General features: G+C 59.9%; 139 protein-coding genes, 1 tRNA gene and 5 pseudogenes. 68 read left to right on the top strand and 77 right to left on the bottom strand.

Annotation, left to right across the window (positions count from 1 at the left end):
• Positions 1-152 precede the first annotated feature (152 nt).
• The 4 genes from BMH52_RS27590 to BMH52_RS27605 all read left to right on the top strand — a co-directional run bounded on the left by BMH52_RS27590 (position 153) and on the right by BMH52_RS27605 (position 3,537).
• Complete coding sequence (locus BMH52_RS27590) at positions 153-785, top strand: glutathione S-transferase family protein (RefSeq protein WP_073845655.1); 633 nt, start codon at positions 153-155, stop codon at positions 783-785.
• Positions 786-938: 153 nt separating this feature from the next.
• Positions 939-1,358, top strand: coding sequence for a hypothetical protein (locus BMH52_RS27595; protein WP_073845657.1), 420 nt, complete (start codon positions 939-941; stop codon positions 1,356-1,358).
• A gap of 198 nt (positions 1,359-1,556) precedes the next feature.
• Complete coding sequence (locus tag BMH52_RS27600) at positions 1,557-2,972, top strand: MFS transporter (protein ID WP_073845659.1); 1,416 nt, start codon at positions 1,557-1,559, stop codon at positions 2,970-2,972.
• Positions 2,973-3,114: 142 nt separating this feature from the next.
• Positions 3,115-3,537 (top strand): hypothetical protein, encoded by a 423-nt coding sequence (locus BMH52_RS27605; protein WP_073845661.1) that lies wholly within the window; start codon positions 3,115-3,117, stop codon positions 3,535-3,537.
• A gap of 277 nt (positions 3,538-3,814) precedes the next feature.
• Here BMH52_RS27605 and BMH52_RS30070 read toward each other — a convergent pair whose 3' ends face one another.
• From BMH52_RS30070 to BMH52_RS27630, 6 genes and pseudogenes are all read right to left on the bottom strand, one after another.
• On the bottom strand, positions 3,815-4,384 hold the full coding sequence (locus BMH52_RS30070) for a methyl-accepting chemotaxis protein (protein ID WP_371103969.1): 570 nt from the start codon (positions 4,382-4,384) through the stop codon (positions 3,815-3,817).
• A pseudogene (locus BMH52_RS30075) lies at positions 4,358-5,179 on the bottom strand (PAS domain-containing protein); the annotation flags it as partial. The pseudogene BMH52_RS30075 and the gene BMH52_RS30070, both read right to left, overlap by 27 nt.
• A 143-nt stretch (positions 5,180-5,322) precedes the next feature.
• Entirely contained in the window at positions 5,323-6,231 is a 909-nt protein-coding gene (locus tag BMH52_RS27615; RefSeq protein ID WP_371915703.1) for an aliphatic sulfonate ABC transporter substrate-binding protein, read from the bottom strand.
• Positions 6,137-6,808, bottom strand: a complete 672-nt coding sequence (locus BMH52_RS27620; protein WP_371915702.1) for a sigma-70 family RNA polymerase sigma factor — start codon at positions 6,806-6,808, stop codon at positions 6,137-6,139. The genes BMH52_RS27615 and BMH52_RS27620 overlap by 95 nt, the downstream gene beginning before the upstream one ends.
• 108 nt (positions 6,809-6,916) lie before the next feature.
• Entirely contained in the window at positions 6,917-7,708 is a 792-nt protein-coding gene (locus BMH52_RS27625; RefSeq protein WP_014719651.1) for a phosphate/phosphite/phosphonate ABC transporter substrate-binding protein, read from the bottom strand.
• Positions 7,709-7,717: 9 nt separating this feature from the next.
• Entirely contained in the window at positions 7,718-8,647 is a 930-nt protein-coding gene (locus BMH52_RS27630; protein WP_014719652.1) for a fatty acid desaturase, read from the bottom strand.
• A 302-nt stretch (positions 8,648-8,949) separates the two neighbouring features.
• Between BMH52_RS27630 and BMH52_RS27635 the strand changes: the two genes are divergently transcribed.
• A complete protein-coding gene (locus tag BMH52_RS27635) occupies positions 8,950-9,378 on the top strand; it encodes a GNAT family N-acetyltransferase (RefSeq protein ID WP_019819336.1) in 429 nt (142 codons plus the stop codon).
• Positions 9,379-9,398: 20 nt separating this feature from the next.
• On the opposite strand, the gene def is transcribed toward BMH52_RS27635, so the two are convergent.
• The 3 genes from def to BMH52_RS27650 all read right to left on the bottom strand — a co-directional run bounded on the left by def (position 9,399) and on the right by BMH52_RS27650 (position 11,251).
• Positions 9,399-9,938, bottom strand: coding sequence for a peptide deformylase (gene def / locus BMH52_RS27640; protein WP_014719654.1), 540 nt, complete (start codon positions 9,936-9,938; stop codon positions 9,399-9,401).
• A complete protein-coding gene (locus BMH52_RS27645; RefSeq protein WP_014719655.1) occupies positions 9,935-10,885 on the bottom strand; it encodes a YihY/virulence factor BrkB family protein in 951 nt (316 codons plus the stop codon). Before BMH52_RS27645 ends, def begins: the two co-directional genes overlap by 4 nt.
• A gap of 180 nt (positions 10,886-11,065) precedes the next feature.
• A complete protein-coding gene (locus tag BMH52_RS27650; RefSeq protein ID WP_003193737.1) occupies positions 11,066-11,251 on the bottom strand; it encodes a CsbD family protein in 186 nt (61 codons plus the stop codon).
• A 201-nt stretch (positions 11,252-11,452) separates the two neighbouring features.
• Between BMH52_RS27650 and BMH52_RS27655 the strand changes: the two genes are divergently transcribed.
• Positions 11,453-11,830, top strand: a complete 378-nt coding sequence (locus BMH52_RS27655) for a hypothetical protein (protein ID WP_034134348.1) — start codon at positions 11,453-11,455, stop codon at positions 11,828-11,830.
• Between the two features lie 162 nt (positions 11,831-11,992).
• Here BMH52_RS27655 and fadD1 read toward each other — a convergent pair whose 3' ends face one another.
• A complete protein-coding gene (gene fadD1, locus BMH52_RS27660) occupies positions 11,993-13,684 on the bottom strand; it encodes a long-chain-fatty-acid--CoA ligase FadD1 (RefSeq protein ID WP_014719656.1) in 1,692 nt (563 codons plus the stop codon).
• A gap of 382 nt (positions 13,685-14,066) precedes the next feature.
• On the bottom strand, positions 14,067-15,755 hold the full coding sequence (fadD2, locus tag BMH52_RS27665; RefSeq protein ID WP_073845665.1) for a long-chain-fatty-acid--CoA ligase FadD2: 1,689 nt from the start codon (positions 15,753-15,755) through the stop codon (positions 14,067-14,069).
• 211 nt (positions 15,756-15,966) lie between these two features.
• Between fadD2 and BMH52_RS27670 the strand changes: the two genes are divergently transcribed.
• Positions 15,967-16,911 carry an alpha/beta hydrolase gene (locus BMH52_RS27670; RefSeq protein WP_073845667.1) on the top strand — a complete coding sequence of 315 codons (945 nt, stop codon included), beginning with the start codon at positions 15,967-15,969 and terminating at the stop codon, positions 16,909-16,911.
• A gap of 56 nt (positions 16,912-16,967) precedes the next feature.
• Entirely contained in the window at positions 16,968-17,438 is a 471-nt protein-coding gene (locus BMH52_RS27675) for a MaoC family dehydratase (protein WP_003193747.1), read from the top strand.
• Between the two features lie 145 nt (positions 17,439-17,583).
• On the opposite strand, the gene BMH52_RS27680 is transcribed toward BMH52_RS27675, so the two are convergent.
• Entirely contained in the window at positions 17,584-18,051 is a 468-nt protein-coding gene (locus tag BMH52_RS27680) for a PA2169 family four-helix-bundle protein (protein ID WP_014719659.1), read from the bottom strand.
• Positions 18,052-18,255: 204 nt separating this feature from the next.
• Between BMH52_RS27680 and BMH52_RS27685 the strand changes: the two genes are divergently transcribed.
• Both BMH52_RS27685 and BMH52_RS27690 read left to right on the top strand, forming a co-directional pair.
• On the top strand, positions 18,256-18,492 hold the full coding sequence (locus tag BMH52_RS27685) for a DUF3820 family protein (protein WP_073845669.1): 237 nt from the start codon (positions 18,256-18,258) through the stop codon (positions 18,490-18,492).
• A gap of 10 nt (positions 18,493-18,502) precedes the next feature.
• Positions 18,503-19,678: an aminotransferase class V-fold PLP-dependent enzyme gene (locus tag BMH52_RS27690; protein ID WP_073845671.1), complete on the top strand. Its 1,176-nt coding sequence runs from the start codon at positions 18,503-18,505 to the stop codon at positions 19,676-19,678.
• A 205-nt stretch (positions 19,679-19,883) separates the two neighbouring features.
• On the opposite strand, the gene BMH52_RS27695 is transcribed toward BMH52_RS27690, so the two are convergent.
• The 3 genes from BMH52_RS27695 to zwf are packed head-to-tail and all read right to left on the bottom strand — an operon-like array spanning position 19,884 to position 22,733.
• Positions 19,884-20,549, bottom strand: a complete 666-nt coding sequence (locus BMH52_RS27695; protein ID WP_026067364.1) for a bifunctional 4-hydroxy-2-oxoglutarate aldolase/2-dehydro-3-deoxy-phosphogluconate aldolase — start codon at positions 20,547-20,549, stop codon at positions 19,884-19,886.
• 17 nt (positions 20,550-20,566) lie between these two features.
• Positions 20,567-21,280, bottom strand: coding sequence for a 6-phosphogluconolactonase (gene pgl / locus BMH52_RS27700; protein ID WP_034128520.1), 714 nt, complete (start codon positions 21,278-21,280; stop codon positions 20,567-20,569).
• Positions 21,267-22,733: a glucose-6-phosphate dehydrogenase gene (zwf, locus tag BMH52_RS27705; RefSeq protein ID WP_057975130.1), complete on the bottom strand. Its 1,467-nt coding sequence runs from the start codon at positions 22,731-22,733 to the stop codon at positions 21,267-21,269. Before zwf ends, pgl begins: the two co-directional genes overlap by 14 nt.
• 220 nt (positions 22,734-22,953) lie before the next feature.
• Between zwf and BMH52_RS27710 the strand changes: the two genes are divergently transcribed.
• Entirely contained in the window at positions 22,954-23,814 is an 861-nt protein-coding gene (locus BMH52_RS27710; RefSeq protein WP_169856377.1) for a MurR/RpiR family transcriptional regulator, read from the top strand.
• Positions 23,815-24,062: 248 nt separating this feature from the next.
• On the opposite strand, the gene BMH52_RS27715 is transcribed toward BMH52_RS27710, so the two are convergent.
• From BMH52_RS27715 to BMH52_RS27760, 10 genes are all read right to left on the bottom strand, one after another.
• A complete protein-coding gene (locus tag BMH52_RS27715) occupies positions 24,063-24,908 on the bottom strand; it encodes a D-hexose-6-phosphate mutarotase (RefSeq protein WP_014719664.1) in 846 nt (281 codons plus the stop codon).
• 98 nt (positions 24,909-25,006) lie between these two features.
• Complete coding sequence (locus BMH52_RS27720; RefSeq protein ID WP_003193760.1) at positions 25,007-26,353, bottom strand: carbohydrate porin; 1,347 nt, start codon at positions 26,351-26,353, stop codon at positions 25,007-25,009.
• An 85-nt stretch (positions 26,354-26,438) separates the two neighbouring features.
• Positions 26,439-27,599 carry an ABC transporter ATP-binding protein gene (locus BMH52_RS27725; protein ID WP_072435172.1) on the bottom strand — a complete coding sequence of 387 codons (1,161 nt, stop codon included), beginning with the start codon at positions 27,597-27,599 and terminating at the stop codon, positions 26,439-26,441.
• Positions 27,600-27,601: 2 nt separating this feature from the next.
• Positions 27,602-28,447 carry a carbohydrate ABC transporter permease gene (locus BMH52_RS27730; protein WP_003193763.1) on the bottom strand — a complete coding sequence of 282 codons (846 nt, stop codon included), beginning with the start codon at positions 28,445-28,447 and terminating at the stop codon, positions 27,602-27,604.
• Positions 28,440-29,348 carry a carbohydrate ABC transporter permease gene (locus BMH52_RS27735; protein ID WP_003193765.1) on the bottom strand — a complete coding sequence of 303 codons (909 nt, stop codon included), beginning with the start codon at positions 29,346-29,348 and terminating at the stop codon, positions 28,440-28,442. Before BMH52_RS27735 ends, BMH52_RS27730 begins: the two co-directional genes overlap by 8 nt.
• Positions 29,349-29,515: 167 nt before the next feature.
• On the bottom strand, positions 29,516-30,802 hold the full coding sequence (locus BMH52_RS27740; protein ID WP_003193767.1) for an ABC transporter substrate-binding protein: 1,287 nt from the start codon (positions 30,800-30,802) through the stop codon (positions 29,516-29,518).
• A gap of 104 nt (positions 30,803-30,906) precedes the next feature.
• Positions 30,907-32,166, bottom strand: coding sequence for an AGE family epimerase/isomerase (locus BMH52_RS27745; protein WP_073845673.1), 1,260 nt, complete (start codon positions 32,164-32,166; stop codon positions 30,907-30,909).
• Positions 32,167-32,312: 146 nt separating this feature from the next.
• Entirely contained in the window at positions 32,313-33,137 is an 825-nt protein-coding gene (locus BMH52_RS27750) for an ATPase (RefSeq protein WP_014719668.1), read from the bottom strand.
• 127 nt (positions 33,138-33,264) lie between these two features.
• Complete coding sequence (locus BMH52_RS27755) at positions 33,265-34,263, bottom strand: NAD(P)-dependent oxidoreductase (protein WP_032902766.1); 999 nt, start codon at positions 34,261-34,263, stop codon at positions 33,265-33,267.
• Positions 34,264-34,315: 52 nt separating this feature from the next.
• On the bottom strand, positions 34,316-35,209 hold the full coding sequence (locus BMH52_RS27760; RefSeq protein ID WP_003193773.1) for a LysR family transcriptional regulator ArgP: 894 nt from the start codon (positions 35,207-35,209) through the stop codon (positions 34,316-34,318).
• A gap of 97 nt (positions 35,210-35,306) precedes the next feature.
• On the opposite strand from BMH52_RS27760, the gene BMH52_RS27765 reads away from it, so the two are divergent.
• The 7 genes from BMH52_RS27765 to BMH52_RS27795 all read left to right on the top strand — a co-directional run bounded on the left by BMH52_RS27765 (position 35,307) and on the right by BMH52_RS27795 (position 42,883).
• Positions 35,307-35,708, top strand: coding sequence for an ACT domain-containing protein (locus tag BMH52_RS27765; RefSeq protein ID WP_014719670.1), 402 nt, complete (start codon positions 35,307-35,309; stop codon positions 35,706-35,708).
• 5 nt (positions 35,709-35,713) lie between these two features.
• Positions 35,714-36,313 (top strand): LysE/ArgO family amino acid transporter, encoded by a 600-nt coding sequence (locus BMH52_RS27770; protein WP_014719671.1) that lies wholly within the window; start codon positions 35,714-35,716, stop codon positions 36,311-36,313.
• Positions 36,314-36,491: 178 nt separating this feature from the next.
• Positions 36,492-37,088 carry a superoxide dismutase gene (locus BMH52_RS27775; RefSeq protein ID WP_014719672.1) on the top strand — a complete coding sequence of 199 codons (597 nt, stop codon included), beginning with the start codon at positions 36,492-36,494 and terminating at the stop codon, positions 37,086-37,088.
• A 152-nt stretch (positions 37,089-37,240) separates the two neighbouring features.
• Positions 37,241-37,426, top strand: coding sequence for a hypothetical protein (locus tag BMH52_RS27780; RefSeq protein WP_073845675.1), 186 nt, complete (start codon positions 37,241-37,243; stop codon positions 37,424-37,426).
• A gap of 183 nt (positions 37,427-37,609) precedes the next feature.
• Positions 37,610-39,661: a bifunctional diguanylate cyclase/phosphodiesterase gene (locus BMH52_RS27785; protein ID WP_014719673.1), complete on the top strand. Its 2,052-nt coding sequence runs from the start codon at positions 37,610-37,612 to the stop codon at positions 39,659-39,661.
• 126 nt (positions 39,662-39,787) lie between these two features.
• Complete coding sequence (locus tag BMH52_RS27790; RefSeq protein WP_014719674.1) at positions 39,788-41,125, top strand: imelysin family protein; 1,338 nt, start codon at positions 39,788-39,790, stop codon at positions 41,123-41,125.
• Positions 41,126-41,428: 303 nt separating this feature from the next.
• On the top strand, positions 41,429-42,883 hold the full coding sequence (locus BMH52_RS27795; protein WP_003193780.1) for a TrkH family potassium uptake protein: 1,455 nt from the start codon (positions 41,429-41,431) through the stop codon (positions 42,881-42,883).
• Here the strand turns inward: BMH52_RS27795 and BMH52_RS27800 are convergent.
• Positions 42,840-43,898 (bottom strand): AraC family transcriptional regulator, encoded by a 1,059-nt coding sequence (locus BMH52_RS27800; protein WP_073845677.1) that lies wholly within the window; start codon positions 43,896-43,898, stop codon positions 42,840-42,842. The two genes, BMH52_RS27795 and BMH52_RS27800, sit on opposite strands and share 44 nt — an antisense overlap.
• A gap of 160 nt (positions 43,899-44,058) precedes the next feature.
• Here BMH52_RS27800 and BMH52_RS27805 point away from each other — a divergent pair, with 160 nt between their 5' ends.
• The 3 genes from BMH52_RS27805 to BMH52_RS27815 all read left to right on the top strand — a co-directional run bounded on the left by BMH52_RS27805 (position 44,059) and on the right by BMH52_RS27815 (position 46,300).
• On the top strand, positions 44,059-44,370 hold the full coding sequence (locus BMH52_RS27805) for a DUF962 domain-containing protein (RefSeq protein WP_014719676.1): 312 nt from the start codon (positions 44,059-44,061) through the stop codon (positions 44,368-44,370).
• Between the two features lie 447 nt (positions 44,371-44,817).
• Positions 44,818-45,000 carry a hypothetical protein gene (locus BMH52_RS27810; RefSeq protein ID WP_014719677.1) on the top strand — a complete coding sequence of 61 codons (183 nt, stop codon included), beginning with the start codon at positions 44,818-44,820 and terminating at the stop codon, positions 44,998-45,000.
• Positions 45,001-45,103: 103 nt separating this feature from the next.
• Positions 45,104-46,300, top strand: coding sequence for an MFS transporter (locus BMH52_RS27815; RefSeq protein WP_014719678.1), 1,197 nt, complete (start codon positions 45,104-45,106; stop codon positions 46,298-46,300).
• On the opposite strand, the gene arfB is transcribed toward BMH52_RS27815, so the two are convergent.
• Positions 46,297-46,710 (bottom strand): alternative ribosome rescue aminoacyl-tRNA hydrolase ArfB, encoded by a 414-nt coding sequence (arfB, locus tag BMH52_RS27820; protein ID WP_003193787.1) that lies wholly within the window; start codon positions 46,708-46,710, stop codon positions 46,297-46,299. The genes BMH52_RS27815 and arfB overlap by 4 nt on opposite strands.
• A 107-nt stretch (positions 46,711-46,817) precedes the next feature.
• Positions 46,818-48,236: an amino acid permease gene (locus tag BMH52_RS27825; RefSeq protein WP_014719679.1), complete on the bottom strand. Its 1,419-nt coding sequence runs from the start codon at positions 48,234-48,236 to the stop codon at positions 46,818-46,820.
• A gap of 647 nt (positions 48,237-48,883) precedes the next feature.
• On the opposite strand from BMH52_RS27825, the gene BMH52_RS29370 reads away from it, so the two are divergent.
• Positions 48,884-49,021 carry a hypothetical protein gene (locus BMH52_RS29370; RefSeq protein ID WP_003175756.1) on the top strand — a complete coding sequence of 46 codons (138 nt, stop codon included), beginning with the start codon at positions 48,884-48,886 and terminating at the stop codon, positions 49,019-49,021.
• Positions 49,022-49,095: 74 nt separating this feature from the next.
• A complete protein-coding gene (locus BMH52_RS27830) occupies positions 49,096-50,055 on the top strand; it encodes a hypothetical protein (protein ID WP_014719680.1) in 960 nt (319 codons plus the stop codon).
• 193 nt (positions 50,056-50,248) lie between these two features.
• On the opposite strand, the gene rluB is transcribed toward BMH52_RS27830, so the two are convergent.
• The 6 genes from rluB to BMH52_RS27860 all read right to left on the bottom strand — a co-directional run bounded on the left by rluB (position 50,249) and on the right by BMH52_RS27860 (position 55,199).
• Complete coding sequence (rluB, locus tag BMH52_RS27835) at positions 50,249-51,457, bottom strand: 23S rRNA pseudouridine(2605) synthase RluB (RefSeq protein WP_014719681.1); 1,209 nt, start codon at positions 51,455-51,457, stop codon at positions 50,249-50,251.
• A 144-nt stretch (positions 51,458-51,601) separates the two neighbouring features.
• Positions 51,602-51,793: a DUF1289 domain-containing protein gene (locus BMH52_RS27840; RefSeq protein WP_072435162.1), complete on the bottom strand. Its 192-nt coding sequence runs from the start codon at positions 51,791-51,793 to the stop codon at positions 51,602-51,604.
• Between the two features lie 147 nt (positions 51,794-51,940).
• Positions 51,941-52,861, bottom strand: a complete 921-nt coding sequence (gene scpB / locus BMH52_RS27845) for an SMC-Scp complex subunit ScpB (RefSeq protein WP_072435161.1) — start codon at positions 52,859-52,861, stop codon at positions 51,941-51,943.
• 12 nt (positions 52,862-52,873) lie between these two features.
• Positions 52,874-53,572, bottom strand: coding sequence for a ScpA family protein (locus BMH52_RS27850; protein ID WP_164365898.1), 699 nt, complete (start codon positions 53,570-53,572; stop codon positions 52,874-52,876).
• Positions 53,573-53,692: 120 nt separating this feature from the next.
• Positions 53,693-54,322: an L-threonylcarbamoyladenylate synthase gene (locus tag BMH52_RS27855; RefSeq protein WP_003193796.1), complete on the bottom strand. Its 630-nt coding sequence runs from the start codon at positions 54,320-54,322 to the stop codon at positions 53,693-53,695.
• A 13-nt stretch (positions 54,323-54,335) separates the two neighbouring features.
• Entirely contained in the window at positions 54,336-55,199 is an 864-nt protein-coding gene (locus tag BMH52_RS27860; RefSeq protein ID WP_073845679.1) for a PHP domain-containing protein, read from the bottom strand.
• An 87-nt stretch (positions 55,200-55,286) separates the two neighbouring features.
• Between BMH52_RS27860 and BMH52_RS27865 the strand changes: the two genes are divergently transcribed.
• From BMH52_RS27865 to BMH52_RS27890, 6 genes are all read left to right on the top strand, one after another.
• Positions 55,287-55,883 carry a septation protein A gene (locus tag BMH52_RS27865; protein ID WP_014719685.1) on the top strand — a complete coding sequence of 199 codons (597 nt, stop codon included), beginning with the start codon at positions 55,287-55,289 and terminating at the stop codon, positions 55,881-55,883.
• A gap of 1 nt (position 55,884) precedes the next feature.
• Complete coding sequence (locus BMH52_RS27870; RefSeq protein ID WP_014719686.1) at positions 55,885-56,184, top strand: YciI family protein; 300 nt, start codon at positions 55,885-55,887, stop codon at positions 56,182-56,184.
• A gap of 100 nt (positions 56,185-56,284) precedes the next feature.
• On the top strand, positions 56,285-56,962 hold the full coding sequence (locus tag BMH52_RS27875) for a response regulator transcription factor (RefSeq protein WP_014719687.1): 678 nt from the start codon (positions 56,285-56,287) through the stop codon (positions 56,960-56,962).
• 251 nt (positions 56,963-57,213) lie between these two features.
• The gene (locus tag BMH52_RS27880) at positions 57,214-57,672 is read left to right on the top strand and encodes an LTXXQ domain protein (protein WP_014719688.1); all 459 of its coding nucleotides are present in this window, start codon (positions 57,214-57,216) and stop codon (positions 57,670-57,672) included.
• A gap of 64 nt (positions 57,673-57,736) precedes the next feature.
• A complete protein-coding gene (locus tag BMH52_RS27885) occupies positions 57,737-59,083 on the top strand; it encodes a HAMP domain-containing sensor histidine kinase (RefSeq protein ID WP_014719689.1) in 1,347 nt (448 codons plus the stop codon).
• Between the two features lie 37 nt (positions 59,084-59,120).
• Positions 59,121-60,470 (top strand): CoA transferase, encoded by a 1,350-nt coding sequence (locus BMH52_RS27890; protein WP_073845681.1) that lies wholly within the window; start codon positions 59,121-59,123, stop codon positions 60,468-60,470.
• 115 nt (positions 60,471-60,585) lie between these two features.
• Here BMH52_RS27890 and BMH52_RS27895 read toward each other — a convergent pair whose 3' ends face one another.
• Together BMH52_RS27895 and arcD (BMH52_RS27900) are read right to left on the bottom strand one after the other, a co-directional pair.
• Complete coding sequence (locus BMH52_RS27895) at positions 60,586-61,449, bottom strand: DNA-3-methyladenine glycosylase (RefSeq protein WP_073845683.1); 864 nt, start codon at positions 61,447-61,449, stop codon at positions 60,586-60,588.
• Positions 61,446-62,873: an arginine-ornithine antiporter gene (gene arcD, locus BMH52_RS27900; RefSeq protein ID WP_014719692.1), complete on the bottom strand. Its 1,428-nt coding sequence runs from the start codon at positions 62,871-62,873 to the stop codon at positions 61,446-61,448. Before arcD (BMH52_RS27900) ends, BMH52_RS27895 begins: the two co-directional genes overlap by 4 nt.
• Before the next feature lie 397 nt (positions 62,874-63,270).
• On the opposite strand from arcD (BMH52_RS27900), the gene arcD (BMH52_RS27905) reads away from it, so the two are divergent.
• The 12 genes from arcD (BMH52_RS27905) (at position 63,271) to BMH52_RS27960 (ending at position 77,675) form a co-directional block, all read left to right on the top strand.
• Positions 63,271-64,698 carry an arginine-ornithine antiporter gene (gene arcD / locus BMH52_RS27905; protein ID WP_014719693.1) on the top strand — a complete coding sequence of 476 codons (1,428 nt, stop codon included), beginning with the start codon at positions 63,271-63,273 and terminating at the stop codon, positions 64,696-64,698.
• Between the two features lie 24 nt (positions 64,699-64,722).
• A complete protein-coding gene (arcA, locus tag BMH52_RS27910) occupies positions 64,723-65,979 on the top strand; it encodes an arginine deiminase (protein ID WP_014719694.1) in 1,257 nt (418 codons plus the stop codon).
• A 12-nt stretch (positions 65,980-65,991) separates the two neighbouring features.
• The gene (locus tag BMH52_RS27915; protein ID WP_014719695.1) at positions 65,992-67,002 is read left to right on the top strand and encodes an ornithine carbamoyltransferase; all 1,011 of its coding nucleotides are present in this window, start codon (positions 65,992-65,994) and stop codon (positions 67,000-67,002) included.
• Between the two features lie 136 nt (positions 67,003-67,138).
• On the top strand, positions 67,139-68,068 hold the full coding sequence (gene arcC, locus BMH52_RS27920; RefSeq protein WP_072435154.1) for a carbamate kinase: 930 nt from the start codon (positions 67,139-67,141) through the stop codon (positions 68,066-68,068).
• Positions 68,069-68,086: 18 nt separating this feature from the next.
• Positions 68,087-68,449 (top strand): DUF5064 family protein, encoded by a 363-nt coding sequence (locus BMH52_RS27925; protein WP_020303145.1) that lies wholly within the window; start codon positions 68,087-68,089, stop codon positions 68,447-68,449.
• Positions 68,450-68,622: 173 nt separating this feature from the next.
• On the top strand, positions 68,623-70,131 hold the full coding sequence (locus BMH52_RS27930; RefSeq protein WP_072435152.1) for a sigma-54-dependent transcriptional regulator: 1,509 nt from the start codon (positions 68,623-68,625) through the stop codon (positions 70,129-70,131).
• A 413-nt stretch (positions 70,132-70,544) separates the two neighbouring features.
• Positions 70,545-70,928: a glycine cleavage system protein GcvH gene (gene gcvH / locus BMH52_RS27935; RefSeq protein WP_014719698.1), complete on the top strand. Its 384-nt coding sequence runs from the start codon at positions 70,545-70,547 to the stop codon at positions 70,926-70,928.
• Between the two features lie 10 nt (positions 70,929-70,938).
• A complete protein-coding gene (gene gcvP, locus BMH52_RS27940) occupies positions 70,939-73,776 on the top strand; it encodes an aminomethyl-transferring glycine dehydrogenase (RefSeq protein WP_073845686.1) in 2,838 nt (945 codons plus the stop codon).
• Positions 73,777-73,937: 161 nt separating this feature from the next.
• The gene (locus BMH52_RS27945; RefSeq protein ID WP_020303147.1) at positions 73,938-75,314 is read left to right on the top strand and encodes an L-serine ammonia-lyase; all 1,377 of its coding nucleotides are present in this window, start codon (positions 73,938-73,940) and stop codon (positions 75,312-75,314) included.
• Positions 75,315-75,353: 39 nt separating this feature from the next.
• A complete protein-coding gene (gcvT, locus tag BMH52_RS27950; protein WP_038451322.1) occupies positions 75,354-76,478 on the top strand; it encodes a glycine cleavage system aminomethyltransferase GcvT in 1,125 nt (374 codons plus the stop codon).
• 392 nt (positions 76,479-76,870) lie between these two features.
• On the top strand, positions 76,871-77,092 hold the full coding sequence (locus BMH52_RS27955) for a cold-shock protein (RefSeq protein ID WP_014719702.1): 222 nt from the start codon (positions 76,871-76,873) through the stop codon (positions 77,090-77,092).
• Between the two features lie 94 nt (positions 77,093-77,186).
• Positions 77,187-77,675: an RDD family protein gene (locus BMH52_RS27960; protein ID WP_073845688.1), complete on the top strand. Its 489-nt coding sequence runs from the start codon at positions 77,187-77,189 to the stop codon at positions 77,673-77,675.
• A 66-nt stretch (positions 77,676-77,741) separates the two neighbouring features.
• On the opposite strand, the gene nadA is transcribed toward BMH52_RS27960, so the two are convergent.
• Complete coding sequence (gene nadA / locus BMH52_RS27965) at positions 77,742-78,800, bottom strand: quinolinate synthase NadA (protein ID WP_003193840.1); 1,059 nt, start codon at positions 78,798-78,800, stop codon at positions 77,742-77,744.
• 517 nt (positions 78,801-79,317) lie between these two features.
• Here nadA and BMH52_RS27970 point away from each other — a divergent pair.
• The 4 genes and pseudogenes from BMH52_RS27970 to BMH52_RS29805 all read left to right on the top strand — a co-directional run.
• Positions 79,318-80,988, top strand: a complete 1,671-nt coding sequence (locus BMH52_RS27970) for a ShlB/FhaC/HecB family hemolysin secretion/activation protein (RefSeq protein WP_256575833.1) — start codon at positions 79,318-79,320, stop codon at positions 80,986-80,988.
• Positions 80,989-81,094: 106 nt separating this feature from the next.
• Positions 81,095-86,050, top strand: coding sequence for a hemagglutinin repeat-containing protein (locus BMH52_RS27975; protein WP_073845692.1), 4,956 nt, complete (start codon positions 81,095-81,097; stop codon positions 86,048-86,050).
• Positions 86,051-86,532: 482 nt separating this feature from the next.
• Positions 86,533-88,953 carry a hypothetical protein gene (locus tag BMH52_RS27985; RefSeq protein WP_072435143.1) on the top strand — a complete coding sequence of 807 codons (2,421 nt, stop codon included), beginning with the start codon at positions 86,533-86,535 and terminating at the stop codon, positions 88,951-88,953.
• A gap of 46 nt (positions 88,954-88,999) precedes the next feature.
• Positions 89,000-89,086, top strand: a pseudogene (locus BMH52_RS29805) (outer membrane lipoprotein carrier protein LolA); the annotation flags it as partial.
• 36 nt (positions 89,087-89,122) lie between these two features.
• Here the strand turns inward: BMH52_RS29805 and BMH52_RS27990 are convergent.
• From BMH52_RS27990 to BMH52_RS28010, 5 genes are all read right to left on the bottom strand, one after another.
• Complete coding sequence (locus tag BMH52_RS27990; protein WP_014719706.1) at positions 89,123-89,584, bottom strand: SRPBCC family protein; 462 nt, start codon at positions 89,582-89,584, stop codon at positions 89,123-89,125.
• A gap of 86 nt (positions 89,585-89,670) precedes the next feature.
• Entirely contained in the window at positions 89,671-91,218 is a 1,548-nt protein-coding gene (locus BMH52_RS27995; RefSeq protein ID WP_072435141.1) for an MDR family MFS transporter, read from the bottom strand.
• The gene (locus tag BMH52_RS28000; RefSeq protein WP_073845694.1) at positions 91,211-92,383 is read right to left on the bottom strand and encodes an HlyD family secretion protein; all 1,173 of its coding nucleotides are present in this window, start codon (positions 92,381-92,383) and stop codon (positions 91,211-91,213) included. Before BMH52_RS28000 ends, BMH52_RS27995 begins: the two co-directional genes overlap by 8 nt.
• The gene (locus BMH52_RS28005; RefSeq protein WP_073845696.1) at positions 92,380-93,882 is read right to left on the bottom strand and encodes a TolC family protein; all 1,503 of its coding nucleotides are present in this window, start codon (positions 93,880-93,882) and stop codon (positions 92,380-92,382) included. Before BMH52_RS28005 ends, BMH52_RS28000 begins: the two co-directional genes overlap by 4 nt.
• 252 nt (positions 93,883-94,134) lie before the next feature.
• Positions 94,135-94,875 carry a helix-turn-helix domain-containing protein gene (locus tag BMH52_RS28010; protein WP_073845716.1) on the bottom strand — a complete coding sequence of 247 codons (741 nt, stop codon included), beginning with the start codon at positions 94,873-94,875 and terminating at the stop codon, positions 94,135-94,137.
• Positions 94,876-95,169: 294 nt separating this feature from the next.
• Here BMH52_RS28010 and BMH52_RS29810 point away from each other — a divergent pair.
• A pseudogene (locus tag BMH52_RS29810) lies at positions 95,170-95,331 on the top strand (IS4 family transposase); the annotation flags it as partial.
• A gap of 26 nt (positions 95,332-95,357) precedes the next feature.
• Here BMH52_RS29810 and BMH52_RS29145 read toward each other — a convergent pair.
• The 22 genes and pseudogenes from BMH52_RS29145 to BMH52_RS28125 all read right to left on the bottom strand — a co-directional run bounded on the left by BMH52_RS29145 (position 95,358) and on the right by BMH52_RS28125 (position 122,051).
• Positions 95,358-95,627: a hypothetical protein gene (locus tag BMH52_RS29145; protein WP_072435135.1), complete on the bottom strand. Its 270-nt coding sequence runs from the start codon at positions 95,625-95,627 to the stop codon at positions 95,358-95,360.
• 2 nt (positions 95,628-95,629) lie between these two features.
• Positions 95,630-95,710 (bottom strand): annotated as a pseudogene (locus BMH52_RS28020) (transposase); the annotation flags it as partial.
• Between the two features lie 84 nt (positions 95,711-95,794).
• Positions 95,795-96,157: a ribonuclease toxin immunity protein CdiI gene (gene cdiI, locus BMH52_RS28025; protein ID WP_072435133.1), complete on the bottom strand. Its 363-nt coding sequence runs from the start codon at positions 96,155-96,157 to the stop codon at positions 95,795-95,797.
• Between the two features lie 8 nt (positions 96,158-96,165).
• Positions 96,166-106,761, bottom strand: a complete 10,596-nt coding sequence (locus tag BMH52_RS29860; RefSeq protein WP_083610661.1) for a filamentous hemagglutinin N-terminal domain-containing protein — start codon at positions 106,759-106,761, stop codon at positions 96,166-96,168.
• 30 nt (positions 106,762-106,791) lie between these two features.
• Positions 106,792-108,513: a ShlB/FhaC/HecB family hemolysin secretion/activation protein gene (locus BMH52_RS28040; protein ID WP_072435131.1), complete on the bottom strand. Its 1,722-nt coding sequence runs from the start codon at positions 108,511-108,513 to the stop codon at positions 106,792-106,794.
• A 399-nt stretch (positions 108,514-108,912) separates the two neighbouring features.
• Positions 108,913-108,988 (bottom strand) — tRNA-Lys (locus BMH52_RS28045).
• A 123-nt stretch (positions 108,989-109,111) separates the two neighbouring features.
• Positions 109,112-109,759: a 7-carboxy-7-deazaguanine synthase QueE gene (queE, locus tag BMH52_RS28050; protein ID WP_072435129.1), complete on the bottom strand. Its 648-nt coding sequence runs from the start codon at positions 109,757-109,759 to the stop codon at positions 109,112-109,114.
• Positions 109,760-109,923: 164 nt separating this feature from the next.
• Complete coding sequence (ybgF, locus tag BMH52_RS28055) at positions 109,924-110,754, bottom strand: tol-pal system protein YbgF (protein ID WP_014719713.1); 831 nt, start codon at positions 110,752-110,754, stop codon at positions 109,924-109,926.
• A 6-nt stretch (positions 110,755-110,760) separates the two neighbouring features.
• Entirely contained in the window at positions 110,761-111,261 is a 501-nt protein-coding gene (gene pal, locus BMH52_RS28060) for a peptidoglycan-associated lipoprotein Pal (protein ID WP_003193861.1), read from the bottom strand.
• Positions 111,262-111,316: 55 nt separating this feature from the next.
• Entirely contained in the window at positions 111,317-112,597 is a 1,281-nt protein-coding gene (gene tolB, locus BMH52_RS28065; RefSeq protein ID WP_032874245.1) for a Tol-Pal system beta propeller repeat protein TolB, read from the bottom strand.
• A gap of 17 nt (positions 112,598-112,614) precedes the next feature.
• Positions 112,615-113,688 (bottom strand): cell envelope integrity protein TolA, encoded by a 1,074-nt coding sequence (gene tolA / locus BMH52_RS28070; RefSeq protein WP_003193863.1) that lies wholly within the window; start codon positions 113,686-113,688, stop codon positions 112,615-112,617.
• Complete coding sequence (gene tolR / locus BMH52_RS28075) at positions 113,688-114,140, bottom strand: protein TolR (protein WP_161793227.1); 453 nt, start codon at positions 114,138-114,140, stop codon at positions 113,688-113,690. Before tolR ends, tolA begins: the two co-directional genes overlap by 1 nt.
• Positions 114,141-114,163: 23 nt before the next feature.
• Positions 114,164-114,859, bottom strand: a complete 696-nt coding sequence (tolQ, locus tag BMH52_RS28080; protein ID WP_003193865.1) for a protein TolQ — start codon at positions 114,857-114,859, stop codon at positions 114,164-114,166.
• Between the two features lies 1 nt (position 114,860).
• Entirely contained in the window at positions 114,861-115,316 is a 456-nt protein-coding gene (gene ybgC, locus BMH52_RS28085; protein WP_014719714.1) for a tol-pal system-associated acyl-CoA thioesterase, read from the bottom strand.
• A 139-nt stretch (positions 115,317-115,455) separates the two neighbouring features.
• Positions 115,456-116,514 (bottom strand): Holliday junction branch migration DNA helicase RuvB, encoded by a 1,059-nt coding sequence (ruvB, locus tag BMH52_RS28090; protein WP_003193867.1) that lies wholly within the window; start codon positions 116,512-116,514, stop codon positions 115,456-115,458.
• Positions 116,515-117,126: a Holliday junction branch migration protein RuvA gene (ruvA, locus tag BMH52_RS28095; protein WP_003193868.1), complete on the bottom strand. Its 612-nt coding sequence runs from the start codon at positions 117,124-117,126 to the stop codon at positions 116,515-116,517.
• Positions 117,127-117,196: 70 nt separating this feature from the next.
• Positions 117,197-117,721, bottom strand: coding sequence for a crossover junction endodeoxyribonuclease RuvC (gene ruvC / locus BMH52_RS28100; protein WP_019821257.1), 525 nt, complete (start codon positions 117,719-117,721; stop codon positions 117,197-117,199).
• Positions 117,722-117,892: 171 nt separating this feature from the next.
• Positions 117,893-118,639, bottom strand: a complete 747-nt coding sequence (locus BMH52_RS28105) for a YebC/PmpR family DNA-binding transcriptional regulator (protein ID WP_003193870.1) — start codon at positions 118,637-118,639, stop codon at positions 117,893-117,895.
• Between the two features lie 135 nt (positions 118,640-118,774).
• Positions 118,775-120,550, bottom strand: coding sequence for an aspartate--tRNA ligase (aspS, locus tag BMH52_RS28110; RefSeq protein ID WP_005790914.1), 1,776 nt, complete (start codon positions 120,548-120,550; stop codon positions 118,775-118,777).
• Between the two features lie 108 nt (positions 120,551-120,658).
• Entirely contained in the window at positions 120,659-120,880 is a 222-nt protein-coding gene (locus tag BMH52_RS28115) for an FmdB family zinc ribbon protein (RefSeq protein WP_003193872.1), read from the bottom strand.
• 162 nt (positions 120,881-121,042) lie between these two features.
• Positions 121,043-121,396, bottom strand: a complete 354-nt coding sequence (locus tag BMH52_RS28120) for a ribbon-helix-helix domain-containing protein (protein WP_072435124.1) — start codon at positions 121,394-121,396, stop codon at positions 121,043-121,045.
• A 181-nt stretch (positions 121,397-121,577) separates the two neighbouring features.
• Positions 121,578-122,051 carry a Dps family protein gene (locus BMH52_RS28125; RefSeq protein ID WP_073845698.1) on the bottom strand — a complete coding sequence of 158 codons (474 nt, stop codon included), beginning with the start codon at positions 122,049-122,051 and terminating at the stop codon, positions 121,578-121,580.
• Positions 122,052-122,478: 427 nt separating this feature from the next.
• Here BMH52_RS28125 and BMH52_RS29865 point away from each other — a divergent pair, with 427 nt between their 5' ends.
• Positions 122,479-123,081, top strand: coding sequence for a cold-shock protein (locus BMH52_RS29865; protein WP_003193875.1), 603 nt, complete (start codon positions 122,479-122,481; stop codon positions 123,079-123,081).
• Positions 123,082-123,154: 73 nt separating this feature from the next.
• Here the strand turns inward: BMH52_RS29865 and BMH52_RS28135 are convergent, their stop codons facing one another.
• Both BMH52_RS28135 and BMH52_RS28140 read right to left on the bottom strand, forming a co-directional pair.
• On the bottom strand, positions 123,155-123,361 hold the full coding sequence (locus BMH52_RS28135; protein WP_005790924.1) for a SlyX family protein: 207 nt from the start codon (positions 123,359-123,361) through the stop codon (positions 123,155-123,157).
• A gap of 3 nt (positions 123,362-123,364) precedes the next feature.
• A complete protein-coding gene (locus BMH52_RS28140) occupies positions 123,365-123,790 on the bottom strand; it encodes an HIT domain-containing protein (RefSeq protein ID WP_072435122.1) in 426 nt (141 codons plus the stop codon).
• 740 nt (positions 123,791-124,530) lie between these two features.
• Between BMH52_RS28140 and BMH52_RS28145 the strand changes: the two genes are divergently transcribed.
• A complete protein-coding gene (locus BMH52_RS28145) occupies positions 124,531-125,811 on the top strand; it encodes an OprD family porin (RefSeq protein WP_072435120.1) in 1,281 nt (426 codons plus the stop codon).
• Positions 125,812-125,994: 183 nt separating this feature from the next.
• On the opposite strand, the gene BMH52_RS28150 is transcribed toward BMH52_RS28145, so the two are convergent.
• Both BMH52_RS28150 and BMH52_RS28155 read right to left on the bottom strand, forming a co-directional pair.
• Complete coding sequence (locus BMH52_RS28150) at positions 125,995-126,837, bottom strand: mechanosensitive ion channel family protein (protein ID WP_073845700.1); 843 nt, start codon at positions 126,835-126,837, stop codon at positions 125,995-125,997.
• A gap of 136 nt (positions 126,838-126,973) precedes the next feature.
• Entirely contained in the window at positions 126,974-127,459 is a 486-nt protein-coding gene (locus BMH52_RS28155; protein ID WP_003193880.1) for a YajQ family cyclic di-GMP-binding protein, read from the bottom strand.
• A gap of 123 nt (positions 127,460-127,582) precedes the next feature.
• Between BMH52_RS28155 and BMH52_RS28160 the strand changes: the two genes are divergently transcribed.
• The 3 genes from BMH52_RS28160 to BMH52_RS28170 are packed head-to-tail and all read left to right on the top strand — an operon-like array spanning position 127,583 to position 131,164.
• Entirely contained in the window at positions 127,583-128,500 is a 918-nt protein-coding gene (locus BMH52_RS28160) for a putative 2-dehydropantoate 2-reductase (RefSeq protein WP_014719721.1), read from the top strand.
• A gap of 46 nt (positions 128,501-128,546) precedes the next feature.
• Positions 128,547-130,583: a PAS domain-containing sensor histidine kinase gene (locus BMH52_RS28165; protein WP_073845702.1), complete on the top strand. Its 2,037-nt coding sequence runs from the start codon at positions 128,547-128,549 to the stop codon at positions 130,581-130,583.
• Between the two features lie 2 nt (positions 130,584-130,585).
• Complete coding sequence (locus tag BMH52_RS28170; RefSeq protein WP_073845704.1) at positions 130,586-131,164, top strand: cob(I)yrinic acid a,c-diamide adenosyltransferase; 579 nt, start codon at positions 130,586-130,588, stop codon at positions 131,162-131,164.
• A gap of 140 nt (positions 131,165-131,304) precedes the next feature.
• Here the strand turns inward: BMH52_RS28170 and BMH52_RS28175 are convergent, their stop codons facing one another.
• From BMH52_RS28175 to secA, 3 genes are all read right to left on the bottom strand, one after another.
• Entirely contained in the window at positions 131,305-132,249 is a 945-nt protein-coding gene (locus BMH52_RS28175) for a Nudix family hydrolase (protein WP_014719724.1), read from the bottom strand.
• Positions 132,250-132,392: 143 nt separating this feature from the next.
• On the bottom strand, positions 132,393-133,610 hold the full coding sequence (argJ, locus tag BMH52_RS28180; RefSeq protein WP_014719725.1) for a bifunctional glutamate N-acetyltransferase/amino-acid acetyltransferase ArgJ: 1,218 nt from the start codon (positions 133,608-133,610) through the stop codon (positions 132,393-132,395).
• 124 nt (positions 133,611-133,734) lie between these two features.
• Positions 133,735-136,470: a preprotein translocase subunit SecA gene (gene secA, locus BMH52_RS28185; protein ID WP_014719726.1), complete on the bottom strand. Its 2,736-nt coding sequence runs from the start codon at positions 136,468-136,470 to the stop codon at positions 133,735-133,737.
• Positions 136,471-136,776: 306 nt separating this feature from the next.
• Between secA and BMH52_RS28190 the strand changes: the two genes are divergently transcribed.
• Positions 136,777-137,232 carry a DUF721 domain-containing protein gene (locus tag BMH52_RS28190; protein ID WP_019821244.1) on the top strand — a complete coding sequence of 152 codons (456 nt, stop codon included), beginning with the start codon at positions 136,777-136,779 and terminating at the stop codon, positions 137,230-137,232.
• Positions 137,233-137,236: 4 nt separating this feature from the next.
• On the opposite strand, the gene BMH52_RS28195 is transcribed toward BMH52_RS28190, so the two are convergent.
• Positions 137,237-138,715 carry a helicase HerA-like domain-containing protein gene (locus BMH52_RS28195; protein ID WP_014719728.1) on the bottom strand — a complete coding sequence of 493 codons (1,479 nt, stop codon included), beginning with the start codon at positions 138,713-138,715 and terminating at the stop codon, positions 137,237-137,239.
• Positions 138,716-138,920: 205 nt separating this feature from the next.
• On the opposite strand from BMH52_RS28195, the pseudogene BMH52_RS30080 reads away from it, so the two are divergent.
• The 5 genes and pseudogenes from BMH52_RS30080 to BMH52_RS28215 all read left to right on the top strand — a co-directional run.
• A pseudogene (locus tag BMH52_RS30080) lies at positions 138,921-139,952 on the top strand (cache domain-containing protein); the annotation flags it as partial.
• Positions 139,953-140,045: 93 nt separating this feature from the next.
• Positions 140,046-140,810: a methyl-accepting chemotaxis protein gene (locus BMH52_RS30085; protein ID WP_370694806.1), complete on the top strand. Its 765-nt coding sequence runs from the start codon at positions 140,046-140,048 to the stop codon at positions 140,808-140,810.
• A 227-nt stretch (positions 140,811-141,037) separates the two neighbouring features.
• Positions 141,038-142,159, top strand: a complete 1,122-nt coding sequence (locus tag BMH52_RS28205; RefSeq protein WP_014719730.1) for a glycosyltransferase family 1 protein — start codon at positions 141,038-141,040, stop codon at positions 142,157-142,159.
• Entirely contained in the window at positions 142,152-142,904 is a 753-nt protein-coding gene (locus BMH52_RS28210) for a DUF2334 domain-containing protein (RefSeq protein WP_014719731.1), read from the top strand. Before BMH52_RS28205 ends, BMH52_RS28210 begins: the two co-directional genes overlap by 8 nt.
• On the top strand, positions 142,892-144,001 hold the full coding sequence (locus tag BMH52_RS28215) for a lysylphosphatidylglycerol synthase transmembrane domain-containing protein (protein ID WP_073845706.1): 1,110 nt from the start codon (positions 142,892-142,894) through the stop codon (positions 143,999-144,001). The genes BMH52_RS28210 and BMH52_RS28215 overlap by 13 nt, the downstream gene beginning before the upstream one ends.
• Positions 144,002-144,124: 123 nt before the next feature.
• Here BMH52_RS28215 and purU read toward each other — a convergent pair whose 3' ends face one another.
• On the bottom strand, positions 144,125-144,973 hold the full coding sequence (purU, locus tag BMH52_RS28220) for a formyltetrahydrofolate deformylase (protein ID WP_019821236.1): 849 nt from the start codon (positions 144,971-144,973) through the stop codon (positions 144,125-144,127).
• Between the two features lie 351 nt (positions 144,974-145,324).
• On the opposite strand from purU, the gene mvaT reads away from it, so the two are divergent.
• A complete protein-coding gene (gene mvaT / locus BMH52_RS28225) occupies positions 145,325-145,699 on the top strand; it encodes a histone-like nucleoid-structuring protein MvaT (RefSeq protein WP_019821235.1) in 375 nt (124 codons plus the stop codon).
• 90 nt (positions 145,700-145,789) lie between these two features.
• On the opposite strand, the gene sbcB is transcribed toward mvaT, so the two are convergent.
• The gene (gene sbcB, locus BMH52_RS28230; RefSeq protein ID WP_019821233.1) at positions 145,790-147,217 is read right to left on the bottom strand and encodes an exodeoxyribonuclease I; all 1,428 of its coding nucleotides are present in this window, start codon (positions 147,215-147,217) and stop codon (positions 145,790-145,792) included.
• 167 nt (positions 147,218-147,384) lie between these two features.
• Between sbcB and BMH52_RS28235 the strand changes: the two genes are divergently transcribed.
• Genes BMH52_RS28235 through BMH52_RS28260 form a run of 6 tightly spaced genes read left to right on the top strand, consistent with a single transcriptional unit; the run spans position 147,385 to position 154,055 of the window.
• The gene (locus BMH52_RS28235) at positions 147,385-148,077 is read left to right on the top strand and encodes an RDD family protein (RefSeq protein WP_014719736.1); all 693 of its coding nucleotides are present in this window, start codon (positions 147,385-147,387) and stop codon (positions 148,075-148,077) included.
• Positions 148,074-149,054, top strand: a complete 981-nt coding sequence (locus tag BMH52_RS28240; protein ID WP_038451360.1) for a stage II sporulation protein M — start codon at positions 148,074-148,076, stop codon at positions 149,052-149,054. The genes BMH52_RS28235 and BMH52_RS28240 overlap by 4 nt, the downstream gene beginning before the upstream one ends.
• Complete coding sequence (locus BMH52_RS28245; RefSeq protein ID WP_073845708.1) at positions 149,041-150,570, top strand: DUF4129 domain-containing protein; 1,530 nt, start codon at positions 149,041-149,043, stop codon at positions 150,568-150,570. The genes BMH52_RS28240 and BMH52_RS28245 overlap by 14 nt, the downstream gene beginning before the upstream one ends.
• On the top strand, positions 150,567-151,724 hold the full coding sequence (locus BMH52_RS28250; protein WP_073845710.1) for a DUF4350 domain-containing protein: 1,158 nt from the start codon (positions 150,567-150,569) through the stop codon (positions 151,722-151,724). The genes BMH52_RS28245 and BMH52_RS28250 overlap by 4 nt, the downstream gene beginning before the upstream one ends.
• Positions 151,721-152,716: a MoxR family ATPase gene (locus BMH52_RS28255; protein WP_020302717.1), complete on the top strand. Its 996-nt coding sequence runs from the start codon at positions 151,721-151,723 to the stop codon at positions 152,714-152,716. The genes BMH52_RS28250 and BMH52_RS28255 overlap by 4 nt, the downstream gene beginning before the upstream one ends.
• Positions 152,717-152,723: 7 nt before the next feature.
• The gene (locus BMH52_RS28260; RefSeq protein WP_073845712.1) at positions 152,724-154,055 is read left to right on the top strand and encodes a DUF58 domain-containing protein; all 1,332 of its coding nucleotides are present in this window, start codon (positions 152,724-152,726) and stop codon (positions 154,053-154,055) included.
• A gap of 52 nt (positions 154,056-154,107) precedes the next feature.
• Here the strand turns inward: BMH52_RS28260 and BMH52_RS28265 are convergent, their stop codons facing one another.
• Both BMH52_RS28265 and BMH52_RS28270 read right to left on the bottom strand, forming a co-directional pair.
• Positions 154,108-154,467: a PilZ domain-containing protein gene (locus tag BMH52_RS28265; protein WP_019821226.1), complete on the bottom strand. Its 360-nt coding sequence runs from the start codon at positions 154,465-154,467 to the stop codon at positions 154,108-154,110.
• Positions 154,468-154,689: 222 nt separating this feature from the next.
• A complete protein-coding gene (locus BMH52_RS28270) occupies positions 154,690-155,064 on the bottom strand; it encodes a tol-pal system YbgF family protein (RefSeq protein WP_003193903.1) in 375 nt (124 codons plus the stop codon).
• 173 nt (positions 155,065-155,237) lie between these two features.
• On the opposite strand from BMH52_RS28270, the gene pyk reads away from it, so the two are divergent.
• Positions 155,238-156,689 (top strand): pyruvate kinase, encoded by a 1,452-nt coding sequence (pyk, locus tag BMH52_RS28275; RefSeq protein WP_003193904.1) that lies wholly within the window; start codon positions 155,238-155,240, stop codon positions 156,687-156,689.
• Positions 156,690-156,900: 211 nt separating this feature from the next.
• On the opposite strand, the gene BMH52_RS28280 is transcribed toward pyk, so the two are convergent.
• A complete protein-coding gene (locus tag BMH52_RS28280) occupies positions 156,901-157,842 on the bottom strand; it encodes an iron-sulfur-binding ferredoxin reductase (RefSeq protein ID WP_073845714.1) in 942 nt (313 codons plus the stop codon).
• A 216-nt stretch (positions 157,843-158,058) separates the two neighbouring features.
• Here BMH52_RS28280 and BMH52_RS28285 point away from each other — a divergent pair, with 216 nt between their 5' ends.
• From BMH52_RS28285 to BMH52_RS28295, 3 genes are all read left to right on the top strand, one after another.
• Positions 158,059-159,582: a fumarate hydratase gene (locus BMH52_RS28285; protein WP_034128606.1), complete on the top strand. Its 1,524-nt coding sequence runs from the start codon at positions 158,059-158,061 to the stop codon at positions 159,580-159,582.
• A 161-nt stretch (positions 159,583-159,743) separates the two neighbouring features.
• Positions 159,744-161,510, top strand: coding sequence for an ATP-binding protein (locus tag BMH52_RS28290; RefSeq protein ID WP_072435108.1), 1,767 nt, complete (start codon positions 159,744-159,746; stop codon positions 161,508-161,510).
• Positions 161,504-162,829, top strand: coding sequence for a sigma-54 dependent transcriptional regulator (locus BMH52_RS28295; protein ID WP_072435107.1), 1,326 nt, complete (start codon positions 161,504-161,506; stop codon positions 162,827-162,829). The genes BMH52_RS28290 and BMH52_RS28295 overlap by 7 nt, the downstream gene beginning before the upstream one ends.
• Positions 162,830-162,902: the final 73 nt, after the last annotated feature.

A 162,902-nucleotide genomic window follows, 5' to 3' on the forward strand; every position in this document is an offset into this window, starting at 1 on the left:
ATAGCGGCGTATCAGGCAACACCTTCATTGACTGACACAGCGCTATCGCAGGCAAGCCAGCTCCCACATTTTCGACCGTGCCCGCTTCATACCCTCGCCGTCGTGCCCGGCCCCTGCTAGATTGGTCATTCTCCAAATGCCAGGGAAGCACCATGGGCCATTCACTGAAAATCTTGGGTCGCACCTCCTCCATCAACGTGCGCAAAGTACTCTGGACCTGCCAGGAACTGGGCATCGACTACGTGCGCGAAGATTGGGGCATCGGTTTCAAGCCTACCCAATCCCCCGATTTTCTTGCCTTGAACCCCAACGCTCAGGTGCCGGTGCTGATCGACGACCATGGCGTACTGTGGGAATCCAACACCATCTGCCGCTACCTTGTCGGACTCTATCAGCGCCATGATTTGCTACCCGTTGAGCCTGCCTTGCGTGCACGGGTCGAACAGTGGATGGACTGGCAAGCCACCGAACTCAACCCTTCGTGGGGCTATGCGTTCCACGCACTGGTGCGTAAGAACCCGGACTATCAGGACCCGCAACGCATCCAGGCGGGCGTGCAGGCCTGGAATGACAAGATGGCCTTGCTGGAACAACAGTTGACCAAGACCGGCGCCTACGTCGCCGGCGAAGAGTTCAGCCTCGCTGACATCTTGATAGGCCTTTCGGTACATCGGTGGCAGATGACACCCATGGAGCGGCCACCCTACCCCGCCATCGCGGCGTATTACCAACGCCTCAGCCAGCATGCCGGCTTCAAGACCTTCGCCCTCGACGGCCATGACTAAGCGAGCTATTGGGCCTCAGGCATGGTCATCACCATTGGTCTGAAAACCACTACCACCTGTCATATTTGACAGTAGACCTGTTTTTCATCTTCACCTATTCATAAGCCAGAGCAAGGCAATGCCTCGCTCATCCCTGGATATGGAGAAGCGGCCATGAGCAAGAAGATCGGTGAGAACGACAAAATCTCCGGCGTAATCAATGGGTGGAGTTCCCCATTTGAAACGTCTTTCGTCGCCCATTTGAACGGAGAGTCAAATTTCAATTCGACCGTTGGAATCATGTCCGAATCTGGCTTGATAAAAATAAGCATCGACCAAAATATCAAGGCAGGTGAGACCTACGACATCGATGCAACGGGGAGTGATAAAAAAGTAAGGCTTGAGTTTGACGACACGCGACAAGGCGAGTCCGGCAACTATATGGCAACCAGTGGCAAATTCACCGTATTGCAACTGCAAGGCAATATGCTGTCAGCGTCCCTCGAATTTGAAGCCCAAAACGCGCAAGCCCCTCAAAAGAAGATGAGCTTCACCCAAGGCGCTTATAAGGTTGAGGACTTCAAGCACGTCTAGAACATCCACGCACCAGAAGCTGCCTGCCGATAGCAACCTTCGGCAGGACAGCCTTCGCGCCCTCGCGCGATAAACCTCTGAAACAGAGGCGCCGCGCGCAATTAATCGGCGAATGTACGGGTTACCGTCCGCAACTTAACAAACACCGCTTTCCGTTAGCCAGTTAAGATTCCAGGTGACCGACTATGGAATTTATTCATGTCCACACTCCCCGTCTCAGCTACGGACACCCTCGCCCCCCACCGAGCCGCCCACATCAGCGCCCGCATCGACCGCCTGCCCGCCGTCGCCACTATTTGGCGCCTGGTGGCGTTGCTCTCCATCGGCGGCTTTTTCGAGCTGTATGACTTGTTCCAAACCGCCTATATCAGCCCTGGCCTGATCAGCGACGGGATTTTTCATACCGGCAGCGAAGGTGTTTTCGGCTTCTCGGACCAGGCCGCTTTCGCCTCGGCCACATTCCTGGGCCTGTTCCTCGGCGCCAGCCTGCTCAGCCCCATCGCCGACCGCTTCGGGCGACGCGCGATCTTCACCTTTGCGCTGGTCTGGTACACGGTGGCAACGGTGCTGATGGGCATTCAGACCTCGGCCGTGGGCATTATCTGCATGCGCTTTCTGGTGGGCGTTGGCCTTGGCATCGAACTGGTGACCATCGATGCCTATCTCTCGGAACTGGTACCTAAGCGCATGCGCAGTTCGGCGTTTGCCTTTGCATTTTTTATCCAGTTTCTGTCGGTACCGGCTGTGGCCTTGATGTCGTGGTGGCTGGTGCCACAGGCGCCGTTCGGTATCGCGGGCTGGCGCTGGGTGGTGCTCTCAAGTGCAGTGTTTGCGCTGTTTATCTGGCAACTGCGCAAGCGCCTGCCGGAGTCACCGCGCTGGCTTGCACAAAAGGGACGCTTCGAAGAGGCCGACACGATCCTGAACAACCTGGAGGCACGCTGCCAAAAGGATCATGGCAAGCCGCTGGACGAACCGGAACCCGAAGCCATCAGCGTGCAGGGCAATGGCCGTTTCGCCGATATCTGGCAGCCGCCCTACCGGCGACGCGCCTTGATGCTGATCGTGTTCCATGTATTCCAGGCCATCGGCTTCTTCGGCTTTGGCAACTGGCTGCCGGCCTTGCTCTCGGGCCAGGGTGTCAGCGTGACCCACAGCCTGCTCTACGCCTTTATCATCACCCTCGCCTACCCGCTCGGCCCGCTGCTGTTCGTCAAGGTGGCCAACCGCTTTGAGAACAAATGGCAAATTGTCGGCTCGGCCATGGGTGCAGTGATCTTCGGCAGCCTGTTTGCCCTGCAAACCACAGCGTTAGGGCTGATTTTCTGCGGGGTGATGATCACCTTCTGCAATGCCTGGCTGAGCTTCAGTTATCACTCCTATCAGAGCGAATTGTTCCCCACCAATATCCGTGCGCGAGCGGTCGGGTTCTGTTATTCGTTCAGCCGTTTGTCCACGGTGTTCAGTAGCCTGTTGATCGGCTTTATCCTCGAGCACCTTGGCACGCCGGGGGTGTTGGCGTTTATCGCCAGCAGCATGTTGATCGTGATGATTACCATCAGTTGGTTCGGGCCGCGTACGCGTAATCTGGCATTGGAAAATATCGCCCATTGACCACCGTCGGCGCTCGATACCGTCCGTCAGCGGAGTGACTCTACTGTCAACTTTGACAGTAGATCGCAACGCCTCATGCGGTTCTACTGATAATCAGGCGTTCCCGTGGTGGGCCGCCATTGGAAGGTAACCCGGATTGAACATGGAACAGAGCGAACACGCCTCGGCAGGATGGCTTAAATCCACAGGCTTCGAAGGTGAAATAGATACCAGCAACGTCGTATATCGCGAATCCAGTCCCGGACGCTGGATCACTCTGGATGGACGCCAGCCCAGCCAGGGTGGCGACTTTATCGGCATTCAAATCGACTTTCCCAAGGATCAGCTCCCAGGTCCGATCACCGTGCCTCAACCTTGGCCAAAAGACGTTAACGTCAGCTATTTCCGACAAACAGTCTTCGGCCATCGCACCTCCTACCGTGCAAAAAGCGGCACGCTTGACTTGCGCACCTATGACGGGAATACAGGCTCTGCAGCCGGCACTTTCGAAATCACTGCTGAGGTCGAAGGCACGGACCGTTCGTTCAAAGGCTCGTTTGATATTCGCACCGTAAAAAACAGCTAGCCAGCGGCAACGATTGGTCTCTATACGGTCATCGCTTGCCGCCTGAAGCGCCCGCCTACCCGCCGCTACATTGACGAGGCCTTTGCCAAGGAAGTATCCGAACGCCTCCAGCAGCAGCAACAGCAGCAGGTAGCGGCGAAGACGGCTGACCCACAGGCGCAGGCCGTGAAAGAAACCCTGGCTGCGATCTAGTCGCGCAGGGAATCCAAATGTGGGAGGGGGCAAGCCCCCTCCCACATTTGAATATTCTTTCGCAGGGTATCAGCGCAGGTTTCAATTACTGCAGTTGCAGCGTGGAATTGAACTGACTGATCGCATCCACCACATGCCGCGAGCCTTCCTGGATCTCCAGGATCACCTGCCCCGCTTCATTCGCCAGTTCCACCCCGAGCCCCGTGCGGCTCAGGCTCGACTGCATGCTCGACACCGCGCACAGCGACAGGTCGTGATTCTTGCGCACCACATCCACGATCTCTACCGTGGCCTGGCTGGTGCGTGCCGCGAGACTGCGCACTTCATCGGCCACCACCGCGAACCCACGTCCATGCTCACCGGCCCGCGCCGCCTCAATCGCCGCATTGAGTGCCAGCATATTGGTTTGCTCGGCGATGCTGCGGATGGTCTGCACAATGGCGCCGATGATGTCCGACTGCTTGTTCACCGCATCGATGCTCTCGGCAGCCTGGTTGAGGTCACTGGAGATCGCCTCGATGATCTCTACCGTTTGCTGCACCACCTGCGAGCCCTTGCGTGCGCAGGCGTCATTTTGCACCGAGGTGGCGTGGGCCGAATCGGCGGCAGTACGCAGGGTAGTGACCTGGCTGGTAATGTCGCTGGCGAACTTCACCACTTTGTACAGGCGCCCATTCGTGTCGAAGATCGGGTTGTAGGACGCCTCCAGAAACAAGGTCTTACCGTATTTGTTTTTACGCTCGAAGCGATGGGAGTGATATTCGCCGCGATTGAGTGAGGCCCAGAATGCCTTGTAGGCCGGCGACTCCACTTCACTGCGATGACAGAACATGCTGTGGTGCTGGCCGATGATTTCCTCCCGCGTGTACTGCACGGTGCGCAGGAAATTGTCGTTGGCATTCAGGATTTGGCCCTGGGGCGTGAACTCGATTACCGCCATGGAACGGCCAATGGCGTCGATGAGGCTCTGGTTTTCGTGTTCATGGTGCACCCGTGCAGAAATATCCGACGCTACTTTGATCACACTGCGTACCTGGTTGTCGCTGTCCAGCACCGGCATGTAACTGGCTTCGAGCCACACCTCCTCGCCATGCTTGTTCAAGCGCATAAAGGTGCCACTGAGCGCCTCGCCTCGCGCCAGATCGCGCCACAACTGGTGGTAGGCATCGGTGTGGGTATACGCCTCCTCGCAAAACAGGCGGTGATGTTTGCCACGGATCTGCTCGATGCTGTAGCCCATGGTTTGGCAAAAACGCTCGTTGGCATTCAGGATCACTCCCGTGCGGTCGAACTCGATCATCGCCATGGAGCGGCTGATGGCGGCAAGCTTGGCGTTGGCTTCGGTAAGGGCACAGGAAAAACGCTGGATCTCTTGCAGGTCGGATTTGTGCTGGCGGTTGAACATGGTCAGATCACCCTGGATTCCCGGCGCCTGGAGGGCGCATTCCATTCATACGTTGGATATTTCTGGTACACCTGCATGGGGAAATAACCATTGGAAACGCTTTATCGGCCAAGCGTCGTTAACGGTTCTGGGTGAGCATAGACAGGCCTTGGCACTCTGCAAGGCCACTAATCCGCCAGCATCACTACTCAGGGATGATCAAGGGGCTTGAAGACAGCCTGCTGCACGTCGACTTTTTTCGGGATCAGGCCGTTGGCAAAAAACAGGTCGGCGGTGCGTTGCTGGTTGGCAATGTCGATGGCCGCCAAGGGGCGGATCGGCTCGGGCGAGCGATGTTCGAAGTAGCTTTTGACCACCGCCGGTTGCAGGCCCAGGGTGCCGGCCATCAGCGTGATGCTCGCGGCAGGCTCATCAAGCGACAGGCGCTGCGCCTTGCCAAGCGTGTGGATAATCGTGGCGATGGCCTCTGGGTGCTGCTTGGCAAACGGGTGGTTGACCACGAAGAAACTGCCCGCAGGGTTCAACCCTTGCCCGTCCCGCAGCACACGTGCCGAGCCGTCGATCACGGCGGCCGAGTAGTACGGGTCCCACACCACCCATGCGTCCACCTTGCCTTGTTCGAACGCGGCGCGGCCGTCGGAAGGCGACAGGTACACCACATTCACATCCTTCCACTGCAACCCGGCGTGCAGCAGGCTTTTGAGGAACAGGTTGTGTGCACTGGAGCCCTTGAGCAATGCCACGCGCTTGCCCTTGAGTTCGGCCACGTTCTGCACGGTGCTGGCCTTGGGCACCAGCACTGCTTCGGCCTTGCCCTCGTTGGGCTCGACGGCAAAATACTGCAAGTCGATCCCGGCCGCCTGGGCAAAGATCGGCGGGATATCACCAATATTGCCGATGTCCAGGCTGCCTGCGTTGAGCGCTTCGATCAGCGGCGGGCCACCGAGGAATTCGGTCCACTGCACCTGTGTACCGGGCAGTGCGGCTTCGAAGAGCTTGTGCTCACGGGCGAGCACCATGCTGACCGAGCTTTTCTGGTAGCCGATGCGCAGCGTGGAAGGTTCGGCCGCCGAGGTGGGTTGCGCCAGTACCGCCAATGCCAGCAGCGAACTGCCCAGCAGGTGTTTGATTGCTTTCATAAGTTGCCTCTTGGTGGTTCGATTCAGAGTCAAAGTGAGCACCGTCAGTGTGGGATTCGAGGGCGGTAACAGCGCGGGCCATGTAGTCACTGACCGAGCGCTGGGAAATCCCCAATTCGGCGGCGATCTGGGGGTACGTCAGGCCGTTGACGCGGGACAGCAGGAACGTCGCCTTGACCTTGGCCGGCAAGCGGTCGAGCGTCTGCTCGACGGCCTGCAGCGCTTCGAGCACTCGGGCCCTGCCCTCCGCGCAGGCCGCATCGTTATCCAGCGCAGCGAGGTAGGCACGCTCCAGGTCACGTCGACGCCACACCTGGTACACCAGGCGCTGGGCAATGGTGGTAAGCAATGCGCGGGGCTGTCGTATCGGCGCTACCTGAGGTGCACTCAAGAGCTGGACAAACGCGTCGACGGCGATGTCTTCGGCGTGGGCACGGGAGTTGAGGTAGCGGTGCAAACGGCTGCACAGCCAAGGGTAATGAATGCGAAACAGGGAGCCCACATAGTCGCTGTGAGCACGATCGGCGCCGGACATAGGGGCTCCTTCTGAGTAGGTTGCGCGGTATGTCCGGTGTTCCGGTGAAGCAATCCTAGCAAGGCTCCTTATGCTTTAATAATACTTAAAACGCATTCTTATATAACCTTATTGAAGTACCGAATAGCCGATGCTGGCGGCTTTGCGCTGGTAATCCAACACCACCTGATAGTCATCTTCGCTGGCAGGAAGCACAGCTCGCACACCGAGGGTTTGCGCCACCTGCGGCAGGTCCTGCAACGCCAGGTTCATCGCCTCACGAATCTGCGCCACCTGCCCATCGCTCAAGCCCAGCGCGCCTATGTAAGGCAAAGTCGGGCTCGGCGCGCTGCGGGTGATGACGCGCAGGCCCGCGACCTCTTCGGGGGCGAATCGGGCGAGGTAGTCGTAGGTGACGCTATCGATGGCGGCGAGGTCGGCGCGGCCTTCACGCAGCCAGCGCAAGCTCTCGCGGTGGGCGCCGCTGATGCCGACGCTGGCGAAGAACCGCCCGTCGCGCTGCAACGGCGCCAGACAGTGACGCAGCAGGTTCATGCCGCTGTTGGAGTCGTGGCCGTTGATCACGCCGCGGCTCTGGTAGAACTGCGTCAGGCGGGTACGCGGGTTGTCCGCGCGGGTCAACAGCAGGCTGCAATGTTCGCCGTGGCTGCTGTGGGCCAACTCGTAACGGGGGCGCCCAATGATGCGCACCTGGCCGCGCAGTTGGGTCATCAGCGGGTAGCCGCAGGTTTGGCTGACGAGCAATTGTGGCGCCAGCCACAGGCCGCGCAAGTCGAGGTGGTCGGCGTTAAGACGATGCAGCTTCAAGCGCTCAAGGATGCGCGCCAGCCAGTGTTGATTGGCCTGCTGGATGGGTTCGGGCGCAACGTACATGCGCAGGTCGGCGTAGTACTCACTCATGGTCGCCTCTCAGGCAAACGGGTGCCGGGGACTGTCGATGGCCTTGAGGCCGTGACGGCTGATCAACTGGCCGTACCCTTGCACCAGGAAGCCACCGCTGCGCACCAGCCACTGCTCGCGCCGGGCACGGTACACCCTGGGCAGCAGGTACCACGGCAACTTTGGCAGATCGTGGTGCACCAGGTGCAGATTGTTGTTGAGAAACAGCCAGGCCCAGGGCCAGGACGCTTCGTTGAGCACTGTGCGGTGTTCCGGCCGGAGATGGGGGCGGTGCTCATAGTAGGAGCGGATCGAAGCCAGGGACAACGCTGGCACGCTGACCAGCAGCAGGTAATGCCACACCGCAAGCGCGCTGTAGGAGGCAATGAAACTCAGCATCAGCACAGTAACGGCGCCGTGAGCCAGCCACATCGGCCATACCTGGGGCAGGCGTTGAAACTCGTGACGGGCCAACCGGCCAATGGCCAACGGCGCAGCCAGCAGGAAGCGGCCAAGCACGGTCTTGGTCAGCCAATGCACGCCACGTTCGAACAGCGAGCTGTCGTCCCATTGCTGCTGATTGAGGTAGCGGCTTTCCGGGTCGATGCCCGGTAGGGTCAGGTTGTCGTCGTTGTGGTGCAACAGGTGGCTGTCGCGGTACAGCGTATAGGGATACCACACCGCGAAAGGCGCATAGCCGAGGAGTTTATTGAGCAACAACGAACGGGTCGGGTGGCCGTGGAGCAATTCGTGCTGCACCGATAGCCACAGAGTCACCAGCGGAATCAGCAGCAACATGCTCAGCCACAGGCCCAGCCACCGGCTGCCAAGGATCACCGCGAACCAGCCGGCATATACGCCGATCAACAGTAGCCAGGTCGGCCATTCGGTTCTTGCCACGAAGGTCGTCGCCAGGGCTTCGATTTCCCGGCGTTGGGTCGGATCAAGGTAATTGGCCATCGGCAGCTCAGAGCAGGTGTTTCCTGCTCTGTGCAATGAGGCGGGAAAATCTTGCAGATCGTTTAGTTCTAAGCGTGTAACTCAGTGACCGAACAGGCCTGCTTCGGATTTTTTGGTCTTCTTGTCCGCGCGTTTTTCATCCGCGGTCTTTGCCGGTTTTTTCTTGGCGGCTTTCTTTGAATCCATACCTTTGGCCATGATGCATGCTCCACTAACAGGGGATGTAGCACTGGGTATACCACCTATTGCCCGGCAGAAGGCGCTTATAATCCCCGGCCCTGGATAATGCTTGTCTGAACCCCATGCCCCCATTGCACATCGAACCGCTGGCAGAGCCTCTGTGGCCACTGCTGAACAAGTTTTATCGCAACCACAATTCGTCGATGAAGGCACTCAAGGGCGGCCGCTTGTGGGTGGCGCGCGATAGCGACATCGTGGCGGGCTTGTGCTTGAGCCCGGTGGTGGGTGGGCAGTGGCTGACGGGGGTGTTTGTGGCGCCGACTTATCGTGGCCAGGGGCTCGCGGCGCGACTGGTTGAAGAGGCCGTGGCGGGTTGTGAGGGGACGGTCTGGTTGCTGTGCCATCCGGACCTGGAAGGGTTGTATCGGGGCATGGGGTTCAGCCAGGACACGGTTTTGCCGCAATCGCTGAGTGAACGGCTGGTGCGTTACAAGCGCAATAAGCCGATGATTGCGATGGGGCTCAATGCCCCAGTCCTGAATAAACACTGATCCCACAGTTGAACTGTGGGCTATTCGTCAGCCGTTGGGTCCAGCTCCGGGAACATCACTTCAATAAACCCGAATTTGCTGAAATCGGTAATCCGCGATGGGTACAACCGGCCGATCAAATGGTCGCACTCATGCTGCACCACCCGCGCATGGAAGCCGTCGGCAAAACGCACAATCGGCTCCCCCTTGGGGTCGAAACCTTCGTAGCGGATCTGCTGGTAACGGTTCACGGCGCCGCGCAGGCCGGGTACTGACAGGCAACCTTCATAGCCCTCTTCCAGTACCGGGCTAAGCGGTGTGATCAGCGGGTTGATCAGAATGGTCTGGGGTACCGGCGGCGCCTCCGGGTAGCGTTCGCTGGCCTCGAAACCAAAGATCACCAGTTGCAGGTCGACACCAATCTGCGGTGCAGCCAGGCCAACACCGCCTACGTGTTCCATGGTCTGGAACATATCGTCGATCAGTTGCCACAACTCGGGGCTGTCGAACATCTCCGGCGGTACCGGCGGGGCGATACGCAGCAGGCGCTCGTCGCCCATTTTCAGGATTTCACGGATCATTGTTCAGGCTCGGTAATGGGCTTGGAGTGGTCCCGGCCTAAGCCAGAGACGTGCTGTTTTTCAGTCGGGGCCGGTTCGCCGATTTCCTTCTGCCCGGGGTCCTTGCCTTCGGCAGACATGTGTTCGATCACGGCATTCATCTCCGCGCCGAGCAACAGCACGGCAGCGGAGATATAGAAATACAGGAGCAGGACAATAATCGCACCGATACTGCCATACATGGCGTTGTAGTCGGCGAAGGTTTTGACGTAGTAGCCAAAGCCGAGGGAGGCGACGATCCACACCACCACCGCCAATACCGAACCTGGGGTGATAAAGCGAAACTCCTGCTCGACATCCGGCATCACGTAATACATGAGTGCCACGGCGAACATCAGCAGGATCACGATCAATGGCCAGCGCAGGATAGTCCACAGGGTGACGACGAATTCCTGCATGCCGATCTGCCCGGCCAGCCACTCCATGACCTGCGGGCCGAGCACCATCAGCGCGGCAGCAGCCAGCAGCATGCCGGCGATGCCGACGGTGTAGAAAATCGACAGTGGAAAACGCTTCCAGATCGGCCGGCCCTCAACCACGTCGTAGGCGGCGTTCATGGCGCTCATCATAAGGCGCACGCCCGCGGAGGCCGTCCACAAGGCAATCACGATACCGACCGAGAGCAGCCCCCCCTTGGACTGCTGCAGTTGGTCGATCACCGGGTTGACTTGCTCTAGCGCCTGGGGCGGCAACACCAGTTCCGACTGCAGGCGCAGCCAGGTGAAGAAGTCAGGCAGGTGCAGGAAACCGATCAGGGCGATCAGGAACAGCAGAAAGGGGAACAACGAGAACAGCATCTGGTAGGCCAGTGCCGAGGCGTAAGTCGGCATCTCGTCATCGAGAAATTCAGTGACGGTGCGCATCAGCACCTTGTGCAGCTTGAGACCATCGAGTACCGGAAAAATCATAGCGTCTCCTTTCGCCGCAAAGAGATTGAGTTCATGGGCGACTCAGGGGCCGTTTTCTACATCAAAGTAGCCCATTTGGCGACTTTGAAACAATTTCGAAAGTTTAGTTGCAACACCGGATACAAAAACGGCCATCCGTGGATGGCCGTCGGGCTGCTGGGGGCTGCCCGCCAGGACGTGTTACTCAGTGGCTTTTTTCACTGCGTCCTTGGTCTTGCCCACTGCTTGCTGAGCTTCGCCTTTTTTCTCTTGGATCACGCCTTCAGCACGCAGTTTGTCATTGTCTGTGACTTTACCGACGCCTTGCTTGATGTTACCGACAGCTTCGTTCGCCAAGCCCTTTACCTTATCGGAAGTGCTGCTCATGGTATTACTCCTGATAACAATCAAATGGTTTTTGGTCACTACGTAGCGGTTGACCTGAAGCGCAACGGCAGAGTTTCAATTATTTTTGTACGAGCATTTCATCGAAAGCGGCAGGTTTGGCTTTATGTTTTATGTCCAACCCACGAGAATGCCCGGCACATTCAGGCTGCAACGCTGAATAACAGATCCCGTAGGAAGGTTATGAAACTCAATAAAGCACAGGCCATTGCCCGCAGAAACCAGGAACTGGGCGGTGCCGTACTCGGCGTCAACAACTGCCACTTCACCGACCTGGACCGCAAACGCAACATCTGGTGGTTCGACCTGCCGGTGGGGCGTATTGCCGTGGGCCAGTACGAGTGGATCCATCTGTTGATGCACAACGCCGACACCGACCAGTTGTTGCACCTGAAGGTGCCGACCGTGTTCCTGCGTGAAAAACTCGAGGGGCTGGTGGTGCGCAATGCGGGCAAGCGCAAGCCGGAGATTACCCTGGAGTTGAGCGCCGACAAGGATTCGTTCTTAAAGGACGTGCGCCCCGCCGGTGCGGGTGTGAGCTTTGCGCAGTTCGTGCTGTAACCCGGTAACCCTGTGGGAGCTGGCTTGCCCGCGATAGCAGTGAGTCAGGCGATACAGCAGTGGCTGGTGTAGCGCTATCGCAGGCAAGCCCGCTTCCACAGGGGGTAAGTGTTTGGCCAGCGCCCTCATAAAAAACCCCGCATCAGCGGGGTTTTTTATGGGTTACTTTTTAAGACCGAGTTTCTTCAGTTCTTCATCACGCAATTCACGCCGCAGGATCTTGCCCACGTTGGTGGTCGGCAACGCATCACGGAACTCCACGGCCTTGGGCACCTTGTAGCCGGTGACGTTGGCGCGCATGTGTTCCATCACCTGGTCCTTGGTCAGGGTGGCCCCTGGCTTGACCACGATGAACAACTTGATGTGCTCGCCGGATTTTTCATCCGGTACGCCGATGGCCGCACACTGCAGCACGCCCGGCAGGCCCGCCAGCACGTCTTCGAGCTCGTTGGGGTAGACGTTGAAGCCGGAGACCAGAATCATGTCCTTCTTGCGGTCGACGATACGCATGTAGCCGTCTGGCTGGATGATCGCGATGTCGCCGGTCTTCAGCCAGCCCTCGCTGTCGAGCATCTCGTCGGTGGCATCCTGGCGCTGCCAGTAGCCCTTCATCACTTGCGGACCTTTCACACACAGCTCGCCGGTTTCGCCCAGCGCCAGCTCGGTACCGTCGTCGGCGATGACTTTACACGCGGTGGAAGGCACCGGAATGCCAATGGTGCCGATCTGGATGTTCTGGATCGGGTTGACCGTGGCCACCGGGCTGGTTTCAGTCATGCCGTAGCCTTCGCAGATCGCGCAGCCGGTCACGGCCTTCCAACGCTCCGCCGCAGCCAGTTGCAACGCCATGCCGCCCGATAGGGTGACCTTCAGCGCAGAGAAGTCCAGCTTGCGGAAACCTTCGTTGTTGCACAGTGCCACGAACAGGGTGTTGAGGCCGACGAAGCCGCTGAACTTCCACTTCGACAGTTCCTTGACCATCGCCGGCAGGTCGCGCGGGTTGCTGATCAGGATGTTGTGGTTGCCGATCAGCATCATCGCCATGCAATGAAAGGTGAAGGCATAGATGTGGTAGAGCGGCAGCGGTGTGATCAGGATCTCGCAGCCTTCATTGAGGTTGGAGCCCATCAGCGCCTTGCATTGCAACATGTTGGCGACGAGGTTGCGGTGGGTCAGCATCGCGCCCTTGGCCACGCCGGTGGTACCGCCGGTGTATTGCAACACGGCCACATCGCCGCTGGCCGGGCTGGCATCGTTGACCGGCTGGCCATGGCCCTTGGCGAGTACGTCGTTGAACTTGATGGCCTGGGGCAGATGATAGGCCGGGACCATTTTCTTCACGTACTTGATCACGCTGTTGATCAGCACGCGCTTGAACGGCGAGAGCAGGTCGGCAACTTCGGTGACGATCACGTGCTTGACGGCGGTCTTGGGCACGACTTTTTCAGCCAGGTGCGCCATGTTGGCCAGGCAAACCAGGGCCTTGGCCCCCGAATCATTGAATTGGTGTTCCATCTCCCGCGCGGTGTACAGCGGGTTGGTGTTGACCACGATCAGGCCGGCGCGGATGGCACCGAATACAGCGACGGGGTATTGCAGAACGTTGGGCAGTTGCACAGCGATTCGATCGCCAGGCTTCAAGTCGGTATGCTGTTGCAGATACGCGGCGAATGCGCCGGACAATTCGTACAGTTCACCGTAGGTGATTGTCTTGCCCAGGTTGCTGAAAGCCGGTTTGTTGGCGAAGCGCTGGCAGGACTGCTTCAGTACCGCCTGAATATTCGGATACTCGTCTGGATTGATCTGTGCAGCAATCCCGGCGGGGTACTTATCCTTCCAAAAGTCTTCATTCATGGAAGCCCACTCCTCAGCGACGCGAATTCATCATCGCATTTGATGCGATTATTATTGGTGTATGTTTTTAGGTGAGTCTGGCGCTTTCAAGCAGGCCTAGAAGTCACAAAGCGCGCCGAGAGTAGCAGCTTTGCCAAGGGCCGCCTAGAGCCAAAAGAGGGCCCTACAGTCATAAACATGACTCAAGAATATCCAATGGTCACTTTTAGAGCAAAAATTCTATAACGCCAAAAATGGCTCTAGAACAGGCTTTCAAGGGCGAAAAATACAGTGTGGGAGCTGGCTTGCTTGCGATAGCGGTGGATCAGTCAGTTCAACAGGTGACTGAAACACTGCTATCGCAGGCAAGCCCGCTCCCACATTTTTTGTACTCTATTTCAATTCAAGCAATGTCGCGCAGCTCCCGGCGCAAGATCTTGCCCACCGGTGTGATCGGCAACGACTCTCTCAACACAATATGCTTGGGCACCTTGTACCCCGTGAAGTTGGCCTTGCAGTACGTCTTCAGTTCCTCGAGGCTCACCCCCTGGGCCCGTGCCACCACGAACAGCTTCACCGCCTCCCCCGTGCGCTCGTCCGGTACGCCGATCACGGCGCAGCTGGCCACGGCCGGATGGGCCATGATCACGTCTTCGATTTCGTTGGGATAGACATTGAAGCCGGAGACGATAATCAGGTCTTTCTTGCGATCAACAATACTGATATAGCCGTCGGTATCGATCACAGCAATGTCACCGGTTTTGAGCCAGCCTTCAGCGTCCAGCGTATCGGCAGTGGCCTGCGGGTGCTGCCAGTAGCCTTTCATTACCTGCGGACCCTGGATGCACAACTCGCCGCGCTCGCCCAACGGCAGTTCGTGCCCTTGATCATCAATCACTTTCATGGCTGTGCCCGGCACCGGGATGCCCACGGTACCCAGGCGCGACAGGCCGCCGTAGGGGTTGGTACTGGCCACTGGCGAGGTTTCGGTGAGGCCGTAGCCTTCGCCGATGGCGCAGCCGGTCACCGCCTTCCAGCGTTCCGCCGTGGCCTTGACCAGGGCGGTGCCGCCGGAGTTGGTGATCTTGAGGTGGGAGAAGTCCAGGCTCTTGAAATCCGGGTGGTCCAGCAGCGCCACAAACAGGGTGTTGAGCCCCAGCAGCGCAGTGAAGCGCCACTGTTTCAATTCCTTGATAAACCCGCCGATGTCGCGTGGATTGGTGATCAATACGTTGTGGTTGCCGGACACCATCATGCACATGCAGTTGGCCGTGAATGCATAGATATGGTACAGCGGCAACGGCGCGATCATGACCTCCTGCCCTTCCTTGATCAGCGGGTGGCCGTCTTCACCCAGTTGCGACATGCACGCCCGCACCTGCTGCATGTTCGCTACCAGATTGCCATGGGTGAGCATCGCGCCCTTGGCCAGGCCGGTGGTGCCGCCGGTGTATTGCAGCACGGCGATGTCGTCCAGGGTTACCGGATGGCGCGTCACCCCAAGGCCCGCGCCCATGCGCAGGGCGCGCTTGAACGATACCGCCCGCGGCAGGTGATAGGCGGGGACCATCTTCTTCACCTTGTCGACCACGGTGTTGACCAGCCAGCCTTTGGCGGCGGGCATGAAATCGCCCATCCTGGCTTCGATCAGGTAGTCGATCTCCGTGTCGGTGCACACCTCCTGCACACGTGAACCGAACAGGTTGAGGTAGACCAGCGCCCGCACGCCCGCGTCCTTGAACTGGTGGCGCATCTCGCGAGGGGTGTACAGCGGGTTGGTATTGACCACGATCAGCCCGGCGCGCAGTGCGCCGAATACGGCAACTGGATAATGCAGCACATTAGGCATTTGCACCGCAATGCGCTCACCGGGCTTGAGGTCGGTGTGCTGTTGCAGGTAACCGGCGAACGCCGCACTCTGGCGTTCCAGCTCAGCGTAGGTCAGGGTAATGCCCATGTTGCTGAACGCCGGACGGTCAGCGAAGGTCTTGCAGGAACGCTCGAAGACCTCGATCACTGACTTGTAGGTCGTGAGGTCGATGGCATTGGGGACGCCCGCCGCCCGTTTGTCATTCCAGAAATCAGGTTGCATTATTCTTGCCCTCTTACCTGAGTGTGTCCGGCCGCTTTAAGCATTGATAAAAAGCGGAGATTTGAGGGACGTTAGCAGCTATGACCAAACAGGCAAATAAGATAAATCCTGTCATTGATTGCGTGAATCTTGCGTCTAACGTGCAGGTAGATGCCGCGCAATTCTGGCGATGAGCTATACACTGCAACGACCCTGAGCAAAGGAAGCCGCCATGAACCACAGCACCTTCTGGCTGACCGCGAACGACCACAGCCGCCTGTCTGTCAACCAATGGCTGCCAGACAGCCCGCCGAGGGCGGTGGTCATGCTCTCCCATGGCATGGCCGAGCACAGTGGTCGTTATGCTCGCCTGGCCGACGCCTTGTGCCGCTCCGGCTACGGCGTGTATGCCTTGGACCAGCGCGGCCATGGCCGTACCGCCGACGAGGGCATCCTGGGGCTGTACGCTGAAAAGGATGGCTGGAACAAAGTAGTCGGCGACCTGGCCAGCCTCAACCAGCATATTGGCCAGCAGCAACCGGACCTGCCGATTATTTTGCTCGGCCATAGTATGGGCAGCTACATCGCCCAGGGCTATTTGCTGCACCACAGCGCCAGCCTGCATGGCGCGATTCTCAGCGGTTCGAATTTCCAGCCGGTGGTGTTATATAGCGCGGCCCGGCTGATCGCACGTATCGAACGCCTGCGCCAAGGGTTGCGCGGCCGTAGTGCGTTGATCGAGTTCCTCTCATTTGGCTCGTTCAACAAAGCGTTCAAGCCCAACCGCACCGCCTTCGACTGGCTGAGCCGCGACCCGGACGAAGTCGACAAGTACATCAATGACCCGCTCTGCGGTTTTCGTTGCACCAACCAGTTGTGGATCGACCTGCTGGGCGGCTTGCAGCAAATCAGCAAAGCGTCCAATCTCGCGCAGATCGACCCGGGCTTGCCGATCCTGGTGATGGGCGGCGAATGTGATCCGGTGAGCGAAGGCAAGCGTCTCAAGGACCTGGCCCACGCACTGCGTGAGGCCGGCTGCCAGAACGTGCAATTGAACCTCTACCCGCAGGCGCGGCATGAAGTGTTCAACGAAACCAACCGGGATGAAGTCACCGCCGACCTACTGGCCTGGCTCGACCAGGCGCTGGCGTTGCGCAGACCCACTCGCTGCGAATAGTTTTTGCTTTAAAATCAGCCGATTAATTACCGTTAAGCCACAGGATGCACGTTGAGATGACCCAGGTAACCAACACCCCGTACGAAGCGCTTGAAGTGGGCCAGACTGCCAGCTTCAGCAAAACCGTCGAAGAGCGCGATATCCAGCTGTTCGCCGCCATGTCGGGTGACCACAACCCGGTGCACCTGGACGCTGAATACGCCAAGGCGACCATGTTCAAGGAGCGCATCGCCCACGGCATGTTCAGCGGTGCGCTGATCAGCGCGGCAGTGGCTTGCGAGCTGCCTGGGCCGGGCACGATTTACATCGGCCAACAGATGACCTTCCAGAAGCCGGTGAAGATCGGCGACACCCTGACCGTGCGCTTGGAAATCCTCGAGAAACTGCCGAAGTTTCGCGTGCGTATTGCCACTCGGGTGTTCAACCAGCGTGATGAGTTGGTGGTAGATGGCGAGGCAGAGATTCTGGCGCCGCGTAAGCAGCAAGTCGTGACCCTGACCGAGTTGCCACCGATCAGCATCGGCTGATCCAGCCTTTGCATAAAACAAATCTGGGAGCGGGCTTGTGTGGGAGCGGGCTTGCTCGCGAATGCGGTGGATCAGTCAATACAACAGTAACTGATCCACCGCTTTCGCGAGCAAGCCCGCTCCCACATTAGGTCCAGCGTAGGTCTTACGACTGAGCGCGGGCCTGGTTACGCAGGGCTTTTACCTGGTCGTGATTGCGCTGTACACCGTGGTACTGACGCTCAACCAAGTCACGAATGCCCACCAGATTGTGTTTGTTGATCTTCTCGATCGCTTCACGGTAAGCCTTCAATGCGTGGTCTTCACCGCGCTCGGCTTCGTTCAATACGGCCTCTTCGTCCTTGCCAGTGACCATCGACTTCACGTCGACCCAGCCACGGTGCAGGGCGCCGGCCATGCTGCCGGAATCTTCAGGATCGCCACCCAAGGCACGCACAGCAGTTTTCAGTTCAGCAGCGGCTGTCGCGCAATCAGCGGAGCGTTTGGCAAACAGGGCCTTGAGTTCTGGATGCTTGATGTCTTCAGCGCATTCCTTGAAACCCTTTTGGCCGTCGATGCTGGTCTCGATCAGGTCGTTCAGTACGGAGATCGATTCTTTGTTGATATCAGTCATTTTTCAATTCCTTGTACGGGTTAGAAGGTTGCCTTGGTTATTGCAGCGCCCGTGCCAGGTTTTCAAAAATTATTTTTACGTTTTATTTCAATAAGTTACGAATTATTGAACCATCTGTATCTTGGTTATTTGCATGATCTGTCATTTGGCCTTCATGCAGAATGCCTGTATTTTCGAAAGCCTGGCCTCAACCCTGCGACGCTCATGAATCCCGACAAACTCGAACTGCTCATCACCCGCCAAATGCCCTTCGGCAAATACAAAGGCCGGATCATTGCCGACCTGCCTGGGCCCTACCTGAATTGGTTCGCCCGTGAAGGTTTCCCCCACGGGGAACTGGGCGGTTTGCTGGCCTTGATGCAGGAAATCGACCACAACGGTCTGTCCGAATTGCTCGAACCACTGCGCGCCAAACACGGCAGACCCGCCCCCCGCCACTAGGAGACCCACCATGCCGAGGAATGCCGATAACGAAGCGCACTGGCAGGCCATCGCTCAGTGTTACGAGTGCGAGCCCGGCCCGATCAACCTGGAAAACGGCTACTTCGGGCGCATGAGCCGGGCGGTGCAGGCCCAATACCTTGAGCACATCAGCTTTATCAACCGCAGCAACGCTGTGCATGTGCGCCAGCGTTTTGAACAGGGTGAAAACAACGAGATACGCCGCCAGTTGGCCGGGTTGATTGCTGTCGACCCCGAGTCGGTCGCTTTCACCCGTAACGCCACCGAAGCTTTGCAGTCGCTGATCCGCAACTACAACCGCCTGCAACCGGGCGACCAGGTGCTGATCACTGATCTGGAATACGACACAGTCAAAGGCGCCATGCGCTGGCTGGCAGCGACTCGCGGCGTGGAAGTCATAGAGGTGGCCCACACCCACCCGGCCCGTTTCGACAGCTTGGTGCAGACTTATCACGATGCGTTTGTGCAGTACCCGCGCCTGAAATTAATGGCCTTGACCCATGTGACCCACCGTACGGGCCTGGTCATGCCGGTTGCGGCCATTGCCAAGGCAGCGCGCGAACGAGGAATCGACGTGATCCTCGACGGCGCCCACGCCTTGGGCCAGATCGAATTCAACCTGGCCGAACTGGGCATTCAGTTCGCAGGCTTCAACCTGCACAAGTGGATCGGCGCGCCGTTGACCCTGGGCTTTTTGTACATCGCACCGGAGCGCCTGGCCGATATCGACCCGGATATGGGCGAGCTCCATTACCCAGCCACCGATGTGCGAGCGCGTACGTCCTACAGCACGCCGAACTTTCCGGCACTGATGACCTTGCCCTTGGTGTTTGAAGAGCATCGGCAATTGGGTGGCGCTGCCGCCAAGGGCGCACGCGTCAATTACCTGCGCAACCTGTGGGTGAACCAGGTACGGCCGTTGGCGGGAATTGAAGTGCTGACTCCAGATGATCCGCAACTGTACTGCGGCATTACGGCCTTCAAATTCATCGGGCGCGATCAGCAGGTGATGGTGGACCGGTTGCTCAAGGAGCATGGCCTGTTCACCACCACACGAACGGGGGCGGCGTTTGGCACCTGTATTCGGGTCACACCGGGGCTGGTGACGTCGGCGGCGGACATCAATGCGCTAGTCCAAGCGATTACCCAACTAAACACAGATTAAAACTGTGGGAGCGGGCTTGCTCGCGAAGGCGCGATACCAGTCACTAGATGCGTTGACTGACCCACCGCATTCGCGAGCAAGCCCGCTCCCACATTTGGATCCAGGGTGGTTTTGAGGCTTTTTACAGGCAAAAAAAAGCGGCACACCGACCAAGTGCGCCGCAAAAATGCCGTTAAGCACAGCAACAACGATTCGATAAATCCGTTCAGTCCAGCAGCGCCAGCGCCTGGGCAGTGACTTCCTGGATACGCGCCCAGTCGCCGTTCTTGACCCACTCCGGATCCAGCATCCAGCTGCCCCCCACGCACATCACGTTTTTCAACGCCATGTAGCTCTTGATGTTGGCTGGGCCAACACCGCCAGTCGGGCAGAATTTGACTTCGCCGAACGGGCCACCGAGAGCCTTGATGGCAGCAACACCACCGCTGACTTCAGCCGGGAACAGCTTGAAGCGGCGATAACCCAGGCCGTAGCCTTCCATGATGCCGGAGGCATTGCTGATGCCCGGCAGCAGCGGGATCGGGCTGTGCACCGAGGCTTCCAGCAAGTCACGGGTGATGCCGGGGGTGACGATAAATTGCGAGCCTGCCACTTCTGCCGCTTCGAGCATGTGACGATCGAGCACGGTACCGGCACCCGTGCACAGTTCAGGACGTTGCTCGCGCAAGACCTGAATGGCCTTGAGGCCGAACTCGGAACGCAGGGTCACTTCCAGCGCGGTCAAACCGCCAGCGGCCAGGGCGTCGGCCAACGGCAGGATGTCCTGCTCGCGGGCGATGGTGATCACCGGCAGGATCCGCGCCTTGGCGCAGAGGCTGTCGATCAAGGCAACTTTATCCGCCATGGACACGGTCGGTTGAGGGCTTTTCATAGCGGCTGATCCTTGGCTCATGGGCACCAGTAAATCTCTAGAGTAGGTTGCAAAAACGCGCGAATCGGCATGGCAGCAACATCGTCGCTGGCCAGGGCGGCGCTCAAGGTAGTCAATTTCGAACTGCCGGAAATCGACAGCACGGTGTAGCTGGCCGTGGCCAGCAGCGCACGACTCATGGTCAGGCGCTGGTGCGGCACAGTGGGCGCCAGCATCGGCCAGCAACGGCGGGTACCGTCGGCCTTAAGCGCTTCGCTCAGGTTAGGGCTGTTGGGGAACAGCGATGCGGTGTGGCCGTCATCGCCCATGCCCAGCACCAGCACATCAATGGCTGGCAACTCGCCCAGCAGGCGATCGGCCTGCTCGGCAGCGTCTTCAAGATTGGCAGCGGGGCTGTACAGGCTCAAGAACTTCGCCTTGGCCGCCGGACCTTGCAGCAAGTGTTGCTTCAACAGGCCAGCATTGCTGTCGGCATGTTCGACCGGCACCCAGCGTTCATCGGCAAGGGTGATGGTGACCTTGGACCAGTCCAGGCCCTGCTTGGCCAGGTTCTGGAAAAACGCCACGGGGCTGCGGCCACCGGACACCACCAACGTCGCCTCGCCACGGGCACTGATGGCCGAGCGCAGTTGTTCAGCCACGTCATTGGCCAGGCCATCGGCCAGCAGCGCAGGCGTACGGTACTCATGGGCAGTGACGCCCTGAGGCAGTTTCAATTCAGATATCGCCATACCACGACCTCCCATCCCGCGTGATCAGTGCAATGGAGCTCATCGGCCCCCAGGACCCCGCCGCATACGGCTTGGGCGCATCACCGGATTTTTTCCAGCCGGCGATCAACTGGTCACACCACTTCCACGCGGCTTCGATTTCATCTTTGCGAACAAACAGGTTCTGATTGCCGCGCATCACTTCCAGCAACAATCGCTCGTAGGCATCGGGGATGCGTGCGCTGCGATAGGTGTCGGAAAAATTCAATTGCAGTGGTCCGCTGCGCAGTTGCATGCCTTTGTCCAGGCCCTGCTCCTTGGTCATCACACGCAGGGAAATACCTTCGTCCGGCTGCAGGCGGATGATCAGCTTGTTGCTGATCTGCAGACGCTGCTCCGGGGCGAAGATGTAGTGGGACGGTTCCTTGAAGTGAATGACAATCTGCGACAGTTTTTGCGGCATACGCTTGCCGGTACGCAGGTAGAACGGCACGCCGGCCCAGCGCCAGTTACGGATATCGGCACGCAGGGCAACGAACGTCTCGGTGTCGCTCTGGGTGTTGGAGTTGTCTTCTTCCAGGTAACCCGGCACGGCTTTACCAGCGCTGTAGCCGGCGATGTACTGGCCACGGACTACCTGAGTGGTCAGGCCCTCGGGGCTGATCGGCGCCAGCGCCTTGAGCACCTTGACCTTCTCGTCGCGGATGCTGTCGGCGGACAGGTCGGCAGGCGGGTCCATGGCAATCAGGCAAAGCAGTTGCAACAAGTGATTCTGGATCATGTCGCGCAGCTGGCCAGCCTTGTCGAAATAACCCCAACGGCCTTCGATGCCAACCTGCTCGGCCACGGTGATTTCCACGTGGGAGATGTAGTTCTGATTCCACTGGGTTTCGAACAGGCTGTTGGCGAAACGCAGGGCGATCAGGTTTTGCACCGTCTCTTTGCCCAGGTAGTGGTCGATGCGGTAGGTGCGGTTTTCCGGAAAGAACTGCGCCACGGCGTCGTTGACCTTGCGCGACGACTCCAGGTCCGAACCGATGGGTTTTTCCAGCACTACGCGGGTATTTTCCGCCAGGCCGACCTTGGACAGGTTTTCGCAGATCGCGCCGTACACCGCCGCCGGGGTGGCGAAGTAGGCAATCAGGCGTTGCTCGCTGCCGGCTTTTTCGGCCAGGGCGACGTAGTCGTCAGCCTTCATGAAGTCAACATGCACATATGAAAGGCGCGCGAGGAAACGCTGGGCCACGGCCTCGTCGAGTTCCTTGCCGACGTATTTACGCAATTCTTTTTCGATATGGGCCAGGTGTTGCTGCTCGGAGCCGGCTTCACGGGCCAGGGCCAGGATGCGTGTGTCGTCGTGCAGCAACCCGGCGCCATCGAGTTGATAAAGGGCAGGAAATAACTTGCGCAGCGCCAGATCACCCAAGGCGCCAAACAGGGCAAAGGTGCAGGGTTCCACGGTTATCGAAGGCATGATGTTTGTTCTTTTATCAAGTTAAGCTACAAATACCTTTTTTCAAGGCATCACTCAAGGAAAAATGTAGTAATAACCACAACATTTTCCCGAAATACGCATTGCGAGTGGTGGTGTTCAGCTACCCTCAGTAGGATAGGCCACCGCGAAAAGCCACTCATCGATTGGTTACCGCCTTTTTATTTGCATCGTCGCCCGAAGGAAAGACTGAATGGACCGCGTGCGAAATCTTCTGGAACAGATCCGGAACCGCCTCGAAGAATTGAACAAGGCCGAGCGCAAAGTCGCTGAAGTGATCCTGCTCAACCCGCAGCAGGCCACACGCTTCTCGATCGCCGCCCTCGCCCAGGCCGCCTCGGTCAGTGAACCGACGGTCAACCGCTTCTGCCGTTCGTTCGGTGTCAGCGGTTACCCTGAACTCAAATTGCAGTTGGCGCAAAGCCTGGCCAGTGGCGCCGCGTATGTCAGCCGCGCCGTGGAGGCCGATGATAACCCCGAGGCCTACACGCAGAAGATCTTTGGCAGCGCCATTGCCTCCTTGGACAGTGCCTGCCAGGCCCTGGACCCGGCGCTGATCAGCAAGGCCGTGGACTTGTTGATCCAGGCACGGCAGATCCACTTCTTTGGCCTCGGCGCTTCAGCCCCGGTGGCCATGGATGCGTTGCACAAGTTCTTCCGCTTCAACCTGGCAGTGACCGCCCACGCCGACGTGCTGATGCAACGCATGATCGCCTCGGTGGCGCACACCGGTGAGTTGTTCGTGATCATTTCCTACACCGGCCGTACCCGCGAACTGGTGGAAGTGGCGCGTATCGCTCGGGAAAACGGTGCGTCGGTGCTGGGCGTGACCGCCGAAAACTCGCCGCTGGCCAAAGCCAGTACGGTGAGCCTGAACATCCCGCTGCCGGAAGACACGGATATCTACATGCCGATGACTTCTCGGATTATCCAGTTGACGGTGCTGGATGTGCTGGCGACCGGCATGACCTTGCGTCGCGGGGTGGATTTCCAGCCGCATTTGCGCAAGATCAAAGAGAGCTTGAATGACAGCCGGTATCCGGTGGGGGATGAGTTCAACTAAATCCGTGTCAACTGATCGTTCCCACGCTCCGCGTGGGAATGCCTCACTGGACGCTCTGCGTCTGCCTTTAGCGTCGTGACGCGGAGCGTCATAGGCTGCATTTCCACGCGTGGGAACGATCATGAATTCAACTAGCAGGCAGCTCTTCCAGCAGTACCGGCGCTATCGCAGGCAAGCCAGCTCCCACAGGGGAATGCATTCCAAAGGTGGGAGCTGGCTTGCCTGCGATAGCGCCATCAGCCACACCGCTAAACCCCTGCCCTGGCCTGCAAACTCAAATGCGCCCTCTCCCCCGGCGCCAGGCTCGCCGCCGCCATCGCCGCCTCTACGCACACAAACCCCGACGCTTCGTTAAAGCTCACGCCCAACAGCGGCCGGCTCCCCGGGTGCCACACCACCGTGTCGGCGCTGTCGCCGGTATCGATGCACAGTTCACGCTGCCAGGCGTGGTCCTTGAGCTGCAATTCGCCCTCATGCTGGAACACCCGCTGGCATCCGCCATCCACCCGTAATTCACCTTCCTGCTGGCAAACCTGGCGATTGAGCTGGTCATAACCTTGCGCGCCTTCGAGCCCAGACAGCGCTACCTCATCAACGTGACCAATACGCCAGTAAGCGTGCAATGCATGGCTCAACTGGCACGGCAGCTCGTCGTGATGCTCGGTGCTCAGGCGTAGTTCCAGGGTTTCGCCCAAGTGTGCGTGCAAGTCCACCTGCCAGTCGCACAGCTGCAATTGCCAGTGCAGGCGCACGCCGTCATCGTCAGTGCTGCTGTCGAGCAGTTTCCAGTCGATCAAGCGGGCCCAACCGTGGGAAGGCCAGGCATTTTCGCTGGGGTGACGGCCATACCACGGCCAGCACACCGGTACGCCACCACGGATAGCCCCGACTTGCGGCCATTTGGCGGCACACCACAGCCACGGCTTTTGGCCGGTGGGTTGAAAGTGCAGCAATTGCGCACCCTGGCGACTGAACACCGCCTGGCACAGCGGATGGTCGATCACCAATACATCGCGCATCTGAAAGCGCTCCCAGGCGAACACCGGACGCTCGCGCAGGGATTTGAAAAAGCGTTGCAGCGGTTGCTCGTGCATGTGCCCAGGTCCCGAATATCACAGTGCCACGCAAAAAAAAGCGGATAGCCATGGCTACCCGCAAATGCGCACAGAGAGAGGAGCTTATCGCAACAGCGTTAGAACGTAGACTGAATTTTCAGGCCCGCTACCAGCGCGTTGTCGACTTTATCCACGCCGCCAGGCTGGACAACGTACTGCAGGTTCGGACGCACAGTCAGCCAGTTGGTGACGTGGAAACCGTAGTTGAGTTCGACGTTGTACTCAGTCTCACGAATCGGCGTGTACAGCGGATTGTCGTAGTCGCTCACGCCCCTGGCGTCGTTGAGCAGCTCCGAGTTTTTCTTCACATCATTGTTGACATGCAGGCGAGCGACGCCAATGCCGACGTCATCTTTTGGACGCGCGTCGAATGGGCCTTTGTACACGAGCATCAACGACTGGTAGTTGTCGACCAGGTTGGTTTCCTTGTCATGGAAGGTCGCGTTGGCGGCAATGTTCAAACCACGGGAAGCGTCGCCGTTATGGGTGGTGAGTTGCTGTTGCGCAACGAACCAGTAGCCTTTCTTGCTGCTGCGGGTACGGAAGTCGGCGCCGCTGAGGACCGCATCGTTACCGTTGACGTCTTCACGTACATCCGGAGCATCGGCCGCACTTTTATAGAAACCCACACGGTATTCGCCCGGCAGGTTATTAACCTTCGGCGACCAGACCAATTCCACCGGAATCACGGTGCCCTTGGTACCACTGCCGCTGAGTTTGAAGCCGTTGCCGTGCTCCAGCTGCGACGGGTTCTGGTTGTAGGCACCGATTTGCGCATACAGCTCAGGCGTGATGTTGTATTTCACGCGGATAGCGGCCTGGGCGACCGGCCAGTTGTACCAGGTATTGACGTAGTTACCGACCTGGGAGCCGCAGAACGACAGGTTCTGGAAGTCGCAAGGGAAGGTGTTGAAGTCTTCGCCTTCACCGAAGTAACCGAGCTTCACGTCCAGCTTGTTGTCGAACATCTGGTGCTGAATCCAGAACTGGGTCAAACGCACCATGTGGCCACGGCCATACACTTCTTGCGAGGAACTCAAGGTGCCGGCACGCGGGTCGCCAATGCGGTCATTGGAGATGTTCTGGCCATTACGGTTGGTCAACTGGATCTTGGCCTGGGTGTTATCCCAGCCCCACAGTTTTTGCAGGTCCAGTGCCACGCCCAGACCGAACTGGTCGGAGTAACGACCGGTCTTGTCGTCGTTGTAGCCGCCGTGGGCGTTGTAGCCCATCTCGCCCACGTAGTCGGCCTTGATGTCGATACCTTGCTCGATCAGCTTGGTACGCTCGCCGCCCCAATCGCCGGTCATCCACTTGGAATCAGCGCTGAATGCATCGGCCGCCATCGCATTGGCGGACAATACAAGGGCTGCTGCCGCTGACAATTGGCAGATCAGCCGGGTGTTGTTGTGTTGCTTTTTCATCCCTACATCCTCGTCTTTATTGTTATTAAACTGTTTTTATCTAACGCGGGTTACATTTTTTAATTAAAACAATCACTTATCTTGCTTAACGGCCCTTGAACTGGGTCACATTGTCGGCATGCCCCTGTGCCGGCAATGAAGCCACTGTGCCCAACCGCTCACCGGTCTTGGCGTCAAACAGCAATACCTTGGCCGGGTCGAACTGCAAGGTCAGGGTCTCGCCCACTTGCGGTGCCACGTCCGGCGCCAAACGGCAGCAGACCTTGGTGTCGTTGAGCTGCACAAACACCAGGGTGTCCGGGCCGGTCGGCTCGGTGACCTGGACTTCGGCACGAATGCTCGACGAGCCATTACCCTCGCCCGCTGCCAGCACGATCTGCTCCGGGCGCAGGCCCAGGATCACATCGCGGTCTTCCAGCCCGGCGTCATTCATGCCCAACGCCAACTCGCAACGGGCCTGGCCGCTGTCGAGCACCGCCACCAGATCACCGTTCTGGCGTTTTAGGCGCATGGGAACGAAGTTCATCGGTGGTGAACCGATAAAGCTTGCCACAAACAGGTTGGCAGGGTCGTTGTAAATTTCTTTTGGCGTGCCGAATTGCTGGATGATCCCGTCCTTCATCACCGCCACTTTGTCGCCCAGGGTCATCGCTTCGATCTGGTCGTGGGTCACGTAGACGGTGGTGGTTTTCAGACGCTGGTGCATCAGCTTCATTTCGGTACGCATCTCGACGCGCAGCTTGGCGTCGAGGTTGGACAGCGGTTCGTCGAACAGGTAGATCTTCGGCCGGCGCGCCAGGGCACGGCCCATGGCCACGCGCTGTTGCTGGCCACCGGACAACTGGCCCGGCTTGCGGTTGAGCAGGTGTTCGATCTGCAGCAACTTGGCCACGCGCGCCACTTCGGCGTCGATGTCGGCTTGCGGCATCTTGCGGATCTTGAGGCCGAACTCGATGTTCTCGCGCACGCTCATGGTCGGGTACAGCGCGTAGGACTGGAACACCATGGCGATGTCACGGTCCTTGGGGCTCATGCCGCTCACGTCTTGATCACCGATCATGATCGCGCCGCCGGTGATGGTCTCAAGGCCAGCGATGCAGTTCATCAGCGTGGATTTACCACAGCCCGACGGGCCGACCAGGATGAGGAACTCGCCTTCCTTGATCGACAGTTCGATGTTCTTCAAGGTGTCGGGCAGGCCGGCGCCATAGGTCTTGTTTACATTGCGAAGTTCAAGCGTAGCCATGATTACCCCTTGACCGCGCCAGCCGTAAGGCCGCGCACGAAATACTTGCCTGCGATCACATAGACCAGCAGGGTCGGCAGCCCGGCGATCATCGCCGCCGCCATATCCACGTTATATTCCTTGGCCCCGGTACTGGTGTTGACCAGGTTGTTCAGCGCCACCGTGATGGGCTGGGAGTCGCCACTGGAGAACACCACGCCGAACAGGAAGTCGTTCCAGATCTGGGTGAACTGCCAGATCAGGCAGACCATGATGATCGGCGTCGACATCGGCAGGATGATCCGGCGGAAGATGGTGAAGAACCCCGCTCCGTCCAGGCGTGCGGCCTTGATCAGCGCATCCGGGATGCTCACGTAGTAGTTACGGAAGAACAGCGTGGTGAACGCCAGGCCGTAGACCACGTGGATAAACACCAGGCCGGTGGTGGTGCTGGCCAGGCCCATCTTGCCGAGGGTGAACGACGCGGGCAGCAACACGGTCTGGAACGGCAGGAAGCAGCCGAACAGCAACAGGCCAAAGAACAGCTGCGAACCGCGGAAGCGCCAGAACGACAGCACGTAGCCGTTCAAGGCGCCGATAGCGGTAGAGATCAGCACAGCAGGAACGGTGATCTTGATCGAGTTCCAGAAGTAGCCATCCACGGTGGCCCAGGCTTTCACCCAGCCGATGCCGCTGACCACGGTGGGCCAGCTCAGCAGGTTACCGGTGCTGATGTCTTCCGGGGTCTTGAAGCTGGTGAGCAGCATCACCACCAGCGGCACCAGGTACAGCAGCACCGCCAGGATCAGCACCGCGTAGATCGCGATGCGGCTCAGGCTGATGGCAGGTTTGGCGGCGAGACTAGTCATTACGCTTGGTCCTCAGCTCGGAATACAGGTACGGCACGATGATCGCGAGGATCGCACCGAGCATCAGGATTGCACTGGCCGAGCCCATGCCCATCTGGCCGCGACTGAAGGTGAACGAGTACATGAACATCGCCGGCAGGTCGGACGAATAGCCCGGGCCACCTGCGGTCATTGCCGCCACCAGGTCGAAGCTCTTGATCGCAATGTGCGCCAGGATCATCACCGCACTGAAGAACACCGGACGCAGGCTGGGCAGCACCACGCTCCAGTAGATACGCGGCAGGCTCGCGCCGTCGATCTGCGCAGCGCGGATGATCGACTGATCAACACCGCGCAGGCCGGCGAGGAACATCGCCATGATAAAGCCGGAGGCTTGCCACACAGCGGCAATCACCAGGCAGTAGACCACGCGGTCCGGGTCGATCAGCCAATCGAGACGGAAGCCTTCCCAGCCCCAGTCCCGCAGGAGTTTGTCCAGGCCCATGCCCGGGTTGAGCAACCATTTCCAGGCGGTACCGGTGACGATCATGGAGAGCGCCATCGGGTACAGGTAAATGGTGCGGATAAAGCCTTCGCGGCGGATTTTCTGGTCGAGGAAAATCGCCAACAGCACGCCGATCACCAGGGTGATACCGATGAACATGCCGCCGAACACGGCCAGGTTCTTGCTCGCCACCCACCAGCGGTCGTTGTCGAACAGCCGCTGATACTGCGCCAGGCCCGCCCATTTGTAGCTGGGCAGGAAGGTCGAGGTGGTGAACGACAGCACGAACGTCCACAGGATGTAGCCATAAAAGCCCACCAGCACGATGAACATGCTCGGCGCCAGCACCAGTTTAGGGAGCCAGCGCTGCAGCACATCGAATGGCGAGGCCTTGCTGAACACAGCAACAGAACTCATGGGAAAATCCAGTACAGGGAAAAAGGACTACAAGATGAACCGTCTGGTACGCGGCTCGTGTGGGAGCGGGCTTGCTCGCGAATGCAGCGGGTCAGTCACCAAACATGCTGTCTGATACACCGCTTTCGCGAGCAAGCCCGCTCCCACACAAACCCGCTCCACAGCTGTTACTTGGCCGACTTGATCGCCGCGCCAAGCTTCTTGGCGGTATCGGCCGGGTCGGCTTTCGGGTCGTTGATGAAGTTGGTCACGACATCAAAGAACGCACCCTGTACCGCCAGGGTCGTGGCCATGTTGTGCGCCATGCTTGGCTGCAGGCCGCCAGTCTTGGCGTCGGCCAGGAAGTCTTTGGCGGCGGTCTGGGCGCAGGAATCAAAGCCGTAGGATTCCATCTTGGTCAGCATGTCGTTACGCACAGGGATCGAGCCCTTGTTGATGCTGAACACCTTCTGGAAGTTTTCACCCAGCACGACTTTGGCGATGTCCTGCTGGCCCGCGGCAGTGCCTTTGTCTTTCTGCTTGAACACCGCCAGGGAGTCGATGTTGTAGGTGAAGGCTTTATCAGTGCCCGGGAACGCTACGCACTCATAATCCTTGCCGGCGACTTTCTTGGCCGCAGTCCATTCGGACTTGGCCCAGTCACCCATGATCTGCATGCCGGCCTTGCCGTTGATGACCTTGCCAGCCTCCAGGTTCCAGTCCTGGCCCTTGCCGTCGACGTCCATGTAGGTCGCGACTTTCTTCAGTTCAGTGAGGGCCTTGACCATTTCCGGGCCGGTCAATGCGCCGTTATCCAGGTCGACCAGGGCTTTCTTGTAGCCATCGGCGCCCATCACCGAGAGCACCACCGCTTCGAACACGGTGCTGTCCTGCCAAGGCTGGCCGCCGTGGGCGAGCGCAATGAAGCCTGCAGCCTTGAGCTTGTCGCCCGCTGCATAGAATTCTTCGAGGGTGGTTGGGTTCTTGGTGATGCCGGCTTTCTTGAAGACTTCCGGGTTGATCCACAGCCAGTTCACGCGGTGGATATTCACCGGCACTGCCACGTAGTCACCGTCGTATTTCACGGTGTCGGAGACTTTCTTGTCGAGCAGCGAATCCCATTTTTCTTCTTTGGCGACGTCTTTGAGCACGTCGGTGTCGAGCAGGCCAGTCGACGCCCATTCCTGGATGTCGGGGCCTTTGATCTGGGCAACGCCTGGCGGGTTACCAGCAACCGCGCGGCTTTTGAGCACGGTCATGGCAGTGGCGCCACCGCCGCCTGCTACAGCACCGTCTTTCCAGGTAAAGCCGTCTTTCTCAACTTGGGCCTTCAGGACATCCACAGCCGCTTTTTCACCGCCCGAGGTCCACCAATGCACCACTTCCACCGTACCTTTGGAGTCGGCGGCAAATGCACTGAGGGGGAACAACGAGGCAATGGAAATAGCGACGGCGAGGCGATTAATCGCGTTCATCTGAGTACCTTTTCTTGTTGTTATGCATGCAAGTCTAGAGCTTGCGCTGCACGGAGTTTAAACATGGATTTTCAGGGCGCAGGTAACAAAGGGACGCACAAATGTCACCACTTGGTGACATAGCATCCGCCGCCCAATGCACTGGCCAAGCTGGGTGCCAAGGGCAGTGCAGGCAGCACTACCGCTTGCCAGGCATGGTACAGGTCAGGTTTACCGCCCCAGATATTACTGCTGGGTTGGTTGTGCGGGCTGAGTTCGTGGTGCCAACTGCCCTGGAGCCGGTCGATGAAGTGGGTTTCGCAAAACTCCCAGAAACGTCGGTACCAGGTTTCGTAATGCAGCTCACCGGTACGTTTGAGCAGCGCCTGAGCAGCGGCGCTGGCTTCGGCATGGGTCCAGTGCAGGCGCTCGCGTACCACCGGGCGCAGGTTCCAATCCAAAGTGTAGACAAGGCCCGGCGCACCATCCACCGCCCAGGCGTACTCGCAGGCACTGGCGAACAGGCCTTTGGCGTCGCTCACCAGCCAGTCCGGCGCGGCCAACTTGGCCTCAAGGCGCGCAGCTTCCAGGTGCAGCAGCAACCGCGCCCATTCAAAACCATGGCCTGGGGTGATGCCGTAAGGGCGAAAGCCATCGGCGGGGTTGTCTTGGTTGTAACCGAGCAACGGCTTCCACTGCGCGTCGAAATGTTCGATCACCATAAACTGGTTGTCGGCGGCGTGGGTGTGGATCACCCGCTCGACGATACGCAGCGCACGGTCCAGCCAGCGTGTATCACCGCTGACATCGGCCAACGCCAGGAAGGCTTCGGTGGCGTGCATGTTGCTGTTGGCGCCACGGTAGGCTTCGACGCCGCTCCAGTCTCGGGCAAAGGATTCGAGCATGACGCCCTCCTCTTCGCTCCAGAAGAACTGGTCGATGATATGGACGGCGTCGTTCATTAATGTGCGCGCACCCGGCGCGCCGGCCACTACGGCAGAGCTGGCGGCAAGGGCCACGAAGGCGTGCAGGTAGGCGGCCTTGCCGGTGTTGCCATCAGCCGCCTGGGGCGCGGCGAACCAGCCACCGTGCTCACTGTCACGCAGCGGGCCGCTGAGCGCTGCCACACCGTGCGCCACCAGCTCGGCATAACCCGGCAACCCCATGGCATGGGCCATGGCAAAGCTGTGTGTCATGCGCGCGGTGTTCATGGTTTCGGCGCGGGCAGTGGCCGGCAACTGGCCTTTATCGTCGAGGTTGCCGAAACCGTCCGGCAGGCGCGATGCCTTGGCGAACGCCAACAGGCGCTGGCCTTCTGCGGCGAGCCAAGCGTGATGGGCAGGTGCATTCAGCCAACTGCTGGCAGGCAGTGGATGGGTGGTCATGGGTGGCCCTTATTGTTTTTTGGGATGACCGGAGTCTAAACAAGGGCGCGGGATGGGCAAGTAACGAAGGGGAGAAGAAATGTCACCGAGCGGTGACAATCCATGTAGGAGCGAGCTGTTCGCTCCTACAGAGGACGATTTCGCGTTCATTGACCCAGTGGTGTGGCCGCAGCAGGCGCATTGAGACGCTGATTCAAGTTCTGCACCTGGCTCTGCAAGGTGGTGATATTGCGCGTGGTCTGGATGCGGAACACGTCGAATTCCTTGTTGGTCGGCGCGTCGATATTGGCCGGCTGGTTTTCCTGAGCGCTCTTGAGCACCAGCAAGTCCTGCTCGAGACGGGCGATGGCCGCGCTAGGGTTGCCTTGTTTCTTCAAGGCCGCCACATCGGTGGCCAGACCCTTGGTCTCGGCCTGTGCTGCCGTGAGGCTGGCGACAGCGTCAGTAAGGGCCTGCACCTGGCCTTGCAGCTTGGTATTGGCCGCTGTCAGTTCGGCGGTGCTGGCACTCATCTGGGCCAGGCGGCTGTCCAGTTCAGTGGCTTGACCCGCGACGCCCAACTGTTGCTTGCCCTGTTCCTGCAACTGGGCTTCCAGTTGCTTGATCTGCAGCTTCAACGCTTCGCTGCCGTTGTTCACATTGGCTTCGCTGGCCACGACCTTGCCGGAAATCGCCTGCAGGCGCCCCGCCGCTTCCTCGCTGATGCGGGCAAAGCTTTCCTGGGTGGCAACCAACTGCTGGCCCATCAGGGAGATCTGCTGGAAGCTCCACCAGGCCAGGCCTGCAAAGGCAATCAACAGCGCGCCGACCAGTGCCCACAACGGGCCAGTGCTGGCGCTCTTGACCTTGACCACAGGCGTCGTTCGCGAACGCACCGACGTCGCAGGGGTCGGCACGAAATCATCGTCATCCCCAAGGTCGGCCCGCAGGCTGGGAACGTTGTCGAAGTCGTCTTTAGCATCGTTACGCATGAATCTACCCTGAATCAATGAGATGGCTGGCTGCAAAGCCGAGCGGCAGGAGTATAAACCGCACTCCCGGCGCATGGATCGACTCGGAACCTGGAATTGGGTTCCCGAAGTGTTGCTGCTTATGAGCTTATTGGCGGCCCGGGTCCTGGGCTTTCCACCAGCTGCAGAACTCGTCGAGCGCGGCCCACAGGCTGACTTTGGGCTCGTAGTCGAGATAATGCCTGGCGCGGCTGATGTCGAGGGTGAAATCTTTGTTCATCACCTGCATGCCCAGGCGCGACAACGCCGGCTCCGGCCGCCCCGGCCACATCGCGCAGAAGGCTTCATTCAGGGCCGCCACGCTGTAGGCCGCACCGTAGGAGCGGTAACGGGTCACCTGGGGCAGCTCCATTTGCCGCATCACGTAGTTCACCACATCCCAGATCGGCACCGGTGCGCCGTTGCTGATGTTGTAGGCTTTTCCCAGGGCCGAGCCAGTGGCGAGCAAACTGCTGAGCAGCGCCTCGTTAAGGTTATGCACGCTGGTGAAGTCGACTTTGTTCAAGCCGTCGCCGACGATCGCCAGGCGGTTCTTGCGCTGCATTTTCAGCAGGCGCGGGAAGATGCTCATATCGCCGGCCCCGGTAACAAACCGTGGGCGCAGGGCTATCACTTCCAGGCCGAACTCTTGGGCGCCAAAGACCTTCTGCTCAGCCAGGTATTTGGTGGCGGCATAGGGATGCTTGAAACGCTTGGGCACTTGTTCTTCGGTGAGCCCCAGATGGTCGCGACCGTCAAAGTAGATCGACGGCGACGACAGGTGCACTAGGCGCCCGACGCGCTGTTTCAGGCAGGCTTCGACGACGTTTTCGGTGACCAGCACATTGTTCTGGTGGAAGTCCTGGTACTTGCCCCACAGCCCGACGGCGCCGGCGCAATGCACCACGGCTTCAACATCGCGGCACAGGTCGCGCACCAGGTCGGCATCATTCAAGTCACCTTGGATAAACTCGGCACCGCGCCGTACCAGGTGCTCCACACCCTCGGCGCGCCGCCCGTTGACCCGCACGTCCAGGCCTTGTTCAAGGGCGAAGCGCGCAAAGCGCCCGCCAATGAAGCCGCTTGCGCCGGTGACCAGAATTTTCATGTCGTACTCCGTGTTCTTTCGTTTTTCATCGCTATTGCCTTGACGCGCGCCATCACTCCAACGGCACCAACCAATGACCACACACATCGGCCAGATGGTCGGTCAGCAAGCCCAACAGTTGCCCGCCACTGCGCCAATGATGCCAGTACAGCGGCACATCGATGGGCTTATCTGGCAATAACTCGACCAGCACGCCGGTTTCCAACTGGTCACGCACTTGCAATTCAGGCACCAGGCCCCAGCCCAGGCCGGCTTCTGTCAGGCGGATAAAGCCTTCGGATGACGGGCATAGATGGTGTTCGAAACCACCGTCCACGCCCAGGGACGCCAGGTAGCGGTGCTGCAGGAAATCATCCGGGCCGAACACCAGCGCAGGCGTGCGCGCCAATTGGTCAGCCCGCACGCCCCCAGGAAAATGCCGCGCCAGAAAGGCCGGGCTGGCCAGGGCCCGATAACGCATGGCGCCCAGCAACAGGCTGCGGGCACCGGCCACGGGACGCTCGCTGGCGCAAATGCAGGCCGCCACTTCACCGGCGCGCATGCGCTTGAGGCCCACGGTCTGGTCTTCGACCACCAGGTCCAGCAGCAAATGCTGTTCGGCGCAGAAGTCGCTGACCGCCTCGGCCCACCAAGTGGCGAGGCTGTCGGCATTCAGGGCAATGCGCAGACGCTCGGGCATGCCCTCCTCGTCCAGGGCCGGCACCTGGCTTTGCAGGTCACGCTCCAGCAAGCGCACCTGTTGCACATGGTTGAGCAAGCGCCGGCCGATATCGGTGGGCGTCGGCGGCGAGGCGCGTATCAACACCGGCTGGCCAATACGCGCTTCCAATAGCTTGATGCGTTGAGAGATGGCTGACTGCGACAGCCCCAGCACCTGGGCACCGCGCTCAAAGCCGGCTTGTTCCACCACCGCCGCCAGGGCAGAAAGCAATTTATAGTCGAACATCAGTTTCTCTAATGAGCGATCAGCAATATTGGTTTTTCTTATACAGGCTCTCCCGTGAAAATGACCAGCATTGCTTCCCCACTTAAGGAAACCTCACATGGCTGGCGAAACCGCCCTGACCACTTTATTGCGCAGCATGAGCCCGCAGTTGAATGACGGCGACTATGTGTTCTGCACCCTTCCCGACAACCGTATCCCTGCGGGCTGCGAGGTCATCGGCAGTTTTCGTGAACAGGAAGGGCTGACGGTGATTGTCGAACGACAACAGGCCGAACAGGCTGGGTTGAGCTTCGACTATCTCGCCGCCTGGATCACCCTGAATGTGCATTCCGCCCTTGAAGCCGTGGGCCTGACCGCCGCCTTCGCCAGCGCGCTGGGCCAAGCCGGTATCAGTTGCAACGTGATCGCCGGCTACTACCACGACCACCTGTTCGTCGGCCGCGCCGATGCCCAGCGGGCCATGGACGTATTACGGCAATTGGCAGCGAACGCGGAGTAAACCCTATGTGGCAAAGCTATGTGAACGGATTGCTGGTCGCCCTCGGCCTGATCATGGCGATCGGCACCCAAAATGCCTTTGTATTGGCACAAAGCCTGCGCCGCGAACATCATTTGCCGGTGGCGGCGCTGTGCATCGTGTGCGATGCGATTTTAGTAGCCGCCGGGGTATTCGGGCTGGCCACCGTGCTGGCGCAAAGCCCGATACTGCTGGCGGTGGCACGCTGGGGCGGCGCAGCGTTCTTGCTTTGGTACGGCGCATGCGCGCTACGCAGGGCCTGCTCGAAACAGAGCCTGGACCAAAGCGACAGCCTCAAGACACGCTCAATGCGCGCCGTGCTGCTGAGCGCCTTGGCAGTCACCTTGCTCAACCCCCATGTCTACCTGGACACCGTCCTGCTGATCGGTTCCCTGGGCGCGCAACAAACCGAACCGGGTGCTTATGTAGCCGGAGCAGCCAGTGCCTCGTTCCTGTGGTTCTCCACCCTGGCGCTGGGCGCGGCATGGCTGGCACCCTGGTTGGCACGTCCGGCCACCTGGCGCCTGCTGGACCTGCTGGTCGCAGTAATGATGTTCTGGGTGGCCTATCAACTGATCAGCGCCTGAGCAATATTCCAAAACGCTCTGGAACCTCTATCCCACACAGTTGTTGCGTGGTTATGCCGCACCCCCGGTGCTATGATCGGACCCCTGCGCCGCAAAGAGTACAAACTCCCCGGCGCATGTTTGGCCGCCCGTGATCGGCCTTGCGCTCACCGCAACTGACCTGATTAGGAGAATCATCATGGCTTTCGAATTGCCGCCGCTGCCCTACGCACACGATGCCCTGCAGCCGCACATCTCCAAGGAAACCTTGGAGTACCACCACGACAAGCACCACAACACCTATGTCGTGAACCTGAACAACCTGGTGCCTGGCACCGAGTTCGAAGGCAAGACCCTGGAAGAGATCGTCAAGTCTTCCTCGGGCGGTATCTTCAACAACGCCGCTCAGGTCTGGAACCACACCTTCTACTGGAACTGCCTGGCGCCAAACGCCGGCGGTCAACCAACCGGCGCGCTGGCTGAAGCCATCAACGCTGCGTTCGGTTCGTTCGACAAGTTCAAAGAAGAGTTCACCAAGACTTCGGTTGGCACCTTCGGTTCCGGTTGGGGCTGGCTGGTGAAAAAGGCTGACGGTTCCCTGGCCCTGGCCAGCACCATCGGCGCCGGCAACCCGCTGACCAACGGCGACACCCCGCTGCTGACCTGCGACGTGTGGGAACACGCCTACTACATCGACTACCGCAACGTGCGTCCAAAGTATGTGGAAGCGTTCTGGAACCTGGTCAACTGGAAGTTCGTGGCTGAGCAGTTCGAAGGCAAGGCCTTCACTGCCTAAGCGATGCTTGCAGTAGGAAAAGCCCGGCGATTGCCGGGCTTTTTTTTGGGCGACGAGTGTGGATCGGCCGAAAAAATGGAACTCATTGAGACGAACCGGCCACGTAGTCGAAGAGAGGAATACACCTCTCGTCCAACGCAGGAGAGTCAACTATGGAACCAGTTTCGATGATGGCCGCCGGCGCCGCCGCCTCGGTGGCACTGCCCATTGCAGGAAAAGCGGCCGAGATGGGAATGGATCTACTCAAGGACGTGATGGACCGTGTCACGGACGGAGCCCAAGGCGGCCAACTGGGCGCGGATCCACAGTCATCTGCCCCACCACAGATTAATTTTTAATCAAACAACCACTTGCCCCCGCAAGGCAACATTCACGGCGGATTCCATCCGCCGTTTTCCTGCCCACCGTCGCTGCAAAGCGCCACCCCCCTTCCCACAGTAATGTCCCTTTGACTGCCCTCCCCAGATTGCCAATACTCATGGCATATTGACGGCCACCCGCATGAGACAAGGAATGCCCCTTTGAAGCTGGAACTCAAGAACAGCTTGTCGGTGAAGTTGCTACGGGTTGTGCTGCTGTCGGCCTTGATCGTGGGTGTGGCGCTGAGCGTGGCGCAGATCGTTTTTGATGCCTACAAGACACGCCAGGCCGTGGCGGGCGATGCCCAGCGCATCCTCGACATGTTTCGCGACCCCTCGACCCAGGCCGTGTACAGCCTGGATCGCGAGATGGGCATGCAGGTGATCGAAGGTCTGTTCCAGGACGATGCTGTGCGCATGGCCTCTATCGGCCATCCCAACGAGACCATGTTGGCGGAAAAAAGCCGCCCTTTACAGCGGTCCCCCAGCCGCTGGCTGACCGACCTGATTCTTGGCCAGGAACGATCCTTTACTACCGCGTTAGTCGGCAAGGGCCCCTACAGCGAATATTACGGCGACCTGAGCATCACCCTCGACACCGCCACCTATGGCCGAAGTTTTCTGGTCAGCTCGGTCATCATCTTTATCTCGGGCGTATTGCGCGCCCTGGTCATGGGGCTGGTGCTGTACCTGGTGTATCACTGGATGCTGACCAAACCGCTGTCGCGGATGCTCCAACACCTGACCTCGATCAACCCGGACCGCCCCAGCGAGCACAAGATCCCTCAGCTCAAGGGTCATGAACGCAACGAACTGGGGCAGTGGATAAACACCGCCAACCAATTGCTCGAATCCATTGAGCGCAATACCCACCTGCGGCACGAGGCCGAGTCCAGCCTGTTGCGCATGGCCCAGTACGACTTCCTGACCGGCCTGCCGAACCGCCAGAAGTTGCAGGCGCAACTGGACAAGATCCTAACGGACGCTGGCCGCCGGCAACGCCGTGTCGCGGTGTTATGCGTGGGGCTGGATGACTTCAAGAGCGTCAACGAGCAATTCACCTACCAGGCCGGCGACAAACTCTTGCTGGCCCTGGCCGACCGCCTGCGCGCCCATAGTGGCCGCCTGGGCACGCTCGCCCGCCTGGGCGGCGACCAGTTCGCCTTGGTGCAAGCCGATATCGACCAGCCCTACGAGGCCGCCGAACTGGCACAAAGCATCCTCGATGACCTGGAGGCTGAATTCGCCCTCGACCACGACCTGATCCGCCTGCGCGCCACCATCGGCATCACGCTGTTTCCGGAAGATGGCGACAGCACCGAGAAGTTGCTGCAAAAAGCCGAGCAGACCATGACCCTGGCCAAGAGCCGCTCGCGCAACCGCTATCAGTTTTATATCGCCAGCGTCGACAGCGAAATGCGCCGGCGCCGTGAACTGGAGAAAGACCTGCGCGATGCCCTGAGCCGCGAGCAGTTCCACCTGGTGTACCAACCGCAAATCAGCTATCGCGACCATCAGGTGGTCGGCGTGGAGGCCCTGCTGCGCTGGCAACACCCGGAACATGGGCTGGTACCGCCGGACTTGTTTATCCCGCTGGCGGAACAGAACGGCACCATCATTCCCATTGGCGAATGGGTGCTGGACCAAGCGTGCCGGCAATTGCGCGAATGGCATGACCAGGGTTTCACGGCGCTGCGCATGGCCGTCAACCTGTCCACGGTGCAACTGCACCACACCGAGTTGCCGAGGGTGGTCAACAACCTGATGCAGATCTATCGCCTACCGCCACGCAGCCTGGAGCTGGAAGTCACCGAGACCGGCCTGATGGAAGACATTAGCACCGCCGCTCAGCATCTGCTGAGCCTGCGTCGCTCCGGGGCGCTGATCGCCATTGATGACTTCGGCACCGGCTATTCCTCCCTGAGTTACCTCAAAAGCCTGCCACTGGACAAGATCAAGATCGACAAGAGCTTCGTCCAGGACCTGCAGGACGACGACGATGACGCAACCATCGTGCGCGCCATTATCCAATTGGGTAAAAGCCTGGGCATGCAGGTGATTGCCGAAGGGGTGGAGACCGCCGAACAGGAGGCCTACATCATCTCCGAGGGGTGCCATGAAGGGCAGGGTTATCACTACAGCAAACCGCTGCAGGCCCGGGAGTTGACGGCTTATCTGAAGCAGTCCGAACGTAATAACGCCGTGAGTCTTTGAATTTACACTTCGATACTCAATATTTCCCGCGTATAAGCCTTTACACAAAATGCAAATCTTTCGCATTATGTCGCAGCGTTTGCGCTCCCCGCGCGCCCTTTCAACAACCGAAGCAGGATGTTCGCCATGATTCGTATGCCCCTGGCCACCGCCAGTCTGCTGGCCATTGCCATTTCTCTCGCCGGTTGCGGCGAAGGTAAAGACAAGGCCGCCGCGCCCCAGGCACCCGCTGCCGCCAGCACTACCGCACCGGCGGCTGCCCCGGCAGGCCAGGTCGACGAAGCAGCCGCCAAGGCCGTGGTCGCGCACTACGCAGACATGGTGTTTGCGGTGTACAGCGATGCCGAATCCACCGCAAAAACCCTGCAGACCGCAATCGATACTTTCCTCGCCAACCCGAACGACGAAACCCTGAAAGCGGCCCGTACCGCCTGGATCGCCGCACGCGTACCCTACCTGCAGAGCGAAGTATTCCGCTTCGGCAACACCATCATCGATGACTGGGAAGGCCAAGTGAACGCCTGGCCCCTGGATGAAGGCCTGATCGACTACGTCGACAAGTCCTACGAGCACGCGCTGGGCAACCCAGGTGCCAACGCCAATATCATCGCCAACAACGAGATTCAGGTGGGCGAAGACAAGGTCGACGTCAAGGAGATCACCCCGGAAAAACTCGCCAGCCTCAATGAGCTGGGCGGTTCCGAAGCGAACGTCGCCACCGGCTACCACGCCATCGAATTCCTGCTGTGGGGCCAGGACCTTAACGGCACCGGCCCAGGCGCGGGCAACCGCCCGGCGTCGGACTACATGACCGGTGACGGTGCAACCGGCGGTCACAACGAGCGTCGCCGCACTTACCTGCGTGCTGTCACCCAACTGCTGGTCAGCGACCTGCAGGAAATGGTCGACAACTGGAAGCCCAACGTCGAAGACAACTACCGCGCCACCCTGGAGTCGGAACCGGGCACCGACGGTTTGCGTAAAATGCTGTTCGGCATGGGCAGCCTGTCCCTGGGCGAACTCGCCGGGGAGCGCATGAAAGTGTCCCTGGAAGCCAACTCGCCGGAAGACGAGCAGGACTGCTTCAGCGACAACACCCATTACTCGCATTTCTACGACGCCAAGGGCATCCGTAACGTCTACCTGGGCGAATACACCCGTGTTGACGGCACCAAGCTGACCGGCGCCAGCCTGTCGTCTCTGGTGGCCAAGGTCGACCCGGCAGCCGACGCAGCCCTCAAGGCTGACCTGGCAGCCACCGAAGCGAAGATCCAGGTGATGGTTGACCACGCCAACAACGGCGAGCACTACGACCAGTTGATCGCCGCTGACAATGAAAAGGGCAACCAGATCGTGCGTGACTCGATTGCCGCCCTGGTCAAGCAGACCGGTTCGATCGAAGCCGCTGCTGGCAAGCTGGGTATCAGTGACCTGAACCCGGACAGCGCTGATCACGAGTTCTGATCAAGCACAGTTAAAAGAGGCGACCTGCGGGTCGCCTTTTTCATGCGCGCAATAACTGCCGCGTCTATCCCTGTAGGCGCTGGCTTGCCTGCGATGGCGGTGGTTCAGTCGACTAATCTGTAACTGACACACCGCCATCGCAGGCAAGCCAGCTCCCACATTGGATTGCGGGGCGTCAGGTGAATATACGCCGGCTGGCAGGCCAGCTCCCACAGGGGTTCTCCATCAACCCGCAGCCCTCGGTTTACAAGACCTGCACCGCGGGTAGAATGGCGCCTCTGCCCAATCACCCGAGCGAACTTCATGGCGTTGCCGACCCTGCGCATCATCGGTTTCATCATCGGCATCTTCCTGATCACCCTTGCGGTCGCCATGGTAATCCCGATGGCGACCCTGGTGATCTTCGAACGCACCAGCGACCTGCCCTCGTTCCTGTGGGCCAGCCTGATCACCTTTATCGCCGGGTTGGCGTTGGTCATTCCTGGCCGCCCCGAGCACGTGCACCTGCGCCCCAGGGACATGTACCTGCTGACGGTCAGCAGTTGGGTGGTGGTGTGCATCTTCGCCGCCCTGCCCTTTTTGCTGACCCAGCACATCAGCTACACCGACTCGTTCTTTGAAAGCATGTCCGGCATCACCGCCACCGGCTCCACCGTGTTGAGCGGCCTGGACAGCATGTCGCCGGGCATTTTGATGTGGCGTTCGTTGCTGCACTGGCTTGGCGGTATCGGCTTTATCGGCATGGCGGTGGCGATCCTCCCGCTGCTGCGCATTGGTGGCATGCGCCTGTTCCAGACCGAATCCTCGGACCGCTCTGAAAAGGTCATGCCTCGCTCACACATGGTGGCGCGCTTGATCGTGGCCGCCTATGTGGGCATCACCATCTTCGGCAGCCTGGCCTTCTGGTGGGCCGGGATGGGCGTGTTCGATGCGATCAACCATGCAATGTCGGCGATCTCCACCGGTGGGTTTTCCACCTCGGACGAGTCCCTGGCCCATTGGAAACAACCGGCGGTGCACTGGGTCGCGGTGGTGGTAATGATCCTTGGCAGCTTGCCGTTCGCCCTGTACGTGGCCACCTTGCGCGGCAACCGTCGGGCGCTGATCAAGGACCAGCAGGTGCAAGGCTTGCTCGGCCTGTTGCTGGTGACCTGGCTGGTACTCGGCACCTGGTACTGGTGGACCACCAACCTGCATTGGCTCGATGCCTTGCGCCATGTGGCGCTGAACGTGACGTCTGTGGTGACCACCACCGGCTTTGCACTGGGGGACTACAGCTTGTGGGGCAACTTCTCACTGATGCTGTTCTTCTACCTGGGCTTTATCGGCGGCTGCTCAGGCTCCACCGCAGGCGGTATCAAGATCTTCCGTTTCCAGGTGGCCTACATCCTGCTCAAGGCCAACTTGAACCAGTTGATCCATCCCCGCGCGGTGATCAAGCAGAAGTACAACGGCCATCGCCTCGATGAGGAGATCGTGCGCTCGATTCTGACTTTTTCGTTTTTCTTCGCCATCACCATCTGCATGATCGCCCTGGCGCTGTCACTGCTGGGCGTGGACTGGATGACCGCATTGACCGGCGCCGCCAGTACCGTTTCCGGCGTGGGCCCCGGCCTGGGCGAAACCATCGGCCCGGCCGGCAACTTCGCCACCCTGCCGGATGCCGCCAAGTGGATCCTGTCCCTGGGCATGTTGCTGGGGCGCCTGGAGATCATCACCGTGTTTGTGTTGTGCATTCCGGCGTTCTGGCGTCACTGACCGACGACATTTGCTGCAAGCGCGCCCGGTATTCGCCGGGCGTGGCATCGAACCAGCGGCGAAACGCGCGGAAAAAGTTGCTCGGGTCGGCAAACCCCAGCAGGTAGGCGATTTCCAGCAAGGTCATATTGGGTTGTGCCAGGTACTGCTCGGCCAGTTCGCGCCGGGTGTCATCAAGCAAGGCCTGGAAACTGGTGCCCTCCTCCTGCAAACGCCGCTGCAAGGTGCGCTGGGACAGGTGCAGCGTCTGGGCCACCGCTTCGCGCTTGGGCTCGCCCTGAGGCAACAGGCGGCACAGCACCTGACGCGCCTTATGGGTCACCCGGCTTTCGGAAAAACGTGCCAGGTATTCACCGGCAAAGCGATCATGCAACAGCGCCATGGCTTCGTTGGCCGTGGGCAGCGGCGCCTCCATGTCAGCCTGCTCGAAAATCAGCGCGTCATAGGGTGCATTGAATTGCAAAGGCGCATGAAAGGCCTGTTGGTAGGGCGCCAGGTCCGCTGGCTGCTCGCCTTGCAGCAGCACTTTGCGGGGCTGCAGGGTGCGCCCGGTGAGCCAGCCACACAGGGCCAGGGCGCTGGCCAGCGAGGCTTCGGCGCTTTGACGGGTGGGCGGCAGGTGATCGCCATGCACCGTCAGAATCAACGCATAGCCTTCAGGTAACAGTCGAAAACTCAAATCAGCGCTTTCGGCGATGATGCGCTGGTAGCGCACCAATCGCATAAAGCCTTCGGCCAGGGTGTTGCTGGACATCAACGCATAACCGGCAACGTGAAACGAGGCCGGGCGCACCACCTTGCCCATGTTCAGGCCAATCGCCGGGTTACCCGACACCTCTACCGCGCGTTGCCACAGGCGGGTCATGGCGTCTTGCGGGAAGCGCGCATCGGGATCACTGAGGGCCGCATAATCCAGGCCCAGTTGCTTGAACAAGGCACGGCAATCCAGGCCATCCATTTCCAGCGCCTTGACGATGCCCATCGCCCAGCTTGCAGAAGTTGTTCGTTCGCTCATGGCGTCTTCTTGTTGAAAGCAGGCTCAAACGGCAGCCAGGAAGCCAAGGATACTAAAGTGGCATCTATTGTCACTGGCTGTTACCACTGATCACTCTAGACTCAAATAAGCTCCCCGCCGCACACCCGTTGGCGGCACAACAACCAGAGGGCCGGTGACCGTGGAAAACATCAAGAAATACAACAGTTTTGCCGAGTTCTACCCGTACTACTTGGCCGAGCATGGCAACAGCACCTGCCGACGCCTGCACTTTATCGGCACCACCCTGGTGATCGGCATTCTCGCGTACGCCATCGGCAGAGGTTCATGGGTCCTGCTGCTGGCCTTGCCGCTCGCGGGCTACAGCTTTGCCTGGATTGGCCACTTCTTTTTTGAAAAGAACCGCCCCGCCACCTTTCAGCACCCGTTCTACAGCTTGCTGGGAGATTTTGTGATGTACCGCGACATGATTCTGGGCAAGGTGCCGTTCTAAATCCCTTGTAGGAGCGAGCTTGCTCGCGAAGCCCCCACAGACACCGCTGGCTACCTGACGCACTGCGTTATCGTTGACGCTTTTCGCGAGCAAGCTCGCTCCTACAGTGTTTTAAGAGAAAAATGGGCGAGACAGTCGAGATAAAAGTCTTTTTGTCATTTACGGTGCTGTATCCTGCCAAGGCTTTTTGAGAGCGCGGAATCACCTGCGATTGAAAAAACAGACCTTGCGAGGAGCGACCACGATGCACGAGATACCTAATCTCCCCTTCCCAAGCCTGCACCCAACTGAGCAGCCAACACCGCAGCAGGCCAGCGACAAGCAGCCTGAGGCCAAAGAAGCAAAACCAGTCGAGCGCGAAAGCCGGGACTGACGCCGTACCAGACCGTGTGGAAAGCGCGCCTTTGAGCGCTTTCCACACTGCCTGAATCATCCGAGACCTTCACTATGACCACCTCCCCTTCCGACACGCCGGACGCCGCTGTACTCGACGCTGCCTTGCAGATGGTCGAAGTCTGGAACCGCCTCAGTGCCGACAAGCAAGCAGCACTGCTCAAGCGCTTTGGCACCCAGGAAAACGCTTTGGCTGCCCTGGTGACCACTCAATTGCTGGCCCCCACCCAAGCTTGATCGGCTTTAGAGCTGACGTTTTACATTTTTGCCGCCCTGCCCGGCCTGCGCGCCGGTATCATTAGCAGCCTATCTTTACCTGCTGCGACAGTGGATCTCTCCCATGCCAGATACCCAGCGCCCCATGGCGGTCACGCTGCAAGTTGTTTCCATCGTGCTGTTTACCTTTATCGGCTATTTGAATATCGGCATCCCCCTGGCCGTATTGCCGGGCTATGTCCATAGCCAGCTGGGCTATGGCGCCGTCATTGCCGGGCTGGTGATCAGCGTGCAATACCTGGCAACCCTGCTGAGCCGCCCCTATGCCGGCAAGATCATCGACAACCTGGGCAGCAAGCGCGCCGTGGTGATCGGCCTGGTGGGCTGCGGCTTGAGTGGCGTGTTCATGTTGTTTGCGGCGTGGTTTTCCAGCCTGCCGGCTCTGAGCCTCGGCTGCCTGCTGGTCGGTCGGCTAGTGCTGGGCAGCGCTGAAAGCCTGGTGGGTTCGGGGGCGATTGGCTGGGGCATTGGCCGTGTCGGCGCCGCGAACACGGCCAAGGTTATTTCCTGGAACGGCATCGCCAGCTACGGCGCGCTGGCGGTCGGCGCGCCGTTGGGGGTGCTGCTGGTCAGCCAGTTGGGGCTGTGGAGCATGGGCGTCAGCATCATTCTGTTGGCCGTACTGGGTGTGGTGTTGGCCTGGAAAAAACAAGCCGCGCCGATTGTGCCCGGCATCCGTTTGCCGTTCATGAATGTACTGGGCCGCGTGCTCCCCCATGGTTGCGCGCTGGCATTGGGCTCTATCGGCTTTGGCACCATCGCCACCTTTATCACGTTGTATTACAGCACCCAGCACTGGGATAACGCGGTGTGGGCCTTGAGCCTGTTCGGTGCCAGTTTTATCGGCGCGCGCTTGCTGTTTGGCAATTTGATCAACCGCATTGGTGGTTTTCGCGTCGCAATCGCCTGCCTGTCGGTGGAAGTACTGGGCCTGCTGTTGCTGTGGCTGGCGCCGGATGCCCAACTGGCGTTGGCGGGTGCGGCGTTGAGCGGTTTCGGTTTTTCCCTGGTGTTCCCGGCGTTGGGAGTGGAGGCCGTCAACCTGGTGCCGGCCTCCAGCCGTGGCTCGGCGGTGGGCGCCTATTCGCTGTTTATCGACTTGTCCCTGGGCATCACCGGGCCGCTGGCGGGCGCCGTGGCGGCCGGGTTTGGCTTTGCCTCGATCTTCCTGTTCGCCGCCCTCGCCGCTTTCGCCGGTTTGCTGCTGAGCGTCTACCTGTACCGCCAGGCGCCCAAGGCCCGCGAAACACGCGACGCCTAGAAGTCGACCTTGCCGCGCCCGGCCTTGATGCTGCCGCGCTTGGTCTTGGACTCCAGGCGGCGTTTCTTCGAGCCCAGGGTAGGCTTGGTCGGACGGCGTTTTTTCTCGACCTTGGTGGCGCTCTGGATCAACTCCACCAGGCGCTCCAGCGCATCGGCGCGGTTCTGCTCCTGGGTGCGATATTGCTGGGCCTTGAGCACCAGCACGCCTTCGCTGGTGATCCGGCTGTCACGCAGTGCCAGCAAGCGTTCCTTGTAGAACTCCGGCAACGAAGACGCCGGAATATCAAACCGCAGGTGCACCGCACTCGACACTTTATTGACGTTCTGCCCACCGGCACCCTGGGCGCGAATGGCGGTCAGCTCAATCTCGGCATCGGGCAGCTGTACGTTGTTGGAAATCACCAGCATGTAACACGGTCCTCCGGAAGAAGCCCTAGGATACGCGAATGCACCTTGGCCATCCCCTCAAACAACAAACCCGGCACAAGGCCGGGTCTGCTTAACAACATTGACGCTTACTTCACCGCGGGGACCGCCATATCCATGGACTGCTGCGCCCGCTTGTTCTTGACCCAGTAACAAACGCCCATGAACGCCACCCACACCGGGATCGCGTACACCGAGCGGTCAATGCCCGGAATCATCAGCATGGTGCCCAGAATAAACACCACAAAGGCCACGCAGATGATGTTGCCATACGGGTACCACAACGCCTTGAACAGCGGCACCTGGCCAATGCGGTTCATGTGCTGGCGGAACTTGAAGTGGGAGAAGCTGATCATCGCCCAGTTGATCACCAACGTGGCCACCACCAGCGACATCAGCAGTTCCAGCGCGTCATGGGGCATCAGGTAGTTCATCAGCACCGCCACCAGAGTGATCGCCGCCGAGGCCAGGATCGAACGCACCGGCACGCCGCGCTTGTCGATTTTCGCCAGGGCCTTGGGCGCGTCGCCCTGCTCGGCCATGCCCAAGAGCATGCGACTGTTGCAGTAGGTGCCGCTGTTGTACACCGACAGCGCGGCCGTCAGCACCACAAAGTTGAGGATATGCGCGGCGGTGTTACTGCCCAGCATCGAGAACACCTGCACGAACGGGCTGCCGCTGTAGGCATCGCCGGAGGCGTTGAGGGTCGCCAGCAGGCTGTCCCACGGGGTGAGCGACAGCAGCACCACCAGGGCACCGATGTAGAAAATCAGGATGCGGTAGATCACCTGATTGATCGCCTTGGGGATCACGGTGCGTGGTTGATCGGCTTCAGCGGCGGTAAAACCGAGCATTTCCAAGCCGCCGAAGGAGAACATGATGATCGCCATGGCCATCACCAAACCGCCGACGCCATGGGGGAAGAAACCACCATGCTCCCACAGGTTGCTGACCGAGGCTTGCGGGCCGCCGCTGCCGCTGACCAGCAGGTAGCTGCCCAGGGCAATCATGCCGACGATCGCCACCACCTTGATGATGGCGAACCAGAACTCGGCTTCACCGAAGACTTTGACGTTGGCCAGGTTAATCGCGTTGATCAGCACGAAAAACGCCGCAGCAGAGACCCAGGTCGGGATCTCCGGCCACCAGTAGTGCACGTACTTGCCGACGGCCGTCAACTCCGACATACCCACCAGAATGTACAGAATCCAGCAGTTCCAGCCCGAGAGGAAGCCGGCGAAACCGCCCCAGTACTTGTGGGCAAAGTGGCTGAAGGAGCCGGCGACCGGCTCCTCGACAATCATTTCGCCAAGCTGGCGCATGATCATGAAGGCGATAAAGCCGCAGATGGCATAGCCCAGGATCATCGAAGGGCCGGCGGATTTGAGCACCCCGGCCGAGCCCAGGAACAGGCCGGTGCCGATGGCGCCACCGAGGGCGATCAACTGGATATGCCGGTTTTTCAGGCCGCGTTTCAGCTCGCCTGAAGAAGAATGGGGTCCACTCATGAAAAGGGTCTCACGCAAGGTTTGAAGAGTTGAATGCAGGTTGCTGCCTTGAATTACCGACTCAAGCAGCGCCGCTCAAACCCCAGCGCAGGCACCAGGAGTACAGCGTTTTTCTAATGGTCATGCGTCACCTGTTTGTTTTTATCTGTGACGAAATCGAACCCGTCCGGCTCGTGGCCAGGCGGAGTGATCAGGGGGATCAAACCCTGAGGTCTTGGCCTTTTGCGCGGATACGCAAGGGGGGTCACAGTAAAACGCGGCGCATTGTACACCGCTCGACAGCTTCGGCACGCACCGGGAAAGCGCACGGGCGATTCTGTCAGCTAATGCTTACATCGGCGCGCCCTCCAACAAAGCCAGGGCAGTTGCGTAAATTTATCGTTACACCCCGGAAAATCTGCGTTACAGCCAGACTTTGGCAGCCCTCAACGGAATTCTGTCGGTAGGCAATGCCTGAAGAATCGCTTCAGCCAATTCACTGTTTTGCCTGAATAAAAAAATCCGCCAAAAAACAGAAGAAAAAATCCAAATGAAACCGTGTCAATAAATTTTTTGCATTTCGAAACACTCTCTTCTAGGTTCTTTGCACTTGCCCGCGAAGCCCGTGGGTGAGCCGTTCTCAATCAACGTCCTCTAGGAGATACACCATGCAAGCACTGGAAAACGACCTGGAAACCGAACTGCAACTCGACGATTGGTTTGAAGCGCCGACCCATGAGGCCGCCGTTGAAATGATGCAAGCCGATGCCGTTGTGCCTTTTGGCACCGCGATGTGGCCTTTCTAATACCCGGCAGGCATCCGGCAGGCGCTGTGCACGGCGCCTGCCCCCCTTACCCAAGGCACAGAAGGACACCCGTCATGGACAAGGCCCGCGCCGTCGAACATTTTCTCTACTACCTGGCACACCACCCCGCCCTCAACGGCCTGAACCGCCCCACCGTGTTGCTGGGCCATACCGAGCGCTATGACGCCATCGCCCAGGCGATCACCCACGGCAGCGCCGCCCGCTTCAACTTTCAACTGCAACGCCTGGACCTGGCCCCCAGCGACACCCTGTCCCAGGCCATTCAAAGCTGCGACCTGTACCTGTTTCTCTATGATTCCTCCACGCTGCCCAACCCGCGCGCCGAAGGTCCGGACTTTATCCGTGCCCTGCAAGGCGTGATGGCCGAGCACTGGAAAAAATCCCTGCTGTTCAAGGATTACGGCGACTATTTCTACGACACCTTCAGCGTCGAGCCCCAACGCATCGCCGACCTCAACGCCACACTGATCCGGCGCATGGCCCAGGCCAACGTGCTGAGCTTTACCGACAAACACGGTTCGCGCCTGGAAGCGCCGATGAGCAGCATCAAGAAGTGGACCAATATCAACGGCGTCGGCAACCACGACCTGGCGCCCGGCGAAATCGCCACCCACAGCGAAGCCATCAACGGCCAGGTGAGGTTTGTCGGCACCTTCCTCAGTACCATCCCCTTTGCACGCAAATACGGCGTGCTGCAATTGCCACTGGAGCTATGGATCGAGAACTCCACCGTTTGCAGCGTGGCCAGCGAAGTGCCGGGGCTGGCAGATGACTTCAACAAGTACCTGAATGCCAACCCGTCCAACCGTCGTGTGGAGGAGTTGGGGATTGGCACCAATGAAGGGGTCAAGGACCTGTATGCGCGCAATGCCGGGTTTGAAGAGCGTCACTGCGGGTTGCACCTGGGCTTGGGTGGCGGGCAGAAAGGCAGTCATCACCTGGACCTGATCTTTGCCAGTGGGGTGCTGGCGCTGGATGACAAGCCGGTGTTTGATGGCGCCTTTGCCTTTTAAAAAATCATAGACGTGTAGAGATCCCGGTGGGAGCTGGCTTGCCTGCCATAGCGGTGCGTCAGTCACCTTTTTACTCACTGACCCACCGCTATCGCGGGCAAGCCCGGCTCCCACAGTTGATTGCATTTCAAATGTAGATCGCAAAAAAAAACGCCAACCCTAGGGTTGGCGTTTTTATGCAGCGCTTAACGCATCACTGCGGCTTCTTGCGACCAAAACCAGGACGCTGGCCGGAACCGGCCGGTGCGCCACGGCGCTTGCCCGATGGCTCATCCGCGACCAGTTTCGGGCCAGGGCGCTTGTTCGCCGCTGGCTTGGCTGGACGCTTGGTGCTGGCGTTGTCGGCCGGGCGATCCGCTTCACCACGGTTGCTACGACCACCCGCCGGAGCAGGACGCGGCGTACGTGGCGCACGCTCGCCTTCCTGACGCGATGGCGTGGTGGGGCGGCGTTCACCTTCAATGTGCGGCTGACGCGAGATACGACCGCCGGTGGCCGGTGCATCCAGCGCAGGGCGCAGGGTGCGGGCAACACGTTCGGTACGTGGCACTGGGCGCGACGATTTGCGCTGCATACGCTCAAGCTTGTCTTTGCTCTTGGCGTTCATCTGCGGCATGGCAACCGGCGTCAGGCCCACTTCGGCGCTGAGGATATCGACCTCGTACTGGCTCATTTCGCGCCAGCGGCCCATCGGCAGGTCGGAGTTCAGGAACACCGGACCGAAACGCACGCGCTTGAGGCGGCTGACCACCAGGCCCTGGGACTCCCACAGGCGACGCACTTCACGGTTACGGCCTTCCATCACCACGCAGTGGTACCAGTGGTTGAAACCTTCGCCACCCGGCGCCTGCTTGATGTCGGTGAACTTGGCCGGGCCGTCTTCAAGCACCACGCCCGCCTTGAGGCGTTCGATCATCTCGTCATCGACTTCACCACGTACACGCACGGCGTATTCACGGTCCATCTCGTAGGACGGGTGCATCAGGCGGTTGGCCAACTCACCGTCAGTGGTGAACATCAGCAAGCCGGTGGTGTTGATGTCCAGGCGGCCGATGTTGATCCAGCGGCCTTCTTTAGGCTTGGGCATCTTGTCGAACACGGTCGGACGGCCTTCCGGGTCGTCACGGGTGCAGATCTCGCCGTCGGGCTTGTTGTACATGATCACGCGGCGCACCGATTCGGCGGCCTCTTCACGCTTGATGACCTTGCCATCAATGGTGATTGCATCGTGCAGGTCGACGCGCTGGCCGAGGGTAGCCTCGACGCCGTTGACCTTGATGCGCTTCTGGGTGATCCAGGCTTCGACGTCGCGGCGCGAGCCCACGCCGATACGCGCCAGCACTTTTTGCAGCTTTTCGCCTGCTGGGCCGATTTCCTGGTCTTTCTGGTCTTGGTCATTCATCGTAAGCACCTCCCGGTGGGTCGATTCAGGCATGGCCTGAGGGGTATTGAAAGCGGGGCCTAGGCCGAATAGGTCGGCAAGGGGTCGCGAATCATACGCGCATGGCGCGTGTTGCGCATCACAGACTAGCCGATAACGCCCAAGTCATTTGCTTTTCCGCCGACCGGTGGCGCCCAGGGCCAGCAAACGCAGCTGGGCTTCGGCCAGAACGGTGCGCTTGTCGGTTTTGTCGAGTTTCTTCCAGGCACGGATTTCACGCTTGCTGCGGCCACAGCCGACGCAGATGTCGTCGGCGAACTTGCAAATGCTGACGCATGGATCTTTGGTCGAACTCATACACTTCCCCTAGCGACGCAGATCAAATGTGGGAGCGGGCTTGCTCGCGAATGCGGTGTATCAGCTTGCAGATGCATTGACTGAAGCACCGCATTCGCGAGCAAGCCCGCTCCCACATGGGGTATTGCAGTGTTTGGATATATCGCGTCAGTCTTCGAACTGGCGGCGTTCGTTTTCGATGGCTTCAGCAAGCGCCCGGGCTTCGTCTTCTTCGTCACTCAGGGGCGGCTGTTCGAGGGCGGCGACGGCGGCCAGGAGCTTTTCCCGGGCCTGGGCCACGCCAAGCACATCGTCTTGGGCTTCGACCTCAGGCTCGGATTCAACGTTCACCTGGGTTTCTGGCTCCGCCGCACCATCACGCAGCAAATCGTCGAAGTCGGTCTTGATCCCCTGCTCCATGTCGTCCAGCTCCAGCAACAACGTATGGAAACTGGTTTCGTCCTTGGGCTCCTCCGGCTCGGCGCTGGCATCGGCCAGTTCCTGCAGGCTTTGCGGCACCGGCGCGTCGTCGAAATCGAGCACTGGCTCGGCCTCCATTTCGCGCAGTTCGGCCAGCGGCGGCAGGTCGTCGAGGTTCTTCAGGTTGAAATGATCGAGGAACACCTTGGTGGTGGCGAACATCGCCGGTTTGCCGGGCACGTCACGGTAGCCAACGATGCGAATCCACTCGCGCTCCAGCAGGGTCTTGACGATATGGCTGTTGACCGCCACACCACGCACGTCTTCGATCTCGCCCCGAGTGATGGGCTGGCGATAGGCGATCAGCGCCATGGTCTCCAGCATCGCCCTCGAGTAGCGCTGCGGGCGCTCTTCCCACAAACGCCCGACCCACGGTGAAAACTTCTCACGGATCTGCAGGCGATAACCCGACGCCACTTCGCGCAACTCAAAGGCACGGCCCTCACAGGACTTGCGCAGGATCTCCAAGGCTTTCTTGAACACCGGCGGCTCCGGGCGTTCGGCTTCTTCAAAGAGTTCGAACAGGCGCTCCAAAGATTGCGGTTTGCCCGAGGCCAGGAGAAAGGCCTCCAGCAAAGGGGCCAGTTCGCGGGGTTCAGTCAGATTCATCGATTCAGCTCGTTATTCGGCTCGCGCCCGCACGTGGATAGCCGCAAAAGGCTCATTCTGCACCAGCTCGACCAAGGATTCCTTGACCAGCTCAAGGATCGCCATAAAGGTCACCACCACGCCCAGTCGGCCCTCTTCGGCGGTGAACAACTCGACAAAGGGCACAAACCCACCGCCCTTGAGACGTTCCAGCACATCGCTCATGCGCTCGCGGGTGGACAGCGCTTCACGGCTGACCTGGTGGCTCTCGAACATATCGCCACGGCGCAGTACTTCGGCCATGGACATCAGCAATTCTTCCAGACTCACGTCCGGCAGCAACTTGCGCGCGCGCGCCTCGGGAGCGTCGAGCTTGGGCACCACCACATCACGGCCCACACGGCTCAGACCGTCGATGCCTTCGGCGGCAGCCTTGAAGCGTTCGTACTCCTGCAGGCGGCGGATCAGCTCGGCGCGCGGGTCATCCTCTTCGGCTTCTACCGTCTCCGAGCGCGGCAACAGCATGCGCGACTTGATCTCGGCGAGCATGGCGGCCATCACCAGGTACTCGGCGGCCAATTCCAGGCGCACCGACTGCATCAGTTCGACATAGCCCATGTACTGGCGGGTGATTTCTGCCACCGGAATGTCGAGGATGTTGATGTTCTGCTTGCGGATCAGGTAAAGCAGCAAGTCCAGGGGGCCTTCGAAGGCTTCAAGGAACACCTCCAGGGCGTCCGGCGGGATGTACAGGTCCAGGGGCATTTCCATGACCGCCTGGCCATACACCATGGCAAACGGCAGTTCTTGCTGGGCGCCAGCCTGGGGATCAGCGGCTTCCACGGCTGACATTCAGGCCTCGACCATGAACGGAGCCGGGTCGCCACAACCCACACGCACCACTTCTGGTTCGCCATCGGCCAGGTTGATCACCGTGGAGGCCTTGTTGCCGCCGTAGCCGCCGTCGATGATCAGGTCGACGTGCTTTTCCAGCAAACGGCGCATTTCGTAAGGGTCGTACAACGGCTCGGTTTCGCCGGGCAGGATCAACGACACGCTCATCAGCGGTTCGCCCAACTCGGCCAGCAGCGCCAGGGCAATCGGGTGTTCCGGCACGCGCAGGCCGATGGTGCGTTTTTTCGGGTGCAATAACAGGCGCGGCACTTCGCGAGTGGCGTTGAGAATGAACGTGTAAGGCCCCGGCGTGTGGGCCTTGAGCAGGCGGAAGGTACCGGTGTCGACCTTGGCGAACAGGCCGAGCTGGGACAAGTCGCTGCAGATCAGCGCAAAGTTGTGCTTGTCGTCCAGCTGGCGCAAGCGTCTTACCCGCTCGACCGCGCCCTTGTCGCCGATCTGGCAGCCAATGGCGTAGGACGAATCAGTCGGGTAGATCACCACGCCACCGGCGCGGATGATCTCTACGGCCTGCTTGATCAGGCGCGCCTGAGGGTTTTCCGGATGAATCTGGAAGAATTGACTCACGTGCTCTACCTGTTCAGACGGTGGCAATAATGGGGTCATGCTTGAATCGCCCCCACAACAGCGGCAGATCTTCCGGGACCTGACGATACTCGCCAATCTCGGACCAGCCGCCTGGGCCATGAAAATCACTGCCGGCACTGACCAGCAGACCAAATTCGCGGGCAAGGATCGCCAGGCTGCCGACCTGTTCTGCCGGTTGATGCCCGTTGACCACCTCGATGGCGTGGCCACCCGCACCAATATAGTCGCTGATCAGCTTGCGGCGCTTGCTGCGGGTGAAATCGTAATGCCAGGGATGCGCCAGGCTGACCCAGGCCCCGGAGGCCCGCAGGGTCTGGACGGTGTCTTCCAGGGTCGGCCAATGCAGCTTCACATCGCCCAACTTGCCGGCGCCCAGCCATTTGCGAAAGGCCTCGGCGCGATCCTTGACATAGCCTTCGCGCACCATCCAGTCGGCAAAATGCGGACGGGCCGGTGCGTTGCCGCTGTCGCCCAGCTCTTGCTGGATGGCGCGGGCGCCGTCGAGGGCGCCAGGCATACCTCTAAGGCTCAGTTTGCGGCTTATTTCTTCGGACCGCAGCCAGCGGCCATCGTGCAATTGGGCAATCGCCGCCACCAAGGGCGGGGCCTTTTGATCAAAACCGTAGCCCAGCACATGGATGGTGGCGCCGCCCCAGGTGCAGGACAATTCCACGCCGTTGACCAGCTGCATGCCCAGGGAATGCGCGGCCTGGCGGGCTTCATCGAGGCCTTCGAGGGTGTCGTGGTCGGTCAATGCCAAAACTCGCACGCCTTTTTCAAACGCACGCGCAACCAATACCGCGGGCGCCAGGGCGCCGTCGGAGGCCGTGCTGTGGCAGTGCAAATCAACATTCACGGGAGTGTGTAACCTCAAGTCAGCTGGCGCTATCGCAACCAAGGATGTTTGTTATTATGCCGTCACATCCAGCTTCTGGCTCTTACTGTGAAACAATTCATCGACTTCATCCCGCTGTTGCTGTTTTTCATCGTTACCAAACTCGACCCCAGGGTCATCGAAATCGCCGGCCACGAGCTATCGTTCGGAGGCATCTACAGTGCCACTGCCGTACTGATCATCAGCTCCATCGTAGTGTACGGCGCCATTTTCATCTCCCAGCGCAAGTTGGAAAAAAGCCAATGGCTGACCCTTATCGCCTGCCTGGTATTCGGTGGCCTGACCCTGGCCTTCCACAGCGAAACCTTCCTTAAATGGAAAGCCCCGGTGGTGAACTGGCTGTTCGCTCTGGTGTTCATCGGCAGCCACTTCATTGGTGACCGCCTGCTGATCAAGCGAATCATGGGCCATGCGCTGACCTTGCCGGAGCCGGTGTGGGTGCGCCTGAACGTGGCCTGGATCGTGTTTTTCCTGTTCTGCGGTGCCGCCAACCTGTTCGTGGCCTTCACGTTCCAGGACTACTGGGTCGACTTCAAAGTGTTCGGCAGCCTGGGCATGACCGTATTGTTCCTGATCGGCCAGGGCATCTACCTGTCGCGCCACTTGCATGACACCGCGTCTACCACGCCGAAAACCGAGGACTGACATGCTCTACGCCATCATTGCCACCGATATTGCCAACTCCCTGGAAAAACGCTTGAGCGTACGCCCGGCCCACGTCGAGCGCCTTAAACAGCTGCAAGCCGAAGGCCGCATCGTACTGGCCGGCCCGCACCCGGCGGTCGACAGCAATGACCCGGGCGACGCCGGCTTCACCGGCAGCCTGATCGTAGCCGAGTTTGCGTCCCTGGCCGACGCCGAGGCCTGGGCCAAGGCAGACCCTTACGTTGCAGCAGGCGTCTATGCCGATGTGGTGATCAAGCCGTTCAAGCAAGTCCTGCCTTGAACCCGGCTGCGTCGAACCTAATCGTTTCGGCGCACTCCTAATGGCTCACGGCGTCACCGGTGGGGTCGTCGCCGTCGACAATGGCTAAATCGAGTGAGTCATGAGCGAGCTGTTACTGATAGATGATGACCAGGAGCTCTGTGAGCTGCTGACCAGTTGGTTGAGCCAGGAAGGCTTCCAGGTGCGCGCCTGCCACAACGGCCTGAGCGCCCGCAAAGCCTTGGCCGAAGCCGCCCCGGCGGCGGTGGTGCTCGATGTGATGCTGCCCGACGGCAGCGGCCTGGAGTTGCTCAAGCAACTGCGCAACGACCACCCGGAGTTGCCGGTGCTGATGCTCTCGGCGCGGGGCGAGCCTCTGGACCGCATCCTCGGCCTGGAACTGGGCGCCGACGACTACCTGGCCAAGCCTTGCGATCCGCGCGAACTGACGGCGCGCCTGCGCGCCGTGTTACGCCGCAGCCACCCGGCCGCGGTATCGACCCAGCTGGAACTGGGCGACTTGTGCTTCAGCCCGGTGCGCGGGGTGGTCAGCATTGATGAGCAGGAATTCACCCTGACCGTCTCCGAAAGCCGCCTGCTTGAAGCCTTGCTGCGTCAACCCGGCGAGCCCCTGGACAAACAGGAACTGGCGCAGATCGCCCTGGGCCGCAAGTTGACCCTCTACGATCGCAGCCTGGACATGCACGTCAGCAACCTGCGCAAGAAGATCGGCCCACACCCGGATGGCCGGCCACGCATCGTGGCGCTGCGTAGTCGTGGCTACTACTACAGCCTCTAAACATCCCGCTTAACCCTGTGGGAGCTGGCTTGCCTGCGATAGCGGTGTGTCAGGCCACCGTTATGCTAACTGGCCCACCGCTATCGCAGGCAAGCCAGCTCCCACCATTGATTTCATCACCTTCAAGGGTTTTGTCAGCTCCTGTCAAACCTGTCTTTACCGAAGCTTTACCCTCCCCTGACCGCCGCTGACCTTGCGCTGCGTAACCTACTCACATCCGGACTCACCGGAATAGAGACAGGAGAATCACCATGCGCAAGACCCTTATCGCTTTGATGCTCGCCGCTGCACTGCCTACCGTCGCCATGGCCATGCCTGAAGGCCCGGGCCCGATGGGCGGCCACGAAGGCCACATGATGGGTGGCCCAGGCCACGGTGAACACGGTCCGCGTGGTAAAGGTGGCCCGTTCAGCCAGTTGGACTTGAGCAAGGAACAGCGTGAGCAGATCCGCAAGCTGATGGGTGAGCAATGGCACGCTCGCAAAGACCTGACCCAAAAGTACCTGGACAAACTGCCGGCCGCTGACCAGAAGGCGATGCAGGACGAAATCGCCGCCGGCAAGCAGAAAACCCAGGCCGATATCCGCGCCGTGCTCAAGCCCGACCAACAGAAGAAGTACGACGAGATCGTCAAGAAGCAAGCCGAGCGCCGCGCCGAATGGAAAGAGTTCCAGGCCTGGAAAGCCCAGCAAGCGCAAAAAGCGCAATAATGGCCTAGCTTCACCCCAGCCCAGTGGTTCGCGCCGCTGGGCTTTTCCTGTTTGAGGGTTTCCTGTGCGTTCATTGTTCTGGCGTATCCTGGCGAGTTTCTGGCTGGCCATCGCCCTGGTAGGCGGGTTGTCGATTTTGCTTGGGCATATGCTCAACCAGGACGCCTGGATTCTGAGCCGCCACCCTGGCCTCAACAACCTGGCCCAAGAGTGGACGCAACTCTATGAAGCCCAGGGCGAAGACGCCGCCCAGGACTTGCTGCAACAGCGCAAACGCCAGTACCACATTGATGTGCAAGTGCTGAACGAGAGTGGCGAGCCGGTGGTGCGGGGCACCTTCCCGCGCCGCGCCGCCGCCTTCGAAGCCCGGCAGAACGACAGCCAGGACGGCCACCTGCCGTGGCGACGCCTGACCGCCGAGTACACCAGCGACAAAACCGGCGACACCTACCTGCTGATCTACCGCATTCCCCACCCGGAGCTGGAGGCCTGGCACCGCAGCAGCCTGCTGTGGCCGCTCAGTGCCCTGGCGATTACCCTGGTGGTGCTGACCCTGTTCAGCCTTCTGGTGACGTTGTCCATTACTCGCCCGCTCAGTCGTTTGCGCGGCGCGGTGCATGATCTGGGGCAAACCACCTATCAACAAAACAGCCTGGCGCAACTGGCCAACCGGCGCGACGAATTCGGTGTCTTGGCTAACGACTTCAACCGCATGGGCGCGCGCCTGCAAAGCCTGATCGGCAGCCAGCGCCAGTTGCTGCGCGACGTCTCCCACGAACTGCGCTCGCCGTTGGCGCGCTTGCGTATCGCCCTGGCCCTGGCCGAACGCGCCAGCCCCGAAGAGCGGGAAAAACTCTGGCCGCGCCTGACCCGCGAATGCGATCGCCTGGAAGCCTTGATCAGCGAGATCCTGGTGTTGGCACGGGTCGACGCCGACAACGCCAGCGCCGAAGACATCGACCTCACCCCGTTGCTTAAAACCCTGCAAAAGGACGCCCAACTCAGTGCCCCCGAGCAAGTGGTGCAACTGACGACTGCCAATGATTTGCAGCTTAAAGGCTGGCCGACCATGATCGAACGCGCCGTGGACAACCTGCTGCGCAATGCCCAGCGCTTCAACCCGGTGGGCGAACCGATTGAATTGCAGGCCCAGCATCAAGGCGGGCGCATTCTGATCAGCGTACGCGACCACGGCCCCGGCGTTGAAGCCGAGCACCTGAGCCAATTGGGCGAGCCGTTCTATCGGGCGCCGGGCCAGACCGCCCAAGGTCATGGCCTGGGCCTGGCCATCGCCCGTCGCGCCGCCGAGCGCCATGGCGGCAACCTGATCCTGGCCAACCATCCCGATGGCGGCTTTATCGCCAGCATCGAACTGCCCTTGATCCCTGGGGTTGCCACACCAGTGGGATGATCTTCTATAGTGGCCCTTCTCTTACGGAGGGCCTTTGATGACTGACCTGCTGACTCCCATCCAAGCCGCACTCGCGTTACCGCACGCCCCACTGCCCCAGACCCAGGCCGGTGCCTTGCCCTCGACCTTTGCCGTGACTGACCTGGCGGCCGCCAGCATCGGCGCCGCGGGCCAGGCTATCGCCCAGTTGATTGAGCAACAAACCGGGCGTCTGCCCAGCGTCAGCGTGGATCGGCGCCTGGCCTCGTTGTGGTTCTCTTCGTCGATTCGCCCCGTGGGGTGGCAAGTGCCGCCTTTGTGGGGCCCGGTAGCGGGTGATTACGCCAGCGTCGATGGCTGGATCCGCCTGCACACCAACGCGCCCCATCATCGTGCGGCGGCCGAGCGGGTATTGGGGCCTGCCGCTGATCGCGCCGCCATGGCGAGTAGAGTCGCGACCTGGAAAGCCGCCGAACTGGAACAGGCGGTTGTCGATGCGGGCGGTTGTGCCGCGCAAATGCGTAGCTGGCAAGCCTGGCAGCAGCATCCCCAAGGCTTGGCGGTAAACGCCGAAGCGTTGATCCAGCGCCAGGTCTTCGAACCCGGCATCGACAAACCCTGGCTAGGCTCAGCCGCTCGCCCACTGGCCGGCATCAAGGTGCTGGATTTGACCCGGGTGCTGGCCGGCCCGGTGGCCAGTCGTTTCCTCGCAGGCTTAGGCGCCGACGTACTGCGCATCGACTCGCCCACCTGGAACGAACCTGGCGTCGTCCCGGAAATGACCCTGGGTAAACGCTGCGCCCGCCTTGATCTAAAGCGCCACGACGACCGGCAGGTGTTTGAAACGTTGCTCAAGGACGCCGACATTCTGTTCCACGGTTACCGCGCCGATGCCCTGGAGCAACTGGGTTATACCCTTGGCGAACGTCAGCACATCGCCCCCGGCCTGATCGACGTCAGCCTCAACGCCTACGGCTGGAGCGGCCCATGGCGTAATCGGCGTGGCTTTGACAGCCTGGTGCAGATGAGCAGCGGGATTGCCGAGGCCGGCATGGCCTGGAAACAGACGGATAAACCGCTGCCGCTACCGGTGCAGGCGCTGGATCACGCCACCGGCTATTTGATGGCCGCCAGCGCGATCCGGGCTTTGGCCGAGCGCCTGGACTCCGGACGCGGCGGTTCGGCGCGCTTGTCGTTGGCGCGCACGGCGAAGTTGCTGGTGGCGGCCGGGCAAGTGCCACAGCAAGCGGCATTGCGCGAGGAAGATATCAATGACCAAGGCCTGGTGGTGGAGCAGACAGCCTGGGGCCAGGCCCACCGGCTACTGGCGCCGCTGAGCATCAGTGGCACGCCGTTGCAGTGGGATTTGCCGGCGGTGGAACTGGGCTCGCATCGGCCACAGTGGTGACTTCTCGTCCGCTTTCGCGAGCAAGCCCGCTCCCACACTTGACCGAGTACATTCTTTGAAATGCGATAAACATGTGGGAGCGGGCTTGCTCGCGAAGAGGGCCTGACAGGCGCCGCTAATCTTTGCGGTTCAACGACGTCCACAAATGCTGCGCCGCATACGCCCTCAACGGCCGCCACGCCTCGGCCCGCGCCAATAACTGCCGCGCCGACACCGGCCCACCTTCCAAGGCTGCCAAAGCATTGATCAGCCCGATATCCCCCGACGCAAATGCATCCACCTCGCGCAACTGGCGCATGGCGATGTACTGCGCGGTCCACTCTCCAATCCCCGGCAACGCAACCAGCCGTGCAACGCCGTCCTGGAGGCTGGCCTTGGGTTCGAAAAGCTGAGGATCATCCAACAGCGCCTGGGCCACACCGGACAACGTACGACCCCGCGCCTTGGGCATGCCCAGGGTGGCCAGGTCTGCCGCCGCCAGCACTTCTGGTGTCGGGAACAGGTGGGTGATACCGGCGTGCGGGGATGCCAGCGCCAGGCCATACTGAGCCACCAGCTTGCTCGCCAGGCGAATCGCCGCCACCACGGTTATCTGCTGGCCCAGCACTGCACGAATCGCCAGTTCCAACCCGTCCCAGGTGCCTGGCAACCGCAGGCCAGGGCGGGCCGCAGCCAGTTGCGCCATCAGGGGATCTTGCGACAATTGCGCGTTGATCACCTCAGGCACCGCATCCATATCAAACATCCTGCGCAAGCGCCGCTCGATCTCAGGCATCGCTGCAGGCTCGGGAAAGTCGACCGTCACCTCCAGCCAATCCCCCACGCCCGGTTCGACGCTGACCCAGCCATGTCGGCCCGCCACACTGATACTGCGCCGATATACGCCGGCGACCACGGTTTCCAACCCGGTAATCGCCCGCGCCGATAGGAACCCCAGCATCGCCGCCCAGTCGTAGGGCGGTTGATACGCCAATCTCACAGTGACAATACCCCGCTATACAGCCCATACGCGGCTAACCCGGCGCCCGCGATCACGCCGCTGAAAATGCCTTTTTCCACGGCGGTAAACAAGGGTAGGCCCTGCTCGCGCTTGGCCAGGGCAAACAGGATCACACCCGGGGCGTACAGCAACGCCGACAGCAGCAAATACTTCAAGCCCCCCGCATACAGCAGCCAAATCGCGTAGCCGAGGGCAACCAGCCCCACCAGCAGATCTTTCATGCGCCGGCGCTGCCAGCCTGCATAGGTTTCGCCGCGCGCGCTCAACAGCACCGCATAGGCCGCCGACCACAAATAAGGCACCAGGATCATCGAGGACGCCAGGTAGATCAGGGTGGTGTAGGTGCTGGCGGAAAACAGCGTGATCACCAGGAATGCCTGGATCATCACGTTGGTCAGCCATAAGGCATTGACCGGCACCTGATTGGCGTTTTCCTTCTTCAGGAACGCCGGCATGGTCTTGTCCTGGGCGGTGGCATAGAGGATTTCCGCGCACAGCAGCGCCCAGGAGAGCAACGCGCCGAGCAGCGAAACCGCCAGGCCGATACTGATCAATACCGCGCCCCAAGGCCCGACGACATGCTCCAACACACCGGCCAGGGACGGGTTCTGCAATTGCGCCAGCTCCGGCTGGCTCATGATGCCCAGGGACAACACATTCACCAGCACCAGCAAGGCCAGCACGCCCACGAAACCAATCACCGTGGCGCGCCCCACGTCCGAGCGTTTCTGCGCCCGCGCCGAATACACACTGGCGCCTTCGATCCCGATAAATACAAACACCGTGACCAGCATCATGTGGCGCACCTGCTCGACCACGCTGCCCATCTGCGGGTTACCCATTCCCCAGATATCGCGGGTGAAAATATCCGCCTTGAATGCAACGGCGGCGATCACGATAAACATCAGCAGCGGCACGATCTTCGCCACCGTCGTCACCTGATTGATGAACGCTGCCTCTTTGATCCCGCGCATCACCAGAAAATGTACGGCCCACAGCAACAGCGACGCGCAGCCGATGGCAAGCGGCGTATTGCCCTGGCCGAACGCCGGAAAAAAGTAGCCGAGGGTGCTGAATAGCAAGACGAAATAACCGACATTGCCCATCCACGCACTGATCCAGTAACCCCAGGCGGATGAAAAGCCCATGTAGTCGCCAAAACCCGCCTTGGCGTAGGCATACACCCCGGAGTCCAGTTCTGGCTTACGGTTCGCCAACGTCTGGAACACAAAGGCCAGGGTCAGCATGCCGATGGCGGTGATCGCCCAGCCGATCAATATGGCGCCCACTTCGGCACGGGCGGCCATGTTCTGCGGCAATGAAAAGATGCCGCCGCCAATCATCGAGCCCACCACCAGGGCGATCAGGGCACTGAGCCGGAGTTTCTGGGCGGGTTGGGTCATGCAGCTTCCTCGAAATAAACGGTTGGGCGACAACTGCGCACACAAGTAATTCAGATTAATGACGTTGTCATAACATAAGGATATGTAAAGGTAGGAAGTTTAGGCTTATTTAGAATTTAAATACGTCAATTATGAAGCGATAGTCAAACAACGTACAAAAAATTTGCACATTCGCAAATACGAACTAGCGTCAACACCCATGCCCTCGACCAAATGATTAACCACAAAGCAAAGAGCGCTCTATCAAGCGCCTTTGCGGGACTTGTTCGTCCGCAAAAACCTCACCCTAAGTCGTTAATTCACAATGGAATGTGCCAATGAAGTGATCTGAGTCAGCTGTTTGATTAGCGCACGGAATTATTCTGTGGTCTCTCTTCTCCTGCATTGGAGTCATGCAATGTCTGAAACTCCCGGAAAACTTCGACTAGGCGCCCTGGTCGCACTTGTCGTCGGCTCGATGATTGGCGGCGGTATCTTTTCATTGCCACAAAACATGGCCGCCAGCGCCGATGTCGGTGCGGTGTTGATCGGCTGGGTGATTACCGCCATCGGTATGTTGACCCTCGCCTTCGTGTTCCAGACCCTCGCCAACCGCAAGCCTGACCTCGACGGCGGGGTCTACGCCTACGCCAAGGCCGGTTTCGGCGACTACATGGGCTTTTCATCCGCCTGGGGCTACTGGATCAGCGCCTGGCTGGGCAACGTCGGCTACTTCGTGTTGCTGTTCAGCACCTTGGGCTATTTCTTCCCGGTCTTTGGCGAGGGCAATACCCCGACGGCAGTGATCGCTGCGTCAGTGCTGTTATGGGCCGTGCATTTCCTGGTGCTGCGCGGGATCAAGGAAGCGGCGTTCATCAACCTGGTGACCACCGTCGCCAAGGTGGTGCCGCTGCTGCTGTTCGTGCTCATCGCCCTGTTCGCGTTCAAGCTGGACATCTTCACCGCTGACATCTGGGGCGTGAAAAACCCGGACCTGGGCAGTGTGATGAACCAGGTGCGCAACATGATGCTGGTCACCGTGTGGGTGTTTATCGGCATCGAAGGCGCGAGCATCTTCTCGTCCCGTGCCGAGAAACGCAGTGACGTGGGCAAGGCCACCGTGATCGGCTTTATCACTGTGCTGCTGTTCCTGATGCTGGTGAACGTGCTGTCCCTGGGGATCATGACCCAGCCGGAACTGGCCAAACTGCAAAACCCGTCGATGGCCGCCGTGCTGGAGCATGTGGTGGGCCACTGGGGCGCGGTGCTGATCAGCGTGGGCTTGATCATCTCCCTGCTCGGCGCGCTGCTGTCCTGGGTGCTGCTGTGTGCGGAGATCATGTTCGCCGCCGCCAAGGACCACACCATGCCGGAGTTCCTGCGCAAGGAAAACGCCAACCATGTGCCGGTCAACGCCCTGTGGCTGACCAACGCAATGGTGCAGATATTCCTGGTGATCACGCTGTTTTCCGCCAGCACCTACCTGTCACTGATCTACCTCGCCACCTCGATGATCCTGGTGCCTTACCTGTGGTCGGCGGCCTACGCCCTGCTGCTGGCGGTGCGCGGCGAGACCTACGAGAACGCCCTCAAAGAGCGCAGAAAGGACCTGTTCATCGGCGCTATCGCCCTGATCTATGCGATCTGGCTGCTCTACGCCGGCGGCACCAAATACCTGCTGCTCTCCGCCCTGCTCTATGCCCCTGGCGCGATCCTGTTCGCCAAAGCCAAGCGTGAACTGGGCAAACCGATTTTCACCCCCGTCGAGAAGCTGATTTTCGCCGCAGTGGTCATTGGCGCCCTGGTGGCGGCCTATGGGCTCTACGACGGCTTCCTGACCCTGTAATTGTTGTTCACTGGAGGATCTGTAATGACCACGGAAAAAGTGAAGTACGGCGTACATTCCGAAGCCGGCAAACTGCGCAAAGTCATGGTGTGCTCCCCAGGTTTGGCCCACCAGCGGCTGACCCCCAACAACTGCGACGAGCTGCTGTTCGATGACGTGCTGTGGGTGGCCCAGGCCAAGCGCGACCACTTCGACTTCGTGACCAAGATGCGCGAGCGGGACATTGATGTGCTGGAAATGCACAACCTGCTCACCGACATCGTCGCCAACCCCGAAGCGCTGGACTGGATTCTGGAACGCAAGATCACCGCCAACACCGTAGGCCTGGGCCTGGTCGATGAAGTCGGTTCGTGGCTGCGCAGCCTGGAGCCGCGCAAAATCAGCGAGTACCTGATTGGCGGCGTATCGGCCGACGACCTGCCGAGCAGCTTCGGTGGCAAGACCATCGAGATGTTCCGCGATTTTCTCGGCCATGCCAGTTTCATCTTGCCGCCACTGCCCAACACCCAGTTCACCCGCGACACCACTTGCTGGATCTACGGCGGCGTGACGCTCAACCCGATGTACTGGCCGGCGCGCCGCCAGGAAACCCTGCTGACCAGCGCCATCTATAAATTCCACCCTGAGTTCACCAACGCGGACTTCCAGATCTGGTACGGCGACCCCGATCAGGAACATGGCGCCGCGACGCTGGAAGGCGGCGACGTGATGCCGATTGGCAACGGCGTGGTGTTGATCGGCATGGGTGAGCGTTCGTCCCACCAGGCCATTGGCCAACTGGCGCGCAACCTGTTCCAGAACAAAGCCGTGGAGCGCGTCATCGTGGCCGGCCTGCCCAAATCCCGCGCCGCGATGCACCTGGACACCGTGTTCAGCTTCTGCGACCGCGACCTGGTCACCGTCTTCCCCGAAGTGGTCAACCAGATCGTGCCTTTCACCCTGCGTCCTGACGAGAGCAAGCCCCACGGCATCGACATTCAGCGCGAGAAAACCAACTTCCTCGAAACCGTGGCCGCAGCGCTCAACCTCAAGGCCCTGCGCGTGGTCGAGACCGGCGGCAACAGCTTCGCCGCCGAACGCGAGCAATGGGATGACGGCAACAACGTGGTGGCCGTGGAACCGGGCGTGGTGATTGGCTACGACCGCAATACCTACACCAACACCCTGCTGCGCAAGGCCGGTGTGGAAGTGATCACCATCAGCGCCGGTGAACTCGGCCGAGGCCGTGGCGGCGGCCACTGCATGACCTGCCCGATCATCCGCGACCCTATCGACTATTAAGGAGATTTCATCATGGCTTTCAATATGCGCAACCGCAGCCTGCTGTCGCTGATGCACCACACCACTCGCGAGCTGCATTATCTGCTGGACCTGTCCCGCGACCTCAAACGCGCCAAATACACCGGCACCGAGCGTCCGCACCTGCAGGGCAAGAACATCGCACTGATCTTCGAAAAAACCTCCACCCGCACTCGCTGTGCCTTCGAAGTCGCGGCCCATGACCAGGGCGCCCACGTCACCTATATCGACCCGGTGTCGTCGCAGATCGGCCACAAAGAAAGCATGAAAGACACCGCCCGCGTACTGGGCCGGATGTTCGATGCCATTGAATACCGTGGCTTTGAGCAGGAAATCGTCGAAGAGCTGGCCAAGTTCGCCGGTGTGCCGGTGTTCAACGGCCTCACCGCCGAATTCCACCCGACCCAGATGATCGCCGACACCCTGACCATGCGCGAACACAGCGACAAGCCGCTGCATGACATCAGCTACGCCTACCTCGGGGACGCCCGCTACAACATGGGCAACTCGCTGCTGATGATCGGCGCCAAGCTGGGCATGGACGTGCGCATCGGCGCGCCCAAAGCGCTGTGGCCCCATGAAGATTTCATCAAGCAATGCCAGGCCTTTGCCGAGGAAAGCGGCGCACGCATCACCATCACCGAAGACCCGAAAGAAGCCGTGAAAGGTGTGGATTTCATCCACACCGATATCTGGGTGTCCATGGGCGAACCGGTGGAAGCGTGGGACGAGCGCATCGAGCAACTGCTGCCGTACCAGGTCAACGCCAAGATGATGAAAGCCTCGGGCAACCCTCGGGTGAAATTCATGCATTGCCTGCCGGCGTTCCACAACAGTGAAACCAAGGTCGGCAAGGACATCGCGGCGCGCTATCCGCACCTGGCCAATGGCGTGGAAGTGACCGAAGAGGTGTTCGAGTCGCCGGCCAATATCGCCTTCGAGCAGGCGGAAAACCGCATGCATACCATCAAGGCGATTCTGGTGTCGGCGTTGGCGGATATCTAACCCCACTCTGATCGTTCCCACGCTCCGCGTGGGAATGCAGCCAGTGGCGCTCTGCGCCACAAGAGCGGACGCAGAGCGTCCGGTGAGGCATTCCCACGCAGAGCGTGGGAACGATCATTCTAGAAGGACATTCTGTATGCGCATCGTCGTAGCCCTGGGCGGCAACGCCCTCCTGCGTCGTGGTGAACCCATGACCGCAGACAATCAACGGGCCAACATCCATATCGCCACCGAACAGATCGCCAAGATCCACCCCGGCAACGAGTTGGTGATCGCCCACGGCAATGGCCCGCAAGTGGGCCTGCTGTCATTGCAGGCAGCGGCCTACACCAGCGTCTCGCCTTACCCGCTGGACGTGCTGGGCGCTGAGACAGAGGGCATGATCGGCTACATCATTGAACAGGAACTGGGCAACCTGCTGGACTTTGAAGTGCCGTTCGCCACCCTGCTCACCCAGGTCGAAGTGGACGCCAAGGACCCGGCCTTCCAGAACCCTACCAAGCCCATCGGCCCGGTGTATGCCAAAGCCGAAGCCGAGAAACTCGCCGCCGAGAAAGGTTGGGCCATCGCGCCCGATGGCGACAAATACCGCCGCGTGGTCGCCAGCCCGCGCCCCAAACGCATCTTTGAAATTCGCCCGATCAAATGGCTGCTGGAGAAAAAAGCCATCGTGATCTGCGCCGGTGGCGGCGGCATCCCGACGATGTATGGCGAAGACGGCAAGCTGCGCGGCATTGAAGCCGTGATCGACAAAGACCTGTGTTCCTCCTTGCTGGCCACGCAACTGGAGGCCGATTTGCTGGTGATCGCCACCGACGTCAACGCCGCCTTTATCGACTTCGGCAAGCCCACCCAGAAGGCCATCGGCCAGGCCCACCCCGACGACATGGAAAAACTCGGCTTCGCCGCCGGCTCCATGGGGCCCAAGGTCCAGGCCGCCTGCGAGTTCGCCCGCCAGACTGGCAAAACTGCGGTGATCGGTTCACTCTCGGACATCGAAGCCATCGTCCAGGGCAGCGCCGGCACGCGCATCAGCACGGCCAAACCTGGCATCACCTACCTGTGAAGTTGAGGAGAAACGCCTATGGCTATCTTTGAACCCGGTCACCTGCATATCGAGCGACACGCGCTGAACAAGGACGATGTCAGCTACGACCTGTGCCTGGACTACGAAGTCTTCACGGATGAGCGCGAAGGCAAAGGCATGCAGTTCACCCTGCACGGCAGCATCCAGGGCAAGGGCATGAAGGAAACCTTTTTCCTGCCCAAGGACCAGGCCTACAACTTCGCCAGCAATGTGACCAAGATTGTCGAAAAATACGGCATTCCCAAGACCCATAGCAGCGTCGGTTCACAGCACAAGCATTACGATCTGATGTTTGAGGATGTGCGCCACCAGTTGGATATGAAATCCGGCGACCCGGTCAAACCCGAACACCTGGAATAACCTGCCCCCCAATCGAATGTGGGCGCTGGCTTGCCTGCGATAGCGACCTGTCAGACGATATTTTCGGTAACTGACCCACCGCCATCGCAGGCAAGCCAGCTCCCACATTTTGATCTCCACCGGCTCCAAGGCATACTGGCCACCCTCAGCACTCCAGAATCAAGATCCGCCCCATGCGTATCCACGTCAGCTTCATCGACCGCGTCGGCATCACCCAGGAAGTCCTGGCCTTGCTCGGTGGGCGCAATCTCAATCTGGATGCGGTGGAAATGGTGCCGCCCAATGTCTATATCGATGCGCCGACCCTCAGCGCCGAGGTGCTTGAAGAGCTGCGCGATGCGTTGTTCAGCGTGCACGGCGTGCAGGCGGTAAAGGTCGTCGACATCCTTCCGGGCCAGCGTCGCCACTTGCAACTCGACGCCCTGCTGGCGGCCATGACCGACCCGGTGCTGGCCCTGGACAGTGCAGGCAAGATCCTGCTGGCCAATCCGGCGCTGATCGCCTTGTACGGGCGTGAACCGGCCGGTGAGAGCATCGCCGAGCTGTTCGATGATCCGGCCTTGCTGGAAACCTTGCTGGACCAGGGCTTTCGATTGCCGTTGCGCGAGATCAGCGTCAACGGCCAGACCTTGCTGCTGGGCGCCACGCCGATCACCGACGCTGGCGCCCTGCTTACCCTCTACCAGCCCAACCGCATCGGCGAACAACTGTCGGCGCTGCACCATGACCATGCCGAAGGGTTTGATGCGCTGCTGGGCGAGTCCCCGGCGATCCGCACGCTCAAGGCTCGGGCGCAACGGGTGGCGGCGCTGGATGCACCGCTGCTGATCCAGGGCGAAACCGGCACCGGCAAAGAGCTGGTGGCCCGCGCCTGCCACGCCATCAGCACGCGCCACAGTGCGCCGTTTCTGGCACTGAACTGCGCGGCGTTGCCGGAAAACCTCGCCGAAAGCGAATTGTTTGGCTATGCGCCTGGCGCCTTTACCGGCGCGCAACGCGGTGGCAAACCGGGGCTGATGGAGCTGGCCAACCAGGGCACGGTATTCCTCGATGAGATCGGTGAAATGTCGCCGTACCTGCAAGCCAAACTGCTGCGCTTTCTCAACGACGGCAGCTTTCGCCGCGTGGGTGGCGACCGCGAAGTGAAGGTCAATGTGCGCATCCTCAGCGCCACCCACCGCGACCTGGAAAAGATGGTCAGCGAAGGCACCTTTCGCGAAGATCTGTTTTACCGCCTCAACGTGCTCAACGTCGCCGTGCCGCCTTTGCGTGAACGCGGCCAGGACATCCTGCTGCTGGCGCGCTACTTCATGCAGCAAGCCTGCGCGCAGATCCAGCGCCCGGTCTGCCGCCTGGCCCCGGGTACCTATCCAGCCCTGCTGGGTAACCACTGGCCGGGCAACGTGCGGCAGTTGCAAAACGTGATCTTCCGCGCTGCCGCCATCTGCGAAAGCAGCCTGGTGGACATCGGCGACCTGGACATCGCCGGCACCTCCGTGGCGCGCCAGAGCGATGGTGAAGTCGACAGCCTGGAACAGGCCGTGGAAGATTTCGAGCGCAGCCTGCTGGAAAGCCTCTACAGCCGCTACCCCTCGACCCGCCAACTGGCCAGCCGGCTGCAAACCTCCCACACGGCTATCGCCCATCGCCTGCGCAAGTACGGCATTCCCAACAAACCCTGAGCCATGCTTTATCCACTGTAGGAGCGAGCTTGCTCGCGAAAAACCCGAGGGCGCCAGGTTCATCCAGGCTTCCCGCGTCATCGTTGACGATTTTCGCGAGCAAGCTCGCTCCTACAATGGGCGCAATCCAGTTTTGGTCTGAGAACGACACTCCGTGTACTGAAAGCGCTACAGCGTAACGATATCGCTACAACCCTGTTTTTTGCGCGCCATGCAAGGCTTTGATCCACATAGGCTTTTTTTCACGCACTCGACTGTAGCGAAAACGCTACAGCACATTCGATTAAGCCTCTGGCGGAATTTATTAACTCTTTGATCTATAACGACTTAATAACGTTGGCCGCGATATTGCTAAGCAACTCCTCATTATTCCAATCCCGTCCACCAGACGATTCTGGCCCTGAGGAGTTTCCATGAGCGAGTTGCGTTTCACTGAAGATCACGAATGGCTGCGCGCCGAAGCCGATGGCAGCGTCACCGTGGGTATCACCGCTTTTGCGCAGAACGCGCTGGGTGATGTGGTTTTCGTGCAACTGCCAGAGTTGCAGGCTTATACCAAGGGCGCCGAAGCCTCCACCGTGGAGTCGGTCAAGGCCGCCAGCGGTGTGTACATGCCGTTGGACGGTGAAGTCCTCGAAGTCAACGACAAGCTCGATGGCAGCCCGGAACTGGTCAACGAAGACCCGATGGGCGAAGGCTGGTTCTTCCGCTTTAAACCCGCCGATGCCGATGCAGTGGCTAAGCTGTTGGATCAGGATGCGTACGACCGTCTGATCAAAGCCAACGCTGAAGCTTGAGGAGCGCGCCATGACCGTTAATCTGACCACCGCCAACGAATTCATCGCCCGCCACATCGGCCCGCGCCAGGAAGATGAGCAGCAAATGCTCGCCAGCCTGGGGTTTGATTCCCTCGAAGCCCTGAGCGCCAGCGTGATCCCGGAAAGCATCAAGGGCACCAGCGTGCTCGGCCTGGAAGACGGCTTGAGCGAAGCCGAGGCCCTGGCCAAGATCAAGGCCATCGCCAGCCAGAACCAACTGTTCAAGACCTACATCGGCCAGGGCTATTACAACTGCCACACGCCGTCGCCGATCCTGCGCAACCTGCTGGAAAACCCGGCCTGGTACACCGCCTACACGCCGTATCAACCCGAGATTTCCCAAGGCCGCCTGGAAGCCCTGCTGAATTTCCAGACCCTGATCAGCGACCTCACCGGCCTGCCGATTGCCAACGCCTCCCTGCTTGACGAAGCCACCGCCGCTGCTGAAGCCATGACCTTCTGCAAGCGCCTGAGCAAGAACAAAGGCAGCCACGCGTTCTTCGCGTCGGTGCACAGCCACCCGCAAACCCTCGACGTATTGCGCACCCGTGCTGAACCTTTGGGCATCGATGTGGTGGTCGGCGATGAGCGTGAACTGACCGACGTCAGCGCGTTCTTCGGCGCCCTGCTGCAATACCCGGCCAGTAACGGCGATGTATTCGATTACCGCGAGCTGACCGAGCGCTTCCACGCCGCCAACGCCCTGGTCGCCGTAGCCGCCGACCTGATGGCCCTGACCCTGCTGACGCCGCCGGGTGAATTCGGCGCCGACGTCGCCATTGGCAGCGCACAGCGCTTTGGCGTGCCACTGGGCTTCGGTGGCCCGCACGCGGCGTACTTCTCCACCAAGGATGCGTTCAAGCGCGACATGCCAGGCCGTCTGGTCGGTGTTTCCGTCGACCGCTTCGGCAAGCCGGCCCTGCGCCTGGCCATGCAGACCCGCGAGCAACATATCCGCCGCGAGAAAGCCACCAGCAACATCTGCACCGCTCAAGTGCTGCTGGCCAACATCGCCAGCATGTACGCCGTGTACCACGGCCCCAAAGGCCTGACCCAGATCGCCCAGCGCATTCACCAGCTGACCGCGATCCTGGCCAAGGGCTTGACGGCCCTGGGCCAGAACGTCGAGCAGGCACACTTCTTCGACACCCTGACCCTCAACACCGGCGCCCACACCGCCGCCCTGCACGACAAGGCCCGCGCCCAGCGCATCAACCTGCGCGTGGTGGATGGCGAGCGCGTTGGCCTGTCGGTCGACGAAACCACCACCCAGGCCGATATCGAGGCCTTGTGGGCCATCTTCGCGGACGGCAAAACCCTGCCAGCCTTTGCCGCCACCGACAGCACCCTGCCGAGCGCGTTGCTGCGCCAGTCGCCGATCCTCAGCCACCCGGTGTTCAACCGTTATCACTCGGAAACCGAGCTGATGCGCTACCTGCGCAAGCTGGCCGACAAGGACCTGGCCCTGGACCGCACCATGATCCCGCTGGGTTCGTGCACCATGAAGCTCAACGCCGCCAGCGAAATGATCCCGGTGACCTGGGCCGAATTCGGTGCCCTGCACCCATTCGCCCCCGCCGCGCAAAGCGCCGGCTACCAGCAACTGACCAGCGAACTGGAAGCCATGCTATGTGCAGCGACCGGTTACGACGCGATCTCCCTGCAACCCAACGCCGGTTCCCAGGGTGAGTACGCCGGCCTCCTGGCCATCCGCGCCTATCACCAGAGCCGTGGCGAAGCACGTCGCGACATCTGCCTGATCCCGTCGTCAGCCCACGGCACCAACCCTGCCACCGCCAACATGGCCGGCATGCGCGTGGTGGTCACCGCTTGCGACGCGCGCGGCAACGTCGATATCGAAGACCTGCGCGCCAAGGCCATCGAGCACCGCGAGCACCTCGCTGCGCTGATGATCACCTACCCGTCCACCCACGGCGTGTTCGAGGAAGGTATCCGCGAAATCTGCGGGATCATTCATGACAACGGCGGCCAGGTGTACATCGACGGCGCCAACATGAACGCGATGGTCGGCCTGTGCGCACCGGGCAAGTTCGGCGGCGACGTGTCCCACCTGAACCTGCACAAGACCTTCTGTATTCCCCACGGCGGTGGCGGCCCGGGCGTTGGCCCGATTGGCGTCAAGTCGCACCTCACGCCATTCCTGCCCGGCCACGCGGCCATGGAACGCAAAGAGGGCGCGGTGTGCGCCGCGCCGTTCGGCAGCGCGAGCATTTTGCCGATCACCTGGATGTACATCAGCATGATGGGCGGCGCCGGCCTCAAGCGCGCGTCGCAGTTGGCGATCCTGAATGCCAACTACATTTCCCGCCGCCTGGAAGAGCACTACCCCGTGCTGTACACCGGCAGCAATGGCCTGGTAGCCCACGAATGCATCCTGGACCTGCGCCCGTTGAAAGACAGCAGCGGCATCAGCGTGGACGACGTGGCCAAGCGCCTGATCGATTTTGGTTTCCATGCACCGACCATGTCGTTCCCGGTGGCCGGCACCTTGATGATCGAGCCGACCGAAAGTGAATCCAAGGAAGAGCTGGACCGCTTCTGCGACGCCATGATCGCCATCCGCGAAGAGATTCGCGCAGTGGAAAACGGCACTCTGGACAAGGACGACAACCCGCTCAAGAACGCGCCGCACACCGCCGCTGAACTGGTGGGCGAATGGAGCCACCCATACAGCCGTGAACAAGCGGTGTACCCGGTGGCTTCATTGATCGAAGGCAAGTACTGGCCGCCGGTGGGTCGGGTCGACAACGTGTTTGGTGATCGCAACCTGGTGTGTGCGTGCCCGTCGATCGAGAGCTACGCATAACCTGAGGATGCACCCGGTCAAAAATGTGGGAGCGGGCTTGCTCGCGAATGCGGTCTTTCAGATGTTGATTATTTGACTGACCCACCGCTTTCGCGAGCAAGCCCGCTCCCACATTTGACCGAGTCGGCTTTCAGAAAATAATAAGAAACCGGAGAACAACCATGTCCCTTAGCGTGTTCGACCTGTTCAAGATTGGCATCGGCCCCTCCAGTTCCCACACCGTCGGCCCGATGCGTGCCGCCGCTCGATTCGTCGAGGGGCTCAAGCGTGACAACCTGCTCAACGCCACCTGCGGCATCAAGGTGGAACTCTATGGATCGCTGGGCGCCACCGGCAAAGGCCACGGCAGCGACAAGGCTGTGTTGCTGGGCCTGGAAGGCGAACATCCGGACACCGTGAATACCGAAACCGTGGCTGCACGCCTGGCGCAGATGCGCAGTGACGGGCGCCTCAACCTGCTCGGCGAACACAGCATTGCGTTCAACGAGAAAGAACACCTGGCGATGATTCGCAAGCCCCTTGCCTATCACCCCAACGGCATGATCTTTCGTGCCTTTGACGCCGCCGGCATTCAGACCCGTAGCCGCGAGTACTACTCGGTCGGTGGCGGTTTCGTGGTGGATGAAGACGCGGCGGGCGCCGACCGTATCGTCGAAGACGCCACACCCCTGACCTTCCCGTTCAAACACGCCAAGGACTTGCTCGGCCATTGCGCCACCTATGGCCTGTCTATCAGCCAGGTGATGCTGACCAATGAAAGTGCCTGGCGCCCGGAAGCCGAAACCCGCAGCGGGTTGTTGAAGATCTGGCAGGTCATGCAGGACTGCGTCGATGCCGGCTGTCGCAACGAAGGTATCTTGCCCGGAGGCTTGAAGGTCAAGCGCCGGGCGGCGGCCTTGCATCGGCAGTTGTGCAAGAACCCGGAGTCGGCGCTGCGCGACCCGCTGTCGGTGCTCGATTGGGTCAACCTGTATGCGCTGGCAGTCAACGAAGAAAACGCCAATGGCGGGCGCGTGGTCACTGCGCCCACCAATGGCGCGGCTGGGATCATTCCCGCCGTGCTGCACTACTACATGCGCTTCATCCCCGGCGCGAACGAAGACGGTGTGGTGCGCTTTTTGCTCACCGCGGCCGCCATCGGCATTTTGTACAAGGAAAATGCTTCGATCTCAGGCGCCGAAGTCGGTTGCCAGGGCGAAGTCGGCGTGGCCTGTTCCATGGCCGCAGGCGCACTCTGTGAAGTGCTGGGCGGCAGCGTGTCCCAAGTGGAAAACGCCGCCGAGATCGGCATGGAACACAACCTCGGCCTGACCTGCGACCCCATTGGCGGGCTGGTGCAGGTGCCGTGCATCGAGCGCAATGCCATGGGCTCGGTGAAGGCGATCAATGCGGTGCGCATGGCCCTGCGTGGCGACGGCCAGCACTTTGTGTCCCTCGACAAGGTCATCCGCACCATGCGCCAGACCGGCGCCGACATGAAAAGCAAATACAAGGAAACCGCCCGTGGCGGTTTGGCGGTCAACATTATCGAGTGCTGACGCCCACAAGCGCGTCGGCACGTTTTTCAGGAGCTGAATATGTCCACCGAAACCCTGTTGAAAACTCCTCTGCACGCCTTGCACCTCGAACTCGGCGCGCGCATGGTGCCCTTCGCCGGCTACGACATGCCGGTGCAGTATCCATTGGGCGTGATGAAGGAACACCTGCATACCCGTGAACAGGCCGGGTTGTTCGATGTTTCCCACATGGGCCAGATCCGCCTCACCGGCGCGAATGCCGCCAAGGCCCTGGAGACCCTGGTGCCCGTCGATATCATCGACCTGCCAGTGGGTATGCAGCGCTATGCGATGTTCACCAACGAGCAAGGCGGCATCCTCGACGACCTGATGGTCGCCAACCTGGGCAACGACGAATTGTTCCTGGTGGTCAACGCCGCCTGCAAGGACCAGGACCTGGCGCACCTGCGTACACATATCGGCGACCAATGCACCATCGAACCGCTGTTCGAAGAACGCGCCCTGCTCGCCCTGCAAGGCCCGGCGGCAGTGAAAGTATTGGCGCGCCTGGCCCCTGAAGTCACCCAGATGACCTTCATGCAATTTGCCACCCTGCGTTTGCTGGGCGTGGAGTGCTACGTCAGCCGCTCCGGCTACACCGGTGAAGACGGCTTTGAAATCTCCGTGCCGGCGGCCAATGCCGAGAGCCTGGCCCGCAGCCTGCTGGCCGAAACCGAAGTGCAGGCCATCGGCCTGGGCGCCCGTGATTCGCTACGCCTGGAAGCCGGCCTGTGCCTGTACGGCCACGACATGAATACCGACACCACGCCAATCGAAGCCAGCCTGTTGTGGGCGATTTCCAAGGCTCGGCGTGCCGATGGCGCACGGGCCGGCGGCTTCCCTGGCGCCGACCGCATCTTCACCCAACAGCAAACCGGTGTGGCGCGCAAACGCGTAGGCCTGCTGCCGCAGGAGCGTACCCCGGTGCGTGAAGGCGCTGAAATTGTCGATGCACAGGGGACGGTTATCGGCAGCGTGTGCAGCGGAGGCTTTGGCCCAACCTTGGGCGGCCCGCTGGCGATGGGTTACCTGGACAGCGCATTTGTCGCATTGGATACCGAAGTTAGCGCAATGGTACGTGGGAAAAAGGTGCCACTGCGTGTAAGTAAAATGCCATTCGTTCCGCAACGTTACTACCGTGGCTGATTGACTGTTTCTATAAGTAACGCGGTTGCGTTAATGCGCACTGAACTGTAACGCAACCGCCATAAAACAGTGCATTCACGATAGGCTTTTTATAGCTGACGCCCTATAACAAGTGAATAACTCTATCGAATAAGCCGGTATCAGAACATTCAACAAAGTGTCATGAGACCCAATAAAACAAGGGCCTGCACAAGGGCTTGTTTTTTTCATATTAGTTGGCGTAGAGTTTGCCCACTGTGTTTGCATGGGTCGCTTGGAACCTGGACCTGGGCAGTAGCTCAAGTAGTTTGCTACAACCCGTTCGACGTCTCTTACTTTCCTGCAACCCAGCCCAGTACTCTTTCGTGTGAAAGGGGCTGTCATTAATTTTTAGCGTCAAAGGAAAGAAGAAAATGTCGGATAAAGGTGGACGTCAGAGCGGTACCGTCAAGTGGTTCAACGACGAGAAAGGGTTTGGTTTTATCACTCCTGAAAGCGGCCCGGATCTGTTCGTGCATTTCCGCGCTATCCAGGGCAACGGTTTCAAGAGCCTGAAGGAAGGCCAGAAGGTCACCTTCGTTTCAGTACAAGGCCAAAAAGGCCTGCAGGCTGACGAAGTACAAGCAGAAGGCTGATCCTTGCTGCGACAAAAAGCCCCTGATATGACATCAGGGGCTTTTTTATGGGCGCCATTGCGTAAACTGCGTGCTTTCTCCAGAGAGCCCTGCCATGTCCAAACCCCTGTTGAGCCCCCAGGGCGAATTCCCCGCCGTTGGCCTGGGCCGTCGCCTGGCAGCGATGTTCTACGATTTCCTGCTGTGCACCGCCCTGCTGATCGTCACCGCGTTTATCTACAAGCTGGTGTGGATCGCCTTCGTGGGCGAAGCGAAGATGCGCACGCTCACCGAGTCCGGCGCGCTGGACGGTGACCCGTTGCTGTCGACTCTGCTGCTGTTCGTGCTGTTCGGGTTTTTCGCCAAGTTCTGGACCCATTCGGGGCAAACCCTGGGCATGCAGGTGTGGAGGGTGCGCGTGCAGAACGCTGACGGGTCGCGGATCAGCCTGTGGCAGGCACTGTTGCGTTTTGTGGTGTCGATTGCGTCATGGCTGTGCGTGGGGTTGGGGTTTATCTGGTCGTTGTTCGATAAACACAAACGCAGCTGGCATGACATCTATTCGGATACGCAGTTGGTGCGAATCCCGAAGCAAAAGAAGTAACTCAAGCGCATCACAGATCAACTGTGGGAGCCAGCTCCCACATTTTGATTTGTCTCAGCCTGAGGATCAGGCGTTGCCGGCCAGTTTCAACCGTGCTGCCTGGGTAAAGTCGAGCATGCGCTTGAGCGGCCGTACCGCCTGCGGAATCACCGCCGGTTCCACGAAGATCTCATTACTGCCCTCGCGCAGGCATTGCAACGTGCGCTCCAGCGTATTCATCGCCATCCACGGGCAGTGCGCGCAACTGCGGCAGGCTGCACCGTTACCGGCGGTAGGCGCTTCGACGAAGACTTTGTCCGGGCACAGCTGCTGCATCTTGTAGAAGATGCCGCGGTCGGTGGCGACGATAAAGGTTTTGTTCGGCAAGCGTTGCGCTGCGGCGATCAGCTGGCTGGTGGAACCCACCGCGTCCGCCAGTTCGATCACCGAAGTCGGTGACTCCGGGTGCACCAGGATCGCTGCATCCGGGTAGAGCGCCTTCATGTCTTCGAGCTGCTTGGACTTGAACTCTTCGTGGACGATGCAGGCACCGTCCCACAGCAGCATGTCGGCACCGGTCTGGCGCTGGATGTAGGTGCCCAGGTGTTTGTCCGGGCCCCAGATAATGGTCTCGCCGTTGTCCATCAGGCTTTCGACGATTTCCAGCGCGCAGCTGGAGGTCACCACCCAATCCGCCCGGGCTTTGACCGCCGCCGAGGTGTTGGCGTACACCACCACGGTGCGCTCGGGGTGTTGATCGCAGAACGCGGAAAACTCATCCACCGGGCAACCCAGGTCCAGGGAGCAGGTGGCTTCCAGGGTCGGCATCAGGATGCGTTTTTCAGGCGTGAGGATCTTGGCGGTCTCCCCCATGAAACGCACGCCAGCCACCAGTACGGTCTTGGCAGGGTGGGCGGCACCGAAGCGCGCCATCTCCAGGGAGTCGGAAACACAGCCACCGGTTTCTTCGGCCAGGGCCTGAATCACCGGGTCGCAATAAAAGTGGGCAACCAACACCGCGTCCTGAGCCTTGAGCTCGGCGGCAATGGCGGTTCGCAGGCTCGCCTCTTCAGCAGCGCTGAGCACCTTGGGCTGCTTGGCGTCGAGGTGGGCTTGAACCAGTAGGCGTTCGGAAATGTGCGTCATGTTCGCAAGACCTGCAGGCGCAGTAGCGCGAAAGTCGAGTGTACCACCGGCTCCGGAGCCCTTCGGGCGCCGCCGGACGAAGTGTTTTTGTTCATCAAGCACGGGTAAAGCTTAAAGCTGCGCAAGGCTACAGAATATCCAATGGATTCAAAAGCCTAATCTGGTGACCCGGCCAAGTGCCCGATCCCTGGCCGCGACACGCCGATTAGGCGATGCCTGCACAACAATCAAAACCGCCCCTTTCCCTCCCACACGCCTGAAAAATCAGGAATATCAGGCCCCCACACCCTGGCGCGCCCTAATTTTGTGCATTTAAGCACTGAATTACGCGATTTTTCTTACGTCTTGTGTAATAAATCCTACAGCGATGTAACAAACCGTCGACCACTCACTCAAGTAGGGCAACTACCGCTGAGTTCAACGCTGGCTCAAACGGTATGGATCGTGTGTATTTCTACGTTAAGGATGTCGAGTGCCAAATCAGCTCTCAACCGGACACTTGTGTTGTATCCGTAATCTGGGTATCGCCCTGCTCTGCCTGTGGGCGCTGCCCGTGGCTGGCGCCGAGGTGCCGCAGCCAGGCCAGGAAGCCCTGCGCTTGCAGCAACAACAGCAACGCGACCTGCAGCAATTACACCTGGAGCAGCGCCAACGCCAGATGCAACGCGGCAGCTTCGGTACACCAGCGGCCATACCCGCCTTGCCCACGGACATCGCCAGGGATGAACACTGCTGGCCCTTGAGCGGTACGCGCCTGGCCGGGGTCACGCTGTTCAGCCGTGCCGAGTTGGACAAACACATCGAGCCCTACGTGGCGCCTTGCATGGGCGTCACCCAGATCAACCGCCTGCTGGCCGAGATCACCCGGCTGTATGTCGAGGCCGGTTATATCGCCAGCCGCCCCTACCTGATCAGTGCACCCACCGCCGGGCAGCCGCTGGATATTCACGTCGAAGAAGGCTACCTGGAGACCATCGAGCTGGCCGACCAGAGCCTGCCGGTGTCATTGGGCGGGGCATTCCCCGGCATGCTCGGCAAACCACTGAACCTGCGAGACCTGGAACAGGGCCTGGACCAGCTCAACCGCCTACGCTCGGTCGACCTCACCGCCGACATCGCCCCAGGCAGCACAGCGGGCGCCTCGCGCATCATCCTGCGCACGCGCAGCAGCGCCTCGCGCTGGGCCCTGGGCCTGGGGGTGGATAACCTCGGCAGCGCCGGCACCGGGCGGGATCGCAATGCAATCAACTTGAGCCTGGACAGCCCGCTGCAAATCAACGACTCGCTCAACCTGAGCTTCAGCGACACGCTCAACCATGGGCCGCGCTACAGCCGCAGCCACAGCCTGTTCTACTCGATCCCCTACGGTTACTGGACCTACAGCCTGTTCGCCAGCCATGCCGAATACCGCTCGCCGTTCAAGCTCAGCCGTGCCACGTTCTACAACAGTGGCCGCACCGATCAAGTCAGCCTGCGCAGCGACCGTGTGCTGTGGCGCGACCAGGGCCACCAACTGAGCGCCAACCTGCAACTGGCCTACAAAGACGTCGACAGCTACCTGCAAAAGGTACACCTGGACATCCAGAGCCCGACGCTGACCGTGGCCGAAGCGGGCCTGAACCTGTTCTGGCTCAACAGTGCGGTGTGGAACCTGGACGTCAACTACGCCCAGGGCCTGACCTGGTTCGGCGCCGATCGCGATGCCAGCCAGGTGCAGAAAAACCGGCCCAAGGCGCAGTTTCAAAAGTACCGCGCCAACCTCACCCAATGGCGCAACGGCCAATGGGCAGTGCAGCCGTGGCAGTGGCAAAGCCAGTTATCGGTGCAGTACAGCCCGGATGCATTGCCCGCCATCGAACAACTGCTGATCACCGACGACTCGGCCGTGCGCGGCTACCGCGAAAACAGTACTTCCGGTGCCATTGGCACGGTATGGCGCAACACTTTGCGCCTGCCGCTCAACACTGACTTGCCGGTGAAGCTCACCCCGCGCCTGGGCCTGGACAACGGCTGGGTCAAGCACGAACACGGTGCCCGGAGCCAACGCCTGAGCGGCGCCAGCGCGGGGCTCAACCTGAGCTGGAAGAACGTGCAGCTCGACGTCGACTACCAACGCAACCTCAACACCCCTACAGGTTTTCGCCAGGAGCCGGAGGTCTGGCTGACGCGCCTTAGCGTGCAGATATGAGCTCACACCCGTTTTTTGCCTGAGTCACCGCCGTACCTGGCCACTCCAGCAGCGTTGCAACGAACAACGCGCGTCGTGGATCAGCCAACACAGAGCGAGATTATTTATGCCGACTACTCCACACAGCTTCCACCTTTCACCCCAGGGCAAACTGCGCTGGGCCATCGCCAGCCTGTTCCTGCTGCCGCAACTCGCGCTCGCCGCAGGCTTGACCGTCGTCGAAGGCCCTGGCGGCACGCCGCAACTGCAAAACCAGGGCGGTGTACCCATCGTCAACATCGTCGCGCCGAACGCCGGTGGCCTGTCCCATAACCAGTTTTTGGACTACAACGTCGACCGCCAGGGCCTGGTGTTGAACAACGCCTTGCAGGCTGGCCAGTCCCAACTCGCCGGGCAGTTGGCAGCCAACCCGCAGTTCCAGGGCCAGGCGGCGAGCGTGATCCTCAATGAAGTGATCAGCCGCAACGCCTCGACCCTCAACGGCGCCCAGGAGATTTTTGGCCAGGCAGCCGATTACGTGCTGGCCAACCCTAACGGCATTTCGGTGAATGGCGGCAGTTTCATCAACACGCCCAATGCCAACCTGGTGGTCGGCCGCCCTGAACTCAACGACGGCAAGCTGCAAGCCTTGAGCACCCGCGATGCCAACGGCCAACTGACAGTGCAAGGCCAGGGCCTGCACAACCGCGAGGGCTCTATCAACCTAATCGCGCCGCGCATCGACAGCGAAGGTCGCCTCAGCGCCCGCGATCAATTGAACCTCACGGTGGGCCGTAATCAGGTCGATTTCGCCAGCGGGCAAGTGCGCCAAGTCGACCCGGCCAGCAAGACCCAGGACCAACGCATCGACGCACGCCTGTTCGGCGCCATGCAGGCCGGGCGCATCAACATCATCAGCACCGCCGAGGGCGCCGGTGTGCGTGTGGGCGGTGTGCAGGTGCAAGGCACTGACGGGGTGAAGATCAGTTCGGCCGGCGACCTCGACATCAGCGGCCATGTGCATGCCGACAGCCTCGACGCCACCCGCGCTGGCGTGCACAGCCGCCAGGGCGATGTCGATTTGCACAGTGCCAAGGACTTGAACCTGGCCGCCACCGACGTCAGCGGGCGCAACGTCAAACTCGACGCCAGCCGCAACCTGACCCTCAGCAGCCTGGAAAGCCGCAAGCTCCAGGAAAAGCGTGAGCAGTGGAACAACAGCAACTTCTTGTTCACCTACGAAACCTACGACCGCACCACCACCGACAAAGACTCGCGCCAGCACGGCAACAAGGTCGTGGCGCAACAGGACGCGGCGCTGTCTTCCGGCGCCAACACCGAGATCAAAGCCAGCCATGTGGAAGCGGGCAACACTCTGCGCGTCGACAGCGGTGCCGACCTGCACGTTAACGCCGCCACCGAAACCCATGAAAGCCGCGACCAGGGCAACCATCGCAAACACCTGTGGAAAGCCAACTGGGATAAATCCAGCAGCGAACAACGCAGTATCACCAGCAGCCTCAAGGCCGGAAAGACACTGGAGCTGACCAGCCAACAGAAGCTGCAAGTGCAAGGCGCCGAGCTGAAAACCCCCGGCGATATTCAACTGGCCGCCCGGCACGTAGAAATCACCAGCGCCAGCCGTACCCAGAGCAGCCGCGACAACGCCTACTCCGGCGACCTCACCGGTGGCAGCTTCTTCGGCAAGCAAGGCGACGGTGACCAGGGCAAGACGTCGAACACCGGCAGCAAGGTCAACGCCGACGGCAAGCTGATCGTCAAGGCCGACGACGTGCGCATCAGCGGTAGCCAGGCCCGTGGCGGCAAGCAGGCCAATGTCATCAGCGACAAAGGTTCGCTGGTGATCGACGGCGTGCAGGACAGCTCCCACGACAACCGCTACAACAATGACAGCAAATTCTTCGGCCTCTCCAAGGATGAAAGCCGCAAGAACCTCAAGGACAGCACCGTGGTTGCCAGCGACCTGCGCTCGGACAGCAACCTCAAGCTGCAAAGTGCCAAGGACATCACCGTCAGTGGCTCCCAGGTAGCCGCCGCGGGTGAACTGCAAGCGGATGCCAAGGGCGATATCAAGGTCGTTGCCGCCGAGAACACCACCCACGACACCACTCGCACCCATAGCCGTGGCTTCGATGGCTACGCCAAGGAAACCGAGGGCGTCAGCCGCCAGTACCGTGCGGGGTTGAGCTATGAAGACCAGCAGCAAACCCGCAAGACCGACACCACCCAGCAGCAGGGTTCCAGCCTCAAGGGCGGCAGTGTCGTAGTAAAGGCCGGTGGCGATGTGAGCATCCAGGGTTCGGACCTCAAGGCAACCGCAGGCGATGCCACCCTGAGCGGCAACAACGTCGAGCTGTTGGCCGCCCACGACAAGCGCACCGAAGCCGTCGACACCACCACCACCGGCGGCAGTTTCTACTACACCGGCGGCATTGATCGGGCAGGCAGTGGCGCTCAGTTCAGCCACCAAAGCAGCCAAGACACCACTGAAAAAACCACCGCGCAAACCAGCACCGTGGCCGCGACCGGCAAGCTGACCATCAACGCTGGCAACACCTTCACCAGCGAGGGTGCACAGGCCAAGGCCGGCGCCGAACTGCAGGTCAACGCGGGTCAGATCGACAACCAGGCTGCCCATTCCACCGAGACCAGCACCCACAAGGAAAACGGCTGGACCGCCGATGTTGGCGCCAATGTGGAATACAAAGGCATTACCCGCCCGATCGAAAAAGCCGTCGAGGGCGTGGCCCAGGCCAAGTTCCATCAGCCCGGTTTGCTGGACGCGTTCGAGCAACCCAATGTCGGCCTGGATGTGGAAGTCGGGCACACGAACAAAACCGGCACAACGCAAGACAGCACCGCCGTGGTCAGCCAGTTCAGTGGCGCCGCGGTGCAGGTCAATGCAGCCGGCACGTTGCAGGACGAGGGCACCCAGTACCGCGCCACCGAGGGCGGGCTGAACATCAAGGCCGGCGAGCACCTGGCCACGGCAGCGGCCAACACCCACAGCAGCAGCGAGCAAAGCGTGGACGCCAAGGCTGGCGTGCGGGTCTATACCACCACCGGTGAAGACGTGAACGTGCGCGGCAGCGGCCTGGGCGGCAACAGCGATGTGCGCGAATCCACCAGCACGGCGGTGCTCGGCAGCTATGTGGCCAGCCAAGGCGTGAGCATCGAGGCCAAGGGCGATGCCCGTTATGAAGGCAGCCAGTTCGACGGCGGCCAGGCCGGGGTTAACCTCAAGACCGGCGGTGAGCTGGCGCTCAACCAGGCCACCAACACCCAGAGCAAAAACAGCAGCACGCTGCGCGGCAACGGCTCACTGACGGTGGGCACCGCGCCCGGTGCGAATGGCAGCAACATCAACCTCGGTGCCGGCGTGCAGTTGGATAACAAGCGCCTGGACACTCAGGACAGCCAGGCACAGGTCGCGACCATTCAAGGCAGCGGCCCCGTTCAGTTCAGCAGCGGCGCAGACATGACCCTGCAAGGCACGCAGATCGGCAGCACGGGCGCAAAGGCTGGCGATATCAGCCTCAATGCCGGCGGCAAGCTAAACCTGCAAGCTGCCACCGATAGCCACGTCAGCAACGGCAGCAACCTGGGCGGCGGCCTGACCCTCGGTGCCGGCAAGACCAGCAGCGCCGAAAGCAGCAGCAAGACCGGCAGCCTCAGCGCCAATTTCAACATTGGCAAAGTGGCGGAAAACGACCAGAGCGCCGTCGTCGGGCAGTTGCACAGCAGCGGTAAGGTCAGCCTCGCCAGCGGCGCTGATGCAACCGATGCCATCCACTTACAGGGCACTCAGGTCAGCGCAGCCAGCGTTAGCCTGGATGCGCAAAACGGAGGCATTCTGCAAGAGTCTGCGCAATCGACCCAGGCCCACGGCAACTGGGGCGTCACCCTGGGCGCAGGGGGCAGCGTCGGCAAAACCACCTTGGCCAACGCCGGTGAACATGAGACACCCAAGACCCAGCGCGGCATCAATGCGCGGGCCAAGGTCGATGTGGATCACTTGCAAGGCACTACCCAGCACAACAGCCTGATCACGGCGGGTGACGTCACCCTCAACAGTGCCGGCGATACCCATCTGGCCGGAGCGCGTATCGACGCCGACAAGGTGCAGGGCACGGTGGGCGGCGACCTCGTTGTAGAAAGCCGCAAGGACCAGATCAACAGCACCCAGGTAAATGTCGACGCCAGGCTGGATGTCGAAAAAAACCAGCCGGGGGTGGTGGGTAAGCTGGCCAAAACCACCGGCCCACTGAAGGACAAGGTACAAGCCAAGGCTGAAGGTGCGTTCGACAAGCATCGCGACAAGCTGGAGAACGTCGTCGACAAAGGCACGGGGCACTTGGCGTCGGCCAAGGACAGCGTGGTCAACAGCGCGGTCAATGCCAAGGAACGCCTGGGCGAAAAACTCACCCGCAGCGCCAGCTACGACGTAAACCCAGAGCCCCGCGGCGCCTTCGGCACCCGCGTGGACAAGGCCAAGGCTTACCTGGCAGACAAGACCGACGCCCTGGGCACACGCCTGTCTGGCTTCAAGGATAAGGTCTGGCCAAAAACCAGCGACAGCTACACCGTCAGTGGCAAAGACACCACCGGCAGCAAGGTGGCCAACACCGCCGAAAGCGTGTTGTTCGGCGACAAGAGCGGCAACACCAGCTACACCCCGACCCTGTATCTGGATGTCAGCCATGTGGTCAAGGACAGCGTCACCCAGGCGTCAGGCATTCGCGCAGGCCACGGCGTCAACCTGCTGGTGAAGGGTGATACCCAGCTCACGGGCGCGCGGATCAGTGCGCCCAATGGCAAGGTCGAGTTGGGTGGCTCCAAGGTCACCGCAACCACACTGGCCGGCAGCGACTACCGTGCCGATGTCGGGCTGAACGTTTCGAAGTCACCGGTCAACCTGGCCCTGGGCGCCAAAGACGAACTGACGCAGAAACACGACGACGCCACGCGCAAGGACCAAGCCTTAAATCTGGGCCCGCTGCGAGCGGGTGGGCACAGTGAGAGCCAGGCCTTGCAGGCGGGGATTGATCAGGCCATCAACTAAAGGGTAAAGCCGCCCCACTGTAGGAGCGAGCTTGCTCGCGAAGAACGTTAACGATGACGCTGGCATGCTTGGAGTACGCGGCGCCCTCAGGTTTTTCGCGAGCAAGCTCGCTCCACAGGCACATTCTCAGCGTGCCAGCCGGCGCGCTCAGTTGTACGCTTTTTCTCGGGTCGCTGTAGGTTGGTCCTTATGATCGCGTTCTTACAAACAAAGCACACCCAGAAAGTGGAACCTTTCGCAGACCTCAACCACCCAACAAAAAACTAACCTCATGCGGATATTTTCAAACAAGAGAAAATAAGCTCGACAGACGGACGCACCAGAAAATTCAGCGCTTCCCTTTGGCGTCTATAACCATAAACAGAGGTTAAACAGTGAACCCGTTAAAAGGGTATGGCATGTTAGTGCAGTGCACACACGCCCGCCGAACGACTGCGTTTAAAGCTATATCGTTGATCTCATATAAATAAAGTGACCCAGCAATGAATATATTCTCGCCCGTGCCACAGCCACTCAGCAACTATCCCCATACAACAAATGCTGAACACCGTCGCTCCACTCGGGCAATTGACGATGCACCGCCAGTCGAAAATACACTTGCGGACGCGCCGAGCGCTTCGGAAGATAAAAAGTTGGGGCTGGGACAAAAACCGATCCCTGCGCCCGCCCCCGACCATGAGTTTGATTTCGCCAATGGAGTCATTTATGGCTCTGTCAGCGTTTCCCCTCCCACAGCAAGTTATACGCACCAGGAACAGCTACAGAGGATTGACGCTTACGCCGACCGTGTTGTCACGCAAATCAAGAACATAGAAAGCGGTGAAGAAAAAGAAAGTAATATCAGGTTCCAGAAAACTCGCCCGTTCCTGGAGCCTGCCGGTTATTTCAGCGGCGGGTTATTGGCTGCCGGGTTCGACCCGCATGAAAAAATCACTGTAACCTTCAACAGTTACGTTGGAAAATGGAAGCCGGAAGTCAAGACCAACACCGATACACGCACCTATTTTGCATGGGAAATTGCAGCCGGTGCTCTTAAGCACGATAAACCACCGGGAGGTGGCCTGCTCAACTTCCAAACCATGGAAATCAAGCCGCAAGACCGGAGCAAGATCAACGATCTGGAAGCGCTGGGTGCGAAGCTACAAAATCATTGGCAAGATGATATCGCCTCCACCATGGGCGACGAGACGGGCGCATTGGCGAAGCGCTCGGGAAAAGCCGATGCTTATGTTGTGCTGGGAACTTTGCAAGGCCTGCGTAACGACAAAGATGCGTATAAAATGCTATCGCCTGAAGGCCGATCAGCCGTTGAACGCACGCTAGACAATAAGGGAAATGTCGTCATACCCAACATATACGGTTATCCACTGGCCGGGTATGCGTTTATTCCTTATGTCAACTATCACGGCAATTATGACACCCGCCCCAATCAAGGCCTGATGCTCGACTTGAAGAAAGGCACAGTCAGCGAAATACGCGGAGACGATGATTTTGCTCGTTGGGCCAAAGACAACCGTGATGCCTTAAAAGCCAGCTTTAACGCCGAAGACAGACAAGGCGGAAAGGATGCTCATTGGCCATCAGCGAGCAGTGTGCTCGAAAATTTGATTGAGGGTAATCATGCGCACTATCCGGGACGCAAAAATCTACTCAGCGACAAACAGATTCCGGTTAGAGAGTTATTTAATTACACTCAATCGCGAAAGAAAACCTACCATTTAAAATTTGGAGATCTGAACTCTGGTATTGCCAGCAATTATCAAAAGATCAACGCCAACAATGCCGTGTGGGCCGATCAAACAGAGGTATTTGGTTCCTCGAAGCAAACGTGGAAGGAAGCCAAAGAATTATGGGGGCGCACCTTCGGCTATGTGCCCATCCTTGGAAACGCGGGCAATATTGTCTTCGGTACCCATGATTCCATTTATGGTATGACCGCCGACGATCGTGTTGGCGGCACAGCGGCTGCAGTGATATCGGGCTTGCAGCTGGCACATGAACTCACACCATTTGGAGCTGAGGCTGGGTTGGGCGAAGCACCCTCCGCATCGACTATCGCTGGCAGCGAACATTACGGCTGGAAATACAATGAGCAAAGCAACCGTTTTGATTTCGTGAGGAAAGTAAACGCCGCGAATGACAGCGACGTGTCCTCCGTCGCCAATACCGCACCAAGCGAACCGGATACACCACACGTCAGTGAAGGTGTCCCTCCGACAATCGAAATACCAAACAGTAAGCGCTCACTTCTGACATCCGTAGAGAACTTACCGACCGGCGAAGCGCTTTTTTCCACTGTGGATAAAAACGTAGTACTAAGTGGAGAGCTTAACGAGCTAAATTCCCTTGACGAAAAACTTTATACATTTACCGACTTCAACAAAAACGGCCGTCAAGAACGACTCAACATCCTGGTGCACGGAAGCGTCGACCCGGCTACTGGCATCTCGAAAGTTTCATACAACGGAAAACTCAATACGCCACAAGAGTTACTTCAGACACTTCATGACTCGGGCATTTACCCGGAAACGTTTGACAACGTAAGGCTACTGTCATGTGACTCTGCAAGTGGTGGAGATGCGTCCTTCGCGGCGGAGTTTCAGAAGCTCATAGGGCGCCCTGTCAAGGGCTATAGCGGCACCCTCACCGCCAACCTAGTACCGGAAGATATAAATGCTGCGATTGTAAAAGTAGAAAATATCTATCTGGACACCCTGAAAAAAAATCAGAACACTCCACTGACTGACGCTGATAAGGCATTGGCCAGATCCGAAGCGGAAAAATACGTCTCCCGAGAAATGGCAAAAAACAGAAACTTCAAACCGGCAAAGAAAAACCCCCATTGGAATCCGTTTAAATGGTGGGCTTTTACTTATAAACCCGAGACCTTTCCAAAACCATAAACGGTGGGCACTGTCGGGGAAGGCCCACCCCACTGTAGGAGCGAGCTTGCTCGCGAAAGACGTTAACGATGACGCTGGCATGTTGAGAGTACGCGGCGCCCTCAGGTTTTTCGCGAGCAAGCTCGCTCCTACCTAGGCACATTCTCAGCGTGCCACCCTGCGCGTCATGTCAGTTGAAGAGTGCCTGTACGTTCTTCATCGCGTCATCGGCAAAGCCTTGCAGGAAGGCTTCGAACGCCGGTACGTCTTCCTTGCCGCCCGTGTAGGGCTGACCAATGATGGTCCAGGTCGCCAGGCTCTGGTTCGGGCCTTGTGGCACCACCTCCATCAGCGCCCACAGGTTGCCGATGTTCAGCGAGGTGTAGATCAGTGACCAGGTCATGGTCATGGCTTGGTCGTCATGGCTGTTGAGTTGCTCGATCACCACATTGCCGTCCTTGAACAGCTTTTTGCGTACCGAACGCACGCCCTCGCCCGTCATATCGATATGAGACAAGGCCGGAATAAACTTCGCGAAACCGGCGAAATCTCCGACCACACTCCACACACTGCGAGCTTCGGCATTCACGCTGACGCTGGCGACGACAGGGTTGCCCACCGGGTTACGGACCAGGGTATCGGGTTGTTGCATGAGAGAGCTCCTTTTTTCCGAAGGGCGGATAGTGGGCGCCTACCAAATGCAGTGGGCTGTACAAGTTCAACACCTGCTTGGCGTGGTTATCCGCTCTTGGCTGACTGCCGTAATGCCAAGGCTGCTACCCCGCACACGATCAACGCAATACAGGACACATAAAACGCATCGCTGTAGGCCATCAGGTACGCCTCACGACGCACGGTGTGGATCAAGCCCTCAAGGACCTGCTGTTGAGCGGGTAATAGCTGGTTGAAGATAAAAGCCTCGCTGTCAGCCATGCTGGCGCGCAGGCGCTCCTGAAAGGACGGTGAAAACAGCGTGATCGACTCCCCTACCCGCTCAGAGTGAAAGCGCTCGCGCATGGCCACGATCTGCGTCAGGCCCGCCGTGCCCACGGCACCACCCAGGTTACGCAGCATGGAAAACAAGGCCGAGGCGGAGCCGGCTTCATCTTTGGCCAGGCCAGACACCGCGAGCACGGAAAGCGCCACCATGATCAGCGGCTGCCCGATGCCCCGTACCACGGTGGACGGAATAATCACGTTGGCGGCGCTGTCCACGTCCAGGTGCGCGCCGAGGTAGCACCCCAGGGCCATAATGAAAAAGCCACTGGCGACCATCAGTTTCGGGTTGAGCCACTTCATCAGGCGCGGCATGAACGGCGCCAGTACCAGCTGCACCATGCCGTAGGCGATCAGGCTGATGCCAATCTCCCGGGCGTTGTAGCCCTGCAGTTGGGACAGGTAATTGGGCACCAGGAACACCAGGCCGAAAGTCGCCCCGCCAAAGATGAACATCGCTGCGCTGGCCACGCCGAAGTTGTAGCTCTTGAGCAGGCGCAGGTTGATGAAGGAGCGACTGCCATACAACTGCGACAGCACGAAGTACACCAGGGCCACGCCGGCCACCAGTGACATCCACACAATGAAATCGGAGCCAAACCAGTCCTTGCGGCCACCTTCTTCCAGCACGATCTGCAAGCCACCCAGGCCGACGATCATGGCGATGATCCCGCCCCAATCGCCGCGTTTGAGCAGGCTCAACTGCATGGGCTTGGCATCGATCGACCATGCCACCGCCAACAGCAAGAGAATGCCGGGGGCCAGTTGCAGGTAAAAGATCCAGCGCCAGGAATAGGCATCGGTCAGCCAGCCACCAATGGACGGCCCGGCGGCCTGGGCGACGCTGTTGGACAGCGCGAACAAGGCCATGCCCATCGCGATCTTGCTGGGCGGCAGTTCAGTGATGATCAGCTGGAATGACAAGGGAATCAGCACTGCGCCGGCGGCGCCCTGGATCACCCGAATGATGATCATCACTTCCAGGTTGGGCGCCCAGGAGCAGGCAATGGACGCCACCAAAAACACAAACGAGCCCACGAGCATCACACGCCGCAGAGAGAACACCTGCACCAACCAGGCGGTCAGCGGGATCATGACGATTTCCGCGACCAGGTAGGCGGTGGAAATCCACGAGCCTTCTTCGAACGTCGCCCCCAGGGAGCCTTCGATCTCCGGCAGCGCGGCGCTGGTCACGTGCACGTTCATGCCGGCCATGAAACAACCGAACAGCCCACCGATCACCGCCACCCAGGCGCGAAAGGAGACGCTCTTTTCAGCCGATTCAGTCATGTGCAGCGCCCTGCTTATCTGGGCGGGTGTCCACCGTGGTGATGACCGACATACCCGGCAGGATAGGTCCGCCTTCGTCATGCTCATCAATGACGATTTTCACTGGAAAGCGTTGCACGATCTTGGTGAAGTTGCCGGTGGCGTTATCCGACGGCAACAGTGCGAACACCGCTCCAGAGCCTGGCGAGAAGCTCACCACATGGCCTTTGAGCTTGCGTCCCGAATAACTGTCGACGCTGATATCCACCGGTTGGCCGGCACGCATATCGCGCAATTGGGTTTCTTTGTAGTTGGCCACGACGTAAGCCTGTTGCAAGGGCACCACCGCCAGCAGCGGCAACCCTGGCGCGACGTATTGGCGGGTACGCACTTTGCGCTGCCCCACCACGCCGTCAATGGGTGAGCGGATCAAGGTGTCTTCCAGGGCATGCGTCGCCAGGTTCAACTGCGCCTCAGCCTGGCTGCGCCGGGCTATCTGTTGCTGGAGCGAGGCCTGGGCCAGTTGGCGGCGGGTGACGGCCACGGTCAAGCGGGTTTCCTGTTGCAGCTGCATCGCTTTGGCAATTTCCACCGCAGCGTTGGCCTGGGTGTAACTGGCGGCGGCCGTTTCCAGACGCTGTGCGCTGGCGGCGTGTTCGCGCACCAAACCTTCGTAGCGACGCTGGTCGAGACTTGCGCGGCGCAATTCAGCGGCCACACTGCGGGCGTGAGCCTCAGCCTGGGCAACGCCGGCCTTTTGCTGGGCGATCAGGCTGTCAGTGACTTTCAAGTTGGCCTCTTGCGCCGCCACCGAGGCCTGGGTCTCGGCCAGTTCTGCGCGGGCTTGTGCCAAACGGGCCTGGTAGTCACGGTCCTCGATGCGCACCAGCACATCCCCCGCCTTGACCGGCTGATCGTCCTCTACCATCACCTCGGCCACGTAGCCTGAGACCTTCGGGCTGATGGGAATCCAGTCGGCCCGCACATACGCATCATCGGTCTGCTCCAGGTAGCGGCCGACGGTCATCCAATACACGCCGAACACCACCGCCGCGATCAACAGCGCGGCGCCGCCCAGCAGGATCAGGTTCCTTTTTCGCCGTTGCTTACGCGCATGCATGAGTTGCTCGAGCACATTCTCCTGCTCGTCCTGGACTGCAGTTTTTTCATCAACGGCGATATTCATGGCTGGGTACCGGAAGAAGGGATGGACGCGTGGGTGGGCGCAGCGGCCGGGGTTTCGACGGCGCCGGACTGCCAACCGCCGCCAAGGGCACGGAACAGGCCGATCTGGCGTTGCAGTAACTGGCCATCGGCGTCGGCGCGCGTGGCCTGCAAGCGGATCAGTTCTCGCTCACTGTCCAGCACGTCGAGGAAGTCGATAGAACCTGCGTCATAGTTGAATTGGGCCAACTTGTAGGCTTGGCGGCTGCTGTCCAGCGCCCGGCTCAAGGCCGCGTGGCGCTGCCGCTCGCCGTCGTACAACGCCAGGGCCTGGCGCACCTCCTTGAGGGCCTTGAGGACGCTGGCCTCGAACTGTGCGACCTCCACCTGCTCGAGTGCCCGTGCCTGCTTGACTCGCGCGCGGTTGGCCTGCCAATTAGGGAACTGCCAGGTAATCAGCGGGCCGATGCCGAACATCACCGCACGGCTGTCCCCCAGCTCATGAGGTTTGTTGGCCGAGGAGGACACTGAAGCACCGAACGTCACCTTGGGGTACAGGTCGGCCTGGACAATATCCACTTGCAGCGTGGCCGCCTGCAACGCGCGCTCGGCCTGCCGGACGTCAGGGCGGCGTGCCAATAATTGCCAGCCATCGCCCACCGGTAACTCGGCATTGAGTTGTGGCACCACTTCACACGTTGCGGCGCCAGAGCCTTGGTCCAGTTCAGCGACGCCGGTCAGCATGGCCAATTCGTAGAGCGCGGCTTGTCGACGCGCCTCCAACATCGGCAGCAACGCCTGGGTTTCGCCTTGCAGGGCTTGCATGCGGCGGTATTCAAGGTCGGTCACCACACCGGCCTGGCGCTGGCGATCGATCAACGCCAGGCTATGCCCGACCACGTCCAACGAATGGCGCTGTACCTTGGCACGCGCACCCAAGGCGCAGGCATTCACATAAGCGCGGGTGGTTTGTGCCGCGACCGTGATGCGCAGCAGGTCTTCGGCAGCCTGCGCCGCTGCGGTTTGCACGTGGGCACGTTCAATGGTGCGCTGAACCTGGCCCCACACATCCACTTGATAAGCCAGCTCGAAGCCTGGGTTGAATGCCCACTCTGACGGCGCATGGCTATCGGTGGCCTTGGCCAGCGTCTGGTCATCGGCGGTCTTGCCGTAAGCGGCGCCCAGTGACGCCTGGGTGGACGGCCAGCGCTCGGCATCGGCCTGCATGATCCCCGCCAGCATCGCCTGCACATGGGCCTGGGCCGCCGCCAGGTCGCGGTTGTGCAGCAACGCCTTTTGCACCAACGCATCAAGGTTCGGATCGTTATACAACTGCCACCAGCGTTCAGTTAACGCTTGGGCTGAGACACCTTGGGGGAGGTGGCTGAGGGCATTGATGCGTTCCGGATGGGGCTGTGCCGGTGTATGGGCGACCCAGGACGAACATCCCGCCAACAACGCCACCGCAACACCGAGCAGCGAGAGACGGCCATGTCGTGGGAAAAAAGAAGGCGAACCCATCAAAGAAATCCAGAAAGCCAAGTAGAGACGCAGGTTAAAAGCGCAACGGGGTGCGCATCTCCCGAGTTCTGGACAACCATCGTTTTGATTGGGACAAAGTGCAGGTCTGTAGGAGCGAGCTTGCTCGCGAAAAACGCCAACGATAACGCAGCGCTCTCAGGTTTTTCGCGAGCAAGCTCGCTCCTACAAGGGCATTAGGGCAAGCCCCCACATTTGGACCGAGGCCAGAAGGAAGCCCGTCGCCGAGTCAGCTCACACCAATCGGCAGTGACTCGGCGTGTAACCCAGGGTGCGCTTGAACATCGCGGTAAATGCACTCGGGCTTTGGTAACCGTGCTCCAAGGCCACCTCCAAAATGGAGGCCCCACTGGCCAGCCGCTGCATGCTGAGCAGCAACCGCGTGCGCTTGCGCCACTCGCCGTAACTCATGCCCAGTTCTTTCTGGAACAGCCGAGCCAGAGTGCGTGAACTCATATTGAGCTGCACCGCCCAACACTCCAGTTTCGATTCCTGGGAAGGGTTGTCGATAAAGTCCGCACACAGCGCCTTGAGCCTCGGCTCATCCGGAATCGGCACATGCGCCAGCACTCGCTGCGCGCGGTCAAGCTCCGAGAAAATCAGCTCGACAATTTGCACATGACGCAACGACGCCGCCTGGCTTTCAGGCTCATCGCCTGCAGCGACAATCAGCTCGCGCAGCAAGGGCGAAACCCTGATCACCTCGCACGCCTGCGCCAACCGACCGTGCGCCCCTGGCGAGATTAACAAAGTGCGCATACGCACCTCGCCGGTCATGCGGATCTGATGCTCCATCGCCGGTGGCACCCACAGGGCATGCCCGGAAGGCAGCACCCAGGTTGCCTGCTGCACCGACACCAGCATCACACCGTTGATGGCATAGACCAGTTGGCCCTCGTCATGTCGATGGGCAGGCACGATGTCACCGTGAAGATAGTTACCGGCGAGGGCTGCCAAGGGGGTATGCGCGTTCATCTCAGGAGGCCGCGAGCAGGTGAGGCGGCTAGTGTTGGAAGGATCCTGGGGCGTCATGTCGTTTCTCCTTTTTTGAACAGAGTGACCCGTTGGGCCTCGGTGGCGACTGGATTCAATATTAAACAAAGAAAAGGTAAGGGAATGGCGTATTGGGGTGGGTATTGGGGAAAAACGTCGAGAAAAAATTAAAAAAACCGGAATATTGGAGAGTGGATTTCAATAAAGAGAGATTGATACTTTTGGGGATAATAGGGGCTCGCAAAAAGGCCCTGTGGGCCTGTCACCTTTTTTCCTTTACTTAGGTTGATCGCCAGGAAACGTGTCGGAAACCGGCCGGGACGGATTGAGCCTCGCGCCATAAAACGAAGACCCAAACCTTACCCGATGCTGATGCAAACGCGTTCGGCGGCAAGGGCCGAGGTCAGGAGAAATGGACAACCAAAGAAGGTTAAGTAAGTGCCATTCAAATCTGTCCCCTTTTTCTACTTTTTCCAAATACCAGTGCCTTTTTTGTCTTTACGACTTTTCAGCCATGACAACATCCAAATACCCGCACCTACTGGAACCCCGCAGTAAGCAGCGACTTTCAGAGAGGCATTGATAACGCCAGCCTCAAGCGCCCAATGACCCAGCTTGAAATATGCAATCGTCGCCACGAGTAAATTACCGACAATACCTACCACAAAAAAAACCAGAAAAAAATACACAACTAGCGTACCCAATAGGTACCAACCTACCGTTTTTGGCTTCACTTAAAGACCACCTGGCGGTTGTGACCACGCTGTACAACATGATGAGGATAGTTGGGCAAAACGACACGTCCCACTCTGGGCATAGGTAACCTCCTTCCTTAGAGAATTACAGCCTAGCAAATTGGGAAAAAATAAATCTGCCCCTTTTTTTGTTTATTCAGAATAAATCAGAAAGAAAGCTGATCCAAAATCTCTCTCACTTTTACGGTATCTTCCGGATGAAGACTTACATACTTATCACATGCTAGCCGTATGTATTTAGAGCAAATTTCTTCACTTACAACAACTGTATCTTCATTTTTTGGCGGATAACCATAAGCGAACTCAACACCTTCAAAATGCTCCTCCTCAAAAAAACTATTTAAATCAGGAAAATTGCAGTACGCACCATCCGTACTGAAGCCCCACCTTTTCACCAATAGCTCAAGAGATTTTATAAAATTACCATCGTGATACATCCGATCAAAATACCCCTTCACTATCCAGTAAGGGTCTGAATCAGTATATGGCTGTCCAAATAGCTCTTTCATATCAATCCTCACTGTGGGTGAAAGTTAGTAACTGCCCCTGTAGCCTTGTCAAGGTAGACCCTAAAGCTAACGCCCCCGGCAGTAGCATCATATTGAGTCACCCCCTTCGACAAAGCACCCCTGTATCCACTGGCCGCAGCCTGCTGTCCAAGATCAAGGATCTTTTGATCAGAGAAGACCTTCGGATCATAAACAGTCTTAGTAAACTCTTTCGCTTTATAGCCGATCACATTTCCAGCTCGATCATAAGCCGGTATCTGATATTCAATATTTGTAATCCCCTTAACAGAAGTCGGTGTCTCACCCAATATCTTTATGCCATTTGAAGATGCGGCCTGAGAGAATGCATTAAGATTATGGGTTCCGCTAACCCCACTTTTCTGGGTCAATCCATCGAAACTACTCAGATGGTTTTTGATGCTCGGATTAAAGCTCATGCCTTCCGGGAAGCTTGCAGCCCCTTTTGCACCGACGCCACCTCCACTCGGCCTCATTCCTCCAAGCGACGCGCCTAGTAATGTACCAGCAGCAGCATCCCAAAATGAAGACTGATCACCATCCCGCAATGCCGCCAGTTCCGTGGCTATCGTTAAAGTCGCAGTGGTGTTATTGCTGATGATAATAGCCGCAATCGTAGTGGCTTCACTGGTATGACCTTGTGCATAGAGCGATTTGGCCAACTCACGCAGCTTGGGCTCATCCGCGATTAAACGATTTGATGCTGCATCGCATGCGGCGGGAGCAGCTTGGCAAACCGATCGCAGCTCCCCGTTTCTAGCTTCGTCAAGTTGCGCGTAGCGGGCACGAACCTCATTTTTCTCAGCCTCGGTTTTCTTACTAGCAACCTCCTCAGTCATCTCCTCCACTTCTTGGTGAAACAGATAGTTGTATTGCGTTGCGTTACCCGCTACCCATGCCCCCGTTTGCAGATTTTTAGCGTCGGCATCGCCTTGTACCGATGCCGCAAGCACCCCAAGCAACTGCGAGTTCATGACCAGCAAACCTTTCTTCTGGTCATCGGGCATGCCGGCATAGTGCTTGGCGAGGCTATCCAGCAATGCCTCATTCACACCCGCTGCCAGAGCGCCTGTGCGGAAATCTCCTCCAGAAGCCTCAGCTGCCAACCCGCCCATCAAGGCATGCAGCCCAATCTTGGTAATGCCACTTTCTGCAAACCGGTTCTTGGAAATATCCCCGACCAGGTTGAATCCATAAGCCGCAAATGCGTTAGCCAAACTACTCTGCAACGCGTCGCCAAGACGGGCTTCGCCCCCGAGCGCCCGATCCACCAATAGGGATGTTCCGTTTTGCATTACTTGGTTGGCCGTGAACTGCCCCACGCCTTGCCAAGTGCTCAACGGACTTACGGTGGCAACTGCACCTGAGTTGGGGAGTGCAGTGGAAGTGCCTGTCTGAGTGCCGGTCCATTTGTCATAGACACCTGCAGTCAAGCCAGCAGTGACGCCGGACACCACGTAGCCTCTCATCGCGTCGCTGGAAGTGACATCCTTTAAGACGGTGCTCAGGTTTCCACGGTTATTGATGGTGCTGATCGCGCCGTTACTCGCCATGCCAGCAAGCACGGTACTGCCCGCAGCATTGGCCCACCCGGCAGACGTGGCCGCAGTCCCAACAGCCGTTGCCCCCGCCATCGATGTTCCCGAACCCGCTGCGGCAATTGCACCGCTGGCGGCGCCCATCGTGAAGTAGGTAACAATGATCGCGATGATGATCTGCGCGCCGGCGCCCAAGCCTGAATTGCTGTACTTGAAACTGTCGTGCAGTTCTTTAACCTGGCGCCAATCCACGTCCCCGCGCTGCTCGGCCTCTTTTAGCCAGGCCAGTTGCGGGTCAGCCTTGACCATCACATCAATCGTCTGGCTAACCGTATTTTGATCGATCTGCTTGATGTCAATTTTCAAGCCATCGACGGCTTTAATCACCACGCTGCCTTCTGCAATCATCTGCGTTTGGCGTAGCGTCTCGTCGGTATTCCCTTTGCCCTTGGAGCTGGTCCAGGCGAGGTCGCCCTTGCTCTTGGTGTGGCTCTCGTCATGCAGATCCTTCACTGCCTCAAACGTCACCGCCCCACCGCTGACAATCGCAATATCCCCCCCACTCTCAAGCTTCGCCGCCTGATACTTCTGATCACCCCCACTCTCCAGCGTCAAATCCCCCCCAGTCTTGATCTCGCTCCCGACATTCTTCACATCGGTCACTTCATCACGCTGAGTCTTTTTGCTGCCCCACCCGCCCTTCTTGCTCATGTCGTACAGCGAGTAATGACTGTCCTGCGCCGCCAGCATTTGCAGTTCGTTATCCGCATGCACATAGGCTTCATTGCCTGCGCTGATCTTGCTGGCAACCAAAGTCAGGTCGGTGCCGGCGATGGCGATCAGGTCGCCGCCGGCTTTGAGTTCGGCGCTTTGTTGGGTGACGTCGTCCAGTTGACTAGTGGTTTTGGTGCCGCCTTTTTTGCCTTTGGAGTAGTCGTGTTGTTCGTTGGCGGCGGCGGCCAGGGTCAGGTTTTCGCCGGCTTTGACGCTGAGGTCTTTGGCGGCGCTGACGGTGCTGGCGACCACGGCGATGTCGCGGCGGGCGTCGATGGCGAGGTTGCCGCCCACGTCCACGGCGGAGGTGTGTTGCAGGATGGTTTGCTCGGTGCCGCTGATGCGGCGGCGTTGGTAGGCGTAGTCGTCCTGTTCGGTCTGGCTGGCGATCAGTACGTCGCGCCCTGCGGTTACGCTGGCGTTGCCACCGGCCTTGAGGTTGCTGCCGAGGTTGAGCACGTCGCGGCCGGCGTTCAGTTTGAGCGTGTCGGTGGCTTCGAAACGGGAGGCTTCGCTGGCCACGTCGTTGCGCAGTTGGTAGCCCTGGCCGTCCTGTTTGAAGGTGGTGACGGTGCGTTCGTTGATGATGTCGCCGGTGACAGCAGTTGCGCTGATGTCGCGACCATTGATGATGCCGCCACGGGTGTTGCGGATCGAGTCGGTGGCGAGCATTTCCAGGCGGTTGCCGGCTTGCATCAGGCCGCTGTTGTCGATGTTGCCGGCCACCATGTTCAGGTTGTTGGTGGCGCGCAGGGTGCCGCTGTTGCGCAGGTCGCCGCCGCTGATCAGGCTGACGTCCTGGCCCTGGATCAGCGCGCCGTTGGGGGCCAGGCGGTTGTTGGCCTGGGCCAGGTAGAGCACGGGGGTGAGGACTTTCTGGCCGTTGATCTCGGCTTCTTCCATCCACACGATGTCGTGGGTCAGTGCCGCGACTTGCTCGGCAGTTAGCGACACGCCCAGTTGCAGGTTGAGTGAGTCCTTGTACGAGATGGCGTTGTCCATCAGGTAGCGGAACAGTGCGTCGTCGCTGGCGAGGCCGTTGATGTAGCGTTGGCCGGTACGGGCCACCACGGCTTCGCGGATCAGGCGCTGCTCGTACAGGCCGTCGCCCAGGCGCTTCCAGCTGGTGTCGGGGTTGTAGCCCAGTTTGCCGAGCAGGTAGTCGGAGCTCATGAACTGCTTGAGGTCGGTGAGCGCCGGGTTGGTTTCGATCAGGTATTTGTGGCTGTTGTCTACCGGAGCGATGTCCGGCAGGCCTTGTACGCGGGTGACCGATTGGGCGCGGCTGTCCAAGGCCAACGGGCCTTGGCCGTTGACCGCGCCACTGGCCGGTTGGCCGTCGAGGCTGAAGCCGCGCTCTTGCACGGCGCTGTAGTCGAGGGTTTTCTCGCGGTCGGCGGCGGTGATGACACGTCCGTTTGCGTTGAAGTCACCCTTGGCGGTATCCGCTTTACCCGCTGCACCGGCCTTCGCGGCCTGGCCGCTGAGGCGGAATAAGCCGTTCTCACCCGTTGGCAGGCTGAAGCCCGGCAAGGTCACCGGATTGACTTGGCGTTGGGCCAGGTCTGGCGGTAGCTGCGCAGTGATGGCCGGTTTTACGGTAGAGGCAAATACATCCGAGTTGGTGTTGCGGTTGGCCACCGGGGTGTCGATGTCGGTGGCGTTCGGGCGGATGACGCTGTTGTTGATTTCTTTGGTTGCGTTAACGGTGACCGAGCCGGCTGCCTGGATCACCGCTTGGGCGATCACGCTGCCAGAGGTGGGGACGGTGTAGTCGACAGGTGACGTGAAGAAGGTGTCCGAGAACCTCGTCTTCTCAACAAACTGGTCGAACGTGTACGCACCCGGCTTATAGTCACTTGAGTTGGGATCGTTGCTGCGGTTGAACTGTTCGACTTCGCTCATCAGCAACGAGTAAGCCGACCGGTTGCGTGTGTAGTAGGCGTAACCGAAATTACGCTGTTCACCGCCGGCAGCGCCGGTGTTGTTCAGCACGTCGGTGTTGATCAGGATGTTTTTAGCGGCCGATACCGAGCTGTAGAGGTTATCGAAGGTCTGGCTGCCCACCGTCAGGTCGCCACCGGCACTGATGAATGCGGAGGCGGAGCTGCCTTTGATAACGTCCTCATAGGTTTCGACGCCGCTGAACTTCAGCTCACAGCCTTTGCCTTTGCAGTAGTCGTTGCCGTACACACTGATGCTGGCGGAAACCAGGCTTTTCTCGGTGGTGAACTGGTCGCGCCGGTTGCTCAGGGTATCGGCCAGCAAACGCATATTGCCGTCGCTCTCCAACGTACCGGAGACGTTTTCGATCAGCGCACTGCGCCCATTGGCATCATCGCGAGCAATGTCGAGGCCGCCCAGGCTGTAGACATCGCCAAAGCGGTTACTGAAGTCGTTGACCCGCAGGGTCATCTCTTCGCCGCTGAACAGCAGGCCTTTTTCGTTGAGCAGATGGGTGGCGTTGAGGCGAACGTTCTCGGAGCCGCCCAGGGTGCCGTAGTTGTTCAAGGTGGCGGCGTTGACCGTCAGATCACCTACTGATGTCAGGCGACCACGGTTGTTCAAGACATTGGTGCTCGTGATTTGAGTAAGCGCGCCACCGGCAATACGACCATTCTCGCCCAGGTCCATGTTGGCCGCCGCGAGGGTCATCTCGCCCAGGCTGCTGACCCGTCCGTTGCCGCTGTAACCGCCGGTGAGGGTCAGCTTGAGGGTGCCGTCACTGGCCAGCAGGCCGTCGTTGGTCCAGGTTTCGCCCGTGCCGGTCAGGCTTTGTGCGCCGAGCAATTGCCCGCTGGCGGTCTGGGTGAATTGGCCGATGTCGAGGTTCAGGCGCCCGGCCTGGATCACGCTGCTGTTGGTCCAGCTGGCAGCCTTGATGTCCAGTTGGCCGTTGGTGACGAAGCTGCCGCCGGCGCGGGTGACTTGATCGGACGTGAGGTCGAATTTACCGCCGCCAGTGTGGACGATACGCCCGCCGTTGTTATCCAGGCTGGCCGCTTGCAGGTTGAGGGTTTCGTTGGCGCTTTCCAGCGCGCCGAAGCGGTTATCGAACAGGCCCGTGGTGCGAATATCAGTGGTGCCAACCCGGCCCATGGCGCGCAGGTTGCCGCTGACGTTGTCGATGGTCTGCGCGACAAGGCTCAGGGTGTCGTCGCTTTCGATCAGGCCATTGCGGTTGCTCAGGGTGCCGGTGAGGCCGAAGTCAATGGTGCGCGCACCGACCTTGCCACCGTTGTTGGCCGCTGTGCCCTGGTTGTCGAAGTCCTGGGCGGTGACTTTGAGCAAGGTGTCGGCATACACACCGCCGCCCTGGTTATTCAGGGTAGTGGTGACAATCCGGCTGTCACCGCCAAGGGCCGACAGATGCCCCAGTTGGTTGAGCAGGCCGCCTTTGGCTTCGATGTTCAACGACTGCGCCTGGGTGATGCCGCTGCCGTTGTTGAACAGCCCAGTGACCAGCTTGATCCAGCCTTTGCTGCTGTTGAGGATGCCACCTGCGGTATTGGCGACGCTGGCCGTTTGCAGGTCCAGGTTGCCACTGAGGCTGTCGACGCGGCCGCCCTGGTTGTTCAGGGCGCCACTGAGGCGCAGGCGATTATCGGTCTGGCTTTGCAGCGTGCCTTGATAGTTGGTGAGGGCGCGGGCGGTAAGGTCGAGCTTGCCCTTCTGGCTGAACATCAGGCCGTCTTGCTGGTTTTGAACGTCACCGGCCAACAGCTTGATCACTAGGTCTTTCTGGCTGGCAAGCGTGCCTTTGGCGCTGTTATCCAGGTCGCCATTGGCGAGGGTCAGGTCAAGGCGATCCTGGCTGACCAGTTGGCCGCCTCGGTTGTCCAGTCTGGCGGCTTTCAGCAACAGGGCTGCGCCACTGGCCAGGCGCGCATTGTTGGCATTGATCAGCGCGCCACTGAGGGTGCCGTCCAAAGTACCTTGGCTGATCAGTTGGCCGGCACTGTTATCCAGGCTCTGGCCGATAAGACTGATGTTGCCGGCGTTGATCCGGCCAGCACGGTTGAGGATTTGGCTCTGGGCGTTATTGAAGCCCAGGTGTTGAGCCGCAGCAATCAGGCCGTTGTTGCTGTTATCCAGCCGACCGGCAACGTTGAGGTCCACATCGGCCTGGCCGGAGATGATCCCCTGATCATTGTTCAGGCTGCCCGCGATGAGCGTTTGTTTGCCCAGGCTGACCAGGGCACCCGCCGCGTGGTTATCCAATACACCGGTGAGGTCAGTGTGCAGGGTGCCACTCTTGCTCGACAACGTGCCCTCGGCGCGGTTGTCGAGGCCATTGCCGACCACCGTCAGACCGTTCCAGCCTGAGATCAAGCCCTTGTTGGCGTTGACCACTGTATCCGCTTCAAGACGCAATTGATCAGCGCTGAGGATGACCCCGCGATCACCGTTATCGATGCGTTTGGCGGCCACGGTAAACGCTGTTTGGCTGGAGATTTCACCCTGTTCGCGGTTGGTCAGGTCGGCCAGGCGCGCGAAGGTCAGCGGGCCTTTGGCGCTGATCAAGCCCGCGCTGTTATCAAGATTTCCGCCTTGCAGATCGAGGCTCACAGCGCGCTCGCCGATCAAGCGGCCCTGGCGCTGGATCAGCTGTTGGACGATGAGCTTCAAGTCGCCCTTGGCCGAGATTTCCCCATCCAGGCTTGAGTCGACTGTTTGCCCGGTCAGGGTCAAATCAGCCTGGCTGTTGATCAACCCGGCAGTGTTATCGAGGTTGGCAGTGGTCAGGTTCAACGCCTGTTGACTGCCGATCACACCCGTGCGGTTATCCACATTGGCAGCGGTGACTGTCTGGCTGCCGTCGCTGACGATTCGCCCGCCCTGGTGATTGTCCAGCGCGCCAGTGTTGAGCGTCTGGAGCGTGCCGGCCGAAAGGCTGCCCTTGTCGCTGTTGTTCAAGGAGCCTGAGGTGGTCGTCAAAACCGTAGCGGCGGTGATCTGCCCTTGGTTATGGTTATCCAGCACGCCGGTGACCTTCAGGTCCAGCGCACCACGGCTGGCGAGCGCGCCACCGGCCTGGTTGTCCAGGCTGTCGGCTGCCACCTGCAGAACGCTCTTGGCGGACAGTACACCTTCCACGCTGTTATCCAGCGCCTTGGCGATACGTACCTGCAGGCTGTCGCCACTGATGACTTTGCCGCCGCGGTTATTCAGCGCATCGGCCATCAACAGGAATGACCGGGTGCTGGAGATTTCACCGCCCTGACTGTTGTCGACGTTGCCCAGGTTGTTCAGCAGCAGTTGGCCCGGTGTCGCGATCAGGCCGTGGTCGCGGTTGATCAGTTGCCCATGGTTCAAGTCCAGTTCGATGTTGGTGTTGCTGACCAGCTCACCACGGTCATGCTGGTCCAGCCCACTCAGGGTTGCCTTGACCGTTGACTTGGCGAAGATCGACCCTTGCTGGCTGTTGTCCAGTTGCCCTGCGTTGAGGGTGATACCAGCGTCACTGCTGATACTGCCGCGCTGGCTGTTATTCAGGCCGGCACTGCGCACATCAACCTGCTGCTTGGCGCTGATCACACCGCCCTGGCTGTTGTTCAGCGCAGCGCTGACCAGCGTGGCTGTGCCATCGGCGAGTAGTTTGCCTGCCTGGTTGTTCAACTGGCCCTGAGTGGTGATCGACAACACATTGGCTGCGGACAAAATGCCGCCCTGGCTGTTGTCCAGCGTACCGGCCTGGATGGTTAACGCGCCCTCGCTGAGCAGCGTGCCCTGCCCTTGGTTGAGCAAGTCGCCGGTCAGGATAACGTTCAGGTCTTTTTGGCTGGTGACACGGCCACCCTGGCTGTTATCCAGTCGGGTGCCGTTCAACACAAGGCTCTCACGCCCCGCCAGCAGGCCTTTGCTTTGGTTGAGCAGACGTTGGACCGTGAGCGTCAGGCCGCTGTCGCCGATCACCTTGCCGGTGGTGTTGTTCAGTTGGTCGGCGACCACCAGCACCTTGGCCTGACTGGATATCTCGCCTTGCTGATTAAGGATGGTCTGGCTGCGCAGGTCCACGCCGTTGGTGGCAGCGATAAGGCCGCCATTACGGTTATCCAGGGAAGTGCCGGTCAGGTTCAGCGCACCGTCGCTGACGAGTTCGCCCGCTTGTTGATTGAGCACACCGACCGTTGCCTGCAAGTCGCCCTTGGCGCTGATGCGACCGGCGCTGTTTTCGAGCTGGTTGGCGTGGAGGGTCAGCGCACCATCGCTGCCCAACTTGCCGCCATTGCTGTTGTTCAACTGGTTCAGTTGCACGTGCGCGGCGGCTTTGGTGCTGATCACGCCCGCTTGGCTGTTATCCAGATCGCCGCCGGTGAGGGTCAGCGCGCCGTCGGCAATGACCAGGCCACCCTGGTTGATCAGGCTGTCGCCGTGCAGCGCCAGGGTGGTTTTGCTGGACGCCAGGCCGCCCTGGCTGTTGTTCAACTGCCCTGCGGCTATTTGTTGAGCCCCCTGGCTGACGAGGTTGCCTTCATTGCGATTGTCCAGCAGCCCGGCGACGGTCAGGTTCATCACGCCCTGGCTGGCAACGGAACCTTTATCGCGGTTATCCAGGCTGGCCGCCTGTACCGTCAGGCTGGTGGCGGAGAAAATCCCCAGGCGGTTATCGATGGCACCGCTGGCGGTCACGTTGAGGTTGCTGCCCAACAATTTGCCGGAACGGTTATCCAGGTTCGTGGCAATCACGGTGGTCTGGCTGGCAGAAATTTCACCCGCCTGGTTACTCAACTGCCCGGCGGTTACACGGGCCTGCGCCTGGCTGGCAACCAGACCGTTATCGTTAGTCAGTTGGCCGGCGTTAAGCGCCAGGTTTTTGAGGCCGATCACGCGACCGCTCTGGTTATCCAGTGCAGCGGTTACGGTAACGTCGGTGCTGTTTTCACTGTGCAGCAGACCGTTGGTGCGGTTATCCAGACCGGTTGCCGTGACTTTGAGCGAGTCCGTACCCAGTAAACGACCACCACGGTTGTCGAGTTGACCGGCGTTAATCACGGCGGTGGTACCGCTCAGAGTGCCGCCTTGATTGCTCAAGGTTTGGTTGGCCGTGGCGGTAAGGGTTCGGCTGGCAACCACGCTGCCGCTATTGCTCAGGTTCGCCGCGTGCAGACTGACATCGCCACCGGCATTGCGGCTTTCATCGGCGTTGACACCGGCTTCGATGATGCCGCTGTTGACCAGCGCCCCACCGCTGGTCACGGTGATGCTGTCGCGGGCCGCCAGGCTTTTCTGGTTGCTCAGGCCTGTCGTGGTTTGTACATCGACCCGCGTGCCAGCATACACCGCACCCGCAGCGTCCAATTGACCGGCCTTGATCACCACCGCTTCGCTGGCTTTGGCATTAGCCAAACTCAGTCGTCCATTGGCATCAAGCTGAATATCCCCGCCACTGGCCATTAACGTACCGTCGAGCTTCACGCCCACGCCAGCCTCGGTGCCCACCAGTTTGATCGCCCCGGCGTACATCCCACCCAACGCCGTCGAGTCAATCGCCAGCTCCGGCTTGGCCCTGCCGTCATCGGCGCGGGCAGTGGCGTGCAGGCTTTTAGCATCGACGTCATTACGCCCGGCAACCACGCTCAAGTTGCGCGCATTGATCTGCGCATTGATCCTGGCCGAGCGGGTGATGATTTCGAAACGGTCGACGTTATCGGCGTTCAAGCCTTGGCCGTCGATGGTCACGGCGCCGCCATCAACCTGGTAACGTTGCAGTTGCCCGCTTGCGTCGAGTATCGGTTTACCGGTGGTCAGCGTGACATTGGGGGTGTTGATGAAGCCGCAGCCGCTGCAAGTAATACCGTAGGGGTTGGCGACAATGACTTTGGCCGACTGGCCCGCCACTTCGGTGTAGCCGCGCAGTTGGCTGGGGCTGCCGCCGTTGACTTCGTTGAGGATGATGTTGGCGGCGCGGCCTTGCAGGTTCGGGTTGCCGAGGATGATGCCGCCCAGTTGCGTCGATTGAGTGCGTTCGGTGGCGTTGTTGAGGATCACGCCGTTGGCGCCGACGTTGTAGTCCTTGAACTGGTTGTGGGACAAGCCACTGCCATTAGGGGTGGCGATGTTCACAACCGGCACGCCATTGCCCGCCGCGCCCACGGTGGTGCCGGGCGCGCTGACCACGATGCCTTCGGCCTGGGCCAGCAACGGTTGCCAGAACAGCGCGTTGGCCAGGATCAGCGCCAGGCCACGTTTGGGCAGGCCCAGGAACGCGTCACGGCTTTTCAGGGCAGCAGAAGGCTGGCGAACCAGGAAGGCAAATTGGCGAACATCCATTTCAAATTCTCGTTGCAACTGGGCGTTGAATTACAGGAAGAAATCCATGCGGAAGTAGATCGGTGCTTCACGCTCAAGCAGCGCGGCCGGTCGTTCCAGCGAGTGGGCAAAGGTCACGCTGGTGCTGAGGTATTTACCGCGGGCGAACAGCTCAAGTGAGTTACTCGAGACGCGGCCATGCACTTCGCCGTTGTAGCGACCATTGCGGATCACGCCCTGGTCGTAGCCCAAGCTGGCACCATATTCACCGAAGACCGGGCGCAGCCAACCGAGGGTCACCGGGCGGCTCCAGCGCAGGTCATTGCGCCAGTAACCGCCGCTGTCGCCGGTCAGTTGCTGATCCTTGTAGCCGCGTACCGACGCCGAGCCGCCGAGGCTCATGCGCTGGGGGCTGAACAGCACGTCTTCACTGCGTTGGCCGGTGGCCAGGCTGGTAAAACTGAACGACTCGCCCCACAGCGTGAAGGGTTGCAGGTAGCTGACGGTGGCGGTGTATTTGCGGTAGCGGGAATTGGCCAATCGATTGCCGTTCTGATCGCGCTCATGTTGCGCCTGGGCATCGAGCAAACCGATGCCGTCCTGCATGCCGAGGTCAACGTTGACAAACGCACTGCCAACTCGCCGACCGTGGTTGATGCCCCACTGCAACTCGCTGAGGCGATTGCTGCTGACGGCCAGGCGGCTGTCTTCGATGTAGTTGTTGGTGCGCAGGTGGGACAGGCCGACGTTGAGCGACGTCTTGCTCACGGCATCACGGTGGATCACCCGCTCAGCGCGCAACTGATGGTTTTCACTGTCACCGGTTTGCTTGAAGTCGAAACCGTCGCCCTGGACGACCGAACGATAGTCGCTCTGGTTGTAGCTGTAGCTGAAGTTCCACCAGCCCCAGGGCACGTTGTAGTAGAGCATCGCGTTCTTGGAGGTTTTCTGGTGGTCGCTGACCGCGTCATGGCCGCCGCGCAGAATCAGCTGATCGGCCAGGCCCAGCGGGCTGTCCCATTCAAAGCCGGTGCCCCACTGCTGTTCGCCGGTGCTTTTCTGGCCATCGTTGTTACGCGACAGGCTGGCACGCCATGGCTTTTGCGGGTTGTTTTTGACCAGCACCGAGCTGCCGCCGACGGCATCGCCTGGGGTCAGCTCCATTTGGGCTTGGTTGGACGGCAAACGGTTGAGCTGGTCGACGGCCTGTTCGATTTCTCGCAGGTTCAATATCTCGCCGCTTTTGCCGGGAAAGGCCATGGCCAGTTCGCGGTCCGACAGTTTGCTGTTGTCTGCGCCCTTCACGCCTTCGAGTTTGCCTTCCACCACCAGCACTTGCAGGTGCCCCTTGGACATGTCCTGTTGCGGCAAGTAGGCGCGGCTGGTGACCAGGCCTTTGTCGATGTAGAAGTCGGTGAGGTCTTTGAGCAGGGCGTTGAGTTGTGAGACGCCCAGGCATTGATCGGTGTACGACTTGAGCAGACGCTCGCGTTCAGGGGCAGGCAGGTGCTCGGCACCTTGCAGTTCAATGGTCTGGATCGAGAAGCAACGGCTGTCCACCGGGGCTGCCGGCGCTTCGGGCCTGGCCTCTTTGCCGGGCAGCTCTTTGAGCTGTTCAAGGCGCCGCTGCTGATCTTCCAACAGGCGATTTTGCCGCTCGCGGATCAAGTCCTGATCACCCGGGAGGGTTGCCGCCATTACGCTGTGGGAAACGAGGCAGGCAAGCAGGGCAATACTCAGGGAATACCGAGTCCGTGGCAGTTGGGAAGACATGTTCGATCCATCGAATTTATGAAGGGTGGCAAACTAACATCGTCCGCCCCTCCCGCCAATAAACCGACTGCACTTTAGGAAATTTCTTAAAACCTTCTTAAGCGGCTGAAAAAAAAGAAAAAACAAGCAACCAGGGAGAATTTCGTTTGAAGTTCCGGGTTGGTTTCCGACCAGCGGTATCAGATTTGATACGCACTGAACACGCACACGAACGACCGGACTATCGGTCAGCGCCGGTCCGCGTATGAGTATTTGAATTTAAGGAATGCTTTTTGGACTGCGACGGAATCTGAGCAAGGAATGACTCAGCGTCGGCTCGGGCCTGCCAAATGACAGGCAAAAAAAAACCCGGAAATCCTCACTTACGTGGGCCTTCCGGATTTTCTAAACCGCCAAAAATGGTGGGTCGTGTGGGATTCGAACCTACGACCAATTGGTTAAAAGCCAACTGCTCTACCAACTGAGCTAACGACCCGCTGTGTGGTGGCGCGTATAATACTGATTTCTAAGGATTATTCAACACCTTATTTTAAATAAATCAGAAAAAACGCATTTGAACGGTAATTCGGTGGGTAGAACGCCTCTCGCAGCCGCCTGATCAGCGCCCTGGCTCGTCGTTCCACAGGTACTTGTGCAGCTGCAATTGCAGGCGCACCGGCAGGTTGTCCGCCACTACCCAGTCGGCCAGCTCTCGGGCGCTCAGGTCGTGATGGCTGGGCGAGAACAGCACCTCGCCCGCACGACGCTCCAGGCCATACTGGATCAGCTTGGAGGTGGCCCAGTCGTAATCGTCGCGAGAACAGATGACGAACTTGACCTGATCGTTGGCCGTCAGCAAGTCGATGTTCTCGTAGCGGTTGCGGTGGGCTTCCTTGGAGTCCGGGGTCTTGAGGTCGACCACTCGGCTGACACGCGGGTCGACCGCAGAGATGTCCAGGGCGCCGCTGGTTTCCAGTGAGACCTCGTACCCCGCGTCACACAGCCGCTTGAGCAATGGGATGGCATTGGGTTGCGCCAATGGCTCACCGCCCGTCACGCAGACGTAGCGCGGCCGGTAGCCGGCAACCTGTTCCAGGATGTCGTCGAGGGTGCGCACGGTACCGCCGCTGAAGGCGTAGGCGCTGTCGCAGTATTGGCAACGCAATGGGCAGCCGGTGAGCCGTACGAATACGGTGGGCAGGCCAGCAGTGCGCGTTTCACCCTGCAACGAGTAAAAGACTTCGGTAATACGTAATGTGTCTTGCATAGTCGCCACGGGCGTAACAGCTAAACAGGCTGTCCGCCTCCGTCAGGCACTTCAAGGGATTGCGCCAACGCGTCAACCCCAGGAAGCGTGTTTCATAAAAGGGCGTGGATTCTAACGAAAAAACCCGCGACAAGCGCGGGTTTCTTCTGAACGGGCTGCATTGCTTACAAGCGTTGCAGGTCCCGCTGGGCCAACTGCGCCGCGGAGGTACCCGGATACTGGGCAACCACCTGCTGCAGAATACCTTTGACCTTGTCGGTGTGACCCAGGCGGCGTTCTACGTCAGCGAGTTTGTACAGCGAGTCCGGCACCTTGGCGTGCTTGGGGTACAGCTGGCTGACCTTGGCAAAAGCCTGGCCCGCGCCCTGCAAATCACCCTTTGCCAGGTTGACCTCACCCAACCAGTACTGGGCATTGCCCGCGTACTGGCTGTTGGGGTACTTGCGCAGGAAAGCGGTGAAGGCCTGACTGGCCTTATCGAAATCCTTGGCCTTGATCAGGTCGAAGGCTGCATCGTAATACAGTTTTTCCTTCGCCGGATCACCCGGTTCACTGCTGGCGGCAGGGGCAGCCGCGGCGGCCCCTGCTGCTGCGCCACCGGCAGCGGCGCTTGGCGCGCCACCGGCAGCAGAATTATCAGGAGTAGCGGCAGGTGCAACACCGGCTCCAATACGACGATCAAGATCCTGGTAACGCTCCAGGCCTTCTTGCTTGAGCTGGTTCACCTGGTTCTGCAGCACTTCAATGGCGCCTTGTTGCTGGGCCAATTGATCCTGCATGCGTTGCAGCTGGTTGAACAGCTCGCCCTGTGCCGAGGGAGCGGACGTAGCCGCTCCCCCCGCATAGGCGCCGTTCGTGCCATAACCTGCTGGCGGATAACTGCTCCCGCTATTGTTATAGCCTGAGTTGCTATCCGTTACAGGAACCGCAGCCCACACCGCAAGCGGTGCGAAGCTGAGAGCCAATACAGTCAGAGCACGACGGCACGTTCGCATGACGAATTACTTACGCAGTTCGACGCGACGGTTCTGAGCCCACGACTGTTCGTCGTTGCCAGTTGCAACTGGACGCTCTTTACCGTAGGAAACCAGTTCCAGTTGGCCTGGAGCAACACCTTGCAGTACCAGGTAGCGCTGAACGGCTTTCGCACGACGCTCGCCCAGTGCCATGTTGTACTCACGAGTACCACGGGCGTCAGTGTTACCTTCCAGAACAACGCGAGCGCCGTTAGCTTTCAGGTCCTTGGCGTGAACGTCCAGAGCGCGCATGGCTTCTGGCTTCAGGTCCGAACTGTCGTATTCGAAGTAGAAAGTGGTGATTGCGCGCAGAGCAGCTTCTTCGCTCAGGGAGCCGTCGACCGCACCAGTGTTGGCGCCGTAACCAGCGTTTGGATCAACAGCTGCGCCTTCACCGGCATTGTCGCCGCCTTTAGAGGAGCAACCAACGGCTACGGACAGAGCCAGAGCCAGAGCAGCAAACTTACCAAACTTCAGCATTTCCATCGTGAAACTCCTAATGAACCCCAGTGTGTTAAGTACTTCTTTTTGTAGCGCCGCGTCAGTTCAGGTAAGGGGACCAGGATGGTTCTCTGACTTCGCCTTGTGCGGTAGGAAGTGGGAGCCTTACGCGTCCATTGATGGACACGAGCATCAAGACTCCCCGGCCCTGCTGGCGGGTGGCGTAGATTACCATGGTGCCGTTGGGCGCAACAGTGGCTGACTCATCAAGGTTGGTATCTGTAAGGATTTTTACGGTTCCGCGCTGCAAATCCTGGGCCGCAACCCGAAAATTAGTGAAACCATCCTGACGGTGAATCATCACCAACGTCTTTTCATCGGCCGAAAGCTTGGGGTTGGCGTTGTAGTTACCAATAAAGGTCACACGTTCCGCACCGCCGCCGTTCACATTTGCCTTGTAGACCTGAGGCTTGCCGCCACGGTCGGAGGTGAAGTAGATGGTCGAACCATCCTTACCCCAGAACGGTTCGGTGTTGATGCCCGGGCCGCTGGTCACACGCGAGAGTTGACGCGAGGCCATGTTCATCACGTAGATATCCGGGTTACCGTCCTTGGACAGCACGAAAGCCAGGCGCGAACCATCCGGCGACCAGGCTGGCGCACCGTTGAGGCCTTCGAAGTTGGTGATCTGCTCACGACGGCCAGTATCGATGTGCTGCACAAAGATGCGCGGACGACGCTGTTCGAACGATACGTAGGCAATACGCTTGCCATCCGGCGCGAAGCGCGGCGACAGGATTGGCTCACGGGACTGCAGCAAGGTCACTGCACGTGCACCGTCGTAGTCCGAGCGCTGCAGGGTGTAGCGGGTGTTGTCTACCGAGAAGCGCTCAGCGGTGACGTACAACAGGCGCGTCGAGAACGCCCCTTTGATACCGGTGAGCTTCTCAAACGACTGGTCCGAGATGTAGTGGGCCATGTCGCGCAGTTGCTCGGCGGTACCCGATACGCTGCCGGTCAACACCTGCTGCTCGGTGGCCACGTTGAACAACGTGTACTGGATCTGCAGGCGACCGCCGGCCGGCGTGATGCTGCCGACCATCAGGTACTGGGCACCGACGGCCTTCCAGTCACGGAAGATGACTTCGCTGGCCTGGGTTGGCTGGCTGATCATGTTGCCTTTTGGAATTGGCGCGTAGTAACCGGAGTTACGCAGGTCGTCGCTGACGATCTGGGCCATGTCGTCCGGCAGCACGCTGCCGCCCTGCCAACCGAACGGAACTACCGCAATCGGTGTGGCCCGATCACTGCCGCTGGTAACCAGGATGTTCTTTTCATCCGCCGCCGCTATCCCTGCCATACAGCAAATAACGACAAGCATTCCTCGAAGAAGGTTTCTCACAAGGCTAGATCCTCAGGTGTGAATGTCATCTTGAATGAACGATAGGGAGCGAAGTCACTTGGTTTCATTCCCTGCATCTCGGTCAACCGGCCAATATTCTTGACCGCGGCAACCGCCGAACTGTCGAACGAACCGTCACCACTGGACTTGGCCACGCTGACCGAAGTCACCGTACCGTCCGGCAACATGCCGATCTGCAGCACTACTGTCATGCCTTTACGTGCCGAAGGTGGACGTGTCCAGCCTTCCGCTGCCCGCGCCCGAATCAGGTCGTCGAAACTGCCCGCGACTTCATCGCCACGCTCATCGGCCAAGGCTTGCTGACGCTGCGGCGTGTCGGAAAGCAAATCTGCCAGGGCCTGGGCCTTTTTCTCTTCGGCGGATTTGCGTGCTGCTTCCTGGGCCTTCTTCTTGGAGGCGTCGGCGGCAGCTTTCTTCTTCGCTTCGTCGGCGACTTTCTTCTTCGCCTCGTCTGCTTCAGCTTTTTTCTTGGCGTCTTCGGCGGCTTTCTTCTTCGCGTCTTCGACTATCTTTTTCTTGGCTTCTTCAGCGGCCTTTTTCTTGGCCTCTTCTTCGGCAGCCTTTTTGGCTTCTTCTTCCGATTTCTTCTTGGCTATATCAGCCAATTGTTTCTCTTCGGCCTTTTTGGCTTCGGCAGCTTTCTCGGCTTTCTTGGCTTCATCAGCCTTTTTCGCCTCGTCGGCTTTCTTGGCTTCGTCAGCCTTTTTCGATTCCTCGGCCTTTTGAGCCGCCTCTTCTTTCTTTTGTTCCGCAGCAGCCTTCACCGCTTCCTGCTCGACCTTCTTCTGTTCCATCTGCTCGACTTCAGTCTGGCGCGCAGCCGACTTCTGGGCCTCACCCGCAATCTTCTGATTGGTCTGGGTGGTGGCCTGACTTTTCGATTTCAGCTGATACAGGGTCGCCTGCACGATCGGCTTGGCTGGCGGCAGGTCCGGGGTCATGGCAAAGCTGACAAACAGCATGCCGAACACCAGGACGTGCAGGGCTATTGCCCACACGCCAGGCCAGAAGTAGCTTTCCGAGGCGGACGGCTCTCGCTGTTGCTGCATCAGGGCGCCTCGGTAATCAAGCCAACGTTACCGACGCCGGCCTTCTGCAGCCCGCCCATGGCGCCCATGACGGAGCCGTAGTCGACCGATTTGTCACCCCGGATAAACACCTGGGTGTGCTTGCCGCCTTCGTTGCCGGAGCGAATGATCTTGGTCACAGCATCGGTCATGGCCGGCAACGTCAGGGCCTTGTCCTGCTGCTTTTGCGTGTCGACTTCGCTGCCAAGGTTCCAGTAATAGGTCTTGTCAGCCTTGATCGAAATGGTCAGGACCTGAGTGTTGTTGTCCTGCGGCAAGGCTTCACTGGAAACCTTGGGCAGATCAACCTTCACGCCCTGGTTGAGCATCGGCGCGGTCACCATGAAGATCACCAGCAGCACCAGCATCACGTCGATGTAAGGCACTACGTTCATCTCGGCGACCGGCTTGCGCTTTTTGCGAGCTCGAGCGATTAAAGCCATTGGGAATTACCTGCTTATTCTTCGCTGGTGTGCACTTTACGGTGCAGGATCGCCTGGAATTCATCGGCGAAGGTGTAGTAACGGCCGATCAAGGTTTCGCTGGTTGCGGCGAAACGGTTGTAGGCGATTACTGCGGGGATAGCGGCGAACAGGCCGATCGCGGTGGCGATCAGGGCTTCGGCAATACCCGGGGCCACGGTGGCCAGTGTGGCTTGCTGCGCCTGGGCCAGGCCGCGGAAGGAGTTCATGATCCCCCATACGGTACCGAACAGGCCGATATACGGGCTGACGGAACCCACGGTGGCGAGGAACGGCAGGCCCTGCTCAAGTTTCTCTTCTTCGCGGGAGATGGCCACGCGCATGGCACGGGCCACACCTTCCATCACCGCTTCAGGATCGACACCCGGCTGCTGGCGCAGGCGCGAGAACTCCTTGAAGCCGGCACGGAAGATCTGCTCGACGCCCGAATCCGGGTCCGGGTTGCTGCCGGCCTGGCGGTACAGCTTGGACAGGTCGATACCCGACCAGAAGCGCTCTTCAAAGCTCTCCAGGGCACGTCGACCGGCGCGCAACATGTTGCTGCGCTGAAAAATCATGACCCAAGAGGTAACCGATGCGGCTACCAGTGTCAGCATGACCAGTTGAACCACGACACTGGCATTGCTGACCAGGCTCCACATGGAGGAATGGTCGACGACGGTAGGTTCCACGCTAAATCTCCTGCTTTGATTGTTGACCCGCGCCGCTCACGGCGGCAAAGGCCGCGCGTAGAGTTTCGGGAATGGCCCGAGGTTTCAAGCTGTTGGTGCGCACACACGCCACCAGGAACTGCCCCTCACAGAGCAGCGTTGCATCCGTGGCCCGCCTGACCTGCTGTTTGAAACGCAGGCTGGCACGGTTCAATTCGATGACTTCAGCGCTGACCAGCAACTCATCGTCCAGTCGCGCCGGCGCGTAATACCGCGCCTCGCTGGAATGCACGACGAATAACAGGTCCTCGCCTACAAGCTCGGACTGGGCAAAACCCAACTCCCGCAGCCGCTCGGTTCGAGCCCGTTCCATGAATTTCAGGTAATTGACGTAATAAACGATGCCGCCGGCATCGGTGTCCTCGTAATAAACGCGACAGCGATGTGCGAACGACTGATCCCCGTTTTGCGCGCGCATACTCTAGTGCTTACTCCTCAGGTTGCCAATTGGCTGGGCAACTGTTTTTTCATTCCTGAACGCTTTTGCAGTGAATCAAATGACGACGCCAGACACTGGGACAGCACAAAGCTCAGATAAATCGTCCGGCGTAAGCTTTTTAATCGTCTACCGCATCGAGGAATTCGTCTACCACGGGCATCTCTCCCAATCGTGACGGAATGTTTAGCCCAAAGTGCAGGTAAGCATGACGCGTCACCACCCTGCCCCGCGGGGTTCGCATGATGTAGCCCTGCTGAATCAGGTACGGTTCCAGCACATCCTCAATGGTATGGCGCTCTTCGCTGATGGCTGCGGCCAGGCTGTCCACGCCCACCGGGCCACCGTCGAATTTCTCGATCATGGTCAAAAGTAGGCGTCGATCCTGGTGATCAAAACCATGTTCGTCCACATCCAGCAGGTTCAAGGCAAGGTCCGCCACGGCCTTGGTGATGTGGCCCTTGGCACGCACCTCGGCAAAGTCTCGCACGCGGCGCAGCAAACGGTTGGCAATTCGTGGCGTACCGCGAGCGCGTCGAGCGATTTCAAAGGCGCCTTCCGGGTCCAGGGGCAAGCCAAGGATACTCGCCGACCGGCTGACAATGGTCGCCAGATCGGCGGTGCTATAGAACTCTAGACGTTGAACAATGCCGAAACGGTCTCGCAGCGGGTTGGTCAGCATGCCCGCACGGGTGGTCGCGCCCACCAGGGTGAATGGCGGCAGGTCGAGCTTGATCGAGCGGGCCGCAGGGCCTTCGCCAATCATGATGTCGAGCTGAAAGTCCTCCATGGCCGGGTACAGCACTTCCTCGACAATCGGTGATAACCGATGGATCTCGTCGATAAACAGTACGTCATGGGGTTCAAGATTGGTCAGCAGCGCCGCCAGGTCTCCAGGACGCTCCAGCACGGGGCCGGAGGTGGACTTGATCGACACGCCCATTTCCTGGGCGATGATATTGGCCAGGGTGGTCTTGCCCAACCCGGGCGGGCCGAAGATCAAGGTGTGGTCCAGGGACTCACTGCGCCCGCGCGCGGCCTGGATAAACAACTCCATCTGTTCGCGCACGGTGGGCTGGCCGATGTATTCGGCCAGGCTCAACGGGCGGATGGCCCGGTCCTGGACTTCTTCACGGTCACGCGGGCCGGTGGCCGCGATCAGACGATCGGCTTCAATCACTTAAATCATTCCCTTCAGGGCACGGCGAATCATGTCTTCAGCGCTCAGGTTCTTGTCCTTGATGGCCGATACGGCCTTGCTGGCTTCCTGAGGCTTGTAGCCCAGGGAGATCAGCGCATTGACCGCATCGCTTTCGGCGCTGGCGACCTGGGCCGCCGGCATATCCGGCTGGTTCGGTACCAGGGCGAACATGCTCGGCACCACCTCCCAGGCTTTGAAGCGGTCCTTGAGCTCGACCAGCAAGCGCTCGGCAGTTTTCTTGCCGACGCCCGGCACCTTGGTCAGGGCCGAGGTATCCTGGGCCGATACAGCACGCACCAACTCATCCACTTCCAGGCTCGACATCAAGGCCAGGGCCAATTTGGGCCCCACGCCATTGAGACGAATCAGCTCGCGGAAGAAATCGCGGTCGCGCTTGCCGATGAAACCATAGAGTAGTTGCGCGTCTTCGCGCACCACTAAATGCGTGTGCAAGGTTATCGGCTCGCCGACCGACGGCAGGCGATACAAGGTGGTCATGGGCACTTCCAGCTCATAACCCAACCCATTCACATCCAGAATCAGGTGCGGCGGCTGTTTCTCAGCCAGGGTGCCGCGCAAGCGTCCAATCACGGTTCAGATCCTTAAAGCTGGGGGGTCAGATCGGAGCCTGACCGCAAAAATAACGATTGCGCTGATGCTATCAGAGACGCAGGCGCCCGCCACGACTACGTGCTGCGCCCAAGCCGTGAGGCAACAGGCTGGAGCGGGTATGGGCATGGCAAATGGCGATGGCCAGGGCATCCGAGGCGTCGATCTGTGGCTTTGAAGTGAGCTTGAGCATGTGCATGACCATCATCTGCACCTGCTCCTTGTTGGCGCCACCGGTGCCGACCACGGCCTGCTTGACCTGGGTCGCGGTGTATTCAGCGATCTCCATGCCCTCCTCGGCACCCGCCACGATGGCAGCGCCACGGGCCTGGCCGAGCTTCAACGCCGAGTCGGCGTTCTTGGCCATGAAGACTTTTTCGATGCCCATGGTGACCGGGCCGTAGGTCTGGATGACTTCACGCACGCCGCGATAGACGATCTGCAGCCGTTCGGCCAATTCCCCTGCGCCAGTGCGGATGCAGCCCGAGGCGACGTACACACAGCCACGTGGGGTCTGCTGCACCACGCCAAATCCGGTGATGCGCGAACCGGGGTCGATACCTAGGATTAAAGTCATAACGCCTGCGGGTTGGATTTACAACGGTATGTGCCAGGCACACATTTGTGTAACAGCATAGAACCCCTGTGGGAGCTGGCTTGCCTGCGATGCGTGCACCTCGGTGCTTCTGTCAAGTCGAGGTGATGCTATCGCAGGCAAGCCAGCTCCCACGGTGGATATTCATCGTTCTTAAGTGAGCTGTTCGGCCACAGACTCAGGGATGTCGGCATTCGAATACACATTCTGCACATCATCCAGGTCTTCAAGCATGTCCAGCAGCTTCAGCACCTTCTGCGCACCGTCCAGGTCCAGTTCGGCACTGGTGGTCGGCAGCATCACGATTTCTGCGTCGGTGCCGTTGAAACCAGCGGCTTCCAGGGCGTTGCGCACGGCGTAGAAGCTGGCGAACGAGGTAAACACGTCGATGGAGCCGTCTTCGTTGGTCACGACGTCATCGGCATCCGCTTCCATTGCGGCTTCCATCAGCGCGTCTTCATCGGTGCCCGGTGCGAAGGTGATCTGCCCCTTGCGCTCGAACAGGTAGGCCACCGAACCATCCGTGCCGAGGTTGCCGCCGCACTTGCTGAACGCATGACGTACGGCTGCCGCGGTACGGTTGCGGTTGTCGGTCATGCATTCGACCATCACCGCCACGCCGCCCGGGCCGTAGCCTTCATAGGTCAGCTCGACCATATCGTCGGTGTCGGCCGCACCAGCACCACGGGCCACGGCGCGGTCGATGATGTCGCGGCTCATGTTGGCGCCCAGCGCCTTGTCCAGCGCCAGGCGCAGACGCGGGTTAGAGCCCGGGTCACCGCCACCCTGGCGGGCCGCGACGGTCAGTTCGCGAATCCACTTGGTGAAGATTTTGCCTTTCTTGGCATCCTGACGCTCTTTGCGGTGCTTGATGTTCGCCCACTTGGAATGGCCAGCCATAACACAACTCCGAATTCTCTAGAAACCTTATCAATCTCGCCCCAGGCGAGATTTCCCTCTTTTAAACGCAAAGGCGCATCCGAAGATGCGCCTTTTTGACTGCGTACAACCTTATCGCGCTTTCACGCTGCAGCCTTACTCAGCCTTCGGCGTCTCGCGCAGGCGGATGTGCAGCTCGCGCAGGGCCTTGGCATCCACAACACCCGGCGCCTGGGTCATGACGTCCGCAGCGCTCTGGGTTTTCGGGAAGGCGATCACTTCACGGATCGACTGGGCGCCGGTCATCAGCATCACCAGACGGTCCAGGCCGAACGCCAGGCCACCGTGCGGCGGCGCGCCGTATTTCAGGGCGTCGAGCAGGAAGCCGAATTTCTCTTCCTGTTCCGCTTCGTTGATGCCCAGCAGGCGGAATACCGCTTGTTGCATCTCTTTGCGGTGGATACGGATCGAACCGCCACCCAGTTCAGTACCGTTCAACACCATGTCGTAGGCACGGGACAGCGCGCCTGCAGGGTTGGCTTCCAGCTCTTGCGGGGAGCACTTCGGTGCGGTGAACGGGTGGTGCAAGGCGCTGAAGCTGCCGTCGTCGTTCTCTTCGAACATCGGGAAGTCCACAACCCACATCGGCGCCCACTCGCAGGTCAGCAGGTTCAGGTCGTGACCGAGCTTGATCCGCAGCGCGCCCAGGGCTTCGCTGACGATCTTGGCCTTGTCGGCGCCGAAGAACACGATGTCGCCGTCAACCGCACCGACGCGATCAAGGATCGTGTTCAGGTTGGCTTCAGGGATGTTTTTCACGATCGGCGATTGCAGGCCGTCGACGCCGTTGGCGCGCTCGTTGACCTTGATGTACGCCAGGCCCTTGGCACCGTAGATGCCGACGAACTTGGTGTAGTCGTCGATCTGCTTGCGCGGCATGCTCGCGCCGCCAGGCACACGCAGGGCGGCGATGCGGCATTTAGGATCGTTGGCCGGGCCGCTGAACACCTTGAAGTCGACGTCCTTGAGCTGGTCGGCCACGTCCACCAGTTCCAGCGGGTTACGCAGGTCTGGCTTGTCGGAACCGTAGCGGCGCATGGCTTCTTCGAAAGTCATGTGCGGGAATTCGCCGAACTCCAGGTCCAGCACTTCCTTGAACAGGTTGCGGATCATCTGCTCGGTCAGGCCCATGATCTCTTTTTCATCGAGGAAGCTGGTCTCGATGTCGATCTGGGTGAATTCCGGCTGGCGGTCAGCGCGCAGGTCTTCGTCACGGAAGCACTTGGCGATCTGGTAGTAGCGGTCGAAACCGGCCACCATCAGCAGTTGCTTGAACAGCTGCGGCGATTGCGGCAAGGCGAAGAAGCTGCCGGCATGGGTACGGCTCGGTACCAGGTAGTCACGCGCGCCTTCCGGGGTGGCCCGGGTGAGGATCGGCGTTTCGACGTCCAGGAAGCCGTTTTCATCCAAGAAGCGGCGGATGCTGGTGGTCATGCGCGAACGCAGGCGCAGCTTCTCGGCCATTTCCGGACGACGCAAGTCCAGGAAGCGGTAGCGCAGGCGGGTTTCTTCGCCCACATCGGAGTATTCGTTGAGTGGGAACGGTGGGGTTTCCGACTCGTTCAGCACTTCCAGCTCATAGCCCAGTACTTCGATGCCGCCGGACGCCATGTTCTTGTTCACGGCACCGGCCGGACGCAGGCGTACCTTGCCGGTGATCTTGACGACGTATTCGCTGCGCACGCGGTCGGCGGCTGCAAAACTCTCGGCGCGGTCCGGGTCGAACACCACCTGGGCCAGACCATCACGGTCACGGATATCGAGGAAGATCACCCCGCCGTGGTCGCGGCGACGGTGAACCCATCCGCAAAGGGTGATTTCCTGACCTTCCAGGGTCTCGTTCAGTTGGCCGCAATAGTGGCTGCGCATCATGGTCGTGGTTTCACTTCTCGTAATTCGAAATTCGGTGGCAGGCCCGCCTCGTCACCGTACATTAAAGCAGGGGACGGATAATGCAGGAGCCTGCGCGTAGAGTTCAACTCAGTCTGCTTTGTCGCCGCCCGCCAGGTTCTTCTTGGCGCCGGTCTTGAAATCGGTCTCGTACCAGCCGCTGCCGCTCAGGCGGAAGCCCGGCATGGACAACATCTTCTTCAACTCAGGTGCCTGGCAGGCAGGGCAATCGACCAGCGGCGCGGCGCTGATCTTCTGAATGGCTTCCAACTGATGACCACAGGAAGCGCATTGATAGTCGTACATGGGCATGGAGATGTCTCGGCGATCAGATCGTTACAGCGCCACGCCCTGCCCTGTGCTTAAAGCCCGGCATGCGCAGCAAAGCGCGGGATTATATCTGGTAAATCAACACAGCGCAGCCGGCTTTGTGCTCAGGGCCCGGCCCGCCGGGATGACGGACCGACCACCGGACTACTGCGCAAGCGTGTCCCCGCACGTGAGGGCGCCACGGCCTTTGAGCACATGGACCACGCACACCACCCTCACCAGCCCACTGAAGTTCTTCACGCCTCCGTAACGCAAATGCACTTCCCGATCGACGTAGGACAACAACGCACTGACCGAACAGGTATTGAGCCTGGCGATTTCCGTCAGGATGTTCCAATAGATCTGTTCAAGCCGCAGGCAGGTAGAAAACCCATTGAGCCTGACCGACCGGGACAGCGGCTTGGCCAGCCCCATATCAAAACCCTTGGCAAAAGGGTCGACCTTTATCTTGTGAAAACCACAGGTTTCCATCGCTCCCTTACTCACTCCACGTGACATACAGCTGACACTCCATTGCCAAACAACAGCCAACAGGTTTCTCCCATTGGACGATGGGCCTATAAAACAGCAGCCAGCACAGAGCAGCCAGAAGACGGGGAGTTGTTAGTCGTAGGACAACGCCAGGAAGCGCAGGGAAACCAGCAGGCGGCGCCCAAAAGGCGCCGCCAGGGTTCGACGATTACTGGTTTTCGAGCAGGGAGCGCAGCATCCACGCGGTTTTCTCGTGAACCTGCATACGCTGGGTCACGAGGTCCGCCGTCGGCTCATCACTGACTTTGTCGAGCAATGGGAAGATGCCCCGCGCGGTACGCGTGACTGCTTCCTGACCGGCCACCAACTGCTTGATCATCTCTTCGGCGCTCGGCACCCCCTCTTCTTCCTTGATGGAAGACAGGCGGGCGTAAATCGAATAGGCACCCGGCGCCGGGAAGCCCAAGGCACGGATACGCTCAGCAATGGAGTCCACTGCCAGCGCCAGCTCGTTGTACTGCTCTTCGAACATCAGGTGCAGCGTACGAAACATGGGGCCTGTGACGTTCCAATGGAAATTGTGGGTCTTCAGATACAGAACATAGGTATCGGAGAGCAGGCGGGAAAGTCCGTCGACGATGGATTTACGGTCTTCTTCACTGATACCAATATCGATTGCCATGTGTTTCCCCTTCAATTGACGAGCATTCATTGATCAGGTGCAGCTCCACTCTAGCAAGAGAGTGCGCCACGTGCAGCCCGACACACTCGGGCGGCATGCGGCAAATCGCCCCGCACCGCCTGCGAGATCTGAGTTGGCAAGCCTGTTTACCTGTAGGAAGGGTCTTGGCTGCCACTGAAAAAATCCCGCACCTGTCTAGGACAAGCGTTTGACGCAGAAATGCCGTGGCCGTGGCAACACCCCGAAATGCTTGATTTGAGTAGGCACAGCCTTTGCTGTTAAATAGACGCGGTGTGGCTGCCGTTTATTCCTGCGGCACGTCACATAGGCTGATACCCGCGCACGTGCTCAACGCCTCCCATTGTTCAGAAGCGAACCGTGCCAGTCAGCTCTTCCTTGTGATCCGTCTTAACGTGAGTTAACCAAAATGTTGAAAATCGTCCACCTGCTAACGGGCGTTGCAGCGTTGCTGCTGTCCTTTATTCCGAGCCTGCAGCCTGAAAGCCTGCCCTACCTGGAACAACACGACGCCCTGTACCTGGCCTTGTTCGGCCTTCTTAACCTGACGCTCGCACCGGTAATCCCTTACTGGAACAAAGGCACGCGTCATCAACTGCAAAACCTGGTCAGTGCGCTGCTGGTGCTGACTGTTGTCGTACAAACCCTTACCCTCCTGGCGCCCATGCCTGAAGTCGGGGGCCATCCGGCCATCCTACTCAGCCTGGTGATTGCTGTGGTCGCCATCGTTCTTCACCTGGCCATCAGCTTCTACCGCTCGTCTCCAGCGGCCGCGTCGCAAAACTATGACATGACCAACCGGGATACCGGGACCGTCAAGTGGTTCAACACCTCCAAGGGCTTCGGCTTCATTTCCCGCGATTCGGGCGACGATATCTTCGTCCACTTCCGAGCCATTCGTGGCGAAGGCCATCGCGTACTGGTCGAAGGCCAGCGCGTGGAGTTCTCGGTGATGAACCGTGACAAGGGCCTGCAAGCCGAAGACGTCATCGCTGCCCTGCCGCGTCGCTGATTCCCCAGCTTTCGCAGCAAAAAAAACCGCGATCCAGCCTTGGCTGGGTCGCGGTTTTTTATTGCGTGCGCAGTCAATAGTGGGGCGGCGGCGCTTCTTCTTCGGATGACTCGAATTGCCCGCCCATTTCTTCCTGGCGCTTGAGCAGTGCAGTCATCTGCAATTGCAGGCGTTCGACGGCCCGCTGCTGGGTGACCAGAATGTCATTGAGGGTTTCAATGGTGTCGTCCTGGAAGGCCAGGCGGCTTTCCAGGTCGGTGACGCGTTCTTGCAGGTCCATGGTTCAGTCCTGGGTAAAGATGAAGTCGGCAGGCAATAGCTCACGCAATCGGCTGCGAATCGCGGCCACCTGCTCTTCGGTATAGGGCTGGGCCGGGTGCTTGCCCCACACGGGGGCTGGCCAGGCGGCGTCGTCGCGCTTGCGCACAATCACATGCACATGCAACTGGCTGACCACGTTACCCAACGCGCCGATGTTCATTTTGTCGGCCGCCAAGCCCTCGTTGAGCAACTGCGCCAAGGCTGTCGTTTCTTGCCACAAGGTTTGTTGATCGGCGACATCCAGTTGAAACACTTCGCTGATACCGTCGATGCGTGGCACCAGAATGAACCAGGGGTAATTGGCGTCATTGGACAGCAGCAGACGACAGAGCGGGAAGTCCCCAATGGCCAAGGTATCTTGTAGCAGGCGTTGATCTAAGGCGAACACGTGGCACTCCGTTCGGCAGGTCGGTAACAGGTGCCCAGCATACCTTCGAATGCCCAAGGCTTCACGGGCAATGCTGGCGGCCTTGAGGCAGCCGGGCAAAAAAATGCACCCTTTAGAGGCAGTAACTCAAGAGAGCAACGCTAGGCCGGGCCTCAACGGGATGCACCAAAATGACCCACCTGTGCCTCAAAGGGATCCGCCGATTACCCACTGATAAGGGTCAACCGGTAACGTTTTACCCAGGTACAGGATTCAGGTACCACCGAACCGGGGTAACACCCTGGCGTCAAGCCCAACCCAAATGGCGTAAAACCCCCGTGCTTATGCGGTTTTTACAGGTTCATCACACTTTTCACGAAAAAATGACATTCGGTCAGCGGTTTGAGCACGCTTGTTGCATTCACCCCCATATCGTCGGCAACGGCACCCGTTTGGACACAGGTGTTTCGCGATAAAAATAGTGGCGTTTCAATGTGTATCAGGGAAGTGTTCAAACTTTGAAAGAAGTCTGAAAACAGCATTGAAGTTGTCAGCCTGGATACATTTTGGGCTGTGAATTTGCGACATGGATCTAGCGATTTACGACAGCCTCGTAAAGAAGCTGAAAGGATAGTTGAGTAAGTATCGTCAATAGGGTCTGCGTGAGCTAACTTTGCGCCGACACAAAAAGAAAGAGCCGCCCAGATAAAAATACAGGTGGGACGGCAGTACTCTTCCTAAAACCAAAGGAGCAAATCACGATGCGCGTGATGAAGTGGAGCATGATCGCCCTGGCTGTTTCAGCAGGCACCTCGCAGTTCGCAATGGCGTCCGCCCAGGACGATTCCAAGGGCTTTGTTGAAGACAGCACGTTCAGCATCAATACTCGCGCGCTGTACTTCAGCCGTGACTTCCGTAACAACCCGTCGGGCCCAGGCTCCAAGAGCCGTGCTGAAGAAACCGGCCTGGGCTTCAATGCCCTCTACGAATCTGGCTTCACCCAGGGCACCATTGGTGTCGGTGTCGACGTGATCGGCCTGATGGGCGTCAAGCTCGACAGCGGCAAGGGCCGCGCCGGCACCGGCCTGTTCCCAACCGGTTCCGATGGTCGCTCGCAAGACGACTACTCCAAAGGCGGCGGCGCGGTGAAGTTCCGCATCTCCAACACAGTGCTGAAAATCGGTGACCAATACACCACAGCCCCAGTGTTTGCCTCCGACGACAGCCGCCTGCTGCCAGAGCTGCCGCAAGGTATCTCCATCACCAGCAACGAAATCAAGGGCCTGAAGCTTGAAGGCGGTCACTTCACTTCCAGCGTCGCGCAGAACCAGACCTACCACGACAGCCTGGGCCTGACCAAAACCGACTTTGTCGGCGGTGTGTATGCCTTCACTCCAGAAGTCACCGGCAGCCTGTACTACGCGAAAACCGAAGATTACTTCCGCAAGTACTACAGCAACCTGAACTGGACCCACGCCCTGAGCGATGATCAGTCGTTCGCCCTGGACTTCAACATCTACGACACCAAGAGCGACGGCGCCGGCCTGCAACGCGCAGAGAAAGATGGCGTGACCAAGCTCGACAACCGCGCCTTCAGCTTGCAGGGTGCGTACACCATCGGTGCTCACACCTTCACCCTGGCAGCCCAGAAAGTCACCGGTGACGGCGACTACGGTTACGGCGTAGACGGCGGCGGCACTGTGTTCCTGGCCAACTCCATCGCCCGTTCCGACTTCAACGCCGAAGGCGAAAAGTCCTATCAGGCGCGTTATGACATCAACATGGCGACCTTTGGCATTCCGGGCCTGAGCTTCATGACCCGTTACGTCACCGGTAGCGGCGCCAACACCGGCACCACCTCGAACGGCAAAGAGTGGGAACGCGACATCGAAGCCAAGTACGTGATCCAGAGCGGCCCGGCGAAAAACCTGAGCCTGCGCCTGCGTCAAGCGACTTACCGTTCCGGTGATGGCGTGTACTACGGTTCGCCGTCGATCGACGAGCTGCGTCTGATCGCCAACTACCCGCTGAACATCTTGTAGTTGCCGGTTCAATTACAACGATGACTTGAGGCCTCGGCCTTAAACAAAAAGCCGCTCCTCTGTTTAAACAGGGAGCGGCTTTTTTATTGCAGTTTTACTTCAACCAACAAAACAACTAGCAAGCTAAGTAACTAGTTTTTTCAAAGCTGACCTTTCGGCCAACTTCGATAGCATCACGCCAAGTTACTTCGGCGCACTTTCCTGCATCACCCGAATAACCCGTTGCGGAAACGGAATATCAATCCCGGCCGCTTTCAAACGGTCACGCGCCAGTTCATTGAGCATAAACATCACGTCCCAATAATCCGGAGTGTTGGTCCAGCAACGCAGGGAGATGGTGATGGAACTGTCGCCCAAGGTCGACACCACCGCCACGGCGGCAGGGTCCTTCAGTACACGCGGGTCTTCGGCCAGAGCCAGCAATACTTCACGGGCCTTTTGCAGGTCCGCCTCATAGTCCACACCCACGTCAAACACGACCTTGCGGGTCGGCTGGCGGTTGGTGTTGGTGATAAGGCCGTTGGACAGGCTGCCGTTGGGAATGATCACCGTCTTGTTGTCGCCGGTACGCAGCACCGTGTGGAAGATCTGGATGCTGTCGACGGTACCCGAGGTACCCTGGGCTTCGATCCAGTCACCGATACGGAACGGGCGGAACAACAGAATCAACACGCCGCCGGCAAAGTTCGCCAGGCTGCCTTGCAAGGCCAGGCCGATAGCCAGGGTAGCGGCACCGATCGCCGCAACGAACGAGGTGGTTGCCACACCGATCATCGAGGCCACGTTGACCACCAGCATGACTTTGAGCGCGATGTTCGCAAGGCTGGTGATGAAGTGTTGCAGTGCCAAGTCTGCGTTACGCATGGCCAGCAGACGGCCCACGCGGTGAGTCAAGACGTTGATCAGCCACCAGCCGATGGCCAGGGTGACCAACGCCAGCAATACGCGGCTGCCGTATTCCATGATCATGGGGAGCCAAGACTGGGAGGTCTTGATCAGGTGATCCATTTCAGCGTTCAAATCCATCTACTTTCTCCTGTTGTGCGGCGATAAGGCTGTATTGACTGCCTGAAAACGCAATTGAGCCCCGAAGGGCTCAATTGTAGGCACTGATGCTGGGGCGTGGGACGTCAAAAGTGCCCACAGGTTCCCCAAAGTGCCATCAGTCGCGGAAGTTATTGAACTGCAGCGGCATGTCGAAAGTCTTGGCGCGCAGAGCTGCGATAGCCTCTTGCAGGTCATCACGCTTCTTGCCGGTGACGCGAACCTGCTCGCCCTGGATGGCGGCCTGGACTTTGAGCTTGGCGTCCTTGATATGCGCCACGATCTTCTTGGCCAGCTCTTTGTCGATGCCTTCCTTGAGCACGGCTTCCTGCTTCATCAGCTTGCCGGAGGCGTAGGCATCTTTGACTTCCAGACATTGCACGTCGATCTTGCGCTTGACCAGGGCCAGCTTGAGGATCTCGATCATCGCTTCCAGCTGGAAATCGGCTTCAGCGGTCAGGTTGACGGTCAGTTCCTTTTCCTTGAATTCGAAGCTGCCCTTGCCTTTCAAGTCATAGCGACGGTCCAGTTCCTTGACGGCGTTCTCGACGGCGTTGGTGACTTCGTGTTTGTCCAGTTCAGATACCACGTCGAACGAAGGCATGTGATTTCTCCAATATAAGGGGCGGGCTCAGTAGAGATGGAGCGCGCCCGAGCTAAAATGCCGGGGCATTATAGCGGTTCTTTCGCGCCGTTCACCGCTGGCGACCTTATGGAGTACACACTGATGTCGACCCCCTGGCATATTCTTGGCGCTGGCAGCCTGGGCACCCTCTGGGCCACGCGGCTGGCACGCGCGGGGGTGCCCGTCAGGCTGATCCTGCGTAACCAGGCGCGCCTGGCCAGCTATCGCGCAGGCAAAGGGCTGACCCTGGTGGAGCACGGCGTGGAACAGACTTATCCGGTCATCGGCGAAACGCCTGATAGCTCGGAGCCGATTCGGCGTCTGCTGGTAGCGTGCAAAGCCTACGACGCTCAAAGCGCCATCGCACAGTTGCAGCATCGACTGGCGCCGGACGCCGAATTGATCCTGCTGCAAAACGGCCTCGGCAGCCAGGACGCCGTGGCTGCGCAATGGCCGTCGGCGCGCTGCATCTTTGCCTCCAGCACCGAGGGCGCATTTCGCGATGGCGATTGGCGGGTGGTATTTGCCGGCCATGGCTACACCTGGCTGGGGGACGCGAGCCATCCCACCCCGCCGCTGTGGCTGGATGATTTGCAAGCGGCAGGCATCCCCCATGAATGGGCCACCGATATCCTGACGCGCCTGTGGCGCAAGCTCGCGCTCAATTGCGCCATCAACCCACTGACCGTGTTGTACCACTGCCGCAACGGCGGTTTGAGCGCCCACCACTGCGAGGTCGCCACGCTCTGCGCCGAACTGGCCGAACTGCTGGAGCGCTGTGGCCAGCCTGCGGCTGCACAGGACTTGCACAGCGAAGTCGAGCGGGTGATCCAGGCCACCGCCGCCAATTATTCCTCCATGTACCAGGACGTCGCCAACGCCCGACGCACCGAGATCAGTTACCTGCTGGGCTACGCTTGCCAGGCCGCGGCCCGCCATCAGTTGGCAGCGCCGCACCTGCAACAGGTACACACGCGGTTGGTGGCGCATCTGCTTGCACGCGGATTGGCCAGCGACTGAGGCACGCGCTACTCTGCCTACCTGTCTATCACCGGGGAAAACTCTGATGCCACTGCGCCAGCGTCTTGAAAATCTACCAGTAGGACAAAAACTGCTGGCGGCCCTGCTGGTGCTTCTCACCACCGTATTGCTGGTGGCCAACCTGACGTTTATCAGCGCCGCCTACTGGATCTCCCAGGAAAGCATGGCCCCCCAGGCCTTGCAGGCTATTGGTCGACTGGTGTCCAACCCCTCGCTCGCCGCCGAGGCGCTTGAGTCCCCGACCAAGGCCGAGGCGCTGCTCAATGAATTGACCAGCTATTCACCGTTGCGCGCCGCCGCGCTGTACGACGGCGAAGGCAACCGCCTGGCGCAGATGCAGCACGGCGACCGCCTGCACCTGCCGGACCACTACCGGCATATCGAAGCGTGGCGCCTCACCGAATTTCGCAGCAACCAGATCATCAACCTGCCCCGTGGCACTCAGCCTTCGGGGCATTTGTTGCTGGTGGCCAGCAGTGAGCTGCCGGTGGCGTTCTATACCGGCACGCTGACCGCGAGCCTGGGCATCCTGATTTTCAGTGTGTTGCTGTGGCTGGTCATCGCCCGGCAGATCAAACGCCTGATCACACGACCGATTCATGAACTTGAAGAACTGTCCCGCCAGGTGACCCGCGAGGAGAACTACGCTTTACGCGCCGGGCGTGGCAACCGTGATGAAATCGGCAGCCTGGCCGAAGCGTTCAACACCATGTTGTCGCGCATCGAAGCCCGCGAGCAGCAGCTCAAACGCGCGCGCGACGACTCTCAGGCCGCGTATGACCAGGCCCAGGGTTTGGCCGAAGAAACCCGGCATACCAACCGCAAGCTGGAACTGGAAGTCCAGGTACGCAGCAAGATCGAGAAAAAGCTCACGGGCTTCCAGAACTACCTGAACAGCATCATTGACTCGATGCCCTCGGCGCTGATCGCCCTGGACGAACAACTCTATGTCACCCAGTGGAACCAGGAAGCTACCGCCCTCTCCGGTACGCGTCTGGACGAAGCCCTGAACCAGCCGGTGTTCCTGGCCTTCCAGCCGCTCAAGCCGTACCTGCCACAGATCAAGGCCACCGTGGAGCAGCACACAGTGGAGCGGATAGAACGGGTCACCTGGATCAAGGACGACGAGCCCAAGCATTATGCGCTGACGTTCTACCCGTTGATGGGCGGCGCCGGGCGCGGTGTGGTGATCCGAATCGACGACATCACCCAGCGCCTGTCCCTGGAAGAAATGATGGTGCAATCGGAAAAAATGCTCTCCGTGGGCGGCCTGGCCGCAGGTATGGCCCATGAGATCAACAACCCGTTGGGCGCGATCCTGCATAACGTGCAGAACATTCGGCGGCGCCTGTCCCCCGAGCTGCCCAAGAACCTTGAACTTGCCGAACAGGTGGGCATCGAGCTGGAGACGGTCAACCGATACCTGCAAGGCCGCGAAGTCCCGCAACTGCTCGACGGCATTCAGCAGGCCGGGGCGCGTGCCGCGAAAATCGTTACCCACATGCTCAGCTTCAGCCGCCGCAGCAATCGCCAGATGGCGCCCTGTGATTTGCCGGCGCTGATCGACCAGGCCGTGGAAATCGCCGGTAACGACTTTGACCTGACCATCGGTTTCGATTTCAAGGGCCAGGCGATCATCCGCCAGTTCGATCCGCAACTGGGCCCGGTGCCCGGCACCGCCAACGAGCTGGAGCAAGTGCTGCTCAACTTGCTGAAAAACGCTGCCCAGGCCATTCACCTGCGCGAGGACGACAGCGAGCCGGGGCGCATCATCCTGCGCACCCGCCTCAACCCGCCGTGGGCGGAAATCCAGGTGGAAGACAACGGCATCGGCATGAGCGAAAACGTGCGCAAACGCACGTTCGAACCGTTCTTTACCACCAAGGAAATCGGCCAAGGTACCGGGCTTGGGCTGTCAGTGTCGTATTTCATCATCACCAACAACCACAAGGGCCAGATGGAAGTGCATTCCACCCTGGGCCAGGGCACCTGCTTTACCTTGCGCCTGCCTTTGGCCGGCAGCCAATTGCCCCCCACTGAACTTACCCAACTGGAGCACTGACCATGGGCTTTCGCCTGTCGAAGATCTACACCCGTACCGGCGACAAAGGCGAGACCGGCCTCGGCGACGGCCGCCGCGTGCCCAAGGACCATCCACGCGTGGAAGCGATTGGCGAGGTGGATACGCTGAACAGCCAACTCGGCCTGCTGTTGGCTAACCTTGAAGAACAAAGCGGCAAGCATCCGGGGTTGAAGGATGTGATTGAAGTGCTCACGCCTTGCCAGCACCGTCTGTTTGACTTGGGCGGTGAGCTGGCCATGCCGGTGTACAAGGCATTGAATGCCGCAGAAGTGGATCGGCTGGAAGCGGCGATTGACCGCTGGAATGAGGAGGTTGGGCCGCTGGAGAACTTCATCCTGCCTGGCGGTTCAGCGTTGATCGCTCAAGCCCATGTGTGCCGCAGCCTGGCGCGCAGCGCCGAACGCCGTTGTCAGCACCTGAATGCGGTGGAACCGTTGGAGGGTGTGGGGTTGGCGTACATCAATCGGTTGTCGGATTTGCTGTTTGTGGCGGCCAGGGTGATTGCCAAACGCCAAGGTGTTACGGAAGTGTTGTGGCAGGCAGCGGCCAAGCCACACTGAGCAGATCGTTCCCACGCTTTGCGTGGGAATGCATCAACGGACGCTCCGCGTCCCAAAGCGTGACGCAGAGCGTCGCAGGAGGCATTCCCACGCAGAGCGTGGGAACGATCAGCACGATCAGCAGAGCGTGGGAACGCTCATCACACCTGCGGCCAGAACGCCCGAATACCTGCCACACCTTGCGCACCAGCCTCCCAAGCTTGCTCCCGCTGCGCCGGCCCAACCCCGCCCAACAGAAACACCGGCTTGCTGAACCCGGCGATCAACTCAGCCGCCTGTTCCCAACCCAACGGCTGCGCATCCGGATGGGTCTGAGTCGGCTGCACCGGCGACAGCGTGACGAAATCCACGTCCATCAACTCTGCCAGCGCCAGTTCTTCCGCGTTGTGGCAAGACGCCGCCAACCAGCGGTCTTTGGGCAGCGGCCGGCCCTTGCTCGCGTATTTGCGCAACTGCGCCGAGGTCATATGCCATCCCGCAGCAGGGAAATCCCCCAGCCACTCGAACGGCCCCTTGAGCATCAGTTGCGCCTTGCCAGCACACAGGCCCACCGCATCCACCGCCAGGTCACGGTATTTGGGGTCATAGCCGTTGGGCGCACGCAGTTGAACCAGCTTGATGCCACCGGCAATAGCCTTCTGGATACCGCGCAACAGCGTCGGGGTCTCCAGCTCGCCAGGGGTGATCAGGTACTCGGCGGGCAAGCGTGCCGCGGCGACAATCGGCGCATTCGCCGCCGGGAATTCATAGTTGACCAAGTCCCGCGGTGCCACCCACGCCAAAGGCTGCCCTTCAGCGCCATGGGGCTCGCCGGTAAAAGCCGAGACTTCCCAGACATCCAGCAATACCTGCTTGTCCGGATAGTCATGTTGCACCTTGATCAGCGGCCGCGCCGTGGTGACCTGGATGCCCAGCTCTTCCTGCAATTCACGGGACAAGGCCGTGGCAACCGACTCATCAGCCTCCACCTTGCCGCCGGGAAATTCCCAGAGGCCGCCTTGATGCTGAGTATCGGCACGGCGCGCCAGCAGGATCCTGCCATCGACACCGCGGATCACCGCTGCTGCTACATGCACTCGTTTCACGCCACTGCTTCCTCTCGTTATAGCCCTTTGTAGGAGCGAGCTTGCTCGCGAAGAACGTCAACGATAACGCGTGCATCCTGGATAAACGCGGTGGCCTTGAGTTTTTCGCGAGCAAGCTCGCTCCTACAGGGGGAGGGTCATTTTCAGGTACGGTATTCCGCGTTGATCTTCACGTACTCGTGGGACAGGTCGGTGGTCCAGATGGTTTCGCTGCAGTCACCACGACCCAGTTCGATACGGATGGTGATTTCTTCCTGCTGCATCACCGCCGAGCCCTGGGCTTCGGTGTAGGTTTCGGCGCGGGCGCCACGGCTGGCGATGCACACGTCACCCAGGAACACGTCGATTTTGCTCACGTCCAGGTCCGGCACGCCGGCACGGCCGACAGCCGCGAGGATACGGCCCCAGTTCGGGTCCGAAGCAAACAGCGCGGTCTTGATCAGCGGCGAGTGCGCCACGGTGTAGCCCACATCCAGGCATTCCTGATGGTTGCCGCCGCCGTTGACTTCAACCGTGACGAACTTGGTCGCGCCCTCGCCGTCACGCACGATGGCCTGGGCCACGTCCATGCACACTTCGAACACCGCCTGTTTCAACGCCGCAAACAACGGACCTTCGGTGGAGGTGATTTCCGGCAGGTTGGCCTGGCCGGTGGCGATCAGCATGCAGCAGTCGTTGGTGGAGGTGTCACCGTCGATGGTGATGCGATTGAACGACTTGTTGGCGCCGTCCAGCATCAGGCGTTGCAGCACATCACGGGAAACTTTGGCGTCGGTGGCGATATAGCCGAGCATGGTGGCCATGTTCGGGCGGATCATGCCTGCGCCTTTGCTGATACCGGTGACGGTGATGGTCACGCCCTCATACACGAACTGGCGGCTCGCGCCTTTGGGCAAGGTGTCGGTGGTCATGATGCCAGTGGCCGCAGCCGCCCAGTTATCCACAGACAGATCATCGAGCGCGGCTTGCAGGGCGCCTTCGATTTTTTCCACCGGCAGCGGCTCACCGATCACACCGGTGGAGTACGGCAACACCTGGCTGGCATCGACGCCGGTCAACTGGGCCAGCTTGGCGCAGGTGCGCGCCGCCGCCACCAGGCCCGGCTCTCCGGTGCCCGCGTTGGCGTTGCCGGTATTGGTCAGCAGGTAGCGAATCGACCCGGCCACGCGCTGCTTGGCCAGAATCACCGGCGCGGCGCAGAATGCGTTGAGGGTGAACACGCCCGCTACGGTCGAGCCTTCAGCACAGCGCATCACCACCACATCCTTGCGCCCCGGGCGCTTGATGCCGGCCGAAGCGATACCAAGTTCAAAACCGGCAACCGGGTGCAACGTGGGCAAAGGACCAAGACCAACAGCCATGAATGCGCTCCTTAAAAATAGGTGATGTCTGTGCCGTCGCTATCGACGGTGGGAATTAATGGCAAAACGCCGCGACGGCAAAGGCCGGTCGCGGCGCGGGGTGTTGCAGCGTCAGGCGAAAATCTTATTCGATCTGGCCGTGGCAGTGTTTGAATTTCTTGCCCGAACCGCAGTAGCACAGCTCGTTGCGGCCCAGCTTCTGGTCATTGCGAACCGGGGTCTGGGCCAGGGCCACATCGACCTCTTCACCCAATGCTTCAGGCTCATCCAGGCCCGGCGCTTCGTCATGCTGGAACTGCATGCGCGCCGCCAGTGCTTCGGCTTCCTGACGCAGGCGTGCTTCTTCCTCGATCGGGTCTTCGCGACGCACCTGAACGTGGGACAGCACGCGGATCGAATCGCGCTTGATCGAATCCAGCAATTCGGAGAACAGCGTGAACGACTCGCGCTTGTACTCCTGCTTCGGGTTCTTCTGGGCGTAGCCACGCAGGTGGATACCGTGACGCAGGTGGTCCATGGTCGACAGGTGGTCTTTCCACAGATCATCCAGCACGCGCAATACGATCTGTTTTTCGAAGGTGCGCAGTGCTTCGGCACTCGCTTGCTCTTCTTTCTCGTTGTACGCCGCCAGCAGCTCGGCCATCAGTTTTTCGCGCAGGGTTTCTTCGTACAGGTGATCGTCTTCGTCCAGCCATTGCTGAACCGGCAAGTCCACACCGAAGTCGCTCTTCAATGCCGCTTCCAGGCCGGCAACATCCCACTGCTCAGGCAGGGACTGTGGCGGGATGTGGGCGCTGACAGTGGCGTTGAGCACGTCCTGACGGAAATCAGCGATGGTCTCGCCAATGTTGTCGGCGGCCAGCAACGTGTTACGCATGTGATAAATCACTTTACGCTGTTCGTTGTTGACGTCGTCGAACTCAAGCAGTTGCTTACGAATGTCGAAGTTACGGCCTTCTACTTTGCGCTGGGCCTTCTCGATGGCGTTGGTCACCATGCGGTGCTCGATCGCCTCACCGGACTGCATGCCCAGGGCTTTCATGAAGTTCTTCACCCGGTCCGACGCGAAGATACGCATCAGGCTGTCTTCCAGCGACAGGTAGAAACGGCTGGAACCGGCGTCACCCTGGCGACCGGCACGGCCACGCAGCTGGTTGTCGATACGGCGCGATTCGTGACGCTCGGACGCGATCACCTGCAAGCCACCGGATTCCAGCACAGCCTGGTGACGCTTCTGCCAGTCGGCCTTGATCTGGGCGATCTGCTCAGGCGTCGGGTTGTCGAGCGAGGCCACTTCCACTTCCCAGTTGCCGCCCAGCAGGATGTCGGTACCACGACCGGCCATGTTGGTGGCGATGGTCAATGCGCCTGGGCGACCGGCCTGGGCAATGATCTCGGCTTCTTTTTCGTGGAACTTGGCGTTCAGTACCTTGTGCTCGATACCTTCCTTGTTGAGCAGGTTGGACACGTGCTCGGAGGTCTCGATGGTGGCGGTACCCACCAGGATCGGACGGCCCTTGGCCATGCCATCCTTGATGTCATTGATGATCGCCGCGTATTTCTCTTCGGCGGTCAGGAACACCAGGTCGTTGTAGTCTTTACGCGCCAACGGCTTGTTCGGCGGGATGACCATCACGGCCAGGTTGTAGATCTGGTGGAATTCGAACGCTTCGGTGTCGGCCGTACCGGTCATGCCGGACAGCTTGTTGTACAGACGGAAGTAGTTCTGGAAAGTGGTGGACGCCAACGTCTGGCTTTCGGCTTGGATGTTGAGGTGTTCCTTGGCTTCGATGGCCTGGTGCAGGCCTTCGGACAGACGACGACCGGGCATGGTACGACCGGTGTGTTCGTCAACCAGTACCACCTGGCCGTCCTGCACGATGTACTCGACGTTGCGGTGGAACAGCTTGTGGGCGCGCAGGCCAGCGTACACGTGGGTCAACAGGCCCAGGTTGTGCGCCGAGTACAGGCTTTCACCTTCGGCCAATTCGCCGATCTGGGTCAGCATCTCTTCGACAAACTGGTGACCGGCTTCGTTGAGTTCGACCTGGCGGGTCTTCTCGTCGATGGTGAAGTGACCTTCTTTGGTCACCACGCCTTCCACCTCCTCGATGTGCTGCTCAAGACGCGGGATCAACTTGTTGATCTCGGTGTACAGGCGCGAGCTGTCTTCGGCCTGGCCGGAGATGATCAGCGGGGTACGGGCTTCGTCGATGAGGATGGAGTCGACTTCGTCGATCACGGCAAAGTTGAGTTCACGCTGGAATTTTTCATCCATGCTGAACGCCATGTTGTCGCGCAGGTAGTCGAAACCGAATTCGTTGTTGGTACCGTAGGTGATGTCGCAGGCGTACGCGGCGCGCTTCTCTTCCGGCGGCTGGAACGGCGTTACCACGCCGACGGTCAGGCCGAGGAATTCATACAGCGGGCGCATCCAGTTGGCGTCCCGGCGAGCCAGGTAGTCGTTCACCGTCACAACGTGCACGCCCTTGCCGGACAGTGCGTTGAGGTAAACGCCCAGGGTTGCCACCAGGGTCTTGCCTTCACCGGTGCGCATTTCGGCAATCATGCCTTCATGCAAGGTCATGCCGCCGATCAACTGGACGTCGAAGTGGCGCATGCCCATGACGCGCTTACCGGCTTCACGGGCGACCGCAAAGGCTTCGGGCAGCAGCTTGTCGAGGGTTTCACCTTTGGCTATGCGGGCCTTGAACTCTTGGGTCTTGGCGCGCAATTGCTCGTCCGACAGAGCAACCATCTGCTCTTCGAAGGCATTGACCAGCTGCACCGTCTTGAGCATGCGTTTGACTTCGCGCTCATTCTTGCTTCCAAAAAGTTTCTTTAACAAAGGCGCAAACATATCGGCAGGTTCTTCCACACATAGGGATGGAGGGCGCACCGTGAGTGGCCCGAGCAGCCCTCACGGCCGCATTGCGAACGCGCATTCTACCCGGAATCGTGGGTGAGGAAAGTGGCGTTGTTCCCCGAGGCAGGCACGGCGCTGTGAGAGGGCCTGTTTAAAATAAGGGCTTTTGCGCGAACTTCAACCCATGGAGCGCAGAAGTTACTTATTGATTTCATGGGCAAAGCCCAGCCGAGGCACGGCCGCGGGGTGTACCGGCGCTTTCTGTTAAGATAACCGCTCTGTTACCTAAGGTGTCTAAACATGGCATTTCGCCCTCTTACAGCCCGCGCGCCCGGCGTGTTGCTTCGCGAAGCCAAGCCGTTGAAAGCCATCTTTGGCCATGCCAAACGCCTGGGCCATTTGCAACGCCTGCTGGAAAGCCAGCTGCAACCTGCCGCACGTGAGCACTGTCATGTGGCGTCCTGGCGAGAAGGCAATCTGCTATTAATCGTCACCGATGGTCATTGGGCCACGCGCTTGCGTTATCAGCAAAAACGCTTGCAGCGCCAGTTGATGGCGTTTGAAGAATTCGCCGGCTTGACGCGCATTCAGTTCAAGGTACAGCCACCCACCGTGCCGCAAGGCGCAGTGGGGCATACCCTGGACCTGTCGGAAACGGCCGCCGAAACCCTTCAGGCCACCGCCGAAGGGATCAACGACCCGGGCTTGCGCGCCGCCCTGGAACGGCTGGCCGCCCATGCCCGGCCCAAAGCCTGAAACGTTATTTGCGTTTGCTGCCGCCCAATAACGAACCCAGCAGACCACGTACCAACTGGCGCCCCATCTGATTGGCGGCCTGCTGCATGGCTGACTTCAACGCCTTGCCCGCCGTGGTCCCCAGGAAGGCACCGGCCCTGTCGGTAAAGCTCGGCTCTTCGGCGGCCGGAGCAGCCTGCTCGGCAGGCCCAAGCTCCTTGCGGGCCATCAGCACTTCATAGGCAGACTCACGATCCACCGGCTTGTCATAGCGCCCCAACAGCGGCGAGCTGGCAACCAACGCTTTACGTTCGGCTTCGGTGAGCGGCCCGATCCGCGATTGCGGAGGAGCAACCAGTACGCGCTGGACGACTTCCGGCGTGCCCTTTTCCTGCAAGGTTCCCACCAAGGCCTCACCAGTGCCCAACTCTGTAAGCACCGACAAGGTATCGAATGTCGGGTTGGGACGAAAACCGTCCGCCACCGCTCGCAGGGACTTCTGTTCTTTGGCAGTGAACGCGCGCAAACCGTGCTGGATGCGCAGGCCCAGTTGCGCCAGCACCGTATCCGGCAAGTCGCCCGGCGATTGGGTGACGAAATACACGCCGACGCCTTTGGACCGGATCAGGCGCACTACCTGCTCCAGGCGCTCCTGCAAGGCTTTTGGCGTATCGGCGAACAACAAGTGCGCTTCATCGAAAAACAACGCCAGCAACGGTTTGTCGGCATCGCCGCGTTCCGGCAATTGTTCGAACAACTCTGCCAGCAGCCACAACAGGAAGGTCGCGTAGACCTTCGGCGCTTCATGCACCAGGCGGCTGGCGTCCAGCAGGTGGATGCGCCCACGCCCATCACTGGCGGGCTGCAAAATATCCTCCAATTGCAGGGCCGGCTCGCCAAACAGGGCTTCGGCGCCCTGCTGCTCCAGCACTGCCAGACGCCGCAACAAGGCCTGGCTGGAACCGGTGGTCATCAAGGCGGCGTCTTCGCCCAGTAGTTCCGGGTGATAGCGCAGGTGATTGAGCAGTGCCTTGAGGTCCTTGAGGTCCAGCAGCAACAGGCCTTCGCGGTCGGCCACTTTGAACGCCGCATAGAGCGCCGATTGCTGGCTGTCGGTGAGCTCCAACAGGCTGCCGAGCAAGAGCGGGCCCATTTCACTGATGGTGGTGCGCAACGGATGACCGGATTGGCCGTGGATATCCCACAGGGTGACCGGGTACGCCTGGGCCGTGTAATTAAGGAAGGGCATACCGGCGATGCGCTCGGCCACTTTGCCCTGGGGGTTGGCGGCGGCGCCCAGGCCGCAGAGGTCGCCTTTGATGTCGGCAGCGAACACCGCCACACCCGCATCACTGAAGGCTTCCGCCAGGCGCTGCAAGGTGACGGTCTTGCCGGTGCCCGTGGCGCCAGCGATCAACCCATGACGGTTGGCCAGGCGCATGGACTGGGCGATGGGCAGGCCGTCAAGGCCAGCACCGATAAGCAGTTGTGTGGAGTCAGGCATTTCGTCACCTATGGTTAATCTTTAGTGCCGCGAGGTCGATATAGACGGATGTAAGCCCGACAAAGACTAAAAAACGGTCAGATAATTCCGATATGGACCAACGGAGCTATCACCAGAAATACCACACCTTTTTTGACGCTGCCATTTTGCGCCTCCCGCATAGGATGCGCCTCGGATATTAAGACCTTAGCGGACCCTTCAAGCCATGAACAAAAATCTGCGCTTCAGCCACAAGATCCTGCTTGCAGCCTCCCTTATCGTCATCGCCGCTTTCGCGTTGTTTACCCTCTACAACGACTACCTGCAGCGCAACGCGATTCGTGACGACCTCAATAACTACCTGCATGAGATGGGCGACGTCACCGCCAGCAACATCCAGACCTGGCTCACCGGGCGTATCGCCCTGGTGGAAAACGCCGCACAGAACATCGCCATCAACCCTGAACAAAGCGTGGTCGCCAGCCTGCTGGAACAGAAAGCGCTGACCTCGTCATTCATGGCCACCTACGTCGGTGACAGCCAGGGCACCTTCACCATTCGTCCTGACACCAAGATGCCCGACGGCTTCGATCCGCGTGTTCGCCCCTGGTACAAGGGCGCCCAGGCCAGCAACGGTTCAACCCTGACCGAACCCTATATCGACGCGGCGACCGGGCAACTGATCATTTCTGTCGCCACGCCCAGCGCCAAGGGTGGCCAGAGCATCGGCGTAGTCGGCGGCGACCTGAGCCTGCAGACCCTGGTGGACAACATTGGCGCGCTGGATTTTGGCGGCATGGGTTATGCGTTCCTGGTCAGCGCCGACGGCAAAGTGCTGGTGCACCCGGATAAAGCCCTGGTGATGAAGACCCTGGCGGACGTTTATCCAAAAGACACGCCGAAGATCAGCGGCGATTTCAGCGAAGTGCAAGCCAACGGCAAGACCAATATCGTGACGTTCACACCGATCAAGGGCCTGCCCTCGGTGAACTGGTACCTGGGCGTTTCGGTGGATAAAGACAAGTCTTTCGCCATGCTCAGTGAGTTTCGCACCTCGGCGGTGATCGCAACGATCATCGCGGTGGTGATCATCATCGCCCTGCTCGGCATGCTCATCCGCGTCTTGCTGCAACCTTTGCACCTGATGACCCGAGCCATGCAGGACATTGCCGACGGTGAAGGCGACCTGACCCGCCGCCTGACCATCCAGAACAATGATGAATTCGGCACCCTGGGCAATGCTTTCAACCGCTTCGTCGAGCGCATTCATACCTCGATTCGCGAAGTGTCTTCAGCCACCGAGCACGTCAATGAAGTGGCCCTGCGGGTGGTCAGCGCCTCCAACTCGTCGATGGTCAACTCCGACGAACAGGCCAACCGCACTAACAGCGTCGCCGCCGCCATCAACCAACTGGGGGCCGCGGCCCAGGAGATCGCACGCAACGCCGCCCAAGCCTCCAGTCAGGCCAGCGATGCCAGGCACTTGGCCGAAGACGGCCAGCAGGTGGTTGAACGCAATATCAAGGCGATGACGCAGTTATCCAGCATGATCAGCACCTCAAGCACCAATATCGAAGCACTTAACAGCAAAACGGTGAATATTGGCCAGATCCTTGAAGTGATCACCAGCATTTCCCAGCAAACCAACCTGCTGGCGCTCAATGCGGCGATCGAAGCGGCGCGCGCCGGGGAAGCCGGGCGTGGCTTTGCGGTCGTGGCCGATGAAGTGCGCAACCTCGCTCATCGCACTCAGGAGTCGGCGCAACAGGTGCAGACGATGATCGAAGAGCTACAGGTGGGCGCCCGGGACTCGGTGACTACCATGAGCGAAAGCCAACGCCACAGCCTGGACAGCGTGGAAATCGCCAACCTGGCCGGCGAGCGCCTGAACAGCGTGACCCAGCGCATTGGCGAGATCGACGGTATGAACCAGTCGGTCGCCACCGCCACTGAAGAACAGACCTCGGTGGTGGAGTCGATCAATATGGACATCACCGAGATCAACACCCTCAACCAGGAAGGGGTGGAAAACCTGCAATCGACCTTGCGCGCCTGCTCGGACCTGGAACAACAGGCCTCGCGTTTGAAGCAATTGGTGGGCAGCTTCCGGATCTGAGGGGCAATACCGACCATTACAGCGAACGCAATGCGATCTAATGTGGGAGCGGGCTTGCTCGCGAAAGCAGTCTATCAGTTGAAGATGTACTGACTGATTCACCGCTTTCGCGAGCAAGCCCGCTCCCACAGGGGACCTGCGTTTAACAGACCGGCATAACACACCAATCCCAATCGAACATCTATCCTTACCTCAGGTCCATCTAGGGAGAGCAATGGATCGGAGGGATGTTCATCGTGCATATCGCTGACATAACCATGTTCTACGCCCCGGCCAGCGGTGGCGTACGCACTTACCTTGACGCCAAGCACCGGCGTCTGGCGCTCAAGCCGGGCATTCGCCACAGCCTGTTGATACCCGGTGCACACTTGAGCGAGCAGGACGGCATCTTCAAAGTACCGGCGCCCGCCCTGCCCTTCGGCAAAGGCTATCGCTTCCCCCTTCGTTTGGCGCCTTGGCGAAATGTCCTGCACGATTTACAGCCTGACCTGATCGAAGTTGGCGACCCTTACCTGACCGCCTGGGCCGCACTGGATGCCCGACGCCAATTGGATGTGCCAGTCATCGGCTTTTACCACTCCGACCTGCCACTGCTGGTGAGCAATCGCATGGGGCCTTGGTTTACCCCCAATGTTGAAGCCTATGTGCGCAAACTCTATGGGAATTTCGACCGAGTGCTCGCCCCCAGCCAGGTAATGGCCGACAAGCTCACCGGGCTTGGCGTCAGAAATGTCTTCGTGCAACCCCTGGGTGTAGACCTGCAAACCTTCACCCCTGAGGTACGTGACCCCGGCCTGCGCGCCGAACTGGGGATTGGCGAAGACACTCGACTACTGATCTTCGCCGGGCGCGGCTCCAAGGAGAAAAACCTGCCGGTGCTGCTCAACTGCATGAAACGCCTGGGGGAAGGCTACCACTTGCTGTTGGTGGGCTCCGGCATGCCGGCCAGCGTGCCAGACAATGTCACCGTGATTGACGGATTCCGGCCCGCCCAACATGTCGCTCGGCTGATGGCCAGCGCCGACGCCTTACTGCATGGTGGCGACCAGGAGACCTTCGGCCTGGTGATCCTGGAAGCCATGGCCTGCGGTATTCCAGTGGTCGCCGTGGCGGCCGGGGCCTTTACCGAGATTATCGACGAGCGTTGTGGCGTGCTGTGTGCGCCAAACAACCCCAAGGCCATGGCCGATGCGGTGCGCGAGTTGTTCAGTACCGACAGCCGACGCCTGGGTGCTCAGGCTCGGCGCCATGTCGAGCAGCATTATGCGTGGGACACAGTAGTCGACAGCCTGCTGGGGCATTACTGCGCCGTGCTGGGCAGCCATGAACCGATGCTCGCCCATGGCTGAGCGCGCGCTGATGCTGGTACTGCACGACGTGGCACCGCACACCTGGGCCGACTACCGGCCCTTCGTCGAGGCCGTCGATGCACTGGGCGACGTGCCCATCACTTGGCTGGTGGTGCCGGACTTCCATCACCATGACGACCTAGCCGCCCACCGCGATTTTCGGCGCCTGCTCGATAGCCGTGTCGCCAAGGGCGATGAACTCACCTTGCATGGTTATTACCATTGTGACGACCAACCTCGGCCGCGTACGCCAAAAGAATGGTTTATGCGACGCATCTATACCCACGAAGGCGAGTTTTACCAGCTGTCCGAAGCCGAGGCGTTGCGGCGGTTGACCGCCGGCATTGAGGTATTCCAGCGCAATGGCTGGCCGCTGCATGGCTTTGTTGCGCCAGCCTGGTTGATGAGCGATGGCACCCGGCAGGCATTGCGCCAGTTGCCGCTGAGCTACACCAGCGACCCACAACATTTTTATCGCCTACCGGACTTCACGCCTATCAACGCCCCTGGCCTGGTGTGGAGCGCCCGCAGTGCATGGCGCCGGGGATTGTCCAAAATCCTCACTGATCGCCGTGAACAGCGATGGCAGGCCGCCCCGCTGATCCGACTGGGTTTGCATCCGGTGGACATGCGCCACAGGTTTTCCCGCGATTATTGGCTAGACACCCTGCAACGCCTGCTCAACGCGGGGCGCGTCCCCCAAACCAAGGCCGCCTGGCTGGCGACGCAGCCATGGGCCGACTGATCTGGTTAGTGTTGGCGCTCTTGGTGGCGCTGGTGATTCCATTGTGGCTGGGCGGCGGCGAAAGCATTGCGCGCCTGCGCCAGTTTCCGTTGCCCCAGTTACTGGGGATGTTCGCCATGATCATCGGCTGCTGGCTGATCAACAGCCTGCGCATCCGCCTGTTGCTTGGCGAGCATCGCGGCCAGTTAGGGCCGCTCAAAAGCCTTGGCGTGGTGATATCCACTGAATTCGCCATGTGTGCAACTCCCGGCGGCAGCGGCGGGCCGTTGACCCTGATGGCCCTGCTGGCGCGCAACGGTATCCGCCCCGCCCATGGCAGCGCGGTGTTCGCCATGGACCAGTTGAGCGACCTGGTGTTTTTTCTCTGCGCACTGGTAGGGATCTTGCTGTATGCGCTGTTCCATAGCCTCAGCCCGCGTCTGGAGTGGTTGCTGGGGCTCAGCGCCGTGTCGATGGTGGGTGGGGTAATCAGTGGCTGGGCCGTGGTGCATGTTCACCGGCGGCTGATTCGCCTGGCGGGTTTGGCACTCAAGGCCATGAAGGTCAGTGCTACCACCCGCCGACGCTGGGCACGCCGGTTGCTGCGTTTTCTTGCGGCGTTCAGCGCCACCCTGAAACTACCCCGGAGCACCTTGCTTGGGGTCTTTGCGCTGACCAGCCTGCATTGGCTGCTGCGTTACAGCGTGCTGTACCTGGCGCTGCGCGGGTTGGGGGGCGAGGTACAGTGGGCCTGGAGCTTTCTGATCCAGATGTTATCCCTGACTGCGGGGCAGTTCAGCCTGGCGCCTGGTGGGGCCGGCGCTGCGGAATTGACGTCAGCGGCACTGCTGGCGCCCATGGTGGGCACATACACAGCGGCTGCGGCAATTCTGATCTGGCGCGCGGTGACCTACTACTTCTATTTGCTGGCCGGTGCGCCAGTGTTTCTATTGATGGTCGGCAAACCGCTGCTCAAGCGTCTTTTTCAGGGGCGGCAGGCGGCTGGTCCTGCGCCTGTGTCTGCTCCCATAAACGCGCCGCGCCTGGAAAATCAGTACCATCCTCGGCATCCAGCGCGTCCGGGTCGTAACGACTCAAACAGCCCTCGCCCAAGGTAGCAGGCGCCCGTGAGGTGGCTTTATCCAGCGGGTCGCTCATGGGAATCTCCTGAAACAGAAATAAAAAAGGGCCTGGAGAGTTTTACCTCCAGGCCCCGGTGTCTTTCAATCACAATCGCCGGGTCAGAAGACCACGGTCTTGTTGCCGTGCACCAACACGCGATCTTCCAAGTGATAGCGCAGGCCACGGGCCAGCACCATCTTCTCGACGTCACGGCCGAAGCGCACCATGTCTTCAATACTGTCGCTGTGGCTGACGCGCACCACGTCCTGCTCGATGATCGGGCCGGCGTCCAGCTCTTCGGTCACGTAGTGGCAGGTTGCACCAATCAGCTTCACGCCACGCAGGGAAGCCTGGTGATACGGCTTGGCACCGACAAAGGACGGCAAGAAGCTGTGGTGGATGTTGATCACCTTGCCAGCGTATTCGCGGCACAGTTCCGGTGGCAGGATTTGCATGTAGCGCGCCAGCACCACTACATCCGCATCATGCTGCTTGACCAGACGCGACACCTCGGCAAATGCCGGTTCCTTGTCCTGTGGGTTGACCGGCACATGGTAATAAGGGATGCCATGCCATTCGACCATGCTGCGCAGGTCATCGTGGTTGGAGATCACGCAAGCAATCTCGCAATCGAGTTCGTCGCTGTGCCAGCGGTGCAGCAGGTCTGCCAGGCAGTGGGATTCGCGGCTGGCCATCAGCACCACGCGTTTCTTCTGCTCTGTATCGGTGATGTGCCAGGTCATCGAAAACTCTTCGGCAATCGGCGCAAACGCCTCGCGGAATGCTTCCAGGCCAAAGGGCAGCGTATCGGCACGGATTTCGTGACGCATGAAAAACCAACCACTGAGATCGTCCGAGTGATGGCTCGCCTCGGTGATCCACCCATTATGGGAAGCCAGAAAGTTACTGACCTTGGCAACGATGCCAACCCGGTCCGGGCAAGCAATCACCAGCCGAAAAGTGCGCATTAGGGGAAAACTCCAGAACTTCACAAAGGCCGCTATTCTAGCGATTACGCAGAAAAACTGCAGTATTCCCTTGCACCTTATCTTGAGGCATGGCCGTGGTAACACCCCTTAACCGTGTAAGGTTTTACCACCGCTATATGACGGTACAACGGCATGCTGAGGTCAGTAGCAAAAAATTAACGCGATTATCTTTGCGCTTAACGCTGACTAATTAACTCATCGGCCAGGTTTTCTCACACACATTCAATGTCATTCACCTGAATAACGTCTTAAATGTTTACTTGATGAAATTGCCTGACTATTATTAGGCCACTCACCCTGTCAATCAGCGTTCTACATAAGGTAGTCCACATGTCACTGATCAACGAATACCGCGCCACCGAAGAAGCTATCAAAGAGCTGCAAGCCCGTTTGAAGAACCTGTCCGAAGACGACAAGCTGAAAACCGAGCTGGAATTCGAAGGCAAATTGCGCACCCTGATGGGTGAATACTCCAAATCCCTGCGTGACATCATCGCGCTGCTGGATCCAGAGTCGAAAGTTAAAGCACCGCGCGGCGCTGTGAAAACTACCGGCACCAAGCGTGCTCGCAAGGTCAAGCAATACAAAAACCCACACAACGGCGAAGTGATTGAAACCAAAGGTGGCAACCACAAAACTCTGAAAGAGTGGAAAGCCAAGTGGGGCGGTGACGTAGTTGAAGGTTGGGCAACCCTGCTGGGCTAAGCCCGGTCGGACGTTCACCCGATACGTCACACATGAAAAACGCCAGCTTGCTGGCGTTTTTTATTGTCTGAATATTCTGTAGTTATGCGCTTACAGACTCAAGCGCGCCGCTAATGAATCCACATAGTCCTGCCATTGCGCCAGCACCTGGCACTGAAACGATGTAGCACTAACCGCCAACTCCTCACGCGCCTGCTTAAATGCCAACAGGGTATTCGGCGCCCCCCACTGCGCCTCCGACAAACGTTGCTGACAGAAAAGTTTCCAGCGTTGTTGCTCGTCATTGTTCAAGGTTTCAGGAAAGTTACGCGCCCGGTAGCGAAATAATAATTCCGGCAAACGATGATCATCGAACGGCCACTGCTGACGGGCTAATTGCGCGGGCTCTGCCATGCGAACTTGCTCACATAAACGGCGGTCACGATCACCAATAAAACCCTCGTAGAGCTGCTGCTCCGGGTCCGCGTTCGACGCAAAGTCTTCCTCGGCATAAATGGCCGCTAACTTGTCCCGCCAAACTTCCTGTGCGTCAGTTAGTCGCAGCGCCCGCGCGAGGCAAGCCTCCTTATCCAGTTGCAGGCGCTCAAGATCTTGCGGGCGCAGCACCTTCAACGGCGCAACCACCGGGCAGCGGTTGATATGCAGTAGCTTGAGCGGAACCGGCAGCTCACCTTCGGCCAGCTCATCGCGGCGCGTGTAAAGACGCTGGCGCAGGGTCGCCGCATCCAGGTCCAACAGCCCTTGTGGATCGAGCCCCAGGTCACAGACGATCAAGGCATTGCGATTGCGTGGGTGCCAGGCCAGGGGCAAGACCACGCCCAGGTAATGGCGTTCGGCGGAGAAACGCCCGGAGATATGCACCATCGGTTGCAGCAACCGCACCTGATCCATGACCCGTTGTTTACTGCGCAGTTGAAACAACCATTCATATAACTTCGGTTGTTTCTCCCGGACCAACCGCGCCAGGGCGATGGTTGCACGCACATCCGACAACGCGTCATGGGCCTGGCCGTGGTCTATGCCGTTGGCCTCTGTCAAGCGTTCGAGCTTGAGGGTCACGCGCCCTTCCTGCTCGGGCCAGTTGATGCCCTCCGGCCGCAGGGCGTAGGCGGTGCGCATCACATCGATCAAGTCCCAGCGACTGTTGCCGCCCTGCCACTCGCGCGCATAGGGGTCGAAAAAATTGCGGTACAGACTGTAGCGCGTCATTTCATCGTCGAATCGCAGGGTGTTGTAGCCGGCGCCGCAGGTACCTGGCGCGGCCAATTCGGCGTGCACCCGAGTCATGAAATCGGCTTCGGCAAGGCCCTTCTCAGCGAGGATACTCGGCGTAATACCCGTGATCGCACACGCTGCCGGATGAGGCAGGATATCGTCGCTGGGCTGGCAATAAAGGTTGATCGGCGCACCGACCTCATTGAGCTCAAGGTCGGTGCGGATACCGGCTACCTGGAGCGGGCGATCGTTGCGCGGGTTGATGCCGGTGGTTTCATAGTCGTACCAGAAAATCGAGGTCACGGGCTATTCCTGTGCTGAAGACCGACAAAGTCTAGGCGCTGCAAGGCGTCCGGGGCCAGCGATACCTTACTGTATAAATATCCAGAAAAACCTCGGGTGGTTGCTTCCATCCTCGACACTGCTAGCATCCGTGTCTCTCAAGTCGCCTCGCAGTGCCAAGGATCGCAATGCCATCAACCCCTCTGGATACCCACTATCAGATAGAAACGCCCGAGGGCATCGACCTGCCCCTGCGCCCTGCTGGCCTGCCCTCCCGGGCATTGGCGTTTGCATTCGACCTGGGCGTGCGCGGGATCATCATGGGTATCCTGCTGGTGCCGCTGGCGCTGCTCGGCAATGTGGGGATCGGGCTGGGTTCGCTGCTGCTGTTCCTGGTGAGCTGGTGGTACATGGTGTTGTTCGAAGTGCTCAACCAGGGCTGCTCGCCAGGCAAGCAGGTCATGGGGCTGCGCGTGGTACAAGATGACGGCACGCCCATTGGCTGGTCGGCATCGCTGATCCGCAACCTGCTGCGTTTCGTCGACATGCTGCCCTTCGGTTATTTCCTGGGCGCGATCAGTTGCCTGCAACATCCGCACTTCAAGCGGCTCGGCGACCTGGCCGCCGGTACGCTGGTGGTCTACCGGGAATTGCCGCTGGTACGCCCAAGCATCCCTCAAGCGCCCGCCCTGCGCCTACCCTTCGCACTGGAGTTGAGCGAACAGAGGGCCATCCTCGGTTTCGCCGAACGCCAGGCCGAACTCTCGGCCGAACGGGTGCATGAACTGGCCGCCATCCTCGCAGAGCCCCTGCAGGTGTCTGCGCCGCGCGCCGTGGAGCAACTCAACGGGGTAGCCCGTGGTTTGTTGGGGCCGACATGAAGCAGAGCCTTTTTGAAAGCCGCCACCAGCGCCAATGGCATACCTTCGCCGAGCAGTTGACACAACTGGAGCAAGGTAAAGCCAAGGCCGCTGATGTTGCCGACTTCCCGCATCAATATCGACGCCTGTGCCAACATCTGGCCCTGGCTCAGCAACGCGGCTATAGCAGTTACCTGGTCGACACGTTGCAACAACTGGCACTGCGCGGCCATCAACAACTGTATCGCCATCGCAGCCAACTGACGGCAAACATACTGGCGTTTCTTCTCGCCGACTTCCCGCGCCTGGTACGCGAACAATGGCGCTTCGTGCTGATCGCTGGCCTGCTATTCTTTGGCAGCCTGGTGGGGATAGCCCTGCTGGTGTACCTGTTCCCCGATCTTATCTACAGCATCATCAGCCCCCAGCAGGTGGCCGACATGCAGGGCATGTACAACCCCGACGCCAGCCGTCTGGGCCGTGCTGCCGAACGGGCCGCCAGCGAAGACTGGATGATGTTTGGCTATTACGTGATGCACAACATCGGCATCGCCTTCCAGACCTTTGCCGCCGGCCTGTTGTTCGGCCTGGGCAGTGTGTTCTTCCTGATTTTCAACGGCCTGGTCATAGGTGCAGTCTCCGGGCACCTTACCGACATTGGCTATGGCCAGACCTTCTGGTCGTTTGTCATTGGTCACGGCGCATTCGAGTTGAGCGCCATCACGCTGGCCGGTGCCGCAGGTTTGCAACTGGGCTGGTCACTGGTTGCCCCCGGGCGCTTGGCACGCAGCGAGGCCCTGCGCCTGGCCGCCCGCAAAAGCGTACGGATGCTTTGCGGTGTCATGGTGTTCCTGTTGATCGCAGCCTTTATCGAAGCCTACTGGTCCTCAACCACTCGCATTGAGCCCTGGATCAAATACGCAGTAGGCGCCGCGCTCTGGCTGCTGGTGGCCGTTTACCTGTCCCTGGCCGGGCGGAGTCGCCATGCGCCTGACTGACGCCAGCGTGGTGATTCGCCCGCGTACTTCCTGGGAAGCCATGGACCTGGGCGTACTGATGGCCAGGGAACACCGTGTCCTGCTGATGGGCAGTTGGGCGCTCGTAAGCTTGCCGGTATTCAGCCTGTTGACGGTGCTGCTCTGGAATTACCCGTCTTTGGTCATGTTCCTGTTCTGGTGGCTCAAGCCGGCCTTCGACCGCTTGCCGCTGTACATTCTGTCCAAGGCCCTGTTTGGTGAGCCCCCCAGCCTCAAACAGGCCGTTCGCCAGTGGCCGCAATTGCTCAAGGGGCAACTGTTCGCAAGCCTGACGTGGCGGCGGCTGAGCATGAGCCGCAGCTTCACCCTGCCCGTCAGCCAACTGGAAGGCCTGGACGGTGACGCACGTCAACGACGCCTTGGAGTGTTGCTGCAACGTAACGCTGGCGCCGCACGCTGGCTGACGACCATCGGTGTGCACATGGAAATCGGCCTCTGGTTTGGCGGCATGACCCTGTTCTATCTCTTCATCCCGCAACAGGTTGAACTGGACTGGGACTGGCAACGGCTAATATTCGCGTCAGCCTCGGACGTGCTTTGGCTTGAGCACCTGAGCAATGCCTTCTATGCCCTGGTCCTGGTGTTCTGGGAACCCATCTACGTCGCCTGTGGCTTCAGCCTGTACCTCAACCGCCGCACAGTGCTGGAGGCCTGGGACCTGGAACTGGTATTCCGTCGGCTGCGCCAGCGCCTGAGCAATGTTGCACCGCTGCTGTTGCTGGTGGTTGGCCTGGGGTTGCTACACATCAGCCCACCGACCATGGCAGATGAAACCACAGCCCATAAGCCACTTAGCACCCAGGCCGCCAGCCAATCCATCCAGGCGTTGCTGGAAAAGCCACCTTTCAAGAACCCGGAAACCGTCACACGCTATCGGTTTGGCGAAGAAAAAGCGCCGGTTAAAAACAAGGCCACGGGCAACGGCAAATTACCTGGCTGGCTCCAGGCACTGCTCGACAACCTTAACAGCGACACCTTCAAATACGTCGCCAAAACTTTGGAAATACTGCTCTGGAGCCTTGTGATTGGCGGCCTGGCCCTGGTGTGCTGGCGTTACCGTGAATGGTTGCGCACGTTCGTCAGCCGCCTTGGGCCTACTCGCACGGCCGCTCCCTCGCCCGTTCCCGCTCAGTTGTTCGGGCTGGAACTGGGCACCGAGACATTGCCCGAAGACATCGCCAGTACCGCCGAACAACTATGGCCCACCCACCCACGGGAAGCCCTTGGCCTGCTGTATCGCGGGTTGCTCAGCCGGCTGTTGCACGAGTTCGACCTGCCACTGACAAGCGCCGATACCGAGGGGCAGGTACTGGAGCGTGTTCATCATTTGCAACAACCGCAGTTACTGGCGTTCAGCGACGAACTGACACGCCACTGGCAAAACCTGGCCTATGGTCACCGTCTGCCGCCTTCTTCAGCCCAACAAAAACTGTGCAGCGACTGGCGTGCTCTTTTCAGTGACGGAGCGGGCCAATGAATCGCGCGCTATTGTGGACAGCGCTGTTGTTGGCGTGCCTGGTGGGTGCGGGCGGCTTATATGCCTGGCACAAGGCAATTCCCTACGAGGAAGTGGTTGACCGGGGCTCGTCGCCAGAGGCTCGCGCCAATCCCTATCTGGCCGCCGAGCACTTTCTACGCCAGCACGGCTTGGTCGTGGCACACGCCAAGGGCCTTGAACGACTCGCCGAACTGCCCGCCAAAGGCCATAGCCTGTTGTTGCTGGGAGAGCGCAGCAACATGACCCCACGCCAGGTCGACCAACTGCTGGGCTGGGCAAAAGCCGGTGGCCACCTGCTCCTGGTCGCCGAGGCATTATGGGATGAAGAAGCCGGCACAAGCGGTGACCTGCTGCTTGATCGCCTCACTATCCGCCAAACCTTGAGCGACACCTTCGACGAACCCGTGCCACCGCGTAAAAAAACCAAACCGGATCTGACCAAGCTCTATGTCGACAACGAAACCGCACCGGCGTACTTTAGTTTTGACACTTACTTCAACCTCACCGACCCCAAGCACCTGGCGCAGTTTTCCGCCAACAGCGCCCAGTCCAGCCACCTGATGCAACTCGACCTGGGGCAAGGTCGCGTCACGGTGATCACCGACAGCGACCTATGGAAAACCACAGATATCGGCAACCATGATAACGCCTGGTTGCTGTGGTACCTGAACCAGGGCACTGACGTCACCCTGCTGTTCAACAGCGACACAGACGATCTGTTTACTCTGTTGCTCCGTTATTTCCCCCAGGCCCTCGTCGCCCTGGTTGCGCTGCTTGCTTTGGGGCTGTGGCAGGCAGGCATGCGCCAGGGCCCGATCCAGACACCGGCGCCCAAGGCACGTCGCCAGCTGCAGGAACACTTGCAGGCCAGCGCGGACTTCCTATTGCGCCGCAGCGGCCAGGGCACGTTGTTGCAAGCCTTGCGACACGACATCCTGCGCGCAGCCCGGCGACGCCATCCAGGGTTCGAACACCTCGATGCGTCAGAGCAACGCCAAGTGCTGGAACACCTTACGCGACAACCCCCTCACATCATCAGCCAGGCGCTTGAGCCCGTTGCGCTGAAGCGGCTTTCCAGCGCCGACTTCAGCCGTCAGGTGGCGCACCTGCAAACCCTCAGGAATGCCTTATGAGCGACTCTCCACTGGCCACCGCCCTGACCGCCGAAAACCTTCAGCAGGCCAGCCAGCAGGCCCAGGCGCTGCGCGTGGAATTGCGCAAGGCCGTGATTGGCCAGGACCTTGTGATTGACGACGTGCTCACCGCCCTGATCGCAGGCGGCCACGTCCTGCTTGAAGGCGTGCCTGGCCTGGGCAAGACCTTGCTGGTACGGGCCCTGGCCCGCTGCTTTGGCGGTGATTTCGCCCGCATCCAGTTCACCCCGGACCTAATGCCCAGCGATGTCACCGGCCACGCCGTTTACGACCTGCAGACCGAACAGTTCAAACTGCGCAAGGGGCCGTTGTTCACCCACCTGTTGCTGGCCGACGAGATCAACCGTGCACCCGCCAAGACCCAGGCAGCGCTGCTGGAGGCCATGCAGGAACGCCAAGTGACCCTGGAGGGCGAGGCGTTGCCCATCGGCCAGCCTTTCATGGTCCTGGCGACCCAGAACCCTATCGAACAGGAAGGCACCTACCCACTGCCCGAGGCCGAACTGGACCGCTTCATGCTCAAGGTGCGAATGGACTACCCGGATGCTCTACAAGAGCTGGATATGGTCCGCGAAGTGACTCGCTCGTCCAAGGCAGACATGTTGGAGGTGCAGCCGTTGCGTACCGTGCTGCAAGCCGAGGACGTGGTACGGATGCAGCAAATTGCCAGTGACTTGCCGTTGGATGAGCAGGTGCTCGACTACGCCGTGCGCCTGGCCCGTGCCACGCGCAGTTGGCCGGGGCTGGCCATCGGTGCCGGCCCCAGGGCCTCCATCGCTCTGGTACGCGGTGCCCGTGCCCGTGCGCTGTTGCGCGGTGGCGAATTCGTCACCCCCGATGACATCAAGGGCTGCGCCCTGGCGGTACTGCGTCACCGGGTACGCATAGCACCAGAGCTGGACATCGACGGCTTGGAGGTCGACCAGGTGCTCCAGCAGTTACTCGACCAGATTGCGGCACCAAGGCAATGACGCGGCCATGAAACCGACTCGTCTGCTGCTGACCTGGCTGGGCGTTCTGCTCGGCTTGAACATCTTGTTGGGCGCTTCGGCAGCGTTGCAGTTCAAAGTGCCCGCCACCTTGCATTCGGTAGCCTGGGGCCTGCTGCTGGCCCTGTTGCTGCTGGCGTTGCTGGATGCTGCACGCTTGCGTCGCCGCCCTTCGACCCGCGTGTACAGAACATTGCCTGGTAGCCTGGCGCTGGGGCGCTGGGAAGAAATACGCCTGTGCCTGGAGCACGACTACCCGCAACCTCTGACCGTGCAGGTGTTCGATCACGTGCCCGATGGCCTGGCTGTGGAGAACCTGCCTCAATTCATTCAACTACGCCCCGGTGAACGTGCTGAGCTGGGCTATCGCGTGCGCCCCTTGCGGCGCGGGCACTTCCATTTCAGTCGCTGCGAGCTGCTGCTGCCCAGCCCATTGGGGCTGTGGTCGGCACGACGATGGGTCGACACCCGCGATTCCACCCGTGTTTACCCGGATTTCGCGCGCTTATACGGTGCGCAGTTACGGGGTGTGGATAACTGGCTGAGCCAACTGGGCGTGCGCCAACATCAGCGGCGAGGGTTGGGCCTGGAATTTCACCAACTGCGCGAGTTTCGTGAAGGTGACAGCCTGCGTCAGATCGACTGGAAAGCCACCGCCCGCCAACGAACGCCCATTGCCCGGGAATACCAGGACGAACGCGACCAGCAAATCGTGTTCATGCTCGATTGCGGCCAGCACATGCGCAGCCAGGATGACGAACTGTCACATTTTGACCACGCGCTCAATGCCTGCCTGCTGCTGAGCTACGTTGCCTTGCGACAGGGCGATGCCGTAGGGCTGTGCACGTTCGCCAGCGACCAGCCGCGCTACCTGAAGCCGGTCAAGGGCAGTGGCCAATTGAACCTGTTGCTCAATGCGGTCTATGACCTACAGACCACGCGAAAAACCGCCGACTACCAGGCGGCCGCCAGCCAGTTGTTGGCACGTCAAAAACGCCGGGCGCTGGTGATCATCGTCACCAACCTGCGGGATGAGGAGGATGAAGCGCTGATGGCTGCCGTCCAGCGTATCGGCAGGCATCACCGGGTACTGGTGGCCAGCCTGAGGGAAGAGGTCCTCGACCAGCTACGTCAGACGCCTGTGCAGACATTGCCCGAAGCCCTGGCTTACAGCGGCACGATCGATTACCTCAACACCCGCAACCAACGCCATGATCGTTTGAGTGCCCATGGGCTGTCGGTGCTCGATACCTTGCCATCGGCGCTGGGTGCCGGGCTGGTCACACGCTATCTGGAGTGGAAAAAGGCCGGGGTATTCTGAGGATGACTGCGCAGGGGTATGGCCAGGAAACGGCCACGACCCCACGCATAATTCAGACAGAGGCCTGCAAAGGATAAAAGCTGAAGTACTGCAACAGCGCGTTGATCAGGTGCCGGTATTCCTCGGGCGCCTCAAGCACGCTGAACCCCGAGTCGTAATGCTGCGGGGTGACATCCTCGTGGCTCCACAAGCAGGTTGCCGTGAGGTCAATCGCCTTGAACTCGCCTTGCGCCACCGGCACTTTCAAGCGCAGCTCGAAATCCACCTCGGTCATCATGGGTAACGAGCTGATCAGCATCAGACCGTTTTCAGACACATTTCCAAGATAGCCGATTGGCTTGTCGGTAATACGATTGAACACCTGCAGAAAATACGGCAGTTGATGCCGCTCGATCCGTCGTTCGGTAAACATGGTGAAGTCGCCATCCAATAGCCAAAAATCTGGCCGTGCCAGTGATTCGGAACAAGCAATCGCTCGCTCTCCCTGGATCTCGGTGTGACAAAACCTACCGCTTGTCACCAAACAAATGCCGAATCCGGGCCTTGCATCCGTTCGAATGGGAAACTGCACAAACAGACATTCAAAGATTAGCCCAAGACTGGCGACAGGCCAGCTATAAAATGACAAATACCATTACAACGACGCAGGCCTTGGTTTTGCCAGGCCTGCAGCCGGCAGATGCCCCAGTTGCTGCAAGGTATCGAGCCGCGCGCGGGCTCGATAGGCGTACTCGCTAGACGGGTAGTGGCCGATGATGAACTGATAGGTCTGCGCGGCATCGACAAACAGTTTCTGGCGTTCCAGGCACTGCCCGCGCAACATCGAAACCTCCGGTTGCACGTAGCGGCGGGTACGGCTCTCGCGATCGACCTGGGACAACTCCAGGGTGACACGCTGGCAATCACCGACCCCATAGGCGCGGTAAGCGTTGTTCAAATGGTGGTCCATCGACCAGCGGGTACAGCCGACAACACTGACGGCCAGGGCAGCAACGAGCAAAATTCGCATGGGGTTCTCCTGTCTTGTGCAGTGTATCGACCCCTGGTCGAAAATCTTCAAGGCGTTTACCCATTCAACCGCAGCCAAAACAAGCCAATCGTCGATAAGTAGTGCAAACGAACAATGACTACAACGAAAGAGCATAGTAGCCTTCCCCAGCGCTTGAACTCAGGAGTCCGTGCATGTCCGTCCGTCGTACCAAAATCGTCGCCACCCTTGGCCCGGCCAGTAACTCGCCGGAAGTCCTCGAACAGCTGATTCTGGCTGGTTTGGACGTCGCCCGTCTGAACTTCTCCCACGGCACCCCGGACGAGCACAAGGCTCGTGCCAAGCTGGTGCGTGACCTGGCCGCCAAGCATGGCCGCTTCGTTGCACTCTTGGGCGACCTGCAAGGCCCGAAAATCCGTATCGCCAAATTTACCAACAAGCGGATCGAGCTGAAGATCGGTGACAAATTCACCTTCTCCACCAGCCACCCGCTGACCGAAGGCACCCAGGACGTGGTGGGCATCGACTACCCGGACCTGGTCAAGGACTGCGGCGTCGGTGACGAGCTGCTGCTGGACGACGGCCGTGTGGTCATGCGCGTCGACACCGCCACGCCGACCGAACTCAATTGCACCGTGATCATCGGCGGCCCGCTGTCCGACCACAAAGGCATCAACCGTCGCGGTGGTGGCCTGACGGCGCCGGCCCTGACTGAAAAAGACAAGGCTGACATCAAGCTCGCCGCCGAAATGGAAGTGGACTACCTCGCCGTGTCCTTCCCGCGCGACGCCGCCGACATGGAATACGCCCGTAAGCTGCGCGACGAAGCCGGCGGTACCGCCTGGCTGGTAGCGAAGATCGAGCGTGCTGAAGCCGTGGCCGATGATGAAACCCTCGACGGCCTGATCAAGGCTTCCGATGCCGTGATGGTTGCCCGTGGCGACCTGGGCGTGGAAATCGGTGACGCCGAGCTGATCGGTATCCAGAAGAAGATCATCCTGCACGCACGCCGTCATAACAAAGCGGTGATCGTTGCGACCCAGATGATGGAGTCGATGATCCAGAACCCGATGCCGACCCGTGCCGAAGTGTCCGACGTGGCCAACGCCGTGCTCGACTACACCGACGCCGTGATGCTCTCTGCTGAAAGTGCCGCCGGCCCGTACCCGCTGGAAGCCGTGCAGGCCATGGCGCGTATCTGCGTCGGTGCCGAAAAGCACCCGACCAGCAAGACCTCCAGCCACCGCATCGGCAAGGTTTTCGAAAGCTGTGACCAGAGCATCGCCCTGGCTGCCATGTACACCGCCAACCACTTCCCGGGCGTGAAAGCGATCATCGCTTTGACCGAAAGTGGCTACACGCCGTTGATCATGTCGCGCATCCGTTCCTCGGTGCCTATCTACGCTTTCACCCCACACCGCGAAGCCCAGGCCCGCGCGGCCATGTTCCGTGGCGTGTACACCATCCCGTTCGACCCGGCGTCGCTGGCACCGAACGAAGTCAGCCAGAAGGCGATCGACGAGTTGGTCAAACGCGGCGTCGTGGAGAAAGGCGACTGGGTCATCCTGACCAAGGGCGACAGCTACCACACCACCGGTGGCACCAATGGCATGAAGATCCTGCATGTGGGCGACCCACAGGTCTGAGTGACAAGCTGAAAAACAAAAGCCCCGCCCTGTGAATGGCGGGGCTTTTTGCATTTCAGTGCAGGCCACTGTGTTGAATTTCAGCACCTCATCGCAGGCAAGCCAGCTCCCTCAATAGTCAGACAACTCGGTTTACTGTGGGAGCTGGCTTGCCTGCGATGGCGTCATCGGCTCCGGACGATAAGCTCCGATACCGACTTGACCAGGCTTTTCATAACGTAAAAGGGCGAGCCAGGAACACATCCGCCAGCAATTGATTACGCGGCAGTCCCGCCAGGAACAAGCGCTTGGAAAAGGCCTCGACGCTGGCAGGGTGCCCGCAAAGCAAGGCCAGGGTGTGCCGGGAAACCAGCCGCAGTTGCGCCAATGCCGGCTGCAACTGCGCCGCGGTCCATAGCTCCACGGTGAGGTGCCCATGTTGCGCGGCAAGCGCTGCCAGGGGTTCAGCCAGATAATGAGCCTCGGCCTCATGGGCCAGGTGAATCACGCGAATCTCGCCTTGATGATCCTGGCGCAGTGCCTCGCGCAACACGCCCCACAAGGGGCCCAGGCCAGTACCGGAGGCCAGCAGCCACAAGGGTCGTGATTGCCAGTCAGGATCATAGTGCAGCGCTCCACCCCGCAGTTCGCCCAGGCATACAGGATTACCGACCTTCAACTGTCGCGCGGCATCGCTGAAGGCACCGGGTTGACGGCAGTCGATATGGAACTCCAGATACGGCTCCTCCTGGGGCAAACTCGCCAGGGAATAAGGGCGTGCCACCTGCCCTGCCCACAGCACCAAATGCTGCCCGGCCCTGTACCGCAGGGCACGTTCTGGTTGCAGGCGCAGGCGCAGTACCGTCGAACTCAGCCAATCGGCGCCCACCACCTGGGCGGGCAAGCCATCGCGCTGGGGATCAAACGCGTCGACCTTCAGGTCCGCAATGACCCGGCACTGGCACGCCAGGCGCCAACCTTGCTGGCGCTGCGTCGGGCTCAGGGCTTCGGGCTGCTGGTCGTCAACCTCACCCTCGCAACGCACCAGGCACGCATGGCAACTGCCGGCCCGGCAACTGAAGGGCACGGCCACACCGGCCTGATTCAAGGCATCCAGCAGGTTGCTGCCGGGGGTGACCGACCAGTGGCGTTCGCCGACATACAGTTCAGGCATATAAAGACTCGATCATAAGGAGCGCGCACAGGGAATCATGCCTGCGACAGTTTGACCATAGTCGGGTGTATCGGCCACCGTGCCGGGTTATACTGCCGCGCCTTTTTAGCGTCGCGCCTGCACCATTCTGGCGTGCCTTGGAAAGATGGCTTCAGCCGACCGATGCAACACTGAGGCCATCTTTATTGAATGTTCCCTTATAGAGGAGCGCGACTCATGACCGTGATCAAGCAAGACGACCTGATTCAGAGCGTTGCCGACGCCCTGCAATTCATTTCCTACTACCACCCCGTTGACTTCATCCAGGCCATGCACGAAGCCTACCTGCGCGAAGAATCGCCGGCAGCCCGTGACTCCATCGCCCAGATCCTGATCAACTCGCGCATGTGTGCCACCGGCCATCGCCCGATCTGCCAGGACACCGGTATTGTCACCGTGTTCGTGCGCGTGGGTATGGACGTGCGCTGGGACGGCGCCACCATGGGCCTGGACGACATGATCAACGAAGGCGTGCGTCGCGCCTACAACCTGCCAGAAAACGTCCTGCGCGCCTCGATCCTCGCCGACCCGGCCGGCGCCCGCAAGAACACCAAGGACAACACCCCTGCGGTCATCCACTATTCCATCGTCCCGGGTAACACCGTGGAAGTGGACGTGGCGGCCAAGGGTGGCGGCTCCGAGAACAAGTCGAAAATGGCCATGCTCAACCCGTCCGACTCGATCGTCGACTGGGTGCTCAAGACTGTTCCGACCATGGGCGCCGGCTGGTGCCCACCGGGCATGCTCGGCATTGGCATCGGCGGTACCGCCGAGAAAGCCGCGGTAATGGCCAAGGAAGTGTTGATGGAGTCCATCGACATCCACGAGCTGAAAAAGCGCGGCCCGCAAAACCGTATTGAAGAAATGCGCCTGGAGCTGTTCGAGAAGGTCAACCAACTGGGCATCGGCGCCCAGGGCCTGGGTGGCCTGACCACCGTGCTCGACGTGAAGATCATGGACTACCCGACCCACGCCGCGTCCCTGCCGGTGTGCATGATCCCCAACTGCGCCGCCACCCGTCACGCGCACTTCGTGCTGGACGGCTCGGGCCCGGCGTCGCTGGAAGCGCCATCGTTGGACGCCTACCCGGAAATCGTCTGGGAAGCTGGCCCATCGGCCCGCCGCGTCAACCTCGACACCCTGACCCCGGAAGAAGTGCAGAGCTGGAAGCCGGGCGAAACCGTCCTGCTCAACGGCAAGATGCTTACCGGTCGCGATGCGGCGCACAAGCGCATGGTCGAGATGCTGAACAAGGGCGAAACCTTGCCGGTGGACCTCAAGGGCCGCTTTATCTACTACGTCGGCCCGGTTGATCCGGTGCGCGAAGAAGTGGTTGGCCCAGCGGGCCCGACCACTGCGACGCGGATGGACAAGTTCACCCGCCAGATCCTGGAGCAAACCGGCCTGCTGGGCATGATCGGCAAATCCGAGCGCGGCCCGACCGCCATCGAAGCGATCAAGGACCACAAGGCCGTGTACCTGATGGCCGTGGGCGGCGCCGCTTACCTGGTGGCCCAGGCCATCAAGAAGTCGCGCGTGGTTGCCTTCGCCGAACTGGGCATGGAAGCCATTTACGAGTTCGACGTCAAAGACATGCCGGTCACCGTTGCAGTGGACAGCAAAGGTGAGTCCGTCCACATCACCGGTCCTGCCATCTGGCAGAAAAAGATCAGTGACAGCCTGGCGGTAGAAGTGCAGTAAGCACCACCTCCAAAAGAATAAAGGCGACTGCGGCCCCATGGCCCAGTCGCCTTTTTTCTGCCTGAAACAAGAGGGCTAGCTCCCACACAAGCTCCTTGGTCACAAGATATGAGCTGCCCATGCTATGGTGCTCGCCCCTTACCGTGCCTGTTCATCATCGTATGATCGTGATCCCTCGCCCCCTGCGCCTGACCTTCTATTCTCTGTTGATCATCGCCGGTGCGGTGCTGGCTGCCGCCTTGGCCACGCGCCATGCCGAACGCCAGGCCTTGGTGGACGACGCCGCCCGTGCCAATCAGCAGCTGGCGCTGTATGCCAACTCGCTGCACACCCTGATCGAACGCTACCGTGCCCTGCCCGCCGTGCTGGCGCTGGATTCGGAGATGATCAGCGCCTTGAAGGGCCCGCTGGACGCCACCACGCAAGACCGGCTCAACCGCAAGCTGGAGCGCATCAACGGCGCTGCGCAGTCTTCGACCCTGGAACTGATGGACCGCACCGGCCTGGCCGTGGCCGCCAGCAACTGGAACCTGCCCAGCAGTTATGTCGGCCACAACTACGCGTTCAGGCCGTATTTCAGCCAGACCTTGAGCCACGGCACCGGGCGCTTTTATGCAGTGGGCGTGACCACGGGTATTCCGGGCTACTTTCTTTCCAGTGCGGTCGTGGATGAGCACGAGCAGTTCCTCGGCGCCATGGTGGTCAAGCTGGAGTTCCCCGAGCTGGAGCGCGAGTGGGCCCAGGGCAATGACCTGCTGTTGGTCAGCGATGCGCGAGGCATCGTGTTTATCGCCAACCAGCCGGGCTGGCGTTATCGCAACCTGCGGCCGTTGTCCGAAAATGACCTGGCTGAACTCAAGGCCACCCGCCAATACGATAAGAAGCAACTGCAGCCGCTGGACACCCAGCTCCTGCAACGCTTTGACGAAAACAGCCACTTGATTCGCGTCGGCGGCCCCGACGGCAACGCCAATTACATCTGGGAGTCGCTGCCGCTCAAGCGCGAAGGTTGGACCCTGCACCTGTTGCGCAAACCCCAGTTTGCCTTTGAAGACCAACGTAACGCGGGCCTTGCCGCTGCGGGTTCGTGGCTGGCATTGGTGTTCTTGGTGCTGTTCCTCAGCCAGCGCTGGCGCCTGGCCCGCTTGCGCCAGCGCAGCCGTGAAGAACTGGAGCAATTGGTCGAAGAACGCACCCAGGCGCTGCGCACCGCCCAGGATGGCCTGGTGCAGTCGGCCAAGCTGGCGGCATTGGGGCAAATGTCGGCCGCCCTCGCCCATGAAATCAACCAGCCGCTGACCGCCCAGCGCATGCAACTGGCGACGCTGCGGCTGCTGCTCGACCATGGTCGCGTGGACGATGCCTACAAGGCGCTCACGCCATTGGATGACATGCTCACGCGCATGGCCGCGCTCACCGGCCACCTCAAGACGTTCGCGCGCAAGAGCCCCAGTGGCCTGCGCGAAAAGCTGGACCTGGCGACGGTGGTCGACCAATCCTTGCACCTGCTCGACGCGCGCCTGCGTGACGAAGCCATCGGTGTGGTGCTGGACCTCACCCGCCCGGCCTGGGTACGTGGCGACGCGATCCGCCTGGAACAGGTGCTGATCAACCTGTTGCGCAACGCCCTCGACGCCATGGCCGATAAACCGCGCAAGCGCCTGGAAATCCGCCTGCACGCCGATCAGCAGCTGTGGCAGTTGAGCGTCTGCGACAGCGGCGGCGGGATTGCCGAAGAACATTTGAGCAGCGTGTTCGACCCATTTTTCACTACCAAACCGGTGGGCGACGGGCTCGGTTTGGGACTCGCGGTGTCCTACGCTATCGTGCATGAACTGGGCGGACGCCTGAGTGCCGCTAACCGTGGCGATGGCGCGACTTTCACCTTGACCCTGCCTATCGCCCTGGAGACGCCAGACCTATGTTGAACGCGGTGATTGTGGTCGATGACGAAGCCAGTATTCGCACGGCCGTCGAGCAATGGCTGAGCCTGTCGGGGTTTGACGTGCAGTTGTTCAGCCGCGCCGAAGAGTGCCTGGCGCAACTGCCCAAGGACTTTGCCGGGGTGATTCTGAGCGACGTGCGCATGCCGGGGCTCAGCGGCCTTGAACTGTTGGCCGAGGTGCAGCGCCGCGATGCCGATTTGCCGGTGATTTTGCTCACCGGCCATGGCGACGTGCCAATGGCCGTCGAAGCCATGCGTGACGGCGCCTATGACTTCCTGGAAAAACCCTTCAGCCCCGACGCCTTGCTCAACAGCCTGCGCCGGGCGTTGGACAAGCGTGGCCTGATCCTGGAAAACCGCCGCCTGCATCAACAGGCCGATCATCGCGCGCAGTTGGAGTCCAGCCTGCTGGGTGTGTCCAAGGGCCTTCAAAGCTTGCGCCGCCAAGTGCTGGACCTGGCGAGTTTGCCGGTCAATGTGCTGATTCGCGGTGAAACCGGCAGCGGCAAGGAGTTGGTCGCCCGCTGCCTGCACGACTTCGGCCCACGCGCAAAGAAGCCGTTCGTGGCCCTCAATTGCGCGGCAATCCCCGAGCAGTTGTTCGAAGCCGAACTGTTCGGACATGAAAGCGGCGCTTTCACCGGCGCCCAGGGCAAACGTATCGGCAAGCTGGAATATGCCCACGGCGGCACCTTGTTCCTGGATGAAATCGAAAGCATGCCCCTGGCCCAGCAAGTGAAATTGCTGCGCGTGTTGCAGGAACAGAAGCTGGAGCGACTGGGCTCCAACCAGAGTATCCAAGTGGACCTGCGCATCATCGCTGCCACCAAGCCCGACCTGCTGGAAGAAGCCCGTGCCGGGCGCTTTCGCGAAGACCTGGCCTATCGGCTCAACGTCGCGCAACTGCGCCTGCCGCCATTGCGTGAACGTCGCGAAGATATTCCGCTGCTGTACGAGCATTTTGCGCAAAGCGCCGCCGAGCGTCTGGGCCGCCAGGTCGAGCCCTTGAGTGGGCCACAGTTGGGGCGCCTGCTCAGCCATGACTGGCCGGGCAATGTGCGCGAACTGGCCAACGTCGCCGAGCGCCAGGTGTTGGGGCTGGACGAGCCGGAACCGCAAGGGATCGAGGCCGGGCAGTCGTTAGCAGCGCAGCAAGAAGCGTTCGAGGCACACTGCCTGAAGGCCGCGTTGACGCGTCACAAGGGCGATATCAAGGCGGTGCTGGCCGAGTTGCAACTGCCGCGCCGTACCTTCAATGAGAAGATGCAGCGGCATGGGTTGGTAAGGGAGATGTTTCTCTGATCCCGCTTCTGTATCGATTGGAAGGACGTCTTCGCGAGCAAGCCCGCTCCCACATTTGAAATGCATTCCAACC

Origin of the sequence: Pseudomonas sp. BTN1, assembly GCF_001907715.1 — a bacterium.
Taxonomy (GTDB): Bacteria; Pseudomonadota; Gammaproteobacteria; order Pseudomonadales; family Pseudomonadaceae; genus Aquipseudomonas; species Aquipseudomonas paracarnis.

Bases quoted from the DNA above. Each gene is read 5' to 3' on its own strand.
- BMH52_RS28000 (WP_073845694.1), bottom strand. From the start codon at position 92,383: ATGAATATCGCCGTTGATGAAAAAACTGCAGTCCAGGACGAGCAGGAG.
- secA (WP_014719726.1), bottom strand. From the start codon at position 136,470: ATGTTTGCGCCTTTGTTAAAGAAACTTTTTGGAAGCAAGAATGAGCGC.
- BMH52_RS27875 (WP_014719687.1), top strand. From the start codon at position 56,285: ATGAGCGAGCTGTTACTGATAGATGATGACCAGGAGCTCTGTGAGCTG.
- BMH52_RS27590 (WP_073845655.1), top strand. From the start codon at position 153: ATGGGCCATTCACTGAAAATCTTGGGTCGCACCTCCTCCATCAACGTG.
- BMH52_RS30085 (WP_370694806.1), top strand. From the start codon at position 140,046: ATGGTCAACTCCGACGAACAGGCCAACCGCACTAACAGCGTCGCCGCC.
- pyk (WP_003193904.1), top strand. From the start codon at position 155,238: ATGTCCGTCCGTCGTACCAAAATCGTCGCCACCCTTGGCCCGGCCAGT.
- BMH52_RS27605 (WP_073845661.1), top strand. From the start codon at position 3,115: ATGGAACAGAGCGAACACGCCTCGGCAGGATGGCTTAAATCCACAGGC.
- BMH52_RS28160 (WP_014719721.1), top strand. From the start codon at position 127,583: ATGTCGACCCCCTGGCATATTCTTGGCGCTGGCAGCCTGGGCACCCTC.
- BMH52_RS27930 (WP_072435152.1), top strand. From the start codon at position 68,623: ATGCGTATCCACGTCAGCTTCATCGACCGCGTCGGCATCACCCAGGAA.
- BMH52_RS27985 (WP_072435143.1), top strand. From the start codon at position 86,533: ATGAATATATTCTCGCCCGTGCCACAGCCACTCAGCAACTATCCCCAT.
- BMH52_RS28040 (WP_072435131.1), bottom strand. From the start codon at position 108,513: ATGTCTTCCCAACTGCCACGGACTCGGTATTCCCTGAGTATTGCCCTG.
- BMH52_RS28135 (WP_005790924.1), bottom strand. From the start codon at position 123,361: ATGGACCTGCAAGAACGCGTCACCGACCTGGAAAGCCGCCTGGCCTTC.
- def (WP_014719654.1), bottom strand. From the start codon at position 9,938: ATGATCCGTGAAATCCTGAAAATGGGCGACGAGCGCCTGCTGCGTATC.
- BMH52_RS27990 (WP_014719706.1), bottom strand. From the start codon at position 89,584: ATGCAACAACCCGATACCCTGGTCCGTAACCCGGTGGGCAACCCTGTC.
- BMH52_RS28235 (WP_014719736.1), top strand. From the start codon at position 147,385: ATGCCATCAACCCCTCTGGATACCCACTATCAGATAGAAACGCCCGAG.
- BMH52_RS27745 (WP_073845673.1), bottom strand. From the start codon at position 32,166: ATGACCACCCATCCACTGCCTGCCAGCAGTTGGCTGAATGCACCTGCC.
- tolB (WP_032874245.1), bottom strand. From the start codon at position 112,597: ATGCTTGTCGTTATTTGCTGTATGGCAGGGATAGCGGCGGCGGATGAA.
- BMH52_RS27775 (WP_014719672.1), top strand. From the start codon at position 36,492: ATGGCTTTCGAATTGCCGCCGCTGCCCTACGCACACGATGCCCTGCAG.
- nadA (WP_003193840.1), bottom strand. From the start codon at position 78,800: ATGACGCACATTTCCGAACGCCTACTGGTTCAAGCCCACCTCGACGCC.
- scpB (WP_072435161.1), bottom strand. From the start codon at position 52,861: ATGAATCTGACTGAACCCCGCGAACTGGCCCCTTTGCTGGAGGCCTTT.
- BMH52_RS27720 (WP_003193760.1), bottom strand. From the start codon at position 26,353: ATGAAAAAGCAACACAACAACACCCGGCTGATCTGCCAATTGTCAGCG.
- BMH52_RS27690 (WP_073845671.1), top strand. From the start codon at position 18,503: ATGCCGAGGAATGCCGATAACGAAGCGCACTGGCAGGCCATCGCTCAG.
- argJ (WP_014719725.1), bottom strand. From the start codon at position 133,610: ATGGCTGTTGGTCTTGGTCCTTTGCCCACGTTGCACCCGGTTGCCGGT.
- BMH52_RS29860 (WP_083610661.1), bottom strand. From the start codon at position 106,761: ATGGATGTTCGCCAATTTGCCTTCCTGGTTCGCCAGCCTTCTGCTGCC.
- pal (WP_003193861.1), bottom strand. From the start codon at position 111,261: ATGGAAATGCTGAAGTTTGGTAAGTTTGCTGCTCTGGCTCTGGCTCTG.
- BMH52_RS27995 (WP_072435141.1), bottom strand. From the start codon at position 91,218: ATGACTGAATCGGCTGAAAAGAGCGTCTCCTTTCGCGCCTGGGTGGCG.
- BMH52_RS27730 (WP_003193763.1), bottom strand. From the start codon at position 28,447: ATGACTAGTCTCGCCGCCAAACCTGCCATCAGCCTGAGCCGCATCGCG.
- BMH52_RS28295 (WP_072435107.1), top strand. From the start codon at position 161,504: ATGTTGAACGCGGTGATTGTGGTCGATGACGAAGCCAGTATTCGCACG.
- BMH52_RS28250 (WP_073845710.1), top strand. From the start codon at position 150,567: ATGAATCGCGCGCTATTGTGGACAGCGCTGTTGTTGGCGTGCCTGGTG.
- aspS (WP_005790914.1), bottom strand. From the start codon at position 120,550: ATGATGCGCAGCCACTATTGCGGCCAACTGAACGAGACCCTGGAAGGT.
- queE (WP_072435129.1), bottom strand. From the start codon at position 109,759: ATGCAAGACACATTACGTATTACCGAAGTCTTTTACTCGTTGCAGGGT.
- BMH52_RS28205 (WP_014719730.1), top strand. From the start codon at position 141,038: ATGTTCATCGTGCATATCGCTGACATAACCATGTTCTACGCCCCGGCC.
- BMH52_RS28285 (WP_034128606.1), top strand. From the start codon at position 158,059: ATGACCGTGATCAAGCAAGACGACCTGATTCAGAGCGTTGCCGACGCC.
- BMH52_RS27625 (WP_014719651.1), bottom strand. From the start codon at position 7,708: ATGAGTGAGTACTACGCCGACCTGCGCATGTACGTTGCGCCCGAACCC.
- BMH52_RS29865 (WP_003193875.1), top strand. From the start codon at position 122,479: ATGTTGAAAATCGTCCACCTGCTAACGGGCGTTGCAGCGTTGCTGCTG.
- BMH52_RS28210 (WP_014719731.1), top strand. From the start codon at position 142,152: ATGGCTGAGCGCGCGCTGATGCTGGTACTGCACGACGTGGCACCGCAC.
- rluB (WP_014719681.1), bottom strand. From the start codon at position 51,457: ATGAATGACCAAGACCAGAAAGACCAGGAAATCGGCCCAGCAGGCGAA.
- BMH52_RS27880 (WP_014719688.1), top strand. From the start codon at position 57,214: ATGCGCAAGACCCTTATCGCTTTGATGCTCGCCGCTGCACTGCCTACC.
- BMH52_RS28165 (WP_073845702.1), top strand. From the start codon at position 128,547: ATGCCACTGCGCCAGCGTCTTGAAAATCTACCAGTAGGACAAAAACTG.
- BMH52_RS27600 (WP_073845659.1), top strand. From the start codon at position 1,557: ATGTCCACACTCCCCGTCTCAGCTACGGACACCCTCGCCCCCCACCGA.
- BMH52_RS27645 (WP_014719655.1), bottom strand. From the start codon at position 10,885: ATGATTTTTCCGGTACTCGATGGTCTCAAGCTGCACAAGGTGCTGATG.
- BMH52_RS27925 (WP_020303145.1), top strand. From the start codon at position 68,087: ATGGCTATCTTTGAACCCGGTCACCTGCATATCGAGCGACACGCGCTG.
- BMH52_RS28145 (WP_072435120.1), top strand. From the start codon at position 124,531: ATGCGCGTGATGAAGTGGAGCATGATCGCCCTGGCTGTTTCAGCAGGC.
- BMH52_RS27715 (WP_014719664.1), bottom strand. From the start codon at position 24,908: ATGCACGAGCAACCGCTGCAACGCTTTTTCAAATCCCTGCGCGAGCGT.
- BMH52_RS28215 (WP_073845706.1), top strand. From the start codon at position 142,892: ATGGGCCGACTGATCTGGTTAGTGTTGGCGCTCTTGGTGGCGCTGGTG.
- BMH52_RS27760 (WP_003193773.1), bottom strand. From the start codon at position 35,209: ATGTTCGACTATAAATTGCTTTCTGCCCTGGCGGCGGTGGTGGAACAA.
- BMH52_RS28125 (WP_073845698.1), bottom strand. From the start codon at position 122,051: ATGGCAATCGATATTGGTATCAGTGAAGAAGACCGTAAATCCATCGTC.
- BMH52_RS27670 (WP_073845667.1), top strand. From the start codon at position 15,967: ATGAACCACAGCACCTTCTGGCTGACCGCGAACGACCACAGCCGCCTG.
- BMH52_RS27825 (WP_014719679.1), bottom strand. From the start codon at position 48,236: ATGAGTGGACCCCATTCTTCTTCAGGCGAGCTGAAACGCGGCCTGAAA.
- BMH52_RS27740 (WP_003193767.1), bottom strand. From the start codon at position 30,802: ATGAACGCGATTAATCGCCTCGCCGTCGCTATTTCCATTGCCTCGTTG.
- cdiI (WP_072435133.1), bottom strand. From the start codon at position 96,157: ATGAAAGAGCTATTTGGACAGCCATATACTGATTCAGACCCTTACTGG.
- BMH52_RS28260 (WP_073845712.1), top strand. From the start codon at position 152,724: ATGAAACCGACTCGTCTGCTGCTGACCTGGCTGGGCGTTCTGCTCGGC.
- BMH52_RS27810 (WP_014719677.1), top strand. From the start codon at position 44,818: ATGACCACCTCCCCTTCCGACACGCCGGACGCCGCTGTACTCGACGCT.
- BMH52_RS28195 (WP_014719728.1), bottom strand. From the start codon at position 138,715: ATGCCTGACTCCACACAACTGCTTATCGGTGCTGGCCTTGACGGCCTG.
- arcA (WP_014719694.1), top strand. From the start codon at position 64,723: ATGACCACGGAAAAAGTGAAGTACGGCGTACATTCCGAAGCCGGCAAA.
- BMH52_RS27955 (WP_014719702.1), top strand. From the start codon at position 76,871: ATGTCGGATAAAGGTGGACGTCAGAGCGGTACCGTCAAGTGGTTCAAC.
- BMH52_RS27595 (WP_073845657.1), top strand. From the start codon at position 939: ATGAGCAAGAAGATCGGTGAGAACGACAAAATCTCCGGCGTAATCAAT.
- BMH52_RS27725 (WP_072435172.1), bottom strand. From the start codon at position 27,599: ATGGCTACGCTTGAACTTCGCAATGTAAACAAGACCTATGGCGCCGGC.
- fadD2 (WP_073845665.1), bottom strand. From the start codon at position 15,755: ATGCAACCTGATTTCTGGAATGACAAACGGGCGGCGGGCGTCCCCAAT.
- BMH52_RS27755 (WP_032902766.1), bottom strand. From the start codon at position 34,263: ATGAAAATTCTGGTCACCGGCGCAAGCGGCTTCATTGGCGGGCGCTTT.
- BMH52_RS28265 (WP_019821226.1), bottom strand. From the start codon at position 154,467: ATGTTTACCGAACGACGGATCGAGCGGCATCAACTGCCGTATTTTCTG.
- BMH52_RS28105 (WP_003193870.1), bottom strand. From the start codon at position 118,639: ATGGCTGGCCATTCCAAGTGGGCGAACATCAAGCACCGCAAAGAGCGT.
- BMH52_RS28150 (WP_073845700.1), bottom strand. From the start codon at position 126,837: ATGGATTTGAACGCTGAAATGGATCACCTGATCAAGACCTCCCAGTCT.
- gcvP (WP_073845686.1), top strand. From the start codon at position 70,939: ATGACCGTTAATCTGACCACCGCCAACGAATTCATCGCCCGCCACATC.
- ybgF (WP_014719713.1), bottom strand. From the start codon at position 110,754: ATGCGAACGTGCCGTCGTGCTCTGACTGTATTGGCTCTCAGCTTCGCA.
- arcD (WP_014719692.1), bottom strand. From the start codon at position 62,873: ATGACCCAACCCGCCCAGAAACTCCGGCTCAGTGCCCTGATCGCCCTG.
- BMH52_RS27765 (WP_014719670.1), top strand. From the start codon at position 35,307: ATGGCTGGCGAAACCGCCCTGACCACTTTATTGCGCAGCATGAGCCCG.
- BMH52_RS27675 (WP_003193747.1), top strand. From the start codon at position 16,968: ATGACCCAGGTAACCAACACCCCGTACGAAGCGCTTGAAGTGGGCCAG.
- BMH52_RS27795 (WP_003193780.1), top strand. From the start codon at position 41,429: ATGGCGTTGCCGACCCTGCGCATCATCGGTTTCATCATCGGCATCTTC.
- BMH52_RS27685 (WP_073845669.1), top strand. From the start codon at position 18,256: ATGAATCCCGACAAACTCGAACTGCTCATCACCCGCCAAATGCCCTTC.
- BMH52_RS28280 (WP_073845714.1), bottom strand. From the start codon at position 157,842: ATGCCTGAACTGTATGTCGGCGAACGCCACTGGTCGGTCACCCCCGGC.
- BMH52_RS27975 (WP_073845692.1), top strand. From the start codon at position 81,095: ATGCCGACTACTCCACACAGCTTCCACCTTTCACCCCAGGGCAAACTG.
- BMH52_RS27650 (WP_003193737.1), bottom strand. From the start codon at position 11,251: ATGAGCAGCACTTCCGATAAGGTAAAGGGCTTGGCGAACGAAGCTGTC.
- BMH52_RS28290 (WP_072435108.1), top strand. From the start codon at position 159,744: ATGATCGTGATCCCTCGCCCCCTGCGCCTGACCTTCTATTCTCTGTTG.
- BMH52_RS27770 (WP_014719671.1), top strand. From the start codon at position 35,714: ATGTGGCAAAGCTATGTGAACGGATTGCTGGTCGCCCTCGGCCTGATC.
- BMH52_RS28005 (WP_073845696.1), bottom strand. From the start codon at position 93,882: ATGGGTTCGCCTTCTTTTTTCCCACGACATGGCCGTCTCTCGCTGCTC.
- BMH52_RS27915 (WP_014719695.1), top strand. From the start codon at position 65,992: ATGGCTTTCAATATGCGCAACCGCAGCCTGCTGTCGCTGATGCACCAC.
- BMH52_RS27620 (WP_371915702.1), bottom strand. From the start codon at position 6,808: ATGTCCGGCGCCGATCGTGCTCACAGCGACTATGTGGGCTCCCTGTTT.
- BMH52_RS27840 (WP_072435162.1), bottom strand. From the start codon at position 51,793: ATGAGTTCGACCAAAGATCCATGCGTCAGCATTTGCAAGTTCGCCGAC.
- BMH52_RS27680 (WP_014719659.1), bottom strand. From the start codon at position 18,051: ATGACTGATATCAACAAAGAATCGATCTCCGTACTGAACGACCTGATC.
- BMH52_RS27960 (WP_073845688.1), top strand. From the start codon at position 77,187: ATGTCCAAACCCCTGTTGAGCCCCCAGGGCGAATTCCCCGCCGTTGGC.
- gcvT (WP_038451322.1), top strand. From the start codon at position 75,354: ATGTCCACCGAAACCCTGTTGAAAACTCCTCTGCACGCCTTGCACCTC.
- BMH52_RS29370 (WP_003175756.1), top strand. From the start codon at position 48,884: ATGCAAGCACTGGAAAACGACCTGGAAACCGAACTGCAACTCGACGAT.
- arcD (WP_014719693.1), top strand. From the start codon at position 63,271: ATGTCTGAAACTCCCGGAAAACTTCGACTAGGCGCCCTGGTCGCACTT.
- tolA (WP_003193863.1), bottom strand. From the start codon at position 113,688: ATGCAGCAACAGCGAGAGCCGTCCGCCTCGGAAAGCTACTTCTGGCCT.
- BMH52_RS28245 (WP_073845708.1), top strand. From the start codon at position 149,041: ATGCGCCTGACTGACGCCAGCGTGGTGATTCGCCCGCGTACTTCCTGG.
- ybgC (WP_014719714.1), bottom strand. From the start codon at position 115,316: ATGCGCGCGCAAAACGGGGATCAGTCGTTCGCACATCGCTGTCGCGTT.
- BMH52_RS27790 (WP_014719674.1), top strand. From the start codon at position 39,788: ATGATTCGTATGCCCCTGGCCACCGCCAGTCTGCTGGCCATTGCCATT.
- BMH52_RS27750 (WP_014719668.1), bottom strand. From the start codon at position 33,137: ATGCGTAACGATGCTAAAGACGACTTCGACAACGTTCCCAGCCTGCGG.
- fadD1 (WP_014719656.1), bottom strand. From the start codon at position 13,684: ATGAATGAAGACTTTTGGAAGGATAAGTACCCCGCCGGGATTGCTGCA.
- BMH52_RS28270 (WP_003193903.1), bottom strand. From the start codon at position 155,064: ATGCGAATTTTGCTCGTTGCTGCCCTGGCCGTCAGTGTTGTCGGCTGT.
- zwf (WP_057975130.1), bottom strand. From the start codon at position 22,733: ATGCCTTCGATAACCGTGGAACCCTGCACCTTTGCCCTGTTTGGCGCC.
- BMH52_RS27655 (WP_034134348.1), top strand. From the start codon at position 11,453: ATGAAACTCAATAAAGCACAGGCCATTGCCCGCAGAAACCAGGAACTG.
- BMH52_RS27890 (WP_073845681.1), top strand. From the start codon at position 59,121: ATGACTGACCTGCTGACTCCCATCCAAGCCGCACTCGCGTTACCGCAC.
- mvaT (WP_019821235.1), top strand. From the start codon at position 145,325: ATGTCACTGATCAACGAATACCGCGCCACCGAAGAAGCTATCAAAGAG.
- arcC (WP_072435154.1), top strand. From the start codon at position 67,139: ATGCGCATCGTCGTAGCCCTGGGCGGCAACGCCCTCCTGCGTCGTGGT.
- pgl (WP_034128520.1), bottom strand. From the start codon at position 21,280: ATGGCGATATCTGAATTGAAACTGCCTCAGGGCGTCACTGCCCATGAG.
- BMH52_RS28115 (WP_003193872.1), bottom strand. From the start codon at position 120,880: ATGCCCATGTACGACTATCAATGCGCTTCCTGTGGTCATCAGTTGGAA.
- ruvC (WP_019821257.1), bottom strand. From the start codon at position 117,721: ATGACTTTAATCCTAGGTATCGACCCCGGTTCGCGCATCACCGGATTT.
- BMH52_RS28255 (WP_020302717.1), top strand. From the start codon at position 151,721: ATGAGCGACTCTCCACTGGCCACCGCCCTGACCGCCGAAAACCTTCAG.
- gcvH (WP_014719698.1), top strand. From the start codon at position 70,545: ATGAGCGAGTTGCGTTTCACTGAAGATCACGAATGGCTGCGCGCCGAA.
- BMH52_RS27870 (WP_014719686.1), top strand. From the start codon at position 55,885: ATGCTCTACGCCATCATTGCCACCGATATTGCCAACTCCCTGGAAAAA.
- BMH52_RS27830 (WP_014719680.1), top strand. From the start codon at position 49,096: ATGGACAAGGCCCGCGCCGTCGAACATTTTCTCTACTACCTGGCACAC.
- BMH52_RS28120 (WP_072435124.1), bottom strand. From the start codon at position 121,396: ATGTCACGTGGAGTGAGTAAGGGAGCGATGGAAACCTGTGGTTTTCAC.
- BMH52_RS27780 (WP_073845675.1), top strand. From the start codon at position 37,241: ATGGAACCAGTTTCGATGATGGCCGCCGGCGCCGCCGCCTCGGTGGCA.
- BMH52_RS27945 (WP_020303147.1), top strand. From the start codon at position 73,938: ATGTCCCTTAGCGTGTTCGACCTGTTCAAGATTGGCATCGGCCCCTCC.
- BMH52_RS27815 (WP_014719678.1), top strand. From the start codon at position 45,104: ATGCCAGATACCCAGCGCCCCATGGCGGTCACGCTGCAAGTTGTTTCC.
- BMH52_RS27695 (WP_026067364.1), bottom strand. From the start codon at position 20,549: ATGAAAAGCCCTCAACCGACCGTGTCCATGGCGGATAAAGTTGCCTTG.
- BMH52_RS27800 (WP_073845677.1), bottom strand. From the start codon at position 43,898: ATGAGCGAACGAACAACTTCTGCAAGCTGGGCGATGGGCATCGTCAAG.
- BMH52_RS28010 (WP_073845716.1), bottom strand. From the start codon at position 94,875: ATGAACGCGCATACCCCCTTGGCAGCCCTCGCCGGTAACTATCTTCAC.
- BMH52_RS27630 (WP_014719652.1), bottom strand. From the start codon at position 8,647: ATGGCCAATTACCTTGATCCGACCCAACGCCGGGAAATCGAAGCCCTG.
- arfB (WP_003193787.1), bottom strand. From the start codon at position 46,710: ATGCTGGTGATTTCCAACAACGTACAGCTGCCCGATGCCGAGATTGAG.
- BMH52_RS28170 (WP_073845704.1), top strand. From the start codon at position 130,586: ATGGGCTTTCGCCTGTCGAAGATCTACACCCGTACCGGCGACAAAGGC.
- BMH52_RS28190 (WP_019821244.1), top strand. From the start codon at position 136,777: ATGGCATTTCGCCCTCTTACAGCCCGCGCGCCCGGCGTGTTGCTTCGC.
- BMH52_RS28240 (WP_038451360.1), top strand. From the start codon at position 148,074: ATGAAGCAGAGCCTTTTTGAAAGCCGCCACCAGCGCCAATGGCATACC.
- BMH52_RS27735 (WP_003193765.1), bottom strand. From the start codon at position 29,348: ATGAGTTCTGTTGCTGTGTTCAGCAAGGCCTCGCCATTCGATGTGCTG.
- BMH52_RS27635 (WP_019819336.1), top strand. From the start codon at position 8,950: ATGCCCCCATTGCACATCGAACCGCTGGCAGAGCCTCTGTGGCCACTG.
- BMH52_RS28155 (WP_003193880.1), bottom strand. From the start codon at position 127,459: ATGCCTTCGTTCGACGTGGTATCTGAACTGGACAAACACGAAGTCACC.
- purU (WP_019821236.1), bottom strand. From the start codon at position 144,973: ATGCGCACTTTTCGGCTGGTGATTGCTTGCCCGGACCGGGTTGGCATC.